This window comes from Cellulosimicrobium sp. ES-005, assembly GCF_040448685.1.
GTDB lineage: Bacteria > Actinomycetota > Actinomycetes > Actinomycetales > Cellulomonadaceae > Cellulosimicrobium > Cellulosimicrobium cellulans_G.
This window is the reverse complement of record NZ_CP159290.1, coordinates 4,511,972-4,740,231: the sequence shown is the minus strand read 5'-3', so window position 1 is coordinate 4,740,231 and position 228,260 is coordinate 4,511,972. Positions and strand designations below refer to the sequence as shown.

Genomic DNA, 228,260 nt, shown 5'->3' with positions numbered 1-228,260 from the left:
GGGCCCAGGTCGCCGGGTCGGGGCGCGGCCACGTGAGCGTCGACCCCTCGACGCGCTTGCCGTCCGTCGACGCGAGGACCTCGACGGACACGACCTCGCCCGGCCCGACCACCACGAGCTCGGGCCGCGGCTCGGCGTCACCGCCGGGACCGCCGTCGATCCACTGCGCGACGAGCGGGGGGATCCGCGTCGTCGCCGGCGACCCCGGCGCGACCTCGCCGCCCCCGAGCCGGTCGGTCCGCGGGTCGCCCGGCTCCTCGCCGTCGGCGGGCGCCGGCGCCGGCCGGGAGGCGTAGACCTCCCACCACGCCCGGGGGTCCCACGCGCTCGTCGTGACCGCGACGACCGCCAGGGGCGTCCCGTCCCGCAGCGCGACCCCGTCCCAGAGCGCGGCGACCGGCGGGTCGGCGCGGCGCCGCTCCTCCGTGCCGCGATACGCGCCGAGGAGCGCGCTCCAGGTGGGAGCACCCGCGGCGGGGTCGAGGAGCCGGTCCCACAGCGTGTCGAGGTCGGCCGTGGTCACCGCGCCTCCGTCGGTGAACAGCAGACCCGGGTCGTCGCCGTCGGGGACCGCGCTCACCGAGGCCGCCCGGATCGCGCCACCGCGCTGGCCGACGAGCAGGCCCTCGTCGACGGGAACGGTCACGACGACCGGCGCGTCGTCGCCCTCGCCCCGGGGATGCACGACCTCGAGGCCGTCCGGCTCCGCACCGCGGGCGAGCGACTCGGCGAGCAGCAGCAGACCGTCGTCGAGCTCGACGGCCGCGCGCGAGGCCCACCGTTGCTCGTCGCTGTCCGCGAGGATCCGGTAGGCGTCGGTCCGCTCGCCCTCGGCGTCGACCGGCGCGAGGAAGGTCGCGACGTGGTCGTCCGAGCGGAGCGCGACGAGGCGGCCGGTGGGCGCGTCGTCGAGGCGGAGCTCGTAACGGCTCTCGAACGCGAGATCGGCTGCGGGGACGTCCCCGGCCCACAGCACCTCGATGGGCTCGTCGGCGGCGGGCGGCTCCTCCTGCCCGCCGACGTCCTCGCGCCGCCAGGCGTCGGCGGCGGCCTCGACGTCCTCGAAGGGCGCGCCGTCCACGGTGAGACCGCCCCGGGTCGGGTAGCCCTCGAGGGTCGACGTGCTCACCGGCTCGTCGACCGGATCGGTGCCACCCCGCGCGACCAGCCAGAGGGTCAGCGCCCCGGCGAGCACGAGCGCCACCGCCCCGCCGACCAGCACGCGCCCCCTGCGGGTCCGCCACCACGGGCTCTCCGACGTCGTCATGTCCCCTCCCTCGTCCGCGCCCGCCACGCTAGCCATGACGGGGCGCCGCCGGAGGCTCGGGCCATGGGGACCGCTCCCCATGCGCCGCGCGGCCTCGGTGCTCCCTGCCGCGCGAGCGGGCGTCGCGTCCCGCACCATGACCGGGTGCGACTGCGTCGGGTGTCCGTGACCTCCCCCGGGTACTCCCGCCGCCCGAAGGGCGACTCCTGGGTGTTCCTCGACGTCGAGGGGACTCCGCTCGCCGACGAGGACGAGGTCGCGCGGTGCACGCGCCTCGCGGTCCCTCCCGCCTGGACCGACGTCTGGATCTGCCGGTACCCGAACGGGCACATCCAGGCGTTCGGGCGCGACGTCGCCGGTCGCGGCCAGTACCTGTACCACGAGCAGTGGCAGGTGCGCCGTGCGCGGCGCAAGCACGACCACGTGCTCGACGTCGGCCGGCGCCTGCCCGCGGCCCGGCGGCGGGTCGCGCGCGAGCTCGCGCAGCCCGGCATGGGTCGCGAGAAGGTGCTCGCCCTGGCGTTCCGGCTGCTCGACCTCGCGTACTTCCGCGCCGGCGGCGAGATCTACGCGAAGCAGAACGCCAGCTACGGCCTGGCGACGATCCGCAAGGAGCACGCGCGGGTGCGGCGCGACGGGAGCGTGCACTTCCGCTATCCCGCGAAGTCGGGCCAGGTCCGCGACGTCGTCGTGGACGACCCGGTGGTCGCCGAGCTCGTCACGACGCTCAAGCGGCGCCGCGGCGGCGTCGAGCTGCTCGCGTGGCGCGAGGACGGGCCCGACGGCCGGGCCGCGTGGCACGACGTCACGAGCGCCGACGTCCAGGCGGGCATCAAGGAACGGCTCGGCGAGGACGCGACGCCCAAGGACTTCCGCACGTGGCACGCCACCGTCCTCGCGGCGCGCGCGCTCGCCGACGCCGGGGCCGCGCCGGCCTCGGAGCGGGCGCGGCGACGGGTCGTCACGGGGATCGTCAAGGACGTCGCGGAGGAGCTGGGGAACACGCCCGCCGTCGCGCGGTCGTCGTACATCGACCCGCGCCTGTTCGACCTGTGGGAGCGCGGCGAGACCATCGGGTCCACCCGGTCGCAGGCGCGAGCCGAGCGCGAGCTCCTGGAGCTGCTCTCGTGAGGGCCGCGGTCACCGGCGTCACCGGCTACGTGGGCGGGCGGCTCGTGCCCGAGCTGCTGCGCGCGGGGTTCGAGGTGCGCGCGCTCGCGCGGCACCCCGAGCGGCTCGCGGGGCGCGAGTGGGTGCACGACGTCGAGACGGTGTCCGCCGACGCCGCCGACCTCGGGCAGATCCGGGCCGCGCTCGAGGGCGCCGACGTCGCGTACTACCTCGTGCACTCGCTCGGGACCGGGAGCACGTTCGAGGCGCGCGACCGCCGCACCGCGCTGACGTTCGCCCAGGCGGCGCGCGAGGCGGGGGTCGGGCGGATCGTGTACCTCGGCGGGATGTTCCCCGACGTCCCGGAGGGCACGCTCTCGCGCCACCTCGCCTCGCGCAAGGAGGTCGGCGAGATCCTGCTCGCCTCGGGCGTCCCGACGACGGTCCTCCAGGCGGCGGTGATCCTCGGCTCCGGGTCCGCGTCGTTCGAGATGATGCGCTACCTCACCGAGCGGCTCCCCGCCATGACGACGCCGAGGTGGGTCGACAACCGCATCCAGCCCATCGCGGTCCGGGACGTGCTGCGCTACCTCGTCGGGTCCGCGACGATGCCGCCCGACGTCTCACGCGCGTTCGACGTCGGCGGGCCCGACGTCCTCACGTACCGCGACATGATGCAGCGCTACGCGAAGGTGGCCGGGCTCCCCCGCCGCGCGATCGTCAGCGTCCCGGTGCTCACTCCGAGGCTGTCGAGCCTGTGGGTCGGGCTCGTCACGCCCGTGCCGTCGGGCATCGCACGCCCGCTCGTCGAGTCGCTCCAGCACGAGGTCGTGTGCCGCGAGCACGACATCGCGCGGTACGTGCCCGACCCGCCCGAGGGCCTCGTCGGGTTCGACCGCGCCGTCGCGCTGGCCCTGGAGCGCGTCCACGACGGCGAGGTGACGACGCGCTGGTCGTCCGCCTCGGTACCGGGAGCGCCGTCGGACCCGCTGCCGAGCGACCCCGACTGGGCCGGCGGCTCGCTGTACGTCGACGAGCGGCGGACCGTCGTCGACGCGCCGCGCGACGTGCTCTGGCGCGTCGTCGAGGAGATCGGCGGGCAGGGCGGCTGGTACTCGTGGTCGCTCGCGTGGCGCGTGCGCGGGCTCCTGGACCGCGCGGTCGGCGGGCCGGGGCTGCGCCGCGGTCGGCGCGACGAGCGGCACCTGCGCGTGGACGACGAGCTCGACTGGTGGCGCGTCGAGGCGATCGAACCCGGCCGTCGGCTGCTGCTCCGGGCCGAGATGCGCCTGCCGGGGCTCGCGTGGCTCGAGCTGCGCGTCGACGAGGCGGCCGCGGAGCTGCCCGACGCGACCGACCCCGCCGCGCCCGGGCCCTCGCCCGAGGACGCGAGCGGTCCGGGCCGGACCTACTTCGCCCAGCGCGCGCTGTTCTACCCGCACGGCCTCGCGGGCCAGCTCTACTGGTGGGCGGTCAAGCCGTTCCACGGCGTCGTGTTCGGCGGGATGCAGCGCAACGTCGCCGCCGCCGCGGAGCGCGCCGCTCGCGCCGGCGAAACGTTTCAGGGTCGCGCGCGTCCTTGACCCCGGCTCCGCCGCGTCCGGACAGTGGCGTCGACCTGCGTCGACGCGGACGCAGCCGGACCGAGAGGCAGCCATGCACCCACGACCCACCGCGGCCCTCGCCGCGGGCGCCCTGCTCGTCGCGAGCCTCGCTGCCGCGACCCCGGCCGCGGCCGCGCCGGGTCCGACGCCGGCCCCCGCGGCGGCCGCCGCTGCCGCCACGGCGCCGAACTACGCCGAGGCCCTCCAGAAGTCGCTGTTCTTCTACGACGCCCAGCGCTCGGGCGACCTCCCCGACGACTTCCGCGTGAGCTGGCGCGGCGACTCCGCGCTCGACGACGGCGCCGACGTCGGGCTCGACCTCACGGGCGGCTGGTACGACGCGGGCGACCACGTGAAGTTCGGGCTGCCCATGGCGTTCACCACGACGATGCTCGCCTGGGGAGCGATCGCGAGCCCCGACGGGTACGCGGCGTCGGGGCAGCGCGACGAGCTGCTCGACTCGCTGCGCTGGGTCAACGACTACTTCGTCAAGGCCCACCCCGAGCCGGACGTGCTCTACGCGCAGGTGGGCGACGGCGACGCGGACCACACGTGGTGGGGACCCGCTGAGGCGATGCAGATGGCCCGCCCGGCGTACAAGGTCGACCCGTCGTGCCCCGGGAGCGACGTCGCGGGCGAGACCGCGGCAGCCATGGCCGCGTCGTCGATCGTCTTCGCGGACTCCGACCCGGCGTACGCGGCCGAGCTCGTCGAGCACGCCGAGCAGCTCTACGACTTCGCCGACACGTACCGCGGGAAGTACTCCGACTGCGTGCCCGCGGGCGCCTTCTACAACTCGTGGTCGGGCTACCAGGACGAGCTCGTGTGGGGCGCGTACTGGCTCTACGAGGCGACGGGCGACGCGTCGTACCTCGCCAAGGCGGAGCAGGAGTACGCCGGGCTCTCGCGGGAGAACCAGACGAGCACGCCCTCGTACCGCTGGACGATCGCGTGGGACGACAAGACCTACGGCACGTACGCGCTGCTCGCGCAGGCGACGGGCAAGCAGCAGTACGTCGACGACGCGAACCGGTGGCTCGACTACTGGACCACCGGGTACCAGGGGGCGCGCGTGCGCTACTCCCCCGGCGGGCAGGCCTTCCTCGACTCCTGGGGCTCGCTGCGCTACGCCGCGAACACCGCGTTCGTCGCGCTGACGTACGGCGACTGGCTGCGGGGCCGCGGCGACGCGACCCGCGCGCAGACGTACCAGGACTTCGGCGAGCGCCAGATCGGCTACGCGCTCGGCGACAACCCGCGCGGCGCGTCGTACGTCGTCGGGTACGGCGAGGACTCGCCGCAGAACCCGCACCACCGCACCGCGCACGGCTCGTGGCTCGACTCGCTCGCCGAGCCTGCGGCGACGCGGCACGTGCTGTACGGCGCGCTCGTCGGCGGCCCGGGCGCGCCGGACGACGCCTACACGGACAGCCGCTCCGACTACGTCGCGAACGAGGTCGCCACGGACTACAACGCAGGCTTCACGTCGGCTCTCGCCTTCCTCGTCGCCGAGCACGGGGGCTCCCCGCTCGCGGACTTCCCCCAGCCCGAGACGCCCGACCAGGACGAGTTCTTCGTCGAGTCGCGCCTCAACCAGCCCGGCACCGCGTTCACGGAGATCAAGGCCGTCCTGCGCAACCGGTCGGCGTTCCCGGCGCGCGTGCTGGACGACGTGCGCCTGCGGTACTGGTTCACGCTCGACGACGGCGCCGACCCGGCGACCCTGCGCGCCACGACGAACTACTCCGAGTGCCCCGGCGCGACGGCGAGCGTCGGCCACGCGGGCGGCGACCAGTACTTCGTCGAGATCGACTGCTCGGGCTCGGTCGTCTCCCCCGGCGGCCAGTCCCAGCACCGCCGCGAGGTGCAGTTCCGCGTCACGGCGGACGTCTGGGACGCCGCGGACGACTGGTCCTTCGCGCAGGTCGCGACGGGCGACGCCCTGGCGAAGAACGCGCGCATCACCCTCTACGAGGGCGACGGGCTGCTGTGGGGCGACGAGCCGTCGGCGGGGCCCGTCGAGCCGGACACCACGCCGCCGTCGACCCCGGGGGCGCCGACGGTCTCGGCTGTCACCGCGGCCGGGGCGACCGTCGCGTGGGCGCCGTCCACGGACGCGGGCAGCGGCGTCTCCGGGTACGACGTCCTGCTCGACGGCGTGCGGGTCGCGACCACGCCGGGCACGACGCTGGCCCTGACGGGACTCGCCCCCGAGACGACCTACCGCGTCGCCCTCGTCGCGACCGACCGGGCCGGGAACGCGTCCGCGCCCGGGCCGGCGGCGACGTTCACGACCCCGGCCGCGTCGACGGGTCCCGCGCCCGGCGCCTGCGCCGTCCGCTGGTCGTCGAGCGACTGGGGCTCCGGCGGGACGGTGACCCTCCGGCTCACGAACACGGGCACGACGGCGCTCGACGGGTGGGCGCTCGCGTTCGCCCTCCCGTCCGGGCAGACCGTGACGAACGGCTGGAGCGCCACCTGGACGCAGTCCGGCGCCGACGTCACCGTGCGGTCCGCCACCTGGAACGGCGGCCTCGCCCCGGGGGCGTCCGTGGAGGTCGGCGCGAACGTCGCGCACGGCGGGACGAACACGCCGCCTGCACGGTTCACGCTGGTCGGCCGGTCGGGCGAGACGGAGTGCACCGTCGGGTGAGCCCTCGCCCGGGTGCGTCGCTCGCGCCGGGACGCTGCTCCCCGGCGCGAGCGACGGTCACCTGCGGCGGCGGAAGGTCAGCGGGTCCTCGACGAACGGCTCCCAGGCCGCACGCTCGGCCTCGGTGATGCGGCGGGGCGCCCCCGTCGCCGCGTCGACCACGACGATCGTCGTCACGGCCTTCGCGTAGGGGGCACCGCCCGAGGTGGGGCCGGTGCGCTCGAAGCGCGCGGCGCCGTCGTGCACCTCGTAGCAGACCTCCAGGCTCGCACCGCCGAGGTGCCCGATCCACAGCTCCACCCGCACGGGCGTGCGCGTGAAGCCGAGGGGGCGCAGGTACTCGATCTCCTGCCGCGCCACGAGCGTGTGGCTCGTCGCGGCCGGCCCGGTCTCCAGGACCGCCGTCGGCCAGGCGTCCTCGCCGGCGTCCGGGTGGGTCCAGAACGCCGTGATGCGCGCGTCCTCGAGCAGCCGGAACATCTCGACGTTGTTGACGTGGGCGTACGCGTCGAGGTCGGACCACCGCAGGGAGACGGGGACGTGCAGGCGGGTCATGGAGGGTCCTCTCGTTCGACGGTGGCACGCTCATTCTCCCCTCCCGCACACCCCGCCCTACCCCCGCGCCGCCACCGGCCCCGGGGGCCCGCCGCCGAGCACGACACCACCCCGCGCCGAGCACGACATGAGGGTCGTGATGGGCGCGTTGACGACCCTCATGTCGTGTTCGGCGGGGAGGCGGGTCGTCAGGAGGCCGCGACCAGGGCCGCGGCGCGGCAGCTCGCCAGCGCGGACAGCTCCTCGCCGACCGGGAGCCGCACCAGGCGGTCGGCGACCTGGCCGACGGCCTCGCGCAGGCGGCGTCGGGCACGGGCCGCCCGGCGGCGCCCGCCCACGGACGCGGCGGCGCGCGAGAGCACGGCGACGACGATGCCGACGACGATGCCGCCGAGCGCGAGCAGGGTCGGCCACGGGAGCTCGGGTGCGCCGGGCCCGCCGAGCGTGAGCACGGGCGTCGGCGGCTCGGGCAGGCGCAGGTAGGTGAACCCCCACAGCGCGGCGAGCCACAGCAGCCCCACCACGAGCGCTGCGAGCACGAGCCACTGCAACGCGCCGACGACGCGCCACCACACCGGGCGGCGCGACGCCTCGAGCTCCGTCCCGGCGACCGCCTGGTCGAGCGCGTCGGCGAGGTCGCTCGCGCCCTCGGAGGCCCGACGCCGCACGGCGAGCGCCCAGTCGTCCGGCACCCCCGCGGTGGCCTCGGCCGCGTAGTCGCGCACGGCGGTCTGCGCACCGGCGCGCAGCGCCGCCCCGACCGCGGGGAGCGACGTCCGGGCGAGCTCCGGCCGCAGCTCCGTCTCGCCCGCTCCCAGCTCCTTCGCCGCGCGCGCCCGGGACGAGCCGGGAGCGGGTCCCGTCCGGAGCCCGATGCGGCGCAGGGGGTCGGGCCGGAACCGCCCGACCCAGCGCGTGACGGGCCAGCCGGTCGCCGCGCGCGCGTCCCGGACCGCCGAGCCCCGCACGGCCGCGACGACCGTCGGCACGCCCGCGGCGGCCTCGAGCGCGTCGACGAGCCCGTCGCGCGCCCGTCGCGCGGCGCGCTCCGGCACGGGCTCGCCGCACGCGGCCGCGACCCGACGGGCGACGGCGCGCACGTCGGCCGCGAGCCGGTCGTTCGCCGCCCGCCGCCGGGCTGCGGCGTCCGCGAGCAGACCCCGGAGCTCGTCGAGACCCTGTCCCGTGCGCGCGGAGACCCCGAGGACGCGCGCGTCGCCGAGCCCGTCCTCCACGGCGAGCCGGCGCAGGTCCGCGAGGCACGCGTCGGCGTCGGCGGGCGAGAGCCGGTCGACCTGGTTGAGCACGAGCACGACGACCGAGTCGTGCCCCGCGAGCGGGCGCAGGTAGCGCTCGTGCAGCGCGGCGTCCGCGTACTTCTGCGGGTCCGCGACCCACACGAGCAGGTCCGCGCGCTCGACGAGGCGCTCCGCGCGCACGCGGTGCTCGACGACCACCGAGTCGTGGTCGGGCAGGTCGAGCAGCACGAGGCCGCTCGTGACGTCACCCGCGCGTCGGCCGCGCAGGAGGCCGCGCAGCCCGCCGCCCGCGCGCGCGTCGTCCGGGTCGCCCGACGTGAGGGGCGTGCCCATCTCGTGCCGGCGCCGCACCTCGAGCCAGTCGAGGAGGGCCCCCGCGCCCGCCGCACCGGGAGTGCCACCAGGCGCCACGCCGCCCGTCGGGTGCCCCGCCCCACCCGTCCCCCACACGGCAGCCAGCGGGTGCGACGTCGTCGGGCGCTGGACCCCGACCGCCGCGAGCTCGTCCCCGACGAGCGCGTTGAAGACCGACGACTTGCCCGATCCCGTCGCACCGGCGAGCGCGACGACGGTGTGGTCGGCCGAGAGGCCCGCACGCTCGCGCGCCCGGGCGACGACGGTGCGCGCGTCGGCGAGCAGGTCGGCGTCGAGGCGCCCCTCGCCCGCGCGGACGGCGGTCTCGAGCGCGGTCGTGCGCGCCGCGAGGTCGATCGTCATGCGCGCTCACCGCCCAGGAGCCGTCGCCAGAACCCGGGTCTGCGGCGCGGCTCGTCGTCGGCCTCGGGCACGCTCGCAGGCTCGTCGTCCTCCGCACCGCGCCGGCCCGCGCCCCGCAGGAGCCGCGCGGCGTGCCGCCCGGTGGTCGGTCGAGCCGTGTCCTGGTCCCGCCCGCGCGCCCGGCGCTCGACCCGCGCCGCCGCCTCGACCGCGCGCGCGGCCTCGCGCACGGTGCGCGCCGTCTCGCCCGCCTCCGCGGTGCCGAGAGCGTCGAGCTGGGCCGTGTAGCGCCGCGCCTCGTCGTCGAGCACGGCACGCACACGCTCGGCGAGGCGATCGCGCGCCGTCCGGGTGAGGCGCCGGACCGCGTCGTCGCCGAACACAGCCTCGAGGAGCTTCTGCGCGAGGATCGCCGTCCCGCCCGCGATGCCGACCTCCGCGCCGGTGAGACCGCCCGTCGACGCGAACACGACGACCATGAGGCTCAGCCCGAGCCCGTTGATCCCGAACGACAGCGCGCGTGCCGCCCCGCGCTTGCCCGCACCCTGCTCGCGCACGAGGTCGAGGACGTCGGACTGCCACCCCCGGATCTCCTCCGCGACCCGCGCCCGCACGCCCGCCGACGAGCGCGAGAGGTCGAGCCCGTCCAGGAGCGCCGTGCCCGCCGGGTCGGCGCGCCACCCGCCGTACGCGCGCTCGGCGGCCGCGTCCGTGGCGTCGAGCACGACGGCCTCCAGCCCGTGCGCGATCGCCTGCTCGACCTGCGGCGCCTGCGCCGGACGCCCACGGAAGAACGCCGCGACGGCGTCGCGCACGCGCCCGACGCCCTGCTCGACGGAGCGGAACAGCTCGCTCGTCCCGACGAAGTCCTGCCAGCGCGCGAGCACCTCGCCGCGCAGCAGCGCGCCGTCGCTCGTGGCGGCGTCGACGGTGGCCGCGGCCTCGTCGTACGCGCGCCCGACGACGGCCCGCAGGCGCGCGTCGGACGTCGCCTGGGCGTCTGCGGCTCCGGCCACGAGCACGGCACGGCGCACGAGGTCGTCCACGACGCCGTCCCGCGTCGCGGTCGCGACCCGGTCGCGCGCGGCGCCGTCGGCCCCCAGCGCGGACAGCCACGACGCGACCTCCGAGACGGACCGCTCCGGGAGGAAGCCGTCGACCAGCTCGGACTCCCCCACGACGAACAGCGGCGCGGTGTCCAGCCCGTTCTCGTCCATCATGCGGCGGAGGTCGTCGGCCACCGCCTCGGCTCCCGGGTCGACCCGGTCGAGCACGATCGCGACCTGCGCACGCCGCTCGGCCGCACGGTGCAGGAGGTCCCACGGGACCGCGTCGGCGTAGCGCGCGGCCGTCGTGACGAAGAGCCACAGGTCCGCCGCGGCGAGGAGCTGGGCCGCGAGCTCGCGGTTCGCCGTCTCCACGGAGTCGACGTCGGGCGCGTCCACGAGCGCGAGACCCTGCGGCAGCGCGTCGCTCGCGAGCGTGCGCGTCGGGTCGGCCGGGCTCGCGGTCGAGGTTCCCGCGGCCCGGCCGGGCACGGCGGTCGCGTCGCGCGCGACCGCGACGGGGTCCCGCCCGTGCTCGCTCACGCGCGCGAGGCCGGGGAGCACGCGGTCGGTGGAGAACCAGCGCTCGTCCAGCGGGTGGTGCACGAGGACGGGAGCGCGGGTGGTCGGCCGCAGCACGCCGGGCGCGGACACGTGCTCGCCCAGCAGCGAGTTCACGAGCGTCGACTTCCCCGCGCCGGTGGACCCGCCGACGACGACGAGCAGCGGCGCGGCGTGCGAGCGCAGGCGCGGCAGCAGGTAGTCGTCGAGCTGGTGCACCGCCAGGTCGAGGTCCTCGCGCGCCGCCGCCGAGCCCGGCAGGTCGAGCGGCAGCCGCGCGGCCGCGAGCCGGCCGCGCAGGATCTCCAGGGACTCGACGAGCCCCGCCGTCGCCGCGGCGCCCGCGGCGACGGCCCCGCCGGTCGCCGCGCCGCCCGGCCCCGCGCCGCCCCCTGCGGCCACGTCCGTGCGGACGTCGTCTCCGGGGTCACCGCTGGCCGTCATCCCGCCAGTCTGCCGGAACGCCGCTGGTCAGGCCCGGTGTGACACGGTCGGACCCCACCCTCTCCGCACGCGAGGTCGACCCGCCCGGCATCAGATCGGCCCTCCGAGGGTCGATCTGGGACGCTCGGGTCGATCTCGCGGTCGTGGCTCACTCCCCCAGGCGGCGCCGGAGCCACGCGACCCCCACCTCGGCCTGCGCGCGCTGGAACGCCCGCACGTGCGGGATCCCCGGCGGCGCGGGGTCGAGCGAGGACGCGAGGAAGTACCCCGTGAGCGCCGCGAGGTAGCAGGTCACGGCGTCGGGCTCGACGTCGCGCGGCAGCGGGTGCCGCCGGAGCACCTCTTCCGGCGGCGGGCCGCCCTCGACCTGCACGGCCGGGAGCATGCCGACCGCGTCGCAGAACGCGGCGCCGCGCGCGGCGTACGGCCAGTCGACGGCGACGGCGACGTGCCCGTCCGTGGCGCGCTCGCCGTGGACCGCGGCCCCCAGCACCGCGCCGTCCACGAGCAGGGCGTTGTCTCCCCGGAGGTCGCCGTGGACGAGATGGTCGCCCGCGGTGGCCTCGGGCCACGGCTCGGCGAGCGTGGCGAGCCGGTCGAGCCGGGCCGCAACCCACGGGTCGTACGTGCTCAGACCCGGCGGACGGCGGTCCGCGAGGTCCTCCCACTCGCGCCACCGGACGGTCTCCGCGAAGCGCGGGAGCGGCGCGTCCCCGGGGACCTCGACCTCCGCGACGCGGCGTGCGAGGCCGGCCACCGCGGCGAGCTCGTCGTCCCGCCACGGCGTGGCCACGGACCGGCCGGGAACGGCGTCGAACGCCAGCGCGACCCACTCGCCGACGCCGTCGAGGTCGTCGTCGAGGACCCACCGGAGCGCGGGTGCCGGCGTCCCCGCCGGCAGCGCCGCGGCGACGCGCGCCTCGAGCCGGTACAGGTCGCGGGTGAACGCGTGCTCGGGCCCGACCGCCTTGACGAACACGTCCCCGCCGCTCGTCCGCAGCGTGGACGCGAGCCCTTGCGAGTAGCCGCCGTCGTGGCTCGTCCACCCCGAGACGACGGCGCCCAGCCGGGCCTCGACGGCGGCGCGCACCGCCCGCGGGAGGTCGGGCCAGACGGGGCGTACGCGCGAGGGAGCGAGGTCGAGGGTCATGCCGCGCGATCCTGCCGAGGTGCCGACGGCGGCGTCAACGGGTTTCCGCGCCCGCAGCGGCGCGGGAGCAAGCGGGCGCGGAACCCGCGAACTCCCGGACACCCGGACACCCGGACACCCGGACACAGACGCACACACGCACAGACGCCGGACGGGAACGAGTCCCGCCCGGCGTCGTGGTCGCTCGACTCGCGGCGTCAGTCGCGCGTGAGCTTGCGGTACGTCACGCGGTGCGGGCGCGCAGCGTCGGCACCGAGGCGCTCGACCTTGTTCTCCTCGTAGGACGCGAAGTTGCCCTCGAACCAGTACCAGTTCGCCGGGTCCTCCTCCGTGCCCTCGTACGCGAGGATGTGCGTCGCGACCCGGTCGAGGAACCACCGGTCGTGGGACACCACGACGGCGCAGCCCGGGAACTCGAGCAGCGCGTTCTCGAGCGATCCCAGGGTCTCGACGTCGAGGTCGTTCGTCGGCTCGTCGAGCAGCAGGAGGTTGCCGCCCTGCTTGAGCGTGAGCGCGAGGTTGAGACGGTTGCGCTCACCGCCCGACAGCACGCCCGCGGGCTTCTGCTGGTCCGGGCCCTTGAAACCGAACGACGCGACGTAGGCGCGCGACGGGATCTCGACGTTGCCGACCTTGATGAAGTCGAGACCGTCGGACACGACCTCCCACAGCGTCTTCTTCGGGTCGATGCCGCCGCGCGACTGGTCGACGTAGGAGATCGACACGGTCTCGCCGACCTTGAGGTCGCCGCCGTCCAGCGGCTCGAGCCCGACGATCGTCTTGAACAGCGTCGTCTTGCCGACGCCGTTCGGGCCGATGACCCCGACGATGCCGTTGCGCGGCAGCGTGAAGCTCAGGCCGTCGATGAGCTGGCGCCCGTCGAAGCCCTTCTGGAGGTTCGACGCCTCGAGGACCACGTTGCCCAGGCGCGGGCCCGGCGGGATCTGGATCTCCTCGAAGTCGAGCTTCCTCGTGCGCTCGGCCTCGGCCGCCATCTCCTCGTACCGGGCGAGGCGGGCCTTCGACTTGGTCTGGCGGCCCTTCGCGTTGGACCGGACCCACTCCAGCTCCTCCTTGAGGCGCTTGGCGAGCTTGGCGTCCTTCTTGCCCTGGACCTGGAGGCGTTCGCCCTTCTTCTCGAGGTAGGTCGAGTAGTTGCCCTCGTAGGGGTACAGGCGGCCGCGGTCGACCTCGCAGATCCACTCCGCGACGTGGTCGAGGAAGTACCGGTCGTGGGTGACGGCGAGGATCGCGCCGGGGTACGTCGCGAGGTGCTGCTCGAGCCACAGCACGGACTCGGCGTCCAGGTGGTTCGTGGGCTCGTCGAGCAGCAGCAGGTCCGGCTTCTCGAGCAGGAGCTTGCACAGCGCGACGCGGCGACGCTCACCACCGGAGAGCACCGACACGTCGGCGTCCGGCGGCGGGCAGCGCAGCGCGTCCATCGCCTGCTCGAGCTGCGAGTCGAGGTCCCACGCGTCCGCGGCGTCGATGGCCTCCTGCAGCGTGCCCATCTCGGCGAGGAGCGCGTCGAAGTCCGCGTCGGGCTCCGCCATGAGCGCGGAGATCTCGTCGAAGCGCTGCTTCTTGGCGAGGATGTCCGCGACGGCCTCCTGCACGTTGCCGAGGACCGTCTTCTCCTCGTTGAGCGGCGGCTCCTGGAGCAGGATGCCGACGCTGTAGCCCGGGGAGAGGCGCGCCTCGCCGTTCGACGGCGTGTCCAGGCCGGCCATGATCTTGAGGATCGTGGACTTCCCGGCGCCGTTGGGGCCCACGACGCCGATCTTGGCGCCGGGCAGGAAGTTCAGGGAGACGTCGTCGAGGATGACCTTGTCTCCGTGCGCCTTGCGCGCCTTGTACATGGAGTAGATGAACTCAGCCACAGCCTGTCGTTCCACCGTTTCGGTCGGGAGAGGTACGGGATTCGTCGACCACTCAGCCTACGCGGTCGTGCCACCGGGGCGCGCCCGACGGCGCCGCGACCCCCGCGGGCCGCGGCACCGCCCGCAGGCGTCGCTCAGACGGACGCCAGCGCGCCGGTCTCGGCGTCGGCCACCGGCTCGGCGTCGACGTCGGCGGGTGCGTCGGCGTCGGACGGCTCGCCGGGCTCGCCCGCGAGCTCCGCGCCGGCGTCCGCGAGGGTCCACGGGTCGTCGAGCGGCGCGCCCTCGAACGCGGCGCCGTCGTGCGGCGCGGCGCCCGGTCGGCCGGACGACCGGTCCGGCCCGTCCGGGCCACCCGCGGTGCCGACCGCCACGGCACCGGCCGCATCGCCCCGGCGCGCGCCGTCGTCCTCGCGCCGGTGGACCGTGCGGGCGAACCGGGCCTCGCCGAGCGTCAGGTCGGGGCCGAGCGCGGTGGCCTCCACGACGAGGCTGGTGCGCGGGCCGTCCGGGCCGTCCCACTCGTCGAGCGAGAGCCGCCCCGTGACGACCACGGGGTCGCCCTTGTGCAGGGACAGCGCGACGTTGCGCGCGACGTGCTTCCACGCCTTGACGGTGAACCACAGCGTGCGGCCGTCGACCCACTCGCCGCGCTCGCGGTCGAGGTAGCGGCGCGTCTGGGCGATGCGGAAGCTCGTGAAGTCGTTGCCGGACTGCGAGCGGAACAGCGTGGGCGTGGTCGCGACGAAGCCGGACAGCGTGACCGTGACGTCACCGGGCATGGTTCCTCCTGAGGTCGGCGGCCGGGCTGGTCCCGACCACCGCCTCAGGGTGCGGTGGGAGCGGCGGTGCCGTCCGTCGTCGTGCCGTCGCCTGTGGACGGGCCCGCGACCTCCGGGCCTGTGGGTAGCCGTAGCGCCCCGGTGAGCGGCGCCGCGGGCGCCTTGTCCCGGGCGGACTGCGCCAGCTCGCGGACCTGACGGTGGGTGTCGAGGAGCGCCTGGGTCGGCTTGCCCATGGCGTCCTGCACGACCCGCTCGATCGCTCCCCGGCCGGACGCGAGCACCTGCTGCTCGCGCCGTCGCGCGAGCGTGCGGCGCACCTGGAGCGCGACGAGGAACGCGACCACGGCGCCGAGCACGGCGACCGCCGCGACGACCGCGCACACGGTGACGAGCGTCCGCCCGAGGTCGAGCACGCGCAGCGAGCCGAGCACGGCGAGGACGCCCGCGACGACCCCGAGGCCGAGCGCCGTCCAGGCCGCGCGCCGCGTCGGGCGCGACGACGAGGGCCCGCGCGTGTCGAGAGGGATCTTCGCGAGCGCCGACCGCGTCGCCTCCGCGACCTTCCCCGACGGCGCGACGGCGGCGTCGAGCGCCCTCTGCCACCCCGGTCGCAGGGACCGCCCGGCGCGCGCGAGCCAGCGCGAGCGCGAGAGCGCGACGGCGTCGGGCTGCGGCGGCGAGAACTCGGGTCGGCCGTAGCCGTTGCGCACCGCCGCGCCGACCTGCCCGGCGACGGCGGCGAGGCCCGTCGCGTCGGCGAGCGCGTCGACCTCCTCCTCGACGGCCGTGCTCATGGTCCACGGCACGTCGCCCGGGAGCTGCTCCAGCAGGAGCACGCCCGCCCGGTCGAGCTCGCCGGCGACGCGGCTCGCGGCGACGCTGCGCCGCGCGACCGCCTGCTCCAGCAGCGAGCGCAGCTCGTCCAGGCCCTCGCCCGTGCGGGCGGAGACGGTCGTGACGTAGACGCCGTCGAGCCCGTCCTCCTCGAGCAGTCGCCCCATGTCCTCGACGAGCGAAGCACGGCGCGCCTCGGGGACGGTGTCGATCTGGTTGAGCGCGACGACCATCGACCCCTCGAGCCCCGCCGACTTCTGCAGGTAGCCCGAGTGCAGCGCGTCGTCCGCGTACTTCTGCGGGTCCACGACCCACACGAGCAGGTCGACGAGCGGGAGCACCCGGTCGACGACGTCGCGGTGCGCGGGCTCGATCGAGTCGTGGTCCGGGAGGTCGAGCAGGACGAGTCCGCCGAGCGCCGCCTCGTCCTCGGCGTCGAGCTCGCCGTCGCGCGTGATGCGGCGCTCCGGGTCCACCTCGAGCCAGTCGAGCAGGGCCGTCGCCGCGCCGCTCCACGAGCACGCGGTGACGCGCGCCGTCGTCGGGCGCTTCACGCCGACGTCCGCGAAGTCGAGCCGCGACACGCGGTTGAACAGGCTCGACTTGCCCGACCCGGTGCCGCCCGCGAGCGCGACGACCGTGTGGTCGACGCCGAGCGCGAGGCGCTCGCGCACGCCCCCGATCGCGTCGCGCACCTGGGCCGCGACCGCGGGGTCGAGGCGGTCCCCCGCGAGGTCCACCGCGCGCGCGAGGTCGTCGACCCGGGCACGCAGCTGGGCGTCGTGGGACGTCACATGAGCCTCCTCAGCTCGGCGAGTCGTAGGCGCAGCCCGACGGCGGCGTCCGCGGCGAGCGCGGGGTCGGCGAGCGCGGTGAGGACGGGCTCGGCCTCGCGCTCGACCATGGTCGCGGCCCGGTCGGCGAGGTCCTCGCGCAGCGCCGCGAGCGCGTCGTCGCCCGTGTCGGCGAGCACGGTCCGCACGAGTCGGGCCGCGTCGTCGCTCCCGGCGGCGCCCGCGAGCAGCAGGGCGGCGAGACCGGTCTCGCCGAACGCCTTGACCGCCGCCCGGGCGGGCTCGCCAGCCGTCGGGGCGGCGAGCTCGGAGACGACCTGCTCGGCCCGCCGGGACCACTGGAGCACCTGGGTCGTGGCCGAGGCCTCGCGCCGCGCGGCGGCGTCCTCCTCGGTCGGCAGGACGTCGGAGGCTCCTGGCAGCGGCCGGTCCCCGTCGAGCGCGGCGCGCAGCGCCTCGTGGGCCAGGACGCCGTTCGCGGCGAGCGTGCGGTGCGCGGCGTCGCGCGTCTCGTCGAGCAGCGGGGCGAGCACGAGGTCGCGCGCGCGCCCGCGGCGCTTGGACGACCGGACCACGCCGCCGCGCACCTTGACGCGGTCCACGCGCTCCGCGCCCGTCACCTGGGCCCACCGCGCCTCGAGCGACCCGTGCGCGACGGCGCCGTCCAGCGCGGCCCGGCGTGCGGCGTCCCGCACGGGCGGGACCGCCTTCTCCGCCGCCGAGCGCAGGTCCGCCGCGGCCTCCACCTGCTGCTCCACCGCGTCCGAGACGCCCGTGACCCACGCGGGCAGCGCGCCGAGCGCCCCCTTGAGCGTGCGCACGATCACCGCGCGCGACCGGTCCGGTCCCGCGAGCATCGTGAGCCAGCGCGCGACCGGCGCCACGACGGAGCGGTCGAGCAGTCCCTCGTGCGGGCCGACGTCGGGCACGACGAAGAGCGGGGTCCCGTCCATGCCGTGGTCGCGCAGGCGCTGCAGCAGGTCGCCGCGGATCGTCGTGAGGGTCTCGCGCGGGACGCGGTTGAGCACCATCGCGACGCTCGCGCCACGCTCCTTCGCGCGCGACAGCGCCTGCCACGGCAGCGCGTCGCCGTAGCGCGAGGCGGTCGTGACGAACAGCCACAGGTCCGCCGCCTCGAGCAGCAGGCTCGCCGTGTCGCGGTTCTCGGACAGGAGCGAGTCGAGGTCCGGGGCGTCGAGCAGGCCCGTGCCGCGCGGGACGCCGTCGTGGTCGACGACGCGCGCGACGCGCGTCACTGGGCCCTCGACGATCACGTCCGCGTCGAGCGGGTTGAACGCGAGGACCGGCTCGCGCGTCGTGGGCCGCAGCACGCCCGCCTGCGACACCTCCTCGCCGAGCAGCGAGTTGTACAGCGTCGACTTGCCCGCGCCCGTCGACCCCGCGATGACGACGATCGCCGGGGAGGACAGCTCGCGCAGCCGCGGCAGCAGGTGCTCGTCGAGCTGCGTGAGGAGGCGGCGCCGTGACGCGTCCGACTCCGCCGCGCCCTCGATCGCGAGCGGGAGGCGCACGTCCGCCACGTCGCGGCGCAGGTCGCGCGCGACGTCGTAGACCGTGACACCGAGCTCCTCGGTCGCCTGCGCGGGCCTCCACGAGCCCGGCGACCGGCCGGGCGCGGCGGGGCTCGCGTCGCTCGTGGCGGCGTCTGGGGTTCTCACTGGTTCATAGTGACGGCTGCCGGGGGCCCCGCCAAACGCACGCGCCGCACGACGCGCGACCACCCCACCTGCACGTCCGTCATCACGGCCCCACCTCCCGAGCACGCCCCGCGCCCACTACGATGGGCGCGCGCCTCGATAGCTCAATGGATAGAGCAACGGCCTTCTAATCCGTAGGTTGCAGGTTCGAGTCCTGCTCGGGGCACCACACGTGACCGGTGCGAACACGCCCCGGTACAGCCCCCGTTCGTTCTCGCGCCGCAGGCCTCCGTACGCGTCGTCGTCCCCGGAGCGCCCATTCTGAGTCGTCCTCCGAGAACGCGGCGCCCGCTCCCGGGCCGATCTCTCGACCGTAGGCCCCGGAGCGGTGGTGGCGAGAGGTGGCGAGGACCTGGACCCCCCTCCTACGGTGGACGGGCGGCCGAGGTGCCGCAGGGGGCACCGGTCGGTGAAGAAGCCCGCGGCCGGTGCACCTCTTCGACGGGCCACCGCCCGCCGGAGTGTTCGAAGGCGTCCCTGCTCCTCCACGTCGAGGGGCGGGGGCGCTCGTCCGGGACGCGGTCCGGGCCGACGTCGCGGCAGGGTCACCCGTCCGGTTCGACGACGTAGCCCGCGCGCTCGACGGCGGCGAGGAACGCCGCGAGGTCGGGCGCCTCCCGCAGGAGCGACCCGAGCGTGCCCTCGTGCAGCGTGGCGGTGAACGTCGCCGTCGCGAAGGGGTGCGTGACCGGCGCGGTTCCGGGCAGCGGGGGCGGCACGGAGGCGCTCACGAGCACGCCCGGCTCGCCGCGCACGACGAGCACGACCCGCCCGTCCCGCAGGACGCGGTACCGCGGCACCGTCCCGTCCGTCCTCGCGTCGCCCACGGGTCCACGGTAGGGCCCGGCCGCCCGCGCTCAGCCGAACGACGGCGCCGTCGCGTGGTCGATCTCGACCAGGTAGGCGTGCCGCTCCTCCCCGCGCGGGTAGGGGTTGCCGGTGTAGAGGACGGAGAGCCTGTCGACGACCGCCCAGCCCACGTCGCCGTCGAGCACCTCGACGACGCGTCCGCGCAGGGTCGCCATGACGTAGGGGTTCCCGGTCTCCGTCACGGACACCGCGACGCGCGGGTCGCGCGCGAGGTTGCGCGCCTTGCGCGAGCCGGGCCCGGTGAGGAACGCGAGCCGCTCCCCCTCCCAGCCGACCCAGAGCGGCACGACGTGCGGGCCGCCGTCGGGCAGGACGGTCGCGAGGTGCGCGACGTGCGGTCCGGCGACGAGCGTGCGGGCGACCTCGGGGACATGGGCGGGCCCGGGGACGAAGCCGGCGCTCACACGATCGCCCCGCACGAGAGGTCGACGACGACCCCCGTCGTCGCGCCCGCGGCGTCGGACGCGAGGTACACGGCCGTGCCGGCGACCTCGGAGAGGCGGGGCAGGCGGCCGAGCAGCGTGTCCTGCACGAGCACGGGCAGGTCGTCGTCCGACGCGCCGACGGTCTCGGGCGTGAAGTTGGGCCGCAGCCCGACGACGCGCACGCCGTGGCGGCCGACCTCGCCGGCGAGGCTGCGCACGAGCGTCTCGATCGACGCGCACGCGAGGCTGAACCCGCCCATCTCGTGCCGCGACTCGCGCGCCGCCGTCGACGACAGCATGACGATCGCCCCGGACCCCTGGGGGATCATGTGCCGCGCCGCGGCGGTCGCGGTGAGGAAGTGGGTCGTCGTCGCGGACACGACCGGCGCCACGAAGTCCTCGAGGGACATGTCGACGAGCGGGACGTCCTGCAGCACGTCGTACGCGACGGCGTTGAACGACACGTCGAGGCTCCCCGCCTGCTCGACCACCGCGGCCGCGTGCGCGTCGACCGACTCCTTGTCCGTCGCGTCGACGACGGCGGGGTGCGCCTGCCCGCCGGCGGCGCGGACCTCGTTCGCGAGCGCGTCGAGCGTGGCGGCCGTGCGTCCCGCGAGGAAGACGCGCGCGCCCGCGGCGGCGAACGCGCGGCTCACCGCCGACCCCATCGACCCCGCGGCGCCGTAGACCACGGCGTTCTTCCCGGCGAGCTGCATCTCTCGGTCCTTTCCCCGGTGGTGGCGCGCTCGTCCACGGACGGTGGGCGCGGCGAACTCTCGCACACGGACGACGGCGCGCGCGGGCGGAACTCATCGGCCCCCCGGACGTTGGGTCTGGCATGGGGAGTTCTCACCCTCCCGATCCCCGGAAAGGGTAAAGATCAGGCCACCCGTCGTAGATATACTCGGCCGACCGGCGCAGGCCGGTTCCGCCCGGTTCGCCCGGGTCGAGGGGGAGGCCGCGAGGGCCGCCCCACCCGCCACCGACGGCGTCCGACGGCACGCACGAGCGAAGGACAGACATGACCGAGGCAGCACCGCTCCAGCCCCCCGCCCCGACGGAGACGCTCACGCTCAGCGCCCCGGAGCCCGTCAAGCCGGTCGCCGCCACGCAGGCGCCGTCGCTCGCGCCGCGCGTCGACGAGGCCGCGATCCCGGGCCTCGAGTCGAAGGTCTCCACCTACCTCGACCAGCTCCTCGCGACGGACACGCGCTCGCCCGACTTCGCGGCGAAGGCCGACGACATCCGCAAGATGGGCGACAAGGACATCCGTGCCGCGGCCGACGTGTCCAACCGCATGCTCGAGATGCCGGTCAAGGAGCTGCGCGAGGGCGGCGTCTCCGACGGCTCCAAGGTGAGCAAGTCGCTGCTCGAGCTGCGCCGCACGGTCGAGGACCTCGACCCGAGCGAGGCGAGCATGGGCAAGAAGTTCCTGGGCCTCATCCCGTTCGGCGGGAAGCTCCAGGACTACTTCCGCCGCTACGAGAGCTCGCAGAAGCAGCTCAACGCGATCGTCCAGTCGCTCTACAACGGCCAGGACGAGCTCCGCAAGGACAACGCCGCGCTCAACCTCGAGAAGCAGAACCTCTGGGACTCGATGGCGCGCCTCAACCAGTACATCTTCATCGCCGAGCGCCTCGACACCGAGCTCTCGACGAAGATCGCCGAGCTGGAGGCGAGCGACCCCGAGCGCGCCCAGGCGCTGCGCGAGGACGTGCTGTTCTACGTCCGCCAGAAGCACCAGGACCTGCTGACGCAGCTCGCGGTGTCCATCCAGGGCTACCTCGCGATGGACATCATCATGAAGAACAACGTCGAGCTCATCAAGGGCGTCGACCGCGCGACGACCACGACGATCTCCGCCCTGCGCACGGCCGTCATCGTGGCGCAGGCGCTCGCGAACCAGAAGCTCGTGCTGGACCAGATCACCGCGCTCAACACGACGACGTCGAACATGATCGCCTCGACCTCGAAGATGCTGGCCGACCAGTCGGCGAGCATCCAGCAGCAGGCCGCGAGCGCGACGGTCGGCCTCCCCCAGCTCCAGCAGGCGTTCGCCAACATCTACGCGACGCTCGACTCGATCTCGACGTTCAAGACGCAGGCGCTCGACTCGATGGCGCAGACCATCGGCGTGCTGGAGACCGAGACGACGAAGGCGAACGAGTACCTCGACCGCGCACGCCGCTCGGACCAGTCCCAGGTCGGCAACGGCTCGCTCGACATCGGGCGCCTGTGACCCCTGGCGCCGCCCGCCCTCCGTCCTCCCGCGGCCTGACCGCCGCTCCCCGCACCACAGATCGGACCCCGAGCTAGATGGGCTGGTTCTCCGACGTGATCGGCCGCCTCGGCGGCCGGTCCCCCGCGCCCGAGCCCGCGCTCGAGCTGCCCGCCCCGCCGACGTCGACCGAGATCCTCGCCTCGGTCGAGCGCGTGGAGCAGCAGATCGAGGGGCGGGTGCCGCCCGCCGTCACGGCGCGCGTGCACCGCATCACCGGGACGGTCGAGGAGATGGTGCCGCGCCTCGACCGCCTCGGCGGCGGGTCGCAGCAGGCGCACACCGTCGTCGCGACGGCCACGAGCTACCTGCCCGAGGCCGTCGGCGCGTACCTGCGCCTGCCGCGCGACTTCGCCGACCGGCGGGTCGTCGCGCAGGGCAAGACGTCCCTCATGCTGCTGTGCGACCAGCTCGACCTGCTCGGCGTGACGCTCGACAAGATCTCCGACGCGGTCTCGCGCGCCGACGCGGCGGCGCTCGTCGCGCACGGCGCGTTCCTCGCGGAGAAGTTCCGCGACTCGTCGATCGCGCTCGACCCCGGGGCCGGCCAGGGCACGCCCCAGCCGCCGAGCGGCCCGGCGTCGGAGCCCGGACGACTGGAGGCACCATGACCGGCCCCGTGACCCCGAGCCTCGCGGCGGCTCTCGACGCGCTGGACGCCGCGGCGCGCGCCGCGGGCGTGGACGAGGAGGCCGCGCGCGACGAGGGCGCCCGCCTCGCGGCGGCCGTCGCCGAGTCCTCCCCCGGTGCCCCCGCCGCGTGGCTCGCGGCGCTCGGGCACGACCCCGCCGCGACGGGCGCGTTCTTCACGGCCGCGTCGAGCGCGCGGCGCTGGCGCACGTCGCCGACGGACGTCCTCGCCGCGCTCGGGGCGGCCCGCTCGAAGCACGCCGCCGCGTACGGGCAGGCGCTCGCCGACGTCGCACGCGCCGCCGCGCACCTCGGCTCCCCGGGCCCGCACGTGGCCGGGGCCGCCGCGGCCACCGCCGCGGTGCAGCAGTCGGGCGGCGCCCCGCCGCCGGCCCCGGTCGTCACCCCGGCCGCCGGTCGCACGCCGTCGGGCCCGACGCCGCTGCCCGCCGCGGGCGGGCCGCTCGCCACGCGCCCGTCGACCGGCGGGGCGGACCCGTTCGACCTCGGCGACCTGCTCGCCGCGCAGGGCTCGCTCGACGCCCTGCGGCGCCCGGCGCCCGAGGTCCCCTCGGTCGAGTCCATCCTCGACGCGCTCGGCGCGCGCCCGGCCGCAGCACCGTCCGGTGCCACGCCCGCCGCGCCGTCGGGCACGACGCCGGTCGGCGCGCCCACGGGCGGCGCCGACGCCACGGCCACCCGGTCCGAGGCGGCGACGACGGCCGAGGCCGCGGCCGAGGAGGAGCCTCCCCGCTCGATCGAGGAGCTGCTGGCCGAGCTCGACGCGCTCACCGGTCTCTCCCGCGTGAAGGACGAGATCCACCGCCAGACCGAGCTGCTGCGCGTCGAGAAGCTGCGCACCGAGGCCGGCCTCACCCGCCCGACGCTCACGCGCCACCTCGTGTTCCTCGGCAACCCCGGCACGGGCAAGACGACGGTCGCACGCCTCGTCGCGGGCATCTACCGCGCCCTGGGGCTGCTCGAGAAGGGCCACCTCGTCGAGGTCGACCGCTCCGAGCTCGTCGCCGGGTACCTCGGCCAGACCGCGGTGAAGACCTCCGAGGTCGTCGCCACCGCGCTCGGCGGCGTGCTGTTCGTCGACGAGGCGTACGGCCTCGCGGAGGACCAGTACGGCGCCGAGGCGATCAACACGCTCGTCAAGGACATGGAGGACCACCGCGACGAGCTCGTCGTCATCGTGGCGGGCTACCCGGGCCCGATGGCGGACTTTCTCGCCACGAACCCCGGCCTCGAGTCGCGGTTCTCCACGACCATCACGTTCGAGGACTACGCCGACGCCGAGCTGCGCGACATCTTCGCGGGCATGGCGGCGAAGTCGGACTTCGAGCCGACGCCCGAGGCGCTCGACGTGTTCGCGCGCCTCGCCGCGGCCCAGCCGCGCACCGAGGGCTTCGGCAACGCGCGCTGGGCGCGCAACGTGCTCGACGGCGCGATCGCGCGCCACGCGTGGCGCCTCAAGGACACCGACGCGCCGACGATCGACGAGCTCCGCCTCCTGCTGCCGGTCGACGTCGTCGACGGCGAGGGCGCCCCCGCGCTCCTCGCCACGCTCGACCCGCCTGAGCCCGACGACGCCCCGGACGACGCCCCGACCGCGGCCGCGCCCACCGACGACGCGCCGTCCCCCGACGTCGCGTCCCACGACGTCGCGTCCCACGACGCGTCCGAGACCGCCCCCTCCACCGCCGAGGAGAACGCATGACGACCACCCCGGTCCGCCCTGCGGGCCAGCAGATCGTCCCCGCGGGCGGCCCCGCGCCGGGCGCGCCCGGCCCGGCCGGCGCCCCGAGCGGAGCACCGAGCGCCGGCGTGTCCCGCGCCCGGGGCGCGCTGCGCCGCACGCCCGGCAAGCTGCGGCTCGTCATGGCGCTGTGCGTGCTCGCCGCCGTCGCGCTCGGCGCGCTCGGCTTCCAGGCGGGGAGCGTCCAGTCCCGGGCGCTCGAGGCCGCCGGCGAGGACACCGCGCAGCTCGTCGGCGTCCAGGAGGTCCGCAACGCGCTCGTCGCGGCCGACGCGACGGCGACCGGCGCGTTCCTCGTCGGGGGCCTCGAGCCCGCCGACCAGCGCGCCCGGTACGACGACCTCGTCGACCAGGCCGCGACCGGCCTCGCCACGCTCTCCGGGAGCAACGAGGGCGACGCGGAGCTGCTCGGCCAGGTCGCGGCCGACCTCACGGTCTACACCGGCCTCGTCGAGCAGGCGCGCGCGAACAACCGGCAGGGCTTCCCCGTCGGCTCGGCGTACCTCGACCAGGCGTCGACGATCCTGCGCGAGCAGATGCTCCCGGCGCTCGACGAGGTCGTGCTCGACGACGCGGACCGCGTCGCCGCCGACTTCTCGGGCGTCCGCAACGCGCTGTGGGTGCTCGCGGGCGGGCTCGTGGCGCTCGCGGTGCTCGTCGTGAGCCAGGTGTGGCTCGCGCGCCGCACGCACCGCGTGCTCAACGTCGGCCTCGCGGTCGCCACCGCCGTCGTGCTCGTGGTCGGCATCGTGTCGACGGTCCTGCTGGCCCAGGCGAGCTCGCGCGCGCAGGACGTGCGCACGGGGCCGTACGCCGCGACGCTCGCCGCGTCCCAGGCGTACTCGCTCGCCAACGACGCGAAGTCGATGGAGGCGTTCACGCTCATCAAGCGCGGGTCCGGGCAGGCGTACGAGGAGGCGTTCGTCACGGCGACCGACGACGCCACCGCACGGCTCGACACCGCGGCGTCCGAGGGGATCCTCGACGGGACGACGGCCCAGGCGCTCGACGCGTGGGTGACCCGGCACGCGGACATCCGCGCGCTCGACGACGCGGGCCAGTGGGACGACGCCGTCGCGCTCGCCACCGCGACGGACCCCGAGAGCCCCAACGCCGCCTTCGACGCGTTCTCGACGTCCGCGCGCGACGACATCGAGACCAACGCGGCCGCGACGAGCCAGCGGCTCGACGGGGCGGCGACGACCGCGACCGTCGCGGGCTGGCTCCTGCTCGCCGCCGGCCTGGTCGCCGCCCTGCTCGCGTGGCGCGGCGTGACCGCACGACTGGAGGAGTACCGGTGACCACGACGCTCGCCACCCCCGACCGGTCCGCCCGGAGCCGGCGCGCCGCACGGCGCCGCCGCACCGGCGTCGTCGGTGCCGCGCTCGCCGCGGCGCTCGCGCTGACCGCGTGCTCGGGCCCGTCCGGCGCGGACGACCTCCGCCTCACGGCGGCACCCCAGGACGAGGCCACCGAGGAGGCCCCCGCCGCCCCCGCGGCTCCCGCCGAGTGCGCGGACCCGCTCGCGTCCTACGCGCCCGACGGTGCGCTGCCCGGTCCGGACGCGCTGCCCGGCGGGAGCACGATGGCCGCGATCCGCGACCGGGGGTCGCTGGTCGTGGGCGTCTCCGCCGACACGCTGCTCATGGGCGCGCGCAACCCGCTGTCGGGCCAGATCGAGGGCTTCGACATCGACGTGCTCCACGAGATCTCGCGCGCGATCTTCGGCGACCCCGACCGCCTCCAGTTCCGCGTCATCACCTCCGGCCAGCGCCTGGAGGTGCTCGAGAACGGGGAGGTCGACCTCGTCGCCCGCGCGTTCACCATCACCTGCGAGCGGTGGGAGTCCATCGCGTTCTCGGCCGAGTACTACCACGCGGGCCAGAAGGTGCTCGTCACGCGGGACTCGACGGCCGGCGGGATCGCGGACCTCGAGGGCCAGCGCGTGTGCGCCCCGGAAGGCACGACGACGCTCACGCGCCTCGAGCAGTTCTCCGGCATCGAGCCCGTCCCGGCCACGACCCACACCCAGTGCCTCGTGCTGTTCCAGCAGGGCAAGGTCGACGCGATCACGGGCGACGACACGATCCTCGCGGGCTTCGCGGCCCAGGACCCGTACGCGAAGGTCGTCGGCGAGGCGATCAGCGACGAGCCCTACGGCATCGGCGTCCCGGCGCAGAACGTGGACATGGTCCGGTTCGTCAACGGCGTGCTGGAGCAGATGAAGTCGGACGGGCGCTGGGCCGCGATCTACGGCGAGTGGCTCGGGGGCCTCGGCCCCGCCCCGGCCCCGCCGACCGCGGTGTACGGCCGCACGCCGTGACCCGCACGACCGCACCCGAGGCGCCGGGACGGCTCGGCGAGGCGATCCCCGCCGCCGACCTCCTGGCGTACCTCGCCGCGCTCGAGACGTGGCTCGACGAGCGTCGCACCGAGCTCGACCGGCTCGACGCCGCCGCGCAGGCCGCCGCGACGCCCGACGTCTACACCGCCGACCTCGTGCTCGCGCTGTCGCTCTGGCAGGCGATCCGCACGCGCGCGGACGAGATCCGGCCCGTGTGGGACTCGGGCCGGGCCGACGCCGTCGCGCGCGAGAAGATCTCCCAGCTCGTCTGGGGGCGCCTCGACTCCGGCTCGGGCGCCGCGCTCGTCTCGCTCGTCGAGGCGGTGAAGCTGTGCGACGCGCTCGTCGTCCAGCTCCGCACCCGCCTGTCGTTCGACCCGCACACGGCGGACCAGGTCGCGCGGCTGCGCGGCGTGCGCGCCGAGCTCGTGCGCTGCGAGGACCTGGCGGGCTCCGACGCGGACGCGCGGGGACGCGTCGAGACCCTGCGCGGGCGTCTCGACCACCTCGTCGCCCAGGCCGCGCGCGGGGCCGACGTCGCGGGCCCGCTCGCGGAGCTCGAGACCGAGGTGGCGCGCGCCGAGCGCGACCTCATCGTCGCGTCGGCGCAGCGCCGCGAGCTGCGCCGCGACCGTGCCCGCACCGAGGAGCAGCGCGACGCGCTGGAGGCGCGCGAGCCCGCGCTGCGCGAGCTCGTCGCGCGGTGCCGTCGCGAGATCGCGCACCCGCCGCGGCTCGCCGTCCCCGACGTGTCACGGCTCGGCCCGGTCCCCGACTCCCGCTTCGAGCTCGACGCCTACACGGCGCGACTGGCGACCGTCGCGCGCGCCGTCGAGACCGTCGAGGACGCCTACACCCGCCCGCTGCGCGAGCGCGCCGAGCTGCGCTACAGCCTGGAGCGGCTCGCCGAGAAGGCCGAGGCCAACGGGCGGTCCGCGTCACCCACGGTGCGCTCCGGCCACGCCGAGGCGCGCGCGGCCGTCGAGGCCGTGCCGTGCGACGTGACGCTCGCCCGCTTCCTCGTCGAGCAGTACCAGTTCCTCACCCGCGACCTGCCCACCCCGGAAGGAGCGTCGTCGTGACCACCACCGCGACCGTCCCGTGCTCGGAGCCCGGCTGCCCGGGCACCATCGAGGACGGCTACTGCAACGTCTGCGGCGCACCCGCCGGCGGCTCCGGCGGCACGCCGACGGGGGCCGCGACCGGGACCACCGGCGCGCCGGCACCGGGCACGGCCGCCGCCGCGTCGCCGTCCGCGATGCTCGGCACCGGGTTCGTCCAGGGCCGTCCCGGGACCGGGCCGTCCGCGGGCGCGGACCCCGACGCCGAGCGCTCGACGCGCACGGGCCGCACGAGCTCGAGCCGCCTCGCGACGGCCGCGCTCGGCTCGGCGCGCACCGCCGCGACCGGATCGAAGGCCACGCGCCGCGTCGGCACGTCGTCGACGCGCCTGCGCGGTCGCGGCCTCGGCGCGGGACTGACGACCGTCCCGTCCGTCCCCGCGCGCGACCCGCTGCAGTCCGTGATGGCGGTGCCCGAGGTCGCGGAGCGCAAGCGCTACTGCCCCGCGTGCGGCGAGAAGGTCGGCCGCGGCCGCGACGGGCAGCCCGGTCGGACGTCCGGCTTCTGCCCCCACTGCGGCAACCGCTTCGACTTCACGCCCCAGCTCTCCCCGGGCGACCTGGTCGGCGGGCAGTACGAGGTCGTGGGCTGCCTCGCGCACGGCGGCCTCGGCTGGATCTACCTGGCCCGCGACCAGAACGTGTCGGGCCGGTGGGTCGTGCTCAAGGGCCTGCTCAACTCGGGCGACCCGGACGCCTACGCGGCCGCGATCTCCGAGCGGCAGTTCCTCGCGGAGGTGGAGCACCCGCTCATCGTCGAGATCTACAACTTCGCCATGCACGACGGCGCGGGCTACACCGTCATGGAGTACGTGGGCGGCGAGTCGCTCAAGGAGATCCTCCAGGACCGCCGGGACGCCAACAACGGCGTGATCGACCCGATGCCGGTCGACCAGGCGCTCGCCTACGTGCTCGCGATCCTTCCCGCGTTCGCCTACCTGCACGACCACAACCTGCTGTTCTGCGACTTCAAGCCGGAGAACGTCATCCAGCAGGGCGACGGCGTCAAGCTCATCGACCTCGGCGGCGTGCGGCGCGCCGACGACATGACGTCAGCGATCTTCGGGACGGTCGGGTACCAGGCGCCCGAGGTCGCCGAGGTCGGCCCGTCGATCGCCTCCGACATCTACACGATCGGCCGCACGCTCGCGACGCTCGTCCTCGACTTCCGGGGCAACACGACGACGTACGTCGCGTCGCTCCCGCCGGTCGCCGACACGCCCGTGTTCCAGCAGTACGACTCGTTCTACCGCCTGCTCGCCAAGGCGTGCGCGCTCGACCCCGCGGACCGCTTCGCGACCGCCGACGAGATGCGCACCCAGCTCCTCGGGGTGCTGCGCGAGGTCGTGGCCGCCGACGCCGGCCCGGGCAACCCGGCGCTGCACTCGGCGGCGTCGGTGCTCTTCGAGGCGCCGGTCGCCGACGTGGCGGCCCGGCCGCTCGCCTGGGACGAGCTCCCCACGCTGCGCCGCGACGACCACGACCCGATGGCGAGCTGGCTCGCCGGCGTCAACGTCGTCGACCCGGACGCGCGGCTCGCCGCGCTCGCGGACGCGCCCGAGGACACCGTCGAGGTGCACCTCGCGCGCGCCCGCGCGGCCATCGAGGCGGGCCGCTTCGACGTGCTGCGCGGCACCATCGGCACGATCCTCGCGGACGACCCGTGGGAGTGGCGCGCGGCGTGGCTCGGGGGCCTCGGCGAGCTCGCGCAGGGCGACCCGGTCGCCGCGCGCGCGTCGTTCAACGCGGTCTACGGCCAGGTGCCCGGCGAGCTCGCGCCGAAGCTCGCGCTCGCGGCGGCCTGCGAGCTGAGCGGCGAGCCGGACATCGCGGAGTCGCTCTACGTGATCTGTGCCCGCACCGACGCCAACTACACGGCGCCTGCCGCGTTCGGTCTCATGCGCATCCGCGAGGCGCGCGGCGACCTGGACGGCGCCCTCCACGCGCTCGACCTCGTGGGTCCGACGCGCGGCTCGTACGTCGAGTCCCGCACGCTGCGCGCGCACCTGCTCGCCGAGTCGGGCCGCGGCCTGCCCGCGCTCGCCGACGCGATGGCGAGCGTCGCCGCGGTGTCGATCGCGCCGCGCGAGCGCGCGGAGCTCTCCGTCGGCGTGCTGCGCTCCGCGCTCGAGACCGTCACGCGGTCCGGGCCCGAGCCGACGACGCGGATCGCGGGGGTGCCCGCCGACGAGCCCGCGCTGCGCGACGCGCTCGAGGGTGCGTACCGCGAGCTCGCGTCGCTCACGGACTCGCGGGACGAGCGCATCACGCTCGTCGACCGCGCGAACGAGGTGCGACGGTGGACGGTCCGATGAGCGACGTCCCGACACCCGCGCCCGACCAGGCCGTCCCCGACCTGGCCGTGCCCGACGACGCCGTCCCGGCGCCGGTGCTCGCGTGCCCCGCGTGCGGCGAGCCGTCGCCCGAGGGCGCGCGGTTCTGCGAGGCGTGCGGCACGCCGCTCGCCCCGCTCCCCCCGGCGGGCGGCTCGGACGACGAGGCGCGCCGCGACGCGACGGACGTCGACGCGGCGGGCGGAGGACCTGCCGGGCCCGCGACGTCGCAGCACGCGTCCGGGGAGGCGGCGTCCGCCCCGGACGACGGCACCACCGAGCCCGACGCCCGGCCGTGCGTGCGGTGCGGGGGCCGCGTGGCCGAGGACGGGTACTGCACGGAGTGCGGCGAGCCGGCCGCGTCCGAGCGGGACCACTGGGCCGAGCGCCCCGCGACGTGGGTCGCCGGCGTGTGCGACCGCGGCGTGCGGCACTCCCGCAACGAGGACGCGATGGCCCTCGCCGCGAGCCCGTCCGCCGCCGCGGACCGCGCGTTCGCCGCGCTCGTCGTGTGCGACGGCGTCTCCTCCGCGCCCGACTCCGACGTCGCGAGCCTCGCGGCGGCGCGGGCGGCGCGCGACGTGCTCGCCGCGGGCGCCCCGGAGGGCACCTCCCCCGTGGTCGGCGAGCCGACGGCGCGGGTCGCCGCCTGGTCGGCGCTCGTCGCGGACGCCTCGCGGGCCGCGCAGGACGCGATCCTGACGACCGTCGGCGCGATGGCCGACCGCGAGAACCCGCCGTCGTGCACGTTCGTCGCGGCGGTCGTCGACGGCCCGCTCGTCGTCACGGGCTGGGTGGGCGACTCGCGCGCCTACTGGATCCCGGACGACGGCGAGGCGCACCAGCTCAGCGTCGACGACTCCTGGGCGCAGGAGATGATGGCGCAGGGCATCCCCCGCGTCCAGGCGGAGAGCTCCCCGCAGGCCCACGCCATCACGCGCTGGCTCGGCCCCGACGCCCCGGACCCCGTCGCCCGGACGGCTGCCACCTTCCCCGACCGCGACGGCTGGGTGCTGGTGTGCTCGGACGGCCTGTGGAACTACTGCTCCCCCGCCGGCGACCTCGCGGCGCTGCTCCACGCCACCCAGGAACGGGTCGGTCACGACCCGCAGACGGTGGCGGGCGCGCTCGTGGACTGGGCGAACGCCCAGGGCGGCCGGGACAACATCACGGCGACGCTCGCGCGGTTCGACCGGTCGTCGGACGCGGCCTCCCCCGAGCTCGACCCCGACCTCGAGACGACCGTCCCCACGACCTGACGGGCCGCGCGCCGCCGTCCGGCCCGACCCCCGCACGACCCGCCACCACCCACCCCGACCCGATAGCCTGCACGAACACCCGCACCACCGAAGGAGCCCCCATGGCCGAGTTCGCCGCCGAGGTCTACCAGAACGAGTTCCTGTCCGAGGGCGCCACGGACGTCCACGCGATCGTCACCGTGACGTGCACGGGGGCCGGGAGCGCGGGGAGCGTCGGCGGCGCGGGCGGGGTCGCCGAGATCATCATGGTCGACACGTCCGGATCGATGTCGGGCCGGAACATGGAGGCCGCGAAGCACGCCGCCCAGGTGGCCGTGGACCAGATCCTCGACGGCACGTGGTTCGCGATCGTCGGCGGCAGCCATGTCGCCAACCGCGTCTTCCCGTACCCGAACGCGCGCATGGCGATGGTCCAGATGGAGCCGGGCGCGCGCGCCGAGGCGAAGCGCGCGGTCTCGATGCTCACGCCCGGCGGCGGCACGGCGATGAGCACGTGGCTGCGCCTCGCGGACCAGCTCTTCGCGACGGTGCCGCAGGCAACCCAGCGGCACGCGATCCTCCTCACGGACGGCAAGAACGAGTCGGAGCCGCGCGCGAACCTCTCCGCCGCGGTCCGCGACGTCACGGGCCACTTCCAGTGCGACGCGCGCGGCGTCGGCTCGCGCTGGCAGGTCGACGAGCTGCGCGAGATCTCGACGGCGCTGCTCGGCTCGGTCGGCCTCATCGCGGACCCGAACGAGATCGCGGCCGACTTCGAGAGCCTCATGCAGGCGTCCATGGCGCGTGGCGTGGCCTCCGCGGACCTGCGCGTGTGGGCCCCGCAGGGCTCGCAGGTCCTGTTCGTGCGGCAGGTCGCGCCGACCGTCGAGGACCTCACGCACCGCCGCGCCGAGGTGAACCCCCTCACCGGGGCCTACCCGACCGGCTCGTGGGGCGACGAGTCGCGCGACTACCACGTCGCGGTCCGCGTCGCGTCGAAGCCGGTCGGCTCCGAGCAGCTCGCGGCGCGCGTCCAGCTCGCGGTGAACGGCGAGGTCGTCTCCTCCGGTCTGGTCAAGGCCAAGTGGTCCGACGACGAGTCGCTCACCACGCGCATCAATCCCGAGGTCGCGCACTACACGGGCCAGACCGAGCTCGCCGCGGCGATCCAGGAGGGCCTCGCGGCCAAGGCCTCGGGCGACGAGGCGACGGCGACCGTCAAGCTCGGGCGCGCCGTGCAGCTCGCGCAGCAGACAGGCAACGAGGAGGCGACGTCGCGCCTGCGCAAGGTCGTCGACATCGACAACGAGGAGCAGGGCACCGTGCGGCTCAAGCGGAACACCTCGACCCTCGACGAGATGGCCCTCGACACCGCCTCGACGAAGACGACGCGAGTCCGCCGGTGAGCGCCGTCGTCTGCCCCAACGGGCACCCGTCGGAGTCGACCGACTACTGCGACGTGTGCGGCGAGCCGATCGGCGCGGCGTCGGCCCCGTCCACGCCCGTGGCGAGCGGGGCGACGCCCGCGGGCGCCGCCCCGGCGGCCGCCCCCGCGACGACCTGCCCGAACTGCGGGTCGCCGGCGCCCGGCGGCGCGCTGTTCTGCGAGAACTGCGGCTACGACTTCACGACGGGCGCGCTGCCCGACCCGGTCGAGCCGCCGTCGGCGCTCTCGCTCGACCCGCCGTCGCGTCCGACGCCCGCGCCCGCGACCTCCGCACCCCCGCCGGCGGGCACGCCCTCGGGGTCCACCCCGCCCCCGCTGCCGACCTCCGCGGCAGGATCCGCGGCGGCCCCCCCGTCGTCGTCGACCCCGCCCCCGCTGCCCGCCCCGAGCACCGCCGTCGCCCCCGAGGCGAGCGAGGCGGGGGCGTCGGGCAGCCATCTCCCGACGCCCCCGGTCCCGGGGCCGGACCAGTGGGTCGTGGAGATCTGGATCGACCCCGACTGGTACCAGGCGCAGCAGCCCGAGGACCCGATGCCCTCCGCGGGACTGCCGGGCCTCGTCGTGCTGCGCGAGCGCAGCGTGCTCGTCGGCCGCCCGTCGGTGTCGCGCGGCATCCACCCGCAGGTCGACTGCGGCGCGGACACGGGCGTCTCCCGCCGGCACTGCCAGCTCAGCACGGACGGCCAGCGATGGTGGGTCGAGGACCTGCAGTCGTCGAACGGGACCTACGTGAGCCCGGCGGGCGAACCGCTGCCGACCGACCCGATCCCCGCCGGACAGCGACGCGAGCTGTCCGACGGGGACCGGGTCTACCTCGGCGCGTGGACGCGGCTCGTCGTCCGCAAGGCGCTCCCGGGCGAGGTCTGAGCCGGCTCAGCCCTCGGTCGTCCGAGGCTCGGCCTCGGCCGTGATCTGGGTCGCCGCACCGCTGCTGCCCGCGCGGTGCGCGACCTCGATCCGGCGCGGCCGGGCCTCCTCGGCCACGGGGATCGTCAGCGACAGCACCCCGTCCTCGTACGACGCCGAGATCTGGTCGAGCGCCAGACCGCGCCCCACCGTCAGCTGGCGCGCGTAGGTTCCCGAGGGCCGCTCGCGCGCGAGCCACTGGACGTCGGGATCGGTCCGCGGGCTGCGCTCGGCGCGGATCGTCAGCGTGCGGTCCTCGACGGACACGTCGATCGTCCCCGGGTCGACACCGGGAAGGTCCATCGTCAGGACGTAGTGGTCGCCCGCCCGGAACAGGTCGAGCGGCATGCCGCCCGACGCCGACGCCGCGGTCGCGCGCGCGCCGGACGCGAGCTGGCCGACCAGGCGGTCCATCGCGTCGAAGGTGGTCGTGAACGGGTCGATCATCGCAGCCACACCTCTCACCTCCTCGTCGGTCGGTCCCGGACCGTCCGGGACCGGTCGGTGGTCCCGCGAGGTAGGCACCTCGCGGGCGGCTACGTCTCTGTTCTAGCACTCTCCCCCGGAGAGTGCCAAGAGCCGGCGCGCGCCTTCCGGGGGCGGGGCGGAGGGGCGGTTGTCGACTTCCTCCGAGACCGGATCCCGCGACGACAGCATGGTTGGTGGAACCCTCCAACCCGTTGTGCGATCCGTGCACGCGGCGACACCGTCGTCGTCCGCGTCCCCGTCGTCGCGCACCGCGCAGGGCCGGGAGAGTGGACCTGGCCACGACGGGTCGGGCACCGACCCGTCACGACGACCCAGGGAGCACCATGACCGACGCACCGACCACGGCGACCCCCGGGACGCCCGCGCCCGCCACGCAGACCACCGGTCCGGGAGCGGGGCGCCGCGGGCCGCTCGCGCTCGACGCGGGCGACGCCGCGCGCGTCGCGACCTTCGCGGCGCTGATCGCCGCGCTCGGGATGCCGGGGTCGATCGCGCTGTTCGGGAACGCGGTCCCGATCACGCTCCAGACGCTCGGCGTCATGCTCGCCGGCACGATCCTCGGCGCGTGGCGCGGCACGCTCGCGGTCGCGACGTTCCTCGCGCTCGCGGCGGCCGGCCTCCCGGTGCTCGCGGGCGGGCGCGGCGGCCTCGGGGCGTTCGTCGGCCCGTCCGCGGGCTACCTGCTCGGGTTCCTCGCGGGGGCGGCGGTCGTGGGCTGGCTCGTCGACCGGCTGCGCCGGGTGGCGTTCGGCGGTGTGCTCGTCGCGTGCCTCGTCGGCGGGGTCGCGGTCGTCTACGCGTGCGGCGTGCCGGTCCAGTCGGCCGTCACGGGGGTACCGCTCGCGACGACGGCGCAGCTCTCCCTCGTGTTCCTCCCGGGCGACGTCCTCAAGGCGCTGGCGGCCGCGGCGATCACCGTCGGCGTCGTGCGCGCCTACCCGGCCGCGCGCCGGTCGGGCCGTTCTGCGGGCCGTCCCATGGCCGTCGGCCGCACCGCCTCCTGACACCTGCGAGAGTGTCCGCGTGCCCGTCGCCCACCAGGTCCTGACGCACGCCGCCGACCCGGCGGTGCGCGACCGTCCCGCCCTGCGCACCCCCGAGCGGTCGCGCACCTACGCCGCGCTCGCCGCGGACGTGCGCGCGGGCGCGACGCACCTCGACGCGACGGGCACGCGCCCCGGCGACGTCGTCGCCGTGTCCCTGCCCGACCCGCTGGACCTGCTCACGGCGGTCCTCGCCGCCGACCACGCCGGCGCGACGCCGCTCGTGTGCGACCCGGCGTGGCCGCGCGCGCACCGCGCGGAGGTCCTGCGCACCCTCGCCCCGCGCACGTTCGTCGAGGTGCCCCTGCCGCGCGGGACCGGCACCCTCCCCGACCTCGTGCCGGGGCTCGCCCCGCAGGGGGGTGCGGGCCCCGGCACGGGCCACGAGCCCGGTCCGGACGACCTCGCGTGGGCAGGGTTCTCCTCGGGCAGCACGGGCCGGCCGCGCGCGGTCGTGCGCACGCGCGCGTCGTGGGCGGGGTCGTTCGACGACGTCACGCGGCTCCTCGGGCTGCGCCCCGCCGACACCGTGCTCGTCCCCGGCCCGCTCGCGTCGTCGCTCTACTGCTTCGCCGCCGTGCACACGCTCGCCGTCGGCGCGTGCGCCTTCCTCACGCGCACCCCGGCCGCCACGACCTCCGCGCTCGCGAGCAGCGACGTCGTGCACCTCGTCCCGCAGGTCCTCGACGACGTGCTCGACGCCGTGGCCGCGGGGGCGCCGTCCCGGCTGCGGCACGCGGTCGTCGGCGGGGCGTCCCTCGCCGCCGGGGCGCGGTCGCGCGCGGCGGCGCTCGGCATCGACGTGCTCGCCTACTACGGCGCGGTCGAGCTCTCGTTCGTCGCATACGACCCCGACGGGTCGGGGCTGCGTCCGTTCCCGGGGGTCGACCTCGAGGTCCGGCCGCTGCCGCAGGCGAGCGTCGGCGAGGTCTGGGTCCGTTCGCCCTGGGTGTCTAGCGGCTACCTCGCGCGCGCCACCGGACCGCTGCGGCGCGACGGCGCGTGGAGCACCGTGGGCGACCTCGCCGACCCCCTGCCCGACCCGTCGACGTCGCCGTCCGCGCCCGGCGCCCCGCTCGGCACGCTCGTGCTGCGCGGCCGCGGCGACGGGGCGATCCTCACCGGCGGGTCGACCGTCGTGCCCGAGGACGTCGAGGTCGTGCTGCGCGCGGTGCCGGGGGTCCGGGACGTCGTCGTGCTCGGCACGGCGCACCGGCGCCTCGGGGCGGTCGTGAGCGCCGTCGTCGAGTGCGACGACCGGCCCGGGCTGCGCGCCCACCTGGAGCGCGTCGCGCGCGGGGCGCTCGCGCCCGCCCAGCGGCCGCGGCGCTGGTACGGCACGCGCGCCCTCCCCCGGACCCCGTCGGGCAAGCCTGCGCGCGGGGCCGTGAGCGAGGCCCTGCTGGGGACCGACCCCGCGCGCTCGGGTCTGGAGCCGCTGCGATGACCGCGCCGGGTGCGGGGGCGGACGCGCCCGTGGTCGTGGCCGCGCGCCGCACCTGGGTCGGGACCGCCGGGCACGGGCACCGGTCGTCGTCCGAGGTCGACCTCGCGGCGGGTGCGCTCGGCGCGACGCTCGGCGACGCGCGGGCCCTCGGGGTGGAGGACGACGTCGTCGACGTCCTGCTGGGGTGCTGCACCGGGCCCGGCGGGAACGTCGCGCGGGCCGCGGCGCTCGCCGCGGGACTCGGCGTCGTCGTGCCCGGGCTCACCGTCGACCGGCAGTGCGCCTCCGGTCTCGCGGCGGTGCTGCTCGCCGCGCAGCAGGTCCGGGCGGGCGAGGCGCGCCTCGTCCTGGCCGGCGGGACGGAGAGCGCGTCCCTCGCTCCCACGCGCTCCCACCGCACGGCGTGGGGCGACGTGCCCTACGCGCGCGCCGCGTTCGCGCCGACGCCGTGGGCCGACCCGGGCATGGGGGCCGCCGCCGACGCGCTCGCGCGCCGCCGCGGCGTGACCCGCGAACGCCAGGAGGCGTACGCGGTGCGCAGCCACGCGCGCGCCCTCGCCGCGCACGCGGGCGGGCGGTTCGCGGCCGAGACGGTCCAGGTCGGCGCGCCGGCGCGGTCGCTCGCGCGCGACGAACGGGCGCGACGCCTCGACCCCGCGGTGCTCGCCCGCCTCTCGCCGGCCTTCACGCCCGGCGGCACCGTCACCGCCGCCACCGCGAGCCCGGTGAGCGACGGCGCGGCGGCGGTCGCGGTCGTGCCCGAGCGCGTCCGGCGCGAGCTCGGGGTCCCGGGCCTGCGCGTGCTCGCGTCGGCGACGGTCGGCTGCGACCCCGCGCTGCCGGGGTGGGGCCCGGTCCCGGCGGTGCGCGCCGCGCTCGACCGGGCGGGCGCGCGGCTCGACGACGTCGCGGCGGTCGAGGTCGTCGAGGCGTTCGCCGCGCAGGTCCTCGCGGTGACCGACGCGCTCGGGCTCGACCCGCTCGGCGACCCCGCCGACGACGCGCGGGTCTGCGCCGACGGCGGCGCGCTCGCGCTCGGTCACCCGTGGGGCGCGAGCGGCGCGGTGTCGGTCGTGCGGCTGTTCTCCCGGCTCGTGCGCACGGGCGCTCCGGCCGGGACGCTCGGCCTCGCGACGGCCGCCGTCGGCGGCGGGCTGGGCGTCGCGGCGGTCCTGGAGGTCGTCCGGTGATCGCGAGAGCCCGGGCCGGCCTGGGGCGACCGCGCGCCGTCGGGGACGCTCCGGCCGCGACGGCTGGGACGCCCGGGGCGTCCCCCGGGTCCGGGGCCTCCCTCGTGCACGAGTCCTCCGGGTCGGGCTGCACGGTCCGGCTCGAGGACGTCCGCGTGCGCCTCGGCGAGCGCGACGTGCTGCGCGGCGTCGACCTCGAGCTGCGCGAACGGCGCGTGGGGATCGTCGGGGCCAACGGCTCGGGCAAGAGCACGCTCGCGCGCCTGCTCAACGGGCTCGTCGTGCCGACGTCGGGCCGGGTCCTGGTCGACGGCCTCGACACGCGCCGCGACGGCCCCGCGGTCCGGCGGCGCGTGGGGTTCGTCTTCACGGACCCGGACGCCCAGATCGTCATGCCGACCGTCGCGGAGGACGTCGCGTACTCGCTGCGACGCCACGCCCCGGCCGAGCGCGACGCGCTCGTGCGGGCCGCGCTCGCCGCGCGCGGCCTGGCGGACCACGCGGACCATCCCGCCCACCTGCTCTCGGGCGGGCAGAAGCAGCTCCTCGCGCTCACGTCGGTGCTCGCCGCGGGGCCGCGGCTCGTCGTCGCCGACGAGCCCACGACGCTCCTCGACCTGCGCAACACACGGCGGTTCGCCGCCGAGCTCGCGGCGCTCCCCCAGCAGGTCGTGCTCGTCTCGCACGACCTGTCGCTCATGGACGCGATGGACCGCGTGCTCGTGGTGGACGGCGGGCGGGTCGTCGCCGACGACGCGCCGGGGCCCGCCGTCGCGCGCTACCTGCGCCTCGTCGACGGGGCGTCGTCGTGACCCCGGGCACCTACCGGCCGCGGTCGTCGGTCCTGCACCGCGCCCCGGCCGGGGCCAAGCTCGTGGGGCTGGCGGCGGCGTCGGCCGTCGTGCTGCTGGTGTCCTCGCCGGCGGGGGTCGGCGCGGTGGTCCTCGCCGTCGGCGCGCTCTACGCGGTCGCCGGCGTGGGATGGTGCGCGGCGTGGGAGCAGGTACGCCCCCTGCGCCTGGTCGTGCCCGTGCTGCTGGCCGTCCAGTGGCTCGCCCTCGGGCCGGTGCCGGCGGTGGTGCTCACGACCCGGCTCGTCGCGCTCGTCGCGCTCGCGGGGCTCGTCCTGCTCACGACCCGGACGGCGGCCGTCCTCGCCGCGATCGAGCGGGGGCTGCGGCCGCTGCACCGACTCGGCGTCGACGTCGACCGCGCGGCCCTCGTCCTGTCGCTCGCCGTGCGCTGCGTACCCGTCGTCTCCGCACTGGCGCAGCGCGTGCGCGACGCGTGCCGCGCCCGGGGCCGCGAGCACGACGTCCGCGCCTACGCCGTCCCGCTCGTCGTCGGCGCGCTGCGCCAGGCCGACGCCCTGGGCGACGCGCTGCGCGCCCGCGGCCTCGACGACTGACGGCCCGCCCCACCGCCATGCCGAGAGAGAGCCGTGGTCCCGCGAGGTAGACCCGTGGTCTCACGAGGTAGAGCCGTGGTCAGGACCAGACCTCTACCTCGCCGTACCAGGCCTCTACCTCGCGGAGAGGGGGCTCTCATCGGCCGGCTCGCCCGTGCTGCGGTGGCCGCGGAGGGAGACGACCGCCGCGACGAGGATGCCGACCACGGTCACGACGAGCAGGGCGCGGTAGTCGACGGCGCCCACGAGGGCCGCGCCGACCACGGTCAGCACGAGCTGCGGGACGTTGACCAGCAGCAGGCTCGCCGCGGCGACGCGCCCCTGGAGACCCGGGGGCGTGCGGAGCTGCCGCTCGGTGACGAAGCCGACGATCGACCAGGTGGCGCCGAGCCCGACCGCGCCCATGCCGAAGACGATCGCCACGACGTTCGTCCCCGTCGCGGGCACGATCCCGAGCGCGAGCACCAGCAGCCCGAGGGCGACGAGCCGCTGCGCGCCCCAGCGGGCGACGAGACGGGCGGCCGTGAGCCCTGCGACGATCGCGGTGAGCGCCTGGACCGAGGAGACGGGGCCCAGCAGCTCCGGGGCCAGCCCGAGCCCGTCCTCGATGATCGCGAGGCTGACCGCGTTGAGCAGCCCGACCCCCGCGAACGCGACGAGCATGGCGAGCGTGAGCACGCCGAGCGGGGCCGTCCGCACGAGGTGGCGGAAGCCCGCCGTCATCTCGGCCAGGTACGGCTCGCGCTCGGCGGCCGGGGTCGGGGGCGTCTCGACGATCCGGATCCGGCCGATGACGGTGCCCGAGACGGCGAACGCCACGGAGGCGGCGACCACGAGCGGCCACGCTCCGGCGAGCGCGTACGCGCCCGCGCCGACGACCGGCATGAGGAGGCGGAAAACCTGGTCGATCGTCGTGAGCCGGCCGTTCGCGGGCGCGATCGCCTCGTCCGGCAGCATGTCCCGCACGAGGCCCGCCTGGGCCGCCGCGGTCGCGAAGCCGACGGCCGAGTAGATCACCGTCACCACGAACACGAGCCAGACCTGCTCGGGCCCGCGCACGGCGAGGAGGGCGAGGAGGCTCACGGCACCGACGAGGTACGTGACGACGAGCATCCGTCGGCGCGACACGCGGTCCGCGAGCTGCCCGAGGAGCGGCGACGCGAGCGCCGGCAGACCGAGCGCCGCGAACACGAGGCCGGCGGCGCCGTTCGAGCCGGTGAGGTCCTTCACCCAGACGGCGAGGATGATCGCGAGGACCGAGTCGGCGAAGTTCGTGAACCCCCACGCGACCGACAGGAGCCGGAACGGGCGGGACCGCAGCGCGGCACGAGGGTCCGGGGCGTCGTCGCGACCGGCGGCGGGGGCGGTCGCGGTGCGGGACTCCGGCGCCACCTCGGGCGCGTCGGCGGGAGCGGGCCGGGTGGTGGCGGTCGGCTCGGGCGTCGCGCTCATCGAGGGGCCTCCGGCAGGTCGGCGTTGACGATCGAGAAGAGGCGCGCGCGACGTGCCCCCGCGGGACGGAGCGACGGGTCGTCCCAGCGCCCCCGGAAGCGGTCCGTGAGCGCCTCGACCTCGCGAGCGAGCGCGTCGAGCTCCTCGCGCGTCGCATAGAAGGACGCGCCGGTCATCGTCGAGGCGAGGAGCCACTGCGGGTCGTCGGCGGCGGACCCGGCGAGCCACGCCCGGACACGCGCCGTCTCCTGGTCCAGCATGAGGGTCGCCACCGCGCCCGCGGCGTGCAGGGACTCCGGGACGTCGGGGTCGAACTTCGTCTGGCGGCCGCGCCCGACGGAGCGCCACGGCCGCTCCTTGCCGCGACGCTCCGCGGGCTCGACGTACCCGTACTTGGCGAGCATCCGCAGGTGGAAGGAACAGCTCGCGACGGACTCGCCCGTGACCTCGGCGCACCGTGTCGCGGTGACCTCGCCCTCGTCGTCGAGCAGCGCGAGGATCCGCAGGCGCAGCGGGTGGGCGAGCGCCCGGATGGTCGCCGGGTCGGTCGCGACGACCTGCCCGGGCTCGGGCCTCGGGCCGCGCGGGAGGCGGTCCGACGACGCCGGGCCGGGGCCGGTCGGGACGGCCGGCGGGCTGGGGTGGGGGTCGGCTGGCGTGCTCATGCCCGCCACGCTAGTTCACGAAAGAGTTCTTGCGCAAGAGTTCTTTAGCGAGAATCGCCCGTCGCTCCGGGAGACGCACGGCGCGCGACCACGAGGTCGTGGACGCGGCTCACCGCGACCACGACCCCCAGAACCGCCACGGCGAGCGACAGGCCTGCCAGGACGTCGGTGAGGAAGTGGTACCCGAGGTAGAGCCGGCTCAGCGCCACGGACCCGATCACGAGCACGGAGGCGACCGCCCAGACCGCCAGGACCCGTGGGTCGTGGTGGCGGTGCCACACCAGGTAGCCGCCCACCAGGACGAGCGTCGCCGCGCCGATCGTGTGCCCGGACGGGAAGGAGAACGACCGCTCGACCCCGGCGACGACCATCGACACGTCGGGCGGCCTCGGCCGGGCGATCACGGCCTTGAGCACGGTCGAGACCAGCGTCGCGAGCACCATGGCGCCCGCGAGCAGGCCGGGCTCCCACCACGTCCCCGTGCGCCGCGCCCACACCACGCACCCGACCGCGACGAGGACGGGCAGCACGAACGGCCCGGACACGGTCGTGACCACCGTCAGGACGCCCGTCACGACGGGCGTGCGGTGCGCGACCATCCACGCGAGCAGCGGCTCGTCGAGCCGCCACAGGTCGTCCTGCTCGCGAACCGCGTCCAGGAGGAGGGCGAAGCCCGCGACCCCCGCGAGCACCAGGAGCACGCCCGGCCACACGCTCGCGAGGACCGCGCGCGCGGGCACGCCGCGCCGTTCGCCCGCCCCGCCGCCTGGCCGCCCGTCCCCCGCGCTCATCCCCGGAGGCTACGCACGGCGAGCCGACCGCGCAGCGCGGCCGGCCGCCGTCGTGCACCGGCACCCGACGCTCGTGGCGAAAAAGGGATGCAGCGCCCCCGACGACCGTGGTCGGATGTACCCACACCGCGGTGACGTCCGTCCGGTCCGTACCGGGCGGTGGAGGGTCCGGCCAGACCCACGAAGCCAGCGTCACGAGAGCAGAACCATGCATCCCTTGATCACGTACGACGTGGCGGCCCTCAGCCGTCGCGAGCAGCTGCAGGAGCAGACCCTGCGCCGGTCGCAGCTGCGCCGCACCACGACCCGCGTCCCGGCGAACACCCGGCAGGCCCGCCTGCCGCGCCGCACCGCATGACGCGCACCGACCGCTCGCCGGACCGGGGACCCTCCCCGACAGGCGGCGGCACCCCTCGTCGAAGGCCCCGACCGTCCGGACCCTGGTGGACCGGACAGCCGGGGCCTTCGTCGTGCGTGCCGCGGCTAGGCTGTCGCCCGTGAGTCCTGTGAACGCGAACGAACGCATCGTCTGGATCGACTGCGAGATGACCGGGCTGGACCTGGGCGCCGACGCCCTCGTCGAGGTCGCCGCCGTCGTGACCGACTCCGAGCTCAACGTGCTCGGCGACGGGGTCGACGTCCTCGTCCGACCCCCGGCCGAGGCGCTCGAGCAGATGGGCGACTTCGTCCGCCAGATGCACACGACCTCCGGGCTGCTCGACGAGCTCGACGAGGGCCTGACGCTCGCCGAGGCCGAGCAGCGCGTCCTCGACTACGTCCGCACGTGGGTCCCCGAGCCCGGCAAGGCACCGCTGGCCGGCAACTCCGTCGGCACGGACAAGGGGTTCCTGGACCGCGACATGCCCGCTCTCATGGGCCACCTGCACTACCGCATCATCGACGTGTCCTCCGTCAAGGAGCTCGCGCGCCGCTGGTACCCGCGCGCGTACTTCTCCTCGCCGGAGAAGCACGGCGGGCACCGCGCGCTCGCGGACATCCTCGAGAGCATCGACGAGCTGCGCTACTACCGCGCCGCCGTGTTCGTCCCGCAGCCCGGTCCCGACTCCGCGACGGCGCGCAAGGTCGCCGAGCAGGTCGTGGCGACGAGCGTCACGCGCGGCCGGACCCGACCCTCCGACGACGGGGTCGAGACGTCCGTGGCCACCGTCACAGGATCCGCCGACGCCTGACCTCGAAAAGCGGTCCGGGAGCACCTCGCGGACCGGGTACACTTTTCGACGGCCGGTGCTTCACGCCCGGTCATGGTGGGTATAGCTCAGCTGGTAGAGCACCTGGTTGTGGTCCAGGGGGTCGCGGGTTCAAGTCCCGTTACTCACCCCAGACGGCGAGGGCCGGTCTCCGCAGGGAGACCGGCCCTCGCTGCGCCTCCCCGTCCGACCGCGCGTCAGGCGGCGCGGTGCGAGGCGACGGCGAGCACGCCGCCCAGGCCGATCATCATGCCGCCGCCCGTCGCGCGGACCGCGCTCAGGCGCCGGGGCGACGAGGCGAACCACGTCCGCGCCGCGCCGGCGGCGAGCGCCCACGCGCTGTCGCAGACGAACGCGATCACCGTGAAGACCAGCCCGAGCACCATCATCTGGGCGGGCACGCGACCGGCGTGGAAGTCCGTGAACTGGGGCAGGACGGCCACGAAGAACACGATGGTCTTCGGGTTCGTCACGCCGACGACGTAGCCCTGCCGCACGACGCGCCACCACCGCTCGCGCACGGGCGCGACGTCGACGTCGACGCTCCCGTCGCGCCGGTGCCGGATCGCCTGGACGCCGAGGTAGGCGAGGTAGGCCGCGCCGACGAGCTTGACGACCGTGAAGACGGCGACGGACGTCGCGACGACCGCGCCGACGCCGAGCGCCACGGCGGTGACGAGCGTCAGCGCGCCGAGCTCGTTGCCGAGGACGCTCAGCACCCCGCCGCGGTGCCCGAGCGTGAGCGACCGGCCGACGACGAAGAGCACGCTCGGGCCGGGGATCACGACGAGCACGAGCGAGGCGAGGGAGAAGGCGAGCAGGGAGTCGAGGTGCGGCACAGCGCCACGATAGGACCCGACGTGACGTGCGTCACGGGAGAATCCCCCGCGACCCCCGAGCGGCCCGCGACGACTCACGAGGCCTGGGACGGCGCGAAGCCGACGTACCGGTGCGAGTGCGACGTGTCGGTGGTTCGACGTACGGTCGGTGGACGCGTGGCAATGCGCTACGGCTCGCCGGCCACGGTCGTGGTTGGGTGGGAGGCCGGTTCACCGACTGTCGGGAGGCAGCGCCCCATGATCGAGTTCCGATCGGTCACCAAGACGTACCCGGACGGCACGGCGGCGGTCGCGGACTTCGACCTGGTGATCCCGCCCCACCGCACGACGGTGCTCGTCGGGTCGTCCGGGAGCGGCAAGACGACGCTCCTGCGCATGATCAACCGCATGGTGGAGCCCACGTCGGGCACGATCGAGATCGACGGCGCCTCCGTCCTCGCCCGGGACCCCGTGAAGCTGCGACGCAGCATCGGGTACGTCCTGCAGAACGGCGGCCTGCTCCCCCACTACAAGGTCGTCGACAACGTGACGACGGTCCTGCGCCTCGAGGGCACGCCACGCCGGCAGACGCGCGACCGTGCGCTCGAGCTGCTCGACACCGTGGGACTCGACCGCGGGCTCGCGGACCGCTACCCGAGCCAGCTCTCGGGGGGCCAGCAGCAGCGCGTGGGGGTGGCGCGCGCGCTCGCCGCGGACCCCAACATCCTGCTCATGGACGAGCCGTTCGGGGCGGTCGACCCGATCGTGCGGGCCGAGCTCCAGGCGGAGACCATCCGGCTGCAGCGCGAGCTGGACAAGACGGTCGTCTTCGTCACGCACGACATCGACGAGGCGTTCCTGCTCGGCGACCAGGTCGTGATCCTCGAGAAGGGGGCGCAGGTGGCCCAGATCGGGTCGCCGAGCGAGATCCTCGAGAACCCGGCGAGCGAGTTCGTCGCGAGCTTCATCGGGGCGGAGCGCGGCACCCGCGCGCTGCACACGAAGCACACGGAGCACGGGACCGTGCTCGTGGACGGGAAAGGACGCACGCAGGGCGTCCTGGTCGACGACCACGTCGAGGGCGGCGCATGACCTGGGTCCTGGACAACCTCGACCTCATCGGCCGCCTCACGGTCGAGCACCTGAGCCAGTGCGTGGTGCCGATCGTGCTCGGGTTCCTCGTCTCGATCCCGCTGGGCTGGCTCGCCTTCCGGTTCCGCCTCACGCGGGGCCTCGTCCTGACGCTCGTCGGCCTGCTCTACACGATCCCGTCGCTCGCGCTCTTCGCGCTGCTCCCGCCGCTCCTCGGCATCAGCTTCCTCTCCGAGCTCAACCTGGTCGTCGCGCTGACGGTCTACGCCGTGGCCATCATGACCCGGTTCGTCGCCGACGCCCTGGCGTCGGTCGACCCGACGGTCCGGCAGGCGGCCCTCGCGGTCGGCTACGGGCCGTGGCGCCGCTTCTGGCAGGTCGACCTCCCGCTCGCGGGCCCGGTCGTGCTCGCCGGGCTCCGCGTCACGGCGGTGTCGACCATCTCGCTCGCGACGGTCGGCATCCTCATCGGGATCGACAACCTCGGCTACCTCTTCACGAACGGCTACCAGCGGCAGATCGTCGCCGAGATCCTCTCGGGCGTCGTCGCGGTCGTCGTCATCGCCCTGCTCGTCGACCTGCTGCTCGTGCTCGCCGGGCGAGCGATCATGCCCTGGTCCCGGAAGGTGCGCGCATGAACCTCTTCTCCGACGCCATCGCCTGGATCTTCTCGCCCGCCCGGCTGACCGGCGCGCTCCCCCTCCCGGAGGCGATCTGGACCCACCTCGCGTTCACGTTCGTCTCCGTGCTCGTCGCCGCGGCGATCGCGATCCCGGCGGGCTGGGCCATCGGCCACACCGGACGCGGGCGGGAGTTCGCGGTCGCGCTCTCGGGCGCGGCCCGTGCTGTGCCGTCCTTCGGGCTCGTCCTGCTCCTCGTGCTCGTCTTCGGGGTGACGCACAAGGTCACCGCGTCCGTCACCGCGTTCGTCCTCCTCGCGATCCCGCCGATCCTCGCCGGCGCCTACGCCGGTGTGGAGGCCGTCGAGCGGCGCGTCGTCGACGGCGCCCGGTCCGTCGGCATGACCGGCTGGCAGGTGCTCTTCCGGGCCGAGGTGCCGCTCGGTCTCCCGCTGCTCATCGGCGGTCTCCGCTCCGCGACCCTCCAGGTGGTCGCGACCGTCACGCTCGCGGGCTACATCGGCAACTGGGGCCTCGGCTTCTACATCGTCCAGGGCATCCAGATCCGCGACTTCTCCCAGATCCTCGGGGCCTCTCTCCTCGTCGTCGTCCTCGCCGTCGTGCTCGACGCGCTGTTCGCGATCCTCCAGCGGGTCGTCGTCCCGCGCGGCGTGACCGCCGGTCGCTCGCCGGACGACGCACCCGCCCGGCGGAGGCGTCGCCCGGCCCCCGCCCCGACCACCGCCTGACGCGCGGGCGAGACCACCGCACCGCACGTCGCCCGACCGACCCCTCCCAGCCCCTCCCGGTCCCCGGGACGGCCCTCAGAAAGGCAGACACATGCGCAGCACCCGACGCACCGCCGCCCTCGTCGCCGCCGCGGCGACCGCCGTCCTCACGCTCACCGCCTGCGGCGGCGGGTCCGACCCGCTCGACGCCGACACCGGAGACGCCTCGTCCGACGCCATCGTCATCGGCTCCCAGGCCTACGACTCGAACGAGATCATCGCCGAGATCTACGCCCAGGCTCTCGAGGCCAAGGGCTTCACGGTCGAGCGGAACTTCTCGATCGGCCAGCGCGACGCCTACATGCCCGCGCTCGAGGACGGCGAGATCCAGCTCTTCCCGGAGTACACGGGAAACCTGCTGCAGTTCTTCGACCCGGAGACCACCGCGACGTCCCCCGAGGACGTCTACGCCGCGCTCCAGGAGGCCCTGCCCGACGGGCTCACGGTCCTCGACCAGTCGACCGCGACGGACCAGGACTCCTACAACGTGACCGAGGCCTTCGCCACGGAGCACGACCTCACGAGCCTCGCGGACCTCGCCGGGCTCGACGTGCCGCTCACGCTCGGCGGCCCGGCGGAGCTCGAGCAGCGCCCCTACGGCCCGCAGGGCCTCAAGGACGTGTACGGCGTGGACGTCTCCTTCGTCGCCACGGGCGACACCACCGTGCAGGACCTCGTGGCCGGCACGGTGAACATCGCCAACGTGTTCAGCGCCGACCCGAGCATCCAGACCGAGAACCTCGTCACCCTCGACGACCCCGAGGGCCTGTTCCTCGCGTCCCACGTGGTGCCGCTCGTCGACGCGGACGTCGCCGACGAGATCGCGGACGTCATCAACCCGGTGAGCGCGGCGCTCACCCCGGAGGGCCTGATCGCCCTGAACGTGGAGTCCCGGGTCGACCAGCGCTCCCCCGAGGACATCGCCGCCGACTGGCTGTCCGAGAACGGCCTGGCCTGACCTCGCGTCCGACGTGATCGTGGCCCGCCCCGCCCCGGGACGGGCCACGGTCGCGGGCCGGCCGACCGCCGGTCCGTGACGAAGCGCGCGACGCCGGTGCGGCGGCGTCCCTGTGCAGCGTCAGTGCGCGACGCGCGCGGTGATCGCGTCGGCGAACCGGTCGAGCGACCCCGGCGCGAGGGCGAGGAAGAGCGACGGCTCGGTGAGCTCGAGCTCGATGACGACGACGCCGCCGTCGTTGCCCGTCACGACGTCGACGCGCGCGTACAGGAAGCTCGCCACGTCCCCGCCACCGACGGCGTCGGCGGCCACCGCGAGCGCCCGGCGCGCGACGTCGAGCTGCTCCTCGGTCGCGGTGAACGGGCTCATCTCCTCCTGCTGGTACAGGCCGCGGGTCGGGCGGTGCGGCCCGGTGAGGAGCGCGTTCTTGCGCACGGCGTGGGAGAACTCGCCGTCGACGAAGACGAGGCCCGTCTCGCCCGCGGTGTCGACGCTCGTCACGTACGGCTGCACCATGACCTCGCGCCCCGAGACCAGCAGGTTCTTCGCGTGCTGGATCGCGAGCCCGCGCGAGTGCGCCTCACCCGCCTGGTAGCGGCCCGTGTCCTTGGCCCCGGCGCTGACGACCGGCTTGATGACGAAGTCGCCCTGCGCGGGCAGGCGCGTGTGGATCGCACGCGAGGAGAGGTTGCGCGCGGGGTCGAGCCACAGCGTCGGGATCACGGGGATGCCCGCGCCCTCCAGCTCGCGCAGGTAGCCCTTGTCGGTGTTCCAGCGCAGCACGGCCTCCGCGTTGAGGATGCGCGGGACGCGCGCCGCCCACGCGACGAACTCGTCGCGCCGGGCCGAGTAGTCCCACGTCGAGCGCACGACGACGGCGTCGAACGCGGCCCAGTCGACGTCCGGGTCGTCCCAGACGGCGGGCTGCGCGGCGACGCCACGGGCGTCGAGCGCGCGCACGAGCGGTGCGTCGTCGGGGTCCAGGTGCGGCAGGACGGAGCACGTCGCGAGGGCGACGCGCGGGGCTGAGGTCTCGGTCGTCACGCCCCGAGCCTAGGGGACGGGACCGCCGCGCGGGCGCCCGCACCTCGTGACGCGCCCACCCCGGGCGGCGCGCGCACGCCGCCGCGTGCGCGCGCCTACAGCCCGTACTCCTCGAGGAAGCGCAGCCAGACCTCGCTCACCGTCGGGTACGACGGGACGGCGTGCCACAGCCGACGCAGCGGGACCTCGCCCACGACGGCGATCGTCGCGGCGTGCAGCATCTCCGCCGCGTCGGGGCCGACGAAGGTGGCGCCGACCACGACCTCGCGCGCGGCGTCGACCACGAGCTGGGCGCTGCCGGCGTAGTCCTCGGCGCGCACGGCGGCGCCGGAGACGTTCGCGAGGTCGTACCGCACGACCCGCACGTCGATCCCGGCCTCGCGGGCGGACGCCTCGGTGTGCCCGACGGCCGCGACCTCGGGGCGCGTGAAGACGACCTGCGGGGACGCGTCGCCGTCGGCCGTCGCCGCGAACCGCGACCACGGCTCGGGCGCGGCGCCGACTGCAGGTGCGCGCTCCCCCGCGGTCGGCGCCCCGTCGGCGTCCGGGTCGCCGAAGCGCGCGGCGACGACGTCGCCCACGACCCGGCCCTGGTACTTGCCCTGGTGGGTCGTCGCGACCCGGCCCGTGACGTCGCCCGCGGCGTACAGCCAGCCGTCGGCGTCCTCGGGGCCACTCCGCACCACCCCCTGGACGAGCATCGTGTCGTCGACGTCGAGCGCGCGTCCCGGGGTGAGGCCGACGCTGTCGACGCCGAGGTCCTGCGTCCGGGGGGCGCGACCGGTGGCGACGAGCACGCGCTCCGCCGTCACGGGCGACACGTCCGGCGCCTCGCCGGCGTCGTCCCCACCCCGGCGCGACCCGACGGACGAGAGAGTGAGGCGCGCCCCGCCGTCGGGCAGCGCCTCGACCGACTCGGTGGCGACGCCGAGGCGCACGTCCACGCCCAGCTCGCGCAGCGACGCCGCGACCGCCTCGCCCGCCCAGGGCTCGGTCCGGCCCAGCAGCCCCCCGCGCGAGAGGACCGTGACGCGCGCGCCGAGGTCGGCGAACGCGACGGCCATCTCCGCCGCGACCACTCCGCCGCCCACGATCGCGAGCGACGCGGGGACGTCCTCGACCGCCGTCGCCTCACGGCTCGTCCAGGGGTTCGCGTCGGCGAGGCCGGGCACGTCCGGGAGCACGGGGACGCCCCCGGTCGCGACGATCACCGCGTGCCGGGCCGCGAGCCGCCGCGTCCGCGGGAGGTCGTCCGGGTCGGCGTCGGGCTCCTCGGCCACGACCTCCACGAGGCGCGGTCCGACGATCCGTCCCAGCCCGCGCACGAGCGCGATCCCCGCGCCCTCGACCCAGGAGACCTGGCCGCCGTCGTCCCAGTCCGCGACCATCGCGTCGCGGCGCGCGAGGACCGCGGGGACGTCGAGCGCGTCGTCCACGCCCACCCCCGGCACGCCCCGCGCCTCGGCGCGCGCCGCGCCGGGCCGCAGGAGCGTCTTGGAGGGGATGCACGCCCAGTAGGAGCACTCGCCCCCCACCAGCTCGGCCTCGACGAGCGCGACGCTCAGGCCCGTGCGCCCGGCGCGGTCGGCGGCGTTCTCCCCGACGGGCCCGCCGCCGATCACGATCACGTCGTAGGTCTCGTCGGGCGCGGTCTCCTGCTGCGGGTCGCTCGTCATGGGCCCATCCTCACGCGCCCTCGCGCTCGTCGCCCAGCGGGACGTCGGCGAGCTCGGAGACGCGTCAGGCGACGCGCGCCTCGTCGAGCCGGTCGAGGACCTGCCGCACCGTCTCGGCGACGGACCGTCCCGTGGTGTCGAGGTGCAGACCGCCCGGCGTGGCCCGGGCCGCCGCGGCGAACTCGTCCGGTGTCCACTCCCCGTACGCCTGCTTGTGCCGTGCGGCGTCGCGCGCGGCGAGGGTCGCGGCGTCCGGGGTGAGCACCACGGCGTAGCACGGCCGGGTACGGACGCGCGCCGTGAACCGCTCGAGGTCGGGCCCGAGCAGGATGTCCTGGACGACCGCGACCACTCCCGCCGCGGCGTAGGCGTCCGCCGCCTGCGCCGCGAGCACCTGCCGCAGGTCGAGCTGGGCGCGCGCCGCGGCCGAGAGGGGTGGCGCCATCGACGCCTGCCCGCTCACCACGAACCGGCGGAACATGTCGCCGCGCACGTGCGCGGCGAGGGGGAACGTCCGGGCGAGCGCGTCGGCGACCGTCGACTTGCCCGAGGCCATCGCCCCTGTGACGACGAGGACAGGCGCCGGGGTCCCCGCGGGGGCTACCGCGTCGGGTGGGATCGGAGAGGTCATGGCGCGACCGTACGTCGCGGGCCGGGCCCGCGGCGACGGGATTGCGGCGCGACGGGACGTCGGTGCGGCGGGACGGGCGGCGCGCGCGTCGACCGGTCCACCGGACGCGGGACGCCCCCGGTCCGGTCGGACCGGGGGCGTCCTCGCGCGGAGGGCAGGAGCGTCCCGCTAGTGCACGACCGCCTTCTCGGCGCCCGCGCCCGTGAGCGAGCGGACCTCCATCTCGGCGAACTTCTCCGGGTGCGGCTTCTCCTTGCTGAGCAGCGTCCCGACGATCCCGAGCAGGAACGCGAGCGGGATGGAGATGATGCCCGGGTTGCTCAGCGGGAAGATCGCGAAGTCGATGTCGGTGTTCTTGATCATCGACAGGCTCGCGCCCGTCACCGGGTCGACCTTGCCGGACACGACGGGCGAGAACGCGATGAGCACGATGCACGAGACGAGCCCGCCGTACATGCTCCACAGCGCCCCGGACGTGTTGAACCGCTTCCAGAACAGCGAGTAGAGGATGGTCGGCAGGTTCGCGCTCGCCGCGACCGCGAACGCGAGCGCCACGAGGAACGCCACGTTCTGGCCCTGCGCGAAGATGCCGCCGAGGATCGCGAGGATCCCGATGACGACGACGGTGATCCGCGCGACCTTGACCTCGCCGTCGGGCTTCACCTCGCCCCGCTTGATGACGTTGGCGTAGATGTCGTGGGCGAAGCTCGCCGCCGCGGTGATCGTCAGGCCCGCCACGACGGCGAGGATCGTCGCGAACGCGACGGCGGAGATGAACCCGAGCAGGATCTCGCCACCGAGCGCGAACGCGAGCAGCGGTGCCGCCGAGTTCACGCCGCCTGGTGCGGCGCTGATGGTCTCCGGCCCCACGAGCGCCCCGGCGCCGTACCCGAGCACGAGCGTGAACAGGTAGAAGATGCCGATGAGCCAGATCGCCCAGACGACCGAGCGGCGGGCCTCCTTGGCCGACGGCACGGTGTAGAACCGCATGAGCACGTGCGGCAGGCCGGCGGTCCCGAGCACGAGGGCCAGGGCGAGCGAGAGGAAGTCGAGCTTCGTCGTACCGGTCGCGCCGTACTGCTTGCCCGGCTCGATGAGCGCCTCGCCGCCCGGACCGGCCTTGTCGATCGCGCCCTGGAGCAGGTCGGAGAGGTTGAAGCCGAACTTCGCGAGGACCCACACCGTCATGACGGCGGCGCCCGCGATGAGCAGCACGGCCTTGATGATCTGGACCCACGTGGTGCCCTTCATGCCGCCGACCAGCACGTAGAGGATCATCAGCGCCCCCACGACCGCGACCACGACGCTCTGGCCGGCCGTGGTGTCGATGCCGAGCAGCAGCGCCACGAGCCCGCCCGCGCCGGCCATCTGGGCGAGCAGGTAGAAGAACACGACGGCCAGGGTCGCCAGCGCCGCCGCCATCCGCACGGGCCGCTGCTTGAGCCGGAACGACAGCACGTCGGCCATCGTGAACTTGCCCGTGTTGCGCAGCAGCTCGGCCACGAGCAGGAGCGCGACGAGCCACGCCACGAGGAAGCCGATCGAGTAGAGGAACCCGTCGTACCCGTTGATCGCGATGGCGCCGCAGATCCCGAGGAAGCTCGCCGCGGAGAGGTAGTCGCCCGCGATGGCCGTGCCGTTCTGCGGGCCGGTGAACGACCGCCCGCCCGCGTAGTAGTCGGCCGCGGACTTGTTCTGCCGCGACGCGCGCAGCACGATCACGAGCGTCACCGCGACGAACACGCCGAAGATCGCGATGTTGACGACCGGGTTGCCGACGTCCGTGGCCTCCGCGGCCAGCACCTGCGCGCTCACAGCTCGTCCTCCTCGATCTCGCGGCGCAGCTCGTCGGCCGCGGCGTCGAACCGCCTGTTGGCCCAGCGCGCGTAGATCATGGTGATCGCGAACGTGGACACGAACTGCCCCAGGCCGAAGAGCAGCCCGACGGTGATGTTCCCCCACACCGTGGTGCTCATGAAGTCGTGCGCGTAGTTCGCGAGCAGGACGTAGGCGAAGTACCACACGAGGAAGAGCGCGGTCATCGGGAAGACGAAGTTCCGGAACCGTCTGCGCAGGTCCTGGAACTCGGGCGAGCGTTGCACGCGCTGGTAGTCGGTCTCGTCGACGGACCCCGGTCCGGGGTCGGCCGTCACGTCGGTCATGACGCCTCCGTTGGCTCATTCCGTGGACTGACAGAGAGCCCGCACCCCGCAGACGGCCACCTGTCGACGCGACCGCACGCGACACTGCGTGCCCGGGGCGACGTTCCACCCCCGGCACAATGTGCCGTAGATCACTTCTGTCCGCAAGAACCTGACGCGGCCGGTCGGCCGACGGGCACCACGGCGTCAGACGCGCGCGTACTCCAGGTCGGTGATGACGCGGCCTGCCGTCTGGCCCTTGCGCTCGAACCCCGTCAGCACGCGCCCCTCGAAGCGCGGCGCCACCCCGCGCGGGCCATGGACGTTGCGCAGCCCCGGCGCGGCGTCGAGCACGTCGAGCATCTGCTCCGCGTACTCCGCCCAGTCCGTGGCGAGCCGCAGCGTGCCGCCCGGCCGCGCGTCGTCGCCCTCGCCCGGAGCCCGCAGCACCCGCTCGGCGAGCGCCGCGAACGACGGCGCCACGAGGCGCCGCTTGTGGTGGCGAGACTTGTGCCACGGGTCCGGGAAGAAGACCCACAGCTCGTCGACGCTCCCCGCGGGCAGCGTCGTGGCCAGCAGCTCGGCCGCGTTCGCCTGGACCAGCCGCACGTTCGTCAGGCCGCGCTGGGACGCGCGCAGCACGGTCTGGGCGAGGCCCGGGGCATACACCTCGACGGCGAGGAAGTCCGTGCCCGGGTCGTTCTCGGCCGCGGCCACCACGGCCTCGCCCTGGCCGGAGCCGATCTCCACCACGAGACGCGCGTCGCGCCCGAACGTGCCCGCGACGTCCAGCACGAACTCCGGGTCGACCGACGTCCGCGCGACGTCCCGCGGCACGTCCACGACGTAGCGGTCCCGGTGGGCGTCCCACGCGCGCTGCTGGCGCGGCGCGAGGCGCCCGCTGCGCCGCACGAACGACACGGGCTGGGTCCGGTAGCGCGGGCGGTCGTCGCCGGCGACCGGGGCCACGGAGGGCGCGCCGGTCACGGGCTCGTCGAGGGTCTCGGGGGTCGGGTCGGGCACCGCACCAGGGTACGGGCGCCCCACGCGAGGACCTACCGCGCGGGGCGCCCGGGGCCGTCCGTCAGACGTACGCCGCGTACGCCGGCAGGTCGAGGACGCCGTTGCCCGACAGCCCGAGCACGATGACCTCCGGCTCCGTCGCGGCGCGCGCGTGCGCGATCGCGGCCGCCACGGCGTGCGTCGACTCGGGCGCCGGGATGATGCCCTCGCTGCGCGCGAAGAGCGTGCCCGCGACGAACGCGTCGTCCTGCTCGACGGCGACCGCGTCCATGAGCCCGAGGTTCACCGCGTGCGACACCATCGGCGACATGCCGTGGTACCGCAGGCCGCCCGCGTGGATCGCCGGCGGGACGAAGTCCTTGCCGAGCGTGTGCATCTTGAGCAGCGGCGTGAGGCCCGCGACGTCGCCGAAGTCGTACCGGTACTCGCCCTGGGTGAGCGACGGGCACGCGGCCGGCTCGCACGCGACGAGCCGCGTCGTCGTGCCCTCGCGCAGGTTGCGGCCCAGGAACGGGAACGTCAGGCCCGCGAGGTTCGACCCGCCGCCCGCGCAGCCGAACACCACGTCCGGCGCGCCCTCGCCCGCCTCGTCGAGCTGGACGAGCGCCTCCTGGCCGATGACGCTCTGGTGCAGCATGACGTGGTTGAGCACGCTCCCGAGCGCGTAGTGCGCCGCGGGGTCCTTCGCGGCCGTCTCGACGGCCTCGCTGATCGCCATGCCCAGGGAGCCGGTCGTCTCCGGGTCCGCGGCGAGCATCGCCCGCCCCGCCTCGGTGAGGTCCGACGGCGACGGGTGGCAGATCCCGCCGTAGACCTCCATCTGCGCCCGGCGGTACGGCTTGGCGTCGAACGACGCGCGCACCTGCCACACCTCGACGTCGAGCCCGAGCAGCGCGCCCGCGAACGACAGCGAGGCGCCCCACTGGCCCGCACCGGTCTCGGTCGTGAGCTTCGTCGTGCCCTCGAGCGCGTTGTAGTACGCCTGCGCGACGGCGGTGTTCGGCTTGTGCGAGCCGACCGGGCTCACGCCCTCGTACTTGTAGTAGATCCGGGCCGGGGTGCCCAGGGCCCGCTCGAGGCGCCGCGCGCGCACGAGCGGCGACGGCCGCCACAGCGCGTAGATCTCGCGGACCGTCTGCGGGATCTCGACGTAGCGCTCCGTCGTCACCTCCTGCTGGACGAGCGCGAGCGGGAACAGCGGCGCGAGGTCGTCGGGCGTGAGGGGCTCGCGCGTGCCGGGGTGCAGGTGCGGGGGCACGGGCTCGGGCAGGTCCGCGGCGAGGTTGTACCAGTGCGTCGGGACGGTCGAGGGCACCTCCGCTCCGGTCGGCTCGAGGGACCGGACGGGGACGGGAGACTGCTGTGTCGTCATTCTGGGGCTCCAGCTCGGGGGTACTCGGGGGTACTCGGGAGGTACAGGCCGCTGGGCCGACGACGCGTGCACCGGGGTCCGCCGAGGCCGCCCACGTCGTCGGGGCACGGCCGGATGAGGTCACCGGCCGTCAGGCGGCCGGCCACCAAGGGGTCACGGACGGGTGCGTCACGAGGCCGACCCTACCCCGCCGCGCGCGGTCCGGACACCGCCGGACGGGCCCGCGGGCGACGGAGGACCACCGGCACCGACCCCGGGACGATCGGCTCTCGCGCGCGCGGGGCGCCGGGCGGTGGGATGGGGCCAGGACGCCGGACGACGGCAGTGCCGGCGCGGACGGAAGGAGCCGTCATGGTCAGCAACCACGTACCGGGGAGGTTCGAGGGCCGCACCGCGATCGTCACCGGCGCGGGCGCCGGGATCGGGCGCGCCACGGTCGAGCGGCTGCTCGCGGAGGGCGCGCGCGTCGTCGCGACGGACGTCCGGGAGGACCGGCTGGACAAGCTCGTCGCGGACGTCGGGACCGACGCCCTCGTGACGGTCGCGGGCGACGTGAGCGCGCAGACCACCGTGGACGCGGTGGTCGCGGCGGCGGACGGCCGCGTGGACGCGCTCGCCAACGTCGCGGGCATCATGGACGGGTTCCTGCCGACGGCCGAGGTCGACGACTCCACGTGGGACCTCGTCCTGGCCGTCAACGTCACGGCCGTCATGCGGCTCACGCGCGCGGTGCTGCCCCTCATGCTCGCCGCGGGCAAGGGCGCGATCGTCAACGTCGGGTCCGAGGCGGGCTCGCGCGCCTCGGCCTCGGGCACCGCGTACGCCACGTCGAAGCACGCGATCGTCGGCTTCACCCAGAGCACGGCGTTCTTCTACACCCCGCAGGGCGTGCGGGCGAACGTCGTCGCGCCGGGCGCCGTCGCGACGAGCATCGAGGCGCCCTTCCGCTCGCAGTACGCCGGCGAGCGGCTCGGACCGGTCATGGCGACGACCGTCCCGCCCGCCGCGAGCGCCGACGAGCTCGCCGCAGCGATCACGTGGCTGCTGTCGGACGACTCGGCCAACGTCTCCGGTGCGGTCCTGCACAGCGACGGGGGCTGGGCCGCCGTCTGACACGGCGGCTCCGGGCCGAGAACGGAGACGTGGCCCCCGAGCGCGAGTGCTCGGGGGCCACGTCTCACCTCTCGCCGCCGCGCGTCACCGGGTCGCCCCGGTCACCCGCGGGGTGCACGGGTCAGCCGCACGACAGCGCGTCGAACGCGACGTCGCCCGCGAACGTGCGGTCGCCTCCGCTCGCGGCCACGTGCGCGCTGCCCGCCGCGACCTGCGCCGAGCGGACCGCGAACGCCTGGTACGCCGACGCGCCCGGCTGCACGTCCGTCACGGTGCGCTCGCCGTACGGCGTGCTCAGCGTGACGTCGACCGGCACGGTGTCGGCGTTGGTCGCGCGGACCGCGACGTACGCCGCGCCCGCCATGCACTGGCTGCGCGCCGTCGTCGAGACGACGAGGCCGTCCTGGGCGGGTGCCGTCGTGAACGTCGTGACCGGCGAGACCGCCGTTCCCCCGCCGGCGCTCGTCGCGGTGACGACCCACGCGTGCAGCGCGCCCGCCTCGAGGCCGTCCCAGGTGACGGTCGCGACCTCGCCCGAGGGCACGGTCGTGCTCCCGATCTCCTCGGCCGGGGCGTAGAGCGCCACGGCATCCGTCACGAGCGTGGTCGTGCGGGTCGTGAGGTCGACCGGCACCGTGAAGTCGTCCTCGAGCCCGTTGTAGCGCTGGCGGTCGTCGTACTCCGTGGCCCCGAAGTTCTCGAGCCACGGCGAGTACGTGTCGACGACGAGCTCGGAGCGGTCGACGTCGAACTGGAGCAGGCGCAGGTAGCTCGACCCGAGCCGCAGGCCCTGGTCGGGCGCGTAGCCGCCGATCTCGGTGAGACCGGCCTCCTCGGCGGTGACCTCGTAGAACTGGTAGTCCGCGAGCAGCTCGACGACGCCGTTGCCGGGCGTGCCGACGTCGCGCTTCACGTTGATGCCCACGCCGTGCTCGTGGCCGGAGAGCACGAGGAAGACGTTCGGGTTCGGCTCGACGACCTTCGAGTACAGCAGGCGCCCGTCCGGGGTGGAGAACGGCGCTCCACGGCCGTCGGGGTTGGTGCTCGGCGCGAGGTAGTCGTGCGCGAGCAGGATCGCGTTGCGGTCGGCGAACTGCTCGAGCACGCCGTCTGCCCAGGCGGCCTCCTCGTCGGTCACGCCGTACGAGAGGTACACGGCGACGAAGTCCAGACCGCCGGCCGTGAACAGGTCGTAGTGGTTCTGGTTGTCGCCCTCGCGCCACGGGCCGCCGTAGGACGCGTCCTGCCAGCCGGCCGACAGCGCCTCGTACCGCTCGGGCCCGTAGTAGGCGTTGTAGAGCGCGCCGGGTCCGTTGTCGGCGCCCGTGAGGTTGTCGTGGTTGCCCGCCAGGACGCCGTTGGGGATGCCCGCGTCGTCGAGCAGCCGCTGCGCGGACGACGAGAACTCGTACTCGCCGCGGACCTGGGCCGCCATCGCGTCGTCCGCCGGCGTGCGCGTGTAGTTCTCGACGATGTCGCCCGTGTGCGCGACGTACTCGATGCCGCGCTCGTCCGCGTTGTCGACGACCCACTGCACGAGGTCGGTGTAGGCCTTCGCCCAGACCGCACGCTCCTCGGCGGTCTCCTGCTCGACGGCACCCTCGGACAGGTACTGCGTGTCGGTGAAGTGGACCATCGAGAAGTCGTACGCGTCGCGGTCCGCGAACGACGTCGGCTCCTCGGTGCCGACGCCGTCGTCGATGTCGTCGGCGAACGGGTCGGTGCCGGTGACGAGGACGTGGACCGTCCCCTGCGTCGCGTGCCGCGCGGACAGCGTGGCCGTCAGGCTCGTCGGCCCCTCGACGGCGCCGCGCGCGGAAGCCAGCGCCTCCCAGGCCGCACCGTCCCAGACGTGGAGCGTCGCGAGGCGCTGCGGGTCGATGACGCCGTCCCACCGGACGGTCTGCCCCGCCACGTCGCCCTCCGCCGGGATCTCGAAGCGCTGGAACGCGACGTCGGCGGCGGGCGCCGCGTCGAGCGTCGCGCCGTCGCCCGGGACGAGCGCGTCGACGTCGGCCGGGCTCTCGCCCTCGACGTGCAGCACGTCGGTGGGCACCGCGGCGGTCTCGCCCTGCGCCGCGGCCACGGGCGAGCGCACGTCGGCGCGCGCGAACGTCGCCGTGACGTCACCGCCGCCAGGGGCGCTCACGCGCGCGCCCAGCTCGACGGAGCCCTCGACGCCGGTCGTGCCGGTCGCGGGGGTCAGGTCGGTCGGGACGTCCGGGACGCCGAGGCTCGTGAAGCCGATCTCGTGCGTGCTCGCGTTGCCGAGCACGTCCGTCGCCGTGACGACGAGGGTGTGCGCCCCGGGCTCGAGGCCCGGGCCGACGAGCGCGCCCGCCTCGACGGCCTCGCCGTCGAGCGTGACGGACGGGCCCTCGAGCACGCCCGACGCGTCCGTGAGCTCGACGGCGAGGCTGGTCGCCGTGGCGAGCTCGGCCCCGGCGGCGGGCGTGCTCGACGCGACGGCGGGGCCCGTGTTGTCGGTCGTGACCGTGCGCCGGGCCGTGGCCCCTGCGGCGGTCGAGGAGGTCAGGACGTGCTCGCCGTCGGCGAGGGCGGCGGTGTCGAGGTCCGCGCGCAGGCCGGGCGCCGGGGCGTCGGCGGCGGGGACGACGTCGAACGTGAGGACGGCCTCGCGCGGCTTGGTCGCGCTCGAGCCGCAGTCGCCGTCACCGAGCGAGTACGACGACGCGACGTCGACCGGGGTCGCGGTGCCGTGGCTCGGCACGAGGCCGATGCCCGAGATCGCGAAGTCGTCCCGGTTGTCGCCGCACGAGGTCGGGTAGGTGCCCGTGACGAACCGGACGGTGTTGCGGCCGGCTCCCAGGTACGCGTTGGGCACGTCGACGCGCACGGTCTCGCTCACGTAGTCGCGGTCGACGAGGTCGATGCGCTGGCCGTTGACGAGCAGGTGGTTGGCGTAACGGGCCTCGATCGAGTTCGAGCCCACGGTGAAGACGAACTGCGACGAGCCGGCGCCGAGGGTCGCAGTGGTGGCGAGCGGCGCGCCGTCGACCTCGATCCCCGTCGGGGCGTCGCCACCGGCGGGCGGGGTCGCGAGGACGGTCCGCGTGCCGTTGAGGAGCTCGCCGTCCGCCGGGGTCAGGGCCGGCGCGCCGGGCGCGGAGTTGTTCACGGTCACGCCGCTCGTCGCGGTCTGGCCCGACGCGGTCGTGGCCGTGAGGGTGTGCGCACCGTTCTCGAGCGTCGTCGTGTCGAGCTCGGCCGCGAGGCCGGTCGTCGCGGCCGGATCCTGGGCGACCGTGAACGTCAGGTCGGCCGTCAGGACGCGGGACGTGTTCGTCCCGCACGAGCCGTCGCCGAACTGGTAGGTGAAGCGGTTGCCGGAGCCGTCGGCGACCTCGCCGAGCAGCTCGAGCGAGACCTCGGTGAGGTCGAAGTCGTCGTAGTTCGAGCCGCACGACGTGGGGACGGCGCCCACGACGAACCGCACCGCGTTCTCCCCCTGGACCAGCAGGTCGTTCGGCACGTCGAGCGCGACGCGCTCGGAGACCATGTCCCGGTCGAGGTCGAGTCGCGTGCCGTTGACGAGCACGTAGCTGCCGTAGCGCTTCTCGATCGAGTTGCTGCCCACGTCGAAGAGGAGGCGCGACGTGGCGGGGGTCGCCGTGGCGCCCCCGAGCGGACGGCCGTCGACCGCCAGCTCGCGGACCGGGTCACCGGCCTGGACGGGCTGCGCCGTGACGGTCACCGTGCCGTCCAGGTACGTCCCGGGCGTCGGGTGGAGCACCGGGATCCCGCTCGGCTCCTCGGCCGCCGCGGCGGCGCGCTGCGTGGGCGCGCGGTCGGCGGCCACGGCCGCCGTCACGGGGAGCGCGGCCCCCACGGCGAGGCTCGCTCCGACCACGGCGGCGAGCCCTCGGCGTCTTCTCCGGGTGCGGGGCGTGTGCACGGGCGTGCGCATCGGTGTGTCCTTTCGTCGTCGACAGGCAAGGGCACGACCGTCCGGCGTCCGCGGCGAGCGCACCCGTACCGGACCATTCCGGGCACGGGTGAACTCTCGGACGAGACGGGACGAACGCGATCCGAACACCGGGAGACGGTCCGGTGCCCGGCACGGTGACGGGACGGGGACAGGGACGGAGGACGGAGCGCCCGGCGGGGAGCGCGCGACGACTCCGGCACCGGCACGGGTGCGGCGGACCCCGGGGACGACGCAGGCCGCCCACCCGGAGGGTGGACGGCCTGGTCAGGAAGGGTGCGCCATCAGGGACTCGAACCCCGAACCCGCTGATTAAGAGTCAGCTGCTCTGCCAATTGAGCTAATGGCGCGCGAGAGGGAACACTACCAGCGGCCACGGGTCGTCCTGCACGAGGGTCCCGCACCCGCCGCCGCCCCGGTCCCTCGACCGGCACGGCTCAGGCCGCCCGCGTGCGGACGGCCCGATCGGTGGTGGTGCGCCATCAGGGACTCGAACCCCGAACCCGCTGATTAAGAGTCAGCTGCTCTGCCAATTGAGCTAATGGCGCGCGAGAGAAAACACTAGCAGCCACGGGCGCGCCGGGAAAATCCGTTCCGCCCGTCCCCGTGTGACGTCGGCGACAGCCTCCGACGGGGCGCGTCGTGGCGACGTCGAGAGGCGCGCCTAGAGGTAGAGGCCCGTCCGGCCGTCCTCCTCGACCTCCTGGGACACGGCGTGCACGTCGCGCTCGCGCAGCAGCACGAGGTCCCGACCCCCGAGCTCGACCTCCGCGCGGTCATCCGGGTCGAACAGGACGCGGTCGCCCACGGCCACCTGGCGCACGTGCTCACCAGCGGCGACGACGACGGCCCACGCCAGGCGCTTCGGGCCCACGGCCGTCGCGGGGATGACGAGGCCCGCCGAGCTCTGGCGCTCGCTCGCGTCGACCTCCGGGTCGACGAGGAGCCGGTCGTGCAGCATCCGGATCGGCAGGTCACGGGCCGCCGGCCGGGCGGAGGACGAACGGGGCGAGGAGGGGGAGGGCGCAGACGTCGTCTTGCTCACAGCCACAACGCTACCGGTGCCGCGACGCCTCACCTACGCTCGAACCCACACCCTGGCCGGACCGAAGGAGATCCATGTCCACGCGCCTCACCGTCGGCGACACCGCTCCCGACTTCACCCTGCCCGCCGCCGACGGCAGCACCGTCACGCTCTCCGACCTGCGCGGCAAGCACGTCGTCGTCTACTTCTACCCGGCCGCCGGCACCCCCGGCTGCACGACCGAGGCGTGCGACTTCCGCGACAGCCTCGCCTCGCTCCAGGGCGCGGGGTACTCGGTCGTCGGCGTCTCCCCCGACCCCGTGGACAAGATCGCGGCGTTCGTCGAGGCCGAGCACCTCACGTTCCCGCTCGTCTCCGACGTCGACAAGACGGTCCTCGAGGCGTACGGCGCGTGGGGCGAGAAGAAGCTCTATGGCAAGACCGTCGTGGGCGTCATCCGCTCGACGGTCGTCGTCGACCCCGACGGCACGGTCGAGCTCGCGCAGTACAACGTCAAGGCGACGGGCCACGTGGCCAAGCTGCGCCGCGACCTGGGCATCGACCCGAAGTAGCCGTCGCGGCGCGAGCGCTGCGTCCCCGCACGAGCGCGGCGTCCTCGGACGCGTCGCCCGACCGGGAGCGCAGCGCTCGCGCCGTAGACTGACCACCGCGCGCGAGTGGCGTAACTGGCAGCCGCGCCAGGTTTAGGTCCTGGTGTCCTCGGACGTGCGGGTTCGAGTCCCGCCTCGCGCACCATAGACGACCTACTGTCTACATCACGGGTAAGTACGCCGGCCCGCAGGTGGGACTGCCCCAGCATCGGTTGGCTCCTGATCTGTGAGGACTGCGGTCCTCGCTGGAAGGATGTCCCGCTTCCCAAGCCCTATCGCGCCGAGTTCCGTCGTGATGTGGGCGCCGTTGCCCGCCAGTGCGGCTCGATCGCTCAGATTGCCAAGCACTTCGGGATCACCGAGTCCTGTCTCCGTACTTGGCTCGAGGCGGCCGATGGCGAAGACGGCGGGCAGCCCGGTGTAACGAAGCAGGAGTCGGCCGAGCTGCGCGATAGCGCATCCCTACCTCCCGCTGCGAGCCCGCCACCGCTTGGCGATGACCGCGCCCCCTGACATTCGCATGCGCCACTCGGCCATCTCGACGCTGACATCGAACTGACGGGCGACGGTCTCGGGCGCACGGCCGTACATCGCCGCGCGCTTGGCCGCTTCAGGCGGCACCAGTAGCGCCCCGGCGAGTTCGGCCGCCTCCTGTTCCTGCACCTTCCCCGTCCCAGTGCACCCGCCATCCTCATCGAGCCACGTCGTGCCGAGCACGTGTTCGGCAACGATGTGTGCCACCTCGTGGGCGAGGTTCGAGCGCACTCGAACCGGCGAGTGGGCAGGGTTGAACACGATGATCTGCCCGGTCCCGTCCCGTATCAGCCCTGCAGACCACAGATGCGGCGCGAACCGAGTGAAGTGGGCTACTGCGACCTCGCTTGCACCGACAGCTGCCGCCGAGACGATCGGGATGCTGTACTCCTCCGACCATCGGTCGAAGTCGAAGGGAGATTGGCCGTCCAGATCGAGTTCGGAGCGCACTTCGCTCGCGAGCCTCTGCAGCGCGGCCTTGGATGCTGCTGCCATGCTGTCATCCGTCCGCCGACTGGCGGGCACGTACGTGCCGCAGCGTCGCGGAAAAGATCTCCTCGAGGTACCGCTTGTCGTCATCTGCGAGGTCTCGCCGAGCACGAAGTAGCGCGCTCACCTCGCTGGCGAGCTCCGGCGGAGGAGCACCGTCCTGGCTGCGCGTGGTCGCAGAAGCAGCCGGATCGACGAGGAACTCGTCGGCAGACATGTTCAGCCAGCGCGTGATCTTCGCGTACGAAGGCAGGTCAGGTTGCTGACCGTTACGAAGCCGAGACAGGAGCGCCGGGCTGACGCCGATCTCTCCGGCGGCTTGGCGCCAGGTGCCCCCCTGGGCCGTGATCCTTGCCTCCAGGACGCGTGCCAACTGCTCGACATTCACCGTTCGACTCATGGCTCGAGTGTCTCCACGACCCGAGCGTATCAGTAGCGACACGCGGTTGCGCCACCGATGCGAGACCGTTACGGTGCAGATACGACGTTGCAGCAGCGCAACCCCGGATGCAAGGAGGAAGTCGATGGCCACCAACACGGGTAAAGGTCACCGGCGAGGGGCGGTGACTGGCCGGTCCCAGACCTACAACCCGCGAACCAAGTCGTTCGTGAAGCGGGACTCTGGGACAGGCCGGTTCATGGACGGCAAGAGCGATGGGCGTCCGTTCAAGGGCGTCAGGAAGGAGAACTGATCATGGCGCGCAAGCGATACGACGTGGTCTACCGGTCCGTCTCGGACAAGTGGAACGTGACGCACCAGCAGACCACGCTCTCGACGCACTTCACCAAGGAAGCGGCCGTCAGTGCCGGCGTCGACGTGGCGAGGCGCAACGCGCCGAGCCAGCTGATCATCCACCGCAAGGACGGCACGATCGAGGACGAGCGCACCTACGGCGACGACCCCTACCCCCCGCGCGGGTGACGCGCCAGTCGGGGCGGGCTGCCCACGTTCTGGGGCAGCCCGCCCGCCAAATCCCTGAGGCACGGAGGAGTCTTCCACGCCGGATCAATGGGAGTTCGAAACTGGCTCGTCGACAGTGGTCGGCGCGGCGTTGTGGCGCCACACGGGTGGAAGTCGGCCGACTCGCAGACGAGGGAGGTGCGCGGTCGACCAGACGACCCCGCTCCTTTTCCATCGCCTTCAGTACCGCCTCGGCCAGCGCACCAGCGCCGATGAGACTGCAGTTTCTCTGCACGATCCGCACCGTCGCGCCAGTTCCGGGCGCGGGGCAATTAGTAGGTTGCCGTCCAGGTCGCGGAGCTGCGGGGACGACACGCTCCCAATGCCCTGCACGCCCCCGACGACCTCGACCCGGGGGCGTCGAGGGCGCTCGCACGGCTGCGAGGTCGTCGACCCACCGGAAGAACCTCGGCCTCGTCGGCCGTGAGCGCGGTGACGGTGCCGTCCAGCGCGAGGTCGAGCGCCCCGGGGGCGCGCCATCCGTCGCGATGCCCGCACCCGAGGAGGCGCTGCGACGACCCTGCCACGGGCGCTGGCGCCCGCCGACGGGATTCACCCGCCCATCAACTGGACGCCCGTCCAGTTGGGCGGCTAGCCTGACGCCAGAGCCGGTGTCCGCACCATTGCCCCCTGCCGGTGCGGGCACCGGCTTCTTCCGTCGAGGCGCACCCTGCGCGCGCACGACGGCCTCTGACCGAGACGCGAACGGCCCGGCACCTCCAGGTGCCGGGCCGTTCGCGTGCGCGGGGACGGGTCAGGCGTCCTGCGCCGGGGTCCCGTCGTTCGCCGCGGCGATCTGGCGACGCACGTCGTCCATGTCGAGGCCCTTGACGGCGTCCACGACCTGCTTGAGCGCGGGCGCGGGGAGCGCACCCGGCTGGGAGAAGACGAGGATGCCCTCGCGGAAGGCCATGAGCGTCGGGATCGACGTGATGTTCGCGGCCGCCGCGAGGCCGCGCTCGGCCTCGGTGTCGATCTTGCCGTGCACCACGTCCGGGTTCTCCTCCGACGACGCCTCGAACACCGGGGCGAACATCTTGCACGGTCCGCACCAGTCGGCCCAGAAGTCGACGAGGACGATGTCGTTCTCGGTGATCGTCTGCTCGAAGGTGGACTCGGTGAGCGTCTGCGTGGCCATGGATGATCCTCCTGGGACGGTGGGGGTGTCTGCCTCGTAGAGCAACGATCCTCCCCCACGTATTCCCCTCGCTCTCCCGGCACGGCGTGGACCTCGACCCGCCCCGGGCGCGACCAGCCTCTACGCTGCCCCTGTGACGAACGCCACCGCTTCCCCCCGGCTCTCGCGCGCCACCATCGCCGGCTACGCCGCCGGCTCCGTCGGCACCGGGGGCTTCGGCACCCTGCCCGGCCTCGTGCTGCTCGTGTACCTGACCGACGCGCTCGCGGTGCCCGCCGCGGTCGCGGGGCTCATCGTCACCGGCGCGAAGGTCTGGGACGTCGTCATCGACCCGTTCATCGGGTACGGCTCCGACCGCGACCTCGCCCGCACCGGCTCGCGCCGGCGCTTCATGACGATCGGCGCCCTCACGCTGCCCGTCTTCTTCGCGCTGACGTTCGCCGTCCCCGCCGCGGCCGGGCCCACCGCGGCGGCGATCTGGGTGCTCGTCGCGTTCCTCCTCGCCGCGACGGCGTTCTCGCTCTTCCAGGTCCCGTACATCGCCCTGCCGGCCGAGCTCGACCCCACCTACGACGGCCGCACGCGGCTGCTCGCGTGGCGCGTCGCGGCGCTCGCGTTCGCGATCCTGCTGTTCGGCGCGGGCGGCCCCGCGCTGCGCGGGGGCGGCGACTCGACCTCGGGCTACCTCGTCATGGGCGTCGTGTCCGGCCTCGTCATCGGCGCCGGGATGCTCGTCGCCACCCGCGTCGCCCCACGCACGCCGGGCGCCCGGGACGCGGGCTCGCCCGTCGGGACGACGACGCCGCTCGCCCCCGCCGCCTCGACGTCCGCCTCGCGCGCGTGGACCGTCGCGGTCCGCGAGGCGTTCGACGCGCTGCGCCGCTCGCGGCCGTTCCGCACGCTGCTCGCCGCGTTCTTCCTCCAGGCGGTCGCCACCGGCCTCATGCTCGCGGGCGCGGCCTACGTCGCCCGGTACGTCCTCCACGACGAGGCCGCGGTGAGCTACCTCTTCGCCGCCCTCATCGCCCCCGCCCTGCTCTGCATGCCCCTGTGGACCCGGCTCGCGCGCCGCGACGGGAAGGAGCGCGGCTTCGTCGTCGCCACGGTGCTCTTCGCCGTCGCCGCACTGGGGATGGTGCCGCTCCTCTGGGCGCCCGGCGCGTGGGTGTACGGCCCGACGGCCCTCGCCGGGATCGCCTACGCGGGCATGCAGGCGCTGCCGCTCGCGATGCTCCCGGACGTCATCGCCCACGACGCGCGCACGCACGGCGAGGGGCGCGGCGGGGCGTTCAGCGGCGTGTGGACGGCGGGCGAGACCACGGGCATGGCGCTCGGCGCCGCGGTGCTCTCGCTCGTCCTCGGCATCACGGGCTACGTGTCGTCGCGCGCCGGGGAGACCGTGGCGCAGCCGACCGCGGCCGTCGACGGCATCGCCCTGGCGTTCTCGGTCGTCCCCGCGGTCCTCGTGCTGACAAGCCTCGTACCGCTCGTACGGTACGGTCTGCGCAAGGGGGACATCGACGACACAGCACCGGAGCTGCCGCGTGACCACGCCTCCACCGACCGAGCGCACGACTGACCCCTCCTCGGAGCACTCCGGGGGCGCGCCGGGCGACGTCCCGCTGCGCACGGACGGGATCCTCGACCGGCTCGCCGCGCTCCGCGCCGCCGACGCCCCCACGCACGGGGGCCGCGTCCTGTCCTACGTCTACGACCCGGGTCTCGCCGAGCTCGACGAGCTCGCCGCCGCGGCCGCCCGCGCGGTCCAGCCCGTCAACGGCCTCGACCCGACCACGTTCACCTCAGTGGCCGTCATGGAGTCCGAACTCGTCGCCTTCGCCCGGGCCATGCTCCGTGGGCCCGCTGCGGGGCCGGACGCCGTCGTGGGCTCGGTGACGTCGGGCGGGACCGAGAGCTGCCTCCTCGCCGTGAAGATCGCCCGCGACGCCGCCCGCGCGGCCCGGCCCGGCGTGCGCCCGCGCGTCGTCGCCCCGGTGAGCGTGCACGCGGCGTTCCGCAAGGCCGCGCAGTACCTCGACGTCGACCTCACGCTCGTGCCGGTCGACCCCGCGACCGGCACGCTCGCCGCCGCCGACCTCGTCGCGGCGCTCGACGGCGGGCCCGACGGCGACGACGTCGCGCTGGTCGTCGTGTCCGCGCCGTCGTACCCGCACGGCGTCGTCGACCCGGTGGCCGAGGTCGCCGCCGCGGCCGCCGCGCGCGGCGTGCCGGTGCACGTGGACGCGTGCGTCGGTGGGTGGGTCCTGCCGTTCTGGGAGGGCGCGGGCGGCGAGCAGGTGCCCGCGTTCGACTTCTCCGTGCCCGGCGTGACGAGCATCTCCGCGGACGTGCACAAGTACGGCTACGCCCCCAAGGGCACGTCGGTCCTGCTCGTGCGCGGCCGCGACCGGCAGCGCCGCCAGTTCTTCGCGACGACGGGCTGGCCCGGCTACCCGGTGGTCAACCCGACGACGTCCGGCTCGCGCTCGGCGGCCCCGCTCGCCGCGGCGTGGGCCGTGAGCCAGGCCCTCGGGACGCCCGGGTACACGGCCCTCACCGCACGGTGCGTGCGCGCGACCCGGGCGCTGCGCGCGGCGATCGAGGGGATCGACGGGCTGCGCGTCGTCGGCCACCCGACCGGCCCCCTCGTCGCGGTGGCCTGCGACGAGTCCGTCCCGGCCGCGCGGCAGGTCGACCCGCACCTGTGGGCCGACGCCGTCCGGTCGCTCGGCTGGGTCCTCCAGCCCCAGCCCGGGCTCGCGCAGGACGACGGGACCCACCTGCCGCACACGACCCACCTGACGGTCACCCCCGTGACGGAGGCGGGCGTCGAGGGCCTCGTGGCGGCGCTCGTCCAGGGGGCCGACGCCGTCCGCGGCGAGCCGCGCCCCGACGTGAGCGCCGTCCTCGGGGCGCTCGCCGGTGCGTTCGCCCCGAGCGTCGACGCCGCTGCGCCGGAACCCGCCGCCGACGCCGTCTGGGAGGCGCTGCTCGCGGCGCTCGCCGCGGACGGGGGTGAGCGCGACGGGACGGCACGCTCCGTCCTTCCCGACCGGCTCGCGCCGCTCATGGCCGTCATGGAGGTGCTGCCTGCGGCGGTGGCGGAACGGGCGCTCGTCGAGATCGTCGCGCGGGTCGCCGAGCCGCCCGCCGGTCCCGCCGTGCCGTGAGCGGACTCGCCCCGGCGCACCGCACGGGGTAGAACAGTCGCGTGACCGACACCGCCGACTTCGTGCCCGACGACTTCTCCCACGAGAACCCGCAGCCCGCGGGCTGGCTCAGCCCGGAGGAGATCGCGGTCGCCCGTGCGCAGCTCCCGCTCGTCTACGTCGACGCCGTCCCGGTGCGGGTCGACGACTCCGGCGACGTCGTCGCGGTCGGGCTCCTGCTGCGCGTCACGCCGGAGGGCATGATGACGCGCGCCCTGGTCTCGGGCCGCGTGATGTTCCACGAGCGCATCCGCGACGCCCTGCTGCGGCACATCGAGAAGGACCTGGGGCCGGTCGCGCTCCCCCAGGTCCCCGCGTCGCCGCAGCCGTTCACGGTCGCCGAGTACTTCCCGACGCCGGGCATCACCTCCTACCACGACCCCCGCCAGCACGCGGTGTCGCTCGCGTACGTGGTGCCGGTGACGGGCGACTGCCGCCCGCAGCAGAACGCGCTCGAGCTCGCGTGGCTCACGCCCGAGCAGGCGTGCAGCGACGAGGTGCAGCTCGAGATGCGGGGCGGCCAGGGGGTGCTGCTGCGCCAGGCGATGGCGTACGTGGGCCGCCTCCCGTGACGGGCGCACCGCGCGTCCCGGCGGCCGGACGCCGGATCGCCGCCGCGCGGGTGCTCCACGCGCTCGTGGCGCTCGCCGCGCTCACGGGCGTCGCCATGGAGCTCGTCATCGCGCTCGTCGACGGGCCCGGCACGGCCCCGAGCCAGGCCGAGCGGCTCGTGCGCCTCTTCTCCTACTTCACGATCCAGTCGAACCTGCTCGTCGGGATCGTCTCGGTCCTCCTCGCGGTGCGGCCCGAGCGCGACGGCCCGGTGCTCCGCGTCGCGCACCTCGACGCGCTGCTGTGCATCGCCGTCACCGGCCTCGTCTACAACACCGTCCTGCGCGGCCTCGCCGAGCTGAGCGCCGCCGGCCAGGTCTCGAACCTGCTCCTGCACCTGCTCGCGCCCGTGCTCGCCGTCGCGGCGTGGCTCCTCGTCGGTCCGCGCCCCCGGGTCGACGCCGCGACGGTGTGGTGGTCCGTCGTCTACCCCCTCGCGTGGATCACGTACACGTTCGTCCGGGGCGCTGTCGTGGACTGGTACCCGTACCCGTTCCTCGACGTGGGCGAGCTCGGCCTGGGCCGGGCGCTGGTCAACACGGCGGTCGTCGCGGTCGTCTTCCTCGCGCTGGCGTGGGTCGTGCGCCTCGTCGACGCGCGGCTGCGCCCGGCCCCCTGACGCCTCGTCCACCGGACGACGGCGAGCCAGGGACCAACGACCCCCGCGCTCCGTCCGCTCGGCCCTGGGCCGGGCGGGCCCCCGCCCGGACGCTGGAGGGAGGGGACCCGTCCGGTCCGGACGGGCGTTCGACGAAGGGGCGCGCCATGGATGCCGCAGTGGTCTACGAGTCGATGTACGGGAACAGCGAACGGGTCGCGCAGGCCGTCGCCGAGGGGCTGAGCGAGACGGTCCGCGTGACGGTGGTCGACGTGACCGACCCCGCGGCGAGCCCCGACGCGCTCCGGCACATGGGCCTCGTCGTCGCCGGCGGCCCGACCCACGCGTTCGGCATGACCCGGCCCACGACCCGCGCCGAGGCCGTGCAGCGCGCGAGCGGCGACGTGTCCGACCGCGCGACGGGACTGCGCGAGTGGGTCGATTCCGTCCCGCGCCAGGACGAGACGCGCCTGGCCGCGACGTTCGACACGCGCGTCACCAAGGTCAAGCCCCTGCCCGGCTCCGCCGCGCGCGGCGCGGCCAAGGTGCTGCGCCGCGCCGGCTTCCGCCTGGTCACTCCCCCGGCGTCGTTCTACGTCGGGGACGTCGAGGGGCCGCTCGACGACGGCGAGCTGGACCGCGCCCGGGCGTGGGGCCGCGCGCTGGGCAAGGTGCTCGTGCCGGCGGCGAGCCCGGCCGAGGGCCGCTGAGCGACCGCCCGGCGGTCGGTGCGGACCGCGGGTCGGTACGGACCGGGGTCGTCGGTCCCGCCGCGGATCCGTGCCGTCGCGGGTCGCTGCCGTCGTAGGTCGTGCCGGTCGCGCGGTCGGGGTCAGCCCCCGAGCTCGAGCCTCGGCCAGTCGTCGAGGTCCTCGCGCATCCGACGGTCGTGCGTCGCGACGACCACGGCCGCGGGCGTGACCCGCAGCGCCTGCGTGAGCTCGTCGACGAGGTCGATCGAGAGGTGGTTGGTCGGCTCGTCGAGGATCAGCACGTGCGGCGCGGCCAGGAGCGCCCGGGCGAGGTCGAAGCGGCGCCGCAGCCCCGCGGACAGCTCGCGCAGCGGGCGCTCCAGGTCCTCCTCGGTCAGCAGGCCGAGGAACGCGACCGGCACGAGGTGGTCCGGGTCCAGGCGTCCCGCGTCGAGCAGCTCGAGGGCCTCGCGCGCGTACTCGTCGAACCCGGTGCGGTCCTCGGCCTCGGGGGGCAGCGCCGGGCCCTCCTGCGCGACCACGCCCAGCCGTGCGCCGTCGACCACGGACCGTGCCCCGCGGTCGAGGGGCACCAGTCCCGCGAGCGCCGCGAGGAACGTCGACTTGCCGCTGCCGTTCGGCCCGGTGACGAGGAGCCGGCCCGAGGGCGGGAGCGCGACCCGGGTCCCGGGCAGGTCGAGGCGCGCGCCGCCGTCGGGCCCGACGCGCGGGCTGCGCAGCTCGAGGACCGGGTCGCCCGGGTCCCAGCCTGGCGACATCGCAGGCAGCTCGGGGAAGACGAGCTGGAGCGGCGGCACCGGGACCTCGACGGCCTCCGCCTCGAGCTGCTGGAGGCGCCGGTCCGCGGCCTTGACGTGGATGCGGGCCCGCGTCGCGCGACGGTGCTTCTGGCTGCCCTTGGGCGGGCGCCACTCGTCGGACAGCCCCTCGTACGACGCGTCGAGCACCGCGGCGAGCTTCGCCGCACGCTTCTGCTCCGCGCGGAAGCGCTGGCGCCAGCGGTGCAGCGCCTGGTTCTTGGCGAACCGGTAGGACAGGTAGCCCGGCTGCCCGTAGAGCACCGGCTTCCCGTCCATGGCCGGGTCGAGGTCGAGGATCTCGGTCGCGACGTCGTCGAGGAGCTGCCGGTCGTGCGTGACCATCACCACGCCGCCGCGCCACGCGACGAGCTCGCCGGTGAGGAAGTCGATCCCGCCGGTGTCGAGGTGATTGGTCGGCTCGTCGAGGAGGAGCAGGTCGGCACGCTCGGCGAGCCGGCACGCGAGCCGCACGCGGTAGCGCTCGCCGACGGACAGGGTCGCAAGCTCGCGGTCCCGGTCGCGGCACGCGCCGAGCCGCGAGAGCGCGACGTCGACGCGCCGGTCCGCGTCCCACACCGCGAGGTGCTCGGCCCGCGCGAGGATCTCCGTGAGCTCGGCGAGGTCGCCGGCCTCGTGGTCGAAGTCGCGTGCAGCCGCCTCGAGCTCCGCCGCGACCGCCCGCAGCCCGCGGAGCGTCGCGGCGACGAGCGTGCCGACCGTCTGGCCCGGCGCGATCGCGAGCTCCTGCTCGACGAGCGCGAGCGAGCCCGCGCGCCGGACCTCCCCGCGGCTCGGCGCGAGGTCCCCCGAGAGCACGTGCAGCAGCGTCGACTTGCCCGTGCCGTTCTCCCCCACCACCCCGAGCCGCGTCCCCGCCGCGACGCGCACCCCGACCCCGTCGAGGACGGGTCGTCCGGGGTAGGCGAAGGCGAGGTCGTCGGCGGCAAGATGCACGGGGACTACCTTATGGTCCGCGAGATCGGCCCCCGCGGCGCGAGATCGACCTCCCGAGGGTCGATCTCGACCGTACGGGCCGATCTCGCGAGCGGGGTACGGTCGAGCCCATGAGCACCGCGCCCTCCGGACCGGACCACGCGAACGTCCCGTCTCCCGCCGCCGGCACCCCCGGGACGACGACGGCGCCCCCGACGGACCGGGCCACGACCGGGGCCGTGGCGCTCGCCGTCGCGCTCGACGTCGTGAGCGTCCTCGCCTTCGCCGCCGGTGGCCGCGCGACCCACTCCGCGGACAGTCCTCTCACCGCCGTCACCGGCATCGCATGGCCGTTCCTCGTCGGCCTCGCGGTCGCGTGGGTCGTGCTGCGCGCGTGGCGACGCCCGCTCGCGCCCTGGCCCGTCGGTGTCGGCGCGTGGGCGCTGACGTGGGCCGTCGGCATGGCCCTGCGGGCCCTGACGGGCGAGGGCCTCGCCGTGCCGTTCCTCGTGGTCTCCGCGCTGTTCCTGCTCGCGACGCTCGTCGGGTGGCGCCTCGTCGCCACGCTCGTCACACGCCTCCGCGCGGCCCGCGCCCCGAGGTAGAGGCGTGGTCGCCCGATGGAGAGGCGTGGTCGGGGACCGGGCCTCTCCCTCGCCGTACCGGGCCTCTCCCTCGCCGGACCGGGCCTCTACCTCGACGAGAGGACGGTCACGATCTCCGGTGCGAGCGCGCGGAACGCCTTGCCCCTGTGGCTGACGGCGTTCTTCTCCGCGGGGCTGAGCTCGGCCGCGGAGCGGGCGGGCGCGCCGGGGTCCGGCTGCTCGTCCGGCAGGAGGATCGGGTCGTACCCGAACCCGTTCTCACCGCGCGGTGCGGTGAGCAGGGTCCCGCGCATCTCGCCGGTGCGCACCACCTCGGTGCCGTCCGGCGTGACGAGCGCCGCCGCGCACACGAAGCCCGCGGCCCGGTGCTCGGCGGGCACGTCGCCGAGCTGGGCGAGCAGGAGCTCGAGGTTCGCGACGTCGTCGCCGTGCCGCCCGGCCCAGCGCGCCGAGAAGATCCCGGGGGCGCCGCCGAGCACGTCGACGGCGAGGCCCGAGTCGTCCGCGACGGCGGGCAGCCCCGTGGCCGCGACGAGCGCGCGCGCCTTGATGAGCGCGTTCTCCGCGAACGTCACGCCGTCCTCGACCGGCTCGGGCGCGCCCACGTCGCCCGCGCCGACGATCGCCTCGGGCGCGAGCTCGAGCCCCGGGTGCGCGTCGAGCTCGGCGGCCAGGATGGCTCGCAGCTCGGCGATCTTGCCCGGGTTGTGCGTCGCGAGGACGAGGCGCGCGCCGTCGGGCACGACGACGCCCGTCGCCTCGGGCGCGCCGCTCACCGCGCGTCCGCCGCGAGCGCCGCGCGCTGGATCGCGGTGAGGTCGGCCGTGCCTGCCACCGCGAGGTCGAGCAGCGCGTCGAGCTCGGCACGGTCGAACGGCGCGTGCTCCGCCGTGCCCTGCACCTCGACGAACGTCCCGGAGCCCGTGACGACGACGTTCATGTCCGTCTCGGCGCGCACGTCCTCGACGTACGGGAGGTCGAGCATGGGCGTGCCGTCGATGATCCCGACGCTCACCGCCGCGACGGAGTCGGTCAGCACGGGCTTGCCGCCCGTGATGTGGCCGTGCCGCTGGCCCCACGCGACGGCGTCGGCGAGCGCGACGTAGGCGCCGGTGATCGCCGCGGTGCGCGTGCCGCCGTCGGCCTGGAGGACGTCGCAGTCGAGCACGATCGTGTTCTCGCCGAGCGCCGAGACGTCGATGATCGCGCGCAGGGACCGGCCGATGAGACGCGAGATCTCGTGCGTGCGCCCGCCGATCCTGCCCTTGACCGACTCGCGCTGGCTGCGCTCGTTCGTCGCGCGCGGCAGCATCGCGTACTCGGCGGTGACCCAGCCCTCGCCCGACCCCTTGCGCCAGCGCGGCACGCCCTCCGTGAACGACGCCGCGCACAGCACGCGCGTGCGACCGAACTCGACGAGCACGCTGCCCTCGGCCTGGTCGAGCCAGTGGCGGGTGATGGTCACGGGGCGGAGCTGGTCGGGCGTGCGGCCGTCGGCGCGCAGGCGCGCGCCCGTGTCCGAGGACGATGCGGGGATGGTCATGCCGCCACCCTACCGACCACCCGGCACCCGCTGAGTGCCGGGTGTCTGTCGTCACGACGCCGTGCGGGCGACAGGTCCCCCGCACTCAGGGACTAGAGGTCGAACACCGCGCCCGTCGTCGCGACGTCGACCGGACCCGCGTACGACTCGCGCGCTTCCGCGCGGGAGCGTTCGGGGTCGTTCCACGCCGGGAGGTGCGTCAGCACCAGGCGGTGCGCGCCGGCCGCCGTCGCGACCTCGCCCGCCCGGCGCCCCGTGAGGTGGATGCCGCGCTCGACGCCGTCGTCGCGGCCCTCGTGGAACGCGGCCTCCGACAGCAGCAGGTCGGCGTCCCGCGCGAGCTCGACGACGCCGTCGCACGCGTCGGTGTCGCCCGTGTACGCGAGCACGGCCCGCTCGCCGGGCCGCGCGGACGAGGGCCCGGTGACCCGCACGCCGTACGCCTCGACGGGGTGGAACACGCGATAGGGCTCCAGCGTGAACGGCCCCACCTGGACGGGCGCGCCCGGGTCCCAGACCCGCACGTCGAGCTCCTCGGTCATCCCGTCGCCCGGCTCGGCGCCGTACGCCGCCTCGATGCGCGCGGCCGTCCCCGACGGACCGAGCACCGTCAGCCGGCTCGGCACCCCGGTCCGGGTCGAGCCGCGCTCGGGGTGGTAGCGCAGGTAGACGTACAGCCCGCAGACGTCGACGAAGTGGTCGGGGTGCAGGTGCGACAGCACGACCGCGTCGAGGTCGAGCGGGTCCACGAACCGCTGGAGCGCACCCAGCGACCCGTTCCCGAGGTCGAGCACGACGTTCCACTCGCGCGCCTCGAAGCCCGCGGCCGCGGCCTCGGCGGCCGGGACCTGGACGAGGTACGACGACGCGGGCGACTCGGGCCCGGCGAACGACCCCGAGCACCCGACCGTGACGAGGCGCATCAGGCCGCCTCCACGCGGAGCACCTCGGGGCCGAGGAAGCGGCGCGCCAGGTGCTCGAACGGCTCCGCGCTGCCCGTCGCGAGGAAGCGGTGCTGCGGCGGCCCCGCGTCGCGCGAGCGCTCGAGGTCGTGCGCGACGAGCGTGCGGTAGACGTCCTTGGCGGTCTCCTCCGCGCTCGACACGAGCGTGACCTCCTCGCCCATGACGTAGGAGATCGCGCCCGTCAGGAGGGGGTAGTGGGTGCACCCGAGCACGAGCGTGTCGACGCCCGCCGCCTTGACCGGGTCGAGGTAGCGGTGCGCGACCTCCAGCACCTCGGGCCCCGACGTCACGCCCTGCTCGACGAGGGGCACGAAGTCCGGGCACGCCTGGGTCGTCAGGTGCAGGCCCGGCGTGACGGCGAACGCGTCCTCGTAGGACCTCGACGTGATGGTGGCGCGCGTCCCGATGACCCCGATCCGCCCCGAGCGCGTCGCCGCGACCGCGCGCCGCGCCGCCGGGAGGATCACCTCGACGACCGGCAGGCCGTGACGCTGCGTGTACCGCTCGCGGGCGTCGCGCAGGACCGCCGAGGAGGCCGAGTTGCACGCGATGACCAGCATCTTCACGCCGTCGTCGACGAGCTGGTCCATGATCGCCAGCGCCATCGCCCGGACCGCCGCGAGCGGCTTGGGCCCGTAGGGGCCGTTCGCGGTGTCCCCGATGTAGAGGAGGGACTCGTTCGGGAGCTGGTCCAGGATCGAGCGCGCGACGGTCAGGCCGCCCACGCCCGAGTCGAAGATCCCGATGGGAGCGTCGTTCACCCGCCCGAGCCTACTGGCGCGCCCGCGCGCGGGGCGCACCGAACCGCGGCTGCCGCCTGTGGCAGCGCCCACAGGGCGGTCGCCCGTCCGGCCCGACGCGCGGCACGACCCTCAGGGCCGGCCGCGCCCCGCGCGCAGGTCGGCGAGCATGCCGTCCACGAGCGACTCCTGGAGCAGTCCCGTGAGCAGGAACACGCTCACGAGGAAGCGGCGCGGCGCGCCGCCCACCTCGCCGTCGTCCGGGCCGTCGTCGCCCTCGCGGTCCAGCTCGTCGTACAAGCCCTCGACCTGCTCGTCGGTCCGCAGGCCGAGCCGCTCCGCGAGCACGAGGCGGACGTCCGTCAGTGCCCCCGCCACGTCCTCGGCCTCGTCGCGCGCGACCGTGAACGGGGCCACCTCGGCGGGCTCCGGGTCCACGAGCAAGCGCGCCAGCCGCACCAGCCGCCCGACCTTGCGCGCCGCGAGGTCGTCCTGCGTGAACCGCCGGAACTCGGCAGCCACCTCGACGTCGTCCGACGCGTCCGGGAGCAGACGACGCACCGCCGGGTCGGGCGGGGGCGTCGCGTCCGACCCGTGCCCACCGGGCACCGGGCCCGTCCAGCCGGCGGGCGCCCACCCGTCGCCGGGCCCGGACGGCCCGGGCTCCCCCGGCACCCGACCGGGCACGCCCTCCTGGAGCATCTGCGCGACGTCGCCCGCGAGCTGGGCCAGCACGATCCGTTCCGACGGCTCGAGCTCTGCGACGTACCCGTGCGCCTCCGCGCGGAACGGCCTCACTGCTCGCCGTCCTTCTGGAGCGTCGCCCACAGCCCGTACGAGTGCATCGCCTGCACGTCGACCTCCATGCGCTCGCGGTCGCCCGTCGACACGACGGCACGACCCTCCTGGTGCACCTGGAGCATGAGCTCGTGGGCGCGCTCCGCGGCGTACCCGAAGTAGGACTCGAACACGTACGCGACGTAGCTCATGAGGTTGACCGGGTCGTTCCACACGAGGGTGACCCACGGGCTGTCGGGGAGGACGGACTCGTCGACCCGGGTCGCCTCCTCGGGCACGGTCACGGACGCCCGCGCGCCGACGGCGCGGGTGAAGATCGGCTGGGGGCTCACGCCACCACTGTATTCGTGGGCCTGTCGACACCCGTCGTGCCCGTCGCTGCCCTACCGTATTCCGCATGAGCCTCGCCGATCCGGGCAGCGTCGCCCTCTCCCCGACCGACAGCGCTGCCTCGCCGGGACAGGCCGGCCCGGTCCCGCAGCGCCCGCCGTACCGGCCGGTCGCGTCGACCGCCCTGCTCACCGACCGCTACGAGCTGACGATGCTCCAGGCCGCGCTCGCGGACGGCACCGCCGACCGGCACTGCCTGTTCGAGGTCTTCACGCGCCGCCTGCCCCCCGGGCGGCGCTACGGGGTCCTCGCGGGGACCGGACGCGTCCTCGAGGCGCTCTCGTCGTTCCGCTTCGGGGCCGATGAGCTCGACTGGCTGCACGCGCAGTCCGTCGTCGACGACCGCACCCTCGAGTTCCTCGCCGGGTATCGGTTCACCGGGACGATCACCGGGTACGCCGAGGGCGAGGTCTTCTTCCCGCACTCCCCCGTGATGACCGTCGAGGGCACGTTCGCCGAGGCGGTCCTGCTCGAGACGCTCGTGCTGTCGATCCTCAACTACGACTCCGCCGTCGCCTCGGCCGCGTCGCGCATGACGAGCGCCGCCGTCGAGCGCCCCTGCCTCGAGATGGGCGCGCGGCGCGCGCACGAGCAGGCCGCCGTCGCCGCGGCGCGTGCCGCCGTCGTCGGCGGGTTCGCCGGGACCTCGAACCTCGAGGCAGGACGCCGCTACGGGCTCGCGACCATCGGCACGGCCGCGCACGCGTTCACGCTCCTGCACGACGACGAGGAGTCCGCCTTCGCGTCGCAGGTCGCCTCCCTCGGGCCCGAGACCACGCTCCTCGTCGACACCTACGACGTGCGCAAGGGGGTCCAGAACGCGGTCCGGGCCGCCGGCGGGCGCCTCGGCGCCGTCCGTCTCGACTCGGGCGACCTCGGTGTCCTCGCCGTCGAGGTGCGGCGCCAGCTCGACTCGCTCGGTGCGCACGACACGAAGATCACCGTCACGTCCGACCTCGACGAGTACGCCATCGCGTCGCTCGCCGCCGCCCCGGTCGACTCCTACGGCGTGGGCACGTCGCTCGTCACCGGCTCCGGCGCGCCGACGTGCGGCATGGTCTACAAGCTCGTCGCGCGCGCCGACTCCACCGGCGTGCTCCAGCCCGTCGCCAAGGCGTCCACGGCCAAGACCAGCACCGGCGGGCGCAAGGTCGCCGCGCGCCGGTTCGACGTCGACGGGCGCGCGGTCGAGGAGGTCGTCGTCACGGGCGCCGACCTCCCGGTCCAGGAGTGGGAGCCCGACGACGGCGACCTGCGCCCGCTCCAGGTCCCGCTCGTCGTCGACGGCGCGGTCGACTCCCGCTGGGTCGGGTCCTACGGCGTCCAGAACGCGGCGCACCGCCACCGCGAGGCCCGCGCCGAGCTGCCCCGCGGCGCACGACGCCTGTCCGCCGGGGACCCCGCGATCCCGACGGTCGTGCACACGCTCCCCTGACGCGCGGGGACGGTGTCGACTACCGCTTGCCGACGAACCAGCCACGGACGGTCGCGACACGGGCGTCGAGCTGTTCGACCGTCGCGAGCGGGACCTCGGGTCCGCCGCAGCGGCGGCGCAGCTCGGTGTGCACCGATCCGTGCGGCTGCCCGCTCCGGCGGGACCACGCGGAGACGAGCTGCTGGAGCTCCTTGCGGAGCTCCGCGGCCCGACGGTGGTCCATCTCGGACCGCTCCCGCTCCGCCGACTGGCTGGACTTCGAGCGGGCGCTCATCTGGTCCGCCTGGCGCTGACGCAGCAGCGTGGTGACCTGGTCGGCGTCGAGGAGGCCCGGCAGGCCGAGGAAGTCGAGCTCCTCGTCCGACCCGACGTCCGCGCCCGTGCCGAACTCGCCGCCGTCGAACAGCACGCGGTCGAACGAGGCCTGCGCCTCGAGCGCCTCGAACGAGCCCTGGACGAGCTCGCCCGACGCCTTGTCCTCGCGGTTCGCCTCCGCCAGGAGCGCGTCCTCGGGGTTGAACCCCTCTCCCTGCTCCTCCGCGGTGAGCGGCCGGTCGAGCGCGTGGTCGCGCTCGATCTCGAGCCCGTTCGCGAGCTCCAGCAGGTGCGGGACGCTCGGCAGGAACACCGACGCCGTCTCGCCCCGCTTGCGCGCCCGCACGAACCGCCCGACGGCCTGCGCGAAGAACAGCGGGGTCGCCGTCGAGGTCGCGTACACGCCGACGGCGAGGCGCGGGACGTCCACGCCCTCCGACACCATGCGCACGGCGACCATCCACCGGCCGTCGCCGTCGGAGAACTCCTCGATCCGGCTGCTCGCCCCGTCGTCGTCGGAGAGGACGACGGTCGGGGACTTCCCGGTGATGCGCGCGAGGTGACCCGCGTAGGCGCGCGCGTCGGTCTGGTCGGTGGCGATGACCAGTCCCCCGGCGTCGGGGATCGCGCGACGCACCTCCGTCAGCCGCTTGTCGGCCGCCGCGAGGACCGACGGGATCCACTCGCCGTTCGGGTCGAGCGCCGTGCGCCACGCCTGGCCGGTCATGTCCTTGGTGAGCGCCTCGCCGAGGCGCGCGCTCACCTCGTCGCCGGCCTTCGTCCGCCAGCGCATGTTCCCCGAGTACGACAGGAAGAGCACGGGTCGCACGACGTGGTCGCGCAGCGCGTCGCCGTAGCCGTACGTGTAGTCCGCGCGCGAGCGGCGGATGCCGTCGGGGCCGCGCTCGTACTCGACGAACGGGATCGCCGCGGTGTCGGAGCGGAAGGGCGTCCCCGTGAGCGCGAGACGACGCGTCGCGTCCTCGAACGCCTCGCGCACCGCGTCGCCCCACGACAGCGCGTCGCCGCCGTGGTGCACCTCGTCGAGGATGACGAGCGTCCGGTCGGCGGTCGTCCGTGCCGCGTGCAGCGCGGGCTTGGCGGCGATCTGCGCGTAGGTCAGCGCGACGCCGTCGTAGTGGGCGCCGTGCCGCCCCTGGCTGTTGCGGAAGTTCGGGTCGATCCGGATGCCGACGCGCGCCGCGGCGTCCGCCCACTGGTGCTTGAGGTGCTCGGTCGGCGCGACGACCGTCACCCGGCGCACGATCCCCTGCTCGAGCAGCTCGGTCGCGACGCGCAGGGCGAACGTGGTCTTGCCCGCCCCGGGGGTCGCGACGGCGAGGAAGTCCCGCGGCGCACGCGTGCGGTACAGCTCGAGGGCCTCGGCCTGCCACGCACGCAGCTTCGACGCCGAGCCCCACGGGGCGCGACGCGGGAACGCGGGCGAGAGGTGCGACGCCGCCGCGGACGAAGGGCTCTGCGGCGCGGGCGGGGTGGTCCTGCTACGGGTGTCGGAGGCGGAGTGACCGGTGGACGTCGTGTGGTGCTCCCCGCTCACTTGCCGGAGTCACCCTCGCCGTCCTGCGGGTCTCGCAGTCCCTCGTAGATCTCCTTGCACGTGGGGCACACGGGGAACTTGTTCGGGTCGCGACCGGGCACCCAGACCTTGCCGCACAGCGCGATCACCGGCTTGCCGGAGAGCGCGGACTCCATGATCTTCTCCTTGCGCACGTAGTGCGCGAAGCGCTCGTGGTCGCCCGGCTCGGTCTGCTCGCGCGTCTCCTCGCGCTCGAGCACCCCGGTCGACGTGCCGGTCGTCGGCTCGGTCGCAGGGTTCCGGAACGGGTCCTCAGGACCTCCGGGGGGAGTGCTCGCGCGGAGTTCGATCATGGAGGGAAGTCTACGTCGGGGCGCCGACACCCGGGTGGCACCACGTCATCGGTCGGCACGCACGGACCCGGGCACGGAAGACGAGAGAGCCCGCCGGCGCGGCGGTCCAGGGGCGTGGACCGCGCGCCGGCGGGCGGCTGTGCCTCGCGGGCCACGGCCCACGAGAGTTCATCGGCGGAGGGTCTACAGGCCCTGCCAGTCCGGCTTGGACGCGTACGTCTGGCGGTAGTAGTCCCCGAGCTGCAGACGCGAGGCCGCCGCGTCGTCGACCAGCACCGTCGCGTGCGGGTGCATCTGCATGATCGTCGCGGGCCACAACGCGCTGATCGGGCCCTCCACGAGCTGGTGCACCGCCTCCGCCTTGCCCTTGCCCGACGCCAGCAGCACCAGGTGCCGCGCCGACATGATCGTCGCCAGCCCCTGCGTCAGACAGTGCCGCGGCACCCGCTCCACGTCGTCCCCGAAGAACCGCGCGTTGTCCTCGCGCGTCTGCGCCGTCAACGTCTTGATCCGCGTCCGCGACGCCAGCGACGACCCCGGCTCGTTGAACGCGATGTGCCCGTCCGTCCCGATCCCCAGGATCTGCAGGTCCACACCCCCGGCCCCCGCGATCGCCTCCTCGTACGCCGCGCACGCCGCGACCAGGTCCTCGGCGTTCCCGTCCGGACCCTGCACCGCGCCCGGGGCGAAGTCCACCCGCGAGGCGATCTCCGTCTCGATCACGTTCCGGTACCGCTCCGGATGCTCCACCGGCAGGCCCACGTACTCGTCCAGCATGAACGCCTTGACGCCCGCGAACGACAACCCGTCCTCACGATGGCGCCGCGCCAGCTCGTCGTACACCTTCAGCGGCGACGAACCCGTCGCCAGCCCCAGCACCGACTCCGGCTTCGACCGCACCACCTTCTCGATCGCGTCCGCAGCCAGCACCGCCAACCGCTCCGCCGGAGCGATCACGACCTCCATCACTTCACCTTTCGACGGCCGACGAGGGCAGCGCCCACCGCGGCGACGGGGACGTCCGCCGGAGCGAGCGAGACCCGCTCGGCGAGACGCAACGAGGACAGGAACGGGGACGTGCTCGACTGCGCGTCGAGCGCAGCGCGCACGGCGTCGAGGAGCGGCTGCCCCAGGGCGGACACGCCGCCGCCGAGCACGACGTGACGGACGTCGACCGTCAGCTCGAGGATCCGCACCGCCGAGGCGACGGCGGACGCGAACTCGTTCTTGATCCGGATCGCCTCCGGGTCGCCCGCGGCGGCCGCCTCGAAGAGCTCCGCCGGCGCGGGTCGACCGTGGCGCGACGGCCACCGCGCGGACACCGCGGAGCCGGAGGCGTAGACCTCGACGCACCCCCGCTGGCCGCACGCGCACTCGGGCCCGTGCGGGTCGATCGGGATGTGCCCGATCTCGCCCGCCGCGCCGCTCACGCCCCGCCGCAGCTCACCACCCAGCACGATCCCGGCAGCGAGACCGGTCCCCAGCGCGAGGAACGCGAGGTCCGACCCGTCGTCCCCGCGCAGGTGCGACGCACCGAGCGCGGCGACGTTGAGGTCGTTGTCGACCTGGACCGGGACACCACCGAGCTCCGCCGACAGCGCCTCGGCGAGCGCGAAGCGCCCACCCTCGATGCCGAGGTTGACGGCGTGCATGACCGAGCCGTCCTCGGGGTCCACCAGTCCCGGCACGCCGACGCCGACGCCGTCGACGTCCTCGAGCTCGGCACCCGCGCGGCGCACCACCTCGCGGACGGCACGGGCCGCGCTGGACACGACGCCCTGCGGCCCGCGCACCGTCGGCAGGCGCAGGGTCTCCCGCGCGACGCCGTCGGGCCCGAGGAAGGCGGCGAGCACCTTGGTCCCGCCGATGTCGAGACCGACCGCGCTCCCGGTCCCCGAGCCGTCGCACCGCGACGTGTCCTCGGGGCCGGAGCGTCCGGCCAGGGCTGCGGCTGCCTCGCCGTTCAGCGAGGCAGCCGTGCTCAGGTCGCTCACGTCAGCCCTTCACCGCACCCGAGACGAGACCACCGGTCATCCGACCCTGGACGATGAGGAAGAAGACCACCACGGGAACGGCGATGATCACCGAACCTGCCATGAGGGCTCCCCAGTTGGTCGCCTGGGTCGCCTGCTGGAACGTCCGCAGCCACACGGGCAGCGTCATCGACTCGGGGCGGTTCATGATGATCAGCGCCATGACGAACTCGTTCCACGCCTGGATGAAGGCGAACACGCCCGTCGCGACGAGGCCCGGGGCGAGGAGCGGGAACGTGATCTTCCAGAACGCCCTACCGCGCGAGCAGCCGTCGATCATGGCGGCCTCCTCGAGCTCGGCGGGCACGCCGTTGACGAACCCGCGCAGCGTCCAGATCGTGAACGGCAGCACGCCGGACACGTACACGATGCCCAGACCGACGATCGTGTTGAGCATCTGCCAGCCGTCGATGATCCGGAAGATCGAGATCATCATCGCCTCGCCCGGGATCATCTGGACCACGAGGACCGCGATGATGAAGGCGCGACGACCCTTGAACCGGAACCGCGTGACCGCGAGCGACGCGAGGAAGCCGAGCACCATCGCGATGACGAGGGTGAAGAACGTCACCATGATCGAGTTCCCCATCGCCGGCGGCAGCGGGGCGCGCGAGGTGTCGGTCCACGCCGACACGTAGTTGTTCAGGGTGAAGACGTCCGGCGTCGGGAAGAAGTGGAGGTCCGTGCCGCGGATGAGGCTCGACGGCAGGAACGAGGTGTTGATCATCCAGTAGACCGGGAAGATCGAGGCCACGAAGACGATGATCGCGATGATCGCGAAGCCGACGTTGGCGGCCTTCTTGCGCTGCGTCTCGCGGTTCTTGCGCTGCGTCGGCTTGCCCGCGACCGAGGCGTGACGTACCGCGGCCCGGGGGGTGGTCGAGATGGTGCTCACAGTTCTTCCTCCCGGATCGTCTGACGCACGTAGTAGAAGGAGATGGCGAGCATGATGAAGACGAAGATCACCGAGATCGCGCTGGCCAGCCCGTAGTGCCCCTGCGCCATACCCATCTGGTAGATGTACACGCCGATGGTGTTCGTCTTCTCGCGGTCACCGCCCACGCCCTGGAGTGCGTAGATCTGTGTGAACACCCGCAGGTCCCAGATGATCGACAGCACGATGAGCACCGTGATGATGCTGCGCACGTAGGGGATCATGATGAGACGGAAGCGCTGGACCGGACCCGCGCCGTCGAGCTGCGCGGCCTCGAGCACCTCGCCGGGGATCTGCGTCAGGCCCGCGTACATCGTGAAGGCGACGAACGGGACCGCTCCCCAGACGATGACGATCGTGGCGATGAGGAAGAACTGGAGCGGGTTGAGGAGCCACGAGTGGCCCATCCAGTTGTCGCCGGTGATCTTCGTCAGGAGGTTGTTGATCACGCCGTACTGGGTGTCGAAGATCCAGCCCCAGACGATCGTCGCGGCGAGAGCGGGCATGGCCCAGGCGAGGAGCAGGCCGACCGAGACCAGCAGGCGGAAGCCCTTGCCGAGCCGCATCATGAGCAGAGCGATGAGCGTGCCCAGGAGCATCGTGAGCGCGACGCAGACGACCATGAAGAAGAAGCTGCGCATCAGCACGGTCCAGAAGCCGTCGACGTCCGTGAGGACCTGGACGTAGTTGTCGAAGCCGACCCACTCGGCGGGCTGGCCCATGAGCTGGGCCCGCTCGTACTCCTGGAACGACATGACGATCAGTCGGACGATCGGGTACCCGACCAGCACCCCCAGCACGACGAGGCTGGGGACGAGGAGCGTCCAGGGCAGGACCGGTGGACGCCGCTTCTTGGGGGGGCGCACGGGCGCGCCGGGGCGCTCGGTGCGGGGTTCGAGGGTGGTTGAGCTCATTTCCTCACTCCGTCAGGGGTGCGCGGTGGTGCGCGGGGACGTGCCGACGGCCCGTCATGGGAAGGGGTGGGGGCTCCCACGAGGAGACCCCACCCCTGACGGCTCGAGCCTCCGGTGGCGCCCGGACGAGCCGGGCGCCACCGGACGGGCTCAGCTGTTGAGGATCTCCTCGATCTTTGCGTCCAGGTCCTTGGCGACGGTGTTCACGTCGTCACCGTTGGCGATCCGCGTGAAGGCGGTCTGGAGCACGTTCTGCGCCTCGACGTCGGCCCACTTGGGCGACGGCGGGGTGAGACGCGCGTTCTGCGCGGCCGCGACACCGGCCTGGGCGATCGGGTCCTCCTGCGGCACCTCGCTCGCGAGGGACTTCTTCGCCGGGATCATGTTCGCCTGGGCGAGGATCGTCTGGTACTCGTCGCTCATCATGATCTCGAACGCCTTGTACGCGAGCTCGGGGTTGTTCGACTTCTGGGCCACGGCGATGTTCGAGCCACCGGCGAAGACGGCCGCCGGCTCACCGGCGGTCTTGCCCGGGAGCGGGAACGCCGCGAGGTCGGAGCCGTAGGTCTCGACGCAGCCAGGCGTCGCGTTCGGGTCCTCCGGCGCCTGCGGGGACTTGATCGTTCCGGCGATCCAGGTCGGAGCCGACACGTACGCGACCGTGCCCTCGCAGAACGGCACCTGGAGGTCGGTCTCCTGACCGTCCTTCGGGGCGTGCGACGCCGTGGTCATGAGGTCCTGGACCTGAGCCAGGCCGGCGAGGCCGCCCTCGGTCGAGAAGCCCGCCTCCCACTCGCCCGAGTCGGCGTTCTGCTCGGCGATGAAGCCACCGTTCTCCCAGATGAACGGGAGAGCGTTGTACCAGTCCTGGCCGGGCCAGTACACGCCCGAGACGGTGTCCGTGGTCAGCGCCTTCGCGCTCGCGACGTAGTCGTCGAGCGTCGCCGGGATCTCCGCGCCGCCGGTCACCTGCGGCGTGTAGAACACCGCACGCGAGCCCGCGTAGTACGGCAGGGCGTAGTGCTTGCCGTCCCAGTCGCCGGCCTCGACGAAGCCGGGGAGCAGGTCGTCGCCGCCCAGGGACTCGAACTCCTCCGCGGTGATCTCACGGAAGTAGCCCGCGGACGTGAACGCCGGGGACTGCGTGTTGCCGACCTCGACGACGTCCGGGCTGTCCGACCCGGAGAGCGACGTGGTGAGCTTGTCGACGAGACCGGTCCAGGACTGCTCCTCGATCGTGAGGGTGCTGCCCGGGTTCTCCTTCTCGAAGGTCGTCTTCAGGTAGTCACGGGCGGCGTCGGGCGTGTCCGAGCCGTTGAGCCAGACGCGGATGTCGCCGGTCGCAGCCTCGGTCTCGCCGGAGCCGTTGTCGTCGCTGCCGCCGCCGGTGCTGCAGGCGGTCAGCGCGAGCGCCAGGGTGATCGTCGACGCCACGGAGGCGACGACGAGACGGTTCCTCTTCACTGGGTGCTTCCTCTCGGTGATTCTTGGTGGCGGCGTCGGTGACGCCACCGGAGGTGTGGCAGGAGTCCTGCGTAATCGAGCGCATGCAGGGGTACTGCGTTCCTGGGGGTGCTGCTCTGGGGTTCCCCAGGAGGTCTGAGGGGCTGGGGCGGGCCCGGCCCCGGTCGGGCGGTGGGGGTCAGTCCGAGCGTCGTCGGCTCATGAGACCCCCAGCTGTCCGGACAGGACGAGGACGGCTGCCCCGGCAAGGACGACGTCTTCGTCGAGCGTGGCCATCCGCACCTGGAGCCCGCTGCCGATGACCGGCATCGTGCGGGAGCGGATGGTCTCGAACGCCGCCTCGCGCAGAGGCCCGTCGAGCAGGTCCGCAGGACCGCTGACGAGCACCTCCGCGAGGTTGAGCGCACTGACGACAGGTGCCAGAGCGATGCCCAGCGTCCTGCCCACCGACGCCAGGACGGCGTCGGAAGCCTCGGTGTCGAGCCCGTCCACCGCGCGGCGCAGCGCCGGCACGGACAGGACGGTCTCCAGGCAGCCGCGGCGCCCGCAGGCGCACGGCTCGCCGTCGTCGACGACGGTCACGTGACCCAGCTCGCCGGCCGCGTCCGCGTGCCCGCGCACCCGTGCGCCGTCGACCATGATCCCGGCGCCCACGCCCTCGCCCACGGTGAGGACGAGCAGTCCGTCGCCGGCCGCGCCGCCGAACGTGAACTCGCCGAGCGCGGCGATGTTCGCGTCGTTGGCCACGTGGACCGCGAGGCCGAGCCGCTCGGTGAGCTGCGCGGCGAGCGGGACGTCGTACCAGCGGCGGTTGGGAGCCTCGATGACGCGACCCTCGGCGTCGACGACGCCGGGCGAGCCGATCCCCACGCCGATGACCGGCTGGGTGGCGGACGCGATGAGGCCGCGGCAGAAGCGCGTGAGGAGGTCGACCAGCTCGGTGCCGGTGCGGCCGTCGACCGCCAGGCTCTGCCGGACGACGAAGTCGCCCGTGAGCGTGAGGACGGCGCCGCGCAGCACCTCGTCGTCGGTGAGGTCCACGGAGACGATCTGGTACGCGCTGGTGCGCATCCCGACGAGGATCGCGGGCTTGCCGACGCGCTGGCCCGGGCGGACGCCGAGCTCCTCGACGAGGCCCTCCGCGATGAGCACGGACACGAGGTCCGAGATCGTCACCCGGGTGAGAGACGTGGCGCGCGCCAGGTCGGCGCGCGAGGTGGGCCCCTCGTGGAACAGGTGCTGCAGCACGAGGGACCGGTTGTGGGCCCGAGCGTGCTCGGGCAGCACCTTCGAGGTCGGCCTGAGCCCTGTGCTCAGACGCCTCCTCGGTGCTCCGGTCCCGGTGACTGCCGTTGTCATGTTTGTTAGTAGACTGCCTTTACTAAGTGGCTGTCAACTTTCTCGTGGCTTCGTGACCGAAACGTTGCCGATCGGCCCGCTCTGCGGGACCTGGGTCCCGCCCCAGGTGGCCCGTAGACCCGCCCTCCCCTCAGGACGTCGCCGCGTCGACCCAGCCCCGCGCGCCCGGGTGCTCCACCGAGCGCGAGGCCACGCCGACCGCCTGCTCGAGCGCGGCCCGCCACGACGCACCGCGCGACACCGCCGCCGCGAACGCGCCGTGGACCACGTCACCCGCGCCGAGGGTGTCGACGACGCGCTCCGGCTCGGGGACCGCGACCTCGTAGCGCTCCCCCGCGTCGAGCACCTCGACGGGACGCGGGCCGCGCGTCCGGGCGACGAACCGCGGGCCGAGCGCCGCGACCGGGGCGAGCACGTCGCCCGCCCCGACCCCCGGAGGCCGGAAGTCCGCCGACACCACCACCGCGTCGCACAGCCCGATCATCCGGGCCGCGTCCGGCTTCCACGACCCGCCGTCGAGCACGACGGCCGCGCCCCGCTCGCGCGCCTGACGAGCCATCTCGAGCGCGAGGCCCGGCAGGTGCCCGTCCAGCAGCAGGACGTCACCCGGCCCGACGCCGTCGAGGAGCCCCGGGCCGTCGACCGTGGCGCGGGCGGCGAGATCGCCGAACCCGGACGCGTTGGTGCTCACGACGGCGCGCTCGCCCGTGCCTTCCGTGACGAGCACGGTCGAGACGGCGAGGCGCCCGCCGGCCGCCTCCCCCGCGGCGTCGACCAGGTCGACCCCGCAGTCCGCGAGCTCGCGCCGCACGACCGCGGCGAACGGCCCGCCCCCGACCGCGGTGACGAGCCGCGTGGGGACTCCGAGCGCGACGGCCGTCGCGGCGGCGTTGGCGGCAGGCCCGCCGAAGGTCGCGGACAGCGACCGCGCGACGACCTTCTCGTCGGGACGCGGCAGCGCGTCGACCACCTGGACGACGTCGAGGGTCACGAGACCGCAGCACACGAGCACGCGACCATCCTGCCGTGCCGGGGCTCCGGAGCGCGCCGCCGTCCACGGTCGGGGACGTCGCGCTGCGGTTGGATCACGGCCAGTTCACAAGACGGTCACGATGTCGCGCACGGTGTCCGGTTCGCGCGCTTGGCCCCCTACTCTCGCAGCATGCGGACCACTCGCCCCTTCGCCGTCGCCGTGGCGCTCCTGCTCGGCGGCGCCCTCCTGGCGGGCTGCTCCGCCTCCTCGGGCGACATGGCGTCGTACTCCGTGGACGACGGCGGCGCGGTCTCGGAGGTCGCGGAGAGCGGCGCGGCCGACGGCCCCGGCGACGCGTCCTCGGGGATCGCTCCCGGGGACGAGGGCGCCGTCGCCGCGGCCGACCGGGAGATCGTCACCACGGGGTCGGTCACGGTCGTGGCCGCCGACCCGTCGGCGGCGGCCGACGCGGTCGCCGACCTCGCGGAGAGCGCGGGCGGCCGGGTCGAGGGCAGGCGGCAGTCGGAGCCCGAGGGCGACGCGCGCGCGTCGGCCGAGCTCACGATCCGCGTGCCGTCGGCGCAGACGACCGCCACCGTCGACGCGCTCGACCAGGTGGGCGAGGTGCGCGACCTGTCGATCGAGGCGGTCGACGTGACCGGGACCGCGCGCGACCTGGACGCCCGCGTCGACGCCCTGACGACGTCCGTCGAACGGCTGCGCACGCTCATGGGCGACGCCGCCACGACCGCGGACCTGCTCGCCGCGGAGCAGGAGCTCACGACGCGCCAGGCCGAGCTGGAGTCGCTCCAGTCGCAGCGGGCGGCGCTCACGGACCAGGTCTCGATGTCGACCCTGCACGTCACGCTCGTGCAGGTCGCGCCTGCCGAGCAGCTCGCCCCCGGCGGCTTCCTCGGGGGCCTGCAGAACGGCTGGAACGCCCTGCTCGCCACGCTCAACGGGCTCGTCGTCGTCCTCGGTGCCCTGCTCCCGTGGCTCGTGGTCGCCGGAGCGGTGCTGCTCGTCGTGCGCTGGGTCCTGCGCCGGTTGCGGCGGCGAGCCCAGGACGGCGGCACGCCGCCGGAAGACGCCGACCGCCCGGGGCCCGACGACGGCCCCGACGCTCCCGCGGCGAGCCGCGGGCCGCTCGTCGGTGCGTCCACCCATGACTGACCCGACGATCGCCGAGACCCCGCCGACCGGGCGCGTCGCCCGCCTCTGGCACGACACGGACGACGGCGAGCCGCGGCTGGTCGGGCACCTCGTGACGCGCGTGTGCACGCACTGGGACACCGTCGGCCCGTCCGCCTTTCCGCGGCACGTCAACCCCGAGCCGCGCGTCCAGTGGCGTGCCCACCTCGACGACGCCGACCCGGCCCTGGCCGAGGACCTGTACAGCGACGACCCCGAGGCGCCGCCGCTCCCCCGCGAGGACGACGACGGCCTCGTCGTGCGCGGGCGACGACTGCGGGTCGAGTGGCTCGACGGCGAGGAGGCGGACGCCGCCTGGGCGCAGCACGGGTGGTGACGGGCGCCCCGCTCCGGGCCACGAAAGGACCCGCTGGACGACGACGGCCCGCACCCTCGAGGGGTGCGGGCCGTTGCCGCAGGGGTGGAGGTGCGGGGAATCGAACCCCGGTCCGGTGACGCCGATCGAGGACTTCTCCGGGCGCAGTCTGCTGTCGTTTTTCTCGGCCCCCGCACTCACGCAGACAAGGTGCGGACGGGCTCAGTCACCTGAAAGTCCCCGCAGCCCCGATGACGAGGACTACGAGCAGTGGCTCTCTAGATGACGCCAGGATCCGAGTCGAGAGCTAGCTCGGGCTGACGGACTTCGGGGCTCGCTCAGGCGGCGAGGGCGAAGTCGGTGCGCTTGTTATCGGCACCTGTGGTTTGCAGACATCGTTAACGAGATAAGCCTGCATCCTCGGCCCGCTTCTCCTCGAAGCACGACCACCGTCGAAACCGATCACCCCCTGTGGAGTTGTCAACCACTGCGCGGCTCCCGGGCGGACCCGGTCCTCGCTCAGCGGGACAAGCCTACGGGATGAACGCCGGCCGCCGCACCGATATTTCCGCACCTCCCGGACGAGGCTCGGTGCGCGTCGCCGGCGCCTACTTCTTGCGGCTCAGCGCGTCCACGAGCAGACCGCCCGCGATCCCGAGGAGGAACACGTCCTTCGCGAGCCCGGTGCCCTGCTCGGTCGGGCGCACGCCGTCCTCGCGCGTCATGCCCGGGGTCTTCAGGTACATGCCCACGAGCCCGGCCGAGAACACGCCCAGGCCCACGGCCACGAGCCCGGTGGGGACGAACGGGGCGACGAGCGCCGCGCCGAGCGCGATCTCCGTGGTCGAGAGCGCCTTGGTGAACTGCCTCGGCTCGACGTCCCCCAGGAACGAGTACGTCCCCGCCGCCATGCCGTGGATCCCCTGCGCGGTCGCCTCGTCCGCGCCGCGCTTGTTCAGGCCGGAGTTGAGGATGTACGCACCCGCCGCGAGGCGCGGGATGTACTGGCGGAGCTTGACCATGGGGCCTCCTGGTTCGTGGTCGACGTCTCGTCCTCGACCGTACGTCGAGGGCGGCGACGCCACCAGCGGGTGAGGCCGTCGTCGGACCCGACGCGCCCGGGTCAGCGCAGCTCGCGCTGCCGCATCGCGCGCTGCGCCTCGCGGTTGTCCTGCTTCTCGCGCAGCGCCTGGCGCTTGTCGTACTCCTTCTTGCCGCGCGCGAGCGCGATCTCGACCTTGGCCCGGCCGTCGAGGAAGTACAGCGCCAGGGGCACGATCGTGTGCCCCTTCTCGCGCGTCTTGGACTCCAGGCGCAGGATCTCCTCCTTGTGCAGGAGCAGCTTGCGCTTGCGCCGCGGCGCGTGGTTGTTCCAGGTGCCCTCGGTGTACTCGGGGATGTGGACGTTCTCGAGCCAGGCCTCGCCGCGGTCGACGGCGACGTAGCCGTCGACGAGCGAGGCGCGCCCCATGCGCAGCGCCTTGACCTCCGTGCCCGACAGGACGATCCCCGCCTCGTACACGTCCTCGATCACGTAGTCGTGGCGTGCCTTGCGGTTGCTGGCGACGACCTTGCGGCCGGTGTCCTTCGCCATCCGTGTCCTACCGTCCTTCGCTGTCGTGTCGTCGCCGGCGCACCAGCGTACGGGTGCCCGACGACGCCCGGTACCGATTATCCCCCGCGCGCGGGGCGGCGGGGGGTCGGGCACGCAGCGCACGACGAGGCGGGCCGGATCAGCCCAGGACCGACATCGGGTCGATGGTGGACCCGTTGACGTACACCTCGAAGTGGAGGTGGCACGCCCCGGACAGCCCGGTGTTGCCCGAGTAGCCGATGACGTCGCCCTTGTTGACCGCCTGCCCGGAGGAGACCGCGAACCGGGTGAGGTGGTTGTAGCTCGTCATGAGGTTCGAGCCGCCGACGGTCCCGTGGTTGATCAGGACCTGGTTGCCGAAGCCGTTGCGCCACTGGGCGTGCACCACCGTGCCCGGACCCGCGGCCATGATCGGGGTCCCGCAGTAGGCGCGCAGGTCGGTCCCCGCGTGCAGGCGGTAGTACCCGAGGATCGGGTGCAGCCGCATCCCGTAGCTCGACGTCACGTACGGCACGGCGGTCGGGAACGAGAGGAAGCTCGAGATGCTGCCGCGGTCTCCCCCCGAGGAGGAGCCGCCGCCACCACCACCGCCGCCCGACGAGCCGCCCCCACCGGAGGACTGCCCCTGCTGCTGACGCCGGGCCTCCTCCTCCGCGGCCTTGCGGTCGCGCTCCGCCTGCTCGGCGATGATCCCCTTGATCTCCTGCTGCAGCGACTGCTGGGCGGCCTCGTTCTCGGCGACCTTCGCCTCGGCCGCGGCCTTGCGCGCCTCGATCGTCGCCTTCTTCGCCTGCTGGTCGACGATGAGCTGCTCGACCTCGGCCTTGCGGTCCGCCGCCGCCTTGCGCGCGGCCTCGGCGGCGACGACGTTCTCGTCCGCCTGCTTCTTCAGGTCGGCGACCGTCTCCCGCACCGCCTGCAGGCGCGCCTCGCGGTTGCGCGCGACCGACTCGGCCTCGAGGAGGTCCTGGAGGGACCGAGACTGGCTGCGCGCCGCCGTCGACGAGACCGCGTACTCCTCGATGAACTCCTCGGTGCTCTGCGCACCCGTGACGATGCCGAGGCTCGAGACGTCGCCCTGACCGCGGTACGCCTGGCGCGCCATCTCCGCGATGCTGGACTTCGCGTCGGCGACCTCGGTCGCGCCGCGCTCGATCTCGGCGCTGATCGCGGCCTCCTGTCCGAGCGCGTCCTCGAGCCGCTGCGCGAGCAGCTCCGCCTCGCGCTGGGTCCGCTCGACCTCGGCCTCGGCGGCGTCCAGCTCGGCCTGGGCGACCGGCAGGCGCGCCTCGATCGCCTGGAGGTCGACCACCGCCTGCGCGAGCTCGGCGTCGGTGTCCTCGAGCTGGGACTGGAGCTGCTCGCGGTTGCCGAGGATCTCGGACTGGCGGCGTTCCGCGGCTGCTCGGCGGTCGTCGATGTCGTCGGCGGAGGCCGACGCGACACTCCCCACGAGGAGCATCGTCGTGGCGATCAGGGCCGCGGTCGCGCGGCGGAGGTCCCGGGTCATCTCACACCCTCGTGTGGCGGTTGAGCGTGACGACCGAGGAGACGGCCGCCAGGAGGAACGCGATACCGACGAGGACGGGCGCGATGCGCAGCACGTCCGACTCGTCGACGTAGGCCACCCACGTCACGGACTGCGACAACCAGTCGGTGACGAGGTACTTCACCCCCACCCACAGCCCGCCGACCGCGAGGAGCGCACCGAGCACGGCCGCGATCGCCCCTTCCAGCAGGAACGGGAGCTGGATGAAGAGGTTCGACGCCCCGACGAGCCGCATGATGCCGGTCTCACGGCGCCGGCTCAGTGCCGACAGCCGGATCGTCGTCGTGATGAGCAGCACCGCGGCGAGGAGCATGACCGCGGCGAGGCCGGCGGCGAGGAGCGACGCGCGGTTGAGCGCGAGGAAGAGCGAGTCGAAGATGCGGCGCTGGTCCTCGACGACCTCCACGCCCGGGCGCCCGGTGACGACGTCGTTGACGACCTCGTAGTTCTCCGGGTTGGTGAGCTTGAGGCGGAAGGACGCCTGCATGTCGTCGACGGTGAGCTGCGTGCCGAGGTAGCCGTCCGGGTACCGCTCCTGGAACGCGGCGAACGCGTCGTCCTTGGACTCGAAGTACACGGTCTGGATCTCGTCGGCGAGCTCGGACTCGAAGACGTCCTCGAGGGCGGCGATCTGGTCCGGGGTCGCCTCGCCCGCGGCGCAGGTCGGTGACGGCGAGCCGGTGGGGCACAGGAAGACGGAGACCTCGACCTTGTCGTACCAGTCGTCCTTGAGCTTCCCGATCTGCGCCTGCAGGAGCATCGACGCGCCGACGAACGTCAGCGAAACGAAGGTGACGAGGACGACGGAGACCGTCATCGAGACGTTGCGGCGCAAGCCCTGACCGAGCTCCGCGAGGATGAACTGGAGTCGCACGCCGATCACTCCCCCGCCGTCGCCTCGACGTGGCGGCGCACCGAGCGTCGCGACGGCGGCTCGGCCGGCTCCTCCTCGGCAGCCGGCCGAGCCGCAGCCGGCTGCACGCGCGGGACGGCCGTCGTCGGCGCCGACTCGGGCGCCGCGCCGTGCGCGGTGCCGGACGTCGTGCCCGGGGCGTCCCGGTCAGGGTCCGGGATGACCTGCCCGCGCGCGCCGTAGGCGCCGTGCGCCTGGTCACGCACGAGCGTCCCGGTGTCGAGCTCGATGACGCGACGCCGCATCTGGTTGACGATCTCCTCGTCGTGCGTCGCCATGACGACGGTGGTCCCGGTGCGGTTGATGCGGTCGAGCAGGCGCATGATCCCGAGCGACGTCGTGGGGTCGAGGTTCCCGGTGGGCTCGTCGGCGAGCAGGATCGGCGGGCGGTTGACCATGGCGCGCGCGATGGCGACGCGCTGCTGCTCGCCGCCGGAGAGCTCGTGCGGGCGGCGCTTCTCCTTGCCCGCGAGCCCCACCATCTCGAGCGTCTCGGGGACCGTGATCGCGATCGTGTGCCGCGGCTTGCCGATGACCTGGAGCGCGAACGCGACGTTCTCGAACACCGTCTTGTTCGGCAGGAGGCGGAAGTCCTGGAAGACGACCCCGATCTGGCGCCGCAGCTTGGGCACGTTCCAGCTCGACAGCGACCCGAGGTCCCGCCCCGCGACGAAGACCTTCCCCTTGGTCGGGCGCTCCTCGCGCAGGACGAGGTGCAGGCACGTCGACTTGCCGGAGCCCGACGCGCCGACGAGGAAGACGAACTCGCCGCGGCGAACCTCCATCGACACGTCGTCGACGGCCGGCCTCGCGCCGCGCGCGTAGACCTTGGTGACGTTCTCGAAGCGGATCACAGCGGCACGTTCCTCGGGTCGGGGGTCGATCCGTGGACGAACGAGGTTCGTCGCACGATCCCGAGGGTAGGCACGCGCCTCCGGCCCGGCGGGGCGGACACGCCGCACCCGGGCGCATCGATCCGTTGCTCGGATCAATCGGCCCCGGGGCAGCCGCCGAGGGTCAGGCCTCCTTCTGCACCCCGCGGCGCCAGCGGATCCCCGCCTCGATGAAGTCGTCGATGTCGCCGTCGAAGACCGCCGACGGGTTGCCGACCTCGTGCTCGGTCCGCAGGTCCTTGACCATCTGGTACGGCTGCAGCACGTAGGAGCGCATCTGGTCGCCCCAGCTCGCCTTGATGTCGCCCGCGAGCTCCTTCTTCTTCGCGTTCTCCTCCTCCTGGCGCACGAGCAGCAGGCGGGACTGGAGGACGCGCAGCGCGGCGGCGCGGTTCTGGATCTGCGACTTCTCGTTCTGCATCGACACGACGATGCCGGTCGGGATGTGCGTCATGCGCACCGCGGAGTCCGTCGTGTTGACGGACTGCCCGCCAGGGCCCGAGGACCGGAAGACGTCGACCTTGATCTCCGACTCCGGGATCTCGATCGAGTCGGTCTGCTCGATGAGCGGGATGACCTCGACGGCCGCGAACGACGTCTGGCGACGCCCCTGGTTGTCGAAGGGCGAGATGCGCACGAGACGGTGCGTGCCCGCCTCGACGGACAGATGGCCGAAGGCGTACGGAGCCTTCACCTCGAACGTGGCGGACTTGAGGCCCGCCTCCTCGGCGTAGGACGTGTCGAGCACGGTGGTCGGGTAGCCGTGGCGCTCCGCCCAGCGCAGGTACATGCGCAGGAGCATCTCCGCGAAGTCGGCCGCGTCCACGCCACCCGCGCCCGCGCGGATCGTGACGACGGCCTCGCGCGCGTCGTACTCGCCGGCGAGGAGCGTGCGGACCTCGAGCTGGTCGAGGTCCTTGCGGATCGCCGCGACCTCGGCCTCCGCCTCGACGAGGGTGTCCTCGTCCTCCATCTCCTGGCCCATCTCGACCAGGGTCTCGACGTCGTCGATGCGCTGGCCGAGCTTCTTCACCCGGTCCAGCTCGGACTGCGCCGCGGAGAGTGCCGACGTCACCTTCTGCGCGGCGTCCGGGTCGTCCCACAGGTCGGGGGCCGACGCCTTCTCCGAGAGGTCCGCGATCTTAGCGCGCAGCACCTCCGGGTCGCTCACGCTCTCGATGGACTCGAGCGTGCTGCGCAGCGCCTTGATCTCGGTCGGAAAGTCGATGGTGGCCACGAGGTTCAAGGTTACGCGACACCGCGCGCGCTCCGCGCCGCCGGGCCGGCAGACCCGTGCCCGGCGGCGCGGAAGGTCAGGCCTTCGGCTCGCCCTTCGCGGCGGGCGCACCCGTGCCCGACGTCGCGGGCTCGCTCCCGGCTGCCTGCTGGCGGCCCTCGTCGCGCGCCCGGGCGAGCATCGCCTCGAGACGCTGGCGCCGGCGTCGGCGGTCGTCGCGGACGCCGACGATCAGGACCACGACGATCGCGATCAGCAGGAGCTGCGGCCACGGGACGGCCCAGGTCGTCACGGTGACCGTGACGGGCTCGAGCGGCGCGTCGACCTGGTCGTCGTCCACCACCGTCGGGGTGACGGTGATCGTCGACCGGACCGGGCCGAGCGGCCAGACGTTCGGCGTCTCGACGCGGGATCGCTGCGAGCCGCCCGGCAGGACCTCGGGGATCTGCGTCGCCGAGCGGTCCGTGGACAGCAGCCCGAAGAACCCCGACGTCGCGACGTCGCCATCGGCACCGAGACGGACGTTGCCGTCGTTCGTCACGTCGTAGGAGACGGTCATGTCACCCGCGGCGAACGGGTTCCACGACGGCGTGTAGGACGCCTTGACGTTCTCGACCGTCAGGACCGGCTCCACGTCTCCCGTGACGCGCGTGGAGACACGGAAGCCGACGCGGCTCTCCACGCCGACGCTCGTCCCGCCCTCCCCCGCACCGGTGCTCGTCATCGTCGCGGCGATACCGGCGACGTGGTCGCCGGGCGTGGCGTTGTCCGGGACCGCCACCGTGAACGGCACGACGACCGTCGCGTCGGGCGCGACCTCGACCGAGTCCTGGACCTCGATCCAGGTCCCGGCCCCGGTCGACTCCCGGTCCGACGGCAGCATGTTGAACCGGCCCTTGGGGTTGATGTACCCGTCCGCGGCCTGGATCGAGAAGGTCACGGGCACGTCGCTGAAGTTCGACACGGCGAGATGCTCGGACGCGGATGCCCCGGGGTCGAGCACCAGCTCGACGCGGGACCGCCCGTCCGGGCCGTCCGCGTCGGCGGGCTTGACGCCCCAGGTGATGACGTCCTCGGTGTCGAGCGGCAGGACGCCGCCGGACGCCGCGCCCGCCGGCAGCGCGGGCGCGAGCGCTGCGACGAGCGCCGCTCCGGCCGCGGCGACCCAGCGGGCCGGGCGGCGCAGTCCGTGGCTCAGGTGTGATGCAGGGTTCACGCAGGTGCTCTCTCCGTACGACGGCGGGCCGCCCACCCGATCCGACCTCTGTCGGACGAGTGGAGCGGCCCGCCGTGGACTGCTCGGTCGACGGCCGACCGCGGCCGGCCGTCAGGTCACGAGGACCGTGTGCTCAGTCCTCGAAGAGGGAGAGCGTGATCGTCGAGGAGTAGGCGCCGGCGGCGACGTCCTCGGCGGTGCGGAGCGTGAGGCCCGCGGACGCGGTCCACGAGCCCTCCGGGTTGACCTCGGCCGAGTCGTAGGCCGAGACGAGGAGGTCCTGCTCGACGAGGCCGACGCCACCCTCGAGCTCGGGGTCGACACCCTCGCCGGCCTCGACGAGGCCGCTCTCGCTCCCGCTGACCAGCGACGGCGCCCAGCCGAGGTTCTCCGCCCCGATGGTGCCCGCGTCGCCCGTGAAGTCCTCAGCGACACCGACCACGTACCAGAACGCCCCGGCGGGGACCTCGGTGCGCGTGTCGGTGACCGTGACGTTCGGGAGGTTGCCCGTGAACTCACGGGTGCCGTCGACGGTCGAGTCCTGCTCGGTGAGCGTGGTCGCGTTCGAGGCGACCGAGAGCGCGAGGTTGCCCGGCTCGACGTTCGACTCGATCTCGACGGAGACGTCGACACCCTGGCCGTCGCCCACCTGGTCTGCGGAGGCAGCGGACGCGAGGGCGACCGTGCCGATGAGCATCGCGCCGAGGGCACCCCCGGCGACGAGCTTCTTCGTTGCTCGTGCGTTCATGTTGTAGCTCTCCATCGTTGGAGTTGTTGTCGGACCGGATCACCATAGCGGCGAACCTGGGGTTTTGACAGAGAGGAACCAGAAGTGGCCATCCAAAGTTAAGAAAGTAAACAAAGGCGCGGGAGCATGCTCGCGCGTCGTTGCGTACCGTCCCTTCCTGGATGCTCGTCGTCGAACAGCAACAGGTGCTCACCACGCTCTGGCACGTGACTCTGCACGCACGATGATGCCATCACTCCACGCCTGGGTCACCCAGCTGATCATCGCGGGTCGTGCCCGGGCGGCGAGACGCACCGTCGCGGTGCGGCCGTCGGCGGTCGACGCCTCGGTCACCACGACGTCGTGCAGGCCGTCGAGCGCACCGGGATTCCGGTCCAGGTAGTCCTGGACGTCCGACCGGATCGACGAATCCGTGAGCGTCAGGACGCCGCTCTCGACGGGTGCGGTCGCGGCGCCCGTGTAGAACGACTCGGGCGTCATCGAGTCTGCTGCCGTGAGCGCGAGCGCGTCCGCGAGCGCGTACAGCCGCTTGCGCTCGAGGTGCACCTGCGTCGCGCTGACCACGACCGTGACCAGCAGCAGCGCGAACGCGACGAAGGCCGTCGTGAGGAGCATGATCCGACCGTCCTCCGGACCGTCGCAGGACGTGCACCGTCGCCACGGATCGAGGCGCGCGCGCCTCACGGCCGCCTCGCCGCGTACTCGTCGACGGGCGCGACGTGCTGGGCCTCGACGGGGACCGCGAGGGGCACCGCTGCCCGGACGAACGGCGGGACGAGCGGCAACGGCACCTCGAACTTCACCCGCGCGACCACCTCCGCCCCGGGCTCGAGACAGGGCGTGGCCGAGCACGAGATCGTCAGCACGTCGGCACCGGGCTCGAAGCCCTGGTCGTCGAGCGCGAGCCTGACGGCCGCTTCGGCGAGCCGCGCACCGTCGGCCACGGACGGCGCGGTCACGAACGCGCGCGCCGCCTCCCGCGAGGCGCCCTCGACCGCGAAGGTGGCCGCCTGCAGCCGCCCGACCGTCAGCACGAGGTACGTCACCGGCAGCAGCAGCACGAGCGCGACGCCGAGGAACTCCACGACGGCGCTCCCCCGCTCCGCCCTCCGCTCGCCCCCGGTGAGGCGAGCGAGCAGCGCCCGCAGCCAGCGGCTCACGGCGCTTCCTCGAGCGCGTGCCCGTCGACGGTCACCACGCCCGCCGGACCGAGGAGACCCACCACCGGGAGCGGCGCGGAGACCGTCACCTCGACGACCGGGAGGCCGTCGACGACCGTCTGACGCGCCACGACGTCCTGCGCGTACCGGGACGAGAGCGCGGCCGTGATCAGGTCGCGCGTTCGGGCAGCTCCGTCCTGCGGGCCACGGTCGGCACGGCCTGCGACCCGAGCACCCTCTGCGGCACAGTCCACGAGCGTCGCCCGCACGTGGACGGCGAGCGCTACCTGGACGACGCCGAGGAACAGCACGAGCACCAGGACGGACACGAGGGTGAAGTCGACCACCGCCGACCCGCGCTCGGGGTCCGTCGTCACCGTGCCGCGACCGACTCCGTGCGCCACCTCAGGGCGCGCCCACGCTCGAGATCGCGTTGCTGAAGGCCTGCGTCAGCGCCGGACCTGCGACAGCCCACAACGCGATGACGAGGCCCGCGGTCATCAAGGTGATGAGCACCCACCCCGGGACGTCGCCGCGTTCCGCGTCCCCGCCCACCAGGCGTCCGAGCGCCTCGCGCCCCGCTCGCCGTGCCTCCGTCGTCCTGCGTCCCGACCCCTGCATGGTTTCCCCTCGTTCGTCCGTCGTGAGTCGTGTCGTACGTGAGCTGTGGGGGCGCCGGACGCGCCCTAGGAGCCGCGCGCTCAGAACCCGAGCCGCAGCGTGGCGAGCGACGGAAAGACGGCGAAGACGACCGTCACCGGGAGGATGAGGAAGACGACCGGGATCATCATCGCCACCTCCTTCTTTCCGCCCGCCTCCATGAGTGCGCGACGCCCGGACTCGCGCACGTCCTGCGCCTGGGCGCGCAGGACGTCGGCGAGCGGAGTCCCGCGCTCGACGGCGACGGCGACCCCCTCCGCGAAGCGGGTCAGGCTCGGCAGGCCCGTCCGGTCGGCGAGCTGCTCGAGCGCCCGCGCGAGCGGCGTGCCGGCGCGCACGGACGCGAGCATCGCGCGGAGCTCGCCCGAGAGCTCTCCGTGGGCCGTCGTGGCGACCCGTTCGAGCGCCGCCACCGGGCCCTCGCCGGCGTTCACCGCGAGGGCGAGCAGCTCCGCGACGGTCGGGAACTCCGCGAGCATGCGTTCCTCGCGGCGTCGCACGGCGCGCGTCAGGGCGTGGTCGCAGGCGAGGACGCCACCCACCCCGCACAGCAGCGCGAGCAGGACGAGCAGCACGACGGACGAGCCCCGCGTCGCGGCGAGGACCACCGCGACGAACGTGCCCAGCGCGAGCCCGACGACGCCCCACACCAGCTGGCGGGCACGGAACTGCTCGACGCTCTGACGCCGGCCCGCACGCTCGAGCCGACGGCGGACGTCGGAGGACGTCGAGCCGAGCCGTTCGAGCGCCCGACCCGCGTCCGCGAGCACCGGGGCGACCAGACGCTCGACCGTCGGGAACGGCGTCCGGGTCGGCTGGTCGCGGAGCAGCACCGACGTCCGGTCGTGCGTCCGCAGGTAGGGCGCGAGGCGCTCGTCGAGCCGGATCGCGCGGCCGCGGACGCCCGCGACGACGAGCAGCAGCCCCACGGCGCCGAGCGCGCCGATCGCGGCTCCCGTCAGCGACACGTCGAGCGCGTTCATCGGAGCACCCTCTCCTCCTCGGGCAGCCGCCCGATCCGCAGCATGAGCTGGTACGCCGCGGCCGAGCAGGCTGCGCCGACGCCGAGGACGAGCGCACCCGACAGCGAGTTGTACGCCGCCGCCGTCTCGGGTCGGGTCGCGAGGAAGCCGAGCACCACCCACGGGCCCGCGACGGCGAGCCGCGCACCGTTGACCGTCCAGGACTGGCGCGCCTCGAGCTCGCCGCGGGTCCGCGCGTCCTCGCGCAGGAACGTCGAGAGGGTGCGCAGGAGCCGCCCCAGGTCCGTCCCGCCGACGTCGCGCGTCAGCCGGAGCGCCTCCACGATGCGGTCGGCCACCGGGTCCGCGAGGCGGTCCTTGAGCCGGTCCAGGCACTCCCCGAAGCGCCCCGACGCCCGGTAGTCGACCGCGAACCGGACGAACGGCTCCCGCAGGTCCGCCGGGCCGCGCTCGCCCAGCTGTCCGACGGCCTCGGGGAGCGACAGGCCCGCACGGACGCCGGAGGCGAGGTGGTCCAGCACCTCGGGCCAGACGTCGCGCAGGCGCGCCCTCCGGCGCCGGGCACGGGAGCGCACGACGAGCGCCGGCACGGACGCGGCGATCGCACCGAAGCACGTGGCGATCGTGACCGACCCGGCCAGGACCGTCGCGACGAGGAGGATCACGAGCCCCAGGCCCACGCTCGTCGCGACCAGCGCGCCCGGCGTCACGGACGGCGCACCCGCCTGCACGAGGAGGTCCTGCGTGCGCGCCGTCCAGCCGTCCGACCGGCGCTCCCGGCGCGGGCCCGGCGTCCAGAACGACCACCAGACGCAGAACAGGCCCGCGCCGAGCAGGAACCCCACGACGACGCCCACGTCAGCTCGCCCCCGACCACGCCGTGCTCGCCGAGGCGCTCCCCGAGCCGGCGGGGACGCGCGAGCGCTCCGGGTGGAGCACGGCTGCCAGGTCGATCCCCGCGCGCGCGAACCGGTCCGCGCCCGGCGGGAACCCGTCGGCACGCACCAGCCGGTCTCCCGTCCGGACGAAGATCTCCGCCGCCTCGACCACGCCCTGCTCGACCCGGCCCGTGACCCCCAGGATCTCGCGCACGACGCGCCGCCCGTCGGCGTCGACGCCGAGGTGGACGACCACGTCGATCGAGGACGCGACGGTCGGCACCACGAAGCGGTCCGAGACGTTCTCGCCCGCGAGCAGCGGCAGCGTGCACATCTTGGTGATGGCCTCGCGGGCCGAGTTCGCGTGCAGGGTGCACATCCCGGGAACTCCAGCGTTGAGCGCGACGAGGAGGTCGAAGCTCTCCGCCTCGCGGACCTCCCCGATGACGATCCGGTCCGGGCGCATGCGCAGCGCCTCCTTGACCAGACGGCGCAGCGGGATCTCGCCCGTCCCCTCGAGGCTCGGCTGCCGACACTGCATGGAGACGACGTCCCGCACGGCGAACCGGAGCTCGAACACCTCCTCGCACGTCACGACGCGCTGCGTGGGCGGCACCGAGCCCGCGAGGGCGTTGAGCATCGTCGTCTTGCCCGCCTGGGTGGCGCCCGCGACGAGGATGTTCAGCCCCGCGCGGACGGAGGCGTCGAGGAACGTCGCCGCCTGCGGGGTGAGCGACCCGAGCCGGACGAGGTCGTCGAGGTGCGACGCACGGACGACGTGCTTGCGGATGTTGACCGCCCAACTGCTGCGCGTGACGTCGGGGATGACGACGTGCAACCGCTCGCCACCGGGCAGCGAGGCGTCGACGAACGGGCTGGACAGGTCCAGCCGGCGGCCGGACGAGCGCAGCATCTGCTCGACGAGGTCGCGCACCTGCTCCGCGGTGAGGATCGTCGTCGTGAGCTCGGACCGGCCGCCCCGCGCGACGAAGACCTGCGAGGGCGCGTTGATCCAGATCTCCTCGATCTCCGGGTCGTCGAGGTAGGGCTGGAGCGGCCCGAGGCCGGCCACGGAGTCGACCACCGCGCGACCGGCGGCCGTCGGGTCGGCGAGCGGCGCGACGGCTCCGAGCGCGCTCCGCGTCTCGTAGTCCGCGACCACCTCGCGGACGAGCTCGTCGACCGCCGCGCGGTCGCGCACGGGGTCCACCCCGCGGCGTCGGACGAGCTCCCGCACCTCGCCCTCGAGCACGCCGACGGCGTGCGTGTCCGTAGACATGTCGAGCATTCCCCCTGCTCTGCTGGCCGGCTGCCCCGCCGGACCGAAAGACCTGACCGAGAGAGTAGGGCATCCGCGCGGCTCGCGGGAGTGCCCTGTGGACACCCGTGCCCGGAGCCTCGGGATCTGGGCCGTACCCCTCGGTGAAACCCGCCCGCGCCGTCCCACATCGTGGGCGCGGGCGCCGATAGGGTCGGGTCATGACCGACCTCCCGCCCGGCCGCTGGCAGGCCGCCGCCCGTGCCACCGGCCTCCTCGGCGCGGACGGCGCGGTGGCGGCGACGGTCTTCGCCGAGATGACGGCCCTCGCGCACCGCACCGGGGCGATCAACCTGGGGCAGGGGTTCCCCGACGTCGACGGCCCGGCGACGGTCAAGCACGCCGCGGTCCGCGCGATCGAGGAGGGCCACAACCAGTACCCGCCCGGCCCGGGGATCCTCGAGCTGCGCAACGCGGTCGCGAGCCACCAGTACCGGCACTACGGGCTCGACCCCGACCCGGAGACCGAGGTCCTCGTGACGACGGGCGCGACGGAGGCCCTCGCCGCGACGATCCTCGCGCTCGCCGGCCCGGGGGACGACGTCGTGACGCTCGAGCCGTTCTACGACTCCCACGCCGCGTGCATCGCGCTCGCGGGGGCGAACCACGTCACCGTCCCGCTCGTGCCCGGCCCGGACCGCTTCCGCCTCGACCTCGACGCCCTGCGCGCGGCCGTCACCGACCGCACGCGGCTCATCCTCGTGAACTCGCCCCACAACCCGACGGGAACGGTGCTCGACCTCGACGAGCTCGACGCGATCGCCTCCGTCGCGCGCCGCCACGACGCGGTCGTCGTGACGGACGAGGTCTACGAGCACCTGACGTTCGACGACGCCCGGCACGTGCCGATCGCCACCCTCCCCGGGATGCGGCAGCGCACGGTCACGATCTCCTCGGCGGGCAAGACGTTCTCGTTCACCGGCTGGAAGATCGGCTGGCTGCACGGGCCGGAGCCGCTCGTCACCGCGGTGCGCACGGTCAAGCAGTTCCTCACCTACACGTCCGGCGCGCCGTTCCAGCCCGCCATCGCCGACGCCCTGTCCGACGACGAGACCCCGCGCGCGCTCGCCGACTCGCTCGCCGCGCGTCGGGACCTGCTGTGCGAGGGCCTCGTCCGGGCCGGGTTCGACGTCGTCGTCCCCCAGGGCACGTACTTCGTCATCGCCGACGGCGCCCCGCTCGGCGTCGAGGACGGCGTCGCCCTGTGCCGTGAGCTGCCCGCCCTCGCGGGCGTCGTCGCCGTCCCCGTGAGCGCGTTCTGCACGCCGGGGTCGACGACGGCCCGCGCGCTGGCCTCGCGCGTGCGGTTCACCTTCGTCAAGCGCGAGGACGTGCTCCGCGAGGCGGTGGGCCGGCTCGCCCGCCTCGGCGCCACGCGTCGCTCCTGACCGCGCCCCGACCCGTCACCGGGGCGGCTGCCGGACCGGCTCAGCCGCAGACGCCGGGCTGCAGCTCCTCGACCGGGGTCTCCGGCGTCGTGCCGGGGTCCGTGGTGCCAGGGTCCGTCGTGCCCGCCCCCGGGTCGGTCGCGCCGGGGTCGGTCGCGCCGGGGTCGGTCCCGGTCCCCGGGTCGGTCGTCCCGCCCGCGGGCGCCGTCGCGTCGTCGCGCGGGTCGGCGACGGCCTCGTGGCCGGGCGGGGGCGCGTCGTCGATGAGCCGCTGCCAGATGGCGTCCGCCTCCGACGTCCACTCGACGCGGTTGCGGTCGCTCGCCGCCTCCACGACGGGGACCTGCGTGAAGACGACCTCGGAGGGCTTGATGGCGCGGAGGCTGAACGCGAGTCCCGCGAGCGCCGTCGGGTCCGCGATCGTGGGGTCGGCGCTGATCGAGCCGAGCACCGCCTCGATGACGCCGTAGAGCTGGGGCGAGTTGGTGATGATGTTCTGGGAGAGCAGCTCGCGCACGGCCGAGTCGATGAACGCCTGCTGGCGCGCGATGCGCGTGAGGTCGGACCCCATCTCGAGCCCCATGCCCGTCCCGTGGCGCGCCCGGAGGAAGCTGATCGCCTCGTGGCCGTTGAGCGTGTACTCCCCGGCCGGCAGGTCGAGGGTGCCGTACCGCGGGCTCTCCTTGACGGGCTCCGGGAAGCACATGGTGACGCCGTTGATGGCGTCGACGACACCGATGACCCCGGTCATCTTGACGACGACGTGGTTGGTGATCGGGACGCCCGTGAGGTCCTGCACCGCGGTGATCGTGCACGCGGCGGCGTAGGTCATGTCGTCGACGCCGCCCGACCCGATCTGGAACGCCTCGTTGAACATCGTGTTGCGCCGCGGGCCCGACATCGACCCGTCGGGCAGGTTGCACGCCGGCAGGTCGACGAGCGAGTCGCGGGGGATGGACACGACCTCCATGCGCGTGCGATCACCGGACACGTGCACGATGAACGTCGTGTCCGAGCGCATGCCCTCCTCCTCGCCGGCGATCGCGGCGTTCTCGGCGTCGCGGTAGTCCGTGCCCATGACGAGGATGTTGAGCGACTTGCCCGCGAACGGGTCGGACGGGTCCTTCGGCGGCTCGACCGTCGGGCCGCCGACGACGAGTCCCGACACGTCGCTCACGGTGATCTTCGACTTGAGATCGAGGTAGACGGCTCCCGCTCCGACGGCGACGAACACGAGGGCGCCGGTGAGGACGAGCCCGACGGCCCGTGCGACGCGGTGCGTGCGCAGCGCGCGCGCATGGTGCGGGCCGCCGGAGGGCTTGTCCTCCCCGCCCTTCCGGGAGGGCGTCGTCGGTGTCGCACGGGGCCGCGAACGCGGGGACGACGAGGCGGGAGCGGTCGTTGGCACGGTCCGAGGGTAAGGGGTCCGGCGTGGACGCGTGCGCAGAACCAGCAGGAGGACGTGTGAAAGGGCGGCGAAGGCCGGCCGTGGCGTCAGACCGGCGTGTGCCAGCCGCCGCGGCGGAACGCCGGCGTGGCGAGGGCGAGCACGAGCAGGGACGCGACGACCGCGCCGAGCATCACGGTCGCCATCGCGACGGCGTCGCCCCCGAGGACGCCGACGAGCGGGCTCACGAGCCCGGCGACCCCGGACTGGAACGCCCCGATGACGGCGGCCGCGGTCCCGGCGATCTCGCCGTGCCGGGTGAGCGCGAGCGCGGAGGCGTTCGCGGGGATCATGCCCTGCATCGACAGGACGAGGAACAGGGCGGCGACGATCCCGACGATCCCGCCCGCGCCGGTCACGGCCACCACGAGCAACCCCGCGGCGAACACCCCCTGCACGACGAGCGCGGTCCGGAGCAGCCGCACGGGCGCGACGCGCCGGACGAGGGCGGCGTTGGCCTGCGCGGAGAGGACGAGGCCGATGCCGTTGACCGCGAAGAGGAGCGCGAACTGCCCGTGGCTGAGCCCGTACCCCTCCTGGAGCACGAACGGCGACCCCACGACGTAGCTCATGAGCACGGCCTGGCCGAGGCCGGGCAGGACGGCGAGCGCGACGAAGTGGCGGTCGCGCAGGAGGCTCGCGTAGCCGCGCAGGACGGTGCGCGCACCGGCGGGCCGCCGCCGCTCGACGGGCAGGGACTCGGGCATCCAGAGCAGCACGATCGCCCCGAGCGCGATGCCACCCAGCGCCAGCACCCAGAACACCGCGCGCCACGTCGCGTGGGCACCGATAAACGAGCCGATCGACGGTGCCAGGAGCGGGGCGAGCCCGATGACGAGCATGAGGCGCGACAGGATGCGGGCGGCGTCCGAGCCGGTGAAGCGGTCCCGGATCGCGGCGATCGCGACGACGGAGGCGGACGCGTTGAAGAACCCCTGCAGCACGCGCAGCCCGATGAGGATGCCGATGTTGGGCGCGAGCGCGCACAGGAGCGAGGTCACGACGTGCAGCGAGAGCCCGACGAGCACCGGGAGGCGCCGGCCGTAGCGGTCGGAGAGCGGCCCGATGACGAGCTGGCCGACCGCGCCGCCGAGGAGCATCCCGGACAGCGTGAGCTGCGCGAGCGAGTCGGGCGCCCCGAGCTCGGCGCCCACCTCCGGCAGCAGCGGGAGGTACATGTCGACCGTGAGCGCGGGGAGCGTGGCGAGCGCGCCGAGGAGCAGCACCCAGCGGGCGGACGATCTCGGTCGGGGCAGGGCGGGGTCGACCGAGGACGAGGACATCTGTCCATCGTATCGATTCGATCGGGCCGGACCCGGCCGCGCGGGAGTGAGCCTCCTCTCCCCGGCTGCGGCCCGCGCACGGCCCTGCCGACCCCCATGACGCCCGCGCCCCGCGTGTGGGTGGCGTGCGGCAGGCTGGAGGCATGTGCGGACGCTATGCCTCCTTCCGGGACGCGCAGGACCTCGCGGACGAGTTCGCGATCGCGGACGTCGCCGACGACGCGCGGCTCCTCCCGCCGTCGTGGAACCTCGCGCCCACGGACCCGGTGCGGATCGTCGTCGAGCGCGCCGCGAAGGACACGGGCGAGGTCCGGCGCTCGCTGCGGGTGGCGCGCTGGGGCCTCGTGCCGTCGTGGTCCAAGGACCCGAAGGGCGGCGCGCGCATGATCAACGCGCGCGCGGAGTCGATCCTCGACAAGCCGGCGTTCGCCAAGCCGTTCGGCGTGCGGCGCTGCCTGGTCCCGGCGGACGGGTACTACGAGTGGCGCGTCCTGCCCGACGGCGCGTCGCCGGCAGGGTCCGCGGGCGCGTCGCCGCGCCGGGGGAAGGTCCCCAAGCAGCCGTACTGGATCGCGCCGAGCGGCGGCGAGAGCGCCGCGTTCGCCGGGCTCTACGAGTTCTGGCGCGACCGGACCAAGGCCGACGACGACCCCGACCGCTGGCTCGTCTCGACGACGATCGTCACGACCGACGCCGCGCCGTACCTCGCCGAGATCCACGACCGCATGCCGCTGGTCCTCCCCGCCGACGCGTGGGACGCGTGGCTCGACCCGGCGGTCGACGCGCGCGGGGCGGCCGACCTGCTCGGCCTCGGCGGCCCGCACGACGACGTCCCCCTGGTCGCGCGCGAGATCTCGACCCTGGTCAACTCCGTGACGAACGACGGGCCCGGACTGCTCGAGGCCGTCTGACGACCCGGCCTCGGGACGCGAGCGCGGCGGTCAGCCGCGGTAGGCCCACTGCAGACGCACGGGCTCGATCGTGCCGAGCCCCTGGACCTCCGTCTCGGGCTGCGCCGTGAGCGCGAAGCGCTGGTCGCCCGCGAGCAGGCCCGCGGTCTCGCGGTCGACGAGGACCGTCGTCGGCTCCGCGATGTCGACGAGGCGGGCGGCGAGGTTGACGCTCGGCCCGAACACGTCGCCGAACCGCGAGAGGACCCGGCCCCACACGAGGCTGACCCGGACGGGCGGGACGTCGACGTCCTCCTCGCGCCCGCCGGCCTCGGCCAGGCCGAGCGCGACCCGCGCCCCGGTCGCGACGTCGTCGGCGACGTAGAGCACCGCGTCGCCGATCGTCTTGACGACGCGCCCGCCCGCGGCGGTGATGACGTCGCGCGCGCTGGTCTCGAAGAGCTGCACGAACTCGGCGAGCTCGCTCGACCCCAGCCCGCGCGTGCGCTGCGTGAACGAGACGATGTCCGCGAACCCGACGGCCCGCGGGAGCGGGAGCTCGTGCTCGTCGACCGCGGTGGCCCGCGCGTCGGAGAACTCGACCGCGAACCTCCCCGCGACCGCGGCGAGCTGGCGGCGCCACGCGTGCAGGAGCTGCTCCTCGAGGACCGGGGCGAGCTCGGGGAGCCGGTCGAGGACGAGCAGGCGCGCGCTCGTGTCGTCGAGGTCGAACCGGCGCGTCAGGTGCTCGACGAGCGCCTCGACCTGCCAGAGCACGAGCCGCTCCGTGGTGTGCCCGGTGGACCGGATGAGCGTCGTCAGCGCGCGCTCGTCGAGCCGCTCGGTCGCGGCGAACGCGAACACGTCCGCGAGCGCCTGCGCGTCCTTCTCCGTGAACGCGTGCTCCTCGCCCTCGGTCAGGGGGAGGCCGAGCGCCTGCCAGTAGGCGCGCACGCGGTCCGTCCCGACGCCCGCGCGCTCGGCGAGCCGCTCGACGGTCAGGGTGCGGGGCCCGCCGAGGAGCGCCTCGTCGAGCACCGCCTCCGTCGCCTCGGTGTCCGGGGCCGGCTCGCCGCCCTCCCCGCCGTCCGGAGACGGGGTGGTGGGGACGGGCACGTTCTGCTCAGGGTCCACGGGCACCCGGCGATCCTATTCCTCGGCCCGGGCCGGTGAGATCGGCGGTCGTGACCGAGATCGGCAGTGGCGCGCGAGATCGGCGGTCGTGACCGCCGACGTCGTCCCGGACTGCCGATCTCGGCCGGAGCCCGTCACCCGTGCGGGCGCAGGTGGTGGACGTCGCCGCTGTGGTGGACGCTCGTCGTGCCGTCGTCCTCGCGTACCACCAGTCCGCCGTCGGGCGCGAGCGCGGTGGCGAGCCCGACGACGTCGCCGCCCGCGACGCGCTCGACCCGCACGCGCGTGCCGAGCGTGGCGCTGACCTGCGCGCAGTCGGCGTCGAGCCCGGCGGCGTGCGCGTCGCCGCCGGCGTCCTGCCAGCGCGCGAGGACCTCGCCGAACGCCTCGTGGAGGGCGACGAGCAGGACCTCGCGGTCGGTCGTCGCGGCACCTGCCAGGGCGAGCGAGGTGGCCGTGGGGACGGGCAGCTCCGCGCGCTCCTGGGAGACGTTGAGCCCGACGCCGACGACGACGCCGCCGTCGGGCAGCACCTCCGCGAGGATGCCGGCGACCTTGCGCAGGGGCGGGTGGCCGCCGACCGCCGGCGTCGCGACGTCCTGCGGAACGGGCGCGGCGCCCGGGTCCGGCACGAGGACGTCGTTCGGCCACTTGACGACGGCGTCGACCCCGGCGGTCGCACGCAGGGCGCGGGCGGTCGCGAGCCCCGCGAGGAGCGGGAGCCAGCTCAGCGCCTCGCGCGGCACCTCGGGGCGCAGGAGGAGCGAGCCGAGGAGCGCGGCGCGCGGCGGCGTCGTCCACGAGCGCCCCAGCCGGCCGCGACCCCCGGGCTGGTGCTCGGCGACGAGGAGCGCCGGCGCCGGCCAGGCGTCCGGGTCGGCGGCGACCGCGCGCGCGAGCTCGGCGTTCGTCGACGCCGACTCGGGGACGACCTCGAGCCGGGCGAGGGGCCCTGCGGGCGCCACGAGCAGCTCGCGCAGGAACTCCGCCCGCAGCGGGGGCCGCCCGTAGCCGTCGGGCCTGGTCTCGTCGTCGCGCGCGCTCGCCATGCCCGCCATCCTCCCGCACGCCGACGGCCCGGCACGAGGGACGCACGGCCGGTCGGACGCCGCGGAAGGACATCACCGGCGCGCCGCCGGGTTTGTCGACACCCACCAAGACCCGCCCCGGGCGTGCTGGCGTCGCCCGCATCGAGTTGGCGCCACCCGCCAACTAGGCTCGGGTCCGTGACGGACTCTGCGACCACCTCGCCCGCGACGCCCGAGGCACCCCCGACATCGCCCGACGCGCCCCACCTCGTGGGCACCGCGGCCAAGCTCGCCGACCTCGACCGTCGCCGCGCCGAGGCGACCGAGCTGCCCGAGGAGGCGGCGCGGACCAAGCAGCACGCGCGCGGCAAGAAGACGGCGCGCGAGCGCATCGAGGCGCTGCTCGACGAGGGCAGCTTCGTCGAGCTCGACGCGTTCGCGAAGCACCGCTCGCACAACTTCGGGCTCGAGAAGAAGCGCCTGGCGGGCGACGGCGTCGTCGTCGGGCACGGCACGATCGACGGCCGCCAGGTGTGCGTGTACTCCCAGGACTTCACGGTGTTCGGGGGCAGCCTCGGCGAGGTCCACGGGCAGAAGATCACCAAGGTGCAGGACCTCGCGCTGCGCACGGGCGTGCCGTTGATCGGCATCTCCGACGGCGGCGGCGCGCGCATCCAGGAGGGTGTCGCGGCGCTCACGCAGTTCGCGGAGATCTTCCGCCGCAACGTCGCGTCGTCGGGCGTGATCCCGCAGATCTCGCTCATCCTCGGTCCCAGCGCGGGCGGCGCGGTGTACTCCCCCGCGCTGACCGACTTCATCGTCATGGCGGACAAGACGTCGAACATGTTCATCACCGGCCCGGACGTGATCCGCGCGGTGACGGGCGAGGACGTGGGCTTCGAGGAGCTCGGCGGCGGCCTGACGCACAACGAGAAGTCCGGCGTCGCGCACTACCTCGGCGCGGACGAGGACGACGCGATCGACTACGTGCGCCACCTCGTGTCCTACCTGCCCCAGAACAACCTCTCGGACGCGCCGTCCTTCCCGCCCGACGACGTCGACCTCGACGTCACGGAGGAGGACCTCGAGCTGGACGCGCTCGTGCCCGACTCGGACTCGCAGCCGTACGACATGCGCACGGTGATCGAGCACGTGCTCGACGAGGGCGCGTTCCTCGAGGTCCAGCCGCTGTTCGCGAAGAACGTGCTCGTCGGCTTCGGGCACGTGGAGGGCCAGTCGGTGGGCGTGGTGGCGAACCAGCCGCTCGCCATGGCGGGCACGCTCGACATCGACGCCGCGGAGAAGGCGGCGCGGTTCGTGCGCACGTGCGACGCGTTCAACATCCCGGTGCTCACGCTCGTGGACGTCCCCGGCTTCCTGCCGGGCGTCGACCAGGAGCACCAGGGCATCATCCGGCGCGGGGCCAAGCTCATCTACGCGTACGCCGAGGCCACGGTCCCGCTCGTCACCGTCATCACGCGCAAGGCGTACGGCGGGGCGTACATCGTCATGGGATCCAAGCAGCTCGGTGCCGACGTCAACCTCGCGTGGCCGACGGCGCAGGTCGCGGTCATGGGCGCGGGCGGCGCGGTGAACATCCTCCAGCGGGCGGCGCTCAAGCGCGCGGCCGACGCGGGCGACGACGTCGAGGCGGAGCGCGCCCGGCTCGTCGCGGAGTACGAGGACGCGATCGTCAACCCGTGGGACGCCGCCGAGCGCGGCTACGTGGACGCGGTGATCCGCCCGTCCGAGACGCGCGTGCAGGTGGTGCGGGCGCTGCGGGCGCTGCGCACCAAGCGCGCGACCCTGCCGCCCAAGAAGCACGGCAACATCCCGCTGTGACCGCGAGCGAGCACCAGCACCCGACGAACCTCGCGAGGAAGGACCACGCATGAGCCACGACGACGCCACGCACGGACCCGTGCCGCTCGGGTCCGTGGACCCGGCGCCGCTGCACGCCGCGGTCGACGCGCTCACGGCGGCGCTGCACGAGTACGTCGAGACCGCGGTCGGGGTGCGGGCCGAGTTCGGGGCGTCCGAGGCGGACGAGGACCCGCGCGTGCTCGCGCTCGAGGGCCGCATCGGCACGCTCAACGCGCGGCTGTTCGACGAGCTGCACGGCGCGCTCGGCATCCACGCCGACCTCACGACGTCGGTGTGGGACCCGGGCGCCGACGAGGAGGTCGACGACGACGCCTCGCCGGCCGACGTGCAGGACGACACCTTCACGCTCGACTACGTCGTCATGACGCACCCCGGCGGCCCGGACCTCGACGACGTCGTCGGGCTCCTGGACCGGTGGGGCCACGAGGCGCGCGAGCGGCTCGTCGAGGCGGGCTACGCCGTCCCCGAGTGGGGCGTGGGGCGCGGGGCGGACGACGACCACGACCACGACGAGGACGACGAGTGAGCACGGCGGGGTCCGGCGCTCCGAGCGTCCGCGTCGTGCGCGGCGCGCCGGACGAGCTGGAGGTCGCCGCGCTCGTCGCCGGCCTCGCCGCGGCGGCCGCCGCGAGCGGGCTGCCCGACGACGTCGCGCCCGTCGACGAGTGGACCAACCGGGCGCGCGGGCTGCGCGGGACCGGGGACGGCGCGACCGCGAAGAGCTTCGGCGGGCGCTCGGGCCGGCACAACGCCGACTCGTGGCGCTGGAGCCTGCGGTCGTGACGACGCCGAGCGCGTCGCCCCGCACGCGCCGCCTGCCCGAGCGAGGCGTGCTCGTCGAGCTCCCCGCGTCCGCCGACGAGGTCGAGACCGACCCGACGAGCCTGCCGGGCGTGGAGCCCGTGCCGGGCTGGCGCCGCTGGGCGTGGGCCGTGGCGTTCGTGCCGACCGTCGCGCTGCTCGTCTACCAGCGCGTCGCGTCGGGGCGCGGGTGGTCCGTGCCGGACGCCGTCGTGGTCGTGGCGACCCTCGGGCTGCTCGTCACCGCGCTGCTCGCGCTCGTGCGCTACCTCGACGACCGCGTCGTGGCCGGGCTCGCGCGCGGGCGGGACGCGCTGCTCGCCGCGCCGGTCCGGGCGACCGGGACGCTCGTGCCCCCCGGCGTCGGTGCCGCGGACCTCGCGGCGGGCACGGCGGAGGGCTCCACGGAGGACACCGCCACGGGCACGCGGACGACCGGGCCCACGGTCGTCCCGACGACCCTGGTCGTGACCACCGCGTCCGGCGCGCGGACCGCACGACCGGCGCGCGTCGTCGTGCCCGACGGCGCGGCGGGCCCGCGCCCGGGCGACCCGGTCGCCGTCTGGCACGCCGCGGACGACGCGGACGCGTCGGGGGTGCTCCTGCTGCGCTACCACCGCGCCTGGGCGGACGACCTCGTGGCGGCGCTGCGCGGCCGCGCCGACGCCGCTCCCGAGGCGGGACCGCCCGAGGACACGCCCGGCGCGCCGACCGAGGAGGACCACGGCGAGAGCCCGGAGAATCCGGCAGACCCGCGTCCGGGCGCCGAGTAGTCTCGTCCGGGTGAGCGACACCACCACCACACCCGCCGGCGCATCCGCCGGGACCCCCGACCGCACACCCACGCCGATCGACGCCGTCGCCGAGGCCTACGTCACGCGGATCGCCGAGCTCGACCCGATCGCCGCGACCGCGATGGGCCTGTCCGGCTACGACCACCTCGTCTCCGACCTCTCGCCCGCCGGGCACGACGCGCGGGCCGACGCCGACCGCGCGGTGCTTCGCGAGCTCGAGGGCCTGGAGCCCGTCGACGACGTCGACCGCGTCACCCTCGCCGCGATGCGCGAGCGCGTCGGCCTGCAGCTCGAGCTGCACGAGGCGGGCGAGCCGCTCGCGAGCCTCAACAACATCGCGTCGCCGGTGCAGGAGCTGCGCGACGTCTTCGACATCATGCCGACCGGGACGGTCGAGGCGTGGGAGAACATCGCCTCCCGCCTCAACGCCCTGCCCACGGCGATCGACGGATACATGGCCTCCCTCACCGAGGCGGCGGCGCGTGGCAACGTCGCCGCGATCCGCCAGGTGCGGATCGGCGTGCAGCAGTCGCGCGAGCTCGCCGACGCGAAGGGCTCGTTCTTCACGACGTTCGTCGCCGGCCCCGAGGCGAACGCCGTCCTCGACGACTCCTCGGCGTGCTCGCTCGTGCGCAAGGAGCTCGAGCACGGCGCCGCCGCGGCGCGCGAGGCCTACGGCCGCCTCGCGGACTTCCTCGAGACGACGCTCGCGCCGCAGGCACGCGAGCAGGACGCCGTGGGCCGCGAGCGCTACGGGCTCTTCTCGCGCACGTTCCTCGGCGCGCAGGTCGACCTCGACGAGACGTACGCGTGGGGGCTCGAGGAGCTCGCGCGCGTCGTCGCGGAGCAGGAGGAGATCGCGCGCCGCATCGCCGGGCCGGGCGCGAGCGTCGAGGACGCCGTCGCCGCGCTCGACGCCGACCCGGCGCGCACGCTGCACGGCACGGACGCGCTGAGGTCGTGGATGCAGGAGACGTCGGACGCCGCGATCAGCGCGCTGAACGGCGTCCACTTCGACGTCCCGACGCCGGTGCTCGACCTCGAGTGCATGATCGCGCCGACGCAGACGGGCGGGATCTACTACACGCCGCCGAGCGACGACTTCTCCCGCCCGGGCCGCATGTGGTGGTCCGTGCCGTCGGACGTCACCGAGTTCAACACGTGGCGCGAGAAGACGACGGTCTACCACGAGGGCGTCCCCGGCCACCACCTGCAGTGCGGCCAGGCCGTGTACGCGCGAGCGACGCTCAACACGTGGCGCCGGCTCGCGTGCTGGGTCTCGGGCCACGGCGAGGGCTGGGCCCTGTACGCGGAGCGCCTCATGGCGGACCTCGGGTTCCTCGACGACGACGGCGACCGACTCGGCATGCTCGACGCGCAGCGCATGCGTGCGGCGCGCGTCGTGCTCGACATCGGCGTGCACCTCGGCCTGCCCGCGCCCGAGCAGTGGGGCGGCGGGACCTGGGACGCCGACAAGGCGCTCACGTTCCTGCGCGCGAACGTCAACATGCCCGACTCGTTCGTCCGGTTCGAGCTCGACCGCTACCTCGGCTGGCCGGGTCAGGCGCCGTCGTACAAGGTCGGCCAGCGCCTGTGGGAGGCCACGCGCGACGACGCGCGCGCGGCGGCCGCGGCGCGCGGCGAGGCGTTCGACGCCAAGGCGTTCCACGCGCGCGCGCTGAACCTCGGCTCGGTCGGTCTGGACGTGCTGCGCGACGCGCTCTCCTCGTGACCCGGTCGTCCGCCCTGCCCGGGTCGGCCTCGCGCCGGCCCGGGCGGGGCGGGCCCGCCCTGGGGAGCTGACGCGTGGGCGCCGTCCTCACCGGCTTCGCCATCATCGCCGTGGTCGTGGCGGCCGGGTACGTCACCGCGCGGCTCGGCATCGGGGGCCCCGACGCGAGGACCGCGCTCAACCGCATCGGGTTCTTCGTCGCGAGCCCCGCGCTGCTGTTCACCGTGCTCGCGCGGGCGGACGTCGGCGCGCTCTTCCAGGCCCCGCTCGCGGTCGCGGCGGTCTCCGCCGTCGTGACCGCGGGCGCGTTCGTGCTCGTCGACCGGCTGTGGCTGCGGCTCCCCGCCCCCGAGGCGACCATCGGGGCCGTGGGCTCCGGCTACGTGAACGCGAACAACATCGGCCTGCCCGTCGCGGTGTACGTGCTGGGCGACGCGACCGCCGTCGTGCCGGTGATCCTGCTCCAGCTCCTCGTGCTCGCACCCGTCGCGCTGCTCGTCCTCGACGCGACGACGAGCGGGCGCCTGTCCTGGCGCTTCGTCCTCGCCCAGCCCGTGCGCAACCCGATCATCCTCGGGTCGTTCGCGGGCGCCGTCGTCTCGGTGACCGGTTGGACCCCGCCCGTCGCGGTCATGGCTCCGCTCGAGATCCTCGGGGGTGCCGCCATCCCCATGATCCTGCTCGCGTTCGGCATGTCGTTGCACGGCACCAGGCCGCTGCGGCGCGGCGAGCCCCGCGCGGCCGTCGGGGTGGCGAGCGTCGCGAAGCTGCTCGTCATGCCCGTCGTCGCGTTCGTCGTCTCCCGGCACGTCCTCGGGCTCGACGACGCCGCGGTCGCCTCGGCCGTCACGCTCGCCGCGCTGCCCACCGCCCAGAACGTCTACAACTACGCGGCACGGTTCGGGCGGGGCGAGATCCTCGCGCGCGACACGATCCTCGTCACGACCCTCGGCTCGCCCGTCGTGCTGCTCGTCGCGGCGCTGCTGGTCGCGTAGGACCGCTCGGCGCGCGCCGTCCGGCTCGCCGGTCGCGCCGGTGCTCGACGGGTAGTCTGCGCGGGTGCTCCGACTCGTCCTCGCCTCCCGCTCCCCCGCCCGCCTCGCGACGCTGCGCGCGGCCGGCGTCGAACCCCTCGTGCGCGTCTCGGGGGTCGACGAGGACGCGGTCCTGCAGGCCGCCGCCGCGGAGCGCGGCGGGCTCGACCCCGTGGACGCGGTGCTCGTCCTCGCCCGCGCCAAGGCCGAGGAGATCGTGCGCACGCTCGCCGACGACGGGACCGGCGCGCCGGTCGACGACCCCGCGCTCCTCGTCGGGTGCGACTCGATGCTCGAGCTCGACGGCGAGGTGCTCGGCAAGCCCGTCGACGCCGACGACGCCCGTGCGCGCTGGCGCGCGATGCGCGGCCGGGCCGGCGTCCTGCACACCGGCCACTGGCTCGTCGACCTGCGTCCGCTGCCCGACGGCGGGACGGGCACCGCGACCGGGGCCACCAGCTCCACGACGGTGCACTTCGCCGACCTCACGGACGACGAGATCGACGCGTACGTCGCGACGGGCGAGCCCCTGCACGTCGCGGGCGCGTTCACGGTCGACGGCCTCGGCGGGCCCTACGTCGAGCGCATCGAGGGCGACCACCACGGCGTCGTCGGGATCAGCCTCCCGCTGCTGCGGACGCTGCTCGGCGAGGCCGGGGTCGCCTGGCACGAGCTGCGGTCCTGACCCGACGGGGCCGCCGTCCGTCGTCGGCGCTCGCCGTGGTGCCGTTGTGGGTGCCGGACAACCCCAGGCGCCGGGCGAGGCCCAGGGGCGCGCCGCTATGGAGGTTTCCTCCAACCACCCTCCGCGCGCCTTGGCTTCTTCTCCAATTTTGTCCGGTACCCGGCCCGGGAGCGTGAACGGCGCCCCGCGCACGCGTTACCGTGAGCCGTGCCCGCGAACCCCACCCGCCCCCTGAGCAAGGTCCTCGTCGCCAACCGTGGCGAGATCGCCGTCCGGATCGTCCGTGCCTGCGCCGATGCCGGCATCGCGTCCGTCGCGGTCTACGCCGACCCGGACCGGCAGGCCCTGCACGTGCACCTCGCCGACGAGGCGTTCGCGCTCGGCGGCGCCCGGGCGGCCGAGACCTACCTCGACATCGCGAAGCTGCTCGACGTCGCACGCCGCTCCGGCGCCGACGCGGTGCATCCCGGGTACGGCTTCCTCGCCGAGAACGCGGAGTTCGCCCAGGCCGTCCTCGACGCCGGCCTCGTCTGGATCGGGCCCCCGCCGGCCGCGATCGACGCTCTCGGTGACAAGGTGAGCGCACGCCACATCGCGCAGCGCGCCGGCGCTCCGCTGGTCCCCGGCACGCCCGACCCCGTCGCCGACGCGAGCGAGGTGCACGCCTTCGCCGCCGAGCACGGGCTGCCCATCGCGATCAAGGCGGCGTTCGGCGGCGGCGGGCGCGGCCTCAAGGTCGCCCGCACCGCGGACGAGATCGACGAGCTCTACGAGTCCGCGGTCCGCGAGGCCACGGCCGCGTTCGGGCGCGGCGAGTGCTTCGTCGAGCGCTACCTCGACACGCCCCGCCACGTCGAGACCCAGTGCCTCGCGGACGAGCACGGCACCGTCGTCGTCGTGTCCACGCGCGACTGCTCCCTCCAGCGCCGCCACCAGAAGCTCGTCGAGGAGGCCCCCGCGCCCTACCTCAGCGCCGCCCAGGAGGCCGAGCTCTACAAGGCGTCCGAGGCGATCCTGCGCGAGGCCGGCTACGTCGGCGCGGGCACGTGCGAGTTCCTCGTCGGGGCCGACGGCACCATCTCCTTCCTCGAGGTCAACACGCGCCTCCAGGTCGAGCACCCGGTGTCCGAGGAGGTCACCGGCATCGACCTCGTCCGCGAGCAGCTGCGCATCGCCGCGGGCGAGCCCCTCGGCTACACGTCGACGCAGGTGCGCGGCCACTCGATCGAGTTCCGCATCAACGGCGAGGACCCCGCCGCGAACTTCCTCCCCGCCCCCGGCCGCATCTCGCGCCTGCGCTTCCCGTCCGGGCCCGGCGTGCGCGTCGACTCCGGCGTCGTCGAGGGCGACACGATCTCCGGCGCGTTCGACTCCATGATCGCCAAGGTCATCGTCACCGGCGCCACGCGCGAGCAGGCTGTCCAGCGGGCCCGCCGCGCGCTGCGCGAGCTCGAGGTCGAGGGCATCCCCACGGTCGTGCCGTTCCACCGCGCCGTGCTCGACGCCGAGGCGTTCGTCCCCACGGACGACGCGCCGTTCCGTGTGCACACCCGCTGGATCGAGACCGAGTTCGCGGACCAGCTCGCCGCGCTCGCGCCCGCCCCGGCCGCCTCCACCGACGAGGACGACGAGCCCCTCGCGACCGAGCGCGTCGTCGTCGAGGTCGGCGGCAAGCGCCTGGAGGTCGTCCTCCCCGCCGGCCTCGGCATGGCCGCGGGCCGTGCCCGCACGGCGAACGCCGCGCGTCGGCCCGCGCGGCGGAGCACCGGCAAGGCCAACGGCGGCGCCTCCGGCACGACGCTCGCCTCCCCCATGCAGGGCACCATCGTCAAGGTCGCCGTCGCCGACGGCGCCCAGGTGGCCGAGGGCGACCTCGTCGTCGTGCTCGAGGCCATGAAGATGGAGCAGCCGCTCCTCGCCCACCGCGCCGGCACCGTCCGCTCGCTCTCCGCCACCGCCGGCGCGAGCGTGAGCTCCGGCACCGCCATCTGCGAGATCGTCGACTGACCCTCCGCGCCGCCGTCGGGCTCGGTGCACGACCCGCGTGCTCGCGGCGCCGGGCTGCGCCGGCTTCACGACCCGCGTGGTCGGGTTGGGTGGCCGGGGTGGATGGCGCGTTCGGGCTGCCGCGCCGTCGCCTGGGTCTGTCGGGTGGCACTTCTCGGAGCGCGGCTCTGACGCCCTTCACACCCCACCCACCCCGGCCCGGCTTCGGCCCACGTCGCGCAGCCCCTTGCCCGACGACCGTCGCGCCCGCCGCGCTGTCGGCGCACCACGCTCGTGGGTCATGCGACGAGCCCGCGCTCGCCCTGGCCGTTGGCCTTCCGGCCGCCCGGACCGAACGGGACCGCCGGACCGGGCCGAGGTTCGTGCGGTGACGGCCAGGACGAGCGGTGGGGTCGGACCGTGTGCGAAGGACGTCAGAGGCGCACTCCCAGAACTCCCGCCAGACAGACCAGGGTGACGGTGCGCCAGTCCGAGCACACGGTCCGACCCCACCGCGGACCCGACCCTGCGGGCCGTAGACCCGACCCCGACCCGCGACGAGGCGGGTGCTAGTCGTGCTGGGCCGCGGCACGGATCGCGCGGCGACCGGAGGGCAGGGCGACGGCGACGGTGATGACGAGGAACATGAGGATCCCGGAGACGACGAGGAGCGACTCCACGGTGAAGCGGTCGGCGAGCGGGCCGAACACGACCATGCCGAGCGGCATCGAGACGGCCATGACGATGCCGACGAAGCCGAAGACGCGGCCCTGGCGCTCGGGCTCGACGGTCTCCTGCAGGACGGTCATGGACGTCGTCGAGAACGGCGGCACGGAGAGGCCGAGCAGGAACATGAAGACGAAGAACACCCACATGTTCGTCGAGAGACCCATGGCGACGGACAGGACGCCGAACACGAACGTCGACCCGACGATCATGGCGATGCGGTTCTTGAGCCCGCCCCAGGTGGCGAGGAGCACGCCGCCGAGCAGCATGCCGACGGAGAACGCGACCTCGTTGACGGTGAGCTTCCAGACCTCCTCGCCGAAGGTCCGCGCGACCATGAGCGGGGTGAGGTACGACGGCGCGACGATGAGCAGGAACACGACGGCGTAGAGGCCGAGCACCCACCGGACGAACGGGTGCGAGCCGAGGTAGCGGAAGCCCTCGACGAGGTCGTCGAAGTACCCTGCTCGCTCGCCGGCGGCGGCGTGCGCGAGCGTCGGGACGGGCACGAGCAGGAGGAGGCCGATCCCGATCACGGCGGTGACGACGTCGACGAAGAACACGGAGACGATGGACGTGCTGGCGTAGACGGCCGCGGCGACCGCGGGGGCGAGGAGCATCATCGCGGACTGGATCGACTGGTTGATCCCGTTGACGCGCAGCAGCTTGCTGGTCGGGACGATCTGCGGGAGCAGGGCCGCGACCGCGGGGGTCTGGATCCCGGCGCCCGTGGAGCGGATCGCGAGCGCGGCGTAGATGAGCCAGAGGTCGTCCGCGCCGCCGAGCATGAGGAGCGCGAGCGCGAGGGTCGTCACGGCGATCGTGCCGTCGGCGGCGATGACGAGCGCCTTGCGGTTCACCCGGTCCGCCCACACGCCGCCGAAGATCGAGACGACCGCCTGCGGCAGGAACCCGAAGAGGGTGCTCAGCGCGAGCACGGCCCCGGACTTGGTCTCGATCGTCAGGTGCCACATCACGGCGTACTGGACGAGCATCGAGCCGAACAGGGAGACGGTCTGCCCGGAGAGGAAGATCGCGGTGTCCCGTCGCCACCGGGGCTTCGCGAGCGTGTCGTCGACCGGGGCGTCGTTCTCCACACCGTCGGAGAGGTCGTCGGCGGTGGGGGCGTCGGTGTTCTCGTACGGCGTATGGCTCACCCGCACATCCTGACGGCCGCCACCCACACGGTCCACGGAATTCGCCGTCGGCGGACGGTCAGTCGGCCACGGGGACCTCGCCCACGTGCGCGATGTGCCCGAGCTGGCGCCACACGAGCGCGAGCGTGACGCCCGCGCCGACGAACGCGAACCAGAACGGTGCGGTGATCCCCCACGCCTGGGCGAGGACGCCGCCCAGCGCCTGTCCGACGACGCTGCCGCCGAACACGCAGACCATGTAGACCGAGCCGACGCGTCCCTGGAACTCCGTGGGGACGGCACGCTGCCGGATCGTGTTGGACACGGTGCCCCACACGAACGCGTACGCACCGAAGACGACCATGATCGCGAGCGCGACCCAGCCGGTCGTGGTGAGGGCGAGCGCGAGGTGCATGAGGACCTCGAGCGAGAGGCACACGCGCATGAGGGTCGACAGGCGCACGTGCCGCTCGAGCCACCCGAACGACGCGATGCCCACGACGCCGCCGACGGCCGACGCCGTCGTGAGGAGCCCGAACCCGACCTCGCCCATGTCGAGGTGGTCGAGCGCGTACTTGACGAGGACGCCCCACGGCGCGGCCCAGGTCACGTTGAAGGCGAGGATGACGAGCGCGAGCGTCCGCACCGGGGCGTTCCCGAGGATCCACCGCACGCCCTCGGCGATGTCCTGGCGGAGGTGGGTCTGCGTCTCGCGCACACCGCCCGGTGTGGTCGCGATCCGCCCCACGAGCACGACGGCGAGCGCGACGCACACGACCTGGACGACGAACGGCCAGACCATCCCGAGCGCGAAGAGGAACGCGCCGACCGGCGGTCCCAGCAGCTGGTTGGCGGTGAGGAACCCGGCCTGGAGCCGGGCGTTGCCCGTGCCGAGGTCGCGCGGCTCGACGAGCATCGGGAGCAGGGTCTGGGACGCCGAGTCCGCGAACACCTCGGCGACGCCGTACAGAAACATCACGGCGAGGACGACGCCGATGCTCACGTGCCCGGTCGCGATGAGGACGCACAGCGCCACGACGACGACCGCACGCAGCGCGTTGGCCACCATGACGACGACGCGCCGGTCGAGGCGGTCGGCCAGCGCCCCGGCCCAGAGGCCGAACAGGAGCCAGGGCAGCCGCTGCAGCAGGGCGGCGAGCGCGACGAGGAACGCGGAGTCGGTCTGGGACGCGACGAGCAGCGGCCCCGCCGCCAGGGCGATGCCGTCGCCGACGTTGCTCGTCCACGACGACGACAGCAACCAGCGGAAGCCGGTGCCCATGCGTCGCGGTGCGACGACCTCTCCGATCCTGCTCACAAGCGGACCAGCGTACGCCGCGCGGTGGTCAACCCGGGCAACCTTTTTCCGGGGCGTCCGCGCTGGGATCCGGCGCCGCGCGGCGCGCCGGCCTGGCAGCATGGGCCCCGTGACCATCCCGACCGCGCCCCGCGATCCCGGCGACCCGCCCCCGCGGCTCCCTCGCCACCTGCAGCCGGGCGACGGCTGGGTGGAGTGCGAGTGCGGCCGTCGGCACTGGGGTCTCTTCGGCGCCGCCGGGCTCCTGCTCGGGCGGCGCGACCGCGCGGGCCGCCTGACCGACGTCGTCCTGCAGCATCGCGCGCCCTGGTCCGACCAGGGCGGGACGTGGGGAGTGCCGGGCGGCGCCGTCGGGCCGGACGAGACCCCGGCCCAGGGAGCCCTGCGCGAGGCCGAGGAGGAGGCGGGCATCGACCCCGCGCACGTGGACGTCGTGGGCGAGCGTGTGCTCGACCACGGTCCGTGGCGCTACACGACGGTCCTCGGGGAGATCGCGGACGGCGCGGAGGTCGACCCGCGCGCGACGGACGCGGAGAGCGTCGAGGTCCGCTGGGTCCCGGTCGACGACGTCGCGACCCTCGACCTGCTGCCCGCGTTCGCGGACGCGTGGCCGAGCCTGCGCGCGGCGCTCGACAAGGGGGCTCCCGAGGCCTGACGGCCTGCCCGCGCGGGACCTTCGTCACCGATCGGTGGTGGACCCGCCTCGCGGCCGGTCCGCCGGCGTCGGTCCGGGGCACGATGGCGTCGTGCCCGAGGACACGTCGACCACGTACCGCGCTCTCGCGTCGTCGAGCCGGCTGACGCTGCTGCACGCGCTCCAGGAACGCGGCCCGATGACGGTCGCCGACCTCTCGCGCGAGGCGGAGCTGTGTCCGAGCGCGACGCGCGAGCACCTCCAACGGCTCGCGGACGCGGGGTTCGTGCGCAGCGCCCCCGAGGTGCGCACGACGCGTGGACGCCCGCGCATCCTCTACGAGGCGATCGCGGGCGAGGACCCGCCGCGGGACGACGGCGCGGCGCGGCGCCTCGGCGAGTCGCTCGTCCGGGCCGCACTGACCCGCACGGTGCTCGGTCACGGCGACGCCGCCCAGGGCGCCGCGCACGACGACGCCGCGCACGGCACGCGCGACGTCCTCGCCGGGACCGCGCGCGTGGCGGGCCGGCGGCTCGTCGACGTGCTCCGTTCCTCGGGCCGCGACGCGCCCGAGCCCACGCCGGAGAACCAGCTCGCCGCGCTCGACGACCACCTGCACCAGCTCGGGCTCGACCCCGAGCTCGAGGAGGAGCGGTTGCGGTTCCATCTCTACCGGTGCCCGTTCCTCGCGCTCGCGGCGGACCGCGAGGACGTGGTCTGCGCCGTCCACCTCGGCCTCGTGCAGGGCGTGCTCGCGGGCGTCGGCGGGCCCGTCCGCGCGGAGGCGCTGCTGCCCTTCGTCGAGCCGCACCACTGCGTGCTGCAGCTCTCGCGCGCGAGCTGATTATTCACGGTCCGCGGCCCGCCGCGGCTCCCGTCCGCCGGGTCATGCTGACGGCGCACCGGGTACGGACCCGGCGTCACGACGTCGGTGTGGTCGTGACCTGCGACGACGGGAGGACGACATGACCGCCCCTGCCACCACCAGGCCGCCCTCGCTGCTGCGGGCGGTGCGCACGCCGTCGAGCGTGGACCTGTCGACGTGGGACCCCGAGGACGAGTCGCGCTGGGACCGCCGGTTCGCGTGGCGCACGCTGTGGATCACGACGTACAACCTCACGCTCGCGTTCTGCGCGTGGTACCTCGTGAGCGCGGTCGCGCCCCGGCTCAACGACGTCGGCTTCGACCTCACGACGGCACAGCTCTACTGGCTCACGGCCGTCCCCGGCCTCGCCGGCGGGCTGTTCCGCATGGTCTACATGTTCCTCCCGCCCGTCGTCGGCACGCGCACGCTCGTGGGCGGCACGGCGACGCTCGTCCTCCTGCCGATGCTCGGCTGGACCTTCGCCGTGCGCGACGCGAGCACGCCGTACGCGGTGCTCATGCTGCTCGCGGTCGCGGCGGGGATCGGCGGCGGCGCGTTCTCCGGGTTCATGCCCTCGACGAGCTACTTCTTCCCCCGGCGCATGGCGGGGACGGCGCTGGGGCTGCAGGCCGGGATCGGCAACTTCGGCGTGAGCCTCATCCAGTTCCTCACGCCGTGGGTCGTCGGCTTCGGCCTCCTCGGCACGGCGGCCCTCACGCCGCAGCAGACGGCGACGGGCAGCCATCTCTGGCTGCACAACGCAGGCCTCGTCCTCGTGCCGTGGACCGTGCTCGGCGCGGTGCTCGCCGCCCTGTACCTGCGCCGGGTCCCGGTGAGCGCGAACTTCCGCGAGCAGCTCGACATCTTCGGCAACAAGCACACGTGGATCATGACGGCGATCTACCTCATGACCTTCGGCGCGTTCAGCGGGTTCGCGGCCCAGCTCGGGCTGCTCATCGTCGCGGAGTACGGCGGGTTCGAGAACGCGCCCGACCCGCTGCGCTACGCGTTCCTCGGCCCGCTGCTCGGCTCGGCCGCGCGCGCCGGGTTCGGGCCGCTGTGCGACCGGTTCGGCGGTGCGGTCTGGACCCTCGTCGCCGGGATCGGCATGACGGTCTCGACGGTGTTCTCGCTGTTCTTCCTCGACCCGCACGACGTCGGGCAGTTCGGCTGGTTCCTCGCGGGGATGCTCGCGGTGTTCACCTTCGCCGGGATCGGCAACGCAGGGACGTTCAAGCAGATGCCGATGATCTTCCCGCGCCGCCAGGCGGGCGGGGTGATCGGCTGGACCGCCTCGATCGCCGCGTTCGGCCCGTTCCTCGTCGGCATCGGGCTCTCGCTCGTCCCCGCGCGGTCGTTCTTCGTCGGGTGCGCCGTGTTCTTCGCCCTGTGCACGTGGCTCACGTGGCACTACTACGCCCGGCCGGGCGCCCCGAACCCCTCCTGACCCCGACCGGGAACGCCGGCGACGCGTCCGCCGTCCCCGCCCCAGAGAACCCGAGGAGCTGTCGTGCCCCCACTCGACGAGCGCACCCCCCGTGACCCGGCCGACGCCCTGCTGCGCCTGGGCAGCCGCCTGCGGCGCGGGCAGGTGTCCGACGACCTGCGGCAGGTGTTCCTGACCGGCGGGCGCCAGGGCGACGTGTTCTACCGCGACCGCTGGTCCCACGACAAGGTCGTGCGCTCCACCCACGGCGTGAACTGCACCGGGTCCTGCTCCTGGAAGGTCTACGTCAAGGACGGCATCATCACCTGGGAGACCCAGCAGACCGACTACCCCTCCGTCGGCCCCGACTCCCCCGAGTACGAACCCCGCGGCTGCCCCCGCGGCGCCGCGTTCTCCTGGTACACCTACTCCCCCACCCGCGTGCGCTACCCCTACGTCCGCGGCACCCTGCTCGACCTGTACCGGCGGGCGAAGGACGAGGTGGGCGGCGACCCCGTGCTCGCGTGGGAGAAGGTCACGTCCGACCCGGAGTCGGCCCGCGCCTACAAGTCGGCGCGCGGCAAGGGCGGGCTCGTGCGCGCCACCTGGGACGAGACCGCCGAGATCGTCGCCGCCGCCCACGTCCACACCATCAAGACCTACGGACCCGACCGCGTCGCCGGGTTCTCCCCCATCCCCGCGATGTCGATGGTGTCGCACGGGGTGGGTTCGCGGTTCGTGCAGCTCCTGGGCGGGAGCATGCTGTCGTTCTACGACTGGTACGCCGACCTGCCCGTCGCGTCCCCGCAGGTGTTCGGCGACCAGACCGACGTCCCGGAGTCCGCCGACTGGTGGAACTCCACCTACTGCATCATGTGGGGCTCCAACGTCCCGGTCACGCGCACCCCGGACGCCCACTTCATGGCGGAGGCTCGGTACCGGGGCCAGAAGGTCGTGACCGTGTCGCCCGACTACGCGGACAACACCAAGTTCGCGGACGAGTGGCTCGCTCCACATCCCGGCACCGACGGCGCCCTCGCCCAGGCCATGGGCCACGTCATCCTCACCGAGTTCCACGTGCGCGACCGCGCTCCCCGGTTCCTCGACTACATGGCGCGATTCACCGACGCTCCGTACCTCGTGACGCTCGACCGGCGCGGAGACGCGTACGTGCCCGGGCGCTTCCTCACGGCGGACCGGCTCGCGGGCACACCCGCCGCCGACCAGGCCGGCGCCACGAACGCCGGTTCCAAGACGGTGATCCTGTCCCGCGCGGGCGACGTCGTCGTCCCCAACGGGTCGCTCGGCCACCGCTACGGCGACCCCGGTCGCTGGAACCTCGACCTCGAGGGCGTCGAGCCCGCGCTGTCGGTCGCGGACCTGTCGGGCGGCGCGTCGGGCGAGCCGGTCGCCGTCGACCTCCCGCGCTTCGACCTCGCTCCCGAGGAGGGCGCGGAGCACCAGGGCGGCGCGGGCGCCGTCCGGCGCGGCGTGCCGACGCACCGCGTGGGCGAGCACCTGGTGACGACGGTCTACGACCTGCTGCTCGCGCAGTACGGCGTGGACCGCCCCGACCTCGACCTGCCGGGCACGTGGCCGACGGGGTACGACGACCCGGCGACCCCGGGCACCCCGGCGTGGCAGGAGGAGATCACCGGCGTCCCCGCGGCCGCCGCGGCGCGCATCGGGCGGGAGTTCGCGCAGAACGCGCTCGACTCGGGCGGCCGCTCGATGATCATCATGGGCGCGGGCACCAACCACTGGTTCCACTCCGACACGATCTACCGCACGTTCCTCGCGCTCGTGACGATGACCGGCTGCCAGGGCGTGAACGGCGGCGGCTGGGCGCACTACGTGGGGCAGGAGAAGGTCCGCCCGATCACGGGGTTCCAGCAGTACGCCAACGCGGCGGACTGGGCCCGTCCTCCGCGCCTCATGATCAGCACGGCCTTCTGGTACCTCGCGACGGACCAGTGGCGCTACGACGGCCTGCCCGCGGACGCGCTCGCGTCCCCGCTCGCCACCGGGAAGCTCGCAGGCCGCACGACGGCGGACACGCTGGTGGAGTCCGTCCGTCGCGGCTGGACGCCCAGCTACCCGACGTTCGACCGCAACCCGCTCGACCTGGTGGACGAGGCCGAGGCGGCGGGCAAGGACCCGGTGCGCCACGTCGTCGACCAGCTCTCCTCGGGCGAGCTGGACTACGCGTGCGCGGACCCCGACGACCCGGCGAACTTCCCGCGCGTTCTCACCGTCTGGCGCGCGAACCTGCTGGGGTCGTCGGGCAAGGGCAACGAGTACTTCCTCAAGCACCTGCTCGGGACCGACGCCGCGGTGCGCGCACCGGAGTCGGGGCCGGACCGGCGGCCGCGGGACATCGCGTGGCACGACGAGGCGCCGCAGGGGAAGCTCGACCTGCTCGTCACGGCCGACTTCCGGATGACGTCGACGACGCTGTTCTCGGACGTCGTGCTCCCGGCGGCCACCTGGTACGAGAAGCACGACCTGTCCTCGACGGACATGCACCCGTTCGTGCACTCGTTCAACCCGGCGATCAGCCCGCCGTGGCAGACGCGCACCGACTTCGACATCTTCCACACGCTCGCCCGGCACGTCTCCGAGCTGTCGGAGACCCACCTGGGCGTGCGCAAGGACGTCGTCGCCGTCCCGCTCGCGCACGACACCCCGGACGCCATGGCGACGCCGCACGGCGAGGTCCTGCCCCAGGACGAGCTCGTGCCCGGGGTCACGATGGCGAGGCTCGTCGTCGTCGAGCGGGACTACCCCGCCCTCGCGGCGCGGCTCGCCGCCCTCGGTCCGCTCACGCAGACGGTGGGCATGGTCACCAAGGGCGTCACGTTCGACCCGACGCCGGAGGTCGAGCGGCTCGCCGTCGCGAACGGCGTCGTCGCCGACGGCCCGGCGGCGGGGCGCCCGCGCCTGGACCGCGACACGCACGTCTGCGAGATGATCCTCGCGCTGTCGGGGACGACGAACGGCCGGCTCGCGGTGCAGGGGTTCGAGGACCTGGAGCGGCGCACCGGGCAGCGTCTGGCCGACCTCGCGCGGGACGAGCAGGGCAAGAGGATCACCTTCCCGGACGTGCAGTCGCGCCCGACGGCGGTCATCACCTCTCCCGAGTGGTCCGGGTCGGAGCACGGCGGGCGGCGCTACAGCGCCTTCGTCATCAACGTGGAGCGGCTCAAGCCGTGGCACACGCTCACGGGCCGCCAGCACTTCTTCCTCGACCACGACTGGATGGCAGAGCTCGGCGAGCAGCTCCCGGTCTACCGGCCGCCGCTGGACATGCACCGCCTGTTCGGCGACTCGCGGGTCGGCGACACGTCCCCCACAGGTGCGCAGGGGTCAGAGGGCTACGCGGAGGTCGCGGTGCGGTACCTCACGCCGCACTCGAAGTGGTCGATCCACTCCGAGTACCAGGACAACCTCTTCATGCTCTCGCTCTCGCGCGGCGGCCCCACGATCTGGATGAGCCCGCAGGACGCGGAGAAGATCGGCGTCGCGGACAACGAGTGGATCGAGTCCTACAACCGCAACGGCGTCGTGGTCGCGCGGGCCGTCGTCTCGCACCGCATGCCCGAGGGCACGGTCTTCATGTACCACGCGAAGGACCGGACCGTGGACGTGCCGCGGTCGGAGACGTCCGGCCTGCGCGGGGGCATCCACAACTCCCTGACCCGCGTGCTGCTCAAGCCCACCCACCTCATCGGCGGCTACGCACAGCTCTCGTACGGCTTCAACTACATCGGCCCGACGGGCAACCAGCGTGACGAGGTCACGGTGATCCGGCGACGGAGTCAGGAGGTGACCTACTGATGTCTGGAACGGCGACACGCATCGGCACGGACGAGTGCGGAACGGCGACGCGAAGGGCGAGGAACGAGTCCGCAGCGGAGCGTGACCTGGGTACCGGAGTGGAGCGTGACGTCCGGTGAAGGTCATGGCGCAGATGACGATGGTGATGAACCTGGACAAGTGCATCGGGTGTCACACGTGCTCGGTCACGTGCAAGCAGGCCTGGACGAACCGGACCGGGGTCGAGTACGTGTGGTTCAACAACGTCGAGACCCGCCCCGGCCTGGGGTACCCGCGCACCTACCAGGACCAGGAACGCTGGCAGGGCGGCTGGGTCCGGACCACGAAGGGCAAGCTGAAGCTGCGCGCCGGGGGCCGGTTGAAGAAGCTCGCCACGATCTTCTCCAACCCCGTCCTGCCCTCCATCCACGACTACTACGAACCGTGGACGTACGAGTACGACATGCTCCTGTCGGCCCCCCAGGGCCCCCACACCCCCGTCGCCCGCCCCACGTCGCTGCTGACGGGCAAGGACATGACCATCTCCTGGTCGGCGAACTGGGACGACGACCTCGCCGGCTCCACCACCACCATGGCCGACGACCCGGTCCTGCAGCACATGTCCGAGCACGTCGCGACCGAGCTCGACAAGACGTTCATGTTCTACCTGCCCCGCATCTGCGAGCACTGCCTCAACCCCGCCTGCGTCGCGTCCTGCCCCTCCGGCGCCATGTACAAGCGGGCCGAGGACGGCATCGTCCTCGTGGACCAGGACCAGTGCCGCGGGTGGCGCATGTGCGTCACCGGCTGCCCCTACAAGAAGGTCTACTTCAACCACAAGACCGGCAAAGCCGAGAAATGCACCCTGTGCTACCCCCGCATCGAGGTCGGCCTGCCCACCGTGTGCTCCGAGACCTGCGTCGGACGCCTGCGCTACCTCGGCCTCGTCCTCTACGACGCCGACAAGGTCACCCAAGCCGCCGCCGTCCAGGACGAGCACGACCTCCTCGCCGCCCAACGCGCCGTCTTCCTCGACCCGAACGACCCCCAGGTCATCGCCGCCGCACGACAAGAGGGCATCCCCGAGGACTGGATCACCGCCGCCCAACACTCCCCCATCTGGGACCTCATCACCCGCTACGAGGTCGCCCTCCCCCTGCACCCCGAGTACCGCACCCTGCCCATGGTCTGGTACATCCCACCCCTGTCCCCCGTCGTCGACGTCGTGACCGCCTCCGGCAACGACGGCGAAGACGGACGCACCCTGTTCGCCGCCATCTCGAAGCTGCGCATCCCCCTGGAATACCTCGCCGGACTCTTCACCGCCGGAGACACCGCCCCCGTCGAACGCGTCCTACGCCGCCTGGCCGCCATGCGCTCCTACATGCGCGACCTCAACCTCGGCCACGAACCCGACGAACACACCGCCACCGCCGTCGGCATGACCGGACAACAAGTCCAGGACATGTACCGCCTCCTCGCGATCGCGAAGTACGAAGACCGGTACGTCATCCCCACCGCCCACACCGAGATCGCCCGCGAGCTGAGCGACATGGCGTGCTCGCTCGACTACGACGGCGGCCCGGGCATGGGGGGCGCGGGACCGACGACGGGCGAGTCGTTCCACGCGGTCGGCGAGAAGGAACGGGCCGCCAGCCCGTACACCCCCTCCACCACGGGTCGGGTCAACCTGCTCACCTGGGACGGCGACGGGACCCCGGGCGGGCTCTTCCCGCCGCCGCGACCGGCGGGCCCGGAGGCCTCGGGGGGTGCGGCATGAGGCGCGCGACCCGCTCCCGGCCGGTGTCCTCGACGAGCGCGTCGTCGCCCGGTCCCCTGCCGGACGACCAGCGCCGCGCCGCGCACACCGTGATCTCGCTCCTGCTCGACTACCCCACCGCGGAGGCCGCCGCCCACCGGGCGGACGTCGAGGACGTCGTCGCCGGGCTGCCCCCGGACGTGCGGCAACCCCTGCGCGCGTTCCTCGACGCCACCGCGTCCGTGCCCCTCCGCGAGCTCCAGGCCGCCTACGTCGCGACGTTCGACCTCAAGCGCCGGTGCTCCCTGTACCTGTCGTACTACGCGGCCGGGGACACCCGGAAGCGCGGCGCCGCGCTCGTCACGTTCGTGGAGGCGTTCCGCGCGGCGGGCTGGGAGACGGACGGCTCGGAGCTGCCCGACCACCTGCCCACGGTGCTCGAGCTCTCCGCGCGCACGGACGGCGCGATCGCCGGCATGGTGCTCGACGCGCACCGCGACGGCATCGAGGTCCTGCGCGCCGCGCTCGAGACGCTGCGCAGCCCCTACGCGTACGTCGTCGCGGCGCTCGTCGCGACGCTGCCCGCGATGCAGTCGGAGACGGCGGCACGCTTCCGCGACCTGGTCGCCGCGGGACCGCCCACCGAGCTCGTCGGCCTGAGCGACCTGTCCCACCTCACACCGTTCGCCACGATCCCGAGCCTGACCGAGGAGACCCGACGATGAGCCCGCTCGACGTCCTGCTGTGGGTCGCCGTCCCGTACGCGGTGGCGGCGGTGTTCGTCGTCGGGCACGTGTGGCGGTACCGCTACGACCAGTTCGGCTGGACCACGCGCTCGTCGCAGCTCTACGAGAACCGCTGGCTGCGCCTCGGCTCGCCGCTGTTCCACGTCGGCATCCTCATGGTGATCGGCGGGCACGTGGTCGGGATCCTCGTGCCGCGCCCGTGGCTGGAGGCCGTCGGCGTGGGCGAGCACGCCTACCACCTCGTCGCGACGATCGCCGGGACGTTCGCGGCCGTCCTCACGGTCGTCGGGCTCGTGATCCTCGTCCTGCGCCGGAGGCTCTCCGGCGCGGTCTTCCGCGTGACCACGCGCACGGACAAGCTCATGTACGTCGTGCTCGGCGCCGCGATCGGGTTCGGCACGCTCGCGACGGTCCAGCACCAGATATTCGGCGGCGGGTACGACTACCGCGGCTCGATCTCGCCGTGGTTCCGCTCGCTGCTCACGTTCCAGCCCGACCCGTCGCTCATGGCCGACGTCCCGCTCGCGTTCCAGCTCCACGTCCTGTGCGGCCTGGCGCTGTTCGCCCTGTGGCCGTTCACGCGCCTCGTGCACGTGTTCTCCGCGCCGCTCGGCTACCTCACGCGGCCGTACGTCGTCTACCGGCGCCGCGCGGTCGCGACGACGTCGCGCGCACCGCGCCGCGGCTGGGAGCCCCCGACGACCCCGTAGCGAGGACCGTCCTCGCTCGATCCGGTGCGCGCACGACGACGCCCGGCGGCCATCCCCGCGCCGCCGGGCGTCGTGTCGTGCCGGAACCGTGTCAGCCCGGCCGCTCAGGCCTGTGCGGGCACAGGGCGGCGCGTGAGGCGGATCCTCACCTCGGTCGCCTCGCGCGACAGGTACTCGCGGTCGAACGCGCCGGGCTCGCGTCCCTCGAGCTGCGCGAGCAGCGGGAGCGGGTCGTGCGGCGCGACGAGGACGAGCCCGTCCCCGGGCGCGAGCGCCTCGAGCGCCCCGAAGACGACGCCGTGACGCACGGCGTGCGGGATCGTGCGGACGTCGAGGACGATCTCGGCGTCGTCGTGCGCGCACCCGCAGGTGTGCCCCTCCTCGGTCCCTTCCCCGTGCACGGCCGCGTGCTGCGGAGGCTCGGTGATCTCGATCGGTTCTGCTGCCATGGTGGTCCTCCTGGTCGTGGCGCGAGCGCCGGGTGGGGTGCTGGGTCTGCGGTGCTGCCGGCGTGGACGACGACGCCGGCGGGGCGGGCCGGTCAGGGCGTCACGGCGAACGCCCCGGACGCGCCGCGCTCGGCGTCGGACATGGCGTGCGTGACGAACGGGTAGGTCCCGGCCTCGGGGAACGTGAGCTCGACGAACCCGCCCTGCGCGGGCAGCAGGCCGAGCACCTGGCTGCCGCCGGACGTGCCCGGCGGGAGCGCGTAGGCGCCCTCGTGGTAGACGGTGTCGAACTGGCCGCCGACGACGTGGAACGCGCTCGGGCGGTTCGGACCGGCGTCGAGCACCCAGACGCGCACGCGCTCGCCCACCCGGGCACCGAGCGGGTCATAGCGGTACTGGTTCGCGTACCCGTTGAACGTGAGGAGGTCGGGCTCGGCGGCGGCGACCTTCGCGTCGTCGGCGGACGCGCCCTGCGCGCCGAGGTAGAGCTCGGACTGCACGACGACGTACTCGCGGTCCACGGGGGCGAGGTCCGGCGGGTCGACGATCACCGCGCCGAACATGCCGTTCGCGATGTGCAGCGACATGGGCATGGTCGAGCAGTGGTACATCCAGATCCCCGCCCGGGTCGCCGTGAAGCGGTAGGTGAGCGACTCCCCCGGCGCGATGGTCCGCATCGGCTCGTCGGGCGCGAGCGCGCCCGCGTGGAAGTCGATCGAGTGCCCGATCGTCCCGTCGTTGACGAGGGTGATCTCGAAGACGTCGCCGACCTTCCCCCGCAGCACGGGCCCGGGCGCGGTCCCGCCGAACGTCCACACGGTCTGCTCGACGCCGGGCGCCACCTCCTGCGCCGCCTCCGTCACGGTGAGGGTCCGCCGGTGCACGACGGGCCCGCCGGACGGGTCCGTCTCGGCCGGCGCAAGGGTCGCGTCGCGCGCGACGAACCCGTCCCCGGGCCCGCCCAGGAGGTCGGCGTCCACCACGCCGAGCGAGTCCGTCCCCGGGGACGTCCCGTGCCCGGCGTGCGCCCCCTCGGCCGCGGGCGCCTCCTCCGGGCCCGGTGGGTCGGCGAGCGCCGCGCCCCCTGTGACCTCCACCGTGAGCGTCATGCCCATGAGCCGGTGGCCGGCCACGGAGCACCACCCGTCGAGGTCGCGGCTCACGACGCCCGCGTCGAGGGTCGCGGTCGCGCCCGGTGCGACACGGCCGGTCGTCGCGCCGTCGGCGAGGACCAGGTCGTGCACGTCGTCGTCGGCGTTCGTCAGCTCGATGACGAGCCGGTCGCCCGCGGGCACGCTGATCGTGTCCGGGACGAAGCGCATGTCGACGGCGTCGACCTGCACGGTCGTCGTGCGGCCGGTCGCCGCGACCGGCACACCGGCCCCTCCGGTCCCGGCGACGGCACCGCCGCCCACGACCCTCGACCCCACGCCGGCCGCGACCGGGTCGGCCGCGACGCCGCCCACGACCGCGAGCGCGAGCGTCGCGACGGCGGCCGTCACCGCGCCCGCGAGCGGCCTGCGCGCCTGCGCGTCCCGGCGGGCGGCGACCGCACGGGCGGCCTCGCCGCGGCGCGTGCCCGACGCCGGAGCGTCCGCCGCGGGGCTCGCCGCACCCGGTCCGGGCGGCTGGGCCGGGGACGGGACCGCCGTCGGCCGGGACGCTTCCGGGCGCTGGACCGTCTCGCCCGCCGGGTCCGGGCGGCCCCGCGGGACCGTCTCTCCCGCGGGGACCGGGCCGCCCCGCGAGACGACCACGGCGCGCAGCGCGAGCACGAGGAACGCGAGGAAGGTCGCGAAGACGACGAGCGACAGACCGACGCGCACCCACGACGGCAGCGGTAGGAGGTACAGCGCGAGCCCGCCGTTCGCGACGAGCACGCGGTACGCGCCTCCGGCGCCGACGACGGCCTCGGTGCGCCGCCGTCGTGCGGGGCCGCCGCCGAGCACGACGGGGACGAGGTACGTGAGCGCGCCGAGGAGCACCTGCGCGGCGAACCCGACGACGAACGGGAGCAGCAGCCCGCCGATCGCGTCCTGCGCGTCGGCCCACGACGGCGCCGTCGCGACCCGGGCCCCGAACGCGGCCACGCTCCCGGCGAACCACACGACCGACGCGGCGAGGCTCCACGCGGCGAACCCCCACGCGCCGCGCTGCGCGGCCCGGCCCTGGGCCGCGAGGTGCCGCCCGACGGTCACCGTGCCACCCAGCACCACGGTCGCCCCGGCGGCGCCGAGGGGGCGCCAACCGACCGCGCACGCCGCGACGACGAGCAGGATCCCCGCGGTGAGCACCGGGAGCGCGCGGCGGGCCGCGACATCGGCGTCGGGCTCGATGCGGGTGCGCAGCACCGTGGGCCACAGGAGCACGAGCGTGCCGAGCACGGTGAGCCCCACCCACCCGAGGACGTTGAGCGTCACGTGCGCCACGTAGAGGCGGCCGTACGCCTCCGTCCCCGCGCCGCCACGGGCCAGGAGGACGCCGAGCGTCACGCCGACCGGGAGGCACGCCGCGGCGACCACGTAGTAGCGGACGAGCCGGCCGAAGCGCGACGGCAGCGCGCCGCGGCCCTGGAGCACGAGCACCGTCGCGTGCGTCACCGCGCCCGTGCCCACGAGCACCCCGCCCGCGACGACGAGGGACCACACGTCAGTGAGCAGCCCCGCGACGACGAGCAGCGCGCCGACCGTGTGCGCGGCGAGCCGCGCGACGTGCAGCGGGCGCCCGCCCGGCGCCCGGCGGCGCAGCATCGTGTCGGCGAAGTGCTGGCTCCACACGAGGATCGCCGTGCTCACCGCACCGAGCATGAGCACGTGGACCATGAGCCACAGCGCGTCGGGCACGAACCGGTGCACCACGACGAGCACCGCCTCGGCGACGAACCAGCCGAGGACGAGCGCGTGGAGCCACAGGTTCCGGCCCGTTCCTCCGACCTTCTGCGTGCCGGGCAGCGGTCCGGCGGGTCGGGCGGTCAGGAGCGAAGGTCGCTCGGGCGACGCGGGCACGGTCACCTTCCGGAGACGATCGGCAGCACGGCGGACGGTTCCGAGGCAGAACCCTGGTCGCGCGAGGTAGAGCCCCGATCGGCCGAGGTAGAAGCCTGGTCACGCGAGGTAGAGGCCTGGTCGGCCGAGGTGGAGCTCTGGTCACGCGAGGTAGAGCTCTGGTCGCGGAGCAGTGCCGACCACAGCGCGATGCCGACGAACGCGAGGACGGCGACGACGTTCCCGACGCCGCCGACGCGGACGGCCGCGACCGCGCCCGGTCCGTCGCCCGCGAGGTCACCGGCGACCCGGACGGCGAGCGAGGCGTGCAGCAGGACGAGCGGCGCCCACATCGCGGCGCGGTACGGGAGCGGACGGCGCAGCACGGCCGGGAGGATGAGGGGCGCGTGCGCCATGATCATCGACAGCCCGAACCCGAGGAACACCGCGTGCACGACGGCGTCGTACGTCGGCCCGGACCGCAGCGTCACCGCGGGGCCGAGGCCCGAGGGCCCGGCACCGGCCGCGAGGAACACCCAGGCCGCGCCCGCGAGCACGAGCCACGCGTAGCCCGCGAGCATCGCCGCCGCGGCGAAGCGCGGCAGCCCGCGACCACGGACGGTGCGACGTGCGACGTCGTGCCGCAGCAGCGTGACGGCCGACGCCGCGAGCGCCGCCCCGGCGACGGCGTACCCGGGTGCGGGCGCGAGCAGGGCGAGGCACGCGGCGCCGAGAAAGACCAGCCCCCCGGCGAGGACCGTGCGCTCGGCGCGGGCGTCGATCTCGAGCCGCGCGAGCTCGACGCGCTCGCCGAGCACGGTCCAGGCGACGAACCCGACGAGCCACGGCAGCAGGTCCGGCACGGCGAGCCCTGCGCCCCAGAGCGCGGCGCCGCCCACGGCGAGCACGGCGCCGGCGGCCTGGACCGCCGTCGCGACGGCGGGCTGCCGTCGCCACACGACGGCGTAGATCGCGACGAGCCCCAGCGTCCCCGCGACGAGGAGCCCCTGGCCGACCGCGCGGGGCAGGGGCGCGAGGAGCGCGAGCGCTCCGAGGCCGAGCGCGGCGGGCGCGAGGTAGGCGACCGGTCGCCGCACGGCGACGGCGCGCTCGAGCGCGACGAGCGTGCCGACGAACCCGAGGACCATGAGCAGGCCGTGCGCGTCCTGGACCCGCGCGGCGGGGACCGGCGACGGGAGCCCGAGCAGGGCGAGCCCGGTCGCGAGCCCCGTGAGCAGCGCGACACCGGCGGGCAGCACGAGGAGCGCGCGGAACGGCGTCCTGCTCGTCACGTCCCGAGGGTTTTGCACGGTCCCGACCGTAGGAATACGGCGGTGGGCCCGGACAGGGCCGAAGGTCCCGTCGCGCTCGGGCAGTCACGTGGGTCCGGTCACGCGGGCCGTCGGGCGGGACGTCGCGCGCGTCGTCCCCGCATGTTCACTCGCGCGCGCGGACGAGGTCGCGCACGGCGGGGCCGACCGTCTCGCCGTACGCACGCAGGGTCTCGTCCTTGGCGTCGTGCTGGAGGTAGAGGGCGAACTGGTCGACCCCGAGCGCGGCGAGCTCCCGCAGCCGCTCGACGTGCCGTTCCGCCGGACCGACGAGGCAGAACCGATCGACGATCTCGTCCGTCACGAACGCGGTGTGCGTGTTGCCCGCGCGCCCGTGCTCGTTGTAGTCGTAGCCCTCGCGCCCGGCCACGAAGTCGGTGAGCGCGTGCGGGATCGTCACGCCGGCGCCCTCCTCGGACCCGCCCGGTCCGTAGCGCGCGACGATCTCCGCGACGTGGTTGCCGACCATCCCGCCGAACCACCGGCACTGGTCGTAGGCGTGCGCGAGCGCCCGCCGCCCTTCCCCGTTCGACGGCGCCGTGCTGGTCACGTAGGCGGGCGCGGCCACGCAGACGCGCACCGCGTCCGGGTCGCGCCCCGCGCGCTCGGCCGCGGCCCGCACGGCGGCGACCGACCACGCGACGACGTCGGGGTCCGCGAGCTGGAGGATGAACCCGTCGCCCACCTCCCCGGCGAGGGCGAGCGCCTTGGGCCCGTACGCCGCGACCCACACGGGAAGCCGGGAGCCCGGGTTCCACGGCAGGCGCAGCGTCGAGCCGCGGTACTGGACCGCCTCCCCGGACGCGAGGCCACGGATCACGCCGATGGCCTCGCGGAGCTCGGCGAGCGTGACGGGCCGCCCGTTGATGACGCGCACGGCGGAGTCCCCCCGGCCGATCCCGCAGATCGTCCGGTTGCCGAACATCTCGTTGAGGGTCGCGAAGAGCGAGGCGGTGACGGTGACGTCGCGCGTGGCGGGGTTGGTGACCATGGGGCCGACCGTCACCCGGTGCGTGGCCGCGAGGATCTGGGAGTAGACGACGAACGGCTCCTCCCACAGCAGGTGCGAGTCGAACGTCCACACGTGCGAGAAGCCGTACGTCTCCGCCTGCCGCGCGAGGTCGACGACCCGCCACGCGGGCGGGTCGTTCTGCAGCACCACCCCGAGGTCCATGCCCGCCTCCGATCCGGACCGCGCTCAGCGCAGGTACGCCGACAGCCCGCGGCGCAGGAACCGCCCGTGCCCGGGGCTGCCGTGGTACGTGCCGTCCTCGACGACGACGCGCCCGCGGGACATGACGAGGTCGACGTGCCCGTCGACCTCGAACCCCTCCCACGCCGAGTGGTCCATGCTCATGTGGTGCGTCTTCCCGTACCCGATCGAGGTGCGCCCGGCGGGGTCGTAGACGACGACGTCGGCGTCCGCGCCCGGGGCGAGCACGCCCTTGCGGCCGTCGAGCCCGAACATGCGGGCCGGCGTCGTGCAGCACAGCTCGACCCACCGCTCGCGCGAGATCCGCCCGTCGACGACGCCCTTGTAGAGCAGGTCGAGGCGGTGCTCGACGCCCCCGATCCCGTTGGGGATCTTGGAGAAGTCGCCGAGGCCGAGCTCCTTCTGCTCCTTCATGCAGAACGGGCAGTGGTCGGTGCTCACGACGGACAGGTCCCCCGTGCGCAGGTACCGCCACAGCTCGTCCTGGTGGCCCTCGGCGCGCGAGCGCAGCGGCGTCGAGCACACCCACTTGGCGCCCTCGAAGTCGCCCCACTCGTCGCTGCGCGCGCCGAGCTGCTCCTCGAGCGAGAGGTAGAGGTACTGCGGGCACGTCTCGCCGAACACGTTCCAGCCCTCGTCGCGCGCGCGGGCGAGCGTCGCCACGGCCTGCTTGGCCGACATGTGCACGACGTACAGCGGCGCCCCGGTCAGGCGCGCGAGCATGATCGCGCGGTGCGTCGCCTCCTCCTCCGTCTCCCACGGGCGGCTCGTGCCGTGGAAGTACGGTGCCGTGTCGCCGCGGTCGAGCGCCTCGCGCACGAGCACGTCGATCGCGATGCCGTTCTCGGCGTGCATCATGATCACCGACCCGTTGTCGCGCGCCTTCTGCATCGCGCGCAGGATCTGCCCGTCGTCGCTGTAGAACACGCCCGGGTAGGCCATGAAGAGCTTGAAGCTCGTGATGCCCTCGCCCACGAGCTCGTCCATGGCCTTGAGCGAGTCGTCGTCGACGCCGCCGAGGATCTGGTGGAACCCGTAGTCGATCGCGCACTTCCCGTCCGCCTTGGCGTGCCACGCGGCGAGCCCGTCCTGGACGCGCTCGCCGGTGCGCTGGACGGCGAAGTCGACGATCGTCGTCGTCCCGCCCCACGCTGCGGCGCGCGTCCCGGTCTCGAACGTGTCCGACGCGTTCGTCCCGCCGAACGGCAGCTCCATGTGCGTGTGGCAGTCGACGGCGCCCGGGATGACGTACTTGCCGGTCGCGTCGATCACGCGCTCGGCCGTCGCGGCCAGGTCGGCGCCCAGGCTCTGGTCCCCGGGGCGCAGCAGCGCGGCGACCTGCTCGCCGTCGACCAGCACGTCGGCGAGCGTCGAGCCCGTGGGCCCGACGACGGTCCCGCCCCGGATCAGCGTGTGCGGCATCGCGTGCTCCCCTCTCGGAATCCTCGGGTCACGGCCGGGTGAGGTCGTCGTAGGCGTCGGGACGGCGGTCGCGGTAGAACTGCCACCGGTCGCGCACGACGCGCAGGAGGTCCAGGTCGAGGTCGCGTACCACGAGCTCCTCCTCGTGGTCGTCCGCGGGGTCGCCGACGAACGCGCCCTCGGGGTCGACGAAGTACGACGTGCCGTAGAAGTCGTCGTCGCCCAGGTCCTCGACGCCCACCCGATTGATCGCGCCGACGTAGTACTCGTTCGCGACCGCCGCCGCCGGCTGCTCGAGCTTCCACAGGTAGTTCGACAGCCCGCGGCTCGTCGCGCTGGGGTTGAGCACGATCTCCGCCCCGTTCAGGCCGAGCGCGCGCCAGCCCTCGGGGAAGTGCCGGTCGTAGCAGATGTAGACGCCCACGCGCCCCACGGCGGTGTCGAACACCGGGTAGCCGAGGTTCCCGGGGCGGAAGTAGAACTTCTCCCAGAACCCGCGCACGTGCGGGATGTGCGTCTTGCGGTACTTGCCGAGGTAGCGCCCGTCCGCGTCGATCACGGCCGCCGTGTTGTAGAGCACGCCCGGCTGCTCCTCCTCGTACACGGGCAGCACGACGACGGTCCCGAGCTCGGCCGCGAGCGCCGAGAACCGCTCGACCGTGGGCCCCGGGACGGACTCGGCGTACGCGTAGTACGCGGCGTCCTGCACCTGGCAGAAGTACGGCCCGTAGAACAGCTCCTGGAAGCACACGAGCCTCGCGCCCTGGTCGGCGGCGTCGCGCAGGTGCTTCTCGTGGGCGTCGATCATCGACTCCTTGTCGCCCGTCCAGCGGACCTGGGTGAGCGCGGCTCGCACGGTCGTCATGACCCCTCCTCGGTTGTGGGCATGAGATGGGCCTGGTCTGGGGGCGCGAACCGGGCCCATCTCATGCCCGCACCGCCTCGGCCTGCTCGTCGGCGACGTCGAGGGCCGCGTCGATCGCCGCGAGGCCGTGCTCGAGGTCGGCGGCGGACGTGACGAGCGGCGGCGCGACGTGCAGGCGGTTCACGTGCACGAACGGCCACACGCCGCGCTCCTTGACCGCGGCGACGACGGCGGCCATCGGCGCGGCGGCGGGCCCGCTCGCGTTGAACGGGACGAGGGGCTCGCGCGTCTCCCGGTCGCGCACGAGCTCGACCGCCCAGAAGAACCCGAGCCCGCGAACCTCCCCGACGCTCGGGTGCCGGGCGGCGATCTCGCGCAGCCGCGGCCCGATCACGTCGGCGCCGAGCGTGCGCACCCGCTCCAGGATCCGCTCGTCCTCGAACGTGCGGACCGACTCGACCCCGACGGCGCACGCGAGCGGGTGGCCGGAGTAGGTGAGCCCGCCGGGGAACACGCGGTCGTCGAAGGTCCGCGCGACGTGCTCGCCGATCACGACGCCGCCGAGCGGCACGTAGCCCGAGTTCACGCCCTTGGCGAAGGTCACGAGGTCCGGCACGACGCCCCACCGGTCCACCGCGAACCACTCGCCCACGCGTCCGAACCCGACCATGACCTCGTCGGTGACGAGCAGGATCCCGTGCTCGTCGCACAGCGCGCGCACGCCCGCGAGGTACCCGTCGGGCGGGACCAGCACGCCGTTGGTCCCGACGATCGTCTCGAGCAGGATCGCCGCGATCGTCCCCGGCCCCTCGAGCTGCACGACCTCCCGCAGGTGGGCGAGCGCACGCTCCCCCTCCTGCGCGTCGTCGGCCGCCCCGAACGACGACCGGTACGTGTACGGCCCGAGGAAGTGGCGCACGTGCGGGTCGGGCGAGACCTCGTTGGGCCACCGGCGCGGGTCGCCCGTGAGGGAGATCGCCGTCGTGGTGTTGCCGTGGTACGACCGGTACGCGGCGAGCACCTTGGCGCGCCCCGTGTGCAGGCGCGCGAGCCGCACGGCGTTCTCGACGGCGTCCGCGCCGCCGTTCGTGAAGAAGACCCGCCAGCGCCGCTCGTCGCCCGCCGCTCCCGGCGCGCGCTCCGCGATGAGCCGGGCGAGCTCGCCGCGCACGTCGTTGGCGAAGGTCGGCCCGACCGTCGCGAGGCGCCCGGCCTGGGCCTGGAGCGCGGCGACGAGGCGCGGGTGCTGGTGGCCCAGGTTGAGGTTGACGAGCTGCGACGCGAAGTCGAGGTAGCGGTTGCCGTCCTCGTCCCAGAACCACGCGCCCTCGCCGCCCGCGACGGGCAGCGGGTCGATCGCGCCCTGCGCGGACCAGGAGTGGAAGACGTACCGGTCATCGGCGCGCGTGCGCGACGTGCGCCGGGCGAGCTCCTCGGTTGTCATCGGTCGCTCACCGGGTCCGGGGGAAGCCGAGGTCGACGCCCGCCGTGGACGGGTCGGGCCAGCGCGTCGTGACGACCTTGGTGCGCGTGTAGAACTGCACGCTCTGGGGCCCGTAGACATGCAGGTCCCCGAACAGCGAGCTCTTCCAGCCGCCGAACGAGTAGTAGCCGACCGGTACGGGGATGGGGACGTTGACGCCGATCATGCCTGCCCGGGCGTCGACCTCGAACGCGCGCGCCGCGCCGCCGTCGCGCGTGAAGATCGCGGCACCGTTGCCGTACGGGTTGTCGTTCACGAGCCCGACGGCCTCGTCGTAGGACTCGGCGCGCACGACCGACAGCACGGGCCCGAAGATCTCCTCGCGGTACACCGTGTGCTCGGGGCGCACGTGGTCGACGAGCGTGGGGTGCAGGAAGAACCCCTCCCCCAGGTCGGGGGTGCCGTCGGGCGCCCGGCGGCCGTCGACGACGAGCGTCGCGCCCTCCTCGGCCGCCGTGCCGACGCGCGCCGCGACCCGGTCGCGGTGCTCGGCCGTGATGAGGGGTCCCATCTGCGACGCGGGGTCGGAGCCCGGCCCGACGACGAGGCGCGCCACGCGCTCGCGGATCGCCTCGACGAGCGGGTCGGCCACCGCGCCCACGGCGACGAGCACGGAGACCGCCATGCACCGCTCGCCCGCCGACCCGTACGCCGCGGAGACCGCCGCGTCCGCCGCGACGTCCACGTCGGCGTCGGGCAGGACCACCATGTGGTTCTTCGCGCCGCCGAGGGCCTGGACCCGCTTGCCGTGCCGCGTCCCCGTCTCGTACACGTGGCGGGCGACGGGCGTCGAGCCGACGAAGCTCACGGCCTCCACGTCGGGGTGCTCCAGCAGGCGCTCCACCGCGACCCGGTCGCCCTGCACGACGTTCACGACGCCGTCGGGCAGCCCGGCCTCCTGGAGCAGCCGCGCGACGACGAGCGACGCCGACGGGTCGCGCTCGCTCGGCTTGAGCACGACCGTGTTCCCGCACGCGATCGCGTTGGGGATCATCCACAGCGGCACCATGGCCGGGAAGTTGAACGGCGTGACGCAGGCGACGACGCCGAGGGCCTGCTTCACCTCGTGCACGTCCACGCCCGACGACGCCTGCTCGGTGTACCCGCCCTTGAGGAGCTGGCCGATCCCGCACGCGAACTCGACGCACTCGAGCGCGCGGGCGACCTCGCCCGCCGCGTCGGCGAGCACCTTGCCGTGCTCGGCGCTCACCACCGCGGCGATCTCGTCGCGGTGCTCCACGAGCAGCCGGTGGAACGCGAAGAGGATCTCGACGCGGCGCGAGACGCTCGTCGCGCGCCACGCGGGGAACGCGTCCCGCGCCGCCGCGACCGCGGCGTCGACGTCCCCCGCGGACGCGAGCGCGACCTGTCCCGTCACCGTGCCCGACGCCGGGTCGTGGACCGGGCCGTACCGCTCCGCGTCGGGCCGCACGTGTCCCGCGACCCAGTGCCCGATGCGCACCTGCCCGCCCTCCGTCGCGGTCCGGGCGCTCGTGGCGCCCTGCGCGTGCGGGGAGATCCCAGCGGTCGTCTCCACGTCCTCGCCTCCTCGCGCGCCGAGGTGGTGGCGCGCCGTCGCAGCCGATCCCTCAGTCTGGCACGGAAGGCCCGATCGTGTGGTGCGGATCACAGCTCCCGCCCGGTACCGTCGTGCCTCGTGAGCGCAGCGCAGCCCCCGTCCCCGCGGCCCGTGTCACGGTCTGCCGCCCGGTTCGACCGGGCGACCGTCGTGCCGCTCCTGCTCGTCGTGGCGGTCACCGCGATCGTCGTCGAGCTCGTGCGGTCGAGCGGACCGCTCCTCGACCACGCGTTCTCCGCGGGCGTCGTCACCGTGGCCCTCACGGCGCTCGCGACGTACGCCGCCCCCGGAGTCCTCGTCGTGATGATCGCGGCGCGCCTCGAGCTCACGGGCAAGGTCGTGCTGCTCGCGGTGGCGTCCCTCGTCGTGGCGCGCCTCGTGCTCCAGGGCCTCGGCGCGGCGATCGCCGCAGGCGCGGACCTCGGCCTCGTGCGCTACGGCGTCGGGCTCGCGACCGTCGCGCTCGGGATCGGCGTGCTCGTGCTCGTCGCCGCGTTCGCGAGCGGGAGCCCGGCGAGCGGTGCGGACCCCGCACCGGAGGTCGACGGCGCGTCGGGCCGGACGCCGTCCCGCTCCGGCGCCCCGCTCGCGCGCGGGTCGCTCGTCGCCCTCGGCGTCGTGCTCGGCGCGCTGCTCGCCGGGGTGCTGAGCGCGGTGCTCGGCACCTGGGACGCGTACTGGCGCGCCGACGTCGCGGGGTGGGTCGTGACGGCCGTCGTCGCCGCCGGTGCCGTCGCGTGCGCGTGGGCGCTGCGAGGGCGCGCGGCCTGGCCGGGGTCGCGCGGGCTGTGGGTGCTCGGCCCGTTCGTCGCGCTCCTGGTGCAGGCGCTCGCCAACCCGGCGTTCGCCGCGTCCCAGACGGGCGTCGCGCTGCCGTTCGCCGTCACCGCGCTCGCCGTCGCCGCCGTGCTCGCCGCGTGGTTCGTCCCGTGGGCGGGCCGCGCGACCCGGCGGGGTTCACCGTGGGTGTCCCCCGCGCTGCTCGTCGTGGGCGTCGCCGTCGTGTTCCTCGCCGTGCCGCGCCTGGACGGGCCGGGGACCGTCGGGGGCTGGGCGCTCCTCGTCCTGCTCGTGCTCCTCGTCCCCGCAGCCGCCCGCACGCTCGCGCTCGCCCTGACGCGCGGGGCGCGCCCGCTCACCTGGCTGCGCCTCGCCGGTGCCGCGAGCGTCGCCGGGCTCGGGATCGCGGTGCCCCTGCTCGGGTACCAGCTCGAGTACGACGTCCCGCTCCCCTTCCCGCACACCCTCGTCCCCGTCGCCGCGGCGCTCGCGCTCGCCGTGCCCGCCGTCGTCGCCGGGCTCCGCGCGCGAGGCGCCACGGCCTCCGCGGGCGACCCCGCGACGTCGGCCGCCGGTCGCGCAAAGATCCCGGCGCTCGCCGTCGGCGGGGCGGTCGCGGTGCTCGCGCTCGTCGGGGTCACGCAGGTCCACGTCCCGACCACGACGTCCGCCGTCGCCGACCAGCCCGTCGGCGACCTGCGCCTGCTCGACTGGAACCTGCACTACGGCGTGAGCGCCGACCCGTCCGTCCGGCTCGACGAGATGGTCGCGACCATCGAGGACTCCGGTGCGGACGTCGTCACCCTGCAGGAGGTGTCCCGCGGCTGGGTGCTCGGCGGCGGCGCCGACATGGCGACGTTCCTCGCGCGCGAGACGGGGATGCGTGTCGTCTTCGTCCCCGCCGCGGACCGGCAGTTCGGCAACGCGATCCTCTGGGACCCGCTGCGCGGCGACCTCGCCGACGTCGCGCGCCACGCCCTGCCCTACGGCGCCGGACCGCAGGAGCGCTCGGCGGTCTCCGCGACCCTCGACGCCGCGGGCGTCCCGGTGCGCGTGACGTCCGTGCACCTGCAGCACCGCGAGGAGAACACCCCGACCCGGCTCGACCAACTGGGGACGCTCCTCGCCGACGAGCCGGTCGAGGGCGCCTACGTCCTCGCGGGCGACCTCAACGCCGAGCCCGGCTGGGACGAGATCACCCTGGTGGAGGAGCACGGGCTCGAGAGCGGCCAGGACGCCGCCGGCGACCCCGACGCGCTCACGTCGCCCGCGGTCGCCCCGGCACACCGCATCGACTGGGTCTTCGGCTCCGACCCCGTGACCTTCCGCTCCTTCGAGGTCCTCGACGTCACCGCCTCCGACCACCGCCCCCTGCTCACCGAGCTCCGCACCCGCGACTGACCAGTGCCCGCGGCCGGTGGCCCGGTCTGCGGAACCGTGGACAGATCGGTCCCGCGTGCGCGCTCCAGCGACCCGGTGCTCACGCGAGGCCGAACCGTGGTCGCACGACGTAGAACCGTGGTCACGCGAGGTAGAACCCTGGAGGCGCGAGGGAGAACCCTGGTCATGCCCGACGGCGACCGGTCACCCACCGCGCTCAGGCCGCCAGCCGCAGCAGGCCGCCCATCACGACCGGAGGCGCCCCCGTGGGACGCCACGGCACGGCGGGACCGACACCGCGGGCAGTCGCCCCAGGTGGGCGAAGACCGGGGCGAGACGACGCAGGGCGGGGTGGGTGGTGGTGCCGCGTCGTGGTCGGGCCTGGCGGGAGCCGCGAGGAACGAGCGGCGGATGGTAGACGCGGCACCACCACCCACCCCGCCACCCAAGGTGACCAGACCGCCGTCGGACAAGCCGACCACGGCTCTACCTCGCGCGACCACGGATCCTTCTATGTTCGTCAAGCTGGGGTGGTGGTGGGTTCGGTGGTGTTGAGGGTCCTGTAGATCTGGCGGGCGAGATAGCGCTTGAGGCAGCGTCGGATCTCTCGGGTGGTGCGTCCTTGGGCTCGTCGTCGTTCGATGTAGGCGCGGGTTTCGGGGTCGTGGGTCATGCGGGTCAGGACGGCGATGTGCAGGGCTTTGTTCAGGCGGCGGTCGCCGCCGCGGTTGAGTCGGTGACGGATGGTGTTGCCCGAGGACGCGGGGATGGGGTTCACCCCGGCCAGGGCGGCGAAGGCTGCTTCGGAGCGGACCCGGCCGGGGTGGGACCAGGCGGTCAGGGCGATCGCGGCGGTGACGGGGCCGATGCCGATCTTGGTCAGCAGCGGTGCGGCCTGGCTGGCTTGGACGAGCTCGGTCAAGCGGGCCTGGTTGGCGGCGATCTGTTCGTCGAGCTCGTTCACGCGCTTGGCCAGGCGGACGGCTTCGGTGCGTGCGGTCGCGGTGGCGAGGTCTTCCTCGCGCGGGCGCCAGCGCGCGACTGCGGCGATCTGGGTGCGGGTCAGTGGCTTGCGGGCGTCGGGGCCGAGGTCGACCACGCGGGCCAGGGCGGTCAGTGCGTTGATGGTGGCGGTGCGTTCGCCTGTCATGTGGTCGCGGGCGGTGACCAGGACGCGTAGGGCGGCTCGGATGCCGTCGCCCCGGCGAGGACGGCGCAGCTGGTCGGTATCCAGCGCCAGGACGGCGGCACCGATGCGGGCAGCGTCCAACGGGTCGGACTTGCCGATCCCGTGGTGGGCGCGCGCGTCCATCCGCGCGGCCTCGACGACCTCGTAGCCCGCCCGTTCGACGGCGCCGGTCAGGCCCGCACCATAGGACGCGACGCCCTCGATCACCCACAACACGGCGAGATCACCACCGGTGCGGCGCGCGACCCACGCGATCGCCCGGGCCAGGCCCGCGCTCGTGGTCGGGAACTCTCGGGTATCGATGACCTCACCAGTGCCGGTCAGGATCGCTAGGACGTGGTTGCGGGCATGGGTGTCCACACCCACGACGAACGGGTGCGCATGCGCGACGATGGTCATGGTGGCTCGGGTCCTTCCTACTCCAGGGACGACGGTCCGGCCGCTGGCGGCCGGCGCCGGCCTGGGTAGGAGTCACTTCGGGACAACACTGTGACGAGTCACGCCCCACCGGGGCGGACACCCTTCTGATCAGGACACCGAGGTGGGCCAGAACAGCGCCGGCCGCCCACCCCAGCCGGACAGATCCGTAGCAGGGCACCCCCAACAGGGCCGGCTCTACCTCGAGTCACGACCACGGCGAGCAGCCGACGCCATCCTCACCAGCCGATCCCAGACCAGCCACCGCAAGACTCACAGCTCTACCTCGCGCGACTCGGCGCTCGCCTGGCCGCGTTAGGGTCGGCGGGTGCGCATCGAGCTGACCGTGACCGAGGCCGTCGAGATCGCGCGCGCGACGGGCGGGCTGCCGCCGTACGTGCGCTCGGTGTCGAGCGAGGGCGACGACGTGCGGGTCGTCGTCGACCTGCGCGAGGTGCCCGACCCACCGTCGGCGCTGCGGCTCGCGGCCCGGCTGGTCCCCGTGGTCCGGGCGACGCTGCACGTGGAGTCGGTCGTGGCCGGCACCGCCGTGCTCGCGGTCGAGGCCAACGCCGCCGGCCTGCCCGCGCACAAGCTGCTCGGCTTCGTCGAGGCCCCGCTCCAGGGCGCGCTGCGTGCGCACGGGCTGCCGCCCGAGGCGGTGCGCGTGCTGCCCGACGCGCGGGTGGCGGTCGACGTGCAGGCGCTGCTCGGCGGCGTGCTCGAGCACACCTTCCCGGGGTTCCAGCTCACCGAGCTGGCGTTCGCGGAGGGGACGCTGCGGCTGGACGGTCGGCTCTGAGGGTGTCGCGGCAGCGGTCGGACGGCCGGGCCGTCGCACCGGTCCTCGTCCTGCTCGGCCCTGCGGCCACCGGCAAGTCCACGGTCGGCGAGCTCGTGGCGGGGCTGCTCGGGGTCGCGTTCGTCGACCTCGACGCCGTCGCCGACCGCTACTACCCGGAGGTCGGGTGGAGCGTCGACCGGCTCGTCGAGCGCATCGCGGTGGTCGGCCGGGTCGCGGCGGAGCGGGAGTGGGAGCCCGCGCGGGCGCACGCCGTCGAGCGTGCGGTCGCCGAGCACCCCGGCGTCGTGCTCGCGCTCGGTGCGGGGCACGCGTCGTACACGGACCCGGCGTGCCGGGACCGCGTCCGTGCGGCGCTCGCGCCCGTGCCGCACGTCGTCCTCGTCCTGCCCGACACCGACCGCGAGCACGCCCTGACGGTGCTCCGGGCGCGGTCGGTCGCGTCGAAGGGCACGGACTGGGTCCGCGACGGCCACGACTTCCTCGCCGAGTGGTTCGACGACCCGGGGACGCGGAGCCTCGCGCACCGCACGTTCGTCACGGGCACCGAGGATCCCGCCGCGAGCGCCCGCCGGCTGGGCGCCACGCTCGGCTGAGGCGCCGCGCCCGCCGGCCCGCGTGGACGGGTGCTCAGTCCTCCCGGTGGTGCAGCATGCGCGCGACCTCGGCGATGGAGCCGCTGAGCGACGGGTAGACCGTGAAGGCCGACGCGACGTCGTCGACCGTGAGCCGGTGCGAGACCGCGAGCGTGATGGGGAACACGAGCTCGCTCGCGCGCGGAGCGACGACGACGCCGCCGAGGACGACCCCCGCCTCGGGGTGCGCGAAGAGCTTGACGAAGCCGTCGCGCATGCCGAGCATCTTGGCGCGCGGGTTGCGCGCGAGCGGCAGGACCGTCGTGACGTACTTGCTGCTCTGCGCCTTGAGCTGCTCCTCGCTGTACCCGACGGTCGCGATCTCGGGCGCGGTGAAGATGTTCGCCGCGACGGTGCGCAGCTTGATCGGCACGACGGCGTCGCCGAGCGCGTGCGACATGGCGACGCGGCCCTGCATCGCCGCGACGGACGCGAGGGGAAGCACGCCGGTGCAGTCGCCCGCCGCGTAGATCCCGCGCACCGACGTGCGCGACACCTTGTCGACCTCGACGTGCCCGCTCGGGGTGAGCCGGACCCCGGCCTCCTCGAGGCCGAGGCCGCTCGTCGAGGGGACGGCGCCGACGGCGATGAGGACGTGCGAGCCCTCGACGACGCGACCGTCGGCGAGGGTCACGCGCACGCCGTCCTCGGTCCGCTCGGCCGACTCGGCGCGCGACCGCGACATGACGGTCATGCCGCGCGAGCGGAACACGCCCTCGAGCAGCTCGGCCGCGTCGGCGTCCTCGCCCGGGAGCACGCGGTCGCGGCTCGACACGAGCACGACGTCCGAGCCCAGCGCGTTGTAGGCGCCCGCGAACTCGGCGCCGGTGACGCCGGACCCGACGACGATGAGCCGCTCCGGCAGCTCGGACAGGTTGTAGAGCTGGGTCCAGGTGAGGATGCGCTCGCCGTCGGGCTGCGCCGTCGGCAGGACGCGCGGCGTCGCACCGACCGCGAGGAGGATCACGTCGGCGTCGAGCTCGAGGGGGCCGTCGGCGCCGTCGGGCGCGTCGACGACGACGCGCTCGGGGCCGTCGAGGCGACCCTCGCCGATGACGACGCGCACGCCCTCGCGCTCCAGCCGCGCGTGGATGTCCGCGGACTGCGCCGCCGCGAGCGCCATGACGCGCGTGTTCACGGCCTCGAGGTCGACGATGTGCCGGCGCATGGCGGGGTGCTGGGCCTTGGCGGTGTCGACGGGCAGGCGGATCCCGAGCTCGGCGGCGCGCTCCGCGATGGTCATCCAGTCGGCGGTCGCGATGAGGGTCTTGGAGGGGACGACGTCCGTGAGCACGGCCGCGCCACCCAGGCCCTGGCGTTCGACGACGGTCACGTCGGCGCCGAGCCGGCGGGCGACGAGAGCGGCCTCGTAGCCGCCGGGCCCGCCTCCGAGGACGACGATGCGGGTGGCCTGATGGTCGATGCTCGCGTGCGTCACGCCGGACATTCTGTCAGGCCGTCGCGTCCCGCGGTGTCAGCATGCGAGACGACGGCGCCGGTCAGGGCCGTGCGGCGGCGTCGCCGCTCGTCGGGTCGGGCGCCCGGGGACGGACTAGCCTTGCGTCCATGACGACGACGCCTGCGAGCACACCCCCGCTCGACGACCCCGCCACCGACCCGTTCCTCGTGGCGCGGGCCGCCGCCGACCACATCGCCGAGGCCACGGGGGTCGAGGGCCACGACATGGCGCTCGTGCTGGGCTCGGGGTGGGGCGGGGCCGCGGAGCTCCTGGGCGACGTCGTCGCGGAGGTCCCCACGCACGAGATCCCGGGCTTCTCCGCCCCTGCCGTCGCGGGCCACCTCTCGGTGACGCGGTCGATCCGGGTCGAGCGTGCGGACGGCTCCGTCCGGCACGCGCTCGTGCTCGGCTCGCGCACGCACCTGTACGAGGGCAAGGGCGTGCGCGCCGTCGTGCACGGCGTGCGCACGGCCGCCGCGACGGGCGCGGAGACGCTCATCCTCACGAACGGGTGCGGCGGACTGAACCAGGACTGGGGAGCGGGCACGCCGGTGCTGCTCTCCGACCACATCAACCTCACGGCCCGCAGCCCGCTGGAGGGCCCGACGTTCGTGGACCTCACCGACGTCTACTCGCCGCGCCTGCGCGAGCTCGCGCACCGCGTCGACCCGACCCTCCCGGAGGGCGTGTACGCGCAGTTCCCCGGGCCGCACTACGAGACTCCCGCCGAGGTGCGGATGGCGGGGATCCTCGGCGCCGACCTGGTCGGCATGTCCACGACGCTCGAGGCCATCGCCGCCCGCCACTGCGGCCTGGAGGTGCTCGGCGTCTCGCTCGTGACGAACCTCGCCGCCGGGATCAGCCCGACGCCGCTCTCCCACGCCGAGGTCATCGAGGCCGGCCAGGCCGCGGGGCCCCGGATCAGCGCACTCCTGGCCGACATCGCGAAGCTGGTGTGACATGACGGACCGCACCGCCGGGTACCGGACCGACCCTGCCGACGACCCGACGTTCGATCCGGGGACCGACCGCGGCGCGTTCCTCGAGCGCGTCGCTGCGTGGATCGACGACGACGTCGACGCAGGCGACCAGGACGAGCTCCGGCACCTCCTCGACCTGGCCGACTCGCCCGACCCGCGCCAGCACGACGTGCGCGTCGCGGCCCTCACCGAGCTGCAGGACCGGTTCTCCGGCCCGCTGGAGTTCGGGACCGCCGGGCTGCGCGGGCGCATGGCCGCCGGCCCGCACCGCATGAACCGCGCCGTCGTGATCCGCGCGGCGGCGGGGCTCGGGGCCTACCTGCTCGACGCGCTCGGTCCCGCGGGCGCTGGTGGCGCGGCCCGCCCGCGCGTCGTCGTCGGGTTCGACGCCCGGCACCGCTCGCGCACGTTCGCCGTCGACAGCGCGGCCGTGCTCACCGCGGCGGGGCTGGACGTCCTCGTCCTGCCCTCGGCGCTCCCGACGCCGGTCCTCGCGTTCGCCGTGCGCCACCTCGGTGCGGACGCGGGCGTCATGGTCACCGCGAGCCACAACCCGCCGGCCGACAACGGGTACAAGGTCTACCTCGGCGGACGGGTCGTCACGGACTCGGGCCAGGGCGCCCAGATCGTCCCTCCCTACGACGCGCGCATCGCCACCGCGATCGCGGCCGTCGGCCCGGCACGGTCGGTCCCGCGCGCGAGCGGGGGCTGGACCGTCCTGGACCAGGAGGTCGTCGGCGCGTACGTCCGCGCGGTCCTCGCGCTGTCGGACGGCGCCCCTCGCCGGCTCAAGGTCGTCACCACCGCGCTGCACGGCGTGGGCGGCGAGACGGTCGCGCACGTGCTGCGCGACGCGGGCTTCACGACCGTGGTCCCGGTCGAGGAGCAGCTCGACCCGAACCCGGACTTCCCCTCCGTCGCGTTCCCCAACCCCGAGGAGCCGGGCGCGATGGACCTCGCGCTCGCCGTCGCGCAGGACTCCGCGGCCGACGTCGTGCTCGCCAACGACCCCGACGCCGACCGCTGCGCGGTCGCGGTGTTCGACCCGCGCGTCGGGACGTACCAGGGCGCGGAGACCGCCCGCTCCAACGGGTGGCGCACGCTGCACGGCGACGAGGTCGGCGCGCTGCTCGGCGACGACGTCGCGCGGCGCGTCGCGGCGTCCGGCGCCGCCGGCGGGGTGCTCGCGTGCTCGGTCGTGTCCTCGCGACTGCTCGGGAAGATCGCCGCCGCGCACGGCCTCGGCTTCGCGACGACGCTCACGGGCTTCAAGTGGATCTCGCGCGTCGACGGGCTCGTCTTCGGGTACGAGGAGGCGCTCGGCTACTGCGTCGACCCCGCGCACGTCCGGGACAAGGACGGGATCAGCGCCGCGCTGCTCGTCGCGCAGCTCGCCAACCGCCTCAAGGCGGAGGGCCGCTCGCTCGTCGACGCGCTCGACGACCTGGCGCGCCGGCACGGCCTCCACGTGAGCGACCAGCTCTCCGCGCGGTTCACCGACCTCGACCGCATCGGCGAGACGATGACGCACCTGCGCGCCGCTCCCCCGCGCACGCTCGCGGGTGCGGGCGTCTCGGACGTCGCCGACCTGTCCGCCGGCCTCGACGGCCTGCCGCCCACCGACGGCGTGCGGATCCTCACCGCCGACGGCACGCGCGTCATCGTCCGCCCGAGCGGCACCGAGCCCAAGGTGAAGTGCTACCTCGAGGTCGTGCTGCCCGTCGCCCCCGACGCGTCGCATGCCGACCTCACGGCGGCTCGCGCCGCCGCGCGCGACCGCCTCGACCGCGTCAAGGCCGACATGCAGAGGGCGCTGGGCATCTAGAGAGGTCCTGCCCACGAGCGTTCGCCCGCTGCAGCGTGCGACCGGCCTCGATGGCGGGGCAGAGCCTCGCCGTCGAGGCGATGTCAGTGCCGCACGACAGAATCCTCTGCGAGTTCACGATGCCGTCGTAGGGGGACGAGATGATGACATGCCGATCGTGCGGACAGGCGCAGGACGAGCAGGCGCGGTTCTGCAACAGCTGCGGTACCCCGCTCGTCACAGGGCCGGCCGGGACGGCGAACAGCGTCCACGAGGCCCGGGTCACCGGTTCGATCTATCAGGCGGGCGGCGACATCACCGTTGCCCCGTCAGTTCCTGACGAGCCGTCGGCGAGGTACACCGTCAAGTGGCACTGGGCGAGCCCGCTCACCCAGTCGGTTCTGGGCTGGGCCAGCCTCGTGCTCGGGATCGTCTCGCTCGCCGGCGGGGCATCGGTGTTCGCGCCGCTGATCCGGTCGCTGAACGCTGGTCGCCTGGCTCCCTCGACCGAACCGTGGGCACTAGCAGTGTTCGTCGTGTGCACCGCCGGTGCGATCGTCGCCCTCGCGCTACGACGGGTCGCGAAACACGAGACTCAGCACGTCGGGCCATCTTTCCTTCCCGCTCTGACGGGATGGAACCATCGGCTCGGGCTCGCGCGGTTCACCGGGGAGTGCCCGACCTGCCGAGGCGGCCTTCGCTTCTACAACAAGCCCCTGCAGTGGCTCGTTCACGCTGACGGGTCCCGAGGCAAGGTGATCGAGCGCGCGATGGTGGCGGAGTGCGAGCGCAGCGACAAGCACTGGTGGTTCCTCGACAGCGCCGAACCCGTCGCCTGACTCCGGGGCCAGCACCGGAGCCTCCGCCCGGTCGGCTCAGCGAGGCGTACCGGCGGGTAACCTGGGGCGATGAGCACAACGACACCGACGTCGGTCGCGCAGACCGGCCGGGCGGGTACCGGAGCGGCCCCGGCGACCCCGGGTTCGGCCGACCGGTCCGCCGCCGAGATCGCCGATCTCGCGCGCTCCGTGACGGGTTCCGCCCTCCTCGACGACACCGCCTGGCGCCGCTACCTGCACGGGCTGCCGGGCGTCGACAAGGTCGGCGCCGACGGCCGCGCGGCCGCCCTGGGCACCCGGTCGATCAAGACGACGTCCAAGGCCTGGGCGCTCGACACGATCATCCGCATGGTCGACCTCACGACGCTCGAGGGCGCGGACACGCCCGGCAAGGTACGAGCGCTCGCCGCGAAGGCCGTGCGCCCCGAGCCCGCCGACCCGACGTGCCCGTCGGCGGCCGCCGTGTGCGTGTACAACGACCTCGTCCCCGTCGCCGTGGAGGCCCTCGCCGGGACCGGCGTCAAGGTCGCCGCCGTCTCGACCGCGTTCCCGTCGGGCCGCGCGAGCCGCGCGGTGCGCCTCGCGGACACGCGCGACGCCGTCGAGGCCGGCGCGGACGAGATCGACATGGTCATCGACCGCGGCGCCTTCCTCTCGGGACGCTACGCCCAGGTCTACGAGGACATCGTCGCCGTGCGCGAGGAGTGCCGGGCGAACGGCCACCACGCGCACCTCAAGGTCATCCTCGAGACGGGCGAGCTCGCCACGTACGACAACGTGCGCCGCGCGTCGTGGCTCGCGATGCTCGCGGGCGCCGACTTCATCAAGACGAGCACCGGCAAAGTCTCCCCCGCCGCGACGCTCCCGGTGACGATCGTCATGCTCGAGGCCGTGCGCGACTTCCGTGCCCTCACCGGCGTCCCGATCGGGGTCAAGCCCGCGGGCGGCATCCGCACGTCGAAGGACGCCATCAAGTACCTCGTCGCGGTCAACGAGACCGCGGGCGGCGACTGGCTCGACCCCGACTGGTTCCGGTTCGGGGCGTCGTCGCTGCTCAACGACGTGCTCATGCAGCGCAACAAGCTCGCCACCGGCACCTACTGGGGCCCCGACTACGTGACCGTCGACTGAGCCGGACTGAAGGACACCATGACCACCACAGCTAGCACGGCCGGCTCGCCGTTCGAGTACGCGCCGGCCCCCGAGTCGCGCGCCGTCGTCGACATCGCGTCGTCGTACGGCCTCTTCATCGACGGCGAGTTCACGCCGGCGTCGGACTCCGGCTCGTTCAAGACCGTCAACCCCGCCACGGAGGAGGTCCTCGCCGAGGTCGCGGAGGCGACCGAGGAGGACGTCGACCGCGCCGTCCGCGCCGCGCGCCGCGCGCAGGAGAAGGTGTGGGGCCCCATGCCGGGCCGCGAGCGCGCGAAGTACCTGTTCCGCATCGCGCGCCTGCTCGCCGAGCGCTCGCGCGAGTTCGCGGTGCTCGAGACGCTCGACAACGGCAAGCCGATCCGCGAGTCGCGCGACGTCGACGTCCCGACGGCGGCGGCGCACTTCTTCTACTACGCGGGCTGGGCCGACAAGCTCGAGCACGCGGGTTACGGCCCCGACCCGCGCCCGCACGGCGTCGCCGCGCAGGTGATCCCGTGGAACTTCCCGCTGCTCATGCTCGCGTGGAAGATCGCCCCCGCGCTCGCGACGGGGAACACGGTGGTCCTCAAGCCCGCGGAGACCACGCCGCTGACCGCGCTCCTGTTCGCGGACCTGCTCCGCCAGGCCGAGCTGCCGGCCGGCGTCGTCAACATCGTGACCGGCGCGCGTGCCACGGGCTCGGCCCTGGTCAACCACCCGGACGTCGACAAGATCGCGTTCACGGGCTCGACCCCGGTCGGCAAGCGCATCGCGCAGGAGATCGCGGGCACGCGCAAGCACGCGACGCTCGAGCTCGGCGGCAAGGCCGCGAACATCGTGTTCGACGACGCGCCGATCGACCAGGCGATCGAGGGCATCGTCAACGGCATCTTCTTCAACCAGGGCCAGGTGTGCTGCGCGGGGTCGCGCCTGCTCGTGCAGGAGTCGATCGCCGAGGAGCTCGTGGACCGGCTCAAGGCCCGCCTCGGCACGCTGCGCGTCGGCGACCCGATGGACAAGAACACCGACGTCGGTGCGATCAACTCGCCCCAGCAGCTCGCGCGGATCACCGAGCTCACCGACGCCGGCACCGCGGAGGGCGCTACGCGCTGGAGCCCGGACTGCGAGCTGCCGTCGTCGGGGTATTGGTTCGCGCCGACCCTGTTCACGGGCGTCTCCGCAGCGCACCGCATCGCGCGCGAGGAGATCTTCGGCCCGGTGCTGAGCGTCCTGACCTTCCGCACCCCTGCCGAGGCCGTGGCCAAGGCGAACAACACCCCGTACGGCCTGTCCGCGGGGATCTGGACCGAGAAGGGGTCGCGCATCCTCTGGATGGCCGACCAGCTCCGTGCGGGCGTCGTGTGGTCCAACACGTTCAACCGGTTCGACCCGACCAGCCCGTTCGGCGGCTACAAGGAGTCGGGCTACGGACGCGAGGGTGGCCGGCACGGCCTGGCGCCCTACCTGATCGAGGGGAGCACCTACTGATGGCCCGCACGAGCAAGGCGCCCACCGCGACCCGCACGGCGCCCGAGCGCCTGGGCGTGCGCAAGACGTACAAGCTCTACGTCGGCGGAAAGTTCCCCCGCAGCGAGTCGGGGCGCACGTACGAGGTGACGGACACCAAGGGCCGGTTCCTCGCGAACGTCGCGCAGGGCTCGCGCAAGGACGCGCGCGAGGCCGTCGTGGCCGCACGCGCCGCGCAGGCGAAGTGGGCCGGGGCGACGGCCTACAACCGCGGTCAGGTGCTCTACCGCGTCGCGGAGATGCTGGAGGGGCGCCGCGAGCAGTTCGTCGCGGAGGTCGTCGCGGGCGAGGGCCTCACGGCGCGCCAGGCCGAGCTCGCCGTCTCCGAGGCGATCGACCGCTGGGTCTGGTACGCGGGCTGGACGGACAAGGTCGCGCAGGTCGCCGGCTCCGCCAACCCGGTCGCCGGGCCGTACTTCAACCTGTCGTCCCCCGAGCCGACGGGCGTCGTCGTCGTCCTCGCGCCGCAGCGCTCGTCGCTGCTCGGCCTCGTCTCGACGATCGTGCCGCCGCTCGTCACGGGCAACGCCGTGATCGTCGTCGCGAGCGAGCAGCGCCCGATCCCGGCGGTCACGCTGTCCGAGGTCCTCGCGACGTCGGACGTCCCGGGCGGCGTCGTGAACGTCCTCACGGGCTTCACCCAGGAGCTCGCTCCCCCGCTCGCGTCGCACCTCGACGTCAACGCGATCGACCTCGCAGGCGCCGTGGGTGCCGAGGGCGTCGCGTGGGGCGAGCTCGAGGCCGCCGCCGCGGACTCGGTCAAGCGCGTCCTGCGCCCCGCCGTCGGCCGCCGCGGCGACGACGCCGAGCCCGACTGGACCGAGGCGCCGCGCCCCCAGCGCATCCTCGCGTTCACCGAGACCAAGACGGTCTGGCACCCGAAGGGCGTCTGACCCCCGGCCGAGCACGACGGTGGTGCCGTGATCGCGTCGATCACGGCACCACAGTCATGTGTCGGCGACCCGGGCGGGTCGGCAGGTCTGCTCAGAGCTGCGCGCCCTGGACCTCCTGGTAGCCCGGCAGGATCACGTCGTCGACGAGCGCGCGGCGTTCGTCGTGGTGGACGAACGCGCTCCACGCGGCGGTCATCGTGACGTCGGCGAGGTCGTCGATCGTCCACCCGGCGTGCTCGACGAGGAGCGCCATCTCCTGCGTCATCGTCGTGCGCGACATGAGCCGGTTGTCGGTGTTGAGCGTGACGGCGAAGTCGAGCTCCTTGAGCCGGGTGATCGGGTGGTCCGCGACCGACGTCGCCGCCCCGGTCTGCACGTTGGACGACGGGCACAGCTCGAGCGGGATCTGGTGGTCGCGCACCCAGTGCGCGAGCAGGCCGAGCGCGGCCGTACCCGGCTCGCCCTCGGTGCTGTGCGGGAATTCCGGGTCGAACGTGATGTCCTCGACGATGCGCACGCCGTGACCGATGCGGCTCGCCTGCCCGAGGTGCACGGCCTCGGCGATCGACGCCGGACCGGCGGCCTCGCCCGCGTGGATGGTGACGGGGAAGTTCTGGTCGGCGAGGTAGCGCCAGATCTCGGCGTGGCGCGACGGCGGGAAGCCGTCCTCGGCACCCGCGATGTCGAACCCGACGACGCCGTTCGCGCGGTTCGCCACGGCGAGCTCGGCGATCTCCTGCCACCGGTCGGCGTGGCGCATCGCGGTGACGAGCTGCCCGACGCGGATCGTCCGGCCCTCCGCGGCGGCCTCGGCGACGCCCTGCTCGATGCCGGACTGCACGGCGTCCACCGTCTCCTGGAGGGTCAGCCCCCGCTGGAGGTGCTGCTCGGGCGCCCACCGCTGCTCGGCGTACACGACGCCGTCGCGTGCGAGGTCGAGCACCGCCTCACGCGCCACCCGCGCGAGCGCGTCGCGCGTCTGCATCACGGCGATCGTGTGGTCGAACGTCTCGAGGTAGCGCACGAGGGAGCCCGAGTCGGCCGACTCGGCGAACCACGCGCCGAGGGACTCGGCGTCGCCCGCGGGGAGCTGGTGCCCGACGTCGGCGGCGAGCTCGAGGATCGTGGCGGGGCGCAGCCCCCCGTCGAGGTGGTCGTGGAGCACGACCTTGGGCAGCGAGCGGATGACGTCGACCGTCAGGGGGGCGTTCTCGGTGGTCATGCGCTCACGGTACCGGCCGGTACGCCCTCGCTCGCGCCGAACGGCCGGGCGCCCCGGTCCGGTCAGGCGTAGTCGTCCTCCTCGCCCGGCACGGCGGACGCCTGCTCGACGACGTCGGCCTCGTTCGCCTCCCCCTCGAGGTCGGGTCGCGCGGTGCGCGGACGGTACTCGTCGCTCTCGTGCTCGGCGTCGTCGACGCCCGGGCCGTCGTCCTCCGACTCCTCGACGAGGCTCACGACCTCCTCGTCCTGCTCGACCAGGCCGGCGTCCCGCCACGCGTCGTTCCCGGGCACGGTGCTCATCGCGACTCCTCACCTGACGACTCGGCGCGCCACGGCCGTGGCGGCCGTCTTCATCCTCTCGCCGGGTGCGGGGCCTCGCCAGCCCGGCCGACGGCGGGCAGGAGCGCCCAGCAGAGGTGCGGCCAGCCCCCGAGGGCACGACGCACCTCGGGCGACCGCGCGCCGTCGAGCAGGGCGGCCGCGTCGAGGTCGTGCACGGTGCCCGACGACGGCTCGTAGACCCGGCACCGCCGCGCCCGCGCGTCGGCGTCGGTGCCGTCGTCGGCGTCGGTGAGCAGCACGACGTGTCGCGGCACGGCGGTCGCGACGCCGAGGGCGAGGTCGCCCCCGGTGAAGAGCGGGACGGGGACGCCGCGCGCCGCCGCGGCGAGGGCGGCCCGGACCACGGGGTCGTCGTCGCGGTCTCCCGCGACGACGCGCTCGACGTACCGCACGTCCGCGTGCCGCGCGGTCCGCGCGGCGCCCCACGGCGGCGTCCCGAGGGACGCTGGCCACGGCAGGGGGCCGAGAGCGGCGCGGTTGGTTCGGCGCTTCAGCACCCGCTGCAGCTCCCCGAACCGCGACGCGCCTCCCGCACGGGGCCGGCCGCCCGGCCCGCCGTCGTCACCCGGGCGCAGCCCCGTGACGAGCCACAGCGCGAGCACCGGGTCGCCCGCCGCGGCGAGCAGCCCGAGCACGGCCGAGCCGCACGTCGTCGCGTCGGTCTGGCGCGCCGGCTCCCCGCCGAGCTCGAGCGGCCGGGACCGGCGGTCGCGTGGACCGCTCGGCCCGGGGTCGGCGCGGCCCAACGGGTCGACGATGGCGCGCCGCGTCCTCGGGTCGAGCGCACCGAGCGTGCCGGCGAGCGCGCGCACCCGGTGCTCGGGGTGGCCCGCGCGCCGGGCGAGGTCGAGCGCACGGTCCGTCCCGCCGTCGGGCCGGTAGACGCCGCCGGGCGGTGGTTGCGGCACCGCCCGCGCGGGAACGAGCCGCGCGAGGTCCGTGACCCGCAGCGCGCCGAGCGCACCCCGGAGGGTCATGCCGCTCCCAGCGCCCGGCCGAGCGCCCAGGCGGCACCCACGACGGCCAGCACGACGACGAGGCTCGCGACGCGCACCAGGAAGGACCACGAGTACAGCCGCCCGTGGCCGGGCAGCCCGCCGGTCGGGGGCCGCAGGACGGCGGGCACGAGCGCCAGCACGCCGACGGCGACCGCCGCGCACACCGTGACCGTCGACCCGGAGCGGAGCCCCGCGCCCGCGAGCAGCAGCGCCCCCACGACCACGCCGAGCACCGTCCGCTGCCACGCGAGCGCCGTGCGCTCCGGCTGCATCCCCTCGTCCCGGACCGGCGGCGAGGGCACCTCCCCCGGCGGCGTGCTCACGGCCCGCTCGCCGAACCCACGGCGTAGCCCGCGAGCAGCAGCGCGAGGACCACGACCCCCACCACGAGCACGGGCAGCCCGCTCGGGGCGGGCAGCCGCCGACGCAGGCGCAACGCGCGCTCGTTGCGGCGCCAGGAGACGAGCGCGTAGCCCGCGAACCCGGCACCCACGAGGCACGCGACGCCGGCGACGACGTCGAGGACGCCCGGCATGTCGGCGAACGTCGCGAAGGACGTCAGCGCGACGCCGCCCGCGACCAGGCCGAGGCCCGTGCGCACCCACGCGAGCGCCGTCCGCTCGTTGGCGAGGCTGAACCGCGCGTCGGGCTCGGACCCGACCCCGTAGACGGAGCGCGGCCGACGCGTGTCCGCCGGCTCGGCCTCCGGCTCGTCAGGTGCCACGCTCAGTCGACGCGGTCCAGGACGACGGGCCGGCGCTCGACGACGGTCCCCGGGTCCGCGATCCCCCACGCCCCCTCGAGCGCCTGAACGGCCCGCTCGAAGCGCTCCGGGGTGTCGGTGTGCAGCGTCATGAGGTGCTGACCCTTGCGCACCGGGTCGCCCGGCTTGGCGAACAGCTCGACGCCCGCGCCCGCCTGCACCGGGTCCTCCTTGCGCGCACGGCCCGCGCCCAGCCGCCACGCGGCGACCCCGACGGCGTACGCGTCGAGCCGTTCGAGCACGCCGTCGCGGTCGGCGACGACGTGCTCGCGCTCGCGCGCGACCGGCAGCGGGGCCCGCGAGTCGCCGCCCTGCTCGGCGATCATCTCGCGCCACTTGTCGAGCGCGCGACCGCCCACGAGCGCGTGCCGCACGTCGTCCTCGTCCTGCGGCCGGCCCGCCCCGGCGAGCATCTCCAGCGCGAGCGCGACCGTGAGGTCGACGACGTCCTGGGGTCCGGCGCCCTGCATCACCTCGACGGACTCGCGCACCTCGAGCGCGTTGCCCGCGGTGAGGCCGAGCGGCGTCGACATGTCCGTGAGCAGCGCGACCGTGCGGACGCCGGCGTCGGTCCCGAGGTCGACCATGGTCCGGGCGAGCTCGCGCGCCGAGTCGAGCTCCTTCATGAACGCGCCGGAGCCGACCTTGACGTCGAGGACGAGCGCGCCCGTGCCCTCCGCGATCTTCTTGCTCATGATCGAGCTCGCGATGAGCGGGATGGACTCGACCGTCCCCGTGACGTCGCGCAGCGCGTACAGGAGACGGTCCGCGGGCGCGAGACCGGAGCCCGCCTGGCAGATCACCGCGCCGACGTGCTCGAGCGCGTTCATCATCTGCTCGTTGGTCAGCGCCGCGCGCCACCCCGGGATCGCCTCGAGCTTGTCGAGCGTGCCGCCCGTGTGCCCGAGGCCGCGACCGGAGAGCTGCGGCACCGCGACGCCGTACACCGCGACGAGCGGTGCGAGCGGCAGCGTGATCTTGTCCCCCACGCCCCCGGTCGAGTGCTTGTCCGCCGTCGGGCGCGAGAGCCCCGAGAAGTCCATCCGCTCGCCCGAGGCGATCATGGCCTGCGTCCAGCGGCCGATCTCGGTCCGGTCCATGCCGTTGAGGTAGATCGCCATCGCGAGAGCGGCCATCTGCTCCTCGGCGACGACGCCGCGCGTGTAGGCGTCGATCACCCAGTCGATCTGCGCGGCGTCGAGCCGCGCGCCGTCGCGCTTGGTCCGGATGACGTCGACGGCGTCGAACGGCTCGGGAGCCGGCCCCTCGCCGTCTGCGCCCGCGTCCTCGCCCCCGGCCCCGGCCCCGACGAGCGCCTCCGCCGTCGCGTCCTGGTCCTCGGTCCCGCCACCCTGCGGGGTCACGTCGTCGCTGGTCACGACCGCTCCTCCAGATCCTCGGGCCCGAAGGCGTCGGGCAGCACGTCCCTCATCGTCTTGATACCACGCACGGTGTCGACCAGCAGGTCGGGCCCCCCGTGCTCCCACAGGAGCTGCCGGCAGCGCCCGCACGGCATGAGCGTCGCCCCGTGCCGGTCCACGCACGCGAACGCCACGAGGCGGCCCCCGCCCGTCCCGACGAGCGAGCTCACGAGCGAGCACTCGGCGCACAGCGTCACGCCGTACGCGGCGTTCTCGACGTTGCACCCGACGACGACGCGCCCGTCGTCCACGAGCGCGGCGGCGCCCACCGGGAAGCCGGAGTAGGGGGCGTACGCGCGAGTCATGATCCCGCGCGCGGCGTCACGCAGCGCGTCCCAGTCGACGTCCGGCCCGACGCCGGTCCCGCCCTGGTCCGTCCCCTCACCCGGTCGGGGTTCGCCGTCGTGCGCGTTCGGCAGGTCTGTCATCGGCACCGCGGCCTCACTTCACGTAGGGGATGCCCTCGGCGGCCGGCGGGCGCACGCGCCCGACGAGACCGGCGACGGCGAAGATCGTCACGACGTACGGCGTCATGAGCATGATCTGGCTGGGGATCGGCGTGCCCACGATGCCGAGCACCGTCTGGAGGTTGTCCGAGAACCCGAACAGGAGCGCCGCGACGAGCGCGCCGACCGGGTTCCACCGCCCGAGGATCATGGCCGCGAGGGCGATGAAGCCCTTGCCGCCCGTCATCTCCTTGCCGAACGCGAGACCTGCCGCGACCGTGAAGAACGCGCCGCCGAGGCCGGCGACCGCTCCGCCGAGGATCGTGTTGCGCACGCGGGTCGCGTTGACCTTGATGCCCACGGTGTCGGCGGCCTTGGGGTGCTCGCCGACCGCGCGCAGGCGCAGGCCCCACCGGCTCCGGAAGAGGAAGATCTGGAGCAGGATCACGACGACGTACATGATGTAGACGAGCAGGGTCTGGCGGAAGAGCACCGGGCCCACGACCGGGATCTGCGACAGCACCGGGATCTCGATGACCGGCAGCGGGTGGCGCGAGTTCCACGTCGCCGAGTCCTCGGTGAGGACCGTCGAGTACAGGTAGCTCGTCACGCCGACCACGAGCACGTTGAGCACGACGCCGACGATGATCTGGTTCACCCAGTACTTCACCGAGAAGATCACGAGCAGCACGCCCACGAGGGCGCCCGCGATCGGTGCCGCGATGAGGCCCGCGTACGCGGAGGACGTGAGCGAGGCGACGACCGCGGCGAGGAACGCCCCGGCGAGGAGCTGCCCCTCGATCGCGATGTTGATGATGCCGACGCGCTCGCACAGCACGCCCGAGAGCGCGCCGAACACGAGGGGGACCGCGAGGAACAGCGAGCCCTGGAGCAGGCCCGTGAGCGGGATCGCGGACTTGCCCGCGCCGGCCCAGCACAGGAACGCGAAGACGACGGCGACGCCGAACACGATCGGCAGCCAGATGCCGACCTTGCGGCGGTCGCGCGCGGCCCAGAACGACAGGCCCGCCAGGAGGAGCGCGAGGATCGACAGGAACAGCGCCGCCCCGGTCGAGCTCACCGTGACCGGCTCGATCTGGAAGAAGTCGTTCGCCGTGGAGAGGCGGAACGTCGTCTGGTGCCCACCGGCGGGCAGCAGCGCGAAGAAGACCAGCGACAGCAGGCCGATGACCGCGTAGGCGATCGGAGCCTTCCAGCTGATGGGCGGCAGCGGCTTGGCCGCGCGCTCCGGCGCGGCGGCCGGCGCCGGGGTGGTGGTCGCGGTGCTCATGCTCCGGCCTCCTGCGTCGTCGTGGTGGTCGTGGCCGCCTTCGCGCGCTGCCTCGCGGCGTGGCGCTCGGCCCGCGTCGGGCCGCCCGGCGTCGGCAGGCGGAAGATCGCCCGCACGAGCGGCGGGGCGGCGATGAAGAGCACGATGAGGGACTGGACGACGAGCACGATGTCGATCGGCGTCCCGGTCCGCGCCTGCATCGCGAAGCCGCCCGCGCGCAGCGCACCGAAGAGGAGACCCGCGAGGACCGTGCCGAGCGGGCGGGACCGGCCGAGCAGGGCGACCGTGATCGCGTCGAAGCCGAAGCTCGCCGCGACGCCCGCGGTGAGCACCTTCTCCGTGCCGAGCACCTGGGCGCTGCCCGCGAGGCCGGCGAGCGCGCCCGCGATGGCCATGACCCAGACGGTCGTCCACGGCACGGACATGCCAGCGGTGCGCGCGGCGTGAGGGTTCTCGCCGACCGCGCGGAAGCGGAAGCCGAGCGTCGAGCGCTCCATGAGCCACCAGACGCCCACGGCCATGAGGAGCGCGAGGACGAAACCCAGGTGGAGGCGGAAGCCCTCGCCGAGCAGCAGCGGGAACGTCGCGGTGCCGGGGATCGGCGGGCTGATCGGGTTGCTGCTCCCCGGGCGCTGGAACGCCGGGGTGGTGAGCAGGTACGCGACGAGGTAGATCGCGATGTTGTTGAGCATGATCGTGACGATCACCTCGTGCGCCCCGGTGCGGGCCTTGAGCACGCCGGCGATGCTCGCCCAGATCGCCCCGCCGAGCGCCGCCCCGAGCACGGCGAGCAGGAGGTGCAGACCCGGGGGCAGCGCGAACGTGAAGCCGATGAAGCCGGCGAAGATGCCGCCGAGGATGATCTGCCCCTGGGCACCGATGTTGAACAGGCCCGCGCGGAAGCCGATGCCGAGGCCGAGGCCCGCGAGGATGAGCGGCGTCGCCACGGTCATGGTCTCGGTGAGGGGCCGCAGCGCGCGGGCGAGGTCGGGTGCCTGGAAGTTGATGACGGCGCCCTGGAACAGGGCGCTGTACGCGCCGAACACGGCGTTCCACACCGCGGCGAAGAAGTCCGAGGGGCGGGCGAAGAAGTAGGTCGCCGCCTCCTGGACCGCCGGGTCGGCCGCCGCGATGAGGACCCCACCGAGGACCAGCGCGGCCACGATCGCGAGCAGCGAGACCAGCCAGCTGCTCTCGAGCATCTCGCGCAGGACGTTCTGGCCCGCGGGCGTCTCCGCCGTCGGGGTGTCGCTGGGAGGCGCCGGCGTCGGCGGGAGCGCCGCCGCGTCGTCGGGCGTTGCCTGCTGGGTCACTGGATCTCCTCCTCGCGGGCGGCGTCCGCGGCCTGCGCGACGTCCGACGGCGCGTCCTCGGCGAGGGCGTCCGCCTCGCCGAGGGTCGTGTGGTGCTCGGCGGCCTGCACGACGGCCTCCTCGAGCGGGACCCCGGCCATCATGAGGCCGAGGACGTCGCGGTCCGTGTCGCCGGGGACGACCCCGACGACGCGACCGCGGTACATGACGGCGATCCGGTCGGCGAGCGCGAGCACCTCGTCGAGCTCGGTCGACACGATGATCACGGGCGTCCCGTTGTCGCGCTCCGAGACGATGCGCTGGTGGACGAACTCGATCGAGCCCACGTCGAGCCCGCGCGTCGGCTGCGACGCGATGAGCAGGCGCAGGGGGCGGGACATCTCGCGCGCCAGGACGACCTTCTGCTGGTTGCCGCCCGAGAGCGTCCCGGCGGGCGTCTCGACGGACTGCGTGCGCACGTCGAACTCGACGATGCGCTGCTCCGCGTTGTCGCGGATGGTCCCGCGGGCGAGCGCCCCGCCCCGCGAGTACGGCGGCGACGTCACGAGGTCCAGGACGAGGTTCTCCTCGACGGAGAACGTCCCGATGATCCCGTCGGTGCTGCGGTCCTCGGGCACGTAGCCCACGCCCGCCTCGAGCACCTGGGAGACGCTGCGGCCCACGAGCTCCCTGTCGTCGAGGCGGATCGAGCCCGCGACCGGCTTGCGCAGGCCCACGATCGTCTCGGTGAGCTCGGTCTGCCCGTTGCCCTGGACCCCCGCGACCACGAGGATCTCGCCGCGCGCGACGTCCAGGCTCACCCGGTCGACCACCGCGGTCCCCGCGTCGTCCATGACCGTGAGGTCGTCCACGCGGAACGTGGCGTCACCCGCCGCCGCGGGTGCCTTGTCGACCCCGAGGGAGACGGAGCGGCCGACCATGAGGGACGCGAGCTCGGTCTCGCTCGCGCTGGGGTCGGCCGTGCCCACGACCTTGCCGCGGCGGATGACGGTGATGCGGTCCGCGACCGCACGCACCTCGCGCAGCTTGTGCGTGATGAACACGATCGACGTCCCCGCCGCCTTGAGCTGGCGCATGATCGCGATGAGCTCGTCCGTCTCCTGCGGGGTGAGCACGGCCGTCGGCTCGTCGAGGATGAGCACGCGCGCGTCGCGCGAGAGCGCCTTGATGATCTCGACGCGCTGCTGCACGCCGACCGGGATGTCCTCGACCATCGCGTCCGGGTTGACCTCGAACCCGAAGCGGTCGGAGATCTCCTGGACCAGACGGCGCGCGCGGCGCGCGTCGATGAGGCCGGCGCCCTTGACGGGCTCGTGGCCGAGCGCGACGTTCTCCGCGACGGAGAAGACCGGCACGAGCATGAAGTGCTGGTGCACCATGCCGATGCCGGCGGCCATCGCGTCGCCGGGTCCGGTGAACTGGACCGGGACGTCGTCGACGAGGATCTGCCCGTCGTCCGGGTCGTACAGCCCGTAGAGCACGTTCATGAGCGTGCTCTTGCCCGCACCGTTCTCCCCGAGCAGGGCATGGATCTCGCCGGGCTCGATGACCAGGTCGATGTGGTCGTTGGCGACCAGGGACCCGAAGACCTTCGTGATCCCGCGCAGCTCCAGCTTCACCGGTCTGCCTCTCCTCGTGCTTCGCAGCGTTCTTCGCGGTGCCGACCCCGCGCACGTCGCGGTACTCCATCGAACCGCACTCGCCCGAGCGCGTCGCGTCGTGGGCACCGTGGGCGTCGTCGCAGGTACCGACGACCCCGTCGTCGTCATGACGGTGGCCCGGGCGCGGTGCCCGGGCCACCGGTGCCGACCGCCCGGAGGCGGTCGGCGGGTTCAGCGTCGCGTCACGGCGCGTTCGGCGACTCGATGACGAGGTCGCCCGCGATGATCTGCTCCTGGTACTGCGCGAGCTGGTCCTGGAGCTCCGCCGGGACGGCGTCCTCGAAGTCGTGGAACGGCGCGAGGCCGACGCCCTCGTTCTCCAGCGTGCCGACGTACGGCTCGTTGGTGAAGTTGCCGTCCGCCGACTCCTTCACCGTGTCGAACACGGCCGGGCCGATCTGCTTCATGACCGACGTGAGGATGAGGCTCCCGTAGTCCGTCGTGAGGAAGCCGTCCGAGTCGACCCAGATGATCTTGGCGCCCGCGCCCTCGGCCGCGGCCGCCGCGCCCAGGCCCACCGGACCGGCGACGGGCATGATGATGTCCGCACCCTGGTCGATGAAGCCCTGCGTGACGTTCTGGCCGTTGGCCTGGTTGTCGAAGTCGCCGGTGAACGTGCCCGTCTGGGCTGCCTTGTCCCAGCCGAGGACCTTGACGTCGGTGCCGTTGTCCGCGTTGTACTTCGCGACGCCGTCGACGTAGCCGTCCATGAAGATCGCGACCGACGGGATCTGGATGCCGCCGAACGTGGCGACCGTGCCGGACTCCGTCATGCCCGCCGCGAGGTACCCGGCGAGGAACGCGGCCTCGGCGGTGTTGAAGAGGATCGGCTTGGCGTTGTCGATCTCGACCGGGTTGAAGTCCGCGTCGGAGAACGAGGAGTCGATCAGCGCGAAGTGCGTGTCGGGGTTGGCCTCGGCGGCGGTCTGGATCGGGTCCTCGAGGAGGAAGCCGACGCCGATGATGAGGTTGCAGCCCTGCTGCACCAGGCTGTCGATGTTGGGCGCGTAGTCCGTGTCCGCCTGCGACTCGACCTCGTGGGTCGTGATGCCGAGCTCGTCCTTGGCCTGCATGAGGCCCTCGTAGCCGGACTGGTTGAAGGACTGGTCGTCGAACCCGCCGGCGTCGGACACCATGCACGCGGAGAAGTCGGAGTTGCCGCCCGCGGTGTTCTCGCCGCCGCCGGTCGTCTCGTCGTCCTCGGGCGCGGCGCCGCACGCGGCCAGCGCGAGCGCGGCGACGGCCGCGAGCGCGGTGACCTGAGTCGCTCTCTTCACCTGATAGCTCCTGTCGTTCTCGTAGCAGGGCCGCGCAGGGAAGGACCCCTGGGCCCCCCCGAGCGCCGTTGCACGGGAGGACCGGTCCGTCGGCCTCTATAGGACCGAACACTAATCAGCCCGACGGGTCTTGCACGTTACTTGTCGGTAACGCCGCTGCTTCGTTATGCAAGCGTCACTTTGCGTCTGAGGCGTGACACACCCCTGTCCACGAGTCGGGACCGCTTCACCCGTCCTGACCGGCGGCGACACGGGCGAGCAGGCGCATCCCGGCGTCCACCGCGCGCTCGTCCACCTGCAGGTCGCCCTGGTGGATGTCGTAGCTGCGCCCGCCGGGCGTCCGCGTGCCGAGCCGGGCCATCGCGCCGGGGACCTTCGTGAGGTACCAGGCGAAGTCCTCCCCGCCGAGCGACTGCTCCGTGAGCAGCACGGAGTCGGGGCCGAGGACGTCGCGCGCGGCCGCCTCGAGCAGACCCGTGCAGCGCTCGTCGTTCTCCACCGGCGGCACGCCGCGCGTGTGGTGCACGGTCACCTCGACCTCGTACGGCGCGACGACCTGCTCGACCGCGTCGTGCAGCACCTGACCCGCGAACTCCCACGCGCGCACGTCGAGGCAGCGCAGCGTGCCGCGCACCGTCCCGGTGCTCGGGATCGCGTTGTGCGCCGACCCCGCGTGCACGGCACCCCACGTGAGGTTCACGCCCGAGCGCGGGTCCAGCCGCCGGCCCAGCACCGCGGGGACCTGCGTGATGACCTGACCCAGCGCGTAGACGACGTCACCCGTGAGGTGCGGGCGCGACGTGTGTCCCCCGGGCGAGGCGATGGTCACGGAGACCTCGTCGGACGCCGACGTGATCGGACCGATGCGCGTCCCGATGCGGCCCACGTCGACCTTGGGGTCGCAGTGCACCGCGTAGATCTCGTCGACGCCGTCCATCGCGCCCGCGGCGAGGACGTCGAGCGACCCGCCGGGCTGGACCTCCTCCGCGGGCTGGAAGACGAGCCGCACGCCGCGGCGCAGCTCGCCCTGCGCGTGGAGGTCGGCGAGGACGAGGCCGGCACCCAGCACCACCGCGGTGTGCACGTCGTGGCCGCAGGCGTGGGCGACGCCCGGGACCGTCGAGGCCCACGGGAGGTCGCACCTGTCCTGGAGCGGCAGCGCGTCGATGTCGGCCCGCAGGGCGACGCGTCCCGGGACGGGCGACCCCGTGGCCGCCCCGTCCCCGGGCTGCGGGCCGACGTCGCACACGAGGCCCGTGCCCGGCAGGAGCCGCGGCTCGAGCCCCGCGGCGCGCAACCGGTCGGCGAGCAGCGCCGTCGTCCGCGTCTCGGCGCGCGAGACCTCCGGGTGGGCGTGGAGATCGCGGCGGATCGCCACGACCTCGTCCACGTGGCGGGCCGCGGCGGCGGCGATGCGGGCGGCGAGGGTCACGTCGGCGGTCACAGGAGCTCGTCCATCCCGAGCTCGCGCACCGTGTCGACCATCGACTTCACCTGCTGGGCCCGTGCACGCGTGGTGACGAGCAGCGCGTCGGGGGTGTCGACGACCACGACGTCGTCGAGGCCCAGCACCGTGACGACCCGGTCGCTCGCCGGCACGACCACGGACCCTGCGCTCTCGCGACGGACGACCCGGCCCGTGTCACCGAGGACCTTCGAGCCGGCACCGTCGACCGAGGGCAGCAGCGCGGCGAGCGAGTTGAAGTCCCCCACGTCGTCCCAGCCGAACGTGCCGGGGACGACGGCCACGCCGCCCACGGCCGCGACGGGCTCGGCGACCGCGTGGTCGATCGCGATCCGCTCGAGCGCGGGCCAGCGCTCCGCGAGCACGCGGTCGCGGTCGGGGCCGTCCCACGCCGCGGCGATCGCGCGCAGGCCGTCGTGCAGCTCCGGGCGCTGGTCCGCGAGGTGCCCCAGGAGGACCGACGACCGGACGATGAACATGCCGGCGTTCCACCGGTACTCGCCGGACGCGAGGTAGCGCTGCGCGGTCGCGGAGTCCGGCTTCTCCGTGAAGCCGCGCACGTGCTGCGCGCTCGGCGCCCCCGCGACGCCGAGCGGCGCGCCGCTGTGGACGTACCCGAACGCCGTCGACGGCCGCGACGCCGCGATGCCGATCGTCACCACGTAGCCCGCGCGGGCCGCCTCCACCGCCTCGCGCACCGACGACTCGAAGGAGTCGCGCCCCGTGATCACCTGGTCCGCGGCGAACGAGCCGACGACGACGTCGCCGTGCCGCGCCTCGAGCACCGCCGCGGCGAGGCCGATGGCCGCCATCGAGTCCCGGGGCGACGGCTCCGCGAGCACGTTCTCGGCCGGCAGGCCGGGGAGCTGGGTGCGTGCGGCGGCGACGTGCCGGTCCCCCGTGACGAGCACGACGCCCTGCTCTCCCGCGAGCGGGACGAGCCGGTCCACCGTCGCCTGCAGGAGCGAGCGGCCCGAGCCGGTGAGGTCGAGGAGGAACTTGGGCGAGCCGGCGCGCGAGAGCGGCCACAGCCGCGTGCCCGCGCCTCCTGCCGGGACGACGGCGTGGAAGCCGGGGATCGGCCCGGCGGACGAGGAGGCCATGAGGGCAGCATAGTGAGCCGCACAGTTCCCCCGCGGGCTGTGGGATCAGTCACAAACCCCCCGCGCAGGGGCGTTCCGCCGCCTCCGACGGTCCGCATCATGACGCCGATGTCACTATGGTGGAAGCCCAGAGACCGATGCCGACGACGGTCCCGCGGTCCGGACTGAGGGAGTTCCGGGCCAGGGCCGGAACCTGACATCTCCCCCCTGATCTCGCCACAGGAGGCCCCCAAAGTGCCCAGTGCACCAGCTGGCACGCTCTACCGCGGCCGTGAAGGCATGTGGTCGTGGGTCGCGCATCGCGTGACCGGCGTGCTCATCTTCTTCTTCCTGCTCGTCCACGTGCTCGACACGGCGCTCGTCCGGGTGTCGCCCGAGGCCTACAACGCCGTCATCGGGACGTACCAGACGCCGATCATGGGCCTGGGCGAGGCGGGACTGGTCGCGGCCATCGTCTTCCACGCCTTCAACGGCATCCGCATCATCCTCATCGACTTCTGGGCCAAGGGCCCGCGGTACCAGCGCACCATGCTCTGGATCGTCGTCGGCCTCTTCGTCGTGACGATGGCGGGCTTCCTGCCGCGTCACCTCATGAACGTCTTCGGAGGGGGGCACTGATGTCGACCACGACCACGGCCTCGGCGGTCGCGAGCCCGCGCGACCCGTACAAGCGCCGCAAGGCCACGCGCAGCAACTACGAGCTGTACAGCTGGATCTTCATGCGCGCCTCCGGCGTCGTGCTGATCGTGCTGATCTTCGGTCACCTCTTCGTCAACCTCATGGTCGGCGAGGGCGTGCACGCGATCGACTTCGGCTTCGTCGCCGGCAAGTGGGCCTCGCCGTTCTGGCAGATCTGGGACCTGCTCATGCTGTGGCTGGCCATGTTCCACGGCACCAACGGCGTGCGCACGATCATCAACGACTACGCCGAGCGTGACGGCACTCGCCTCGTCCTCAAGCTCGCGCTGTACCTCGCGTTCACGATCGTCACGGTCCTCGGCACGCTCGTGATCTTCACGTTCGACCCGTGCCCCGCGAACGCTCCGGCCGAGCTGCTCGCGTCGTTCTGCACGGCCTGAGCACCTCCCGCAGCTCGCCCCCGTCTTCTCGCTCCACCCGGCTCTCTCCCAGGAGGCATCGACCCCGATGCAAACCCATCAGTACGACGTCGTCATCGTCGGCGCAGGCGGCGCCGGGATGCGCGCGGCGCTGGAGTCGTCCGGCAAGGTCCGCACGGCCGTCATCTCCAAGCTGTACCCCACGCGCTCGCACACGGGCGCCGCGCAGGGCGGCATGTGCGCCGCCCTCGCGAACGTGGAGGAGGACAACTGGGAGTGGCACACGTTCGACACGGTCAAGGGCGGCGACTACCTCGTCGACCAGGACGCCGCGGAGATCATGGCCAAGGAGGCCATCGACGCGGTCCTCGACCTCGAGCGCATGGGCCTGCCCTTCAACCGCACGCCCGAGGGCCGCATCGACCAGCGCCGGTTCGGCGGGCACACCCGCAACCACGGCGAGGCCGCGGTGCGCCGCTCCTGCTACGCCGCGGACCGCACCGGCCACATGATCCTCCAGACGCTCTACCAGCAGTGCGTCAAGCAGGACGTGGAGTTCTTCAACGAGTTCTACGTGCTCGACCTCATCACCGACCACGACCTCTCCACGGGCGAGATCCCCGACGGCGAGACGGTCACCGCGACCGGCGTCGTCGCCTACGACCTGGCGACCGGCGAGATCCACGTCTTCCAGGCGAAGGCGATCATCTTCGCCACCGGTGGCGCGGGCAAGATCTTCAAGACGACGTCCAACGCGCACACGCTCACGGGCGACGGCATGGCGCTGGCGTACCGTCGCGGCCTGCCGCTCGAGGACATGGAGTTCTTCCAGTTCCACCCGACCGGCCTGGCTGGCCTCGGCATCCTCCTGTCGGAGGCCGCCCGCGGCGAGGGCGGCATCCTGCGCAACGCGGACGGCGAACGCTTCATGGAGCGCTACGCCCCCACCATCAAGGACCTCGCGCCGCGCGACATCGTCGCCCGGTCCATGGCGAACGAGGTCCGCGAGGGCCGCGGCGCCGGGCCGAACAAGGACTACGTCCTGCTCGACCTCACGCACCTCGAGCCCGCGCACATCGACGCGAAGCTCCCCGACATCACCGAGTTCGCCCGCACGTACCTCGGCATCGAGCCCTACACCGAGCCCGTGCCCGTGTACCCGACGGCGCACTACGCGATGGGCGGCATCCCGACCAACGTCGAGGCCGAGGTCCTGCGCGACAGCCACAACGTCGTCAAGGGGCTCTACGCCGCCGGCGAGGTGGCGTGCGTGAGCGTCCACGGCTCGAACCGCCTCGGGACCAACTCGCTGCTCGACATCAACGTCTTCGGCAAGCGCGCGGGCCGCACCGCCGCCGCGTACGCCGCGACGGCCTCGTACACCGAGCTCCCGGAGAACCCCGCCGCGGCCGTGATCGCGCAGCTCGAGGAGATGCGCAACCGTCCCGACGGCGAGCGCGTCGCCGACGTCCGCAAGGCGCTCCAGGAGACCATGGACGCCAACGCCCAGGTGTTCCGCACCGGCGAGTCGCTCAACCAGGCCCTCGCGGACATCCGCGACCTGCAGAAGCGGTACAAGAACGTCTCGGTCCAGGACAAGGGTCGGCTGTTCAACACGGATCTGCTCGAGGCCATCGAGCTCGGGTTTCTCCTCGACATCGCCGAGGTCACCGTCGTCGCGGCGATCAACCGCAAGGAGTCGCGCGGCGGTCACTACCGCGAGGACTACCCCGACCGCGACGACGCCAACTACATGCTGCACACGATGGCGTACCGCCGTCCCACCTCGGCCAGCGACGTCGCCGACGGGCACGTCGCCGGCTACTTCGACCACGTCGAGGAGTTCGACGGCTACAAGGTCGCCCTGGGCTCCAAGCCCGTCACCCAGACCCGGTACGAGCCCATGGAGCGGAAGTACTGATGACTGCCACACTCGAGAGCCCGGCCGCCGAGGCCAAGGCCGGAGAGATCCCCTCGTTCGAGGTCACGCTCCGCGTCCGCCGCTACTCCCCCGAGTCGGAGCACGGCGAGGAGGCGTACTGGGACGAGTTCACCGTCCTCGCGCACGGCACCGACCGCGTGCTCGACGCGCTCCACAAGATCAAGTGGGAGCACGACGGCTCGCTCACGTTCCGCCGCTCGTGCGCGCACGGCGTGTGCGGGTCCGACGCGATGCGCATCAACGGCCGCAACCGTCTCGCGTGCAAGACGCTGCTCAAGGACGTCAACCCCGACAAGCCCATCACGGTCGAGCCCATCAAGGGCCTGTCCGTGGTCAAGGACCTCGTCGTGGACATGGAGCCGTTCTTCGCGTCCTACCGCGAGATCATGCCGTTCCTCATCACGTCCGGGAACGAGCCCAGCAAGGAGCGCCTCCAGTCCGCGGAGCAGCGCGAGCGCTTCGACGACACCACCAAGTGCATCCTGTGCGCGGCGTGCACGTCGTCGTGCCCGGTGTTCTGGACCGACGGCCAGTACTTCGGCCCCGCCGCGATCGTCAACGCGCACCGGTTCATCTTCGACAGCCGCGACGAGGGCGCCACGCAGCGCCTCGAGATCCTCAACGACAAGGAGGGCGTGTGGCGCTGCCGCACGACCTTCAACTGCACCGAGGCCTGCCCCCGCGGCATCGAGGTCACGAAGGCGATCCAGGAGGTCAAGCGCGCGATGATCACGCGCGCCTTCTGATCCCTCGCACGTCCCGCACGCAGGGCGCCGACCGCCACGGTCGGCGCCCTGCGTCGTCCGCACGGGCTTCGCGGTCCGCGTGGTCGAGCCGTGCCCGCACCTGTCAGCGCTCCCCCGAGCCTCCAGACCCAGGCCAGGTCCCTGACCCGCCGACACGTCGACCCGTCGCACTCGGCCCGCCCCACGGCCGACGACGCCACGCGCCACCACGAGCCGCACGCGTGCTGACGAGAAGCGAGAAATCGCCCCGAGAACGAGGCCCGCAGGGGCCACTACTCGCATCTCGACCAGGAACCGCCCGCCACCGCGGACCCGACCCCGCAGGCACGAAACCCTGACCGCGTACCCGGCGCAGACGCCGACCGCTACGCGCCGCGCGGGAGGCGAGCGCGGCGCACGCCGCGGACGATCGGGCTCCAGGGTCGGCCGGACCCTTGCCCGGCGCGGAGACGCTCCTCCGTCGACACGGCCACGACGGAGCCTCCGACGTCCGCGGACGCCGCGTGCCGGGCGACGCGCGCGTGCCGGGCGTCGGTCGTGGGGGTGCCGTCGACGACCGGGAGCTCCGGGCGACCCTCGCGGGCGTGCCGGGGGCCGTCGGGCTCCGGGTCGGGCGGGCGGGGCGGGTTCGCCATCCAGGCGCACACCGCGAGGAGGATGCGCGCGGTGAAGTTGACGAGGATGAGGAGCGTCACGAGGACGGCGAACGACGCGAGGAGCGCGTTCCTGCTGGCGCTGCCCGCGACGAACGACGACCCGAGGTAGCGCAGGACGCCGAACGCGACGGCGGCGGTGAGCGACCCGACGAGGAGGTCGCGGCGGCGCACGTGGACGCCGGCCAGCAGCGTGACCACCACGACGACGACGAGCGCGTCGAGCAGGATGCTCACCACGAGCCCGGCGCCGGTGACGAGGATCGCGGGCCCTCCGGAGAGCCCGAGCGCCTCCAGGAGCTGGTAGCCGATCGAGGAGACGGCGATGCTCGCGACGGCGGAGACGAGCATGCTCAGCGCCAGGAGGAAGAAGCCGAGGAGGGCGCGTGCCCGCGCGAGGACGGGGCTCTGCCCGATGTCGCTGACGCCGAACATCGTCCGGACGGCGCCGCGCAGGTGGTACATGAAGGAGACGACCGAGAAGAGCAGCACGACCCCGGCGACGATGCTCGTGACGCTGAGGCCGGGCGGGAGGAGGAGGTCGTCCGGGTCGATCACGCCTTTCTCCCCGTCGACCGCGATGAGGCCGGGGACGAGCTCGTTGATCTCGCCGAACACGGCGTCCATGAGCTCCTGGCTCCCGCCGAGGACCTGCATGAAGACGGTGTAGCCGATGGTCAGCGCGGCGAAGAGGGAGAACAGGGCCGAGTAGGCGATGCCGCCGCACAGCAGGGCACCGCGTGCGTACAGGTAGCGGTAGGTCGCGCGCCCGGGACGGCTGTCCTTCCACCACTCGACGAGCGCCTCCACGCGTTCCCTCGTGCGCCGGACGGCGCTGGGAGCGGCGGAGGGAGGCGGCGTCACGCCCCGAACCCTACGAGGAGGGCGCGGTCCCGGCATCCGCGGTGAGCGGGAAGACCTGTCCGGGGCGCCACACGCCGTCGTCGCCGTGCTCGTAGAGGGAGAACCCGGCGACCTCGAACCGCGCCTCGTAGGTGGCCATCTCCTCGAACGCGGCGTCGAGCGCGGCGTCCGGGACCTCGTGCGCGACGGTCACGTGCGGGTGGTAGTTGAACCGGAGCTCCTGGGCGAGCGGACCGGTGCGGATGGCGCTCTCGAGGTGCTCGCACTCGGCGATGCCCTCGACCACCTGGATGAACACGACCGGCGAGATCGGCCGGAACGTCGCGCTGCCGCGCAGGTGGACCTGGAACGGCGCCGCGGTCGAGGCGACGGCGGCGAGGTGGGCGCGCGCCGCGTCGAGCTCGGCCGGGTCGAGCACGGTGGGCCCGAGGAGCGTGACGTGCGGCGGGATCGACCGTGCGAGCGGGTCGCCGAACCGTGCGCGCGCGTCCTGGAGCTGCGTCGCGAAGGGCTCGGGCACCTCGATCGCGATGCCGATCCGTACCTGGTCCGGCCCACGCTCCGGGAGGTTCACGCGGTCGGCCCCCCGACGGGCAGGAGGCCGACGCGGTCGTAGATGCGCGCGAGCGTCCCGGCAGCGATCTCGCGCGCCTTCTGGGCACCGCGTGCGAGCACCGCGTCGAGCTCGGCGGGGTCCGCGAGGTAGGTGTTGGCCCGCTCCTGGAACGGCACGAGGAAGTCGACCACGACGTCGGCGAGGTCGACCTTGAGCCGTCCGTACCCCTGGCCGTCGTACTCGGCGGCGATCGCCTCGACGTCGCGACCGGTGAGGGCGGAGTAGATGGTGAGGAGGTTGGACACGCCGGGCTTGGCGACCGGGTCGTACCGGATCTCGGAGTCCGAGTCCGTCGCGGCGGACCGGATCCGCTTCGCGGCGACCTTCGGGTCGTCGAGGAGCCAGATGACGCCCTTGCCGTTCGACGAGGACTTGCTCATCTTCGCCGTCGGTTCCTGGAGGTCGTAGATCTTGGCCACCGAGCGGACGATGTGTGCCTCCGGCACGACGGCCGTCCCGTCGCCGAAGCGGGCGTTGAGCCGCTCGGCGAGGTCACGGGTGAGCTCGAGGTGCTGGCGCTGGTCCTCCCCGACCGGCACGAGGGCGGCGTCGTAGAGCAGGATGTCGGCCGCCATGAGGACGGGGTAGGTGAAGAGCCCCACGGTCGTGCCGTCGGCGCCCTGCTTCGCGGACTTGTCCTTGAACTGGGTCATGCGGCCGGCCTCGCCGAAGCCCGTCTGGCAGGACAGGACCCAGGAGAGCTCCGCGTGCTGCGGCACGTGCGACTGCACGAAGAGCGCGGACCGCTCCGGGTCGACGCCGCCGGCGAGGTACTGCGCCGCCGTGCGACGCGTCCGCTCGCGCAGGCGCTCAGGGTCGGGGTTGACCGTCAGGGCGTGGAGGTCGACGACGCAATACAGCGCGTCGTAGGAGTCCTGGAGGGCGACCCACTGGCGCAGGGCGCCGATGTAGTTCCCGAGCTGCAGCGAGTCCTCCGTGGGCTGCATGCCGGAGAGGATCCGGGGCTGGGTGCTGGTCGGGTTCCCGGTCGCCTGCGCGGTCTCCGGGACCGGTGCCGGACCGGTGTGCGTCGCCTCGATGGACATTGCCCCATTCTGACAGGTGGTGCCGTGCCGGAACGAATCGCCTCCCGTCGCGCGGACGGTCGGCGCCGGCCTCAGGTGGCCTCGTCGTCGAACGGTGCGGGGCTGCCCGGCGGCACCGCCGAGGGGGCAGGTGGCGGGGGCGGCGCAACCCGCTCGCGCACGGGCTCGTCGTCGAGGAGCGCCTCGCGCACGATCCGGCGCGGGTCGTACTGGCGGGGGTCGAGCTTCGACCAGTCGACGTCCGCGATCTCGTCCCCGATCTCGGCGTCCACGCGGGCCTTGGCGTCCCGCAGGTACCCTCGGGCCGAGCGGACGAACGACCCGAGCTGTTCCGCGTAGCGCGGCAGACGCTCAGGACCGATGACGACGACCGCCACGACGAGGAGCACGATGAACTCGGCTCCGTTGATCCCGAACACGCCGACAGACTACTCGCTCGTGGCCTCGTCGAGGACGACGCGGACGTCGCGCTCCTGGTCCCCCGTGCGGACCCGCAGCGTCACGGCGTCTCCCGGGGCCTTCGCCCGGATCGCGACGATGAGCTCGTCCGACTCGGTGACGGGCCGGCCGTCGATCGAGAGGATCACGTCTCCGGGCCGGATCCCGGCGGCGTCGGCCGGGCCGTCGGGCGTGACCGCGGGCGTCCCGGACTGCGAGTCGGTCGACACCTGGACGCCCTCGCCCTGGTACCGCTGGTCGAGCAGCACGCCGATCACGGGGTAGGTCGCGACGCCGTCGGCGATGAGCTGCTCCGCGGTCCGGCGCGCCTGGTTGGACGGGATGGCGAAGCCGAGACCGATGCTCCCCGTCGCCGAGGCGCTGCCCGGCGGCTGCGCGATGGCGGAGTTGATGCCCACGACCTCGCCGCGTCCGTTGACGAGCGGACCCCCGGAGTTGCCGGGGTTGATCGCCGCGTCGGTCTGGATCGCGTTGATGAACGCCGTCTCGGCCGCGGCACCGGCCTGGACCGGGCGGTTGAGCGCGCTGATGATGCCCGTGGTGACGGTCCCGTTGAGACCGAGCGGAGCACCGACCGCGACCACGGGGTCCCCGACGACGACGGCGTCGGAGTCGCCGAGCGCGAGCGGTGTCAGGCCTGAGTCGTCGACCTTCACGACGGCCAGGTCGTAGTCGACGGTCCGGCCGACCAGCTCGGCCGGGCTCTCGTGCCCGTCCGAGAACAGCACGACGACGTCCCCGCCGTCGGCGGCCCCCGCGACCACGTGGTTGTTCGTGAGGATGTACCCGTCCTCGCGGAGGACGAAGCCGGACCCCGTGGCGACGCCGTCGGACCCGCGGACCTGGAGCGAGACGACGCTCGGCAGCACCGTGGCCGCGATGTCCGCCACCGAGCCCGCAGGGCGGTCGGCGCCCGGCTCGACGCTCGCCGGCGGCAGGGCCGACGAGTACGCCCCGGGCGTGTCCTGCCCGAGGAGCCGGTCGGCCGCGACGCCGCCGAGCGCTCCCGCGACGAGCGCCAGCACGGTGACGCCCGCCACCACGGCGGGTCGCAGCCCGCGCCCCGGCGACGGCGACGCGGGACCCCGCGGCACACCGACGAGCGTCGGGTCCACCGAGCCGCCGGGTCGCGTCGGCGCCGACGGCGGCTCGGGCTCGCCGAACGAGCGCAGGGTCTGCCACGGGTCCGCGGGATCCTGCGCGACGGGCTGCGCGACGTCCGGAGCAGGGACCGGCGGGGGCCCGCTCGGGGGCGGGACGGCCGCGCCCGGCGGGGGCGGGACCGGACCGGGGCCGACCGGCGCGGACGGCGGGACGGGCGGCACGCTGCGGTACGCGGACGGCGGCGCGAACGGGTTCCGTGCGGCGTCGGGCGCCCCGGGGTGCTCGGTGCCGGTCTGACGGCCGGGCTGAGGGCCGGTCTGGGGGTCGGTCATGAGGTGCCGAGCGCTCCTGTCATGGTCGTCCAGCCCCGGGAGATGCGCGCCGGGACCCCGGCATCGTAGTCACGGGCCGGGAAGGCCGCCACGAGGGCGGCGACCGTCTCCTGCTCGGTGTCGGCGACGACGTCGATCACCGTGTCGCCGGACTGCCAGACGACGTGCCACGGCGCCTCGGACAGCACGTGCACCCGGCGGCCGTCGACGTCCCAGGTCTCCCCGCCCGCGAGCGCGGCGGTGTCCAGGAGACCCGACTGCTCGCGTACGACGGCCTCGCCGCCCGGCGCCTCGAGGTCGATCTCGACGACGCCCCGCGCGGCGTCGTCCCGCACGTCGACCACGCTGAAGCCCGCCGGGAGCACCGTCGGGCAGGTCCAGCCCTGGGCGTCGAGCGCCGCCAACGCCGCGGCGCCGTCGCCGTCGGACGCCTCGTCGCCGGCGGACCGGTCCGAGGCGCGCGCCCCGCCCACCACGAGCGCCCCGGTGGCCCGGGGCGCGGCCTGCGCCAGCACGTTGAGGGGGTCGCTGCGATGGAGGTCGGGGGTGACGACCGGGCTCTCCCCGAGCGCGAAGAGGCCGATCGCGGCCACGCCGACACCGCCCACGACCAGCCCGACGACCCGTCGGCGCACCGCCCCCCGGCGCACCTCGCCGCTCCAGGCGCCGCGCGGGAGGGGGACGGGCTGCGTCCAGGGGTCGCCCGCGACGGGCGCGGAGCGCAGCGGGTCGCCGTCGGTCGAGGGGATCTGGGCGGACAGCGCGAGCAGACGGGCCGCGAGGTCGGGAGCGGGCTCGACCGGCCCGGCGGAGCTCAGCGCCCGGCGCGCGGCGCGCGCCGCCGACAGCTCGGCGGCGCACCGCGGGCAGCACGCCACGTGCTCGAGCGCACGCTCCGCCTCGGCGGGCGTGAGCTGCCCGTCGACGAGCGCGGAGAGGCGGGAGCCGAGGTGCGTCACGCCACCCCCCGGGCGACCACGGGCGTCGGCACGTCGTCCGACGCCGGGCGGTCCGCGGGGTCGCGGTGCGGGAGGGCGGCGCGGAGCTGGGACCGTGCGCGGTGGATGCGGGAGCGGACCGTGCCGAGCTTGATCCCGAGCGTCACGGCGATCTCCTCGTAGGACAGGCCCTCGATGTCGCACAGCACGACGGCGGCCCGGTACTCGGGCGAGAGCGCGTCGAGCGCGCGCTGCACGTCGTGGTCGAGGTTGGCGTGCTCGAAGCCGCGCTCCGGCTGGGCCTCGGAACGGGCCGGGTACTGGCCGTCGTCGTCGCCCATGGCCTCCATGCGGATCCGCTGCTTGCGCCGCACCTGGTCGAGGAAGAGGTTCGTCGTGATCCGGTGCAGCCAGCCCTCGAACGTGCCGGGCGTGTAGCTCGACAGCGAGCGGAACACCCGGACGAACGTCTCCTGCGTGAGGTCCTCGGCGTCGTGCCGGTTGCCGGTGAGGCGGTACGCGAGCCGGTAGACGCGTGCCGAGTGCTCGCGGACGATCTCGTCCCACGACGGCGGCACCCACGCGCTCCCGTCCTGCGTCCCGTGCGTGCTCGTCCCTGGTCGTGCGTCGTCCACGTCGTCCATCGTCCCAGAAGAACGTCCGGCACCCTCCCGGTGTTCCCCCTCTCGCGCGGGACGTGCGCGCGACGTCCACGGCCCGTGCACACACGCGCCGCGCGGGAGCGGGCCGCCGTGGGAGGGGGCGGGTACGATCCGAGGCAGCGCACCCGCCGGGGACGTCCCGTCCCGGGCCGCACGCGCGGACGACGGACCACCAGGAGGCACCGATCACCAGCGACGTCGGCACCCACCGCAGCGCCAAGGCGGCGAGCTGGGTGTACAGCGAGGAGTTCGTCCCCGAGGACGAGGTCCTCCTGCGTGCGCGCGACCGCGCCGCCGAGCTCGGCTGCCCGACGGTCCTCCCCGGCGTGGGGGCGGTGCTCCAGGTGCTCGCGGCCTCGCTGGCCGCCCGCGCGGTGGTCGAGATCGGCACCGGTACCGGCGTGGCGTCGCTCTGGCTCCTGCGCGGCATGCCGGCGGACGGCGTGCTCACGACGATCGACGTCGAGGTCGAGCACCAGCGCGCCGCGAAGGAGGCCTTCGCGGAGGAGGGCGTGCCCTCGGCGCGGACCCGCACCATCCCGGGTCGTGCGAGCGAGGTCCTCCCCCGCCTCACCGACGGCGCCTACGACCTCGTGCTCGTGGGGGCGGACAAGCACAGCTACCCCGAGTACGTCGAGCAGGGCCTGCGCCTGCTCCGCCCGGGCGGCGTGCTCGCGGTCGACGGCGCGCTGTCGCACGACCGGGTCGCCGACCCGGCGCGGCGCGACGAGGTGACGACGATCGTCCGCGAGGTGGGCCGGTCGCTGCGCTCGGACGAGCGCGTCCTGCCGGCGCTGCTCCCGAGCGGCGACGGCCTCCTGCTCGCCGTGCGCCGCTGACGCCGCCGACGGTCAGAGCCGGTCGATCGCCTCGAGCAGGAGCCTCGCGCCGTACCCGGTGGCCCCGGCGACGACCTCGTGCCGGTCGGCCGTCGCCCGCGCCGGACCGGCGACGTCGAGGTGCGCCCAGGGCACGTCCCCGACGAACTCGCGCAGGAACAGCGCGGCCGTGATCGACCCGCCGCCCGGGCTCTCGACGGGGACGTGGCGGAGGTCGGCGACGTCCGAGCGCAGAGCGCCCGCGTAGTCCTCGACGAGCGGCAGCCGCCACACGCGCTCGCCGGTGGCGAGCGCCGCGTCCTCCAGCGCCCCCGCCACGGTGTCGTCCGTGGCGAACAGCGCGCCGTGCCCGCGGCCGAGGCCGAGGCTCGCCGCTCCGGTCAGGGTCGCGACGTCGACGAGCACGTCGGGCGCGAGCTCGGCCACGGCGTACGCGATCGCGTCGGCGAGGACGAGCCGGCCCTCCGCGTCGGTGTTCGCCACCTCGACCGTCCGACCCGACCAGGTGCGCAGGACGTCCCCCGGGCGGTACGAGGCGGCGCCCACGTGGTTCTCGGCCAGCGGGAGCACCGCGGTGACCCGCCGGTCGGAGCGTGCGCGCGCGGCGCCGAGCACGACCGCCAGGGCGACGGCGGCGCCCGCCATGTCGGTCTTCATCGGCACCATCGCCTCGCGGGGCTTGATGGAGAGCCCGCCCGTGTCGTACGTGATGCCCTTGCCGACGACGACGACGTGCCGCGCGGCGGAGCCCGCCTCCACCGGGAGGACGCCGTGGTCGGCGGGGTCGTAGGTGACCGTCACGAGGCGCGGTGGGCGCGCGGAGCCCGCCCCGACCGCCAGGGTCGCCCCGAAGCCCTCGGCACCGAGCTCGGCGGGGCCGCGGACCGTCGTGTCGAGCCCGAGCGCGTCGGCCAGCTCGACCGCGCGGTCGGCGAACCACGCCGGGTCCTTCACGTCGGACGGGATGTTGGCGAGGTCGCGCACCAGCCAGGTCGCCGCCGCCGCGCGGTGCGCGGCCTCGATCGGCGTCGTGACGTCGGGCCGGTCCTCGGGCGTGAGCAGGACGAGCTGCTCCGCGGGTGCCTCCGCCGCGGGCCGTGGTGACCCGCTCTGGCGGGGCTGGTCGTACGCGGCGAGCAGGTAGCCCTCGACGAACGCCCGGACCTCGTCGGGGCCCGCGTCGGCGGTGGCGGCGCTGACGACGCGCTCCAGGCCGCGCGACGCGCGAGCGAGCGCGGCGCCGGCGCGCCGGAGGTCCGTCGTCGTCCCGGTCCCCACCCCGAGCAGCAGGATCCGGGGAGGCAGGCCGGCCCACGGGAGCCGCGTCGCGGACCCGGCGTGCGCGCGCGGCAGGTCGACGCGCACGACCTCTCCGGAGGCGCCGCGGAAGGCACGCCCGCCCGCGCGCTCGGCGAGCTCCGCGAGGTCGACGCCGTACCGCACCGTGGCGTCGACGGTCCCCGCGCGCGGTTGCAGACCGTCCTCGGCCTCGCGCGGAGGCGCGACGGCCACGACGACCGCGTCGACCTGCGTGTCGTCGAGGAGCGCCGCGTCGCTCAGGGCACCCCGGGCGCCGACCACCTCGGGCAGCGCGCGTGGCAGCCCGGGGAGACGAGCCGCCCGGCGCTCACGTGCGGGCAATCAGCCCACCACGGCCTGGAGCGCCTCACCCAGCTCGCTGGCCTCGGTCGCGTTGAGCTCGACCACCAGGCGTCCGCCACCCTCGAGCGGGACCCGCATGACGATGCCTCGCCCTTCCTTGGTGACCTCCAGCGGCCCGTCACCCGTCCGCGGCTTCATCGCAGCCATCGATGGCACTCCATTTCCGTTGTCCCGAGTCCACCCCGCGCGCGCGAGGAGGGGCGTCCGACCTCGGACGACGCCCGAGGACAGTCTAGTTCACCCGTGCCGACATCCCGGGCGTCCGGGTCACGGCGGCCAGCCGGACGGCGGGACGAGCCGCCAGAGCGACCACACCCACCACGCCTGGCCCGCGACGCCGGCGACGGTCACGGCGGCCAGCCACAGGCGCGACCGCGTCCACCCGACGGTGACCGCCGCGAGCGGGAAGGCGAGCAGCAGGAACCGCACCAGCGACGTGCCCGGCTGGATCGCCGCGACCAGGTAGGCGAGGTACGCACCGGACCAGGCCTGCATCTCCGGGCCGAGCCGCGCCGCGACCGGGTTGAGCACGAGGGCGGCCGTCGCGAGCAGCACGAGGGCGAGGACCCACGGACCGGCGTCGCCCAGGAGCCACCGCGACACGTCGACCCACGGGACGAACGGCACGACCTCCGCGCCCCCGCGCCACGCCTCCTGCGTGCGGAAGTACCCCTGGTGCACGCCCGTGACGACGCTGCACGCCCACGGCCACACGAGGCCGCTGGCCAGGGCGACCGCGAGCAGCCCGCCGAGGCGCGCGGCGTCGGGGGCGCGCAGGTCGCCCCGGCGCCACCGGACGAGACCGTGCCACAGGACGACGGCCGCCATGGGCAGCGCGACGGCGCGCGAGAAGCCGAGGAGGCCGATCACGAGCGCCGCCCACCCGTAGCGGCGCCGGGCCAGCAGCAGGAGCGCGGAGGCCACGAGGAGCAGGGCGAGCGACTCCGTGTACGCGACCTGGAGCACGGGGCTGGAGGGGAACACGCTCACGAGCAGGACCGTCGCCAGCGGCAGGCCCGGCCTGCGCTCGACCGCCGCGGCGCCCGCCGTCGTGACGAGGCGGTGGACCACGAGCACGGCACCGGCGCCGCACACGAGCGCGACCGTGGGCGCGAGCACGTCCCACCCGAGGCCGGTCACGGCGTCGAGCGCGCGGACGAGCGCCGGGAACAGGGGGAAGAACGCCCAGACGTTCTGCTCGACGGCGCCGTCGGGACCCACGGGGAGCGTGTCGGGGTAGCCGGACGCGTAGATCTGCTCGTACCAGCTCGCGTCCCACATGCGCGCGACGTACGGCAGGTACGACGGCGCGGCGTCCGTCCAGGGGTTCGCCTCCTGGGACCTCGCGACGACGAGGAGGATCGCCGCGCTCACCCCGCGCGCGAGGGCGAACACCGCGAGGACCTGCGCCCACCACGGCCAGGTGGCCGGACGCAGCAGCCGTGGGCTCCCGCCCGGGCCGACCACGGCGCGCGGCGTGGTCACGCGAGGCCCCGCAGCGCGGCCGCCGGGGGCGCTTCGTCGCGCACCGCCGCGACGAGGTCCAGCACGCGCCGGGTCGCGGCCACGTCGTGCGCGCGGAAGACGCGCGCGCCGAGCCATGCCGCGACGGCCGTCGCGGCGAGCGTGCCCTCGAGCCGCTCGTCGGCCGGCAGGTCGAGCGTCTCTCCGACGAAGTCCTTGCGGGACAAGGCCATGAGCAACGGGAACCCGAGACCCGCGAGGACCCCGGTCCGCCGCAGGAGGTGCAGGGAGTGCCACGTGTTCTTGCCGAAGTCGTGCGTGGGGTCGACGAGGACCGAGGCCGGCGGGACCCCGCAGGCGACCGCGCGCTCCGCCGCCGCACGGAGGGTCGCCACGACGTCCTGGACGACGCCGTCGCGCGGGTCGGCGGCTCCCGGCCGGGCGGGATACGCGACGCGGAACGGGTCGGTGCGCGGCGTCGCTCCCCCGGTGTGCGAGCACACGACGCCGACGCCGTGCTCGCCCGCGACCTCGACCAGGCGTGGGTCGTGACCCGCCCAGGTGTCGTTGATGAGGTCGGCACCCGCGAGCGCCGCCTCGTGCGCCACCTCGGCCCGCCACGTGTCGACGCTCACGAGCAGGTCCGGGAACTCCGCACGCACCCGCGCGACGAACGGCACGACGCGCCGGACCTCCTCCTCGGGCGTCACCTCGGGCCCCACGCCGGCCCGGACGCCGCCCACGTCGAGGATCTCCGCGCCCTCGACCACCGCGCGCTCGACCGCGGCGAGGGCCGCGCGGTCGTCGAGCTGGCGCGCTCCCGCGTAGAACGAGTCGTCGGTCCGGTTGAGGATCGCCATCACCGCGGGCCGGGCGAGGGTCCGCCCGCGCAGGACGAGCGACGTGCCGCGAGGCGGCACACCGAGCGGCGGCAGGGACAGAGGACCGTCATCGCGGCGCACGGACCCCGGCCCGGTGGGCGCGGCCGAGCCAGGTGACGTCATCGCGCCGCGACCGTCAGCTCGCGTCGCCGGCCTGCGCCCGGGCGAGCTCCTCGGTCGCCTCGAGCTCCTCGGCGCGCAGCTCGGCGCCGCGGTCGCAGACGTACTCGACGGCCTCGGCCGGGTCGTCGCACAGGTGGACGAGGTCGAGGTCGTGCGCGCTGATCATGCCGCGTCCCGCGACCGCCGTGCGTGCCCACTCGAGCAGACCGCTCCAGTAGTCCGTGCCGACGAGCGCCACCGGGAACTCGGTGATCTTGTGCGTCTGGACGAGCGTGAGCGCCTCGAACAGCTCGTCGAACGTGCCGAAGCCCCCGGGCAGGACGACGAAGCCCTGCGCGTACTTGACGAACATCGTCTTGCGGGCGAAGAAGTAGCGGAAGTTCACGCCGAGGTTGACGTACCGGTTCATGCCCTGCTCGAACGGGAGCTCGATGCCGAGGCCGATCGAGAGCCCGCCCGCCTCGGACGCGCCCTTGTTGGCCGCCTCCATGATGCCCGGGCCGCCGCCCGTGATGACGGCGAAGCCCTCGTCGACGAGGCGACGGCCGACGTCCTCGGCGAGCGCGTAGTCCGGGTGGTCCGGCTTGGTCCGGGCCGACCCGAACACGGACACGGCCGGGCCGACCTCGGCCAGCGCGCCGAAGCCCTCCACGAACTCGCTCTGGATCCGCATCACGCGCCACGGGTCGGAGTGGACCCAGTCCGCGCTGCCCCCCGTGTCGAGGAGGCGCTGGTCCGTCGTCTGGCGCGGGATCTGGTCCCCGCGCAGCAGGACCGGCCCCTTGCGGTACCCCGTCCCCGCCTGGGGCAGGCCGTCGTCGGAACCCTGGTCACGCACCGTGTCGCTCATGGTCACGAGCCTATGCCGCGGGGGCGGCCGTGAGCCACGCACGCAGGGCGTCGCGGCACAGCGCGAGCTCGCCGACCGGGCAGCGCTCGTCGTCCTTGTGCGCGAGCAGCGGGTCGCCGGGCCCGAAGTTCACCGCCGGGACGCCCAGCTCGGCGAAGCGCGCGACGTCGGTCCAGCCGTACTTCGGCGCCGGCGCGCCGCCGGTGACGCCCAGCACCGCGGCGGCGAAGTCCGCCGCGAGCGGGTCGTCCAGCCCCGGGCGCGCGCCCGGGGCGGCGTCCGTGAGCACGACCTCGAAGCCGTCGAACAGCTCGCGCACGTGCTGCTCCGCCGCGGCGACGGTGCGCGACGGCGCGAACCGGAAGTTCACGGTGACCACGCACTCGTCCGGGATCACGTTGCCCGCGATCCCCCCGCGGATCCCCACGGCGTTCATGCCCTCGCGGTACACGAGGCCGTCGACCTCGATCTCCTGCGGCACGTACGCCGCCAGACGGTCGAGCACCTCGTGCGCGGCGTGGATCGCGTTGGAACCCGTCCACGCGCGCGCCGAGTGCGCCGTCACGCCCGGCACCCGCACGTCGACCCGCAGGGTCCCGTTGCACCCGCCCTCGAGGCCCGCCGAGGTCGGCTCGCCCAGGACGGCGAAGTCGGCCACGAGCAGGTCGGGGCGGTTCCGCGCGAGGCGCCCGAGCCCGTTGAGGTGGGACGCGACCTCCTCGTTGTCGTAGAACACCCACGTCACGTCCTGCGCCGGGGCGTCGAGCTCGGCCGCGAGCGCCAGGGCGACGGCGACCCCGCCCTTCATGTCGACGGTCCCCCGGCCCCAGACCTCCGCGTGCAGGCCCTCGCCGACGACGCGCGTCGGGAGGTTCGGCGGGTCCGTGAGCGGCACGGTGTCGAGGTGGCCCGCGACGACGACGCGCCGCTCTCGGCCGAGAGACGTCCGCGCGACGACCGTGTCGCCGTCGCGCACGACCTCCAGGTGCGGGTACGCACGCAGCGCCGCCTCGACCGCGTCCGCGAGCACGCGCTCGTCGCCGCTCACCGACGGGGTGTCGCACACCGCGCGGAAGAGCGCGACGAGATCGCCGCGGAGGTCGAGCACGGGCGTCGTACCGGTGGTGGGAGAGGTCACGCCAGCACCCTACCGGCGCCGGATAGGGTGGGGCGCATGACTTCTGCGACCCCCGCGACCGCCCCCTCGGCGGCCGCGTCCGAGCCGCGTACGGCGTGGGGCTACGGCCTGGCGACCGTCACCGACGACGGCACGACCCTCGACGTCTGGTACCCGGCCCCGGCGCTCGGCGCCGCACCGGCGGACACGACCGTCCCCGCCTCGCTCGACGCGCTCGCCGAGCGCGACGAGCTGCGCGGCGTGGACGTGGTCGTGGTCCGGACCGAGATCGACCTCGACGCCGCCCCCGCCGACACCGCCGACGCGTACCTGCGACTCCACCTGCTCTCCCACCGCCTCGTCGCCCCGCACGGCCAGAACCTCGACGGCCTCTTCGGCGTCCTCACGAACGTCGTGTGGACCAACCACGGCGCCTGCGCCGTCGACGGCTTCGAGGAGACGCGCCTCCGCCTGCGCGCGACCGGCCAGCCGGTGACCGTGTACGGCGTGGACAAGTTCCCGCGCATGGTCGACTACGTCGTCCCCGCCGGCGTCCGCATCGCCGACGCCGACCGTGTCCGCCTCGGCGCGCACCTCGCCCCGGGCACCACCGTCATGCACGAGGGCTTCGTCAACTTCAACGCCGGGACGCTCGGCACGTCGATGGTCGAGGGTCGCATCTCGGCCGGCGTCGTCGTCGGCGACGGCTCCGACGTCGGGGGCGGCGCGTCGATCATGGGCACCCTCTCCGGAGGCGGTCGCGAGGTCATCTCCGTCGGGCAGCGTTCGCTCCTCGGCGCCAACGCGGGCCTGGGCATCCCCCTGGGCGACGACTGCGTCGTCGAGTCCGGCCTGTACGTCACCGCGGGGACCAAGGTGACCGTCGTCGGGCAGACCGACGCCACGGGCGAGCCGCTCGTCGTCAAGGCGCGCGAGCTCTCCGGTCGCTCCGGCATCCTGTTCCGCCGCAACTCGCTGACCGGTGGTGTCGAGGCCGTGTCCCGCACCGGCGCCGGCGTCGAGCTCAACGCCGCGCTGCACGCCAACTGACCCGCCGACGAGCACGACGGCGCCCCGCATGACCGCGACCCGACCATCCCGTCCCCGGGACCTCCCGGACGTCGGTCGGGCGCGCCGCCGGCGCCGCCCGCTCCGCGCCGCGGTCACCCTCCTCACGGTGGCCGCGGTCGGGGTGGGCGGCGTCGTCGTCGCCCTCAACCGGCTCGACGACGAGACGCCCGTCGCCGAGCGGTGCGCGGCCACCGCCGACGGCCGCACCTGGTACCTGTCCGTCACGCAGGCGGACAACGCCGCGCTCGTGGCAGGCACGACCGTGCGCCGCGGCCTCCCCGCCCGCGCCGCGACGATCGGGCTCGCGACCGCGCTCCAGGAGTCCCGCCTCGTCAACATCGACTACGGCGACCGCGACTCCGTCGGCCTGTTCCAGCAGCGCCCGTCCCAGGGCTGGGGCAGCGTCGAGCAGATCATGGACCCCGTGTACTCGACCAACGCGTTCTACGACGTGCTCGAGACGGTCGAGGGCTACGAGGGCATGGAGGTCACGGTCGCCGCGCAGACCGTCCAGCGCTCCGCGTTCCCCGACGCCTACGCGCAGCACGAGCCCCGGTCGCGCGCCTGGGCCTCCGCGCTCACCGGCTGGTCCCCCACGTCCCTCACGTGCGACCTGGGCCCCGTGGCCACGACCGAGCTCCCGACCGACGGCGCCGCCACGCAGCCGTTCGAGGACCGCCTGGCCCGCGACCTCGGCGACGGCGCCCGCGTCGAGCCCTTCGACGGCGGCGACGGGAGCACGCTCCAGGTCGACGCCTCGGGTCTGCCCACCGCGGCCGAGGACGGCGGTCTCGACCGTGCGGCATGGGCCGTCGCACAGTGGGCCGTCGCCACCGCGGACGCGACGAACGTCGTCGCCGTCGAGGTCGGGGACCGCCGTTGGTCTCGCGACGACTCGACGTGGAGCCCGCTCGACCCCGACGACCTCGCCCCGCTCGACCCGGGCCGCGTCCGCGTCCACGTCGCCGTCCCCGACGAGTCCTGACGGCGCCGTGGTCGCGCGGTCGTGTGGTCGCCCCGGGTACGGCGGCGACCACCGGCGAACCGTACGACGGCCGCCGAGCGGCGGGTGCGGCGTCGGATGCGAAGGGGCGTCAGAGCCGCGCTCCTCAGACCCACGCCTGACAGACCGAGGTGACGGCGCGGCAGCCCCGAGCTCCGACGCCGTACCCGCCGCGGACCCAGCCACAGCGGGGATACCGGACGACAGACCCGAGTGCCAGAACGACGAGACGCCGCGCCGCTCACCGGGGTGAGCGACGCGGCGTCCGGGGTGCGGGTGTCAGCGGTCGGAGACCGGGACGTAGTCGCGCTCGGTCTCGCCGACGTAGACCTGGCGCGGGCGGCCGATCTTGGTCTGCGGGTCCTTCATCATCTCGCGCCACTGCGCGATCCAGCCGGGCATGCGGCCGAGCGCGAAGAGCGGCGTGAACATCGCGGGCGAGAAGCCCATGGCCTTGTAGATGAGGCCCGTGTAGAAGTCGACGTTCGGGTAGAGCTTGCGCTCGATGAAGTAGTCGTCGTTGAGCGCGATCTCCTCGAGGCCCATGGCGATGTCGAGGAGCTGGTCCTTCTTGCCGAGGGTCGAGAGCACGGCGTCGGCGGACTTCTTCACGATGGCGGCACGCGGGTCGTAGTTCTTGTAGACCCGGTGGCCGAAGCCCATGAGGCGGACGCCGTCCTCCTTGTTCTTCACCTTCTTCATGAAGGTGTCGACGTCGTACTCCGCGCCCGCGATCTTGTCGAGCATCGTGAGCACCGACTCGTTGGCCCCACCGTGCAGCGGGCCGGAGAGCGCGTTGACGCCCGCGGCGACGGACGCGTAGAGGTTCGCGTGCGAGGACCCGACGACGCGGACGGTCGACGTCGAGCAGTTCTGCTCGTGGTCGGCGTGCAGGATGAGCAGCTTGTCGAGGGCGTCGACGACGACCGGGTCCGCCTCGTACTGCTGGTACGGCGTCGCGAACGTCATGCGCAGGAAGTCGTCGACGTAGCCGCGCGAGTAGTCCGGGTAGAGCAGCGGCTCGCCGACGCGGCGGCGGTGCAGGTAGGACGTGATGGTGCGGGACTTCGCGAGGAGCAGGACCGTCGCGAGCTCGACCGTCTCGTCGTCGAAGGGGTCGAGCGACTCGGGGTAGAACGTCGACAGCGCGTTGATCGCGGACGAGAGCACGGCCATCGGGTGGGCGTCGCGGGGGAACGTCCCCATGAAGGTGCGGAAGTCCTCGTGCACCAGCGTGTGGCGGTTCACGCGCTCGACGAACGCCTCGAGCGTCGGGGTGTCGGGGAGCTCGCCGTGGATGAGCAGGTACGCGACCTCGAGGAAGGTCGACTGCTCCGCGAGCTGCTCGATGGGGTACCCGCGGTACCGGAGGATGCCGGCGTCACCGTCGATGTAGGTGATGCTCGACTCGCACGACGCCGTGTTCATGAAGCCCGGGTCCACCGTCACGAGGCCGGTCGACTTGAGCAAGGAGGACACGACGATGCCGTCGTTGCCCTCGGTCGCCGCGACCACGGGCAGGTCCTGCGCCTGGTCGTCGACGAGGAGGCGGACCTTCGCCTGCTGAGTGGTGGTCATGGTTCCCTTCCTGCTGCTGCTCGCGCCGTTGCCGCGCGGTCGACCGTACCCCGCTTCACCCGCACGTGACCAATCCTGAACCGTCACGAGAACACCACACCTCTGTGAGGCAGGTCACGTCAGAGTTCAGGCTCCGGAGAGTCGAGCGGCGGCCTCGTGGACGCGCTCGTCGGTCGCGGTGAGCGCGACGCGCACGTGGCCCGCGCCCTCCGGTCCGTAGAACGCTCCCGGCCCGACGAGTATGCCGAGATCGGCGAGGTCGGACACGGTCCGCCAGCAGTCGCCCGCGTGGTCACCAGCCGGCCTCGACCAGAGGTAGAGGCCCGCCTCGGAGTGGTCGACCTGCAGCCCGGCGTCGCCGAGCGCCCCGACGAGCACCTCGCGGCGCCGCGCGTACACGTCGCGCTGCGCGGCGACGTGGGCGTCGTCGGACAGCGCGGCCACCATCGCCGCCTGGACGGGCGCGGGGACGATCATCCCGAGGTGCTTGCGGGTGCCGAGCAGGTCCGCCACGAGGGCCGGGTCGCCGGCGACGAACGCGCCGCGGTAGCCGGCCATGCTCGACTGCTTCGAGAGCGAGTAGGCGACGAGGAGCCCCTCGTGCGAGCCCCCCGCGACGGCCGGGTCGAGCAGGCTCGGCACGCCCCGCGACGCGTACGGCTCGACCCAGGCGAGCTCGGCGTAGCACTCGTCGCTCGCCACGACCGCACCGATCTCGCGGGCCGCCGCGACGACGCGCGCGAGGTGGGCGGCGTCGAGCACGCGGCCGGTCGGGTTGCTCGGGGAGTTCACCCACACCAGCCGGACGTCGGCCCGCCCCGCCCACTCGTCGACGTCGTCGGTCGCGAGCGGCGTCGCGCCGGCGAGGCGCGCGCCCACGTCGTACGTGGGGTAGGCGGTGCGCGGGTGCACGACGACGTCGCCCGGCCCGAGACGCAGGAGCGCGGGCAGGAGCCCGACGAGCTCCTTGCTGCCGACCGTGGGGAGCACGGCGTCCGGGTCGAGGCCCGGCACGCCGCGTCGCCGCGCGAACCATGCGGCGACCGCCTCGCGCAGCGCCGGCGTGCCGTGGGTCGTCGGGTAGCCGTGCGCGTCCGAGGCGGCGGCGAGCGCGTCGCGCACGACGGCCGGCGTCGGGTCGACGGGCGTCCCGATCGAGAGGTCGACGACGCCGCGCGGGTGCGCGCGGGCGCGCTCGACGTAGGGGGTCAGCGTGTCCCAGGGATAGGCGAGACCGGAGAGGTCGGCGAGTCCCACGTGCGGCGGTGCCGGGTGCTCAGGCCTGCGGCGGCAGGGCGGCGATCATCGGGTCGTCCTTCTCGATGAGACCCATCTTCGCGGCGCCGCCGGGCGAGCCGAGGTCGTCGAAGAACTCGACGTTGGCGCGGTAGTAGTCGCTCCACTCCGTCGGCACGTCGTCCTCGTAGTAGATCGCCTCGACCGGGCAGACAGGCTCGCAGGCACCGCAGTCCACGCACTCGTCGGGGTGGATGTACAGCGACCGCTTGCCCTCGTAGATGCAGTCGACAGGACACTCCTCGATGCACGCCTTGTCCTTGACGTCCACGCACGGCTGAGCGATCACGTAAGTCACGACCGAGTACCTTTCTGGATTCGTCCGGACCCCGACCCGGCGAGGGGCGAGGTCACGACAGGGAGACGCAGGACTAGTATCGCTCAGGTCGGACCGTGCCCGACCCTCCCTGACCAGCCCGTGGACGAACGTCACAGACCCGAGGAGCGCTCCCGTGCCCGACGACGCGCCCTGGACGACGTGGGCGCCGGGCACCCGGGTGGTCGTGCGCCGTCGCCTCGCCCCCGACGAGGCCGCCGCGGCGGGCAAGCCGCTCACGGACGTGATCGGCGTGGTCGTCCGGACCACCCCCACGGAGCTGGTCCTGCGCGAGGACGCGGGCGGGAGCGCCGCCCCGCCGCACCGCGGTCACGGGACGCACGACGACGTCCCGCCCCTGGTGACGGTCCCGCTCGACGCGATCGTGGCGGGCAAGCCGGTGCCGCCCCGTCCCCCGCGGCGCCCGGCGTCCCCGAGATAGCGCCGTCAGGCGACGACGACCGCGTCGTCCGCGACGTCCACGACGACCGCGCCCCGGGCGCCGGCGTCGCTCAGCGCCGTGCGCCACTCCCCCGCCTCGTCGAGGTCGATCCGCCGCCGCTCCCCGCTGCCCGGCGCGGGGGCCGGGCCGCGGACCGGCTCGGGCCGGTCGAAGAACTCCCCCACGGGCGCGTTGGACTCGAGCGCCGCGACGAGCTGCTCGAGGTCGCGCACGACCACGCGCAGGGCGGACGCGACCCAGGCGGCGTTGTCCGTGACCATCGCCTCGGTGCGCCGCGGGTCGGTGCGCCCCACCCGCGTCGCGTCCCGGAAGCTGCCCGCGGCGAGCCCGAGCGCGACGTCCCGCACGGGCGCGTCGGCGACGACGCCGAGGAGCTCCGTGGCGAGGACGTGCGGGACGTGGCTGACGAGCGCCGTCGACTCGTCGTGGACCTCGTCGGTGAGGACGTGGACGGTCCCGCCGAGCGGTCCGGTCACGAGCCGGAGCAGCGTCACGAGAGCCTCGCGCCGCGTCGTCCCGTCGACCGTGACGGCCCAGCGTGCGCCGTCGATCATCGCCGGGTCCGATGCCGCGAACCCCGAGTGCTCCGTACCGGCCATCGGGTGCGCCCCGACGTAGCGCGCGTCGAGACCCGCCGAGCGGACGGCGTCGCGCACCGCGCCCTTGACGCTCCCGACGTCGGTGACGACGGTCGCGCCGCGCACGTGCCGCGCGACCTCGGCCGCGACGGACCGCATGGCCCGCAGCGGGACCGCGAGCACGAGGACGTCGGGCTCCGCCGCGCACACGTCGGCCACGTCGCCGACGACCCGGAGGCCCGCGGCGCGGGCCGCGGCGCGCGTGGTGGCCGTCGTGTCGTGGGCGGTCACGTCGACGCCCTGCTCGTGCAGGAGCCGCGCGACCGAGCCGCCGACCAGCCCGAGCCCGACGACCCCGACCCGCGGCCCGGTGCCCGCCGCCGGCGCGGCGTCGACCGTCACCACAGCAGCCCCGCCGCGAGCGCGGACGGGTCCGCCGAGGCGTCCACGCTGCCCACCGGGACGTGCGCGACGTCGACGTCGGCGTGCACCGACTCGTCCAGCTCGCCGCGCGCGGGCACGACCCCGAGCGTCTTGAGCGAGTCGCCCGCGCGGACCAGGTCGTCGAGCACGGCGCGGACCGGCACGTCCCACGGGGCGCCGTCGACGGTCAGGACGAACACGTACGTGCCGGCCACCGCCTTGAGCGGTCGCGTGATGAGGCTCGACAGGTTGACGCCGCGCTCGCCGAACGACCGTGTGATCCGGGCGAGCACGCCCGGCCCCGTGACGACCGGGGTCACCGCGAGCATGGTGCGCCACGGACCGTCCCCGCGCGTGCGCGCGCCCTCCAGCGTCGCCGACGCCTCCGCCCGCGGGGCGAGCACGAGGAAGCGCGTCCGGGCACCGGCGAAGTCCTCGACCGCGCGCTCGAACGTCTCCAGCCCGTAGAGCTCGCCGCAGATCGTCGGCCCGAGCGCGACCTGGTGCGGCCCCGCGTCCCGGCACGCCGCCGCGTTCGACGACGCGGCGAGCGGGGCCAGACCCGTCCGGCGGACGAACTCCTGGCACTGCGCGAGGCCGTGCGGGTGGGCGGTGACCTCCGCCAGCTCGCCGTGGCCGGGCCGCACGAACGCGTCGAACGAGATGTCGAGCACGACCTCGTCGACCGCGACGACCGTCGCGCTCCCGACGATCGCGTCGAGCGACGGGACCACGTAGCCCTCGACGGTGTTCTCGATCGCCACGACCCCGCGCGCGAGGTCTCCCGCGGCGACCCCGGCGAACACGTCCGCCACCGTCGTGCGCGCCGCGAGGCGGGCCGACCGGTACGTCGGGTCGTCCCCGCGGTCGGCGCACCACGCGGCGGCCGCCTGGTGCGTGAACGACCCCTCCGGGCCGAGGTAGCCGACGACGCTCACGCGCGCACGGCGTCCGGCGCCGACGCCCAGCGCGGCGCGAGCGCGTCCGGGCCGGGCACGAACTCCTGCCCGGGCAGGACGGCGAGCAGGCGGTGCGCGACGCCGCGCTCCGCGAACCCGGCGACGAGGGCGTCCAGCGTCGCCGCGTCCGGGCAGGAGAACGCGCAGAAGAAGATGTGCGTCCCGGTCTGCGAACGGTGGCTGCGCAGGTGCTGGAGGTCGATGCCGGCCTGGGCGACGAGCCCGAGCGTCTGCTGCAACGAGCCGCGGTGGTCGTCCCGGGGCCCGAACGCGAGCCAGACCTGCGCCACGCCGTCGACCCGCGGCACCACGTCCCGGCTCTCCAGGAGCCCGTACCAGACGGGCGCACCCTCCCCGAGGACCTCGCTCCCGGAGAGCTCCGCGTACCCGAGCCCGGCGAGCGGGCCCGCCGCCACGGAGCGCTCCACGACGAGGCTGCCGTCCGGGCCGGCGAGCGCGACGCGCTCCTCCAGGCTCGTCCGCGTCGGGACGAGGGACGGGCTCACGCCCATCGTGCGCAGCACGTGGCGGCGGTCGCGCATGCCCGCCTCGTCCACGACGACGTGCCCCGTCAGGTCCCGCGCGGAGGCCGAGCGCCCCACCCAGACCCACTGCGCGGGCACGGCCGACGCACCCGTGAGCACGAGCGAGGGCGGCGCGGCGAGCAGCGCCCGCTCGAGCTCGTGCGACGGCTGCGCGGGGTGCCCCAGGTGCACGACGGCCGACAGCCCGTCGATGCTCGCGACGGTCGACAGCGTCGCCGTCGTCGACCCGAGGTCGAGCAGCGCGTCCGCCTCGGCGGGGTCGCCGGCGACCCAGCCTGCCGCCGTGGCCGCGAGCAGCGCCTGCGCGCCCGACTCCCGTTCGCTGCGTCCGAGCATGGGACCTCCGTGTGTGTGGTGGACCGGGTCGTCTACTCGCAGACGACCGCGTTGTCCGGCTTGTACGTCCACCGGTAGGACTCGTCCTTGACGAGCTCCCCCTCGTGGTAGACCTTGCGGTAGTTCGTGATGGAGAAGCCCGGGCTGCCCGCGGGCGTCGGCGCGCAGTCCGCGCCCGAGTGCGTGACCGTCGTCGGCTGGACCACGTTCGTCTTGCCGCTCGACGACGTCTCCACGTCGTAGTACTTGGTGCTCCAGATCGCGACGTGCAGCTCGCCGCCGCCGACCCACGACTGCATGAGGACGCCGTACGGCGTGTCGTTCTTGAACTTCATGTCGATCGAGCCGACGAAGATCGTCGCCTCGCGCCCCGCGGGGTACCGGTCGAACCAGTAGCTGTGCGGCCGGTGCTCGACGTCCTCGAGCCCCGCGAAGAAGCCCGCGTTGTACGTGGTCGTCGCCATCTGGGACAGCCCGCCGCCGACGCCCTCGGTGTGCCGCCCGCTCTCGACGATGCCGGCGGCGAAGTAGCCGCCCTCGAGCGTGATCGGCGACAGCGTGTCGACGAGCGAGAACGTCTCGCCCGGCTTGACGAGGGTCCCCGTCACCTTCTCCGCCCCGCGCCGCAGGTTCGCGGTGCGGACCGGGACGTTGGGCACCGGGGTCGAGAACTCCGAGACCTTCTCCGTGATCCCGAGGGCTTCGAGCGCGGCGACCGACTGCGCCGGGTCGGACTCCACGAGCTCGACGGTCGCGGTCCGCTCGTCACCGGAGGCCGCCGTCGTGACGGCCGTCGCGATGGCCGCGGGGTCGATCGTCGTGCCCGGCTCCCCGCCCTCGATCACGGGGACGCCGTCCTGGAAGACGAAGTGGGCGTCGTCCGCGGCGGTGAGCAGGTCGTTCGTCCGGTCCACCACCGACTGGACGAGCAGAGCCCCGTCGAAGGTCAGGGTGAGCACGCCGTCGGCAGCCTGGAAGGACGCGGCGGCCGCGAGAGCCTCCGGCGGCAGCTCGGGGTTCTGGCCGCCGACGGACACGACGACGGGCGCGGAGACGACCTTCTGCGCCTGCGCGAGCGCGGCGTCGGTCTCCTCCTGCGTGATCGCGGGCTCCACGGGTTCGGTCGGCAGCGCGACCGGGCCGTCCGTGACGAGCCAGCTCCCGGTGATGACGGCCGGGACCTCGTCGGTCACGAGGGCCGAGCCGTCGGCCGCCGGGGTGCTCGTCGGCGCACCGTCCACGAACTGCACCGTGCCGTCGACCGGCTCGATCTCGAGGCTCCCCCGCAGCGCCTCGACCTGGGCGTCGAGCGCCGCCTCGTCGACCGCGAGGACCGGCGCCTCGTCCTGGCCGCCGAAGAGGTGCTGCCAGAGCCTGGCGGGGCTCATCGAGAACGCCGTGAGCTCCTCGGCGGTGGCCGCGGCGTCGAAGGTCAGCCCGGCGGCGGCCGGGTCGAGGGTCGTGCTCGCCTCGCCCGCCGTGAGCGTGACCGGCTCGGCCGCGCGCGGCCCGAGCTCGGCCTCGAGCGTGTCCTGCGCCGCCGTCCGGGTCTGTCCCCCGACGTCCACGCCGGCGACGCTCGTCCCGCTCGGGACCTTGTCCGAGAAGAACCACTGCGCACCGGTGTAGAGGCCGCCGAGGACGAGCACCCCGACGCCGGTCCACAGCAGCCCGCGCACCCAGCCGCGCCGCGGCGCCTCCTCCTCGAAGCCGTCGAAGGGCGAGGTCTCCCGCGACTCGTCGGGCGGGACGGGGCCGAAGGCGCTGCCCAGGCCCGCCGCCGGGGCGGCCGCGGGGGTCGCCGTCGGGGCCGCCGAGGCCTCCGTGGCAGCCTGCGGGGCCGGACGGACGGACGTGCGGACGACGGGGGCCGGCCGCGACCACGGGTCGACGGGCGGGATCACCTGCGTGGCGTCGGTCGCCGACGTCGGCTCCGCGGCGCCGGGTGCGGGCGAGGCGGGCGCCTGCGGCGGCACGACGGGCACGACGGCCGTCGGGTCGGCGTCGGGCTCGTCCGCCGCGGCTCGGCCCACCGCCTCCGGCGTCGCAGCGGGCGGGTCGACAGGAGCGACGGACGGGTCACCCGTCACCGCGGCGGGCTGCGCGTCGGAGCCGGGCGGGGGGACGAGCACGGCCGGGACGTCGGGGTCGAACGCGAACACGCGCGGGACGTACGGCTCGTCCTCGTCGTCGGCCTGCGCGGACGCGGCGACGCCCTCGGTCGCGGTCGGCGCATCCGGTCCCGGTGCGGAGGCGGGTGCGGGTACGTCGGCCGGCCCCTCGACCGTCGCGGCGTCGTCGGTCGTCGCGGCGTCGTCAGTCGTCGCGGCGTCGTCGGTCGTCGCGCCCGCCTCGGCGCTGCCGTCCCCGGCCGGGTCGCCCTCGGGGTCCGTGGCCACCGCCGACACGTCCTCGCCCGCGGGCGGCGCCTCGGCCGTCGGTCGCTCCGCGACCTCGGGCTCGGTCGGCTCGGCGGGCTCCGTCACGGGCGCGACAGGTCCGACGGGCTCGGCCGGTCCGACGGGATCCGTCACCGCCTCGTCGGTGCCGTGCCCGGGGGTCTCGTCCGCCACGGCGTCCGGCTCCCCGACCGGGTCGGTGGGAGTCTCCGCCGCCTGGTCCTCCGCGGCCGCCGTCACCGGCTCCGTGGGGTCCTCGACCGGGCCGGCCGGTGCCGCAGGCGCGTCGCCCCGCTCCGGCGCCGTGGACACCTCGTCCTGCGCGCCGGGCACCGCCTCGTCGACCGTCTCGGCGCCGCGGACCGCGTCGTCCTCGCGCTCCGCCACGTCGTCGAGCGTCGCGGGCGCGTCGTCACCGGTCTGACCGACGGGCGCGCGCTCCTCACCGGACGCAGCGGGCTCGGGCACGGCGTCCTGCGGGGAGTCGAGTTCGGCGTCTCGGTCGGTCGGCTGACCCATCCACTGTCTCCGTGACGAAAGGCGCGCGGTCGAGCGCGCGACGACGAGGGGTGTGCGGGGACCCGCACCGCGAATTCTAGCGGGACGCGAGGGGGTCCTCGGGTCCGTCGTGCCTGGTGGGACGCCCGTGCAGCGCCGAGCGGACGGGGCGGTCGCTGAACCACGAGCGCGGCAGGAAGGCGACCGCCGCGACCACGAGGAGACCCCCGTAGATCCACACGTACCCGACGGGCTCGCTCGGCACGAGGACGTCGCCGCCCGGCCCTTCGAGCGAGAGGAGCTGGACGACGACGACCCATCCGACGCCGTAGCCCAGCAGGCCGGCCATGCCGCCCCAGGCGCGCGCGAGGGTCCCCGCCGCGAGCACGGTCAGCAGGGCGAGGACGATGCCCAGCCCGACGCCTCCGGGGAGGTCCACGCCGAGCAGGTGCGCCCGGTGCGCGACGGTGCCGACGAGCCCGACGAGCACGCCGACGAGCGCGCTCGCCACCCCGCGGCCGATGAGCCGCCCCATACCGGTCTCCACGGGCCCCAGGCTAACGCGTGGGCTCGCGCCGGACCTGGCCGCGCGGGAGAGCGCCGCCGGAGGGAGCGTAGAACTCGTGTGAAGGAACGGGCGCCAGCACGTCGTTGCTGAGGGCGTACCAGCCCAGGACGCCCGCGGGCTCCTCCTCCGCGGTGGACCCCGCGGTCGCGGCGGCGGTCACGTGCTGCACCTGCGTCGCGTGCGCGCGCATCGCCACGAGGAGCTCGTCGAGGACGGGTGCCACGGGCACCGCCACGAGCGGGGGCAGCGAGGCGTCGGGGCGCGCGACGGGCGGCAGGGCCTCGTCCGGGCCAGGCAGGGTGAGGCCCGCGCCCACGGCGAGGAGCGCGCGGACCGCGGGCTGCGCGGCGAGCGCCCGCCGCGCCGCGCGCACCGTGCTCTCGGGGGCGACGGCGAGCCACAGCGCCGGGACGGGATCGCCGGCGGTCTCGAGCAGCTCCAGCGCCCGGACCGTCACGTCGTGCGCGCGCACGTGGTCGGGGTGCCCGTAGCCGCCGCCGGGCTCGTACGTCGCGACGACCGCGGGACGGCGGTCGCGCACGACGGCGGCCAGCCGGGCGGCCGCCTCGTCGAGCGGAACGCCGACGAACGCGCGGGGCGGGAGCTGCTCCGTGGCGACCCCGCTCGCAACACCGGGCGCGACCCACGCCATGCCGGAGTCCTCGAACCGGGGGCGGGCTCCGCCGTCGGGCACCGCACCCGCCGTCGGCGGCGCGACCGTGTCGAGGAAGACGTGGTCCGTGACGCCGAGGGCGCCGAGCGCGCGGGCGAGCTCGCCCTCGCGGTGCGCCGCGAGGGCGGGGCCGTCGCCCTCCAGGTGCCCGACGCCGGTCGGGTGCGCCGGGGTGTCGATCACCTCGCCCCGCTCGCCGCGCGTGCACGTCACCACGGTGACCGGCTGCGCGGCGCGCGCCCACGTCGCGAGGAGCGCGCCCGTGGCGAGCGTCTCGTCGTCGGGGTGGGCGTGCACGGCCAGCAGGCCGCCGTCGGGCACGACGGCGGCCTGCGGGACCGGGGGGACGGTCACCCGTGCGGCGACGTCAGGCGCGCTTGGCGCGCGAGACCGCGCGGGCGCGCTCGGTCTGGTCGAGGATCACCTTGCGGATGCGCACGACCTCGGGCGTGACCTCGACGCACTCGTCCTCGCGCGCGAACTCGAGCGACTCCTCGAGCGTGAGGTGGCGCGGGGGGACGAGGTTCTCGAAGTTGTCGGCCGTCGAGGACCGCATGTTCGTGAGCTTCTTCTCCTTGGTGATGTTCACGTCCATGTCCTCGTTGCGCGAGTTCTCGCCGACGATCATGCCCTCGTAGACCTCCTGCGTGGGGTCGACGAAGAACGAGCCGCGCTCCTGGAGGTTGATCATGGCGAACGGCGTCACCTTGCCGGCGCGGTCGGCCACGAGCGAGCCCGTCGTGCGGGTCTCGATGTGCCCGGCCCACGGCTCGTAGCCCTCGGAGATCGAGGCCGCGATGCCCGTGCCGCGCGTCTCCGTGAGGAAGCGCGTGCGGAAGCCGATGAGCCCGCGGGCCGGGACCATGAACTCCATGCGGATCCAGCCCGTGCCGTGGTTGGACATGGTCTCCATGCGGCCCTTGCGCTGCGCGAGGAGCTGCGTGACGTTGCCGAGGTACTCCTCGGGGACGTCGATCGTCATGCGCTCCATCGGCTCGTGCGTCTTGCCGTCGATCGTGCGCGTGACGACCTGCGGCTTGCCGACCGTGAGCTCGAAGCCCTCGCGGCGCATCTGCTCGACGAGGATCGCCAGCGCGAGCTCGCCGCGGCCCTGGACCTCCCACGCGTCGGGACGCTCGGTCGGCAGGACGCGCAGCGACACGTTGCCGACGAGCTCGGAGTCGAGGCGGTCCTTGACCTGGCGCGCCGTGACCTTGTGGCCCTTGCCGCCCTTGCCCGCGAGCGGCGAGGTGTTGATCCCGATGGTCATCGAGATCGCCGGGTCGTCGACCGTGATGAGCGGCAGCGGGCGCGGGTCCTCGGGGTCGGTGAGGGTCTCGCCGATCGTGATGTCCGCGATGCCCGCGACGGCGACGATGTCGCCGGGCGCGGCCGACTCGGTCGGGACGCGGTCGAGGGCCTTGGTCTCGAGGAGCTCGGTGATCTTGACGTTCTGGAGCGTGCCGTCGTGCCGGGCCCACGCGACGACCTGCCCCTTGCGGAGCTCGCCGTTGAAGATGCGCAGCAGCGCGAGGCGGCCGAGGAACGGCGACGCGTCGAGGTTCGTGACGTGCGCCTGGAGCGGCGCGCCCTCGTCGTACGTCGGCGCGGGGATCTTCTCGAGGATGGTCGTGAAGAGCGGCTCGAGGTCCTCGTTCGAGGGGAGCTGGCCGTCCACGGGCTGGTCGAGCGACGCACGGCCGGCCTTGGCCGACGCGTAGACGACCGGGACGTCCAGGATGGCGTCGAGGTCGAGGTCGGGGACCTCGTCCGCGAGGTCGGACGCGAGGCCGAGCAGCAGGTCCGTCGCCTCGGCGACGACCTCGGTGATGCGCGAGTCCGGACGGTCGACCTTGTTGACCACGATGATCACGGGGAGCTTCGCGGCGAGCGCCTTGCGCAGCACGAACCGGGTCTGCGGGAGCGGGCCCTCGCTCGCGTCGACGAGGAGGACGACGCCGTCGACCATCGACAGGCCGCGCTCGACCTCGCCGCCGAAGTCGGCGTGACCGGGGGTGTCGATGACGTTGATCGTGATGCCGTCGGGCTCCCCCACCGCGGCGGCGGCCGGGCCGGCGTAGCGGACCGCGGTGTTCTTCGCGAGGATCGTGATGCCCTTCTCGCGCTCGAGGTCACCGGAGTCCATGACGCGGTCGTCCACGTGCTGGTGCGCGGAGAAGGCGCCGGACTGGCGCAGCATCGCGTCGACGAGCGTGGTCTTGCCGTGGTCGACGTGGGCGACGATCGCCACGTTGCGCAGGTCGGAGCGCACAGACATCTACGGTTCTCATTTCGTGGGGTTCGAGGGGCGACGACGGCCGGCCACCTCTGCGCGCACGGCGCGGGAGCAGCCCGCCGCGGCATCACGGAGCACGGGCCGTCACCCGGGCACGGCTATCCTACCGGGTCGCGCTCCCCGCCACCATGACCCACGTCACCCCGGCGCCGCACCGTCGCTCCGCGACCCGTCGACCGGGCAGAGACGTCACGGCGGCGAACCCTTGCGCGGGCGCCGGGTCAGCGCGCGCCACCGCTCCGGCCGGTCGGGGTAGAGCTCCTCCCACTGCTCCGAGATGCTCTCCGAGACGCGCGTGGTCACGTGCTCCGTCAGCGCCGCGCGCGCCGCCCTCCGCTCGGCGCGCAGGATCGCGGCGTGCTCCGCGCGCAGGGCGCGGACGGTCGAGACGGCCATCCCGATCATGACGACCGAGAACGGCAGCGCGATGAGGATCGCCGCGGTCTGGAGCGCCTGCAGCCCACCGGCGAGGAGGAGCGCGATGGCCAGCAGGCCCGAGACGCCGGCCCAGAAGATGCGGCTCCACGTGGGCGGGTTCGGGTTGCCCCCGCTCGCGAGCATGTCCACGACGAGCGAGCCGGAGTCCGACGACGTCACGAAGAACACGACGATCAGGAGGATACCCACCACCGAGAGGACGTTGCCGAGAGGCAGCCCGTCGAAGAGCTGGAACAGCGTCGTGTCGGTGTCGACCTCGCCGTCGACGAGCATGCTCCCCGGCTCCGTCAGCTCGCGGTAGAGGGCCGACCCGCCGAAGACGGAGAACCACAGGGTCGTGACGACCGTCGGCACGAGGAGCGTCCCGAGGACGAACTCCCGCACGGTCCGCCCGCGCGAGATCCGGGCGATGAAGACGCCGACGAACGGCGCCCAGGAGATCCACCAGCCCCAGTAGAAGATCGTCCACGACGACTGCCACTCGAGCCCGGCCTCGCCCTGGAAGGCCGTGGTGTCGAAGGACAGCCGCACGATGTTCTGGACGTAGTAGCCGAGCGACTGGACCCACTCGCGCAGGAGGAAGAGGGTCGGCCCGAGGGCCAGCACCAGGACCAGGACGACCCCGGCCAGGACCATGTTGCCGTTGGACAGCCACTTGATCCCCTTGCCCAGCCCCGACACGACCGAGATCGTCGCGAGCGCGGAGATCGCCGCGATGAGCCCGATCTCGAGCGCCGTGCTCGGCTGCACCACGTCGAGGTAGCCGAGCCCGGCCGCGATCTGGAGGACGCCGAAGCCCAGCGACGTCGCCACGCCGAAGACCGTGCCGATGATCGCGACGACGTCGATGACGTCCCCGAGCCGGCCACGGACCCGGTCGCCGAACAGCGGCTCGAGGGCCCACCGGATCGACACCGGCCGCCCCTTGCGGTGGATCGCGTACGCGAGCGCGAGGCCCGCGACGACGTAGATCGCCCACGCGTGGACGCCCCAGTGGAGGTAGCTCTGCCCCATGGCGGCCTGGGCAAGGGCCGGGTCGCTCCCCTCGACGCCCGGCTTGGGGCTCACGTAGTGCGACAGGGGCTCCGCCACCCCCCAGTACACGAGCCCGATCCCCATGCCCGTCGCGAAGAGCATCGCGAACCAGACGGGCAGCCGGAACAGGGGCTCGTCCTCGTCCTTGCCGAGCACGATGTCGCCGAAGCGGCTCATGCCCATCCAGAGCGAGAACACGACGAACCCGGCGACGACGATCACGTAGTACCAGCCGAAGACGCCGATGACGTCGCGCTGGAGCGTGTTCATGAGCGCCGTCACCGTGTCGGTGAACAGGATGGTCGCCAGCACGAACAGCAGGATGAGGCCGGCCGCCGGGTAGAAGACCCGGGGGTCCGGACGTCCGGTCCGCGGGCTGTCGAGGTCGTCGGCGGCCGTGGCCCCGCGGGCGGGGGCGCCCGCGTCACCCGGCCCGGGCCGGTCCGCGCTCGGCGTCCCGGGGACGTCGTCCTCCGCTGGTGTCATGCGTCCCAGGCTTGCCGCGCACCCCGCGCCCGGCAACCGGAACGCCCCGGCGTGGGCCACGAACGTGGCCGCGCCGGGGCGTCGGTGTCGTCGGTCGCGCGGCGTCCGCCGCGCGACCGGAGGCGGGTCGCGCCGTCAGAAACCCGCGCCCGCCGTGGGGGGTGCGCTGCGCTCGTGGTCGATGTCGTCGCGCGCCTCGGCGAGCGAGCGCTCCTCGTCCACCAGCGACGACAGCTCGTCGTTCGCGATGTCGCGCGCCGCGGCCTCGAGCAGCGCGTCCCGGGCCGCACGGCGCTCGCGCTGCGCCGCCGGGTCCGGCACGGGCACCGCGGCGAGGAGCCGCTGCGTGTACGGGTGCTCCGGGGCGTGCACGATCTGCGACGTCTCGCCCACCTCGACGAGCTTGCCCTTGTGCATGACGGCGATGCGGTCGGACAGGAGCTCGACGACCGCGAGGTCGTGCGAGATGAACAGGCACGCGAAGCCGTGCTCGCGCTGCAGGTCCGTGAACAGGTCGAGGACCTTGGCCTGCACCGACACGTCGAGCGCCGACGTCGGCTCGTCCGCCACCAGCAGCTTGGGCTCGAGCGAGAGCGCGCGCGCGATGCCGACGCGCTGGCGCTGACCGCCCGAGAGCTCGTGCGGGTAGCGGTTGCGCATCGCGCGCGGGAGCTCGACCTGGTCGAGCAGGCGCTCGACCTCGCGGCTGAGCTCCTTGCCCTTCACCCCGCGGTGGAGCATGAGCGGCTCGCCGATCGACTCGCCGATCGGCAGACGCGGGTTGAGCGACGAACCCGGGTCCTGGAAGACGATGCCCACCTCGGTGCGCAGCGGCTTGAGGTCCTTGGGCTTGGCGCCGACCATGTCCCTGCCGACGATCCGGAGCGACCCGCCCGTGACGGGCAGGAGTCCCACGGCCGCACGGCCGATCGTCGTCTTGCCCGAGCCCGACTCGCCGACCAGCCCGACGACCTCGCCCTGGTGGATCTGCACCGAGACCTCGTCGACGGCGCGGAACGCCGCCTGGCGGCGACGCCCCGGGTACTCGATGACCATGTCCTGCGCGTCGAGGACGAGCGCGCGGTCCTGCGTCGCCGCACCGGACGGCGCGCGGTCCGTGACCGTGGTCGTGTCGCGCTTCGAGCCGAGGTGCGGGACCGCCTCGAGGAGACGCACCGTGTAGGGGTGCTGCGGGCTGCCGAAGATCTCCGCCGACGTCCCGCGCTCGACGACCTGGCCGTCCTTCATCACCATGATCGAGTCGGCCATGTCCGCGACCACGCCCATGTCGTGCGTGATGAGGATGATCGCCGCGTCGACGCGGTAGCGCAGGTCGCGCAGGAGCTTGAGGATCTCGGCCTGGACCGTGACGTCGAGCGCCGTGGTCGGCTCGTCGGCGACGAGCAGCTTGGGGTCGCACGCGAGCGCCTGGGCGATCATCGCGCGCTGGCGCTGGCCGCCGGAGAGCTGGTGCGGGTAGGCGTCGAAGCGACGCTCGGGCTCCGGGATCTCCACGAGCCGCAAGAGCTCGATCGCACGCTTCTTCGCGTCGGCCGGGCCGACGTTGAAGTGCGTCCGGATGGTCTCGACGATCTGGAAGCCCACCGTGTACACGGGGTTCAGCGCCGTCATCGGCTCCTGGAAGATCATGGAGATCTCCTTGCCGCGGACGTGCCGCAGCGAGCCGTGCGACATGCCGATGAGCTCGCGGTCGCCGAGCTTGGCGGAACCGCGCGCGCGACCGTTCGGCGGGAGCAGGCCCAGCAGCGCGAGCGACGACTGGGACTTGCCCGAGCCGGACTCGCCGACGATCGCGAGGACCTCACCGGAGTGGAGGTCGTAGCTCACGTCCGTGGCCGCGGGGTACCAGGCCTTGTCGACGTAGAAGTCCACGCCGAGGTTGCGCACGGTCAGCACGGGGCTGCCCTGGCGCGCGGCCGGGGCCGCGGGAGACGTCTCGATGGCCACGCTGATCAGTGTCCTTCCTGCTGGAGCCGGCGCTCGTGGCGCCGCGACTCTGCGAGCATGGGCGCATGGGTCCCACGCTGGTCTTCCGTTCGACGTACGGCCGAGTCCTCACGGTGGCGACGGGCGCCGTCGCCGTCGCGCTGGGCGTGAGCACGGCCCTGACGGGGGACGTCGGCGCGGTCGTGGGAGCTCTCGTGCCCGCCGCGCTCGTGACGTACCTCGTCTGGATGCTGTTCTGGCGTCCCGCCGTCGAGGTGTCCGACGGCGGGGTCGAGGTCCGCAACGTCACCCGCACCGTCCACGTGCCGTGGACCGCGTACGAGGGCGTCGAGACCCGCTACTCGCTCGAGGTGCGCTACACCGGCGGTCGCGTGACCGCCTGGGCGGCGCCCCGCTCGAGCGGGTCGGCCCGCTGGCTGCGCAGCTCTCGGAGGCACCCCGTGGACCGCGAGCGTGTGGTCACCGGCGCGAACGCCGAGACCGTCGCCGAGGCCGTGACGCAGCGGCACGGCCTGCTCGTGGCCGCCGGCCACCTCGACCGTGCGGTGCCGGGCGCACCCGGCGCGCGCACGATGTGGCACGTCGTGCAGCTCGCCGTTCTGTGCGCGCTCGTCGCGGGGACGGTCGTGGTGCTCACCGCCTGACCGCGGCGCGCCGCCCTGCCCGAGAGGTCCACGACCTCTCGGGCGGGCGGCGACGACGGCGGTCATCAGCTCGCCCCGGCCTCACCGGTCGCGCCCGGCGTGGCGGTGGCGGTCGGACGTGCGACGCGCTGCGCACGGGCCATCTTGCGCTCCGACGGGATGCGCTTCTGGCGCGGGTCGAACGCGTCGCGCAGGCCGTCGCCGATGAAGTTGACGCACAGCGCGATCGCGACGATGAACAGGCCCGGCCACCAGAACAGCCACGGTCGCGTCGCGAACGCCTCCTGGTAGTCGCTGATGAGCTTGCCGAGCGAGGTCGCCGGGTTCTGGATGCCGACGCCCAGGTAGCTGAGCGCCGTCTCCAGGAGGATCGCCGAGCTCATGAGCAGCGTCACGTTGACGATGATCACGCCGACGGCGTTGGGCAGCATGTGCTTGAAGATGATCCGGCTGCTGCTCGCCCCCGCGACGCGCGCGGCGTCGACGAACTCGCGCTCGCGCAGCGAGAGGAACTCGCCGCGCACCAGACGCGCGAGCGGCGGCCACAGCACCAGACCGAGGAACGCACCCAGGATGAGCGGGTTGCTCCCCCCGGAGAGCAGGGCGAGCACCGCGCCGATGACGATGACCGGCATCGTGATGATGAGGTCGGTGAACCGCATGAGCCAGGAGTCCACGCGGCCGCGGAAGAACCCGGAGAGCGCCCCGAAGAGGATGCCCGCCACGGTCGAGATGACGCCGACGGAGAGCACCACGAGGAGCGACGTCTGGGTACCCAGCATGACGCGCGCGAACACGTCGCGGCCCGCCTCGTCCTGGCCGAAGATGTGCTCGGCCGACGGCGCACCGCCGTTGACGAGCGGGTACGTCGAGCCCTGGCCGGTCGCCTTGTAGGCGTACCAGCCGTTCCAGCCCGCGACGCCGATCGACGTCACCGCGAGCAGCACGATGCCGACGAGGACGACGAGCGCGACGACCGCGCCCTTGTGGTGGAAGAAGCGCCGCCGGACGATCTGGCCCTGCGACAGGCCCTCCACCTCGAGCAGCTCGATCTGGTTCTCGAGCGCGCCGCTCTGCGACGCGTCGTTCGGTGTGTTGCTCATGCGTTCACCCGGATCCGCGGGTCGAGGGCTGCGTAGATGAGGTCAGCCACGATGTTGGCGATGATGGCGAGGGCCGCGACGATGACGAGATAGGCCATGACGGGATCGATCTCGCCTCGTTGCAGCGAGTTCAGGAAGAGCAGGCCCATGCCGGGCCGGCCGAAGACCTTCTCGGTGATGATCGCGCCGCCCAGCAGCGTGATGACGTCGATCGGGACGATCGTCGCGAGCGGGATGAGCGTGTTGCGGAACCCGTGCCGCATGACGACGGTCCGCTCGGGCAGGCCCTTGGCGCGCGCCGTGCGGATGTAGTCCTGGCTCATCACCTCGAGCATGCTCGCGCGCGAGTACCGCGTGTAGCCGGCGAACTGGATGAGCACGAGCGCGATCGTCGGGAGCAGCAGGTGCGTGTACTGGTCCAGGACCTGCACCCAGAAGTTGCCGCCGAGGTTCGGCGTGCTGTTGCCGATCGTCGGGATGGGACGGCCGTTGATCGCCGGGGCGGCGAAGTAGGCGGGCCACACGGACATCACCTTGTCGACGAAGATCATCGACCCCACGAGGAACGCCGTGATCGCCGCAGCACGCGCCGACACGCCCTTGTCCGGGCCGCCCCACGCGAACCCGATCCCGATGCCGACGGCGACCGTGACGACGGCGAGGACGAGGACGAGCCACCAGTTGTCGACCTGGCGGAGCACGGACTGGATCGGGAAGTAGACGACGACCCCGACGACGACCGTGGTGAGAGCGGCGTAGAGCGCGCGACGGTTCTGCAGGCCCGAGACGAGCGCGGTGATCGCGAACGCGAGGGCGGTGCCGGTGACGACGATGATCACGGGACCGAGGTTCGGCTCGGCCCACCAGCCCGAGAGCTGGAGGTAGAGCAGCGCGAGCGCGCTCGCGGCGAAGCCCATGCCGAAGACCGTCGCACGGCGTCGTGCGGTCCCCCCGAACGCGAGCGACCACAGCAGACCGATGATCACGCCGACCACGGCGATCGCGAGGATCGAGAGGTTGGGGTCCCGGAGGAAGTCGTTGAAGCCGATCGCGCCCCACTGCTTGAGCAGGACGGCGACCCAGAAGGCCGGGAGCGAGTACAGGACGAACGAGACGAAGATCGTCAGGTAGTCGAAGGTGCTGTACTGACGCAGCGCGCTGACGATGCCGACCATGACGCCGAAGACGACCGCGAGCACCGTTGCTGCGGCGACGAGCTGGATGGTCGAGATCACGGCGCCCTGGAGCAGGGCCGTGACCTGCTGGCCGGAGCGCCACGCGACGCCGAGATCCCCCTGCACGAAGTCGCCGAGCCACTTGAAGTAGCGGATGACGACGTTCGTGTGCAGGTCGAGGTCGATCGTGCGCTGTTCGATCAGCTGCGCCTTGTTGGGGTTGGTGCTGCCCTCGAGATCCATGAAGATGTACGGCCGGATCGCGGCGCTGACGAGCAGGAACATCGCGAACGTGGACACGAGGAGGGTCGCCAACCCTGCCAGCACACGCCGCGAGATGAAGGAGAACATCGGAGGTCTTACCTCGCTGGTCGGTAGGGACCCCGGGTCTGGGGCCGGTCGATTCTACGCGTGGGTCTCGCGTGATCGTGAACCGAGGGGCACGGGACGCCGCGGTGTCAGGACGTCGGGGACGGGAGCACGCGAGGACCGGGGGCCTCGACGGGCGGGCCGTCGAGACCCCCGGTCTCTCACGTCCGGACGGGCCCGCCGTCGTCCTCGCGGACGACGACGGGCCACGTCAGGCGGTCAGGGCTGTCAGCCCTCGAACGACCAGTTCCAGAAGCCGTGGAAGATGGTCGGGCTGATCGTGATCGGCTCGACACCCTTCAGGCCGTCGTTCCAGCCCTGGATGGCCGGGAACTGGAAGATCGTCACACCGAAGGCGTCCGCCCACAGGTTCTTCTCGACCTCGAGCTGGAGCTGGAACTGCTCCTCGGGGTCGGTCGAGACCTGGAGCTTGTCCAGCGCGGCGTCCACGGCCGGGTTGTTGTACTGGCCGTAGTTGTTGATGCCCGGCGTCGGCGACCAGCGGAAGTTGGCGTCCGACTCGGTGACGGCGGTCGAGGTCGACTGCCAGCCGAAGAGCGAGGCGTCGTACTGGTCCTGGCCAGACTGGAGCAGCGTGCCCCACTCAGCGGCCGGGCGGCCCGTGTCGACGATCGTGAACCCGGCCTGGGTGGCGGTGTCCGTGATGAGCGCGAGCTCGTTCACACGGCGCGTGTTCTCGTTGTTGTAGGCGAAGCGCACGTTGATCGGCGTCGCGACGCCCGCGTCGGCGAGCAGCTGCTGCGCCTTGGCGATGTCACCCTCGTTCGGGTACTCCGCCGAGCCGTTCTCCGCGACCATCTGGTCGTAGTTCGGCGAGCCGGGGATGAGGATGTTCGAGTTGCGCACCTCGGCGTCCGGGTTGAGCGGCTTGATGAGGTTGTCGACGATCGTCTGGCGCGGGATCGTCAGCAGGAACGCCTGGCGGACGGCCTTGGCCTTCTCCGCGTCGCCACCGTAGGTCGCCGGGTCGAACGGACCGCCGTTCTGGAAGACCAGGTCGACGTGCTCGTACGTGCCCTCGATGCCCGAGCGGGTCTCGATGCCGTCGAGCGCCTCGAGCGCCGTGCGGACGTCGGCGGACGCCTGCGGGCCGATGAGGTCGACCTCACCGTTCTGCAGCGCCTGGACCTGGGCCATCGGGTCGTCGATGTAGCGGACCGTGACCGTGTCGATCGAGGCCTTGTTCTGGCCCGCGAAGTCGGGGTTCGCCTTGAGCGTGAGGAACTGGTTCTCCTCGTACGCGTCGAGCGTGTACGGGCCCGTCGAGACCGTCAGCGCCGGGTCGTCCGGCATCTTGACGAACTCGAAGCCCGAGTTCCAGAACGCCGAGATCTTCGACAGCGCGGCGACGTCGTTGTTGACGATGGCGTCGCGGACGGCGTCCTTGGCCTCCTGCGCGTCCTCGATGCCGAGGGCCTTCTGGCCGACGACGTGCGCGGGGACGAACTGGTTGGTGAAGTTCAGCTCCCAGTCACCGAACGGCTTCGAGTAGACCATCGTGATGGTCTTGCCGTCGTCGCTGATCGTCGGGGTGTCCTGGATGAGCGCCACGCCCGGCGAGCTGCCGTCGAAGTAGACACCGGCGTCCACCGCGTCCTGGTTGGTGACGTTGCCCTCTTCGTCGGTCTCCGCCTGGACCGTGTTGAGGTTGGTCCCGGAACCGGCCCACTCGAGGAGGATGTCGGTCGCGTCGAACGGGGTGCCGTCAGACCACTTCGTGTCGTCCCCGACGGTGTACTCGATCGTCAGCGGGTCGTCGGACACCTTCTTGTACGTGCCGAACGACTCGTCCTGGACGAGGTTCAGGTCGGCGTCGTAGTAGTTGAAGCCCGCGTTGAGCATGTAGTTGATGACCGCGTTCTGCGTCGCGTTGCCGTTCGCGGAGCTCAGGTTGAGCTCGTTGAGGGGCGCCTCCCACGCGACGGTGACGGCGGACTCGGTGTTGATGCCGGAGTCGTCGGTCTCGGTGTTGCCGTCACCCGACGTGCCGCTGCACGCCGAGAACAGCAGTGCCCCGGTGACCGTCACCGCAAGGGCGGCACTCGTGCGCCTGATCTTCAATGTTCCTCCTCCAAGGGATGGTGGGCGCGGACGGACGGGCGTCGTTCGCCCCCCGGCCGCCCCGTCTCCCGCGCGCCCGGTTGGTGTCGGTGCGCGTGGACGGGAATGCCCACCACGGTTTGAGGCAACGCTACCCAGCAAGTTGCGACGCTTCTCCCCCTTGCCCGGTTGCTGCGGTCGATCGTTATCGAGTTGATACTGGCTGGTACGGGCGCGTCGCCACCCCGAGACGGCAGAGAAACACGCGTGAAACGCGCCGCCGAGCGAGGCGACGACGCCCGCCGCGTCTCACGATGCGGCGGGCGTTCACCGGTCTTCGGATCGGCCGGAGCGCATCGCCCGCAGCGCCGCGCACGACGGACCGCCGCGCTGGGCGACGACGGGGCGCTCCGCGGTCCGGGGCACGACAGGCATGCGCCGCCTCACGCCGGGGAACGAGGAAGCGGGTCCGAGGGGTCGGACGCGTCGACGATCTCGCGCAGCGCCACGACGTACGCGTCGAACGCGGCCCGGCCCTCCGACGAGAGGGAGTACCACGTGCGGGGCCGACGTCCGGCATAGCCCTTCGTGACCTCGATGTAGCCGGCCGACTCCAGCGCGGCGAGGTGCTTGGACAGCAGGGAGTCGCTGACCTCCAGCGTGTCCCGGAGCAGCCCGAAGTGGACGGCGTCCGCGGCGCGGAGCGCGGCCATGACCGAGAGCCGGACCGGCGAGTGGATGAGGTCGTCGAGGCGATGACGCGGGTGCGTCACGCTCGGCTCACCCGCCGTGCGAGTTCGAGGAAGGGCAGGCCGGGCAGCAGACCGACGAGCAGGACCCATCCGGAGAAGCCCTCGGGGAGGACCAGCCGGATCACGAGCAGCGCGACGACGAGGAGCAGGGCGCCGAGGAAGAGCACGCGCTGCGTCGCCGCCGTGGCGGCGGCCGGGACGGTCCGTCCGCACCACGCGAGGAGGGCGAGGGTCGCGCCGACGACGACGAGGCCGGGGACGATCACCTCGGCCAGACGCTCCGGCCACGACGCCAGCGCGACGGTGAACGCGGTCAGGGTGGTCGCCATGACGAGCGCGCCGACGACGTACCACCGCCGGCGCGAGCGGATCCGGCGACCGACCTGGTCGGCCGCGGCGAGGGCCTCCGCCGCTGTCGACGGCCACGAACCGCTGGTGTCCTCCGGTGTCGACACGATGCCTCCAGCTCGGGAACGGGTGTCTGCACGAGACGAGCTCATGCTTGCCATGGAATCATGTACTCAACGATCATTCAAGTACTTCACCAGAGGTGTGCCCTGAGGCTCTGGATCACCCTCGCCGGTTCTCGGCGACCGCGCGGCGCACGAGCTCGCGGAGCGCGTCGTCGTCGATCTCCGCGTCCTCGACGAGGTCGATCGCCCGGACCGTGGCGCCGTCCAGCCGGGCGTTGAAGAGGCGAGCCGGGTCGTCCAGCCGGGCCCCCGCGGGAAAGGTCAGCCGCACGGCTCGCTTCAGGAGGTCCGCCATGCAGACGTTCCCCTGGCACACCCGCGTGGGGACGCCCTCCGGCTTCGAGGGCTTGCGCCACTTGATCTCCTCCACGATCCCGGGTCGGCGTCGAGGATCACCCGACGGACACGCGCGAGCGTCTCCGCACGCCACCCGCCGGCGTGGGCGACGATCGCATCGATCTCCTTCCCTGCGGACGCCTCGTCGCCGTTCACGGATCTCTGGTCTCGCACAGCTGCCATCGTCGTGCCTCTCGAGTGTCGGGGCAGGTCGTCTGATCGGGTCGGGAGCGCTCAGCCCCAGGAAGCGCCGGCGAGCTGACGCGTCGTGGCGTTGAGCCGGTTGAACAGGTTGGTCGTCGCGACGTAGAGGACCAGGGCCGCCAGCTGGCGCTCGTCGAAGAAGCTCGCCGCCTCGTCCCACACGTCGTCCGGGACGGGGTCCGGGCGGTCGGCCAGCCGGGTGACGCTCTCCGCCAGCGCGAGCGCGGCGCGCTCCTCGTCGGTGAAGTACGGCGTCTCGCGCCACGCGACCACCGCGTGGAGGCGCTCGTCGGTCTCGCCCGCCTGCTTCGCCGACCGCACGCCCGAGTCGACGCAGACGCTGCAACCGTTGATCTGACTGACCCGGAGGTGCACCAGCTCGAGCGTCGAGTGCGGCAGGTCCGTCTGGCGGGCTGCCTTCATGAGCGCGAAGATCGCACCCGAGGCGCCGTCGAGGAGCGTGGCCGGGTTCGACATCCGGGGTGTCGCGAGGGGGGTCGTCGAGGTCATCTCAGTTCTCCTTGCCTGGTGGCTGCTCGGTACGTCTCGAGCCTCGCAGCCGGCCCGACCTCGAACAACGACGGGTCGAGCAACGTCCCCTGCGTCCTGGGTTAACGATCGGAAGGACGGCGCAGCCTCGGGCAGCCTGCGGTCGCGGGGGCGAACCTGGCCATGTTCGTCGGCGGAGTCGGCATGCACCTCCTGCTCACCCTCGTCGCCCGGTACGCGCAGACGCCGCCCGGTGCCGGCTACGGCTTCGCGCTGACGCCCTTCGTCGCCGGGATGGTCGTCGTCCCGTTCTCGGCACTGGGGTTCGTCGCGGGCAAGGTCACCCCCCGGCTCCGGAGGCGGGTCGCCGACCCCGTTCTCCTGGCCGGCAGCGCCCTCGTCGTCTGCGGCGGGTTCGCCCTGTTCGGGGCCGCCCGGTCGGACCCGGCCGAGCTGTTCGCAGCCATGGGGGTGCTCGGCCTCGGCGTCGGCGGATTCTCGGCCGCGATGCCGGGCGTCATCCTGGCTGTCACGCCTCGCAGCGAGACGTCCAGCGCCATGAGCGTCAACTACGTCGTCCGCAGCATCGGATACTCCCTGGGCAGCGCCCTCGGCGGCCTGGTCCTCAGCGTGGGCACCGACCCCGGCGCTCTCGTCCCCGAGGAGAACGCCTACACCACCGCGGCACTGGTCGGCATCGGCATCATGGTGGTCACCACGCTGACCTGCCTCGCTCTCGCACGCCGACGCCCGTCCGCACCTGCTCGTCTGCCAGATCCACCTCTCTCCACACCGGAGCGTCCATGCCCAAGGGTTACTGGGTCAGCGTCTACCGCGCCATCTCCGACCGTGAACGGCTGACTCGCTACAACGGGCTGGCTGGTCTGGCCGTCCGGGCCGGAGGCGGGCGCGTCCTGTCGAACTTCGGTCGAGTCGTCGCCCACGAGGCCGGAATCGCCGAACGCGTCGTCCTGATCGAGTTCGACAGCTTCGGACAGGCGACCCGCGGCCTACGAGAGCGAGACGTACCAGGACGCGCTGGCGGCCCTCCCTCCAGGCTTCCAGCGCGACTTCCGTATCGTCGAAGGCATCGGCTGACCGGGTGAGCCGACGTGCGCGTCTCGTCTCGCTCCGCTCGCTCACGACCGTTCAGGGTCAGACGTTGAAGCGGAACTCCACGACGTCTCCGTCGACCATGACGTAGTCCTTGCCCTCGACGCGCGCCTTGCCCGCGGCGCGCGCGGCGGCGACGGACCCCGTCGCGACGAGGTCGTCGAACGAGACGACCTCGGCCTTGATGAAGCCGCGCTCGAAGTCGGTGTGGATGACGCCCGCGGCCTGCGGCGCGGTCCAGCCCTTGCGGATGGTCCAGGCTCGCGCCTCCTTGGGGCCTGCGGTGAGGTAGGTCTGCAGCCCGAGGGTGTCGAACCCGACGCGCGCGAGCTGGTCGAGCCCGGCCTCGTCCTGCCCCGACTCGGCGAGCATCTCCTTCGCCTCGTCCGGCTCGAGCTCGACGAGCTCGGACTCGAACTTCGCGTCGAGGAAGATCGCCTGGGCGGGTGCGACGAGCGCGCGCAGGCGGTCCTGGAGGTCGTCGTCCGCGAGACCGGCGTCGTCGGTGTTGAAGACGTAGATGAACGGCTTGGCCGTGAGGAGCTGGAGGCTCGCGACGTCGGCGAGGTCGAGCCCGGCGGCGGCCGCGCCCTGGAAGAGCGTCGTGCCGGCCTCGAGGATGGCCTGTGCCTTCTGCGCGGCGTCGAGGAGGGCGGCGTCGCCCTTCTTGATCTTCACCTCCTTCTCGAGGCGAGGGACCGTCTTCTCGAGCGTCTGGAGGTCGGCCAGGATCAGCTCGGTGCTGATGGTCTCGATGTCGCCCTCGGCGTCCGTCGAGCCCTCGACGCGGACGACGTCCGGGTCGGCGAAAGCGCGGGTCACCTGGCAGATCGCGTCGGCCTCGCGGATGTTGGCGAGGAACTTGTTGCCGAGCCCCTCCCCCTCGCTCGCGCCCTTGACGATCCCGGCGATGTCGACGAACGACACGGTCGCGGGCAGGATGCGCTGGCTGCCGAAGATCTCGGCGAGCTTGTCGAGCCGCGGATCGGGGAGCGAGACGACGCCGACGTTCGGGTCGATCGTCGCGAACGGGTAGTTCGCCGCGAGGACCTGGTTGCGCGTCAGGGCGTTGAACAGGGTGGACTTGCCGACGTTGGGCAGGCCGACGATGCCGATAGTGAGTGCCACGTCGCCCGAGTCTACGGGCCGGGGCCGCGGTGCGCGGACCCCGGCCCGGAGGTCAGGCCGCGGACATCACCTTCTGCAGCAGCTCGGGCGCGCGCCGGTCGTACGCACGGGCGCCCCAGCGGACGCCGAGGAGCAGCACGAGGACCCCGACCGCGGCCCCCACGACGAGCGTCACCCAGCCCACGACCGGCAGGTCGGCCAGGATCGCGACGAGACCGGGCACGAGGAACGGGAGCGACAGCGCGAGCACGAGCAGCATCGCGACCGACTGCGCGACGAGCGTCGCCATCGCGGCGCCCTGCGGCTGCTTGAACGGGCTGTCGCCGGGCTTCGGCACCGGGTACAGCAGCCGGGCCGACGTCGCGCTCGAGACGCCGGTCGCGACCAGGAGCGTGCCGACGGTCAGGCCGAGCAACGCCGGCAGCGCGTCCCAGCGTCCGGCTACCGCGACCGAGACCACCGCGAAGACGAGCGTCACGACGCCACCCGCGACCAGCACCGGGAGGGCCCGTCCCCATCTGTCCGCGCGCCCGGAGACTCCCGTCGACACGTGCAGCGCGAACGCCGTGTGGTCGTACGCGATGTCGGCCGAGATCGAGAAGCCGAGGATCCATGCCGTGAACGGCGCGAGGGCGAGGAAGATCTCGGAGCCCGACCCCCCGCCCACCACGAGCAGCACGACCGGGATGAGCGGGACGACCGCGATGGACCCCGAGTAGCGCGGGTCGCGGAGCCAGTACGTCGCGGTGCGCGCCGCGACCGCCCCCGTCGGCGTCGCGGGGAACCGGGAGAAGAAGCCCAGCCCCTTGGCACGCCCGCCCGACCCGGAGGTGGGCGGCGTCACGAGCGCACGGGCGAGGGCCTTGTCCCACACGACCCACGCCACCGCGAGGGTCGCCAGCGCGACGACGAGCCGCGCGAGCGCGAGGCCCCACGCGCCGTCGTGCACCGCGGCGCCCAGGCCCCACGGGGCACCGAACGGCGTCCAGGCCGCGATCTCGGCGAGGCGCGTCACCATGCCCCGCACCGCGTCGCCGTCGACGGGGCCCTCCCCGAGCTGCGAGCCGACCCAGGCGAAGGCCGGGCCGACGAGGACGAGCGGCACGAACGCGGCGATCGTCACGACCTCGCGGTAGCGGCGCGACTCGAGCAGCGGGGCGAGGGCCGTCGTCGTCGCCCGTGAGCCGACGACGCAGAGCGCCACCGCGAGGACGGCGCCGACCAGCGCGGCGAGCACCGCGAGGGGCGTGCGCCACCACGCGAAGGAGACGCCGAGCGCGGCGAGGGCCGTGACGATCCCGGGGACCGACACCACGCCCGCGACCGCGAGCCCGGCGAGGAGCCGGCGCTGCGGGATGCCGAACAGGACGAAGCGCTGCGGGTCGAGGGTGGCGTCGACGCCGAACGCGAAGAGCGGGATCACCCACCACCCGAGGACGGCGAGCGTCCCGACGAGGATCATGATCGACCCGGCGAGCGCGGGGTCGTCCGTGCCGAGGACCACCATCCCGACGACGAGCAGCCCCACGACGAACACCCCGTAGAGCGCCGCGACGAGGAACCCGATGGTCTGCCACACGCTCCGCCGGAACGTGTTGCCCATCAGGGTGAGCTTGAGCCTTACGAACTGCGCAACCACGCGAGGCCCTCCGTGCTCTGCCGCCCGCCGACGAGGTCGACGAACCGGTCCTCGAGGCTCTGGTCGCCGCGCACCGCGTCGACCGTGCCCGCCGCGAGGACGTGGCCGCCCGCGACGACGGCGACGTGGTCGCACATGCGCTGCACCAGGTCCATGACGTGCGAGGACACGACGACGGTCCCGCCGCTGGCGACGTAGCCCGCGAGGATGTCGCGGATGTTGGCGGCCGAGACCGGGTCGACGGCCTCGAACGGCTCGTCGAGGACGAGCGTGCGGGGGGCGTGGATGAGCGCGGTCGCGAGCGCGATCTTCTTGGTCATGCCGGCCGAGTAGTCGACGACGAACGTCGTGGCGTCCTTCGCGAGGTCGAGCGCGGCGAGGAGCTCCGCCGTGCGCTCGGCCACCGTGTCCCGGTCCATGCCGCGCAGCAGGCCCGCGTACGTGACGAGCTGCGCACCGGTGAGCCGGTCGAAGAGCCGGACCCCGTCGGGCAGGACGCCGAGCTGCCGCTTGCCCGCGACCGGGTCGGCCCAGAGGTCGGTGCCGTGCACGTGCGCGGAGCCCGCGTCGGGGCGCAGGAGCCCGGTCGCCATGGAGAGCGTCGTCGTCTTGCCGGCGCCGTTGGGCCCGACGAGCCCGTAGAAGGAGCCCGCGGGGACGTCCAGGTCGATGCCGGCGACCGCGATCTTCTCGCCGAACCGCTTCCAGAGCCCGCGCAGGGAGAGCGCGGCGGTCGGGTCGGGCGGCGTGGGGGGGCCGGGCTGCGTCCCGGGGACGGGCCCGGTCACCGGTCCGGGCACGGCGCCGGGCACGCCGGCCGGGGCGACGGGTGGTAGGGGCGTGGGATCGACCATGCCGCCAACGTAGCGGAGGGTCCCGACGCCGGGCGGTGCCTTTTGTCACGAGGTGTCCGCCGGGACGGGGCGCGCGACGTGTCGGACCCGTCGTGTCGGTCCCCCGTGGGAGGGTGCCGCCATGGACACCTCGGGATGGTTGCTCTTCGCGGTCGGCCTCGTGCTGGGGCTCGTCGGCGGTGCCGCGCTCGTCCTCACCGTGCGGCGCGCGTCGCCCGACGCCGCCGCGGCGGAGGTCCGCCGCCTCACCCAGCTCCTGGGCCAGGCGCAGCAGGAGGCCGCGCGCGGCGCGGGGCTGGCGGAGCGGCTCGAGGCCGAGCGCGAGGGCTTCGTGCGCCAGCTCGGCGCGGCGCAGCGCAGCGCGGACGAGCGCCTCGACCTCGCGCGGGCGACGCACGAGCAGCAGCTCGCCGAGTTGCGGGCCGCGGCCGAGCGCCGCGTCGAGGAGGTCCAGGGCGACCACCGCCGGCTCGAGGCGCAGTTCGAGGCGCTCTCGCGCAAGGTGCTGGCCGCGGGCACGGAGCAGTTCCTCGTCCAGGCGGAGGAGCGCCTGCGCCGGAGCCAGGAGCAGGGCGCGGCGGAGCTGGAGCGCCGCGAGGAGGCGGTGCGCCACCTCGTGGAGCCGCTCGCGGGTGCGCTCGAGAAGGTGCGCGCCGAGGTCGCGGAGGCCGAGCGTGCGCGGCTCGCGGCGCACGGCAGCCTCGCCGAGCAGGTGCGGGGGGTCCGCGACGCGTCGGAGCTGCTGCGCGCCGAGACGTCGCAGCTCGTCACCGCGCTGCGGTCGTCGCAGGTGCGCGGCGCGTGGGGCGAGCTGCAGCTCCGCCGCGTGGTCGAGGCGGCCGGCATGCTTCCCCACGTCGACTTCGTGGAGCAGGACCAGGTCGCGACGGACGACGGCGCGCTGCGCCCCGACATGGTGGTGCGCCTCGCCGGGGGCAAGCAGGTCGTCGTCGACGCCAAGGTCGCGTTCCTCGGCTATCTCGACGCGCAGGGCGCCACCGACCCCGCGGTGCGCGCCGACCGGCTCGCCGCGCACGCTCGCCACATGCGCAAGCACGTCGACGACCTCGGGGCCAAGCGCTACTGGGACCAGTTCGGCCCGGCGCCCGAGTTCGTCGTCATGTTCGTGCCCGCGGAGTCGTTCCTCTCGGCGGCCGTCGAGCAGGACCCGTCGCTCCTCGAGCACGCGGTGTCGAAGAACGTCGTCATCGCCACGCCCATGACGATGGTCGCCATGCTGCGGACCATCGCGTACGCGTGGCGCCAGGACGCGCTCGCCACCAACGCCCAGCAGGTGCTCACGCTCGGCAAGGAGCTGCACGGTCGCCTCGCCGTCATGGGGTCGCACCTCGCGAAGCTCGGGCGCCAGCTCCAGAGCGCCGCGGACTCCTACAACCGGACGGTCGGCTCGCTCGAGACGCGCGTGCTCGTCAGCGCGCGCCGGTTCGCGGACCTGCACGTCGTGGACGACGACCTCACGACGCCGCCGACGGTGAACCCGCAACTCAGCGCCGTGAGCGCGCCCGAGCTGCTCGCGTCCGTGAACGAGTCCGTGGTCGCGATCGACGAGCGCCCCGAGGACCGTGAGGACTCCCGCCGGGAGCCGTCAGCCGGCGGGGCGAGCGCCTGACCGCCCGTCCGGAGCCGGCGGCCACGGACGACCCGACCGTCAGACGGGCTGGACGGAGAGCGAGGTGCGGCCCCCGCGGGCCGGACGACCGCCGTCGGACCCGGACGACGTGAGGTCCGCGCGCAGCTCGCGCGGCAGCGAGAACATGAGGTCCTCCGTCGCGGTGCGGACCTCCTCGACCTCGCCGAACCCGCGCTCCGCGAGGTACGCGAGGACGTCGTCCACGAGGATCTCGGGCACCGACGCGCCCGACGTCACCCCGACGGTCGTCGCGCCGTCGAGCCAGGCCGGGTCGATCTCCTTCGCCCGGTCGACGCGGTAGGACGCACCGGCACCCGCCTGGAGCGCGACCTCGACGAGGCGCACCGAGTTCGACGAGTTCGCCGAGCCGACGACGATGACGACGTCCGCGTCCGGTGCGAGCTTCTTCACGGCGACCTGGCGGTTCTGCGTCGCGTAGCAGATGTCGTCGCTCGGCGGGTCCTGGAGCGTCGGGAACCTCTCCCGCAGCCGGCGGACCGTCTCCATGGTCTCGTCGACCGACAGCGTGGTCTGCGAGATCCACACGACCTTGTCGGGGTCGCGGACCACGACGTCGTCGACGTGGTCGGGCGAGTCGACGACCTGGACGTGGTCGGGCGCCTCGCCGGCCGTGCCCTCGACCTCCTCGTGCCCCGTGTGGCCGATGAGGAGGATGTCGTAGTCGTCCTTGGCGAAGCGCACGGCCTCCTTGTGGACCTTGGTCACGAGCGGGCACGTGGCGTCGATCGTGTCGAGGTTGCGCGCCGCCGCGGCCGCCTTGACCGCGGGCGAGACGCCGTGGGCCGAGAACACGACGCGCGCGCCCTCCGGCACCTCGTCGGTCTCGTCGACGAAGACCGCGCCGCGCTCGCTCAGCGTCTCGACGACGAACTTGTTGTGCACGATCTCCTTGCGCACGTACACCGGCGCGCCGTAGTGCTCGAGCGCCTTCTCGACCGCGACGACGGCACGGTCCACCCCCGCGCAGTAGCCGCGGGGCGCGGCGAGCAGGACGCGCTTGCGCGGCGCGACGCTCGGCAGGACCGCCTCCGACGGGACGGCGGGGCGGTCGGACGGGTGCGCGGACGAGCCGGCGGGAAGGTCGCTCACGCCTCGAGTCTAGGCGAGCGCCCGCGCGCCGACCCCGGTGAGGCCCGTCACCCGCCGACCGTGCCCGCACTCCTCCCGCCCTCGTCACAGCACCGCCGCCGGTGCTCCACCGTCCCTCCCCCGCGTCCGCGCGAGGACGCCGGAGCGCCGAGACGGATCTCACCCGCGCGGGACGGCCCTCCCGGTCGCCGGACCTCCGGGCGGCCGTGAGGATCGAGGGATGGCCGACGACCTCGACCCGACCGACCCCGAGACTCCTGCCGCCGCCGACCCGGGCGAGCCCGTGGGAACCACCGACCCCGCCGGACCTGCCGAGCCCGGGCGGAGGAGGCGGCGCACGTGGTGGTGGCTCGCGCCCGGCGTCGCGGTCGTGGTGGCAGGCGCGCTGGTCCTCGCGGCGTCCGTGGAGCACGACCGGTGGGTCGCGTCCGTCGACCGGTACCACGCCGACGTCGAGCAGGCCGAGCACGACGCCGCGACCGCCCGTGCCGCGGCGGAGGCGGCGTACGTGCCCCGCCTCGCCGCGCTCGCCGTCGCGGACGTGGTCGGCGGCGCCGTGCTGACGCAGAGCGACGGCCAGGTCGTGGACGCCGCCGTGCGGGACCCGCTGGCAGCCGCGCTGCCGGACGCCGCGACGCTCCTCGGGACGCCCGTCGAGTACCCGGTCGAGGTCCGCACGGTCGACGCGCTCTCGCGCCCGAACCCGTTCTTCCCCCGCGATCTGCCGGAGCGGCGGTTCGAGGTCGTCACGGGGTCCACTCCGTCTCCGGAGGAGCTCGACGACGCGACGTCGGCGGTCGCCGTGGCGACGCACGACGTCGCGACGGCGTGGCAGCAGTGGGCCTACGACGGGCTGGAGGACGCCGTGACGGAGGGGCGCCCCGTGCTCGCGGAGTCGGCGGGGCTCGTCTCGGACGAGGCGCACCGCACGGCGCTCGACACCGCGCTCGCCGCCGCCGGCACGACGCTCGACGCCGGGGTGGGCGGCGCACCCGTCGCCGAGACGGTGGCACAACGGGACGCCGTGCTCGCCGCCACGGAGGCGGTGTGGAGCGACCGGCTGGCGCTGACGCTGCAGCAGCGCCGCGAGCTGGGACGCGCGCAGGGCGTGGACTGCGCGGTCGACCGGTGCGTCGCGCTGACGTTCGACGACGGGCCCGGCGCGGACACCGAGCGACTGCTGCGGACGCTCGCCGAGAAGCACGTCACCGCGACGTTCTTCCTCGTCGGGACCAACGTCGAGAAGCGCCCCGACGTGGTGCGGGACACGGCCGCCGCGGGGCACCTGCTCGCGAACCACACGTGGGACCACCCCCAGCTCACGACGCTCGACGACGACGAGGTGCGCGCCGAGCTCGAGCGCACCCAGGAGGCGATCACCACGGCGTCCGGGGCGACGCCGACGTTCTTGCGCCCGCCCTACGGCGACGTCGACGACCGTGTCCGGTCGATCGCGACCCGCACGGGGCTGCAGGTGATCCTCTGGAACCTGGACACGCTCGACTGGAAGACCAAGGACGCCGCCGAGACCCGACGGCGCGCCGTCGAGGGCGCCCGGCCGGGGAGCGTCGTCCTCATGCACGACATCCACGCCACGACGGTCGACGCCGTGCCCGGCATCATCGACGACCTGCGCGCCCAGGGGTACCGGCTCGTGACGGTCGACCTGCTCGCCCCGTGAGCGACCGCGCGTCCCCCGCGCCGCACGCGCCGACCGGTGGGCGCGCCGGGTGGACGTGGGTGGGGTACGGCAGGCTGGACCCGTGACCGCCTCGCTCCCCCCGCCCGACGACGTCCCCCGGCCGGGCGCGTCCGCGCGGGGCTCCCGGCCCGGGGACCGTGGCCCGCTCCCGGCGCGCGCGCTCGAGACGAGCGCGGAGCACCCGTGGCCGGTGCGTCTCCTCGCCCGCAAGATCGAGCAGTACGTGGAGCGGATGGCCCCTGTGTGGGTCGAGGGCCAGGTCGTGCAGCTCAACCGGAGGCCGGGGACGTCGACCGCCTTCCTCACGCTGCGCGACACGGACCTGGACATGTCGCTGCCCGTGTCCGCGGCCACGCGCGTCCTGGACGGCACGCCGCTCGCGGAGGGCGCGCACGTCGTCGTGCACGCCAAGCCGGTCTTCTGGGCGCGGCGCGGCTCGCTCCAGCTCCAGGCGCGCGAGATCCGCCCGGTCGGCGTCGGCGACCTGCTCGCGCGCATCGAGCACCTCAAGCGCGTCCTCGCCGCCGAGGGGCTGTTCGACGCCGACCGCAAGCGGCCGCTGCCGTTCCTGCCGAAGGTCGTCGGGCTGGTGTGCGGCCGGGAGTCCAAGGCCGAGCACGACGTGGTGGTCAACGCGCGCGCCCGCTGGCCTCGGGTCCGGTTCGAGATCCGAGAGGTCGCGGTCCAGGGGGCGCACGCCGTCCAGCAGGTGGGCGACGCGATCCGCGCGCTGGACGCCGACCCGGACGTCGAGGTGATCGTCGTCGCGCGCGGCGGCGGCGCGGTGGAGGACCTGCTGCCGTTCTCGAACGAGGCCCTCGTCCGGCTCGCGGCGGCGTGCCGGACCCCGCTCGTCAGCGCGATCGGGCACGAGACGGACAGCCCGCTCCTCGACCTCGTGGCGGACTACCGCGCGTCCACGCCGACGGCCGCCGCGCGGCGCGTCGTCCCGGACGTCGCGGAGGAGCGGGCCCGCCTGGTCCAGGGGCGCCACCGGCTGCGTACGGCGATCGCGGGGCGCGTGGCACGCGAGCAGGCCCTGCTCGACGGCCTCCGGTCCCGCCCGGTCCTGGCCGCGCCCCACACGATGCTCGCCGACCACGCCGAGCGCGTGGCCGCGCTGCGCGACCGCGCACGACGAGCTCTCGACACGCGGCTCGTGCGCGCCTCGGGCGAGGTGGGCCGGTTGGAGGCCCAGGTCCGCGCCCTGTCGCCGGCGTCGACGCTCGAGCGGGGGTACGCCGTCGTGCAGCGGGCGGACGGACACGTGGTCCGCTCCCCCGACGACGTCGCGGTGGGAGACGTGGTCCGCGTGCGGCTCGCCCGTGGCGGGCTCGACGCGGCGGTGGCCGCCACGCGCGACGGCGACCCCCCGCACACCGGCGGGCCCTCGCCCGACGTCCCCCGGGGCGCGCCGTGAGGCGCCTCCCGCGCCACGCGGCAGCCGGTTCCCGGACGCCCGTTCCGACCACGACGCACAGATGGGGTTGAATACTGCCGTGAGTTTCTTTGACAACGCTGTCACGACCGACGTCGCGACGCTCTCGTACGAGCAGGCGCGCGACGAGCTCGTGCAGGTCGTCGCGCGGCTCGAGGCCGGCGGCGAGCCCCTCGAGGCCTCGCTCGCGCTCTGGGAGCGGGGAGAGGCGCTGGCCGTGCGCTGCCAGGAGTGGCTCGACGGTGCGCGGGCCCGGCTCGACGCCGCACGCTCCCAGGACGCGGGAGGCACGCACGACGAGTCCGACGAGACCCCCGACGACACCACCGGAGACGACTGATGAGCACCTCCCCCGCCGCCCCCGCGACCGACGGCGCCCCGCAGCGCCACGAGCACGTGCTCGTGGTCGGTGAGGCGTTGATCGACGTGGTGCACCGCGCCGACGGCAGCGTCGACGAGCACCCCGGTGGCAGCCTGGCGAACGTCGCGCTCACCCTCGGGCGCCTCGGGCGCGACGCGCGTCTGGCCACGTGGGTCGCGCCGGACGCGCACGGGGACGCGATCCGGGCCTGGCTCGACGACTCCGCCGTGACCCTCACCCCCGGCAGCACCGGGGCCGGTTCCACGAGCGTCGCCACCGCCCACCTCGACGCCCAGGGCGCGGCCAGCTACGAGTTCGACCTGGAGTGGCGCGTCCCGGCCGGCACCGCCCCGGGCACCGGCACGCTCGCCGTGCACACCGGCTCGATCGCCGCGGTCCTGGAGCCCGGCGCGTCCGACGTGCGCGCCCTGGTCGCCGCCGCGCGCGACACCGCGACGATCACCTACGACCCCAACGCCCGCCCCGCGCTCATGGGCGACCCCGCCGACGCCCGCGCCCGGATCGAGACGCTCGTCGCGCTCGCCGACGTCGTCAAGGTCAGCGACGAGGACCTCGCCTGGCTCGTGCCCGGGACGGACCCCGTCGCGGTCGCGCGCGACTGGCTCGCGCTCGGCCCCGCGCTCGTCGTCGTCACCTACGGCGGCGAGGGCGCCCTCGCCCTGACCGCGGCGGGCGAGCAGCGCGTCACGGCCCCGCGGGTCGAGGTCGTGGACACCGTCGGCGCGGGCGACTCCTTCATGGGCGCGCTCCTGGACGGGCTCTGGGACGCCGGCCTGCTCGGCGCCGACCGCCGCGACGCCCTGCGCGCCGTCGACACCGCCACGCTCACCCGCCTCCTCGAGCGCTGCGCCGCCGTCGCCGCCGTCACCGTCTCGCGCGCCGGCGCCAACCCACCGCGCCGCACCGAGCTCACGACCGCCTGAGCCGGTCCCGGCGCGTGTCGGCCGCCCGGGCAGGTCGCCCGGGCGGCCGGCACGGCACCTCAGACCTGGGCGTCCTGCTTCTGGGCTCGCTCCAGCGACCGCTTGCGGTCCTCGGCGTTCTCCTCCTCGATGCGGTCCGCCTCGGCGTCGTCGCGCGTGAGGTTCTCGCTCGTCTCGGGGTCGAAGATCATCATCTTCGTCGGGTCGAACCACAGCTCCGTCGTGTCGCCGTCGCGCACGCGCGACGCGGAGTCCAGGGCGACGACGAACTGGCTGCGCAGTCCCTCGCCGTCGAGCTCGCGGTCCAGCTCCTCGAGCTGGCCCTTCACGGACTCGTGCATGTCGAACGGCACGTACGCGTAGAGCTCCGCCCCGAGCCACTCCGTGACGTCGATCTGGATCTCGAACGTGTGGCCGCGGTCCTTCTTGGACGGGTCCACGAGCCGCGCGTCCTCGAAGTGCTCGGGCCGCAGCCCCACGATGACGAGGCTCCGGTCGCCCACGACGGACGCGACGTTCTCCGGTATGTCGAACTCGCCGAACGGCAGCGTGATCCGCCCGCCCGACACCTCGCCCGGCAGGAAGTTCATGGGCGGCGTGCCGATGAACCCCGCGACGAACAGGTTGACGGGCTGCTCGTAGAGGCCGCGCGGGCTCGCGACCTGCTGGAGGACGCCGCGGCGCAGCACCGCGACGCGGTCGCCGAGCGTCATGGCCTCGGTCTGGTCGTGGGTGACGTAGACGGTCGTCGTGCCGAGGCGCCGCTGGAGCCGGGCGATCTCCGTGCGCGTCTGCCCGCGCAGCTTGGCGTCGAGGTTGGACAGGGGCTCGTCGAAGAGGAACGCCTTCGCGTCGCGCACGATCGCGCGCCCCATCGCGACGCGCTGGCGCTGGCCGCCGGACAGGTTCGCGGGCTTGCGGTCCAGGTGCTCGCGGAGGTCGAGCATGTCGGCCGCGCGCTCGACCTTCTCGCGGATCTCCTCCTCGCTGTGCTTGCCCTTGGCGAGGCGCAGCGGGAAGGCGATGTTCTCCGCGACCGTGAGGTGCGGGTACAGCGCGTAGTTCTGGAACACCATCGCGAGGTCGCGCTCGCGCGGCGCCTTCTCGTTGACGCGCGTGCCGTCGATGTCGAGCTCGCCCGAGGTGATGTCCTCGAGCCCGACGATCATGCGCAGGACCGTCGACTTCCCCGAGCCGGACGGGCCGACGAGGATGACGAACTCGCCGTCGGCGATGTCGAGGTTCACGCGGTCCACCGCGAGGAACCCGTCGCCGTAGCGCTTGACGATGTCCTTGAGGGTGATCGACGCCATCAGCTCTCTCCTCGGGTTCGGCGTGCGGCACGGTGCCCGACGACGCGGGCGGGGCGCGGCGGTGCCGCGGCGGGCAGCGGGGTCGGCTGCCGAGTGGTCCCCCGGCGATCGGTCGTGCTCATCCCTTCACCGCCCCCTGGGTC

The 228,260-nt window shown here is 74.1% G+C and carries 204 protein-coding genes, 5 tRNA genes, 1 other RNA gene and 2 pseudogenes (2 of these 212 running past the window's edge); 82 read left to right on the top strand and 130 right to left on the bottom strand.

Translation table 11 applies throughout. From position 1 onward, the window contains the following. Positions 1-1,267: the 5' portion of a hypothetical protein gene (locus ABRQ22_RS21155; RefSeq protein ID WP_353708081.1), read on the bottom strand. 104 nt of this gene lie to the left of the window's left edge; the window shows 1,267 of its 1,371 coding nt (coding positions 1-1,267); its start codon is at positions 1,265-1,267; the stop codon falls past the left edge of the window. Between the two features lie 144 nt (positions 1,268-1,411). Between ABRQ22_RS21155 and ABRQ22_RS21150 the strand changes: the two genes are divergently transcribed. The 3 genes from ABRQ22_RS21150 (at position 1,412) to ABRQ22_RS21140 (ending at position 6,634) form a co-directional block, all read left to right on the top strand. Continuing rightward, entirely contained in the window at positions 1,412-2,398 is a 987-nt protein-coding gene (locus ABRQ22_RS21150) for a DNA topoisomerase IB (protein WP_253051210.1), read from the top strand. Then, the gene (locus tag ABRQ22_RS21145) at positions 2,395-3,960 is read left to right on the top strand and encodes an SDR family oxidoreductase (protein WP_353708080.1); all 1,566 of its coding nucleotides are present in this window, start codon (positions 2,395-2,397) and stop codon (positions 3,958-3,960) included. The genes ABRQ22_RS21150 and ABRQ22_RS21145 overlap by 4 nt, the downstream gene beginning before the upstream one ends. Before the next feature lie 73 nt (positions 3,961-4,033). Then, a complete protein-coding gene (locus tag ABRQ22_RS21140; protein ID WP_353708079.1) occupies positions 4,034-6,634 on the top strand; it encodes a glycoside hydrolase family 9 protein in 2,601 nt (866 codons plus the stop codon). Positions 6,635-6,691: 57 nt separating this feature from the next. On the opposite strand, the gene ABRQ22_RS21135 is transcribed toward ABRQ22_RS21140, so the two are convergent. The 8 genes from ABRQ22_RS21135 to ABRQ22_RS21100 form a co-directional block, all read right to left on the bottom strand. Next, positions 6,692-7,189 carry a thioesterase family protein gene (locus ABRQ22_RS21135; RefSeq protein WP_253051207.1) on the bottom strand — a complete coding sequence of 166 codons (498 nt, stop codon included), beginning with the start codon at positions 7,187-7,189 and terminating at the stop codon, positions 6,692-6,694. A gap of 188 nt (positions 7,190-7,377) precedes the next feature. After that, a complete protein-coding gene (locus ABRQ22_RS21130) occupies positions 7,378-9,165 on the bottom strand; it encodes a GTPase (RefSeq protein WP_353708078.1) in 1,788 nt (595 codons plus the stop codon). Continuing rightward, the gene (locus ABRQ22_RS21125; protein WP_353708077.1) at positions 9,162-11,216 is read right to left on the bottom strand and encodes a dynamin family protein; all 2,055 of its coding nucleotides are present in this window, start codon (positions 11,214-11,216) and stop codon (positions 9,162-9,164) included. The genes ABRQ22_RS21130 and ABRQ22_RS21125 overlap by 4 nt, the downstream gene beginning before the upstream one ends. A 148-nt stretch (positions 11,217-11,364) precedes the next feature. After that, positions 11,365-12,366: an aminoglycoside phosphotransferase family protein gene (locus ABRQ22_RS21120; RefSeq protein WP_353708076.1), complete on the bottom strand. Its 1,002-nt coding sequence runs from the start codon at positions 12,364-12,366 to the stop codon at positions 11,365-11,367. Positions 12,367-12,563: 197 nt separating this feature from the next. Further along, entirely contained in the window at positions 12,564-14,246 is a 1,683-nt protein-coding gene (gene ettA / locus ABRQ22_RS21115) for an energy-dependent translational throttle protein EttA (protein WP_047233192.1), read from the bottom strand. A 134-nt stretch (positions 14,247-14,380) separates the two neighbouring features. Next, positions 14,381-15,028 (bottom strand): single-stranded DNA-binding protein, encoded by a 648-nt coding sequence (locus ABRQ22_RS21110; protein ID WP_353708075.1) that lies wholly within the window; start codon positions 15,026-15,028, stop codon positions 14,381-14,383. Positions 15,029-15,072: 44 nt separating this feature from the next. Then, positions 15,073-16,659 carry an ABC transporter gene (locus ABRQ22_RS21105; protein ID WP_353708074.1) on the bottom strand — a complete coding sequence of 529 codons (1,587 nt, stop codon included), beginning with the start codon at positions 16,657-16,659 and terminating at the stop codon, positions 15,073-15,075. Next, on the bottom strand, positions 16,656-18,338 hold the full coding sequence (locus ABRQ22_RS21100; protein ID WP_353708073.1) for a GTPase: 1,683 nt from the start codon (positions 18,336-18,338) through the stop codon (positions 16,656-16,658). The genes ABRQ22_RS21105 and ABRQ22_RS21100 overlap by 4 nt, the downstream gene beginning before the upstream one ends. Positions 18,339-18,470: 132 nt before the next feature. On the opposite strand from ABRQ22_RS21100, the gene ABRQ22_RS21095 reads away from it, so the two are divergent. After that, a tRNA-Arg gene (locus ABRQ22_RS21095) sits at positions 18,471-18,546 on the top strand. Between the two features lie 376 nt (positions 18,547-18,922). Here the strand turns inward: ABRQ22_RS21095 and ABRQ22_RS21090 are convergent. The 3 genes from ABRQ22_RS21090 to ABRQ22_RS21080 are packed head-to-tail and all read right to left on the bottom strand — an operon-like array spanning position 18,923 to position 20,388. Beyond that, a complete protein-coding gene (locus ABRQ22_RS21090) occupies positions 18,923-19,204 on the bottom strand; it encodes a hypothetical protein (RefSeq protein ID WP_253051200.1) in 282 nt (93 codons plus the stop codon). Positions 19,205-19,234: 30 nt separating this feature from the next. Next, positions 19,235-19,651 carry a PPOX class F420-dependent oxidoreductase gene (locus ABRQ22_RS21085; protein ID WP_353708072.1) on the bottom strand — a complete coding sequence of 139 codons (417 nt, stop codon included), beginning with the start codon at positions 19,649-19,651 and terminating at the stop codon, positions 19,235-19,237. Beyond that, complete coding sequence (locus ABRQ22_RS21080; RefSeq protein ID WP_353708071.1) at positions 19,648-20,388, bottom strand: SDR family oxidoreductase; 741 nt, start codon at positions 20,386-20,388, stop codon at positions 19,648-19,650. Before ABRQ22_RS21080 ends, ABRQ22_RS21085 begins: the two co-directional genes overlap by 4 nt. A 305-nt stretch (positions 20,389-20,693) precedes the next feature. Here ABRQ22_RS21080 and ABRQ22_RS21075 point away from each other — a divergent pair, with 305 nt between their 5' ends. From ABRQ22_RS21075 to ABRQ22_RS21030, 10 genes are all read left to right on the top strand, one after another. Beyond that, entirely contained in the window at positions 20,694-21,911 is a 1,218-nt protein-coding gene (locus ABRQ22_RS21075) for a toxic anion resistance protein (RefSeq protein WP_353708070.1), read from the top strand. Positions 21,912-21,988: 77 nt separating this feature from the next. Then, entirely contained in the window at positions 21,989-22,561 is a 573-nt protein-coding gene (locus ABRQ22_RS21070; RefSeq protein ID WP_353708069.1) for a hypothetical protein, read from the top strand. Beyond that, a complete protein-coding gene (locus tag ABRQ22_RS21065) occupies positions 22,558-24,303 on the top strand; it encodes an AAA family ATPase (protein WP_353708068.1) in 1,746 nt (581 codons plus the stop codon). The genes ABRQ22_RS21070 and ABRQ22_RS21065 overlap by 4 nt, the downstream gene beginning before the upstream one ends. Continuing rightward, positions 24,300-25,643: a hypothetical protein gene (locus tag ABRQ22_RS21060; protein ID WP_353708067.1), complete on the top strand. Its 1,344-nt coding sequence runs from the start codon at positions 24,300-24,302 to the stop codon at positions 25,641-25,643. Before ABRQ22_RS21065 ends, ABRQ22_RS21060 begins: the two co-directional genes overlap by 4 nt. Next, the gene (locus ABRQ22_RS21055; protein WP_353708066.1) at positions 25,640-26,665 is read left to right on the top strand and encodes a glutamate ABC transporter substrate-binding protein; all 1,026 of its coding nucleotides are present in this window, start codon (positions 25,640-25,642) and stop codon (positions 26,663-26,665) included. Before ABRQ22_RS21060 ends, ABRQ22_RS21055 begins: the two co-directional genes overlap by 4 nt. Further along, positions 26,662-27,768: a hypothetical protein gene (locus ABRQ22_RS21050; RefSeq protein WP_253051192.1), complete on the top strand. Its 1,107-nt coding sequence runs from the start codon at positions 26,662-26,664 to the stop codon at positions 27,766-27,768. The genes ABRQ22_RS21055 and ABRQ22_RS21050 overlap by 4 nt, the downstream gene beginning before the upstream one ends. Then, entirely contained in the window at positions 27,765-30,122 is a 2,358-nt protein-coding gene (locus tag ABRQ22_RS21045) for a tetratricopeptide repeat protein (protein WP_353708065.1), read from the top strand. The genes ABRQ22_RS21050 and ABRQ22_RS21045 overlap by 4 nt, the downstream gene beginning before the upstream one ends. Further along, positions 30,119-31,399, top strand: coding sequence for a PP2C family serine/threonine-protein phosphatase (locus ABRQ22_RS21040; protein ID WP_353708064.1), 1,281 nt, complete (start codon positions 30,119-30,121; stop codon positions 31,397-31,399). The genes ABRQ22_RS21045 and ABRQ22_RS21040 overlap by 4 nt, the downstream gene beginning before the upstream one ends. 101 nt (positions 31,400-31,500) lie before the next feature. Continuing rightward, positions 31,501-32,784 carry a VWA domain-containing protein gene (locus tag ABRQ22_RS21035; protein ID WP_253051189.1) on the top strand — a complete coding sequence of 428 codons (1,284 nt, stop codon included), beginning with the start codon at positions 31,501-31,503 and terminating at the stop codon, positions 32,782-32,784. After that, positions 32,781-33,692, top strand: coding sequence for an FHA domain-containing protein (locus ABRQ22_RS21030; RefSeq protein ID WP_353708063.1), 912 nt, complete (start codon positions 32,781-32,783; stop codon positions 33,690-33,692). The genes ABRQ22_RS21035 and ABRQ22_RS21030 overlap by 4 nt, the downstream gene beginning before the upstream one ends. Before the next feature lie 6 nt (positions 33,693-33,698). On the opposite strand, the gene ABRQ22_RS21025 is transcribed toward ABRQ22_RS21030, so the two are convergent. Continuing rightward, positions 33,699-34,178, bottom strand: a complete 480-nt coding sequence (locus tag ABRQ22_RS21025) for an Hsp20/alpha crystallin family protein (RefSeq protein ID WP_253051454.1) — start codon at positions 34,176-34,178, stop codon at positions 33,699-33,701. Positions 34,179-34,543: 365 nt separating this feature from the next. Here ABRQ22_RS21025 and ABRQ22_RS21020 point away from each other — a divergent pair, with 365 nt between their 5' ends. The 5 genes from ABRQ22_RS21020 to ABRQ22_RS21000 all read left to right on the top strand — a co-directional run bounded on the left by ABRQ22_RS21020 (position 34,544) and on the right by ABRQ22_RS21000 (position 39,308). Beyond that, positions 34,544-35,224, top strand: coding sequence for a biotin transporter BioY (locus ABRQ22_RS21020; protein WP_353708062.1), 681 nt, complete (start codon positions 34,544-34,546; stop codon positions 35,222-35,224). A gap of 19 nt (positions 35,225-35,243) precedes the next feature. Continuing rightward, entirely contained in the window at positions 35,244-36,710 is a 1,467-nt protein-coding gene (locus tag ABRQ22_RS21015; protein WP_353708061.1) for a class I adenylate-forming enzyme family protein, read from the top strand. Beyond that, entirely contained in the window at positions 36,707-37,900 is a 1,194-nt protein-coding gene (locus tag ABRQ22_RS21010; protein WP_353708060.1) for a thiolase family protein, read from the top strand. The genes ABRQ22_RS21015 and ABRQ22_RS21010 overlap by 4 nt, the downstream gene beginning before the upstream one ends. Before the next feature lie 176 nt (positions 37,901-38,076). Next, positions 38,077-38,712, top strand: a complete 636-nt coding sequence (locus ABRQ22_RS21005; RefSeq protein ID WP_253051453.1) for an ABC transporter ATP-binding protein — start codon at positions 38,077-38,079, stop codon at positions 38,710-38,712. Further along, a complete protein-coding gene (locus ABRQ22_RS21000; protein ID WP_353708059.1) occupies positions 38,709-39,308 on the top strand; it encodes an energy-coupling factor transporter transmembrane protein EcfT in 600 nt (199 codons plus the stop codon). The genes ABRQ22_RS21005 and ABRQ22_RS21000 overlap by 4 nt, the downstream gene beginning before the upstream one ends. A 114-nt stretch (positions 39,309-39,422) precedes the next feature. On the opposite strand, the gene ABRQ22_RS20995 is transcribed toward ABRQ22_RS21000, so the two are convergent. From ABRQ22_RS20995 to ABRQ22_RS20985, 3 genes are read right to left on the bottom strand one after another with little or no spacing between them, the layout of a single operon-like run. Beyond that, the gene (locus ABRQ22_RS20995) at positions 39,423-40,760 is read right to left on the bottom strand and encodes an MFS transporter (protein WP_353708058.1); all 1,338 of its coding nucleotides are present in this window, start codon (positions 40,758-40,760) and stop codon (positions 39,423-39,425) included. After that, the gene (locus tag ABRQ22_RS20990) at positions 40,757-41,425 is read right to left on the bottom strand and encodes a winged helix-turn-helix domain-containing protein (RefSeq protein ID WP_353708057.1); all 669 of its coding nucleotides are present in this window, start codon (positions 41,423-41,425) and stop codon (positions 40,757-40,759) included. Before ABRQ22_RS20990 ends, ABRQ22_RS20995 begins: the two co-directional genes overlap by 4 nt. Positions 41,426-41,469: 44 nt before the next feature. Next, on the bottom strand, positions 41,470-42,216 hold the full coding sequence (locus tag ABRQ22_RS20985; protein WP_353708056.1) for a phosphatase PAP2 family protein: 747 nt from the start codon (positions 42,214-42,216) through the stop codon (positions 41,470-41,472). Between the two features lie 208 nt (positions 42,217-42,424). Here ABRQ22_RS20985 and ABRQ22_RS20980 point away from each other — a divergent pair, with 208 nt between their 5' ends. The 3 genes from ABRQ22_RS20980 (at position 42,425) to ABRQ22_RS20970 (ending at position 43,557) form a co-directional block, all read left to right on the top strand. Further along, positions 42,425-42,574, top strand: a complete 150-nt coding sequence (locus ABRQ22_RS20980; RefSeq protein ID WP_156533217.1) for a hypothetical protein — start codon at positions 42,425-42,427, stop codon at positions 42,572-42,574. A gap of 139 nt (positions 42,575-42,713) precedes the next feature. After that, the gene (gene orn / locus ABRQ22_RS20975; protein ID WP_253051180.1) at positions 42,714-43,406 is read left to right on the top strand and encodes an oligoribonuclease; all 693 of its coding nucleotides are present in this window, start codon (positions 42,714-42,716) and stop codon (positions 43,404-43,406) included. 75 nt (positions 43,407-43,481) lie between these two features. After that, positions 43,482-43,557, top strand: a tRNA-His gene (locus ABRQ22_RS20970). Positions 43,558-43,621: 64 nt separating this feature from the next. On the opposite strand, the gene ABRQ22_RS20965 is transcribed toward ABRQ22_RS20970, so the two are convergent. Further along, complete coding sequence (locus ABRQ22_RS20965; protein ID WP_353708055.1) at positions 43,622-44,263, bottom strand: LysE family translocator; 642 nt, start codon at positions 44,261-44,263, stop codon at positions 43,622-43,624. 237 nt (positions 44,264-44,500) lie between these two features. On the opposite strand from ABRQ22_RS20965, the gene ABRQ22_RS20960 reads away from it, so the two are divergent. The 4 genes from ABRQ22_RS20960 to ABRQ22_RS20945 all read left to right on the top strand — a co-directional run bounded on the left by ABRQ22_RS20960 (position 44,501) and on the right by ABRQ22_RS20945 (position 47,700). Then, positions 44,501-45,334, top strand: coding sequence for an ATP-binding cassette domain-containing protein (locus ABRQ22_RS20960; protein ID WP_353708054.1), 834 nt, complete (start codon positions 44,501-44,503; stop codon positions 45,332-45,334). Then, positions 45,331-45,972, top strand: coding sequence for an ABC transporter permease subunit (locus tag ABRQ22_RS20955; RefSeq protein ID WP_353708053.1), 642 nt, complete (start codon positions 45,331-45,333; stop codon positions 45,970-45,972). The genes ABRQ22_RS20960 and ABRQ22_RS20955 overlap by 4 nt, the downstream gene beginning before the upstream one ends. After that, positions 45,969-46,703, top strand: a complete 735-nt coding sequence (locus ABRQ22_RS20950; protein WP_253051176.1) for an ABC transporter permease subunit — start codon at positions 45,969-45,971, stop codon at positions 46,701-46,703. Before ABRQ22_RS20955 ends, ABRQ22_RS20950 begins: the two co-directional genes overlap by 4 nt. A 91-nt stretch (positions 46,704-46,794) precedes the next feature. Continuing rightward, on the top strand, positions 46,795-47,700 hold the full coding sequence (locus tag ABRQ22_RS20945; RefSeq protein ID WP_253051175.1) for an ABC transporter substrate-binding protein: 906 nt from the start codon (positions 46,795-46,797) through the stop codon (positions 47,698-47,700). A 120-nt stretch (positions 47,701-47,820) separates the two neighbouring features. Here ABRQ22_RS20945 and ABRQ22_RS20940 read toward each other — a convergent pair whose 3' ends face one another. The 7 genes from ABRQ22_RS20940 to ABRQ22_RS20910 all read right to left on the bottom strand — a co-directional run bounded on the left by ABRQ22_RS20940 (position 47,821) and on the right by ABRQ22_RS20910 (position 55,587). After that, positions 47,821-48,744 carry a hypothetical protein gene (locus tag ABRQ22_RS20940; RefSeq protein WP_253051174.1) on the bottom strand — a complete coding sequence of 308 codons (924 nt, stop codon included), beginning with the start codon at positions 48,742-48,744 and terminating at the stop codon, positions 47,821-47,823. A gap of 95 nt (positions 48,745-48,839) precedes the next feature. Beyond that, complete coding sequence (locus ABRQ22_RS20935; RefSeq protein ID WP_353708052.1) at positions 48,840-50,420, bottom strand: NAD(P)/FAD-dependent oxidoreductase; 1,581 nt, start codon at positions 50,418-50,420, stop codon at positions 48,840-48,842. Positions 50,421-50,484: 64 nt separating this feature from the next. Next, on the bottom strand, positions 50,485-51,051 hold the full coding sequence (locus tag ABRQ22_RS20930) for an AAA family ATPase (protein ID WP_353708051.1): 567 nt from the start codon (positions 51,049-51,051) through the stop codon (positions 50,485-50,487). A gap of 168 nt (positions 51,052-51,219) precedes the next feature. Next, a complete protein-coding gene (locus ABRQ22_RS20925) occupies positions 51,220-52,866 on the bottom strand; it encodes a cation acetate symporter (protein WP_353708050.1) in 1,647 nt (548 codons plus the stop codon). Then, a complete protein-coding gene (locus tag ABRQ22_RS20920; RefSeq protein WP_253051170.1) occupies positions 52,863-53,213 on the bottom strand; it encodes a DUF485 domain-containing protein in 351 nt (116 codons plus the stop codon). Before ABRQ22_RS20920 ends, ABRQ22_RS20925 begins: the two co-directional genes overlap by 4 nt. Before the next feature lie 186 nt (positions 53,214-53,399). After that, positions 53,400-54,179 carry a tRNA (guanosine(46)-N7)-methyltransferase TrmB gene (trmB, locus tag ABRQ22_RS20915; RefSeq protein WP_353709599.1) on the bottom strand — a complete coding sequence of 260 codons (780 nt, stop codon included), beginning with the start codon at positions 54,177-54,179 and terminating at the stop codon, positions 53,400-53,402. Positions 54,180-54,276: 97 nt separating this feature from the next. Then, positions 54,277-55,587: a TrpB-like pyridoxal phosphate-dependent enzyme gene (locus ABRQ22_RS20910; RefSeq protein WP_353708049.1), complete on the bottom strand. Its 1,311-nt coding sequence runs from the start codon at positions 55,585-55,587 to the stop codon at positions 54,277-54,279. A 351-nt stretch (positions 55,588-55,938) separates the two neighbouring features. Between ABRQ22_RS20910 and ABRQ22_RS20905 the strand changes: the two genes are divergently transcribed. Next, positions 55,939-56,700: an SDR family NAD(P)-dependent oxidoreductase gene (locus ABRQ22_RS20905; protein WP_253051168.1), complete on the top strand. Its 762-nt coding sequence runs from the start codon at positions 55,939-55,941 to the stop codon at positions 56,698-56,700. A gap of 121 nt (positions 56,701-56,821) precedes the next feature. Here the strand turns inward: ABRQ22_RS20905 and ABRQ22_RS20900 are convergent, their stop codons facing one another. The 4 genes from ABRQ22_RS20900 to ABRQ22_RS20885 all read right to left on the bottom strand — a co-directional run bounded on the left by ABRQ22_RS20900 (position 56,822) and on the right by ABRQ22_RS20885 (position 61,607). Beyond that, positions 56,822-60,628 (bottom strand): metallophosphoesterase, encoded by a 3,807-nt coding sequence (locus tag ABRQ22_RS20900; protein WP_353708048.1) that lies wholly within the window; start codon positions 60,626-60,628, stop codon positions 56,822-56,824. A 295-nt stretch (positions 60,629-60,923) separates the two neighbouring features. Further along, positions 60,924-60,996 (bottom strand) — tRNA-Lys (locus ABRQ22_RS20895). A gap of 122 nt (positions 60,997-61,118) precedes the next feature. After that, positions 61,119-61,194: transfer RNA gene (locus ABRQ22_RS20890), tRNA-Lys, on the bottom strand. 116 nt (positions 61,195-61,310) lie between these two features. After that, positions 61,311-61,607 (bottom strand): co-chaperone GroES, encoded by a 297-nt coding sequence (locus ABRQ22_RS20885; protein WP_353709598.1) that lies wholly within the window; start codon positions 61,605-61,607, stop codon positions 61,311-61,313. 158 nt (positions 61,608-61,765) lie between these two features. Between ABRQ22_RS20885 and bcp the strand changes: the two genes are divergently transcribed. The 3 genes and pseudogenes from bcp to ABRQ22_RS20870 all read left to right on the top strand — a co-directional run. Next, positions 61,766-62,242 (top strand): thioredoxin-dependent thiol peroxidase, encoded by a 477-nt coding sequence (gene bcp / locus ABRQ22_RS20880; RefSeq protein WP_253051166.1) that lies wholly within the window; start codon positions 61,766-61,768, stop codon positions 62,240-62,242. A gap of 99 nt (positions 62,243-62,341) precedes the next feature. After that, positions 62,342-62,426: transfer RNA gene (locus ABRQ22_RS20875), tRNA-Leu, on the top strand. Between the two features lie 77 nt (positions 62,427-62,503). After that, positions 62,504-62,698, top strand: a pseudogene (locus ABRQ22_RS20870) (hypothetical protein); the annotation flags it as partial. 45 nt (positions 62,699-62,743) lie between these two features. On the opposite strand, the gene ABRQ22_RS20865 reads toward ABRQ22_RS20870, so the two are convergent. After that, positions 62,744-63,310, bottom strand: coding sequence for an ImmA/IrrE family metallo-endopeptidase (locus ABRQ22_RS20865; protein WP_353708047.1), 567 nt, complete (start codon positions 63,308-63,310; stop codon positions 62,744-62,746). 4 nt (positions 63,311-63,314) lie between these two features. Then, complete coding sequence (locus tag ABRQ22_RS20860) at positions 63,315-63,704, bottom strand: helix-turn-helix transcriptional regulator (RefSeq protein WP_353708046.1); 390 nt, start codon at positions 63,702-63,704, stop codon at positions 63,315-63,317. A gap of 294 nt (positions 63,705-63,998) precedes the next feature. Here ABRQ22_RS20860 and ABRQ22_RS20855 point away from each other — a divergent pair, with 294 nt between their 5' ends. After that, entirely contained in the window at positions 63,999-64,226 is a 228-nt protein-coding gene (locus ABRQ22_RS20855; protein ID WP_353708045.1) for a DUF2188 domain-containing protein, read from the top strand. Positions 64,227-65,019: 793 nt separating this feature from the next. Here the strand turns inward: ABRQ22_RS20855 and trxA are convergent. Next, positions 65,020-65,403, bottom strand: a complete 384-nt coding sequence (trxA, locus tag ABRQ22_RS20850) for a thioredoxin (protein ID WP_253051165.1) — start codon at positions 65,401-65,403, stop codon at positions 65,020-65,022. 133 nt (positions 65,404-65,536) lie between these two features. Here trxA and ABRQ22_RS20845 point away from each other — a divergent pair, with 133 nt between their 5' ends. The 5 genes from ABRQ22_RS20845 (at position 65,537) to ABRQ22_RS20825 (ending at position 70,532) form a co-directional block, all read left to right on the top strand. Then, the gene (locus ABRQ22_RS20845; RefSeq protein ID WP_353708044.1) at positions 65,537-66,982 is read left to right on the top strand and encodes an MFS transporter; all 1,446 of its coding nucleotides are present in this window, start codon (positions 65,537-65,539) and stop codon (positions 66,980-66,982) included. Then, positions 66,948-68,573, top strand: a complete 1,626-nt coding sequence (locus tag ABRQ22_RS20840; RefSeq protein WP_353708043.1) for an aminotransferase class V-fold PLP-dependent enzyme — start codon at positions 66,948-66,950, stop codon at positions 68,571-68,573. Before ABRQ22_RS20845 ends, ABRQ22_RS20840 begins: the two co-directional genes overlap by 35 nt. Positions 68,574-68,614: 41 nt before the next feature. After that, positions 68,615-69,184, top strand: coding sequence for an NUDIX hydrolase family protein (locus ABRQ22_RS20835; RefSeq protein ID WP_087471623.1), 570 nt, complete (start codon positions 68,615-68,617; stop codon positions 69,182-69,184). Continuing rightward, positions 69,181-69,843, top strand: a complete 663-nt coding sequence (locus ABRQ22_RS20830; protein ID WP_353708042.1) for a Pr6Pr family membrane protein — start codon at positions 69,181-69,183, stop codon at positions 69,841-69,843. Before ABRQ22_RS20835 ends, ABRQ22_RS20830 begins: the two co-directional genes overlap by 4 nt. A gap of 146 nt (positions 69,844-69,989) precedes the next feature. After that, positions 69,990-70,532 (top strand): flavodoxin domain-containing protein, encoded by a 543-nt coding sequence (locus ABRQ22_RS20825; RefSeq protein WP_353708041.1) that lies wholly within the window; start codon positions 69,990-69,992, stop codon positions 70,530-70,532. 122 nt (positions 70,533-70,654) lie between these two features. On the opposite strand, the gene ABRQ22_RS20820 is transcribed toward ABRQ22_RS20825, so the two are convergent. After that, positions 70,655-72,289 (bottom strand): ABC-F family ATP-binding cassette domain-containing protein, encoded by a 1,635-nt coding sequence (locus ABRQ22_RS20820; RefSeq protein WP_353708040.1) that lies wholly within the window; start codon positions 72,287-72,289, stop codon positions 70,655-70,657. A 110-nt stretch (positions 72,290-72,399) separates the two neighbouring features. On the opposite strand from ABRQ22_RS20820, the gene ABRQ22_RS20815 reads away from it, so the two are divergent. Then, positions 72,400-72,873 carry a DUF3054 domain-containing protein gene (locus tag ABRQ22_RS20815; RefSeq protein WP_353708039.1) on the top strand — a complete coding sequence of 158 codons (474 nt, stop codon included), beginning with the start codon at positions 72,400-72,402 and terminating at the stop codon, positions 72,871-72,873. Positions 72,874-72,959: 86 nt separating this feature from the next. Here the strand turns inward: ABRQ22_RS20815 and rdgB are convergent, their stop codons facing one another. The 6 genes from rdgB to clpS form a co-directional block, all read right to left on the bottom strand. After that, positions 72,960-73,649 carry an RdgB/HAM1 family non-canonical purine NTP pyrophosphatase gene (gene rdgB, locus ABRQ22_RS20810; RefSeq protein ID WP_353708038.1) on the bottom strand — a complete coding sequence of 230 codons (690 nt, stop codon included), beginning with the start codon at positions 73,647-73,649 and terminating at the stop codon, positions 72,960-72,962. Then, the gene (rph, locus tag ABRQ22_RS20805; RefSeq protein WP_253051157.1) at positions 73,646-74,416 is read right to left on the bottom strand and encodes a ribonuclease PH; all 771 of its coding nucleotides are present in this window, start codon (positions 74,414-74,416) and stop codon (positions 73,646-73,648) included. Before rph ends, rdgB begins: the two co-directional genes overlap by 4 nt. Positions 74,417-74,508: 92 nt before the next feature. After that, positions 74,509-75,339 carry an MBL fold metallo-hydrolase gene (locus tag ABRQ22_RS20800; RefSeq protein ID WP_353708037.1) on the bottom strand — a complete coding sequence of 277 codons (831 nt, stop codon included), beginning with the start codon at positions 75,337-75,339 and terminating at the stop codon, positions 74,509-74,511. Next, positions 75,339-76,142, bottom strand: coding sequence for a glutamate racemase (murI, locus tag ABRQ22_RS20795; protein ID WP_253051155.1), 804 nt, complete (start codon positions 76,140-76,142; stop codon positions 75,339-75,341). The genes ABRQ22_RS20800 and murI overlap by 1 nt, the downstream gene beginning before the upstream one ends. A gap of 111 nt (positions 76,143-76,253) precedes the next feature. After that, complete coding sequence (locus ABRQ22_RS20790) at positions 76,254-76,919, bottom strand: DUF2017 family protein (RefSeq protein WP_353708036.1); 666 nt, start codon at positions 76,917-76,919, stop codon at positions 76,254-76,256. Continuing rightward, a complete protein-coding gene (gene clpS / locus ABRQ22_RS20785; RefSeq protein ID WP_253051450.1) occupies positions 76,916-77,203 on the bottom strand; it encodes an ATP-dependent Clp protease adapter ClpS in 288 nt (95 codons plus the stop codon). Before clpS ends, ABRQ22_RS20790 begins: the two co-directional genes overlap by 4 nt. Before the next feature lie 113 nt (positions 77,204-77,316). On the opposite strand from clpS, the gene ABRQ22_RS20780 reads away from it, so the two are divergent. Beyond that, positions 77,317-78,744, top strand: a complete 1,428-nt coding sequence (locus ABRQ22_RS20780) for a nicotinate phosphoribosyltransferase (RefSeq protein ID WP_353708035.1) — start codon at positions 77,317-77,319, stop codon at positions 78,742-78,744. A 19-nt stretch (positions 78,745-78,763) separates the two neighbouring features. Here ABRQ22_RS20780 and ABRQ22_RS20775 read toward each other — a convergent pair whose 3' ends face one another. The 9 genes from ABRQ22_RS20775 to ABRQ22_RS20735 all read right to left on the bottom strand — a co-directional run bounded on the left by ABRQ22_RS20775 (position 78,764) and on the right by ABRQ22_RS20735 (position 88,665). Next, positions 78,764-80,617, bottom strand: a complete 1,854-nt coding sequence (locus tag ABRQ22_RS20775; protein ID WP_253051153.1) for a DEAD/DEAH box helicase — start codon at positions 80,615-80,617, stop codon at positions 78,764-78,766. Beyond that, entirely contained in the window at positions 80,614-80,949 is a 336-nt protein-coding gene (locus ABRQ22_RS20770) for a DUF3039 domain-containing protein (RefSeq protein WP_141388733.1), read from the bottom strand. The genes ABRQ22_RS20775 and ABRQ22_RS20770 overlap by 4 nt, the downstream gene beginning before the upstream one ends. A gap of 183 nt (positions 80,950-81,132) precedes the next feature. Beyond that, positions 81,133-81,915 (bottom strand): glucosamine-6-phosphate deaminase, encoded by a 783-nt coding sequence (gene nagB, locus ABRQ22_RS20765; RefSeq protein WP_353708034.1) that lies wholly within the window; start codon positions 81,913-81,915, stop codon positions 81,133-81,135. Next, a complete protein-coding gene (locus ABRQ22_RS20760) occupies positions 81,915-82,943 on the bottom strand; it encodes an ROK family protein (protein WP_353708033.1) in 1,029 nt (342 codons plus the stop codon). Before ABRQ22_RS20760 ends, nagB begins: the two co-directional genes overlap by 1 nt. A gap of 1 nt (position 82,944) precedes the next feature. Next, positions 82,945-83,757: a carbohydrate ABC transporter permease gene (locus ABRQ22_RS20755; protein ID WP_253051448.1), complete on the bottom strand. Its 813-nt coding sequence runs from the start codon at positions 83,755-83,757 to the stop codon at positions 82,945-82,947. Between the two features lie 116 nt (positions 83,758-83,873). Continuing rightward, positions 83,874-84,830, bottom strand: coding sequence for a sugar ABC transporter permease (locus tag ABRQ22_RS20750; RefSeq protein ID WP_353708032.1), 957 nt, complete (start codon positions 84,828-84,830; stop codon positions 83,874-83,876). A 150-nt stretch (positions 84,831-84,980) separates the two neighbouring features. Continuing rightward, positions 84,981-86,294 (bottom strand): extracellular solute-binding protein, encoded by a 1,314-nt coding sequence (locus tag ABRQ22_RS20745; RefSeq protein WP_253051149.1) that lies wholly within the window; start codon positions 86,292-86,294, stop codon positions 84,981-84,983. 198 nt (positions 86,295-86,492) lie between these two features. After that, positions 86,493-87,653, bottom strand: coding sequence for an ROK family transcriptional regulator (locus ABRQ22_RS20740; RefSeq protein WP_082141568.1), 1,161 nt, complete (start codon positions 87,651-87,653; stop codon positions 86,493-86,495). Positions 87,654-87,783: 130 nt separating this feature from the next. Next, positions 87,784-88,665, bottom strand: coding sequence for a PfkB family carbohydrate kinase (locus ABRQ22_RS20735; protein WP_353708031.1), 882 nt, complete (start codon positions 88,663-88,665; stop codon positions 87,784-87,786). Between the two features lie 150 nt (positions 88,666-88,815). Here ABRQ22_RS20735 and ABRQ22_RS20730 point away from each other — a divergent pair, with 150 nt between their 5' ends. Beyond that, positions 88,816-89,799, top strand: coding sequence for a DUF4349 domain-containing protein (locus ABRQ22_RS20730; RefSeq protein ID WP_353708030.1), 984 nt, complete (start codon positions 88,816-88,818; stop codon positions 89,797-89,799). Then, positions 89,792-90,154: a hypothetical protein gene (locus tag ABRQ22_RS20725; protein WP_353708029.1), complete on the top strand. Its 363-nt coding sequence runs from the start codon at positions 89,792-89,794 to the stop codon at positions 90,152-90,154. The genes ABRQ22_RS20730 and ABRQ22_RS20725 overlap by 8 nt, the downstream gene beginning before the upstream one ends. Positions 90,155-90,236: 82 nt before the next feature. Here ABRQ22_RS20725 and ssrA read toward each other — a convergent pair. The 16 genes and pseudogenes from ssrA to ABRQ22_RS20645 all read right to left on the bottom strand — a co-directional run bounded on the left by ssrA (position 90,237) and on the right by ABRQ22_RS20645 (position 103,243). Then, positions 90,237-90,603: a transfer-messenger RNA gene (ssrA, locus tag ABRQ22_RS20720) on the bottom strand. Between the two features lie 138 nt (positions 90,604-90,741). Further along, entirely contained in the window at positions 90,742-91,155 is a 414-nt protein-coding gene (locus ABRQ22_RS20715) for a hypothetical protein (protein WP_253051145.1), read from the bottom strand. Between the two features lie 101 nt (positions 91,156-91,256). Then, complete coding sequence (smpB, locus tag ABRQ22_RS20710; protein WP_047234045.1) at positions 91,257-91,727, bottom strand: SsrA-binding protein SmpB; 471 nt, start codon at positions 91,725-91,727, stop codon at positions 91,257-91,259. A gap of 139 nt (positions 91,728-91,866) precedes the next feature. Then, entirely contained in the window at positions 91,867-93,237 is a 1,371-nt protein-coding gene (locus ABRQ22_RS20705) for a peptidoglycan DD-metalloendopeptidase family protein (RefSeq protein WP_353708028.1), read from the bottom strand. Position 93,238: 1 nt separating this feature from the next. Then, positions 93,239-94,150, bottom strand: a complete 912-nt coding sequence (ftsX, locus tag ABRQ22_RS20700; protein WP_047234060.1) for a permease-like cell division protein FtsX — start codon at positions 94,148-94,150, stop codon at positions 93,239-93,241. Between the two features lie 212 nt (positions 94,151-94,362). After that, positions 94,363-95,043, bottom strand: a pseudogene (gene ftsE / locus ABRQ22_RS20695) (cell division ATP-binding protein FtsE); the annotation flags it as partial. Between the two features lie 163 nt (positions 95,044-95,206). Then, on the bottom strand, positions 95,207-96,319 hold the full coding sequence (prfB, locus tag ABRQ22_RS20690; RefSeq protein WP_253051142.1) for a peptide chain release factor 2: 1,113 nt from the start codon (positions 96,317-96,319) through the stop codon (positions 95,207-95,209). Positions 96,320-96,395: 76 nt separating this feature from the next. After that, positions 96,396-97,535: a hypothetical protein gene (locus tag ABRQ22_RS20685; protein WP_353708027.1), complete on the bottom strand. Its 1,140-nt coding sequence runs from the start codon at positions 97,533-97,535 to the stop codon at positions 96,396-96,398. Positions 97,536-97,668: 133 nt separating this feature from the next. After that, on the bottom strand, positions 97,669-98,283 hold the full coding sequence (locus ABRQ22_RS20680; RefSeq protein WP_353708026.1) for a hypothetical protein: 615 nt from the start codon (positions 98,281-98,283) through the stop codon (positions 97,669-97,671). 189 nt (positions 98,284-98,472) lie between these two features. Continuing rightward, the gene (locus ABRQ22_RS20675; RefSeq protein WP_253051139.1) at positions 98,473-98,898 is read right to left on the bottom strand and encodes a hypothetical protein; all 426 of its coding nucleotides are present in this window, start codon (positions 98,896-98,898) and stop codon (positions 98,473-98,475) included. Positions 98,899-98,963: 65 nt separating this feature from the next. Further along, positions 98,964-99,443 carry a TadE/TadG family type IV pilus assembly protein gene (locus ABRQ22_RS20670; RefSeq protein ID WP_253051138.1) on the bottom strand — a complete coding sequence of 160 codons (480 nt, stop codon included), beginning with the start codon at positions 99,441-99,443 and terminating at the stop codon, positions 98,964-98,966. Continuing rightward, entirely contained in the window at positions 99,440-99,820 is a 381-nt protein-coding gene (locus tag ABRQ22_RS20665; RefSeq protein WP_253051137.1) for a TadE/TadG family type IV pilus assembly protein, read from the bottom strand. Before ABRQ22_RS20665 ends, ABRQ22_RS20670 begins: the two co-directional genes overlap by 4 nt. A gap of 28 nt (positions 99,821-99,848) precedes the next feature. Continuing rightward, positions 99,849-100,064, bottom strand: a complete 216-nt coding sequence (locus ABRQ22_RS20660; protein WP_353708025.1) for a hypothetical protein — start codon at positions 100,062-100,064, stop codon at positions 99,849-99,851. An 80-nt stretch (positions 100,065-100,144) separates the two neighbouring features. Then, positions 100,145-101,086, bottom strand: a complete 942-nt coding sequence (locus ABRQ22_RS20655) for a type II secretion system F family protein (RefSeq protein ID WP_253051135.1) — start codon at positions 101,084-101,086, stop codon at positions 100,145-100,147. Then, positions 101,083-101,943, bottom strand: coding sequence for a type II secretion system F family protein (locus ABRQ22_RS20650; RefSeq protein WP_353708024.1), 861 nt, complete (start codon positions 101,941-101,943; stop codon positions 101,083-101,085). The genes ABRQ22_RS20655 and ABRQ22_RS20650 overlap by 4 nt, the downstream gene beginning before the upstream one ends. Position 101,944: 1 nt before the next feature. Then, complete coding sequence (locus tag ABRQ22_RS20645; RefSeq protein WP_353709597.1) at positions 101,945-103,243, bottom strand: ATPase, T2SS/T4P/T4SS family; 1,299 nt, start codon at positions 103,241-103,243, stop codon at positions 101,945-101,947. 200 nt (positions 103,244-103,443) lie between these two features. On the opposite strand from ABRQ22_RS20645, the gene ABRQ22_RS20640 reads away from it, so the two are divergent. Beyond that, positions 103,444-104,670, top strand: coding sequence for a pyridoxal phosphate-dependent aminotransferase (locus ABRQ22_RS20640; RefSeq protein ID WP_353708023.1), 1,227 nt, complete (start codon positions 103,444-103,446; stop codon positions 104,668-104,670). 40 nt (positions 104,671-104,710) lie between these two features. Here ABRQ22_RS20640 and ABRQ22_RS20635 read toward each other — a convergent pair whose 3' ends face one another. Together ABRQ22_RS20635 and ABRQ22_RS20630 are read right to left on the bottom strand one after the other, a co-directional pair. Next, a complete protein-coding gene (locus ABRQ22_RS20635; RefSeq protein ID WP_253051132.1) occupies positions 104,711-106,078 on the bottom strand; it encodes an LCP family protein in 1,368 nt (455 codons plus the stop codon). 86 nt (positions 106,079-106,164) lie between these two features. Then, positions 106,165-107,400 carry a multidrug effflux MFS transporter gene (locus tag ABRQ22_RS20630; RefSeq protein WP_353708022.1) on the bottom strand — a complete coding sequence of 412 codons (1,236 nt, stop codon included), beginning with the start codon at positions 107,398-107,400 and terminating at the stop codon, positions 106,165-106,167. Positions 107,401-107,543: 143 nt separating this feature from the next. Between ABRQ22_RS20630 and ABRQ22_RS20625 the strand changes: the two genes are divergently transcribed. Next, positions 107,544-108,311: an SOS response-associated peptidase gene (locus ABRQ22_RS20625; protein WP_353708021.1), complete on the top strand. Its 768-nt coding sequence runs from the start codon at positions 107,544-107,546 to the stop codon at positions 108,309-108,311. A gap of 30 nt (positions 108,312-108,341) precedes the next feature. On the opposite strand, the gene ABRQ22_RS20620 is transcribed toward ABRQ22_RS20625, so the two are convergent. Together ABRQ22_RS20620 and ABRQ22_RS20615 are read right to left on the bottom strand one after the other, a co-directional pair. Further along, entirely contained in the window at positions 108,342-109,328 is a 987-nt protein-coding gene (locus ABRQ22_RS20620) for an adenylate/guanylate cyclase domain-containing protein (protein ID WP_353709596.1), read from the bottom strand. 230 nt (positions 109,329-109,558) lie between these two features. Further along, on the bottom strand, positions 109,559-110,473 hold the full coding sequence (locus tag ABRQ22_RS20615) for a biotin--[acetyl-CoA-carboxylase] ligase (RefSeq protein ID WP_353708020.1): 915 nt from the start codon (positions 110,471-110,473) through the stop codon (positions 109,559-109,561). 249 nt (positions 110,474-110,722) lie between these two features. Here ABRQ22_RS20615 and ABRQ22_RS20610 point away from each other — a divergent pair, with 249 nt between their 5' ends. From ABRQ22_RS20610 to ABRQ22_RS20575, 8 genes are all read left to right on the top strand, one after another. Further along, a complete protein-coding gene (locus ABRQ22_RS20610; protein WP_253051445.1) occupies positions 110,723-112,294 on the top strand; it encodes an acyl-CoA carboxylase subunit beta in 1,572 nt (523 codons plus the stop codon). Between the two features lie 49 nt (positions 112,295-112,343). Further along, complete coding sequence (locus ABRQ22_RS20605; RefSeq protein WP_253051128.1) at positions 112,344-112,862, top strand: hypothetical protein; 519 nt, start codon at positions 112,344-112,346, stop codon at positions 112,860-112,862. Then, positions 112,859-113,119, top strand: a complete 261-nt coding sequence (locus tag ABRQ22_RS20600) for an acyl-CoA carboxylase epsilon subunit (RefSeq protein ID WP_253051127.1) — start codon at positions 112,859-112,861, stop codon at positions 113,117-113,119. The genes ABRQ22_RS20605 and ABRQ22_RS20600 overlap by 4 nt, the downstream gene beginning before the upstream one ends. Further along, entirely contained in the window at positions 113,116-113,910 is a 795-nt protein-coding gene (locus ABRQ22_RS20595) for a hypothetical protein (protein WP_353708019.1), read from the top strand. Before ABRQ22_RS20600 ends, ABRQ22_RS20595 begins: the two co-directional genes overlap by 4 nt. A 10-nt stretch (positions 113,911-113,920) precedes the next feature. Continuing rightward, on the top strand, positions 113,921-115,663 hold the full coding sequence (locus tag ABRQ22_RS20590) for a DUF885 domain-containing protein (RefSeq protein WP_353708018.1): 1,743 nt from the start codon (positions 113,921-113,923) through the stop codon (positions 115,661-115,663). A gap of 74 nt (positions 115,664-115,737) precedes the next feature. Next, positions 115,738-116,658, top strand: a complete 921-nt coding sequence (locus ABRQ22_RS20585) for an AEC family transporter (protein WP_253051124.1) — start codon at positions 115,738-115,740, stop codon at positions 116,656-116,658. Between the two features lie 64 nt (positions 116,659-116,722). Further along, a complete protein-coding gene (locus tag ABRQ22_RS20580; protein ID WP_353708017.1) occupies positions 116,723-117,382 on the top strand; it encodes a nucleoside triphosphate pyrophosphatase in 660 nt (219 codons plus the stop codon). A gap of 207 nt (positions 117,383-117,589) precedes the next feature. Further along, positions 117,590-119,389, top strand: coding sequence for a biotin carboxylase N-terminal domain-containing protein (locus ABRQ22_RS20575; RefSeq protein WP_353708016.1), 1,800 nt, complete (start codon positions 117,590-117,592; stop codon positions 119,387-119,389). 548 nt (positions 119,390-119,937) lie between these two features. On the opposite strand, the gene ABRQ22_RS20570 is transcribed toward ABRQ22_RS20575, so the two are convergent. Together ABRQ22_RS20570 and ABRQ22_RS20565 are read right to left on the bottom strand one after the other, a co-directional pair. Beyond that, positions 119,938-121,251 carry an MFS transporter gene (locus tag ABRQ22_RS20570; protein ID WP_253051121.1) on the bottom strand — a complete coding sequence of 438 codons (1,314 nt, stop codon included), beginning with the start codon at positions 121,249-121,251 and terminating at the stop codon, positions 119,938-119,940. A 58-nt stretch (positions 121,252-121,309) separates the two neighbouring features. Continuing rightward, positions 121,310-122,512: an MFS transporter gene (locus ABRQ22_RS20565; protein ID WP_353709595.1), complete on the bottom strand. Its 1,203-nt coding sequence runs from the start codon at positions 122,510-122,512 to the stop codon at positions 121,310-121,312. A gap of 151 nt (positions 122,513-122,663) precedes the next feature. Here ABRQ22_RS20565 and ABRQ22_RS20560 point away from each other — a divergent pair, with 151 nt between their 5' ends. The 7 genes from ABRQ22_RS20560 (at position 122,664) to narI (ending at position 132,504) form a co-directional block, all read left to right on the top strand. Further along, positions 122,664-123,203, top strand: a complete 540-nt coding sequence (locus ABRQ22_RS20560) for an NUDIX hydrolase (protein WP_353709594.1) — start codon at positions 122,664-122,666, stop codon at positions 123,201-123,203. Between the two features lie 91 nt (positions 123,204-123,294). After that, positions 123,295-124,026: an ArsR family transcriptional regulator gene (locus ABRQ22_RS20555; protein ID WP_353708015.1), complete on the top strand. Its 732-nt coding sequence runs from the start codon at positions 123,295-123,297 to the stop codon at positions 124,024-124,026. Between the two features lie 121 nt (positions 124,027-124,147). After that, positions 124,148-125,494, top strand: a complete 1,347-nt coding sequence (locus ABRQ22_RS20550; protein WP_253051119.1) for an MFS transporter — start codon at positions 124,148-124,150, stop codon at positions 125,492-125,494. A gap of 63 nt (positions 125,495-125,557) precedes the next feature. Further along, on the top strand, positions 125,558-129,310 hold the full coding sequence (locus ABRQ22_RS20545; RefSeq protein ID WP_353708014.1) for a nitrate reductase subunit alpha: 3,753 nt from the start codon (positions 125,558-125,560) through the stop codon (positions 129,308-129,310). Between the two features lie 115 nt (positions 129,311-129,425). Beyond that, on the top strand, positions 129,426-131,069 hold the full coding sequence (narH, locus tag ABRQ22_RS20540) for a nitrate reductase subunit beta (protein ID WP_353708013.1): 1,644 nt from the start codon (positions 129,426-129,428) through the stop codon (positions 131,067-131,069). Next, on the top strand, positions 131,066-131,773 hold the full coding sequence (gene narJ / locus ABRQ22_RS20535) for a nitrate reductase molybdenum cofactor assembly chaperone (RefSeq protein WP_353708012.1): 708 nt from the start codon (positions 131,066-131,068) through the stop codon (positions 131,771-131,773). Before narH ends, narJ begins: the two co-directional genes overlap by 4 nt. Next, on the top strand, positions 131,770-132,504 hold the full coding sequence (narI, locus tag ABRQ22_RS20530; protein WP_353708011.1) for a respiratory nitrate reductase subunit gamma: 735 nt from the start codon (positions 131,770-131,772) through the stop codon (positions 132,502-132,504). The genes narJ and narI overlap by 4 nt, the downstream gene beginning before the upstream one ends. A gap of 104 nt (positions 132,505-132,608) precedes the next feature. Here narI and ABRQ22_RS20525 read toward each other — a convergent pair whose 3' ends face one another. The 8 genes from ABRQ22_RS20525 to ABRQ22_RS20490 form a co-directional block, all read right to left on the bottom strand. Then, complete coding sequence (locus tag ABRQ22_RS20525) at positions 132,609-132,953, bottom strand: DUF2249 domain-containing protein (RefSeq protein ID WP_353708010.1); 345 nt, start codon at positions 132,951-132,953, stop codon at positions 132,609-132,611. 92 nt (positions 132,954-133,045) lie between these two features. Beyond that, a complete protein-coding gene (locus ABRQ22_RS20520) occupies positions 133,046-135,964 on the bottom strand; it encodes a multicopper oxidase domain-containing protein (RefSeq protein WP_353708009.1) in 2,919 nt (972 codons plus the stop codon). Then, positions 135,961-137,229, bottom strand: coding sequence for a hypothetical protein (locus ABRQ22_RS20515; protein ID WP_353708008.1), 1,269 nt, complete (start codon positions 137,227-137,229; stop codon positions 135,961-135,963). The genes ABRQ22_RS20520 and ABRQ22_RS20515 overlap by 4 nt, the downstream gene beginning before the upstream one ends. A 145-nt stretch (positions 137,230-137,374) precedes the next feature. Beyond that, positions 137,375-138,442, bottom strand: coding sequence for a TIGR03842 family LLM class F420-dependent oxidoreductase (locus tag ABRQ22_RS20510; protein ID WP_353708007.1), 1,068 nt, complete (start codon positions 138,440-138,442; stop codon positions 137,375-137,377). Between the two features lie 24 nt (positions 138,443-138,466). Continuing rightward, positions 138,467-139,903, bottom strand: a complete 1,437-nt coding sequence (gene hydA / locus ABRQ22_RS20505) for a dihydropyrimidinase (protein ID WP_353708006.1) — start codon at positions 139,901-139,903, stop codon at positions 138,467-138,469. 28 nt (positions 139,904-139,931) lie between these two features. Further along, positions 139,932-140,768: a nitrilase-related carbon-nitrogen hydrolase gene (locus tag ABRQ22_RS20500; RefSeq protein ID WP_253051109.1), complete on the bottom strand. Its 837-nt coding sequence runs from the start codon at positions 140,766-140,768 to the stop codon at positions 139,932-139,934. A gap of 61 nt (positions 140,769-140,829) precedes the next feature. After that, positions 140,830-142,212: an aspartate aminotransferase family protein gene (locus ABRQ22_RS20495; RefSeq protein WP_353708005.1), complete on the bottom strand. Its 1,383-nt coding sequence runs from the start codon at positions 142,210-142,212 to the stop codon at positions 140,830-140,832. Positions 142,213-142,219: 7 nt separating this feature from the next. Then, positions 142,220-143,713 carry a CoA-acylating methylmalonate-semialdehyde dehydrogenase gene (locus ABRQ22_RS20490; RefSeq protein ID WP_353709593.1) on the bottom strand — a complete coding sequence of 498 codons (1,494 nt, stop codon included), beginning with the start codon at positions 143,711-143,713 and terminating at the stop codon, positions 142,220-142,222. A gap of 195 nt (positions 143,714-143,908) precedes the next feature. On the opposite strand from ABRQ22_RS20490, the gene ABRQ22_RS20485 reads away from it, so the two are divergent. After that, positions 143,909-146,011, top strand: a complete 2,103-nt coding sequence (locus ABRQ22_RS20485; RefSeq protein WP_353708004.1) for an endonuclease/exonuclease/phosphatase family protein — start codon at positions 143,909-143,911, stop codon at positions 146,009-146,011. Positions 146,012-146,510: 499 nt separating this feature from the next. On the opposite strand, the gene ABRQ22_RS20480 is transcribed toward ABRQ22_RS20485, so the two are convergent. Then, complete coding sequence (locus ABRQ22_RS20480; RefSeq protein ID WP_353707722.1) at positions 146,511-147,578, bottom strand: IS110 family transposase; 1,068 nt, start codon at positions 147,576-147,578, stop codon at positions 146,511-146,513. A gap of 346 nt (positions 147,579-147,924) precedes the next feature. On the opposite strand from ABRQ22_RS20480, the gene ABRQ22_RS20475 reads away from it, so the two are divergent. Together ABRQ22_RS20475 and ABRQ22_RS20470 are read left to right on the top strand one after the other, a co-directional pair. Then, complete coding sequence (locus tag ABRQ22_RS20475) at positions 147,925-148,398, top strand: hypothetical protein (protein ID WP_253051106.1); 474 nt, start codon at positions 147,925-147,927, stop codon at positions 148,396-148,398. A 2-nt stretch (positions 148,399-148,400) separates the two neighbouring features. Continuing rightward, positions 148,401-148,994 (top strand): shikimate kinase, encoded by a 594-nt coding sequence (locus ABRQ22_RS20470; RefSeq protein ID WP_353708003.1) that lies wholly within the window; start codon positions 148,401-148,403, stop codon positions 148,992-148,994. A gap of 34 nt (positions 148,995-149,028) precedes the next feature. On the opposite strand, the gene ABRQ22_RS20465 is transcribed toward ABRQ22_RS20470, so the two are convergent. Continuing rightward, entirely contained in the window at positions 149,029-150,471 is a 1,443-nt protein-coding gene (locus ABRQ22_RS20465; RefSeq protein ID WP_253051104.1) for an NAD(P)H-quinone dehydrogenase, read from the bottom strand. 128 nt (positions 150,472-150,599) lie between these two features. On the opposite strand from ABRQ22_RS20465, the gene ABRQ22_RS20460 reads away from it, so the two are divergent. The 6 genes from ABRQ22_RS20460 (at position 150,600) to ABRQ22_RS20435 (ending at position 157,669) form a co-directional block, all read left to right on the top strand. Further along, complete coding sequence (locus ABRQ22_RS20460) at positions 150,600-151,451, top strand: purine-nucleoside phosphorylase (protein WP_253051103.1); 852 nt, start codon at positions 150,600-150,602, stop codon at positions 151,449-151,451. A 1-nt stretch (position 151,452) separates the two neighbouring features. After that, the gene (locus ABRQ22_RS20455) at positions 151,453-153,297 is read left to right on the top strand and encodes a phospho-sugar mutase (RefSeq protein ID WP_353708002.1); all 1,845 of its coding nucleotides are present in this window, start codon (positions 151,453-151,455) and stop codon (positions 153,295-153,297) included. Positions 153,298-153,437: 140 nt separating this feature from the next. Then, on the top strand, positions 153,438-154,115 hold the full coding sequence (locus ABRQ22_RS20450) for a zinc ribbon domain-containing protein (RefSeq protein ID WP_253051101.1): 678 nt from the start codon (positions 153,438-153,440) through the stop codon (positions 154,113-154,115). Between the two features lie 69 nt (positions 154,116-154,184). Beyond that, positions 154,185-155,246 (top strand): deoxyribose-phosphate aldolase, encoded by a 1,062-nt coding sequence (gene deoC, locus ABRQ22_RS20445; RefSeq protein WP_253051100.1) that lies wholly within the window; start codon positions 154,185-154,187, stop codon positions 155,244-155,246. A gap of 18 nt (positions 155,247-155,264) precedes the next feature. Next, positions 155,265-156,737: an aldehyde dehydrogenase family protein gene (locus tag ABRQ22_RS20440; RefSeq protein WP_253051099.1), complete on the top strand. Its 1,473-nt coding sequence runs from the start codon at positions 155,265-155,267 to the stop codon at positions 156,735-156,737. After that, positions 156,737-157,669, top strand: coding sequence for an aldehyde dehydrogenase family protein (locus ABRQ22_RS20435; protein ID WP_353708001.1), 933 nt, complete (start codon positions 156,737-156,739; stop codon positions 157,667-157,669). The genes ABRQ22_RS20440 and ABRQ22_RS20435 overlap by 1 nt, the downstream gene beginning before the upstream one ends. Before the next feature lie 91 nt (positions 157,670-157,760). On the opposite strand, the gene ABRQ22_RS20430 is transcribed toward ABRQ22_RS20435, so the two are convergent. From ABRQ22_RS20430 to ABRQ22_RS20370, 13 genes are all read right to left on the bottom strand, one after another. Then, positions 157,761-158,891, bottom strand: a complete 1,131-nt coding sequence (locus tag ABRQ22_RS20430) for an adenosine deaminase (RefSeq protein ID WP_353708000.1) — start codon at positions 158,889-158,891, stop codon at positions 157,761-157,763. A 62-nt stretch (positions 158,892-158,953) separates the two neighbouring features. Continuing rightward, on the bottom strand, positions 158,954-159,193 hold the full coding sequence (locus ABRQ22_RS20425; RefSeq protein WP_253051096.1) for a hypothetical protein: 240 nt from the start codon (positions 159,191-159,193) through the stop codon (positions 158,954-158,956). A gap of 50 nt (positions 159,194-159,243) precedes the next feature. Beyond that, positions 159,244-160,212 carry a hypothetical protein gene (locus ABRQ22_RS20420; RefSeq protein ID WP_353707999.1) on the bottom strand — a complete coding sequence of 323 codons (969 nt, stop codon included), beginning with the start codon at positions 160,210-160,212 and terminating at the stop codon, positions 159,244-159,246. Then, complete coding sequence (locus ABRQ22_RS20415) at positions 160,209-160,556, bottom strand: DUF202 domain-containing protein (protein ID WP_253051094.1); 348 nt, start codon at positions 160,554-160,556, stop codon at positions 160,209-160,211. The genes ABRQ22_RS20420 and ABRQ22_RS20415 overlap by 4 nt, the downstream gene beginning before the upstream one ends. Next, positions 160,553-160,957 (bottom strand): DUF202 domain-containing protein, encoded by a 405-nt coding sequence (locus ABRQ22_RS20410; RefSeq protein ID WP_353707998.1) that lies wholly within the window; start codon positions 160,955-160,957, stop codon positions 160,553-160,555. The genes ABRQ22_RS20415 and ABRQ22_RS20410 overlap by 4 nt, the downstream gene beginning before the upstream one ends. 2 nt (positions 160,958-160,959) lie before the next feature. Continuing rightward, positions 160,960-162,375: a thymidine phosphorylase gene (locus tag ABRQ22_RS20405; RefSeq protein ID WP_308202271.1), complete on the bottom strand. Its 1,416-nt coding sequence runs from the start codon at positions 162,373-162,375 to the stop codon at positions 160,960-160,962. Beyond that, positions 162,372-162,845, bottom strand: a complete 474-nt coding sequence (locus ABRQ22_RS20400; RefSeq protein WP_353707997.1) for a cytidine deaminase — start codon at positions 162,843-162,845, stop codon at positions 162,372-162,374. Before ABRQ22_RS20400 ends, ABRQ22_RS20405 begins: the two co-directional genes overlap by 4 nt. Positions 162,846-162,858: 13 nt before the next feature. After that, positions 162,859-164,154, bottom strand: coding sequence for an ABC transporter permease (locus ABRQ22_RS20395; protein WP_253051092.1), 1,296 nt, complete (start codon positions 164,152-164,154; stop codon positions 162,859-162,861). Next, positions 164,151-165,356, bottom strand: coding sequence for an ABC transporter permease (locus ABRQ22_RS20390; protein WP_253051438.1), 1,206 nt, complete (start codon positions 165,354-165,356; stop codon positions 164,151-164,153). The genes ABRQ22_RS20395 and ABRQ22_RS20390 overlap by 4 nt, the downstream gene beginning before the upstream one ends. Positions 165,357-165,463: 107 nt before the next feature. Beyond that, on the bottom strand, positions 165,464-167,086 hold the full coding sequence (locus ABRQ22_RS20385) for an ABC transporter ATP-binding protein (protein ID WP_253051091.1): 1,623 nt from the start codon (positions 167,084-167,086) through the stop codon (positions 165,464-165,466). 224 nt (positions 167,087-167,310) lie between these two features. After that, positions 167,311-168,405: a BMP family ABC transporter substrate-binding protein gene (locus ABRQ22_RS20380; RefSeq protein WP_253051090.1), complete on the bottom strand. Its 1,095-nt coding sequence runs from the start codon at positions 168,403-168,405 to the stop codon at positions 167,311-167,313. Between the two features lie 226 nt (positions 168,406-168,631). Further along, complete coding sequence (locus ABRQ22_RS20375) at positions 168,632-169,849, bottom strand: amidohydrolase (protein WP_253051089.1); 1,218 nt, start codon at positions 169,847-169,849, stop codon at positions 168,632-168,634. After that, the gene (locus ABRQ22_RS20370; RefSeq protein WP_253051088.1) at positions 169,846-170,973 is read right to left on the bottom strand and encodes a mannose-1-phosphate guanylyltransferase; all 1,128 of its coding nucleotides are present in this window, start codon (positions 170,971-170,973) and stop codon (positions 169,846-169,848) included. Before ABRQ22_RS20370 ends, ABRQ22_RS20375 begins: the two co-directional genes overlap by 4 nt. Positions 170,974-171,207: 234 nt before the next feature. Between ABRQ22_RS20370 and sdhC the strand changes: the two genes are divergently transcribed. From sdhC to ABRQ22_RS20350, 4 genes are all read left to right on the top strand, one after another. Next, positions 171,208-171,591, top strand: a complete 384-nt coding sequence (sdhC, locus tag ABRQ22_RS20365; RefSeq protein ID WP_087471554.1) for a succinate dehydrogenase, cytochrome b556 subunit — start codon at positions 171,208-171,210, stop codon at positions 171,589-171,591. Then, on the top strand, positions 171,591-172,052 hold the full coding sequence (locus tag ABRQ22_RS20360; protein ID WP_047233508.1) for a succinate dehydrogenase hydrophobic membrane anchor subunit: 462 nt from the start codon (positions 171,591-171,593) through the stop codon (positions 172,050-172,052). Before sdhC ends, ABRQ22_RS20360 begins: the two co-directional genes overlap by 1 nt. Before the next feature lie 67 nt (positions 172,053-172,119). Further along, positions 172,120-173,952 (top strand): succinate dehydrogenase flavoprotein subunit, encoded by a 1,833-nt coding sequence (sdhA, locus tag ABRQ22_RS20355; RefSeq protein ID WP_253051087.1) that lies wholly within the window; start codon positions 172,120-172,122, stop codon positions 173,950-173,952. After that, on the top strand, positions 173,952-174,719 hold the full coding sequence (locus tag ABRQ22_RS20350; protein WP_353707996.1) for a succinate dehydrogenase iron-sulfur subunit: 768 nt from the start codon (positions 173,952-173,954) through the stop codon (positions 174,717-174,719). The genes sdhA and ABRQ22_RS20350 overlap by 1 nt, the downstream gene beginning before the upstream one ends. A 365-nt stretch (positions 174,720-175,084) precedes the next feature. On the opposite strand, the gene ABRQ22_RS20345 is transcribed toward ABRQ22_RS20350, so the two are convergent. The 7 genes from ABRQ22_RS20345 to sigE all read right to left on the bottom strand — a co-directional run bounded on the left by ABRQ22_RS20345 (position 175,085) and on the right by sigE (position 181,366). Then, positions 175,085-176,236: a YihY/virulence factor BrkB family protein gene (locus tag ABRQ22_RS20345; protein ID WP_353707995.1), complete on the bottom strand. Its 1,152-nt coding sequence runs from the start codon at positions 176,234-176,236 to the stop codon at positions 175,085-175,087. Positions 176,237-176,246: 10 nt separating this feature from the next. Beyond that, entirely contained in the window at positions 176,247-176,810 is a 564-nt protein-coding gene (locus ABRQ22_RS20340) for a 2'-5' RNA ligase family protein (protein WP_253051084.1), read from the bottom strand. Further along, entirely contained in the window at positions 176,807-177,898 is a 1,092-nt protein-coding gene (gene trpS, locus ABRQ22_RS20335; RefSeq protein ID WP_290444915.1) for a tryptophan--tRNA ligase, read from the bottom strand. The genes ABRQ22_RS20340 and trpS overlap by 4 nt, the downstream gene beginning before the upstream one ends. Positions 177,899-177,969: 71 nt before the next feature. Next, complete coding sequence (locus ABRQ22_RS20330; protein ID WP_353707994.1) at positions 177,970-178,317, bottom strand: twin-arginine translocase TatA/TatE family subunit; 348 nt, start codon at positions 178,315-178,317, stop codon at positions 177,970-177,972. A gap of 9 nt (positions 178,318-178,326) precedes the next feature. Next, on the bottom strand, positions 178,327-179,793 hold the full coding sequence (locus tag ABRQ22_RS20325) for a trypsin-like peptidase domain-containing protein (protein ID WP_353707993.1): 1,467 nt from the start codon (positions 179,791-179,793) through the stop codon (positions 178,327-178,329). Then, positions 179,790-180,752, bottom strand: coding sequence for a zf-HC2 domain-containing protein (locus ABRQ22_RS20320; RefSeq protein ID WP_353707992.1), 963 nt, complete (start codon positions 180,750-180,752; stop codon positions 179,790-179,792). The genes ABRQ22_RS20325 and ABRQ22_RS20320 overlap by 4 nt, the downstream gene beginning before the upstream one ends. Next, positions 180,749-181,366 carry an RNA polymerase sigma factor SigE gene (sigE, locus tag ABRQ22_RS20315; RefSeq protein WP_353707991.1) on the bottom strand — a complete coding sequence of 206 codons (618 nt, stop codon included), beginning with the start codon at positions 181,364-181,366 and terminating at the stop codon, positions 180,749-180,751. The genes ABRQ22_RS20320 and sigE overlap by 4 nt, the downstream gene beginning before the upstream one ends. A gap of 260 nt (positions 181,367-181,626) precedes the next feature. On the opposite strand from sigE, the gene ABRQ22_RS20310 reads away from it, so the two are divergent. Next, entirely contained in the window at positions 181,627-182,232 is a 606-nt protein-coding gene (locus ABRQ22_RS20310; RefSeq protein ID WP_269430019.1) for an O-methyltransferase, read from the top strand. Positions 182,233-182,244: 12 nt separating this feature from the next. Here the strand turns inward: ABRQ22_RS20310 and ABRQ22_RS20305 are convergent, their stop codons facing one another. The 6 genes from ABRQ22_RS20305 to dapE form a co-directional block, all read right to left on the bottom strand. After that, positions 182,245-183,873: a M17 family metallopeptidase gene (locus ABRQ22_RS20305; protein ID WP_353707990.1), complete on the bottom strand. Its 1,629-nt coding sequence runs from the start codon at positions 183,871-183,873 to the stop codon at positions 182,245-182,247. Beyond that, positions 183,874-184,041 (bottom strand): DUF3117 domain-containing protein, encoded by a 168-nt coding sequence (locus ABRQ22_RS20300; protein ID WP_064506638.1) that lies wholly within the window; start codon positions 184,039-184,041, stop codon positions 183,874-183,876. It abuts the gene before it with no gap. A 120-nt stretch (positions 184,042-184,161) separates the two neighbouring features. Beyond that, entirely contained in the window at positions 184,162-185,379 is a 1,218-nt protein-coding gene (locus ABRQ22_RS20295; RefSeq protein WP_353707989.1) for a hypothetical protein, read from the bottom strand. Next, positions 185,376-186,362, bottom strand: a complete 987-nt coding sequence (gene folP, locus ABRQ22_RS20290) for a dihydropteroate synthase (protein ID WP_353707988.1) — start codon at positions 186,360-186,362, stop codon at positions 185,376-185,378. The genes ABRQ22_RS20295 and folP overlap by 4 nt, the downstream gene beginning before the upstream one ends. 13 nt (positions 186,363-186,375) lie before the next feature. Continuing rightward, positions 186,376-187,212, bottom strand: coding sequence for a TIGR00730 family Rossman fold protein (locus tag ABRQ22_RS20285; protein ID WP_047233518.1), 837 nt, complete (start codon positions 187,210-187,212; stop codon positions 186,376-186,378). Positions 187,213-187,222: 10 nt separating this feature from the next. Beyond that, complete coding sequence (gene dapE, locus ABRQ22_RS20280; protein ID WP_353707987.1) at positions 187,223-188,350, bottom strand: succinyl-diaminopimelate desuccinylase; 1,128 nt, start codon at positions 188,348-188,350, stop codon at positions 187,223-187,225. Positions 188,351-188,386: 36 nt separating this feature from the next. Between dapE and dapD the strand changes: the two genes are divergently transcribed. Both dapD and ABRQ22_RS20270 read left to right on the top strand, forming a co-directional pair. Continuing rightward, positions 188,387-189,379: a 2,3,4,5-tetrahydropyridine-2,6-dicarboxylate N-succinyltransferase gene (gene dapD / locus ABRQ22_RS20275; protein ID WP_253051075.1), complete on the top strand. Its 993-nt coding sequence runs from the start codon at positions 188,387-188,389 to the stop codon at positions 189,377-189,379. A 127-nt stretch (positions 189,380-189,506) separates the two neighbouring features. Next, complete coding sequence (locus tag ABRQ22_RS20270) at positions 189,507-190,385, top strand: hypothetical protein (RefSeq protein ID WP_353707986.1); 879 nt, start codon at positions 189,507-189,509, stop codon at positions 190,383-190,385. Positions 190,386-190,682: 297 nt separating this feature from the next. On the opposite strand, the gene ABRQ22_RS20265 is transcribed toward ABRQ22_RS20270, so the two are convergent. The 3 genes from ABRQ22_RS20265 to fdxA all read right to left on the bottom strand — a co-directional run bounded on the left by ABRQ22_RS20265 (position 190,683) and on the right by fdxA (position 193,575). After that, positions 190,683-191,981, bottom strand: a complete 1,299-nt coding sequence (locus tag ABRQ22_RS20265) for a citrate synthase (RefSeq protein ID WP_253051073.1) — start codon at positions 191,979-191,981, stop codon at positions 190,683-190,685. 126 nt (positions 191,982-192,107) lie between these two features. Further along, on the bottom strand, positions 192,108-193,238 hold the full coding sequence (gene dapC / locus ABRQ22_RS20260) for a succinyldiaminopimelate transaminase (protein ID WP_353707985.1): 1,131 nt from the start codon (positions 193,236-193,238) through the stop codon (positions 192,108-192,110). 19 nt (positions 193,239-193,257) lie between these two features. Next, on the bottom strand, positions 193,258-193,575 hold the full coding sequence (fdxA, locus tag ABRQ22_RS20255) for a ferredoxin (protein ID WP_024841122.1): 318 nt from the start codon (positions 193,573-193,575) through the stop codon (positions 193,258-193,260). A 154-nt stretch (positions 193,576-193,729) separates the two neighbouring features. On the opposite strand from fdxA, the gene ABRQ22_RS20250 reads away from it, so the two are divergent. Then, positions 193,730-194,035, top strand: coding sequence for a hypothetical protein (locus ABRQ22_RS20250; protein ID WP_253051071.1), 306 nt, complete (start codon positions 193,730-193,732; stop codon positions 194,033-194,035). Positions 194,036-194,040: 5 nt separating this feature from the next. Here ABRQ22_RS20250 and ABRQ22_RS20245 read toward each other — a convergent pair whose 3' ends face one another. From ABRQ22_RS20245 to ABRQ22_RS20205, 9 genes are all read right to left on the bottom strand, one after another. Next, positions 194,041-195,036: a prephenate dehydrogenase/arogenate dehydrogenase family protein gene (locus ABRQ22_RS20245; protein ID WP_353707984.1), complete on the bottom strand. Its 996-nt coding sequence runs from the start codon at positions 195,034-195,036 to the stop codon at positions 194,041-194,043. Then, positions 195,033-195,995, bottom strand: coding sequence for a prephenate dehydratase domain-containing protein (locus ABRQ22_RS20240; protein ID WP_353707983.1), 963 nt, complete (start codon positions 195,993-195,995; stop codon positions 195,033-195,035). Before ABRQ22_RS20240 ends, ABRQ22_RS20245 begins: the two co-directional genes overlap by 4 nt. Next, complete coding sequence (locus ABRQ22_RS20235) at positions 195,992-196,897, bottom strand: hypothetical protein (RefSeq protein WP_353707982.1); 906 nt, start codon at positions 196,895-196,897, stop codon at positions 195,992-195,994. The genes ABRQ22_RS20240 and ABRQ22_RS20235 overlap by 4 nt, the downstream gene beginning before the upstream one ends. Positions 196,898-196,929: 32 nt before the next feature. Next, a complete protein-coding gene (locus ABRQ22_RS20230; RefSeq protein WP_353707981.1) occupies positions 196,930-199,815 on the bottom strand; it encodes a VanW family protein in 2,886 nt (961 codons plus the stop codon). Positions 199,816-199,891: 76 nt separating this feature from the next. Then, entirely contained in the window at positions 199,892-200,341 is a 450-nt protein-coding gene (locus ABRQ22_RS20225) for a hypothetical protein (RefSeq protein WP_353707980.1), read from the bottom strand. Positions 200,342-200,351: 10 nt separating this feature from the next. Beyond that, positions 200,352-201,389, bottom strand: a complete 1,038-nt coding sequence (locus ABRQ22_RS20220) for a PIG-L family deacetylase (RefSeq protein WP_353707979.1) — start codon at positions 201,387-201,389, stop codon at positions 200,352-200,354. Positions 201,390-201,402: 13 nt separating this feature from the next. Beyond that, positions 201,403-203,313, bottom strand: coding sequence for a translational GTPase TypA (gene typA / locus ABRQ22_RS20215; protein ID WP_253051064.1), 1,911 nt, complete (start codon positions 203,311-203,313; stop codon positions 201,403-201,405). 207 nt (positions 203,314-203,520) lie between these two features. Next, the gene (locus ABRQ22_RS20210) at positions 203,521-205,290 is read right to left on the bottom strand and encodes a BCCT family transporter (RefSeq protein WP_353707978.1); all 1,770 of its coding nucleotides are present in this window, start codon (positions 205,288-205,290) and stop codon (positions 203,521-203,523) included. A 135-nt stretch (positions 205,291-205,425) separates the two neighbouring features. Then, positions 205,426-207,258, bottom strand: coding sequence for an ABC transporter ATP-binding protein (locus ABRQ22_RS20205; RefSeq protein ID WP_353707977.1), 1,833 nt, complete (start codon positions 207,256-207,258; stop codon positions 205,426-205,428). A gap of 65 nt (positions 207,259-207,323) precedes the next feature. Between ABRQ22_RS20205 and ABRQ22_RS20200 the strand changes: the two genes are divergently transcribed. After that, entirely contained in the window at positions 207,324-207,902 is a 579-nt protein-coding gene (locus ABRQ22_RS20200; RefSeq protein ID WP_253051061.1) for a PH domain-containing protein, read from the top strand. Between the two features lie 65 nt (positions 207,903-207,967). Here ABRQ22_RS20200 and ABRQ22_RS20195 read toward each other — a convergent pair whose 3' ends face one another. The 7 genes from ABRQ22_RS20195 to ABRQ22_RS20165 all read right to left on the bottom strand — a co-directional run bounded on the left by ABRQ22_RS20195 (position 207,968) and on the right by ABRQ22_RS20165 (position 214,885). Continuing rightward, positions 207,968-209,005, bottom strand: a complete 1,038-nt coding sequence (locus ABRQ22_RS20195) for an ABC transporter permease (RefSeq protein WP_253051060.1) — start codon at positions 209,003-209,005, stop codon at positions 207,968-207,970. After that, positions 209,002-210,531 carry an ABC transporter permease gene (locus ABRQ22_RS20190; protein WP_253051059.1) on the bottom strand — a complete coding sequence of 510 codons (1,530 nt, stop codon included), beginning with the start codon at positions 210,529-210,531 and terminating at the stop codon, positions 209,002-209,004. Before ABRQ22_RS20190 ends, ABRQ22_RS20195 begins: the two co-directional genes overlap by 4 nt. 246 nt (positions 210,532-210,777) lie before the next feature. Then, positions 210,778-212,631, bottom strand: a complete 1,854-nt coding sequence (locus ABRQ22_RS20185) for an ABC transporter family substrate-binding protein (protein ID WP_253051058.1) — start codon at positions 212,629-212,631, stop codon at positions 210,778-210,780. Between the two features lie 422 nt (positions 212,632-213,053). Then, a complete protein-coding gene (locus ABRQ22_RS20180) occupies positions 213,054-213,383 on the bottom strand; it encodes a transcriptional regulator (RefSeq protein ID WP_253051057.1) in 330 nt (109 codons plus the stop codon). Then, positions 213,380-213,817, bottom strand: a complete 438-nt coding sequence (locus ABRQ22_RS20175; protein ID WP_353707976.1) for a hypothetical protein — start codon at positions 213,815-213,817, stop codon at positions 213,380-213,382. The genes ABRQ22_RS20180 and ABRQ22_RS20175 overlap by 4 nt, the downstream gene beginning before the upstream one ends. Before the next feature lie 115 nt (positions 213,818-213,932). Further along, entirely contained in the window at positions 213,933-214,205 is a 273-nt protein-coding gene (locus ABRQ22_RS20170; RefSeq protein ID WP_353707975.1) for a DUF1801 domain-containing protein, read from the bottom strand. A 200-nt stretch (positions 214,206-214,405) separates the two neighbouring features. Beyond that, positions 214,406-214,885, bottom strand: a complete 480-nt coding sequence (locus tag ABRQ22_RS20165; protein WP_353707974.1) for a carboxymuconolactone decarboxylase family protein — start codon at positions 214,883-214,885, stop codon at positions 214,406-214,408. 183 nt (positions 214,886-215,068) lie between these two features. Between ABRQ22_RS20165 and ABRQ22_RS20160 the strand changes: the two genes are divergently transcribed. Then, entirely contained in the window at positions 215,069-215,725 is a 657-nt protein-coding gene (locus ABRQ22_RS20160; protein WP_353707973.1) for an MFS transporter, read from the top strand. Further along, positions 215,668-215,970, top strand: a complete 303-nt coding sequence (locus tag ABRQ22_RS20155) for a DUF1330 domain-containing protein (RefSeq protein ID WP_353707972.1) — start codon at positions 215,668-215,670, stop codon at positions 215,968-215,970. Before ABRQ22_RS20160 ends, ABRQ22_RS20155 begins: the two co-directional genes overlap by 58 nt. A 49-nt stretch (positions 215,971-216,019) precedes the next feature. On the opposite strand, the gene ychF is transcribed toward ABRQ22_RS20155, so the two are convergent. Genes ychF through ABRQ22_RS20140 form a run of 3 tightly spaced genes read right to left on the bottom strand, consistent with a single transcriptional unit; the run spans position 216,020 to position 219,598 of the window. Further along, a complete protein-coding gene (gene ychF / locus ABRQ22_RS20150; RefSeq protein WP_253051050.1) occupies positions 216,020-217,105 on the bottom strand; it encodes a redox-regulated ATPase YchF in 1,086 nt (361 codons plus the stop codon). A gap of 52 nt (positions 217,106-217,157) precedes the next feature. Then, entirely contained in the window at positions 217,158-218,744 is a 1,587-nt protein-coding gene (locus tag ABRQ22_RS20145) for a hypothetical protein (protein WP_253051049.1), read from the bottom strand. Beyond that, on the bottom strand, positions 218,726-219,598 hold the full coding sequence (locus ABRQ22_RS20140) for an ATP-binding cassette domain-containing protein (protein WP_353707971.1): 873 nt from the start codon (positions 219,596-219,598) through the stop codon (positions 218,726-218,728). The genes ABRQ22_RS20145 and ABRQ22_RS20140 overlap by 19 nt, the downstream gene beginning before the upstream one ends. A 121-nt stretch (positions 219,599-219,719) precedes the next feature. Between ABRQ22_RS20140 and rmuC the strand changes: the two genes are divergently transcribed. After that, positions 219,720-221,228, top strand: coding sequence for a DNA recombination protein RmuC (rmuC, locus tag ABRQ22_RS20135; protein WP_047232772.1), 1,509 nt, complete (start codon positions 219,720-219,722; stop codon positions 221,226-221,228). A 39-nt stretch (positions 221,229-221,267) separates the two neighbouring features. Here the strand turns inward: rmuC and ABRQ22_RS20130 are convergent, their stop codons facing one another. Continuing rightward, entirely contained in the window at positions 221,268-222,290 is a 1,023-nt protein-coding gene (locus ABRQ22_RS20130) for a 4-hydroxy-3-methylbut-2-enyl diphosphate reductase (protein ID WP_353709592.1), read from the bottom strand. Positions 222,291-222,579: 289 nt separating this feature from the next. On the opposite strand from ABRQ22_RS20130, the gene ABRQ22_RS20125 reads away from it, so the two are divergent. The 4 genes from ABRQ22_RS20125 to ABRQ22_RS20110 all read left to right on the top strand — a co-directional run bounded on the left by ABRQ22_RS20125 (position 222,580) and on the right by ABRQ22_RS20110 (position 226,804). Then, positions 222,580-224,040, top strand: coding sequence for a polysaccharide deacetylase family protein (locus tag ABRQ22_RS20125; RefSeq protein ID WP_353707970.1), 1,461 nt, complete (start codon positions 222,580-222,582; stop codon positions 224,038-224,040). 82 nt (positions 224,041-224,122) lie between these two features. Continuing rightward, a complete protein-coding gene (xseA, locus tag ABRQ22_RS20120) occupies positions 224,123-225,481 on the top strand; it encodes an exodeoxyribonuclease VII large subunit (protein WP_353707969.1) in 1,359 nt (452 codons plus the stop codon). Between the two features lie 61 nt (positions 225,482-225,542). Continuing rightward, positions 225,543-225,839 carry an exodeoxyribonuclease VII small subunit gene (locus ABRQ22_RS20115; RefSeq protein ID WP_353707968.1) on the top strand — a complete coding sequence of 99 codons (297 nt, stop codon included), beginning with the start codon at positions 225,543-225,545 and terminating at the stop codon, positions 225,837-225,839. Continuing rightward, positions 225,839-226,804 (top strand): carbohydrate kinase, encoded by a 966-nt coding sequence (locus tag ABRQ22_RS20110; protein WP_353707967.1) that lies wholly within the window; start codon positions 225,839-225,841, stop codon positions 226,802-226,804. The genes ABRQ22_RS20115 and ABRQ22_RS20110 overlap by 1 nt, the downstream gene beginning before the upstream one ends. Before the next feature lie 59 nt (positions 226,805-226,863). Here ABRQ22_RS20110 and ugpC read toward each other — a convergent pair whose 3' ends face one another. Together ugpC and ABRQ22_RS20100 are read right to left on the bottom strand one after the other, a co-directional pair. Beyond that, entirely contained in the window at positions 226,864-228,117 is a 1,254-nt protein-coding gene (gene ugpC / locus ABRQ22_RS20105) for a sn-glycerol-3-phosphate ABC transporter ATP-binding protein UgpC (RefSeq protein ID WP_353707966.1), read from the bottom strand. Between the two features lie 118 nt (positions 228,118-228,235). Beyond that, positions 228,236-228,260, bottom strand: partial view of a carbohydrate ABC transporter permease gene (locus tag ABRQ22_RS20100; RefSeq protein WP_353707965.1) — the 3' end only. It continues 827 nt past the right edge of the window; 25 of the gene's 852 nt are visible here — the last part of the coding sequence; its start codon lies off the right edge, out of view; the stop codon is at positions 228,236-228,238.

Excerpts from the sequence above, each read along its gene's own strand:
- ABRQ22_RS20300 (WP_064506638.1), bottom strand. The coding sequence starts at position 184,041 with ATGGCTGCGATGAAGCCGCGGACGGGTGACGGGCCGCTGGAGGTCACC.
- nagB (WP_353708034.1), bottom strand. The coding sequence starts at position 81,915 with ATGGAGGTCGTGATCGCTCCGGCGGAGCGGTTGGCGGTGCTGGCTGCG.
- ABRQ22_RS20800 (WP_353708037.1), bottom strand. The coding sequence starts at position 75,339 with ATGCGCCTCGTCACGGTCGGGTGCTCGGGGTCGTTCGCCGGGCCCGAG.
- ABRQ22_RS20360 (WP_047233508.1), top strand. The coding sequence starts at position 171,591 with ATGTCGACCACGACCACGGCCTCGGCGGTCGCGAGCCCGCGCGACCCG.
- ABRQ22_RS20675 (WP_253051139.1), bottom strand. The coding sequence starts at position 98,898 with ATGCTCCTCACGACGGCCTTCGTCGCGTTCGCGCTGCTGCTGGTCACG.
- ABRQ22_RS20750 (WP_353708032.1), bottom strand. The coding sequence starts at position 84,830 with ATGAGCTCAACCACCCTCGAACCCCGCACCGAGCGCCCCGGCGCGCCC.
- ABRQ22_RS20265 (WP_253051073.1), bottom strand. The coding sequence starts at position 191,981 with ATGACCACCACTCAGCAGGCGAAGGTCCGCCTCCTCGTCGACGACCAG.
- ABRQ22_RS20630 (WP_353708022.1), bottom strand. The coding sequence starts at position 107,400 with ATGTCCTCGTCCTCGGTCGACCCCGCCCTGCCCCGACCGAGATCGTCC.
- ABRQ22_RS20455 (WP_353708002.1), top strand. The coding sequence starts at position 151,453 with ATGACGGACCGCACCGCCGGGTACCGGACCGACCCTGCCGACGACCCG.
- ABRQ22_RS21130 (WP_353708078.1), bottom strand. The coding sequence starts at position 9,165 with ATGACGATCGACCTCGCGGCGCGCACGACCGCGCTCGAGACCGCCGTC.
- ABRQ22_RS20705 (WP_353708028.1), bottom strand. The coding sequence starts at position 93,237 with ATGACCCGGGACCTCCGCCGCGCGACCGCGGCCCTGATCGCCACGACG.
- ABRQ22_RS21075 (WP_353708070.1), top strand. The coding sequence starts at position 20,694 with ATGACCGAGGCAGCACCGCTCCAGCCCCCCGCCCCGACGGAGACGCTC.
- ABRQ22_RS20395 (WP_253051092.1), bottom strand. The coding sequence starts at position 164,154 with ATGAGCACCGCGACCACCACCCCGGCGCCGGCCGCCGCGCCGGAGCGC.
- ABRQ22_RS20400 (WP_353707997.1), bottom strand. The coding sequence starts at position 162,845 with ATGACAGACCTGCCGAACGCGCACGACGGCGAACCCCGACCGGGTGAG.
- ABRQ22_RS20495 (WP_353708005.1), bottom strand. The coding sequence starts at position 142,212 with ATGACAACCGAGGAGCTCGCCCGGCGCACGTCGCGCACGCGCGCCGAT.
- ABRQ22_RS21120 (WP_353708076.1), bottom strand. The coding sequence starts at position 12,366 with ATGACCCTCGACCTCGCTCCCTCGCGCGTACGCCCCGTCTGGCCCGAC.
- ABRQ22_RS20885 (WP_353709598.1), bottom strand. The coding sequence starts at position 61,607 with ATGCTGCACGACCGGCTCCTCGTCGACCCGGAGGTCGACGCGAGCGAG.
- ABRQ22_RS20425 (WP_253051096.1), bottom strand. The coding sequence starts at position 159,193 with ATGAGCACCGTGCCCGGGAACGACGCGTGGCGGGACGCCGGCCTGGTC.
- ABRQ22_RS20210 (WP_353707978.1), bottom strand. The coding sequence starts at position 205,290 with ATGACACCAGCGGAGGACGACGTCCCCGGGACGCCGAGCGCGGACCGG.
- ABRQ22_RS20655 (WP_253051135.1), bottom strand. The coding sequence starts at position 101,086 with ATGAACGCGCTCGACGTGTCGCTGACGGGAGCCGCGATCGGCGCGCTC.
- typA (WP_253051064.1), bottom strand. The coding sequence starts at position 203,313 with ATGTCTGTGCGCTCCGACCTGCGCAACGTGGCGATCGTCGCCCACGTC.
- ABRQ22_RS20725 (WP_353708029.1), top strand. The coding sequence starts at position 89,792 with ATGACTGACCCGACGATCGCCGAGACCCCGCCGACCGGGCGCGTCGCC.
- ABRQ22_RS21135 (WP_253051207.1), bottom strand. The coding sequence starts at position 7,189 with ATGACCCGCCTGCACGTCCCCGTCTCCCTGCGGTGGTCCGACCTCGAC.
- ABRQ22_RS21035 (WP_253051189.1), top strand. The coding sequence starts at position 31,501 with ATGGCCGAGTTCGCCGCCGAGGTCTACCAGAACGAGTTCCTGTCCGAG.
- ABRQ22_RS20350 (WP_353707996.1), top strand. The coding sequence starts at position 173,952 with ATGACTGCCACACTCGAGAGCCCGGCCGCCGAGGCCAAGGCCGGAGAG.
- ABRQ22_RS20660 (WP_353708025.1), bottom strand. The coding sequence starts at position 100,064 with ATGCAGGGGTCGGGACGCAGGACGACGGAGGCACGGCGAGCGGGGCGC.
- ABRQ22_RS20500 (WP_253051109.1), bottom strand. The coding sequence starts at position 140,768 with ATGACGACCGTGCGAGCCGCGCTCACCCAGGTCCGCTGGACGGGCGAC.
- ABRQ22_RS20525 (WP_353708010.1), bottom strand. The coding sequence starts at position 132,953 with ATGGCAGCAGAACCGATCGAGATCACCGAGCCTCCGCAGCACGCGGCC.
- ABRQ22_RS20955 (WP_353708053.1), top strand. The coding sequence starts at position 45,331 with ATGACCTGGGTCCTGGACAACCTCGACCTCATCGGCCGCCTCACGGTC.
- ABRQ22_RS21010 (WP_353708060.1), top strand. The coding sequence starts at position 36,707 with ATGACCGCGCCGGGTGCGGGGGCGGACGCGCCCGTGGTCGTGGCCGCG.
- ABRQ22_RS21065 (WP_353708068.1), top strand. The coding sequence starts at position 22,558 with ATGACCGGCCCCGTGACCCCGAGCCTCGCGGCGGCTCTCGACGCGCTG.
- ABRQ22_RS20860 (WP_353708046.1), bottom strand. The coding sequence starts at position 63,704 with ATGAGTCGAACGGTGAATGTCGAGCAGTTGGCACGCGTCCTGGAGGCA.
- ABRQ22_RS20985 (WP_353708056.1), bottom strand. The coding sequence starts at position 42,216 with ATGAGCGCGGGGGACGGGCGGCCAGGCGGCGGGGCGGGCGAACGGCGC.
- ABRQ22_RS20935 (WP_353708052.1), bottom strand. The coding sequence starts at position 50,420 with ATGACGAGCGACCCGCAGCAGGAGACCGCGCCCGACGAGACCTACGAC.
- ABRQ22_RS20980 (WP_156533217.1), top strand. The coding sequence starts at position 42,425 with ATGCATCCCTTGATCACGTACGACGTGGCGGCCCTCAGCCGTCGCGAG.
- ABRQ22_RS20950 (WP_253051176.1), top strand. The coding sequence starts at position 45,969 with ATGAACCTCTTCTCCGACGCCATCGCCTGGATCTTCTCGCCCGCCCGG.
- dapD (WP_253051075.1), top strand. The coding sequence starts at position 188,387 with ATGACTTCTGCGACCCCCGCGACCGCCCCCTCGGCGGCCGCGTCCGAG.
- ABRQ22_RS20715 (WP_253051145.1), bottom strand. The coding sequence starts at position 91,155 with ATGGTCAAGCTCCGCCAGTACATCCCGCGCCTCGCGGCGGGTGCGTAC.
- ABRQ22_RS20200 (WP_253051061.1), top strand. The coding sequence starts at position 207,324 with ATGGGTCCCACGCTGGTCTTCCGTTCGACGTACGGCCGAGTCCTCACG.
- ABRQ22_RS20605 (WP_253051128.1), top strand. The coding sequence starts at position 112,344 with ATGAGCCACGACGACGCCACGCACGGACCCGTGCCGCTCGGGTCCGTG.
- ABRQ22_RS20550 (WP_253051119.1), top strand. The coding sequence starts at position 124,148 with ATGACCGCCCCTGCCACCACCAGGCCGCCCTCGCTGCTGCGGGCGGTG.
- ABRQ22_RS20325 (WP_353707993.1), bottom strand. The coding sequence starts at position 179,793 with ATGACCGACCCCCAGACCGGCCCTCAGCCCGGCCGTCAGACCGGCACC.
- narI (WP_353708011.1), top strand. The coding sequence starts at position 131,770 with ATGAGCCCGCTCGACGTCCTGCTGTGGGTCGCCGTCCCGTACGCGGTG.
- sdhA (WP_253051087.1), top strand. The coding sequence starts at position 172,120 with ATGCAAACCCATCAGTACGACGTCGTCATCGTCGGCGCAGGCGGCGCC.
- ABRQ22_RS21025 (WP_253051454.1), bottom strand. The coding sequence starts at position 34,178 with ATGATCGACCCGTTCACGACCACCTTCGACGCGATGGACCGCCTGGTC.
- ABRQ22_RS20910 (WP_353708049.1), bottom strand. The coding sequence starts at position 55,587 with ATGACGACACAGCAGTCTCCCGTCCCCGTCCGGTCCCTCGAGCCGACC.
- ABRQ22_RS20825 (WP_353708041.1), top strand. The coding sequence starts at position 69,990 with ATGGATGCCGCAGTGGTCTACGAGTCGATGTACGGGAACAGCGAACGG.
- ABRQ22_RS20195 (WP_253051060.1), bottom strand. The coding sequence starts at position 209,005 with ATGAGCAACACACCGAACGACGCGTCGCAGAGCGGCGCGCTCGAGAAC.
- ABRQ22_RS20945 (WP_253051175.1), top strand. The coding sequence starts at position 46,795 with ATGCGCAGCACCCGACGCACCGCCGCCCTCGTCGCCGCCGCGGCGACC.
- ABRQ22_RS20900 (WP_353708048.1), bottom strand. The coding sequence starts at position 60,628 with ATGCGCACGCCCGTGCACACGCCCCGCACCCGGAGAAGACGCCGAGGG.
- ABRQ22_RS20230 (WP_353707981.1), bottom strand. The coding sequence starts at position 199,815 with ATGGGTCAGCCGACCGACCGAGACGCCGAACTCGACTCCCCGCAGGAC.
- ABRQ22_RS20110 (WP_353707967.1), top strand. The coding sequence starts at position 225,839 with ATGAGCACCTCCCCCGCCGCCCCCGCGACCGACGGCGCCCCGCAGCGC.
- rmuC (WP_047232772.1), top strand. The coding sequence starts at position 219,720 with ATGGACACCTCGGGATGGTTGCTCTTCGCGGTCGGCCTCGTGCTGGGG.
- deoC (WP_253051100.1), top strand. The coding sequence starts at position 154,185 with ATGAGCACAACGACACCGACGTCGGTCGCGCAGACCGGCCGGGCGGGT.
- folP (WP_353707988.1), bottom strand. The coding sequence starts at position 186,362 with ATGACGTCACCTGGCTCGGCCGCGCCCACCGGGCCGGGGTCCGTGCGC.
- ABRQ22_RS21070 (WP_353708069.1), top strand. The coding sequence starts at position 21,989 with ATGGGCTGGTTCTCCGACGTGATCGGCCGCCTCGGCGGCCGGTCCCCC.
- ABRQ22_RS20780 (WP_353708035.1), top strand. The coding sequence starts at position 77,317 with ATGAGCCTCGCCGATCCGGGCAGCGTCGCCCTCTCCCCGACCGACAGC.
- ABRQ22_RS21080 (WP_353708071.1), bottom strand. The coding sequence starts at position 20,388 with ATGCAGCTCGCCGGGAAGAACGCCGTGGTCTACGGCGCCGCGGGGTCG.
- ABRQ22_RS20740 (WP_082141568.1), bottom strand. The coding sequence starts at position 87,653 with ATGACAACGGCAGTCACCGGGACCGGAGCACCGAGGAGGCGTCTGAGC.
- narJ (WP_353708012.1), top strand. The coding sequence starts at position 131,066 with ATGAGGCGCGCGACCCGCTCCCGGCCGGTGTCCTCGACGAGCGCGTCG.
- ABRQ22_RS20920 (WP_253051170.1), bottom strand. The coding sequence starts at position 53,213 with ATGACCGACGTGACGGCCGACCCCGGACCGGGGTCCGTCGACGAGACC.
- ABRQ22_RS21125 (WP_353708077.1), bottom strand. The coding sequence starts at position 11,216 with ATGACGGCCAGCGGTGACCCCGGAGACGACGTCCGCACGGACGTGGCC.
- smpB (WP_047234045.1), bottom strand. The coding sequence starts at position 91,727 with ATGGCGAAGGACACCGGCCGCAAGGTCGTCGCCAGCAACCGCAAGGCA.
- ABRQ22_RS20460 (WP_253051103.1), top strand. The coding sequence starts at position 150,600 with ATGACGACGACGCCTGCGAGCACACCCCCGCTCGACGACCCCGCCACC.
- ABRQ22_RS20645 (WP_353709597.1), bottom strand. The coding sequence starts at position 103,243 with ATGTCTACGGACACGCACGCCGTCGGCGTGCTCGAGGGCGAGGTGCGG.
- ABRQ22_RS20905 (WP_253051168.1), top strand. The coding sequence starts at position 55,939 with ATGGTCAGCAACCACGTACCGGGGAGGTTCGAGGGCCGCACCGCGATC.
- ABRQ22_RS20730 (WP_353708030.1), top strand. The coding sequence starts at position 88,816 with ATGCGGACCACTCGCCCCTTCGCCGTCGCCGTGGCGCTCCTGCTCGGC.
- rph (WP_253051157.1), bottom strand. The coding sequence starts at position 74,416 with ATGACCATCCCCGCATCGTCCTCGGACACGGGCGCGCGCCTGCGCGCC.
- ABRQ22_RS20420 (WP_353707999.1), bottom strand. The coding sequence starts at position 160,212 with ATGACCCTCCGGGGTGCGCTCGGCGCGCTGCGGGTCACGGACCTCGCG.
- ABRQ22_RS20140 (WP_353707971.1), bottom strand. The coding sequence starts at position 219,598 with ATGGTCGATCCCACGCCCCTACCACCCGTCGCCCCGGCCGGCGTGCCC.
- ABRQ22_RS20390 (WP_253051438.1), bottom strand. The coding sequence starts at position 165,356 with ATGCTCGAGAGCAGCTGGCTGGTCTCGCTGCTCGCGATCGTGGCCGCG.
- ABRQ22_RS21020 (WP_353708062.1), top strand. The coding sequence starts at position 34,544 with ATGACCGACGCACCGACCACGGCGACCCCCGGGACGCCCGCGCCCGCC.
- trxA (WP_253051165.1), bottom strand. The coding sequence starts at position 65,403 with ATGGCCACGCAGACGCTCACCGAGTCCACCTTCGAGCAGACGATCACC.
- ABRQ22_RS20190 (WP_253051059.1), bottom strand. The coding sequence starts at position 210,531 with ATGTTCTCCTTCATCTCGCGGCGTGTGCTGGCAGGGTTGGCGACCCTC.
- ABRQ22_RS20855 (WP_353708045.1), top strand. The coding sequence starts at position 63,999 with ATGGCGCGCAAGCGATACGACGTGGTCTACCGGTCCGTCTCGGACAAG.
- ABRQ22_RS21110 (WP_353708075.1), bottom strand. The coding sequence starts at position 15,028 with ATGCCCGGTGACGTCACGGTCACGCTGTCCGGCTTCGTCGCGACCACG.
- ABRQ22_RS20640 (WP_353708023.1), top strand. The coding sequence starts at position 103,444 with ATGACCGACCTCCCGCCCGGCCGCTGGCAGGCCGCCGCCCGTGCCACC.
- ABRQ22_RS20565 (WP_353709595.1), bottom strand. The coding sequence starts at position 122,512 with ATGGGCACCGGCTTCCGCTGGTTGCTGTCGTCGTCGTGGACGAGCAAC.
- ABRQ22_RS20960 (WP_353708054.1), top strand. The coding sequence starts at position 44,501 with ATGATCGAGTTCCGATCGGTCACCAAGACGTACCCGGACGGCACGGCG.
- ABRQ22_RS20995 (WP_353708058.1), bottom strand. The coding sequence starts at position 40,760 with ATGAGCGCGACGCCCGAGCCGACCGCCACCACCCGGCCCGCTCCCGCC.
- bcp (WP_253051166.1), top strand. The coding sequence starts at position 61,766 with ATGTCCACGCGCCTCACCGTCGGCGACACCGCTCCCGACTTCACCCTG.
- ABRQ22_RS20480 (WP_353707722.1), bottom strand. The coding sequence starts at position 147,578 with ATGACCATCGTCGCGCATGCGCACCCGTTCGTCGTGGGTGTGGACACC.
- ABRQ22_RS20815 (WP_353708039.1), top strand. The coding sequence starts at position 72,400 with ATGAGCACCGCGCCCTCCGGACCGGACCACGCGAACGTCCCGTCTCCC.
- ABRQ22_RS20435 (WP_353708001.1), top strand. The coding sequence starts at position 156,737 with ATGGCCCGCACGAGCAAGGCGCCCACCGCGACCCGCACGGCGCCCGAG.
- ABRQ22_RS21040 (WP_353708064.1), top strand. The coding sequence starts at position 30,119 with ATGAGCGACGTCCCGACACCCGCGCCCGACCAGGCCGTCCCCGACCTG.
- hydA (WP_353708006.1), bottom strand. The coding sequence starts at position 139,903 with ATGCCGCACACGCTGATCCGGGGCGGGACCGTCGTCGGGCCCACGGGC.
- ABRQ22_RS20990 (WP_353708057.1), bottom strand. The coding sequence starts at position 41,425 with ATGAGCACGCCAGCCGACCCCCACCCCAGCCCGCCGGCCGTCCCGACC.
- ABRQ22_RS20160 (WP_353707973.1), top strand. The coding sequence starts at position 215,069 with ATGCACCTCCTGCTCACCCTCGTCGCCCGGTACGCGCAGACGCCGCCC.
- ABRQ22_RS20680 (WP_353708026.1), bottom strand. The coding sequence starts at position 98,283 with ATGAACGCACGAGCAACGAAGAAGCTCGTCGCCGGGGGTGCCCTCGGC.
- ABRQ22_RS20285 (WP_047233518.1), bottom strand. The coding sequence starts at position 187,212 with ATGAGCGACACGGTGCGTGACCAGGGTTCCGACGACGGCCTGCCCCAG.
- ABRQ22_RS20370 (WP_253051088.1), bottom strand. The coding sequence starts at position 170,973 with ATGGCCTCCTCGTCCGCCGGGCCGATCCCCGGCTTCCACGCCGTCGTC.
- ugpC (WP_353707966.1), bottom strand. The coding sequence starts at position 228,117 with ATGGCGTCGATCACCCTCAAGGACATCGTCAAGCGCTACGGCGACGGG.
- ABRQ22_RS20235 (WP_353707982.1), bottom strand. The coding sequence starts at position 196,897 with ATGCTCGGACGCAGCGAACGGGAGTCGGGCGCGCAGGCGCTGCTCGCG.
- trpS (WP_290444915.1), bottom strand. The coding sequence starts at position 177,898 with ATGTCCATCGAGGCGACGCACACCGGTCCGGCACCGGTCCCGGAGACC.
- ABRQ22_RS20510 (WP_353708007.1), bottom strand. The coding sequence starts at position 138,442 with ATGGACCTCGGGGTGGTGCTGCAGAACGACCCGCCCGCGTGGCGGGTC.
- ABRQ22_RS20165 (WP_353707974.1), bottom strand. The coding sequence starts at position 214,885 with ATGACCTCGACGACCCCCCTCGCGACACCCCGGATGTCGAACCCGGCC.
- ABRQ22_RS20615 (WP_353708020.1), bottom strand. The coding sequence starts at position 110,473 with ATGGCGAGCGCGCGCGACGACGAGACCAGGCCCGACGGCTACGGGCGG.
- ABRQ22_RS20125 (WP_353707970.1), top strand. The coding sequence starts at position 222,580 with ATGGCCGACGACCTCGACCCGACCGACCCCGAGACTCCTGCCGCCGCC.
- ABRQ22_RS20115 (WP_353707968.1), top strand. The coding sequence starts at position 225,543 with ATGGGGTTGAATACTGCCGTGAGTTTCTTTGACAACGCTGTCACGACC.
- ABRQ22_RS20625 (WP_353708021.1), top strand. The coding sequence starts at position 107,544 with ATGTGCGGACGCTATGCCTCCTTCCGGGACGCGCAGGACCTCGCGGAC.
- ABRQ22_RS20155 (WP_353707972.1), top strand. The coding sequence starts at position 215,668 with ATGCCCAAGGGTTACTGGGTCAGCGTCTACCGCGCCATCTCCGACCGT.
- ABRQ22_RS20440 (WP_253051099.1), top strand. The coding sequence starts at position 155,265 with ATGACCACCACAGCTAGCACGGCCGGCTCGCCGTTCGAGTACGCGCCG.
- ABRQ22_RS20930 (WP_353708051.1), bottom strand. The coding sequence starts at position 51,051 with ATGACCTCTCCGATCCCACCCGACGCGGTAGCCCCCGCGGGGACCCCG.
- ABRQ22_RS20770 (WP_141388733.1), bottom strand. The coding sequence starts at position 80,949 with ATGATCGAACTCCGCGCGAGCACTCCCCCCGGAGGTCCTGAGGACCCG.
- ABRQ22_RS20430 (WP_353708000.1), bottom strand. The coding sequence starts at position 158,891 with ATGACCACCGAGAACGCCCCCCTGACGGTCGACGTCATCCGCTCGCTG.
- ABRQ22_RS21060 (WP_353708067.1), top strand. The coding sequence starts at position 24,300 with ATGACGACCACCCCGGTCCGCCCTGCGGGCCAGCAGATCGTCCCCGCG.
- ABRQ22_RS21140 (WP_353708079.1), top strand. The coding sequence starts at position 4,034 with ATGCACCCACGACCCACCGCGGCCCTCGCCGCGGGCGCCCTGCTCGTC.
- ABRQ22_RS20865 (WP_353708047.1), bottom strand. The coding sequence starts at position 63,310 with ATGGCAGCAGCATCCAAGGCCGCGCTGCAGAGGCTCGCGAGCGAAGTG.
- ABRQ22_RS20450 (WP_253051101.1), top strand. The coding sequence starts at position 153,438 with ATGATGACATGCCGATCGTGCGGACAGGCGCAGGACGAGCAGGCGCGG.